Source organism: Bacillus sp. FSL R5-0422, from assembly GCF_038610765.1.
Lineage (GTDB): Bacteria > Bacillota > Bacilli > Bacillales > Bacillaceae > Bacillus > Bacillus pumilus_O.
In genome coordinates this window covers 632,778-863,463 of sequence record NZ_CP152014.1, presented here as the reverse complement: position 1 = coordinate 863,463, position 230,686 = coordinate 632,778, and the positions used below count along the sequence as shown (strand labels likewise).

The window sequence follows — 230,686 nt, the reverse complement described above, 5'->3', positions numbered from 1 at the left end:
CGCACCTTCCGATACGGCTACCTTGTTACGACTTCACCCCAATCATCTGTCCCACCTTCGGCGGCTGGCTCCATAAAGGTTACCTCACCGACTTCGGGTGTTACAAACTCTCGTGGTGTGACGGGCGGTGTGTACAAGGCCCGGGAACGTATTCACCGCGGCATGCTGATCCGCGATTACTAGCGATTCCAGCTTCACGCAGTCGAGTTGCAGACTGCGATCCGAACTGAGAACAGATTTATGGGATTGGCTAAACCTTGCGGTCTCGCAGCCCTTTGTTCTGTCCATTGTAGCACGTGTGTAGCCCAGGTCATAAGGGGCATGATGATTTGACGTCATCCCCACCTTCCTCCGGTTTGTCACCGGCAGTCACCTTAGAGTGCCCAACTAAATGCTGGCAACTAAGATCAAGGGTTGCGCTCGTTGCGGGACTTAACCCAACATCTCACGACACGAGCTGACGACAACCATGCACCACCTGTCACTCTGTCCCCGAAGGGAAAGCCCTATCTCTAGGGTTGTCAGAGGATGTCAAGACCTGGTAAGGTTCTTCGCGTTGCTTCGAATTAAACCACATGCTCCACCGCTTGTGCGGGCCCCCGTCAATTCCTTTGAGTTTCAGTCTTGCGACCGTACTCCCCAGGCGGAGTGCTTAATGCGTTAGCTGCAGCACTAAGGGGCGGAAACCCCCTAACACTTAGCACTCATCGTTTACGGCGTGGACTACCAGGGTATCTAATCCTGTTCGCTCCCCACGCTTTCGCTCCTCAGCGTCAGTTACAGACCAGAGAGTCGCCTTCGCCACTGGTGTTCCTCCACATCTCTACGCATTTCACCGCTACACGTGGAATTCCACTCTCCTCTTCTGCACTCAAGTTTCCCAGTTTCCAATGACCCTCCCCGGTTGAGCCGGGGGCTTTCACATCAGACTTAAGAAACCGCCTGCGAGCCCTTTACGCCCAATAATTCCGGACAACGCTTGCCACCTACGTATTACCGCGGCTGCTGGCACGTAGTTAGCCGTGGCTTTCTGGTTAGGTACCGTCAAGGTGCGAGCAGTTACTCTCGCACTTGTTCTTCCCTAACAACAGAGCTTTACGATCCGAAAACCTTCATCACTCACGCGGCGTTGCTCCGTCAGACTTTCGTCCATTGCGGAAGATTCCCTACTGCTGCCTCCCGTAGGAGTCTGGGCCGTGTCTCAGTCCCAGTGTGGCCGATCACCCTCTCAGGTCGGCTACGCATCGTCGCCTTGGTGAGCCATTACCCCACCAACTAGCTAATGCGCCGCGGGTCCATCTGTAAGTGACAGCCGAAACCGTCTTTCATCCTTGAACCATGCGGTTCAAGGAACTATCCGGTATTAGCTCCGGTTTCCCGGAGTTATCCCAGTCTTACAGGCAGGTTACCCACGTGTTACTCACCCGTCCGCCGCTAACATCCGGGAGCAAGCTCCCTTCTGTTCGCTCGACTTGCATGTATTAGGCACGCCGCCAGCGTTCGTCCTGAGCCAGGATCAAACTCTCCGAGGTATGCAGGATGCATATCACACATGCGTTGCTACACGATGTAGCGAACTTAGCATGTGATCATTTCCTGCCTCGTCAGCGTTTGACTGACTACCTATGAAACATCATAGGATTTTTTATAAAAACTCGAATTAACAGGTACGTTTTGTCTTGTTTAGTTTTCAAAGATCATCTTCGTCGTCTCTCAGAGGCGACTTTCTCAATATAACATTTTGACGCTGTGGGCGTCAAGTGTTTTTTAGAATTTCTTTTTGTCAGCTTTTCATTCAAAGCAACTTGGTTGCTCGTTAGCGACGTATAATAATATACCATCATAATATTCAAGCGTCAACATCTTTTTTCACAAAATATCCTCGATGATAGATTTTTTGTCCCTTTGTCTCAATCGGCTCCACTTGAACAATTCCTTTTTCCACAAAGAAATCAATCATGACGCTAAGGTCAGGCGTAAAATACTTGAGGTCAGGATGCGCGAGAAGCTCTCCAAAAAGCCATATATCTTGCTGTTCCATGACATGACGCAAATGAGCGGCGCCAATTTCTGCTTTTGAATGGATCAAAAAGTCATTTGCTAAAAATAAAAGTTCCAAACGCTTATGAAGGCTTTCATGGCTTTCAATGAGTTCTGAATAAAGTTTATAAACTTCCGGTTCCATATGTCGTACCTGATTCCAAACTGTCACTTCTGGATGGAAGCCTTTATCGATGACTTCAATACGTGCCAAATGATGCAGCGCATGCACAATTGAATTATATGCATCAAGGAATTGATTTGACTCAAAAAATGCTTTTCCTTCTATATACCTTCGAATAAGCTTGCCGTATTCTAAACCGATTTTAAGTTTGCGGTTTGAAAATGGGAATGTACTCAGGTCATCAATTAAGTTGAAAATATATTCATTTCGATCAAATAGGACTTTCCCATTTAAAATCCAATCAATGATACGGCGATTCGTGCCAAGGGTAATCCATTCCTTCAACTGCTCATCTGTGACAACATTTAAAGAAGCTGTTTGGTGAGCAGATTCATAGTGCTTGATAAATAACGGCTCTTCCGCTTCTTTTACAATGACTAAAAGTGCTGCATCAAAGTTATCCGTCTCAGAAGATACTTTGTGTCTTCTTTCTACTATAATCACAGCCAATGTGTCTGGGTGACTTGCTCTCTCTTGATAAATAGGACGGAGAAGATTTTCCATAGTGATTCCTCCAATACTCGGGTGTAAAGTTCTTCTCTAATGCTATGTATTTCTCCTCATAGAATCAAAATTCCTTCAATTCAAGAAAAAAGATCATTGAATCATTATAAGCAATTTATTCACAAAACTCTATAACTAATTCAAACGGAAAGGTAAAATGTGCTATATTGGAGACAAGGGGGACTAGGGATGGCGAAATACTCCAGTAAGATTAATAAAATCAGAACATTTGCACTTAGTTTGGTTTTTGTTGGCTTTCTGATCATGTATATCGGTGTGTTCTTCAAAGAATCGATTTGGCTGTCGACTTTCTTTATGCTACTCGGCGTCTTATCGATCGGATTGAGTACAGTGGTTTACTTTTGGATCGGTATGCTTTCTACGAAGGCAGTCCGTGTCGTATGTCCAGGCTGTGAGAAGGAAACAAAAGTGCTTGGGCGGGTGGACATGTGCATGCATTGCAGAGAGCCGCTTACACTCGATCCAGGATTAGAAGGCAAAGAGTTTGATGAATCCTACAATCGAAAAAAGTCATAAAAAAAGCTGACCGGTTAAATGGTCAGCTTTTTCATTAATGATTTTCTTTTTTCGCACATTCTTGACAAGTTCCATAGATCTCCAAGCGATGATGACTAACTTTAAAGCCCGTCACATGGGATGCAAGCTGTTCCACTTCATCAAGGCCAGGATAATGAAAGTCCACTATTTTTCCGCAGTTTTCACAAATCGCATGGTAATGGTCGGATGTCGCAAAATCAAATCGGCTTGAGGAATCACCGTACGTTAATTCCTTTACTAATCCAGATTCCCGGAAGACTCGTAAATTGTTGTAAACCGTTGCGACACTCATATTTGGAAATTTACCTTCAAGTGCTTTATATATATCGTCCGCGGTTGGGTGAGTCATAGAATTTACGAGAAACTCCAAGATGGCATGGCGCTGCGGAGTAATTCGAACACCGGTTTCTTTTAAAGCATCTAAAGCGTCTTTTAGTTCGTGAGCAGCCATTTCATCATGCACCTCTCTTCAAAAATATTCTTATATTGTAATCTTTATAAATAGTGTACCCCCAGAGCCGAATCTTTGTCAATTACAATCCTCTTTTTTACCTATTCTTCTTCACAAAAAAGACCGGCATGTCTGCCAGTCCAATCCTGTGATGATATTAAGCGTGAGCTTTCAGTTCCTCAAGCGCTTCTTCTACGTGGTCTTTCACCTTAACTTTTCTCCACTCTTTCACAAGCGTTCCTTCTTTATTAATAAGAAACGTTGAACGTTCGATGCCCATGTATTCTTTGCCAAAGTTCTTTTTCAGCTTCCACACTCCAAAGGCTTCAGACAATTTCTGTTCATCATCTACAAGAAGTAAGAACGGTAAATCATGTTTTTCTTTAAACTTTTGATGCTTGTCCTGACTGTCTGGGCTTACGCCGATAATGACAGCATCTAATTCTGCAAAGCTTTGATGGCGATCACGGAAATCACATGCTTCTGTTGTACAGCCGGGTGTCATATCTTTTGGATAGAAATAAAGAACAATATGTTTTCCTTTAAAGTCAGAAAGCTTTACTTTCTCCCCGTTGTCACCGGTTAATTCAATTTCAGGTACTTGCTGGCCTACTTCGATTGTCATAACACAATCCCTCCAACCTATTTTTTAAATAGCCTATCCAATTTTGAGAGGATATTCAACTAAGGACGCTTGCATCGGCATGTTAAAATAATGATAGACGACGTGATACGTTGAGATAGGAGGCTATTTATGAAATTCACAGAATCAGAAAAATTACATCAAGAGGCGCTGGAGCATATTGTTGGAGGTGTCAACAGCCCCTCTCGTTCATATAAGGCAGTAGGTGGCGGTTCACCCGTAGCGATGGAAAAAGGAGAAGGCGCTTATTTTTGGGATGTTGACGGAAATCGCTATATCGATTACTTAGCAGCATACGGCCCTATTATTACGGGACATGCCCACCCTCATATTACAAAAGCGATTACAAAAGCGGCTGAATCAGGTGTTCTTTACGGAACGCCAACGAAGCATGAAGTCACTTTTGCCAAAATGCTGAAAGAAGCTATGCCTGCTTTGGACAAAGTTCGCTTTGTCAATTCAGGTACTGAAGCCGTGATGACAACGATTCGTGTGGCACGTGCTTATACAGGCAGAACAAAGATCATTAAGTTTGCCGGGTGCTATCACGGTCACTCTGATCTTGTACTTGTGGCAGCTGGCTCTGGTCCTTCCACTTTAGGAACCCCTGATTCAGCAGGCGTACCAAAAAGCATTGCCAATGAAGTCATTACCGTTCCATTCAATGATATTGACAGCTACAAAGAAGCATTGGATCGATGGGGCGATGAAGTCGCAGCTGTCCTTGTCGAGCCAATTGTCGGGAACTTCGGCATCGTAGAGCCTAAGAACGGTTTCCTGCAACAAGTCAATGACCTCACTCATGAAAAGGGCGCACTTGTGATCTATGATGAAGTGATTACAGCTTTCCGCTTTATGTACGGAGGCGCACAGGACTTGCTTCAAGTAAAACCTGACCTCACCGCATTAGGAAAAATCATTGGTGGCGGACTCCCGATCGGTGCTTATGGGGGTAAAAAAGAAATTATGGAGCAAGTCGCTCCTCTTGGACCCGCCTATCAAGCTGGCACGATGGCAGGAAATCCTGCATCTATTCTTTCTGGAATTGCCTGCTTGGAAGTGTTAAAACAAGATGGTGTTTATGAGCGTCTAGATCAGCTTGGCGCTATGCTAGAAGAAGGCATTTTAGCCCATGCCAAAAAACATCAAGTAGATATTACAGTGAATCGCTTAAAAGGGGCTCTCACTGTCTATTTCACAAAAGAAACCATTGTAAACTATGAGCAGGCTGAAAATACGGATGGCGAAATGTTTGCCCGCTTCTTTAAATTAATGCTTTCACAAGGGATTAACCTCGCTCCTTCTAAATATGAAGCTTGGTTCTTAACGATCGCACATACTGAAAAAGATATTTCTGAGACGCTGCAAGCAGTAGATCGTGCGTTTGAACAGTTGAAACAATCATAATAGGGTCAAAAACAGGCGTAAAAAAATGCGCCTGTTTTTTTATTGACCAGCTCTTGTTTGTCAAAAGCGTGTGAATCTGTTACATTTCTTCTCAATACCTTCTTTTGATGTTTTCATGAACTTTCAAAAATCACTTGAATATTTCGGAAGACCGCTGTATATTACTTAGTTGTTCATCAAAATATTTATAATAAATGACGAGTGATCATCTATTATCTAAAAGAAAGGAATGCAGGGACAAAACCAATGAAACTTGGAGCCCGTATTTTAAAAACTGGTATTGCCATTGTACTCGCGCTTTACCTGGCAACATGGCTTGGGTTGCCAACGCCCGTCTTCGCGGGGATTGCAGCTGTATTTGCTATCCAGCCATCTATTTATCGATCTTTTTTGACGATTGTTGATCAAGTGCAAGCCAATATTATTGGAGCAGCACTTGCCATTACGTTCGGCCTGCTTTTTGGCACTGGACCAGTCATTATCGGTTTAACCGCCGTCATGGTCATTGCCATTAATTTAAAGCTGAAGATTGAACACACGATTCCAATTGCACTTGTAACCGTCATTGCGATTTTAGAAAGTGCAGGGGATCATTTCCTTTCCTTTGCCTTAATTCGAACAGCTACTGTGGTATTAGGAGTTCTTTCATCATTTTTAGTAAATTTAATCTTCCTGCCGCCAAAGTATGAAACAAAGCTTGTTCATCACATTATGGAAAATACGGAGGAGATTTTAAAATGGATTCGACTGAGCTCCAGACAGTCTACTGATCATTCCACTTTAAAGGATGACATCGATCAAATAAAAGAACGTATGATCAAATTAGATCACATTTACTTGTTATACAAAGAAGAACGAAGCTATTTAAAGAAAACAACCTATGTAAAATCAAGAAAGCTCGTTTTGTTCAGACAGGCCATTATGGCATCGAATCGCGCTCTTTACTTGCTGAAAAAGCTTCATAAATTAGAAAATGAAATTCACTTGATGCCAGAGCATTTCAGGGAAAGCTTAACAGATGAAATTGATTACTTACTGTATTGGCATGAGCGCACCTTGATGAAATTCGTCGGTAAAATGAAACCGCAGGATGATGAATTTCAAAATGAATGCTCTCTTCGCCTTGAAACGTTAACGAAATCATTTATCCAGCATCAGCAAAACCAAGAAAATGACTTGCTCGATTACAATATGCTAAATGTTATGTCCAGCATCATCGAATACCGTGATGAACTAGAACATTTAGATACATTGATTACAAGCTTCCAGACGTATCACCCAAAAGACAGTGAAATTGAGACAGAAGAAAAAGAAGCATAGACAGAAAAGACCAATTCATAGAATTGGTCTAAGATTGTTGACAAAGGGCTAAAATGATCTTGATTTTAGCCCTTTGTCTTCTTTACAGCGTGATAGAAAACCTTTGCAGCCCTAGGAAGGACGAGTACTGGCGCGGAGCGAATTTGACATTCGTGAGCACCAGCACGGAGGATTGACACCGAATGCGAGGGTTTGTCTACACGCTGAAGACCAATTCATAGAATTGGTCTTATTTTATTTTCTTCATTTTAGGATCCAGTGTGTCACGTAATCCATCTCCCATCAGGTTAAAACCTAAGACTGTCAGCATGATCGCGACACCTGGGAAAATCAATGTCCAAGGGGCTTGAACGAGATAAGGTCTCGCATCGGCAAGCATTTTCCCCCACTCTGGGCTTGGTGCCTGTGCACCTAATCCTAAAAAACCTAAAGCTGCTGCCTCAATAATCGCTGTTCCGATCGCAAGCGTCGCCTGTACGATGACCGGCACCATACTATTTGGCAGAATGTGACGCAGCACGATGCGGCGGTGTGACATCCCAACCGCCTTTGCTGCTAACACATATTCTTCTTGTTTAATACTCAGCACTTTTGAACGAACGAGCCGTCCAAAGGTTGGGACATTAATAATCGCAATGGCAATAAGGGCATTTTGTAAGGAGGGGCCTAAGATGGAGACGATTGCAATCGCCAGTAGAATACTAGGAAAAGCGAGTAAAATATCAAACACTCTCGAGATCACAGCATCTAGCACTCTACCGCCATAGCCTGCAATCAATCCAAGCAGTGTGCCTAAAATGACAGACCCGAGAACCGAGAAGAAACCAACCCATAAGGAAATCCGCGCGCCATGCACAACTCTTGAGAATATATCTCTGCCGAAATCATCTGTACCAAACCAGTGTGCAGCTGATGGTGCACTAAATCGCTCACCGAGAGATTGTTCATTGATTCCAAAAGGAGCAATGAGCGGTGCGAATATTGCTAAGATCAGAAATAAAAAGACAATCACACTGCCAATGACCGCCAGCTTGTGCTGAAAGAACAGCTTCATCGATTCAAGAATCAATGATTGAGAGCGTTCTTCTTTTGGTTGAGGTGGTTCAAGCTCTTTTTGTGCTTCCATGTGATCACTCTCCCTCCCTAATATTTAATCCTTGGATCAATGACCGCATACAAGATGTCCACAATGAAATTGATCAGGACAAATATGAGCGCAACGACGAGAATGCCAGTTTGAATGACGGGGTAATCTCGATAGCTGATAGCGTCATATATATACCGCCCAATGCCCGGCCATGCAAAAATGGTCTCTGTTAAAATGGCCCCGCCTAGCAAGAGACCTGTCTGAAGACCAATAATCGTCAAGATCGGAATAAGCGCATTTTTCAGCCCATGCTGATAAATGATGAAAAATGAACGTACTCCTTTTGCTTTTGCTGTTCGAATAAAATCTGAATGAAGCACTTCCAGCATACTTGCCCTTGTTATCCTTGCAATAATCGCAGCAGGGATTGTGGCAAGTGCTGTACTTGGTAAGATCAAATGCTTGATGCTGTCAGTAAATTGATCAAATCGGCCTTGCAAAAGCGTATCCAGCGTATGAATATAGGTGATTGACTCCACTGGATTTCTGACGTTTTCACGGCCCGTTGTCGGTAAAATACCCCATTCAATTGAGAACAACCACTGCCCCATTAAGCCTAACCAGAAAATCGGCATGGACACTCCAATGAGCGCAATAAACATCGCGACATAATCAAAGAAAGAATGTTTAAACCAAGCACTGATGATTCCGGCATTTACCCCCACAACGATCGCCAGCACCATGGCAAAAAAGGTCAATTCTAACGTCGCAAATAAGTACGGTTTCATTTCCTGGGCAATAGCCGCTCCTGTTCGTATCGAAGTCCCTAAATCTCCTTTTAAAAGGCCCAGCATGTAATGTCCGTATTGAACATACCAAGGCTGATTTAAACCGAGCTGGATAGTTAACTGTTCTACTGCTTCTTTCGTTGCCCGCTGTCCTAAGATAACCTGTGCTGGGTTCCCTGGAATAAACCGTATAATTGAAAACACGACCAATGTCATTCCGATCAATACTGGGATGAGCATTCCTGCCCGCTTCATACAATAAGCAAACAAACAGCTTTCACCGCCTTTTCTTTGTTTGAATAAGGGAGATACAAGATCTCCCTTATTTGCTTATTCGAAATACACGTCAGTCAAAGCTTCTGAACCAGTTGGATGCGGCTGGTAGCCTTTTAAATCACTAGATGCTGCAAGCATTGGGATCGAATGCACCAATGGAATCCAAGGTGCTTCATCATGAATGATTTCCTGCGCTTTTTGATATAGCTCATTTCGTTTCTTTTGATCTGTGTCTGTTTGCGCTTCAATGAGGATGTCGTGCATTTTATCGTTTTCGAAGAATGTATAGTTGTTGCCGCCAATGCTGTCTTTGTCCAAAAGTGTGTAGATGAAATTATCAGGATCGCCATTGTCCCCTGTCCAGCCTAACAAGAACACATCCGCTTCTCCTTTACTTGCCTTATCTAAATAGGTCGCCCAGTCATATGTCACAATTTCTGCTTTGACGCCGACCTTTTCAAAGTTTGATTGAATGACTTCTGCTACCTTCATCCCATCTGGCATATATGGACGCGGTACAGGCATTGCCCAAAGCTTGATGCGAAAGCCGTTAGGAAAGCCCGCTTCTTTTAAAAGTTCCTTCGCTTTTTCAGGATCATACGGATATGGATCAATGTCGTCATTGTAGCCTTCTAAAGCTGGCGGAAGAGGATTTTTTGCTGGCTCGGCAAGCCCGCCATAAAATGACTTAATAATGGATTCTTTATCGACCGCGTAATTGAGCGCTTGACGAACAAGCTTGTTATCAAGCGGCTTTCTTGTAACGGTTAGTCCGATATAGCCTACGTTCATTGATGGTCTTTCAATGAGCTGGAGGGCTTTATCCGTTTTAATGCCATCTAAATCTGACGGATTCACGCCATCCATCAAATCGATCTCGCCTGTTTTCAAAGCATTTAAACGAGCCGAGTTTTCTGGAATCGAGCGGAAGATGATTTGATTCAGTTTTGGCTTATCCTTCTGCCAGTAATCTTCGTTCTTTTCTAATACGATACGGTCGTTTTGTTTCCACTCTTTAAACTTGAATGGTCCTGTTCCCACTGGATTCTCTCGAAAGGAATCGCCGCTTTTTTCAACAGCCGCAGGACTTGCGATGCCAAACGGTGACATGGCAATGTTTTTAAGAAATGTCGCCTGCGGGCGCTTTAGCTGAAATTCAACTTCATGCTCACCTTTAACAATGATGTCTTTAATCACATGTCCTTTATCTTTTTTATAGCCGCCAAACATGCCATAGTAAGGGAATTTTTCTGCATCGCCATTCATCCAACGGTCAAAATTGAATTTTACTGCTTCTGCGTTAAAGTCTGTGCCATCGTGAAATTTCACACCTTCTCTTAAGTAGAATGTGTATGATTTTCCGTCCTTTGCAACATCCCAGTCTGTTGCGAGACCTGGGTGGATGGTCGTGTCTTTTTCACCATAATTCAGGAGCTTTTCAAACATATTCTCTGTGACCTTGAAGGTTTCGCCTTCAGTTGTTGTGATTGGATCTAGTGAAGTGGAGTCTCCTCCTCTACCAAATACGAGAGTATCTTTTGTTGCCTTCTCTTCTGATGACGGAGAGGACGAGCATCCCCCTAAAAACAGTGCAAGCATCAGCACAAAAATGAAACTACTGAACAACCAAGTCTTCTTCATTATGTTCCTCCTTTTGATATAAGTAACACGCCGCCGCATGCCCCGGTTCCTCCTCATATAAAGCAGGTACTGCTTTTAAGCATTTCTCCCACCTTTTTGGACACCTTTTGTAGAAAGGACAACCGCCGCTTGGCGTCATGGCAGACTCTTCTGCCGACACATCTTGCGTCTCTAGCACGTGATCCATATGTGGAATGGATTTCAGAAGTAGCGATGTATAAGGATGAAGCGGACTGTGAAATAAGTCTTCGGCAGGCCCCATCTCGACAATGCGCCCAGCGTACATAACGGCGATTCGGTCGCTCATATACCTGACAACGCCAAGATCGTGAGAAATAAATAGATACGTCAGAGAAAGCGTCTTTTGCAATTCAAGCATCAAATTCAAAATTTGCGCTTGAACGGATACATCTAAAGCGGAAACGGGTTCATCGGCAATGACAAGACTTGGATGGGTAATGAGTGCTCTAGCGATCCCAATTCGCTGCCTTTGTCCGCCGCTAAATTGATGCGCATAACGCTCCCCGTAGGAAGGATCAAATCCGACAATATGCAGCATCTCTTTGACCCGCTTCCGCCTTTCTGCTTTCGTCCCATGTCGATGAACAATGAGCGGTTCCTCTAAAATATCTTTGATTTTCATTCGCGGATTTAATGAAGCATATGGATCTTGAAAAATCATTTGAATGTCTTTTCTTAAAGAACGCATTTCTCTTTCTTTCAAAAGAGTAATCTCTTGCCCTTTCAGTTGAATAGAGCCTGACGTCGGTTCAGTTAATCTCATTAAGCTTTTGCCAAGTGTTGATTTCCCGCAGCCTGATTCACCAACAATGCCAAGCGTTTCCCCCTCCTTCACGTGAAAGGACACTTGATTTAAAGCTAAAGTCGAATGTTTGTGGTTAGAAAAAAAAGCGGCTGTATCATACCGTTTTGTCAGCTGATTCACTTGCAAGAGTGGGTGACTCAGTGTCTTCTCCTCCTTCCATTAGAAAGCATGCCACGCGGTGATCCTGTTCAATGGATTGTAAAACTGGATCTTCTTCAAGACATTGCGTCATTTGATAAGGGCAGCGCGCGGCAAATTGACAGCCGGATCGAATGGTCCCTGGCTTCGGTACATGGCCTGCAATAGAGATGAGCTTTTCTTTTTTCTCTTTGAACGATGGAACTGAGGCGAAAAGACCTTTTGTGTAGGGATGCAGGGGTTTTTGAAAAATACGGTCAACGGTTCCTTCTTCTACGATTCGACCGGCATACATAATCATGACTCGCTGGCATATTTGCCGCACGACGCCTAGATCATGGGTAATAAATAAGATCGCGGTGTCCATCTCTTCATTCAGCTTTTTGAGCAGACGAAGGATTTGTGCTTGGATGGTCACATCAAGTGCAGTTGTTGGTTCATCTGCGATCATGAGCTTTGGGTGACAAAGCATCGCCATCGCAATCATCACACGTTGACGCATGCCGCCTGATAATTCATGTGGGTATTTTTTAAGCAATGATTCGGCTTGCTTCAATCCGACTGTCTGAAGCAGATCAACCGCCTTCGCTTTTGCTTCTTTTTGACCGATTGCTTGATGTGTGAAAAGGGCTTCCGCCATTTGTTTACCGATGGTCATTAATGGGTTCAGAGAGGTCATTGGTTCTTGGAAAATCATCGAAATGTCATTTCCTCTTATTTCTCGCCACTGTTTTTCTGAAAGTGACAGCAGGTTTTGCCCTTCGAATTGGATCTCCCCCGTTGTCTCTGTTTGCTGGTTTAGTCCCATTAATGACATAGATGTGATACTTTTCCCGCAGCCAGATTCGCCAACAATTCCTAAGGTTTCTCCTTTTTGAATCGAGAACGATATGTGATGGACGATGGGTACTTTTTGCTTTTTTTGCTGAAATGCAATGGACAGCTGTTTAACATCTAGCAGCACGTCTTGTTCTTTCACATATTCACCACCCCGTCATACTTTTTAAAATTGTATTGAGACAAGCTGGGAAATATGTCATGTTTTTGACAAGCATAAAAAAGCCTATCCGCTAGAATCGGATAGGCTTCTACTAATTTAATGTTTGAATGGTAAAAAGATGACGATAGTGGCTTTCTCTGTTCATTAATTCTTCGTGTGTTCCTTTTTCCACAATCTCGCCTTGTTCCATGACGACAATGAGGTCAGCATGTGTAATTGTTGATAAGCGGTGTGCGACAATAAAGGTTGTGCGGTCCTTCGCTAGCTTTTGCATCGCTTCTTGAATGTAATGTTCACTTTCTAAATCTAGTGCAGACGTTGCTTCATCTAAAATCAACAGCGGTGGATTTTTTAGAAAGACCCTTGCAATGGAAATCCGTTGTTTTTGACCACCTGATAGCTTCACGCCCCGTTCTCCTACCTTGGTGTCATATCCTTCAGGAAGAGACATAATAAAATCATGGGCATTTGCCGCTTTTGCAGCCGAAACAATTTTTTCAAAAGAGGCTTCTGGATCTCCAACCGCAATGTTTTCTTTAATCGTGTCACTGAATAGGAATGTATCCTGCAGCACCATGCCGACTTGATTTCGAAGGCTTCTTGCTTTGTACTCTTTTATATCAATGCCGTCAATTTCAAGTGATCCGTTTGTCACATCATAAAATCTTGGAATTAAGCTGACGAGCGTCGACTTCCCCCCGCCGCTCATTCCAACAAGTGCAACCGTTTGTCCTTTTTCTACTTTCAAGGAGATATTGCGGAGAATCTCTTCCTGCGTGTGTTCATAACGAAATGACACATGTTTAAATTCGACCTCTCCTTTTAAATGATCGGCTTCTTTTGCATTCGGCCGATCGGTTACCTCGTATGGCTCATCAATAAATTCAAAAATACGATCCATTGACGCTACCGACTGAGTTAAAGTCGTGGATGAGTTGATGAGGCGGCGAATCGGGTTGTACATCCGGTCAATATAACCAACAAAGGCAATCATGGTCCCGATCGAAAGTGATCCATTAATGACAGTGTAGCCGGCAAATGCAATGATCAATAGCGGTGCAATATCAGTAATGGTATTGACGACGGCAAATGTTTTGGCGTTCCAATTCGTATGGTTGATCGCTTTGTTTAAGAAATTTTTATTTTCATCATGAAAATTCTCTTGTTCATATTCTTCAATGGCAAAGCTCCGAATGACTGGCATTCCTTGTACCCGCTCATGTAGATGCCCTTGCACTTCAGCCAGCGCCTGTGACCGCTCTTTTGTCAGCTTGCGGAGCCTGCCGTAAAAAAACTTCACTGCAAACGCATATAACGGAAAAATAATGACAGACACGATGGTGAGCTTGATGTCCAGTGTACACATAATGGCGATCACGATGAGCACGGTCATCAAATCAAGCCAAATATTCATAAGACCTGTGATGACAAACTCTTTTGTCTGCTCCACATCGTTGATGACTCTAGAAATAATTTCTCCTGTTCTCGTGTTGGCATAATAACGAAGGCTGAGTTTTTGAATATGCGAAAACAGTTTTTCTCGAATATCAAATAATACTTTACTGCCTGTCCACTGCGCATAGTATTGTCTATAGTATTCAACAGGCGGTCTCATCACTAAAAATAAGACGAGCATAATTCCCATAATCATCAGCAGAGATGATGTCTTTTCGTCAGCCGACCCCGAGCCTTGAATGACATCATCAATGACATACTTTAAAAGCAGAGGCAATGTTAAGGGAATCGAGAACTTGATCATCCCGATGACCATTGTCAATGCAATCTGTTTTTTATACGGTGTTACAAAAGCCATGTAACGTTTAATGACCCCCATGTAAATCTCCTTCCCAATCTATCAGTGCCTCTTATCCGTACGCAATCAAAAACCTGTTAGCCTAAAAAGCTAAACAGGTTTTTGTTGCTCTTGCTTATTTTGTATAATGTAAAAAACGTTCATACCACATATCCACAAATTCAGGAGCAAACGGACCTTTCCGCTGGTGAATCCAGTGCAATAATGTATTCAGATGCTCTCTTAAGATACTATCGATTTCCTTTGGATAATTCATCTGCCTCTTATGATCTGCATATTCATCCTCATCCAAAATATTGTATGTCATGTCCGGAAAGACTTTGACATCTAAATCGTAATCAATATACTTAATGGCTTCTTCATCTGTTGCAAAAGGAGAGCTGATGTTGCAGTAATAATATACCCCATCATCTCTAAGCATCCCAATCACATTAAACCATTGTTTTGCATGGAAATAGCAAATAGCCGGTTCTCTCGTCATCCAAGTACGGCCGTCGGATTCAGTCACCATTGTCCGGTCGTTTGCACCAATGATACACAATTCCGTTGCTTTCAGAATGGTGGTTTCATTCCAAATCCTGTGGATCAAGCCATTGTGTTTATAGCTTTGAATTTGGATGGTTTCTCCTTCCTTGGGATAGCCCATATTTTCTCCCCTACTTTCTATAACAAAAAAACCTAACAGTCCAAAGACCTAAGTTCCCAACTAAACATGTCTCTATTATATTATACCGTTACATCATTAAAAAATGAAATGAAAAAGCCATTCAACCCAATTGAACGGCACACTGTTTTACATCACGGTTGAACTCTTTTCCATCTGCTTATATGAGTTGATGACCTCTTCTGTCTGTTTTGTAAACAAGGTTTGGACTTTTTGCAGTTCTTCACGTTTCTGTTTGATTTGATCATGAAGCTTGGTCCACTCTGCTTTTTTTTCATCTTGTAGCAATTGTTTTTCTGTTTCTAAGCATAGGTCGAGTTCTCCCTGTACATTGAGCAGTTGATCCATGAGTTGCATTTGTTCTTTTACAAGCTGATCGAAATCAGACATCTAACTCCTCCCTTTTATTTTCATCCACTTTTTATCTGTATACCATTTCTTGAAAGATCGCCGAAATCCTTTGACTGTTTATGTAGAGGTTTTACAGGTTTTGTCGGATGGTGGGAGAGGCAAAAAGAAAAGCACTTCATTCGTAGATGAAGTGCTTCAGCGTGCAGACAAACCCTCGCATTCGGTGTCAGGTCTGCGCTTCGGTGCTCACGAATGTCAAATTCGCTCCGCTCCGATGCTCGTCCTTCCTAGACTTCAAAGGTTTTCATGTCACGCTGAAAAGAAGACAAAGAGCTAAAATGAAGATCATTTTAGCCCTTTGTCAACGATCTGAAAGAAAAGCACTTCATTCGTAGATGAAGTGCTTTCTCTGTTTCAGTGATTAGCTGTTTTGTTGTTTGTTTTGCTCAGCTTTTTGGTTATATTTTTTTACGTGCTGCGCGTCAGTCTCGCTAGCAAATTCAGTGCCATATTGACCACCTTGTGCAGCAGCTTGGTTTTGTTTCTTTACTTGTTGTGCGTTTGTTTTGTTTTGTTGTTGATCCATCATTATCACCTCCACGCACATTAATTTGTGCAGAAGGTGCAAATCCTATTCATGATTTTTTTAAACAAGCAAAGAACGTCCGCCATCCACGATAATCGTTTGTCCTCTAATCATGTCTGCCTTGCCTGATACAAGGAATTCCACGCTGTCGACCATATCTTTAATTTCCACCATTCGGCCAGCTGGAGTATTTTTCTTGGCATCTTCTAAAAGCTCTTCTCGGTTCGGGAAGTGCTTAAGTGCGTCTGTATCGATCGCGCCGCCTGATACAGCATTCACGACGATATTTTTTTGTGACAGCTCAACAGATAGATAACGCGTCAATGCTTCTAATGCTGCTTTTGAGACGCCAACTACTGTGTAATTTTCAAGATAGCGAATAGAGCCTAGTGAGCTAATGCTGACGATATGTCCGCCGCCGTTTTTCTCCATTAATTTGGCTGCTTCTTGTCCGCAGAATAACAAGGCCTTCGCATTGATATTCATGGTCCAGTCCCAATGATTTTCTTCAAGTTCCATGATTGGACGCTGAACGCCAGATGCCGCATTGTTCACAAATACATCTAAACGGCCAAAGGTTTCGTCGATTTGCTGAAACATATCTTTGATTTTCTCTGGCTGACCTACGTTGGCTTTGACAACCAATGTTTTGACACCCATCGCTTCAATTTCTTCCGCTGTTTCAAGTGCGGCTTTTTTGCTTCTCGCATAGTTAATGACAATGTCATATCCTTTTTCAGCTAGGCGAAGGGCTACTTCTTTTCCTACACCTCTGCTGCTACCTGTAATTAATGCACATTTACGTTGACTCATTATGGTTCATCTCCTGATTTGAATAGTTTTCGTCCATTCGCTTCACACTAATAGAAAGTTCCTATTAGGAGGTTACATTCATGTATGTCGGACGCGATTTAAGCCAGCTTGGCATGATGTCCAAGGATCAATGGAAAGATACTGAGCTTGCTTACTTTCATCATGCTTTCCAACAAATTTTACCTTATTTAAACGAAGAAGGGCAATCTAAGTATCGAGAAATCATTTCTGAAATCGAAGACCGCGGGGGTCTGCACCGAAATGAAGCCGATTATACCCACGGTACAACGGTTAAATACGACTAGGTTCTTCAAGTGCCATCTTCCAAATTTTTTGGTGTGAGACTGGCAAAGCATATGCCTCAAATTCTTCTGTTGTGACTTTTTTCAGCATCGTGTCATCAGATACAGATGTCACACGTCCAAAGAAAACAGAAATATTCCAGATGAGGTGGGTAAATACATGCTGAATGGTGCCTTCTAAATCACCAAGCTCGGCTTGTACACCTGCCTCCTCTTTTAAGAAATCCATTAGCTGCTCTTTTTCCGTTTTTCTTCCCTTTATGGTTTCCAAGTTAGGGAATTCCCATAAATTCGCAAGAAGGCCTGTACTTGGCCGCTTATGAATATAGAGGTTACCTGCGTCATCAAATAACACCGCTGCTGCCATTGATTTTGCAGTCGGTTTTTTCTTTTTACTTTTCACTGGGAGCTCATGCTGAACGCCTTCTTCGAGTGCCGAGCAATGCATGTTCACAGGACAAATGAGGCATGCAGGGGATGTTGGGGTGCAAATGAGCGCACCAAGCTCCATCAGCCCTTGATTGAATTCTGATGGCTTTTCCCGGGAAATGAGCTGATCGACCGCAAACTCGAAAATATTTCTCGTTTTTGGTTTTGCAATATCATCCCATATGGACAAAATACGGGAAATGACCCTCATAACGTTGCCGTCTACCGCAGGGTATGGCTTGTTATAGGCGATACTCAGCACTGCGCCACTCGTATATGGTCCTACACCTTTGAGCTTTGAAAATTGCTCTTTCGTATCAGGGACAACGCCCTCGTAGGATTCATATACTTCTTTCACAGCTGCCTGTAAATTACGCACTCGTGAGTAGTAGCCAAGACCTTCCCATGCTTTCATGACTTTTTCTTCATCAGCTAAAGCGAGATCTTTCACTGTCGGGAATTGCTCCATAAACCGGTTGAAGTACGGAATGACCGTATCCACTCTCGTTTGCTGAAGCATCACTTCTGATACCCAGACTCTGTATGGATCTTGATTTTCACGCCACGGAAGTGTTCGTTGTTCTTTTTCGTACCAATCGATTAAATCATGCTGAAATCCCGCAATATCTTTGCGGTCCAGCTTTTCTTGAATGTCTTTCATATCTATACTCCTTCTCATTGAACCGAGGGCTAACGTTCTGAAAAGAACCTTATTTGTTGTATACTGTTTGTAGATACGTTAACATGTTACATTAAATCAAGACAAAGCAAAAGTGCTTTTGCACATAGTCTTGAAAGAAGGCGTATACTTTGTATGATTGTTCCTAAGCATGACAACTAGGAGGTAATCAATTGGATACTGGTACTCATGTAGTAATGGGCATTTCTCTTGGGGGACTTGCACTTTTAGATCCAGCCGTCAGCGCAGATCCACACATGGCACATGCCGTGATGATCGCGACCATCGCCGGCTCCCAAGCACCAGACATTGATACTGTGCTAAAACTAAAAAATAATGCAGTTTATATAAGAAATCACCGAGGATTTACACATTCCATTCCAGCTGTACTGTTTTGGTCATTGCTGATTCCGGCTGTGATTTTCCCATTTGTGCCTGGGGCGAATTTACTTCACCTTTGGTTATGGACACTATTAGCCGTTGTGCTTCATGTGTTTGTCGATATTTTCAACGCATACGGCACGCAGGCCATTCGTCCTTTTTCAAAGAAATGGGTAGCACTTGGGATTATAAACACGTTTGATCCATTCATCTTTTTTACACACCTTGTCGCCATCGTCGTTTGGGCGATTGGCGGACATCCTGGCTATACGTTCATTACGCTGTATGCCGTGATTTTCTGTTATTATATCGTCAGGGTGATCATGCAGCTTCAAATTAAACGCCAGCTGCGTGCTCGATTTGATGAAATTGAAGACATTATTATTTCGCCTACGATGAAGTTCAGACAATGGCGCATTGCCGTGAAATGTAAATCCTCTTTCCATGTTGGGCGCAGTATGAATGGAGAGGTCGTCATTTTAGACACCTTTAACCGGGTGCCGGTCCCTGATACTGAAATTATGAAAATTGCCAAACAAGACGAAAACATTTCAGCCTTTCTCTCCTTCTCCCCTGTCTACCGGTGGGAGGTAGATAAATACAAGGATCATTATGAGGTGCGGTTCATTGATTTGCGCTACCGCAGCAAAGGTCACTATCCTTTCGTCGCGATCTGCCATATCGACATGGACCACCAAATCAAAAATTCCTATACCGGCTGGATTTTCAGTGAAGAAAAACTGCAAAAAAAATTAAGACTCGGCTCTGTGTGAGCGAGTCTTTTTTTGTGCTTACAACTCTTACATCTTCGTCATATATTCCACAATAAACTCCCAAAATCCAGGTCCTTCTTGGTAAATCAGCCGGTCTACTTTTTCGATGAGTTTGATATAGAGTTCTTGTTCTAGGTCTTCTCTTTCTTGATATGCCGTGTTTTGTAGTTTCTTTTTGATCATGGGTGTGAAGGTTTCAATGAGTTCTTCCATTTCTCCATTCGTCATTTTTTCTTCGTTCACGGACATCTCCCCCTGTTTCTTCTTTTAGTTTGTGGAGCGCTTTTTTGTGGATGTTTGAGATGTTTTGTCTCGTTTCGCCTAGCCGGTCGGCTATTTCTTTCATTGTTTGACCTTCAACATAAATATGGGTTAAGACCATTTTTTGTTTGTCTGTGAGCTGCTGGTAGGCCTTGTACAATCTTTTGTCTTGCAGGTGCTCCCCTAAGTCTTGCTGGTTGAAGAGCACGGCTTCATACGTATCTGTTTGAACAGGATCTTTCACTTCTTGATGATCAGGATGATCGAGTATGAGCGGAAATCGCTGCTGCTTTTTTTTGACTCGTTTATCAAAGTCGACTGAAAAGATGCGGATCATTGTGGAAATATACTTGATGATGCGGATTTTTTGATAAAACTGCTTGAACTCGGAATCTAGTTTTTTCGCATTTTCTTCGTTTGGCTCTTCCATGACTTGCCGGAGCAGCTGCTGGTTTTTAGGATTGCTTAAAAATTGCTGAATGAGTGGGTGATCAATGATTTCATTCCATTTTGCTTTCAATAACAGCCGATAATCCATGTGCATCCTCCCCTTTGTTCTCTCTACTTGCATTAAGTGGACAAAAGTTAAAAAAAGTAAACTTTGTGAGACGGGTCTAATGGTTCATTTTCTCCCCCTTTGATTTCCTATTTCTTCTTTCATACCACTTATAGAGAAGACGAGCATCCGCTGGGAGGTGAGACAAATGGAGACCTTTTTTTCGGAGGAATGGCTGAAGCAGCTCGGTCAAGCTGGCTTTCCTGCCATTTTGACAGTTTACTTGCTGACACGTTTTGAACGAAAGTTTGATGAATTAAGCAAACTCATCCAACGATTGGTCGCTGTTCAAAAAAATGATGAATCAGATTGACATCTTCTTGATTCGTTTCACCTTATGAAAACGAGGGCGAAATGAAAGACCTTTTGTCACCTCACACAATACGATGTTGAAAGGGGATTTTATCATGAGTGAAAAACAAAATGGTGTACCGCAGCCGATTCGAGGAGAAAAAGGTGCAACGGTCAAAATTCCACGTAATCTCGAGCGAGACAGACAAAACCCAGATATGCTCACGCCACCAGAAACCGATCATGGAACGGTTCCCAACATGAAATATTCTTTTTCTGATACGCACAACCGTTTAGAAAAAGGCGGTTACGCCAGAGAAGTCACGGTACGTGAACTGCCAATCTCTAAAAGTCTTGCCTCTGTGAACATGCGGCTAAAGCCTGGTGCAATTCGCGAGCTGCACTGGCATAAAGAAGCGGAATGGGCGTACATGATTTATGGGGAAGCCCGAATTACATCGGTTGATGCAGAGGGACGCAATTTTACAGAGGATGTGACCGAGGGTGATTTGTGGTACTTCCCTTCCGGCTTGCCGCATTCTATTCAAGCACTTGAACCGGGAGCTGAATTCTTGCTTGTGTTTGATGATGGGTCTTTCTCTGAAAATAGTACGTTCCAAGTGACTGATTGGCTTGCCCATACGCCAGAGGAAGTTGTGCTCCAAAACTTTGGAATGACAAAGGAGCAATTTGAGAAACTGCCACAGAAAGAGAAGTATATTTTCCAGCAAGGAATTCCTGGTTCCCTTGAGTGTGACAAGGTGAAAACAGAGCAAGGTGAAGTCCCAAATTCCTTTAAATATGAGTTGTTAAAGCAAGAACCGATTACGTCAAGCGGTGGACAAGTGTGGATTGCGGATTCTACCAATTTCAAAGCGTCTAAAACGATTGCCTCTGCTCTAGTGAAAGTCGATCCAGGCGCCATTCGTGAGCTGCACTGGCATCCAAATACGGATGAATGGCAATATTTCATTTCTGGAAAAGCTCGAATGACGGTATTTGCTTCTGATGGACATGCGAGAACCTTCAACTATCAGGCGGGAGACGTTGGCTATGTGCCATTTGCGATGGGACATTATGTAGAAAATACAGGTGACGAACCGCTTTATTTCTTAGAAATCTTCAAGAGCGACCATTATGCAGATATCTCGCTCAATCAGTGGCTTGCGGTCACACCGAAACAGCTTGTTCTTGATCATTTAGATCAAGGTGAAGAATTCTTGAAATTGCTTGATACTGAAAAACACCCTGTCATCGCTGCGCCTAAAAAAGAGGATTGATTCCAGCCTTCCTGCAAAAAGGCTATCCTTTTTGCAGGTATCTTCATGTAAAGGAGTGTTGTTTCCCCATGCAGCAATCTGTTCACGCTTTAAGGCAAGGGTTGAAGTGGCTGATGGCGACGTCGGCTGTCTGTTACATATTTTTGTTGTTTTGTGTGCTGTTCTTTCATTTGACGGGTGCTTTTTATCAATCGATTTTATCGCTACTACTGTTTATGGGCATCTATGTTGTACTCGGAATCTCTTTTGAACATCTGGAACACGTGCTCATGCGGTTTGTTCGCAAGTGTCGGTCCAAAAAACGATCTATCGTTTTCTATGCTGTTTTATTTCATCTTTTGTTTAATTGGGGTGCTGTCTATGTATCAGACGAATTGGTTGACGGCATTTTGCTGACTACTTCTGAAGAAATTCTCTTTGCCATGAGTCTTTGGCTATTTCATTTTTTGTTTGATTATGCGACGTTTCCATTTGAGAAAGAAGCTTAGTGACTCTCTATCTTCTTTTTGTGGAGAGCGCTTGTTTGACCTGCTCCATATGATGAAGATTATGCTTAATCAAACCTGGAAAATAACTTGATAACGTCAGCTCGGTTTGACCGATCAGAAAGGGTGTAGTCCAGCGAGATGCTTCGATTTTCTTCATTTCTTGAAGCAATTCTGTTCTGACAGCAATAAACCGCCCGATCGTCTCGCTTCTCTCTTCGTGTCTTGCCCTTTCGGCTGACTGTCGATTCATTTCATGCACATCCGGTGCCTTACATAACGCTCGATCGTTCCAAAATTCCTTTAGGCGATCGTGTAAAATAAATTCATCCCACGGAACGAAATGTGCGATGATCTCAGCAATGCTCCACTTTCCATCAACGATGGCGTGGCGCCACTCTTCGTCTGTTACTTCCGCTAGTGACTGTACCCATTCAAGGGTGTGTTCATAGTGTTTTATCACGGTGTCTTTGTTCATGTTTTGTTATCCCCTTCATGTTTTTAAAAGAAGTTGATCAGAAATTGGTTAGTTTCATTCTTGCTAAATCGTTTATAACATATTATCATATACTTTAATTACCAAATGAAAAAGGGGAATTGTGATACGCTGTCCTATATGAAAAAGCTTATTTTTTTGCACTAAAATAAACCGACCGGTCTGTTTATGAAATAGGAGGTAAAATAATGAAATCTCAAAATGTGATTATTATCGGCAGTGGTGTAGCAGGATTGGCTACTGCGTTATTTTTAAAAAAGGCTGGAATGGAAAGTACGATTTATGAAAGCAGGTCAGATGAAGAATTAGAAACAGGAGCAGGTTTTTTACTGTCTCCAAATGGGGTAAAGATTTTGGATGGAATCGGGTGTAAAAATGAAGTGATAGCAAATGCAACCGTGATAAAGAAGATCCAGCAAATAAACAGTGAAAATGAAGTAGAAGCGATCTTTTGCAATTATAGTGAAAAATATTATGATGCCCCTTTACTGAACGTCATGAGAGACCAAATCATCCAATCACTTTTAAAAGAAGTTCACCGCCAAGGAATAGAAGTGACATACAACAAAAAGTTAACCTCGATCAAACAGCAGCCTCATTCCGTTCAGGTTCTTTTTGAAGATGAAACTGTGATAACAGGTGATATCGTAATAGGAGCAGATGGAACTTTTTCTAAAACAAGAGAGGCTATTGCGTTTAATGCTAAATTAGACTATAGCGGTTTTTGGGGACTACAAGGAGTATCGTTTGTGAAGGATTTTGTATTGGATGAGACAACATGTTATTTTTACAATGACGGAAACTTTCAATTCATTTTTGGGAAAGCGCATCCAACAAATAAAATGAATATTTTATGGCAAGCTTTCTCTCAGTGTCCTGAGAAGTTACCTACAAAACATTTTGAGAAAGCCAATAAAGAAACAATCCGACAGTTATTATATAAACAAATGGAAGGCTGGAATATTCCGAAGCACCTTTTTGCCATTATCGATCATACAGAGATGTTTTTCCCAAGAAGTATTTATGAAATCAAGAACCTCTCTGTGTGGTCAAAAGGACGTGTTGTTCTTGTAGGTGATGCGGTACATACGGCGAATCCTTTTGTTGGTCAAGGAGCATCATATAGTCTAGAAGATGCCATGCTCATAGCAAAGATGCTAAGGGATCATGATTATCGAGATGCGTTCTATTATTATGAAAAGGATCGAAGAAAGAGGACAGAAGAATTGAATGCGCTATTTCAGCACATGAGTATTCAAAACGAAATTGATAAAAAAATGAACGAATACACGATTGAATGGGATGAAGAAACTTACGTATGAGATGAAAGATAAAAAAACACCACTTATGCTGAAAAGTGGTGTTTCTTGTGTTTTCTCCGTGCATAGAGGATCGCACCGATCAAACTGACGAGTGAAATCAATGCGAGAATTCTGATATAAGGCGGATAGTAGGTTAGCACAATCTTGTTTTCGCCTTTTTCTATTGGAAAACCAATAAACGTGTAGTTGGCTTGTTCAATTTCGGTTTTGTGTCCATTCACCGTGAGCTCCCAGCCTTTTTCATATGGAACGGGCAGAATCATGTAGTCATCACCACGTTTGTTCTCATATGAAATCGTAAAGCGGTTATTTTTAAGTTTCACCTGCTGGCTGCCATCATCCAGTTTTTCTTTTTCATATGCTTTCTCTAGGACGCGGTAAGGTTCATGATACAGCTTCAGTTGATTGAGCTCATATGTCCCTTTTGGTACTCGAATGGAGAGGATTTTTTCCGCAGGGACCCGAATCGCCACGTCATTAACTCCTGTTTTGTAGATAGACGTATTGCTTTTGCGTGATGTGACGTAGTCATCCACAGATAACTGAAACCCTTCGTTACGGTCGGTCCGCTTCACATAAAAGCTCACATACACATCCCCCATGCGAGCGATATCATCTGGAAGGGTGATATTCAGCCCACCCGTTTTCCCGTATACATCAAGCACGCCTTTTTCGTATACCGCTTGTTCAGTATGAATGTTTGTATCCTTTATTCGATCAGGCGATTGGTCGATTTCAGCATTTCCTTTTTTGTTTAAGATCACACCTTGCAACATCGCATGTTCTTTATCAAGTGCTGACGCATGCTCTAGTGACTTTTCTGAATAGACGGTACTCGTTGTTCTTGCAAATGGCAGTGACCGTGTATTTTCATATACCTCATAATGCTCACTTTTCAAGATTGGCTTAAAATAAGCGGGCGGTGAGTAAGGCATCATACTGTTTCTCATATAATACTTCCCGTAGGTCAGACTGTATAAATTCGCCCTATCCCCCATTGTTGCATACCGGCTGACACTTTCCCGTCCCATATCGATTTGCAGGTCATTCCAATAAAAATTGAGCAAATGCTGATTCAATATACTTGAATACACACTCATGCCTTGGAAGCCTTCAAATAACGGGGTATTGTTTCGCACGCCATTCATCCAATCAATCCGGGCGAGCGGGTCGTTTGAGCGGCTTTGAATCTGCTGAATGAGCTTCATTTGCTCATGTCCAGCATATGCCTCACTATTCAGATACGTATCTGATACGCTCTTTATATTGCTTCTTTCAGATAAGTATCCCTGCTGATACACGCCTGCTGTCATTAGGCTGACAACGATGAGCACTGCTGAAAAGAGACGAAGATGCTGACGTTTTTCCGCATGCATCCATAGGAAGAACAAGCTAATGACAAGCAGTCCTATACCTGTAAACACAACGACATCCATGTTTCCCTTTGCTCGTTCTGAAAGGGCGACTGCGAGAAGGAACACGATCCAAGCGCCTAAGACCGCACGCTTTTTCCACTTCCACTCGATTTGCGAGAAATGCTTGATCGTGATGGCAACGACCGCTCCAACTGTAAAGGCAAGAATGTATTCAAACCTGTACTGCGGTGCCGAAAAACCATTAAACACACTCGCCATCTTCGGGCTAAAGTGAAAAATAATGAGCAGGATACTGATGGATGTGAACATGAAAAACCATCTGTTCCGGTAAAGCGGTACGAGAAAAAGACAAATCAGAAAAATCACAGGTAATAAATACACCCTGCTTGTAAACAGCAGATGATCATGCAGGTCAAACCAAGGAATCGCCTGTTCATACGGCGGTCTTATATTGTTAAGAAAGCCATAAACAGACGGGATAAAAAAGGCGGCACTAATCCCAAAAGATAACAGTGTAGAAATCGCAAGCGTCCAGAACACTTTCCACCCGCGTTCCTCACTTCTCAGCTTGATCATATATCTGAAGACAAGATAGATCGCTAAAAAGATAAAGTGAATATAAGCAAAGTAAAAATTGTTGATCAGCATCAAACTGCAAGCCGCAATAAACCAAGCCGGCTTACCTGTTTTGAAAATCCGCTCCACCCCAAGTACAAGTAGCGGAAGCCACATCATGCTGTCGGTGAAAAATTCCCAAAACGTTTGATGCCGGAAATATACAATAGATAGTCCATAAATTGCGGCACCTGTCAGTGCACCCAATCTATTTTGAACCATTGAAAGAAGCACACGGTAAGCGATGAAAAGAATAAGCGTCAGCTTGATCACACTCAGCCAAATCACGGCATTTGCCCAGAAATGAATGTCCGTTGACTGTATGAGATGGAGCGCATTCATCAGCCAGACGACAGCGACTGTGACCATAAAGACCGTCGACGTTGTGAAATAATATCCTAATTGCGTGTATGTACCGCCGCCTAGACCGAATTGATAGGAATAAAAGAAATTCCCTTTGACATATTCGTCGTAAAGCAGCTTTTTAAATGGGAGCATTTGCGAGATGCCATCCCCGTCTCCTGTCATGTACCGGCCTTGCGTATATTCATATAAGAAAAAGGAGTGGCCTAATAATGCTAGAATGAGGCATATTCCAATGATTATCCATCTACGTTTCATCATCTAAATCCTTTCCAGAAAAGATCCATTGTTCTTTGAAACAAAACAACCCAGCAAGCGAATCGTGCTTGCCGGTTATTTGACTCCACGTTATTTAAATAACTGTGTTAACACTCGGTCTTGTTCCTTAGAGCTTGTCTCTTGCTGCATGACATTTGATTCTTGGATCAAATAATGCGGCCTCTTTTTCGTTTCATAATAAATGCGGCCAATATATTCTCCAATCACACCTAGACTCAAAAGCTGGACACCTCCGAGGAAAAGTACAGCCGATATTAAAGTGAAATAACCAGGTACCATCACACCCGTTCTGACGATTTGAATAAAGGTGGCCACGATGTAAATCAAAGAAAGGAATAAGATCAGTATGCCAGTATAAAAACAAATACGCAGCGGGCGGTTGTTAAAAGAAATGACGCCATCTATGCCGTAGTTAAACAACTTCTTTAGTGACCATTTTGTATCACCATGCTGTCTTTCTACATTTTCATAATAGATCACTTTTTCTTCAAACCCAATCCAGCAAAAAAGCCCTTTTGAAAAACGATTTCCTTCTTTTAGCTGAAGCAATGCATCGATTGCTTGGCGAGAAATTAAACGGAAATCTCCGACGCCATCACGCAAGTCCACTTCGACTACCTTGTTCATCACTTTATAGTACATTGAGGATAAGTAAGAGCGAAGCTTGCTGTCTCCTTTACGGTTCCGTTTGGCAATGACTTGGTGGTAGCCTTCTTCATATCCTCTGACGAAGTCCTGAATCAAATACGTTGGGTGCTGCAAGTCGGCGTCCATGATGATCGCAGCCACTCCCTTCGCATATTCAAGTCCTGCCAGAATAGCGGCTTCCTTCCCAAAGTTACGTGAGAAGGAAATGTATTTGACCTTTGCACTTTTGCGAGAGAGCTCTCTCATGTATTGAAGTGTATTGTCTTTGCTTCCATCATTCACAAAAATGATTTCAAAGTCATAATGAAAATCGCGAAACTCTTCCTCGAGTGCCTCAAAGATTCGTCTGATGTTTTCACCTTCATTGTAAGAAGGAATTATAACAGAGAGCAATTCTCGTTCCATATCGCACCTTCTCTTCACTTTTTTCACATAGTCTGATATGTTCATTATTCCTTTTTTGTCAGGAAACGAAACCCTTTTTTATTATCCATAAATTACATGTCTCTTTAATCGTTCTATTATATCAAAGTTTTATTTCCAGTGATTTTCAGCAAGATGAATTTAATGTAATTTTAAGTTTAACCATTGTAAAAAGCCTGTAATTTCGATCACAGACTGGGTATTGCATCATAAAATTGTTTGCTTCTTTATATATTTTCCTATTTATTGAAAAAGATGAGCGGGCCCTTCTTTTAATGAAGTAACCCTTTATTCTGCCCTTGTAGATGATCGTTTGCCTTTGATTGTTTATTTTGGAATAAATGCAGCTGCGCACCGTAGCTCTCAATCCATTCGTGGACAATCCGTTCAGTTGTGTCCTGTCCTTTATACTTGTGGCCAGCCTTTGCATAGGTCGTTTCAAAATCACTCCAAAGCAACTCTACCCATGTACGCGCTTCGTCATATGTCAGCATATTATTTTTTTCCATTAGTTGTTCTGTTAATCGCTCAAAGTATTGTTCCATATCGGTTCCTCCTTCATCTAGCAGAAAGTGCCTTTTTAAAAAAACCTCTTTTTTCATATACTACCCTTACGTCTTCAAAAGACGCAAATGATTTGTATTGTTTGGAGGGAATCGATATGCGTAATAAAGCAAAAGGCTTTCCAAATCAAGTGAATCACAAATTTGAAGGCGAGCCAGGCGCCACAGATGCTTATGCGTCTAAAAGGCCGAGTGGTGAGACGAATACACGTCCACAGGAACGAATGAGGGCATCAGGGAAACGCTAATTTTTCCAAAGGGAGTGCTTGAGATATGAGTTCAAATGGGAAATCGTATATGGAAGACTTTGTTCAATTAAGGACAACCGCTTACCCTACACCATGGGCGAATGCAAAGCATTCTGCCTCTCAGGTCAATGGAGAAACGCAGCAATCGCAGCACGACATCGTACTTCAGAACAACGTCCGTAAACAACGTTCGAAGTAAAGAAAAGGACTGATCTCTCGGATCAGTCCTTTTTCGTCAGCATTGAAATGGGCAGGGCATCTTCTTTATTTGGAGCTGATAGTCTGTATCCCCACGCAAATACACCATTTAAATATTCCACATAAAACGCTTCGTCTGTATCTTTAATTTGATAGGCCGTTTTGGTTTGAATCAAGGCTGGATCTACTAAGTAGGCTTTAGCCATATCGATTTTCCGTTCTAAGACGGCATATTCATTCACAATGCCAAGCTGCTCAGCCTTTCGTGCTTTTTCAGAAAGAGAGGCAATCTCTTGCTTCAATTCGTATTCCGTCATCTCACTATAACGTTTGTCCATCTGTCATTCCCCTTTGTCTAAAACGTGATCAATTGTGTCGAGATCAAAGCCTTTTCTGAATAAAAATTGCTTCACCTTCATCTTCTTTTCAAATGATCCGTCGTATCCTACCTTGCGTTTTGCCTTCTCCATCATATAAAGGAGCGCTTCTTCTTCCTTTTCCTCTTCTTGTCCATCATAGGCTTCTTGAAGGGCTTTATCAATGATCTCAAACGAAAATCCCTTTCGCTGCAGCTGAAGTTTGATGCGCTGCTCGATTTCTTTTGTGGAACGATTTTTTTCTTTTCTCACAAGCTTTTGAACCTGCTTCACAGCCTCCTCCAGCTGTAAGTCATCAGGATATTGTGATAGTGCTTGTTCAATGTGGTCATCCTCTATTCCTTTGAGCTTTAGCTCTTTTTTCAGAACGGATGGCCCTTTGCTGTTCGTTTTACGATGGGTACTGACATAAGCTTCTGCAAATTCGAGATCATTTACATACTTGTAATGCTTTAATTTGTGTATAATTTCACTAATGGCAGGTGTCGGGATTTCTTTTTTCGTCAAATAATCGGTGACTTCTTTCACTGATCTCATTCGGTAGGATAAATAATCGACGGCCTGCTGAAATCCTTTTTTCACAGCATCACCGAATTGAATGTCGATGATATCGGCTTCATCCAGCTCTTTTCCTTTTTTCAAATCGTGCTGAACGAGCACATCTAGATCCACGCTAAAGGCGTACTTTTCATCAAGAAAGATGTTCACCCGCTCTGTATTGTTTTTCTGAGCGGAGATTTTTGTAATATAGGGCATCCTGTGATCACTCCTTTTTTCAAACAGTCAGGATGTTTCTTCTGATTCAAAATCGTGAAAGATATAGGTATGTATATGAGAGGAGAGATGTCAATTGAATATCGCCATCACCGGAGGAACCGGTTTTATCGGCCAGCACATCACGAAAGTGCTCGCTGCTGAAGGACATCATCTATATATTTTAACAAGAAATCCGAAGGAATCCGAACAAAATCATTTACACTATGTGCAGTGGCTGACAGAAGGTGCTGCGCCTGAGCATGAATTGCCTGCGATTGATGTCTGGATTAACCTTGCTGGAAAATCCATTTTCACCCGCTGGACAGACAAGGCAAAAGAAGGCATCCTCTCTAGCCGTATTCAATCCACACAAGAAGTGAGACGCATTATAGAAGCGCAGGAATCAAAACCATCTGTGCTCATTCAAGCAAGTGCTGTTGGCATTTATGGCACGTCTCAAACAGGAGATTTTACAGAGGAATCACCTCCTGCGGATACTGATTTCTTAAGTCATACATCTAAACTTTGGGAAGCTGAGGGGCAAAAGATTGAAGCACTCGGCATTCGTACGGTCTACACACGCTTCGGCGTCGTATTAGGAGAAAAAGGGACACTGCCACTAATGACACTGCCATATAAACTATTTGCGGGCGGAACGATTGGCTCCGGCTCGCAATGGGTTTCATGGGTTCATGTCGAAGATGTAGCACATCTCATTGCTTATGCCATACACAATGACGACATCTCAGGTCCACTCAATGTCACATCACCGAATCCTGTTCAAATGAAGCAGCTCGGACAAACGATTGCGTCTGCCCTTCACCGCCCTCACTGGCTGAAGGTCCCATCCTTTGTCATTCGAACGGCACTTGGCGAAATGTCATTACTTGTTTTAGAAGGTCAGCGTGCGCTGCCGAAGAAGGCATTGCTTTCTTCTTATGACTTTTTGCATCCTGAATTAAAAGAAGCGATTTTGCATTCAAAGGAATAAATGTTGTCAAAAACACCCATCCTATTAAAAATGAGATGAGGGGGCGATTTTGATGAAGAAAAAAGAACACCAGCCAACTTCAAAGCTGAAGAAAACCCAGGAAGTCCTGTATCAGCAGGAATTCAAAAAAGCGGAAAGAGCAGCAGAAAAAAGAAACAAATAAGATGGATATTCCACTCCAACAAGCACATAACTAAAATGATCTTGTAAAGGAGGGAAAGGCTTTGAAAAAAGACCAACACCAAAAAACCAACCACGAGCTTGCTGCACAAGAGTCGGATGGCGAATATGTTGAATTTTCCAAAGAACTTGCAGATCCGAATGACGTAAAAGCAATGGCACGTATGAAAGCAGCCGACCAGCGCGCCAAAAAACAATAAGTAAAAAAAGCAGCCCCTACAGCGGTCTGCTTTTCTTTTATTTAATTTCTGTAAGGAGGCTTGATGCTTTCTGACGTGATTTTTCCTCAGGCACCTCTTCTGGATAACCAATATGAAGGATGGCAGCAAATCGCTCGTTTTCCTTTAAGCCCATGTCCTGTTGAAAGCCTTTGTCGTATAAGATTCGGCCGCTCTTCCACACCATACCGATTCCTTGATCCCAGGCAAGCAGCTGTAAGTTTTGAATGAGTGCGCTCACAGCGGCAAAATCATCATTTCTCACCACTGGGTTCTCGTCTTCCTTTAACACCACAAGTAAAAGGGCTGGAACTTTTGAAAAGTAATCTCTATATTGATTGATCTTTTCTTCCTTTGCATCTGGGTTGTTGCGCTTGAAGAACGCAATAAAGCGTTCAACAAATGTCGCTTTCGCTTCATCCGTCACCGCATATAGAAAGCGCCACGGCTCCGTGATTTTATGATTCGGTGCATAGACCGCATCCTCTAATAACGGCTGAAGCTGCTCGATGGTCACCGGCGTTTCTTTAAATTTTCGAATGGATCGTCTATATCTGACAGCGTCTCGTACCGTTAACGCTTCTGTTTTTTGTTTGATTTCTGGCATATGTGTCATCCTTTCAATCAATCTTAATTGAAATTGATTCTCATTCACATTATAAACATCATTTCGTACAGTTGCAAATGGTGTTTCCCCTCCCGTCTGCTAAAAAGTTGTTTGAGTTTTTCAAGTAATGTTACAATCATATTACGTTTTAAACAAATTTTGATAAAAAAACCAAGATGATGTAATGATTTCAGGTATTCCCATTTTGTCTAATTCGGTTTTTTTGTCAAAAGGCTTTCAACCCATGATTGGAAGGGAGGCTTCTGGATGGAATGAAAATCAATATCGGGCAAATCATTAAGCTCTACCGGTATAAACAAAATATGACCCAATCTGAATTGGCAGAAGGAATTTGTTCTGTCTCTCATTTAAGTAAAATCGAAAATGGCTCAAAGGAGGCCAATCAAGATACGATCAATTTACTGCTTGAACGACTTGGCATCAGTCAAGAAACGCTGTCACAAAAGGCGCGTCATCTGCTGTCACTCTTGGATGAGTTTCAAATGAATATGTATTTCTATGCACTCGATCAAGCTGAACAAAATGCAGAAATGATCATTCAGCATGAGGAACAGTTCTTTTCGCTCGATTTAGGCATTCAGTATCATTTGTCCTTATTTCAATTTTATTTATTATCGGACAAGCAGCCGCTTGCCTTAAAAACACATCGCGTGCTTAAAAAGTTTGAAAAAACCTTTATTGAAACGGAAAAAGAGATATTTGAATATCTAGATGGCATTCATCTTATTCAAAATGGTCAGCTTGAAGAAGGCATAAAGAAACTTGAGAGCTGCTTTTCTTACGCGTCTGTTGAACAAAGTGACCTGTATTATCACTATGCAAAAGCACTTGGAAACATGGGACAACTTGGTGATGCGCTTGAAGCAACCCATCAAGCGATGGATTTATATAGACAAAAGAACAATTTCAAACGGATTATTCACTGCACACTCATTCATGGCGTGATCTCACTGGAACTAAAAGCCTTTCAAACGGCGAAGAAATATTTAAAAGAAGTGATTTTGCACACATCCCTTTATCCTGATGCCTATATTAAAATGACCGCTTATTTTTATTACGGTGTGCTTTTAAAGCGGGAAGGCGATTTCTCTTCAGCTGTGCCTTATTTACTAGATTCACTCAATTACTTTAATCAAGAACAGATAGAAGACCGTTATTGTGAAACTCTTTATGAAATTGCGACATTATATGCTGAATACGACCGCAAAAAGGCACTTCCCTACATACATGAGCTGTTAAAACAGCCTCGTATTCAGCCAAACTGTTTATATATGATTAAAATCTATAAATTGATGATTGAGGAAAACCCTCTTGATTTGAAAACCTATTTGATCGAAGCAGCCCTACCTTACTTTAAACACAATGAGCTGCACAGTGAGTACTTGTTTGCTCTTAGAACCTTGCTTTCCTATGCGGCTTCTGAGCTTGATGAGGATGCGTTTATGTCCTACACGAGAACGCTACTTCAACATCTTGCATCATACGTCCCCTATTACAAAAAAGCATGACCTTCTGCCGATCGAAGGTCATGCTTTTCTTATTCATTAAATGGTCTTCTGTTGATCTGTATCAGGACGGGTGACTTGTTTGACTGAATGGACATACCGTTTTTTCGCAAAGTAATCGTACGCATGCTGACCAAAGCCTAACCAAATGCTGATTACAATGAATGGGATCGTTCCCCATAATGCAGGGATATTGCAAGCAATTTTCAGCAATGTATAGATCCCTGAGTTTTTTTGGTTTTTGGCTAATGCAATTGACACGATTCGCTTTTCTGCCTTTTCTTCACTTATTTTGTTCAGTTTGAGCAGCTGCGAGTGTCGAAAGGATTCGAAATGAATACGGTTCTTCCAATCGAGAGCTTTCAACAAGTCCATCGCTTTTGCACATGAAGGGCTTTGCCCGTCATAAAACACAAGCAGCCTAAGTGATTTGATGGAACGCTGTTCTCTTTTTTTCGATTCAGCGAGCTTCTTTTTTTCTTGATCGAGATAAATGATTTTTTTCATAGATTGATCGCCAGCCCTTTTCCGTCATTTGTTTTTTAGTTCGTTCAAAGGAGATTACAACTAGATTACTATAGTTGCTGGGCCTCTTGTATTGGGAAAAAGCAAACCAACGTGCGTTATATGAGCCTTTAGATAAGGGCAAAAATGAGGTTTTCATGGCACATATGAGGTTTTTCAACTAAAAATGGTTGGGAAAATCGTGATGCTTTGCGGTTTTCTGCGGTTTTCGGTAGAATTCTGCGGTTTTTCTACATCTTTATGCGGTGTTTTGTAGGTGAGACGCAAAAACAAGATAAAAAAAGACTACTTCCCGTTGCGGCGAAGTAGTCTTTTGGTTTATATTTTTTCCAAAACTTCTACTATTTCTTTCTCAATATCTTTCCATAAGTAACGATCTGTCGTATAGTGATGTGCGGCTTCTTTCGCAAATACTTGAAAAGCTTCCTCAAAATTAGGTGCATCCTTGTCTGGTTTTTTCTCATCAACAAAGCGCTGTGCATCAGTTGAGCGTGGTCCCCATTTCCCTACTTCATTTCCGTCCTGATCAATGATCACGATAATCGGAATCGATCTTGCGGTCCCGTTCGTTAAATACTGATCCATCAGATCTAGATGCTCGTCCCGAATGAAATAGCGCGAATCAATGAGTGCTTCACTTGCGATACGCATGAAAATTGGTACATTGACCATCGCATCTCCGCACCAGTCCGCTGTAATGACAAGCGCTCTGAGCTTTTTCTTTTGCAGCTTTTGAAGCAGCTCTTTTTCTTTTTGATGAATTGCGTACTGGTTGTACACCGTGAGTAAATTTTCTCGATTTTTCTCCATGTTGTGTACATATGTACGTTCAGTTAATCCCTTTTTAAACCATTCATTTAATGTCATATTTACATCCCCCTTACTCTTCAACTTTACCACTTTTGCTATTCTTTTGTCTAAAAAAACCTTCACCTAGTGAAAGGTAAAGGTTTTTGATCTATGGACGCCGGTTGCGATTTGGGTCCATCCCAATCAGCTTGGTGACAAGCACCATTGTGACAGGTAATGATGTATTCTTTTTATACGCTAAATATTTTCCGCGCCATTCAGGTTTATATTTCTGTTTAAACGAGCGTAATCCGCTGAAGCTGTACATAAATCTGACGTTGTTGAAAATAACACTCGCCAAACGCTCCGTGAGAAAGGACTGATGAAATGTTCCTACATTTGATAGAGGCGCCATTCCCATGTTAAAGGATTTGTAGCCTTTTTCTTTCGCCCATTGAAAAAGGTGGATAAACAGCGCATCCATCATCCCGTTCGGTGCATCATGCATATGACGCATCAGGTCGATGGATATCTCCCCTTCTTGATACATCGGCATTAATGACACAAAAGAAATGATCTCCCCTTGTTCATCCTTCAGGATCGCAATTGGTGCTTTTTGAAGATAATCTTCTTGAAAATAGCCGAGCGAAAATCCTTTTTCTTTTTTCTTTCCGAGCCAGCTATCAGAAATCTGTTTTAACGTTATGATGAACTCGTCTGAAAAAGGCGGTTCCAGCATTTCAAACGTATAGCCTTCTCGTTCAAACTTATTGGCCACAGCCCGTAAATTTGATTTTTTCTTACCGGAGAGAGAGAACGTTTCTAAATCGACCATGGCTTCTTCTCCAAGCTTAAAGAAATGAAAGCCTAAGTCATGGTAGAGCGCCATCCCTTCCCGTTCTACTTGATAAAAAGCAACGCGATAGCCTGCTTTTTCTGTCTGCTGTAAAAACTCTTCTAGCACAAGTGGATAGGATGCTTTACGTCCAGAAGGATCTCCGAGCACAATGACGCAGCGGCCAATGCGCCCAAATTGAAGCATCGCCTCTCCATCACTTGAGAAAAATAATTTTTTATCGCCTAAAAAGCCAAGATGACTAAGGGCATTGCCACCCTTTTCTTCTAAAAATGTTTTTAATTTTTCCTCATCTGCTTTTTCTCCAATCGGAAATGCTTTTTTATTAAAGATCAATTTACTAATGAAGAAGAAAAGCGGTACACCGATGAGCGCAATCATGCTTGTCATTGTGATATGCCGTTCATTATGCACAAGGTAATCCTTACTCAAGAAATGCCCAATTTTGGTCCAAATAAAGTTGCCGATGACATTATAGTTAAACAGCACGAGTAAATAACCAGCGGCAGCCGCCACAAACTGATACAACGAATAAGGGGCCTGCTGCTTCACAAATTGATTTGAAAGAGAGAAAAATACAGCCATGATGACCGGCAATATAAAGATCAGACTCAGGTTAAATCCTTTTAACAAAGTAAACACAAAGCCGCCTGCTAGGGCGATCATTGTTAGCACGTACGATCTTTTCGTTCGTTTATACACTTCAATGGACAAAACCATCAGGATAATGCTGAACATTAAAGAAAGACCATTAAAACCTGATAACAAAAAGCGTGGAATGCTCGTAATCACGCCTAATCGATCGACAGGAAGGACAACAGACGCCATAATAAGCAAGCCGCTTCCGAAGGTTAAAATTGATAGTGATCCGTACAATAAACGGATTAATAAAGCACGGTGCAACACAATTAAGACGTTCGTTGTTTCTACGGCTGGTGCCATTCTCGGATTGCCTTCAAGACGTCTAAGCGTCGTTCCCGTTAAATCGTAAGCAGCTAGACAAAGCCCAAGGATAAACGGGAAGATCGAGTACACGAAGCGGTACAAAACGAGCGCAGTCAGTACCATCTCTTTATCAAACCCAATGTACTGCATGCTCAGTAAAAAGATAAGATCAAAAGAACCAAATCCGCCCGGTACCATACTGATTAAACCGCCAATTGATGCAATCGCAAATATACCTAAAACAATCCGAACATCGACATTCATCCCCATAGAGACGACAGCCATATACATGACGAGACCAGCTGCCAGCCATTCTAAAAACGATGCACCGATGTAAGCATAAATCGGATGCTTCAGTCCGCTTTCACCGCTCTCAATCGAGCTTTTTCGTACGGACGCCATAATAATGTAAATGGGCACGATACAGGCAAAGATAATCACAAAGGCCCATAGCCACGGCTCTTGGCTGATAATACTTTCAACAGGAAGCACCCTCACCAAGATTAGATCGCTGAAAATAGATAAGCCCAAAAGGACCGAGGAGGTCAAAAGGGCAATGCCTTTGAGTAGTTTTTTCGTGTCGGTTATGTACTCCTTGTATAGAAGTGTTCTAAGCCCTGCTCCTGATAAACCGCCGAACCCAAGGACACTGTTGAAGGAGTTCGCAATCCAAGAAATGCGAATCGTTTTCCAGCCGCTGATCGGCATATTCAGGCTTTTTCGTAAAATAAAATCATATAAGGACATGGATAACACTGCGACAAGTCCAAGAAAGACAAGAATAAACAAGTCCATTCGATTCAAGCTGTCAATGATATAAAACGTTTTTTTAATGGAAAGGCCGCTCAGTTCCTTCTTGGCGACAAAAATTAAGACAAGGATAATCACGATCGGAAAAAGCATTTTTAAGATCGTCATACCCGTTTTTTTGTTCCACATGATTTTCCCAACTTTCTAAGTTGCTTCATTTATTTCGACTGACCATTATTATACAACAAATACCACTTGATTCATGCAGTTTAACATTCAAAAGCTTGACGAATCTTTCAATTAGAAGTAAAAATCAGTAATATAGAGAAAAGAGCCGCTTAAAGGAAGTGAACAAGCGTGGAATATAATATTCATGACACCACCGTATTAAAAGAAGAGATTCTATCTCCAGAGGAAAAAAAGACATGGGTGCTTTATATGAAAGTACTCACAGCTGCAGGTCTTGGAGATGTGTCAGAATGGATGAAGCTCGATATGAGTATGCCTCAAATGAAGGTGCTCATGCTACTCAATAACCATGGCTCTCTCAAGGTATCCGAAATCGCTGAAAAAATGGGCGCTTCTTTGTCCAATATGACAGGTCTGCTTGACCGATTAGAACAGTCCAAATTTGTTGAACGAAAGCACTCTGAGCGAGACCGGAGAATCATTGTCGTCGAACTAACTGAGGAAGCGAAAAATATTTTCAGAAGCATTTATCAAAAAGGACATGAAAAAATCAAAAACTCCCTGCAACGGCTCAATGACGAGGAAAAAGAAAAAGTCAACGAAGGGCTGGCTATTTTAGAAAAAGCACTGCGTCCTGAACGCGGCTAAACATGAAAAGGAAAAAAGACGGTCACTTGAGATCCGTCTTTTTTATTTCTTCTTCTACTTGTTTATCTGAGAGGATGAAGGTTTTTTGAAGAACGACTCTGTCATCCCATAAAAGATAGGCTAACCCGATGATGAGAAATAGAATGCTGATCCATGTACCGCCAGGGAGCACCTCTTCTAGAAGTTGAAAATTATTTACATCTTCATCAAAGCTCATTCCAGAATAATGAAGCTCAAAAAGAACATATTTTGCTAAATAAAACAATGCCGCCATACAAATAAACATGGCACCGACAATTCTTCTACCAGACATGTGTTTACTCCTTTAATTCCATTGATTTCTTTTGATTAATTCCGTGATATGGGCAAGGTGATGCTTTGAGTGCCAGACGTACATTCCTGTTGCGTCATATAAGGACACCGTTTGTTGATCGGCTGGATGATAATAAGACGCTGTGAAGTCTTCCGCTGTCATCCCTCTAAGTAATGTCACCCACCTGCGATGCAGACTGCTGATGAAGGGCAGTGATAGGCTGATAGGCGCTTTGCTATCTGGAAGCTCTGCGAATCCCGCTTGATCATATGGACGGATGTGCGGTGTTTCTTCTGTGAGCGAAAGCTTGAATCGTAAGTATGCATTTAGATGACTGTCTGCTACATGATGAATGAGTTGACGGACGGTCCATCCTCCAGGCCGATAGGGTGTATCCAGCTGAGCATCTGTCAATTGATTGGTGACCGCTTCATATTGTTGTGGAATCTCAGCTAACAGATCAATCCATGCCTCTAGCTGTTCCTTTGTTTTATTTTCAACCGGTTCATATAAGCCAATCGGGTATTGTAATGATGTCATACACTCTCCCCTTTCTCAAATCCTTCTAGTACAAATTTACCAATCATCTTTCCTTGTTCAAGGGTTTGATGTGCCTGCTTTAAATGAGCGGCATTGATCGGACTGAGAATCTTTGTTAACGTATGCGTCAATGACCCCTGTTCAAATAACTCAGCAGCTTCTGTTAAAAGCTCATGCTGTTTGATCATGTCCGCTGTTTTGTACATAGGGCGTGTGAACATAAACTCCCATACAAATGCAGCACTTTTATTTTTGAGTAATTGAATGTCTAAGTTGTGCTGATTCTCGACAATGGTACAGATCGTTCCTTGCAGTTTGATCGCTTCTGCCATGCCTTTGAAATGTCCATCTGTATCATTTAAGCATAAAATGTAATCCACTTCTCCTATTCCTCTTTCCTGAAGCTGCGCGAGAAGCGGCTCATGATGATCAATGATATGATCAGCACCTAATGACAGACACCACTCTTTTGTTTCAGGTCTTGATGCGGTGGCAATCACAGTGGCATTTGCTAATTTGGCTAGTTGGATGGCGATAGAACCTACTCCGCCTGCACCGCCGATGATGAGCAATGTTGCCCCTTCTGCATTTCGCTTCATATGCATCCGTTCAAATAACGCTTCATATGCCGTAATCGTTGTCAGAGGCATCGCGGCTGCTTCTGCAAATGAGAGATTAGCAGGCTTTTTTGCCACTATCCGTTCATCCACAAGCTGATACTCACTATTTGAACCTTGACGCGTGATATCTCCCGCATAATACACATGATCACCTGGCTGAAATAATGTACACGCTTCGCCGACTTCAACAATCGTACCGCTTGCATCATAGCCAAGAATTTTCAGTTTTTCTTCCTTCTGATCCTTCGGTGATCTCACCTTCGTATCCACTGGATTCACTGACACAGCTTCAACCTTCACCAGTATATCCCTGCCCGCTGCTTTAGGTTTTTCAACTTCCTGATCCACCAAGCTTTGCTCATGCTCGATCGGTAAGTACTCCAATAGTCCAACAGCTTTCACTCGCTTGCACTCCCTTTTTCTATGCTTCTTTTCCACATTTTATCATAATTTTCTGATGTTTATAGTTAATCAAACGAGTGAATGCACATTAAGAACTCTTCAAAGCCTTTCTCTCCCTTGCTATATAAGAAGGGCGTGCCTTTTGCCATGAAGGAACATAAGAGAACCAGCTTTTGGATTTAAAGAATAGCTGAACGTAATAAAACTGGATGTGTTGCAGGAAAACAATGATGAAGAAAAAAGTAATGAAGAAGAGGTTAGACATATCTGCTATCCCCTGTATCCATTCATTTATAAAAAACACCACAAAACTAATCATCATCAGCTGTTCAAGCCTTTGTGCGATCTCGGTCAAGACATGTCCTTGTTTCGATAGATCACCAGACTGGTGCTTTCTGATCTTTCTCGATTTATAAAACCAAATGATACTTTCGGCTAAATTATGAGTAATAAAAAGTGCAATGAGCGTAATGAATAAAAGAGATGGGCGATAAAAGAATGGGATCAAAAATGGGATGACAAGAAAATAAATGGCAACACATGCGTGTCTCACTGCTAAGAGAAATAGTTCTTTTTCTATGTATGGTTTCATCTGTTTCACCTCCATATGTACTACGTCTGATCTACCAAAAAGTTCCCTCTGCCTATCAAAAAAGGATGCCAAAAAGGCAACCTTCCAGCGTGTAGACAAACCCTCGCATTCGTTGTCAGGTCTGTGCTCCGGTGCTCGTCCTTCCTAGACTTCAAAGGTTTTCTATCACGCTGAAAAAGAAGACAAAGGGCTAAAATAAAGATCATTTTAGCCCTTTGTCAACAATCTGAAAAGGATGCCCAAAAAGGCATCCTACCTGAATCAAATTTAAAATGCAGCACTTAGTACGACAGGTCCTTGCGGCAGCTTGTTATCCTTTTTTGGTTCAAGGGTGACTGCCACGGTATCCCATGATTCGCTCGCTTCTTTTTCAGATAACGCATAGGTGACGGTTCCTTCTCCTTTGTTATCTGTTTTAAAGGCACCAGCTGGTACCGGCTGATCGCCTTTAATGAGCCACACTTGATAAACAGCAGATGAATCAAGCTGATCCTTTAATCCATCTGCACTCACAACCAACTCTTTTTTGCCGTTATGTTCAATCACTGAGAAAGCACCCGTTGTTTTTGGTGATGCGGCTGATGCAAGTGATTTTGTCGCTACAACCCTGACAGGTTCTTCCGCCTGTTCTTTTCCATTCGATAAGAAATACACGTTTCCAGCTGCTGAAATGAGAAGCAGTGCGGCAACGAGCGGCAAGAGCCATTGATTTCGTTTCTTTTGTAGTGGTTTGATCTCATTTTGTTCACGTGCTGCCTTGAGCTCTTTCCTATGGCTATTCTTTTCTTCGACTGTCTCTTCTTCAAACACCTTGGATAAAATACGGTCTTTCATCCCTGCCGGAGGTGTTTGGTCACTTGCTAGAAATGGAATGTCAGACATGAGCGATGTCAATTCTTCAAGCTCTTCTTTGCAAGCTGAGCAGTTCTTGAGGTGCTCTTCAAATTGTGCTTTTTCTTCTCCTTGGATATGTCCGTTGAAATAATCAATCACTTGATGTTTACACTGAGTCATGCCTCTTCCTCCTTTCCTCCGCGAGACAGTCTCGTCCGTAAGTGCTTCAATGACAATCGAACCCTTCCCTTCACCGTTCCAATGGGGATGCCTAGCTTTTCAGCAATACTTTTTTGTGTCATTCCTTTAAAATAGACATCTTCTATGATGGTTTGCTGTTCTTTTGACAATGTAGATACTGCTTCACGTATGATTTGTTTTTCCTCGTTCCATTCGACTTCCTTTGATACATCTTCTTGATGATCGGCTAAATATTCAATATGCTCATCTTCTAGTGCCGTTTCGTTCCTGTTCTTTCTTAGGAGATCAATGGCCGTGTTGCGTGACATCATGAATAACCACGAGGAGAATTTGCCTTTATCCGTATGGTATTCTCCTATCCCGCGCCAGAGCTTGATAAAGACTTCTTGAAGCACTTCCTCCGCAAGCTCACGGCTTCCAGTCATTTTATAAATAAACGAATATAACACACGTTCATAGCGATCATATAGCACTTCAAGCGAAGGCTTGTGACGATCAATTTTGATCTTGTGATACAGCTCAGAATCTTTCAGTGTATCCATGGTCATCTCCTTCCTTTTTCATGAGAAAGAGCATGCTGCATTCATCATGAAATCCTTCACGTATTGCTTATCACTTGATTTACTGAAATAAGCCTACTTTGTACTTTACTCTTTTTTCAAGGAGAAAAAAAGAGCGCCGAAAAAGGAAGTGTGCTCCTCATGAGAATGTACTTACTTTACGAAAAGAAACGTCATTTGGATCATTTATTTCCAAAAAGTCAAGAATCCATGTGTTTCCAATCATTGTCCAGTTGATTCTAGCAAACTCTCGTCCCCATCACAATGTAAATGAAGTAGAACGCATTTTTTCAACATGTCATAATAGAAGGTAACGAATTGAATTGGAGTGTCTTACATGATGTTGACGATCGTTCTTTTTTTATTAGCAGGAATAGCAGAAATTGGCGGCGGCTATCTCGTGTGGCTTTGGCTGCGTGAAGCAAAACCTATTAGCTTCGGGATCGCCGGCAGCCTCATCCTCGTCGCTTATGGGGTCATTCCTACCTTCCAGCAGTTCCCGACGTTCGGACGGGTTTATGCGGCCTATGGCGGTGTGTTTGTGGTTCTTGCTGTGTTTTGGGGCTGGTGGGTCGATCGAAAAACGCCTGATCTCTACGACTGGATGGGTGCTTTGATCTGTTTAGCTGGGGTCAGTGTGATGTTATTTGCACCTCGCCATTCATAGCCTCATATAAAAAGTGCTGCCACATATGGGCAGCACTTTTTATGAGATTATTTTTTAACGAGCACCAACCGTTTGTAATTCTTTGTTTTTCTCCTTAAAGCGTTCGTTATGAGAGGAAACGTATGCCACTTTTTCGGCTTCTGGTTCGATGTAAAGCTTCGCGCTATTGAGCGCATTGACTCCGTCAACAAATGTCCCAGCAATTAAGCGAACTTTGCTTTTATGTGTACATAAATCGCCTACCGCATAGACGCCCGGTAAATTGGTTTCCATTTTTTCATTGACCTCGATGAGTCCCCATTCACCTTGCTTGAGTCCCCATTCTGATAGCACGCTCAAATCACCTTTCATGCCGTGATTGACGATGACAGCGTCTGTTTCTATTCGTTCGATTTCACCTGTCTCTAAATGTTGAATCGTGACCGCATCAATTTTGTCACCTTGACCATGAAGGTCGGTCAGTTCATGCGGGGTTAAAATTCGTGCGCAAGATGCCTTCATGTTGGCGACGTTTTTCTCATGTCCACCAAACATGTCACGGCGATGCACGACGGTGACACTTTCTGCAATTGGAACAAGGGCATTTGCCCAGTCAACCGCTGAGTCGCCGCCTCCTGAGATGACCACTCGCTTTCCTGCAAATGTCTTAAGCTCCTGCACTGTGTAATAAAGGTTTGTCACTTCATAACGGTCTGCATGCTCTATTTCAAGTTTCCGCTGGACAGGGATGCCGTGGCCCATCGCTAAAATGAGGGTCTTCGTCAAATGGCGATCACCATTTTCAGCCGTCAGCAAAATGTTCTGATGTTCATCTCGTTCGAATGACGTGATTTTTTGATTTAGTGCGATCTCTGGTTCAAATGTTTTCGCCTGTGTTTCCAGCTGCTGAATCAACTGTTCGCCTCTTGTTGGCGGCAAACCGCCTACATCCCAAATGACTTTTTCAGGATACAGTAGGATTTTCCCGCCAAGGCTTTCATTATACTCCAGTACCTTCGTCTTTAAATCCCGCATCCCACTATAAAAGGCAGTGTACATGCCTGCTGGACCGCCGCCAATAATGGTGACGTCAAACAATTCAAGTTGTTCTGTCATTTGAGTCCCTCCAGTTTTTTATCGATTGATCTATTTATAAGTGATATTGATTCTCATTATCATATGTACCTATTGTAGTCTACTCTGGCGAAGGGAATCAATAGCTTTCTGCAAAAAAAGAACAGGACGAGCGCTTTCTCGTCCTGTCATCCATCACACAATCGTTAATCCAAGGTCTTTTAATTCCAGTGAAACAAGTCTTGCAATCGCATCTGCTCCTTCTTTTGTAAAGTGCGTGCGATCCTCTATGACTGTTGACAGCATAAAGTAAGAAGTCGTTTTCTCTATGCCGGAAATTTGATAAAACTGAAGGCTTGCCGTATTTAAATCGACAAGAAGGACTTCTTCTTCATCAGCTAGTTCTTTCATAGCGGCACAGTAATCAGGGAAATCGTTGATATATTCTCCATCTTTTTCATGAAACCGGCCGACTGGCGTTAATAAAAGCGGTGTAGCACCTTTCGCTCTTGCTCCGTGAATATATTGTGACAAATAACTTTTATACGTCGTAAAAGGATCTGTATGCCGCTCGGGCTTCTCCGTTGAAGCATCATTGTGCCCCATTTGGGTGAACAGCCAGTCCCCAGGCTGAATGTCAGCCAATATTTTATCAAGCCGTCCTTCTTCAATGAATGTTTTTGAGCTTCTTCCACCGATTGCGCGGTTGTCGACGCTCACGTCTTGAGCTGTATAGCGATGTAAAAACTCTCCCCATCCTCCTTGAACAGGACGATCTGGGTAAGATGCAACAGTTGAATCACCAGCTAAATAGATGGTTGTCATGTTCACACGCCCCCTTGTTCATATAGCCACTCTTATAAGCGATGCGGACATCCTAGTGGCTGCTGAAAAGATATGAAACAATCAGCATCGCTACTTCATTGATTCTCTTTTTGATGATGAAAACCCTGCTTACCGGTCGATGTGAACACGTTAAATATGCGGCGGAAGTTCTACTTTTGTCTCAACAGCTTGCTTTAACGCCTGAAGCATGTAGCCAATTCCCTTATATGGAGCTAGGGGATAAATCGCTGTCTGATGAGGAAGTAATAAAGGATCGATCACCTTTCGATATTTCTTTCCACCTAGTATCACTAGTTCATCATATGCAGTGAGATGTTTTTCATGAAATTGCTCACTTAGTCCTTCACGTGTTATCTGATCGGCATGCGGCGTACCAAAAGCCACATCATAATTTTCATGAATGATATCATTTGCCTTTAAGAATCCATGCTTCGCTGATATGATCAGCCAGTCTGAAAAGAACGTTTGGGCATAGCTTTTCGTACGCTGATGCAGCGGACTTAAATAAACAAGGTTCGCCGGCTGGCTTCCTGCTTCTGGCTGGACGTCCCACATTTTCTTCGCCCCACATGGAATGATACAAACTCGCTTCACTTAATTTTCTCCTTCCTTCGTCGATACATTCGATACAACATACAACCTAGCACTGTGCCGAGTGTATTTAAGAGAATATCATCAATATCGCTGCTTCTTGTAATCATACCAGATTGTGAGAATACCCATTGAAGCACTTCAATCATCGTAGATAAGAAAAAGCCAGCAAGAATCGCTTTTTGCCAGCGCAATGTTCGGAATGCTTGATAGAGAAAAAAACCAAGTGGCACAAATAACAAAATGTTCCCTGCCAAATTTAAAAAAACAAGATTGGGATAGCCGTGATGATAGGCATGGAGATTTTGATAAATGGACTGCAAAGGTACGAGGTTGACACTCACCTGGTCCCTTGGTGCGGAAAAACGATTTGGAAAGACCGTCAAATATAATAAAACATTCGTATAAATAAACAGACAGGCAAGAACGATTTCTGTTCGTAAATAGATAAATCGTTTTTGCTTTTTCGCTTGTCTGTATCTCATATGTAAATAGAGCGGGACGAGCAAGAGAAAATAAGTCATAGAAAACATCGCACTGAATGTCATACGGAGAGCTGCCCCTTTCTCGCATAATGCTTGACCCTATTTACAGCTTATTCAGGCCTGCCCGCATCTATTCATCACTTATTCTCCTATTCAATGACGAGAAACCCATATTGACAAATCGTCATTTTTTAGATAAACTGACTGACATTCAGTCATTTAAGGTCGGTGATGATATGTCGAAACGAGAAAAGATTATGCTTGCTGCCATTGACGCGTTTAAAGAAAAAGGAATCGAAAAAACAACCATTTCGGATATTGTGAAAGCAGCAGGAGTCGCGCAAGGAACGTACTATTTATATTTTCCTTCAAAACTGTCTGTCATGCCTGCTATTGCAGAACATCTGATCTCGCAGATGGTGCCTGCCATTGAAAAGGAACTCACTCAGCATGCGGATGTCCTCGATCAAGCAGATGCACTTGTTGAATTCATCTTCTCTTTTACAAGACAATACCGTGACGTCCTTGCTCTGACCTACTCAGGTTTAGCTGCCACGGAGCATTTAAAGGAATGGGAAGATATTTATGAGCCGATTTACAAATGGGTCGCTGCTTTTTTAGAAAAAGCAAAGCAGGACAAAAGGGTCCGTGCGAATTTGAACTGTCAATATGCAGCCAAATTCATTATCGGTTTACTTGAATCGTCTGCTGAACAAATGTACTTATTTACAGAAACAGATACAGAAGAGGTTCTAATTCAAAAGCGAGAGGTGAAGCAATTTCTTCTTTACGCACTTGGCATAGAGACATCTTAACTTAGTACAGCACTTGCTGTACGCTCTTTTTTGGTTTCAAAATGACGAATCGTCAGTTTTGAGTTTTAGGAGGAAATACGATGAAAAAAAGCTGGATGTATGTCGCACTCACTTGTTTATTCGAATTACTCTGGGTGTTTGGTTTAAATAGAGCTGATGCGGTGTGGGAGTGGGCGATCATTATTTGCCTGATCCCGGTTGATTTTTATTTTTTAATGAAAGCCTGTGAGAAGCTGCCGACAGGGACCGTGTACGCCGTGTTTGCCGGAGTTGGAACGATTGGTACGTCTTTGATGGATTATGCGCTGTTTGGCGGTTCGTTTTCATTAGAAAAGCTCTTATTTATGGGGATTTTGATTCTCGGGATTATTGGGCTGAAAGTGTCTGATGGAGATGCACATGAGCAGAAAGGAGAAGCGGTATAAATGGGCTGGTTTTTTGTACTATTAGCCTCTGCCTGCGAAATTGGCGGAACCATTGGTCTCAATATGTTTAGTAAGAAGAAACAAATCACGACAGGTATTTTATTTGTCGGCGGATTTGCCTTATCCTTTTTGTTTTTATACGCCTCGTTCTCTTCCGTTCAAGTATCCGTTGCCTATACGGTCTGGATTGGGCTTGGAACGGCAGGCTCTGTCTTGTTTAATATGATTCTATTTAAAGAGCCGAAAAACATGATTCGTATCCTCAGCTTGTTGCTGATTGTGATTGGCGTCGTCGGGCTGAAGTTATTTGCATAATTAAATAACAAAAAAGGAAGGGAGTCAAAGCCCCTTCCTTTTTTGTTTCTCATTCAATGGGTATCCTGCTGCTCGAGCAAGAGATCCATTGCGTAAATCGTTTCGCCTCTTTCATCTAATAAAAAGTACACAATCAAGGGCTCTCCAAAAACGGCTGTTTGCTGCGTGAACAAGACACAGGTGAATTTTTCGATACCAATTGGTAGCTTTCTTTTTAATATAGGATGAAGAATAGGCGAAGTCCGAATTGTATCTACATCAACATCCCAACGTTCATTTTTTAATGTTGGATAATGTGCTGATAACAATTGGTGTAGCATGCCAGTCGTGAGCGCTGCTTTTCCATCGTACCCATCATCTATTATGTTGGTGTTATACATCCGACGGTTGCTCACCCTTTGAAGCATTGATTCGTATTCCTTTTAAGACAAAGCGTTTCTGACCATCAAGAGTACAAGTAATCAATGTCAGTTCATTTTTCCCGCGATCCTTGAGGACATCAACATCCGTCGGTTCAATCGTAGCTGAGCTGACAATTTTATATTCGTATGTTTCTGCTTGATGATGTAAGACGACTTTTTCTCCTTTCGGTACCTCTGGCAGCTGCCTGAAAAGACGATCGCCTCTATACCCTCTATGGCCTGCAATCGTGAAATTTCCTTCACCCGGCATTTGATGAGATTTAATTTGAGTCAGTGCAATACCTAAATTTTCTTTTGAGGTAACAGGAAGCACTTTTTCGTTTAAATCGATTGACGGGATCTCTAGCTCCATCACATCTCGAAGGTCTTCTTCTGACACAGTGAGATGTGGAATAGAAGAAAGGGCATCACTGTCATTTTCTTCAATCATCTTTAATGCCTGTTCCATTGCTGCTGTCTCTTGAGAAGTTCGCCACTCATATATTAAAGGAACAGAGATGAGCATTAGTCCCGCGACCACCAAAAAGCTGCCTAATAAGGTTCTTTTTTTCATCTATACACTCGTTCCTTCCTTTTACTGAATGGTTCTTCTTCTAAGAACAAGAAGAACAGTCCCAGAAGCTACTAGTAAAATCCCTGCATACATCATATAACGTAGCCATTCTTCCCCAGTCTTTGGCAGCTCCCCGTTTGAGTTTGAGCCATGAGGCGGATGTTGATCCCCCTTATCTGAGGCTGGAGGATTCGTGTGGTCCACTTCATTCTTCATTGGAGCATTTTTCACAATCAATGTCTTGATCTCCACTTCGCCCATTTCAATTGTAAACGCGAGTGGTTTCTTTAAAGCTACATAACCATTTGGCGCTTTCGTCTCTGTGAGTGTATATTCACCAGGTTTAAGCCCTTTAACAATGGCTTCTCCGTCTTCTTCTGTTGTCACAGATTTTATAGTTTCCCCAGCTTTTGTACGAATGTCAAAGGCTGCACCTTTTAAAGTTCTATCTGTCTGCTGGTCTACCTTTATGATACGCAGACTTCCTAAAATCAAGTGATTCTTCGCAGTTACTTGAAGTGGCTTCTGCTGATTTTTCTCAATTGTAAACAGGATCGGCTGATCATCCAATTTGTAGCCGTGAGGTGCTTTCGTTTCAACGAATTGATAGTCTCCCGGTTTTAGATCGTTGATATGAATCTTTCCTTTTTGGTCCGTTACAAGTGATTTCTTCAACGTTTTCCCTTCTTTACTCAGAAGCGCAAACTCTGCATGTTCGAGCGTATGTCCCTCATAATCTACTTTGGTCAATTCCACTGCTCCCGGCGTCAGTTTGTTGATCATTTCTACTTTTGCTGGTTTGTCTTGACCTAATCGAATCGTAAATGAGACAGGTGTCTGATCCAATTCATAGCCGGCGATGCTTGCTGTTTCGATAAATTGATAGGTTCCTGGCTTCAGTTGATCGACTGTCAGTTGACCGTTTTTGTCTGTCTTTAAGTCTTTCTTTATACGCTGATCGTGCGCATCAATCAGGTCAAAGGTCACGCCAGCGAGCAACTGACCATCCTCCCCTTTTTTCTGAAGCTTTACAGCACTAGTCATCCGAACATTTTCTTTTGTCACTTTCACCAGTTGATTTGGATTGAAATCAATCTTAAAGTCTACTGGTTCTGCATCAAGTTTATGTCCAAAAGGAGCCTTCGTTTCAACCAATTGGTAAGCGCCTGGTTTCAAATCGTTGACAGTGATGATGCCTTTTTCGTTGGTTGTTAAACCTGACATCAATTCTTTACCATCGTCATTGAAAAGTGTAAATTCTGCGCCTTTCAATCTTTCCTTTTCTTCCCCTATTTTTGTGAGTTCTACAGAACCTTTCTTGAGCTGATTGATCGCCTCTACTTGAATCAATTCTTTTTGACCTAAATCAACTTCAAAGACAAGTGGTTTCTCACTCAATTCATAGCCTTCAAGACTCTTTCTTTCAACAAATTGATAGGTTCCAGGTTTTAGACCTGTGAAGGTAATCTTTCCATCCTGATTGGTTGTAATCCCTTCTCCTCCTGCCACTATCTTTCCTTTGGCATCAGATAGATCAAAGACAACCCCTTCTAATGATTTCCCATCTTCGCCTTTTTTGTGTAACAGCACTCCGCCTGTTGTGCGGCTATTTTCTTTTGTCACACTGACCAGCTTCTCAGGGTTAAATGGCATAGCAAAAGTGACAGGTGTTTCGTCAAGCTCATGACCGAATGGAGCCTTCGTTTCAACAAACTGATAGGTTCCAGGTTTAAGATCGTTGACGATGATCTTCCCGTTCTCATCTGTGACGAGACCTGTTTTTATCTCTTTTCCATTTGCATCTACAAGCTTGAATTCTGCTCCTTCAAGCGCTTCATTCTTTTCACCGAGCTTCGTGAGCTGGACAGCTCCAGTTTTGAGATCATTGATCACTTTGATCTCTGCCGGTTTTTTTTGTGCGATTTCGATGGTAAACGGATAAGGTTTATTTTTCTTTTGGTAACCATCAATACTCTCTGTCTCCACAAGCTGATATTTGCCCGGTTTGAGGTTATCGACCAAAAGCTTCCCATCTTCATCTGTTGTCAAATCTTTACGCACGACTTTGTCATTTTGATCCGTGATTTCAAAGCGAACACCTTGAAGCTTCTTACCATCTTCCCCTTCTTTCATCACTTCTAATGCACTTGTTTCATATAGGTTCTTTTGTGAAATGATGACTGGTTCTGTTGGATCGAGTGGTACTTCAAATGTGATGGGTGTTTCATCTAATACATAACCATCAGGTGCTTTTGTTTCAAAGAGCTGATACTTACCCGGTCTTAGTTCGTTTATCGTGATCTTGCCATTTTCTCCTGTGATAAGTGAACCATTTAGCTCATGTCCGTCTTGATCTAAGAGCTTGAACTGTGCACCTTCTAGTCTCTCTCCGCCTTCACCTATTTTGCTCAATTCAGCAGAGCCTTTGATGATGTCATTTACAGCGGTGACAATCGTTGTTTCTGTTTGATTTTCTTTAATGGTGAACGGCCATTTTTGCTGATTTAATTGATAGCCTTTCGGTGCGTTTGTTTCAACAAAATAATAGGAACCTGGCTCAAGGTGTTTGAAAAGGATTTCTCCTTTTTCGTCCGTTTTCAAATGGGTTTGGACGGTATCTCCAGATTCATTTTTCAGTTCAAATTCTGCATTCTCTAATACCGCACCCGTCTCTTTGTCTTTTTTCGTTAACTGGACATGCTGGCGAATTTCTTGGTTTTGCACCGTCATGCTATTTCCTGTTTTTGTTTGATCTCCTGATTCGTAAGGCTGATCAATCGTGACATTGATCGGTTCCTTCGTTTTTATATAACCATCAGGTGCTTTCTCTTCTGTCACGATATAGTCACCATACAGAAGACGATCAAATCGAAGAGCTCCTTCTTCATCTGTTGTCTTTGTTCCAATGACGATACCGCTCGCAGCATCAGTCAGAGAAAAGCTTGCTCCTTTTAGCGCTTTTCCGCTACTCGCATCTACCTTTTTAATGGTTAAAGCGCCAATCGCTCCTGTGCCATCTCCCATACCAGCGGTACGTTTGACCACAATTGAGGCTTCGGATTCCTTTTTGATTTCTTTTACGTTTTCACCTCTAAACGTTACTTCGTTTTGAAGTGTACTTCCTACCTTATCTAAAATGAGAGATTGGTATTCTAAAATATAGGGTCTCGTGATTTCTTCTTTAAATTTAATTTGAAATGAATCTGGATCGAATTCAAGGTCTAGTTCATAATCCTTCCCTTTTTCCAGCTCTTCCTTTTTGGTCACTTGCCCCTTTTCATCTATTGTTGTCGAATACAGATGAAATGAGTTTTCTATGATGGCTTGGTTACTGCTCGGATGGTCTATAATCGTCGCATCTTGGACTGTTGATTGACCAAAGTTGATATTCAGTTTCCAATCAATCACTTTCCCTTGTTGATTTCCTGATTTGCTCGTGTATTTCCCTCCATTTGGAATAGATACCACAGCATTCACATCTGATTCTTTCGTCTTTCCATCATAAAGGGTCGCTTTATTTTCGTAAGTTTTCTGTACTAAATCCATTCCTTCAACACTTGTTTGATACGTGATTTTGTATGGGGAATCAATGGCATGTTTGAAAATGACTTCGAAGCCTGATTCTCCCTTTTCATTTTCAAGGAATTTGATGTCATAATGTTCTTTCGCTAATACTTCTTTTTCTTCCGCATCATTTTCCCCGCCTTGTAAATCAAGCGAGTAGACGATGATTGAATCTTTAAGCAAACGCTGATTTCCTTGAATGAAATCCTCGATTTTCGCCTCTTCTAAATGTTTCAAGTTATAGTTCACACCGATATTCCATGTGATCTCTTTTTTCTTTGCATCATATGTTCCATTCTTGAAACCATTTGACTGCGTGTATGTGTCAGGTGTGAAGACAGATTGATTTTCCTTCGTCAAATCCTTGCCATCTTCATTTACCCATTCAAGCTTTACGTGGTTACGCAAATTCTTTTGATCTTTATCTGCTCTTTTTTCATAATCAAAAGACGTTGTATATGTGATGGTATGTTCTGTCTTGATTTCTTTCGTAAATTGAATATCAAATCCATTTGCATGTTCAACGATTTGATAATCTGTGCCTTCTTCTAGCACTGTATTACCTGTCGTCACTTTTAAACTATCTTTTTGCAGCGTCAATCCTTCGTTTGTAAACGTATCTTTTAATATCACGTTGTTCATGGTTTGTTGATCTTTGTTGAAGATGATACGCCATGGAATGGTCTTGTTCTTGTAATTCGGTGTTCCATGATTTTTCGTTAGGATTTGCTGGTCAATTCTTTGCTTCCCTTGTTTGCTCTCTTTGCCAGCTGTGACAGTATTGATAATGTCTTCAGCTTCGAAAATTCGCTCGGTTGCTTTTGTTTGATATGTGATGAGATAAGCCGATTGAATATCTTGATTGAATTGCAAGGTAAACCCGTTTTGTTCATCCTTTTTTTGAGGTTGAACCACATAATCTTCAAACGCTTTTGTTCCTGATTCTTTGCCATTCTGATCAATTGTGACTTCCTTGACTTGAAATGAATCAGTAATCAGCGACTGTGTGCCATTAAAGAAGTCTTCTAACAGAGCATCCTTTTCAGCAATCTTTTTTTCGTTATAGTTATAACGAATTTCCCACGTAATTGTTTGTGTGACTGGGTCGTATTGAGCAGCTTTTTTATTTAAAGGACTACCTCTTGTCACATTCACTGTTCCTTCTGCTGAACTAATCACTTTATCAGCAGAGACAAGGGACGCTTTATTACGAAACGCAGACTGGTCTTGATTCGTAATGTCTGTTTCATACATTAAACGGTAAGCGAGATGCACGTCATCTTTAAATTCAATCGTGAAATCTTGACCATCTGCTGTTTGGCCAATCGTGTAGTGGTTTTCGTCAAGTAGCTGACCAATCGATGTTTCACCATTTAGTTTTGTATCAACACGATAAAGCTTGATTGAATCTTTCTTTAACGCTTGACCTTCTTGAATCGGATCTAACAGCTTCGCTTGTTTCACATCGTCTAAGTCCATATTAAAATCAACTGTCCATTGAATGGTTTCAGCATTGTAAGATCGATTTGGCTCTCCCTTTTTCGAGACGTTTGGACCATTTGGAATGTATTGAATCGGGATCGATATCTTATCTTTGCCTTCAATCGGGGTAATGACCACTTCTTTTTCTTCAGTAATCACAGTTTTTTTATCTAATTGTGTCCATACTTGAAGTGTTCCATGGATATTTGAATATTGTTTAATAAAATCAGTGAATTCGATGGAGGCATTGCCGCTCTCATCTACAGAAAAATAACCAATGGTTGCCTGATTAAATTTCATCTCAAGACGATCGATTTTTTCGTAAATCACTAATTCCTCTGGAACCTTGAAATGGAATTCATCCCCGCCATTATAGCTATGACCGTTTGGGATCGCCCACTCATAGTTAATGGAAATAAGCGAGTTGACGTCAGGTTTATCAACTGAATTTCCTTCCTGATCTTCAAAAATTAATTTCGCATCAGTGAGAAGATTTTCTTGTATCTGCATTTGTTTTGAAACACTTTGTAGCCCTACACGCTTAGATACGTTCACTTTGTTTTTTAGTAATTCCTCTTCATCACTTTGTTTCGTTTGAGCGGCTTCTTGATTCTTATCTTCTTTTTCAGTTGAGGTTGAATCATCTTTTGGAAGGCTTTCTTCACGCTCGTTTTGCTTTGTTTTTTCTTTTTGCTCAGCTATACTGGTGACATCGATGTCTATTGATCCTTCTAAATTTGGATCAAGCTCAACATCTTCTTTAAATATGACCGTCACTTCATTTTGTTTTGAAACGGTATACTCGCCAACGATGATGTCATCCACTGTAATGGATTCCTTTTGCTCCTTCTCTACCTGTATGGCTGAAGGAAGAGTGAGAACATACGGATATTGTTTTTTTAGATCTATTCCTTTTATCGACCAATGAACAATTGCCTTTCTAACTTGCTGATCTTCTATGTTTGATAACTTGTTTCCTTCGCTATCAACAAACTCAATATCCCCATAAATGTTTTCTTGGCTTTCTTTGGCTTGTGCCTCTGCTAAAGGCAAAATTCCTAATATACTAGACTGTATGACTAACACCGCAATGAGAGCCAATGACAATATTCTTTTCAATACATCCACCCTTTTCTAAAATTAATTTTCAACAATGATAAAAAAATCAGTTAATCACTCCGCTTCTGATCAAATATTTTCTAAAAAAATTGCACCTTAAGACCCTATGAATAAAATGAGTTGATCAATCATGAGGTTGAAAGGAAATCATGAGTAGTGGAAATAGTAACTGGATAGGGGTCTATAGTAATGGGGTATAGTGAGAGGATTGTGATCGTGAAAAAGAATAAATGTGAATGTTTCTATTTATCCTGGAATAAACAATAAATTATAAATACATGCATATATAAGCATGTATTCACATATGGTTCGTTCATATGAAACAAGCATGTATCATACCGTATGTAAGGTGAGTCAGTTCAGCATTATATAGATCGCATTCCTTTCTACTCCCTTTCATATGGTAATCAAAAAGCTGTTGCGTTTTATTCTTACATTTACCGTTTCAACAGCAAAAAAATAAACTTAAATATCTAAATTGATCCATTTTTATAGGATTCATGGCTTACTTATCACCTTTTAAAAGAAATATATGGAGAATCAGGGCATAACATTTGTTTTCGTCTAATTTTTTTCTCTTTTATCATGAAAAGTGAAGACAAAACGATTTAGCCTAAACATTAAAATCATTTTATGCCTATTTAGAGAATCAAATGTTCTTTAAGTGAACTTCATAATATAAAGGCAAGCCAAGGGAAGGAGATAGTTGTTTAATGGAGCTCATTGATAATAAATCAAAGAGATGGATAAAAATTTTAAAACTGCTTGTATCAAAAGATAAGTGGTGGAGCCTTCAAGAGATATCGAATGAACAAATCGGTTCGGTTCGTGCCATTCAAAGCGATTTAGAACAAATGAAGTCGTTCCAAACAGAGAACGGAGAGCCGTTAATCAACATAAAGCCAAGACAAGGCATATCCATTTGTTATACACAGACGATACGAGTCGACTACTATATCAAAGAAATTCTAAAAGATACGATTGAAATTCGATTGATTGACGGCGTTTTCTTTGAACAAAACAGGTCTTTCTATGAATGGATGGACACGCTGAATATCAGTAGATCCACATTGTATAACACCATTCATAAAATCAATTCGCTTCTTATCTCGTATGACATTGAGTTACGCCCAGATAGTATGCAGTTCCATGGAAATGAAAAGGAGATTCGTCAATTTTTTGTGGAATTTTTGTTTGAAGTGTATGGAAGCAGGCTTTGGCCATTCGATGATATTCAAAAGCAAGATGCAGTTGATTTTTTACAAAAGCTATTTCAGGTGCTCGAAGTCAATCTACCAGATGTGGCGATAGATAAATTTTGCCTATGGCTCGCCGTTTCCATTCACCGAGTGCGGAAAAATTTTACCATACGACGCAATTATACGTACTCAATGGATAAGGAAAAACAAACATCTACAGCTAAAAGTATCTATAAACAAATGACAAACTTGGAAGAACGCGTTTGCCAAATGACAAAGGACATTTTTGGTGTCACGTTGGATCGTCACGAATTTGTCTTTTTACTATTGATTGAACCAGCTATTGGCCATTATAAATCAATTGAAACTGTCGAAGAAAAATTGACGTTCTTTCAATCGCATACACCACACCTCTTTGAAGCCATTCGTTCCTTTATCAATCAATTGGAGTTGATTTTTCATCAAGAGGTGGCTAATCGCAAGGTGATGACACTGATTCTTCTCCAATATTATGTATATTCTAGGGAAATTACCGTAAGAGATGGATTCCTTTTCAAAAAGAAATCGAGGTATTTATCAGAGGTGAAAAAGCAGCTTCCTTACTTCTATTCGAGGATTACTCACATCATCCAAGAGTTAAAAACAGACGATATCCTCGCTTCTTTTGTGAAAAATGAACGAGAATTGATTCGTATCATTACTTCTAACTGGAGGGGGCTTGTTCATTTGGAAATGGATCGGAGAAACGTGTTGAACATTTTTGTCATTTCAACATTAGGTTATAATCATAGTTTGTTTATTGCGGATTTAATTAAATTAAGATTGCCTCCTCTCATTCATATTTTCACAAGTCCAGAAAATACCTTAAATGAACTGACAATGGATCGACTTGGGATTGATTTAATTGTGACCGATACTGAGCTTCCTCATCAATTAGGACGGTCTACGCTGCTGATTAGCTCTTTTCCAACAAAGAAAGAATTGGACAACTTGCACTCAAGATTTGTTGATATGACAAACTAAGATTCACCAAAAAAAGCTGCTGAGGAGCCCTCAAGCAGCTTTTTCTGTATTAATGAAGCACGATTTGTTCATTCATCAAATCAATGGCATAAAGTGATTGCTCATATTCATCTAATAGAAGGTATACTTTGAGCGGTGCAGCCGTTTGATTTGTCTGCTGCGTGAATAGGACACAAGTGAATTTTTCGATCCCCTCTGGCAGCTTGCTTTTCAGAAAAGGATGAAGAATAGGAGAGATTCGAAGGGTATCAACATCTTTTAGCCAAAGTTCATCTTGTAACGCAGGATAATGGTCAACCAAAAACTGACGAAACACTTCCAATGTACTCAAGGTAGATATCCTCACTTTCTTCTATCATGGCTTCAAGCTTACCTAAATCAAACATGTTCAAAGTCATCCTATGATGTCAGCCCACCAAATGTCGTATACGACTAGAGACACGATTTCATTTTTTTCAAAAAGCATTGTAGATCAACTTGACTGTCATGAGTGTTTCATATGTATGACGTCTACTCATATTCCAACCGATGGACCTATGATCATATTCTTATTTGTTTCTTTCGTGATGAAACGACAACTTCCTGCTACAAAATTCCAAATTTCTTCAAAAAATTGGTTCAATGAGACAAAAAAGAACAGCTCCTCACTGCTCTTTCAAAGAAAACACTTCACCGCTCTCTGCATCAACACCATCATGGCAATCGAGCTTTCCGCATAGAACATATTGTTTTTGCACTTCGTCATAGACGTAGATAGGTGTAAGTTCAAGACGTTCTCTCAATTTTTCAAAGGCTTCTTTCTGAGATACAGAAATTTCATTTGCCGCTTGAGAGGGGCTGAGTATCCCGCACACTTGAAACATTTCTTTTTTGTCTATGTAATTAACGGCTTCAAACGAGCTCGCGTCAATGAAGACCTTGATCTTGTCTATAAACCCACTGCCTTCTTCTCCGTTTTTTAATACCGCATGGATGTATCCATGATCACGATGGAGTGTTTTCAAAACCCACTTTCCTGAATCCTTTGGATATTTTTGCGCCAAGAAGGTTCGAACTGCTTTGATACACTCGGCTTGCTCTTCTTTTGATATCGGTAAGGAATCTGGTGACGGTTCCAATGAGAATGCTTGTTCAGCTGAAATATACTCATGAATGTCTATTTCTTTTTTTTCAAAGGTATTGTTTAACGGTTCATTCCATTCAATGACCTCATTCACATGTATACAATGCGTTTCTTCACGTCCAATTTCATACGGAATCGTGCCTGTTCCATCGTTTTCCACATAAATTTCTTCTAACGCATAAATAGATCGGATCCGGTTATGCTCGAAGGAAGGCCATTGAAACAGCTGGACTTGCTGCTTAGCTAAGTTTTCCAGCTTATTAAGAGAAAGCGCATATTCCTCAGCTTTCAGTAATGTTTTGGCTAAAAATGGGCCGTGGTGTGTAAAGTACATGAGCTGTCCATGTTCATTCCATTTCACTTCGATTCTGCCTGAAGGTGTGACTTGCACACCATCTATTGCTTCTTCGAAAGAAAGTTCCCCTCTCTCCTTTTGGTGCATATGAAAATGCTCTCCATAGATCAACCCTGTTTCTTGTTCGATCCATTGAATGACATGAGCTGGATAAGGTCTCTTAAACGTGACACCGTGCCGCGCATAGGTTTTGTCCATAACAAAAATAACCGATTCGATCTGTCCTGTATTCAAATTCACTTCAATGACAGCTGTGCCGTCTGGGTTGACATCGTCGTCCTCAGGTTCAGCTTCATGAGAGGGGAACCATTCCATATTAAATGTATAAATCGTTTCATTGAACATGTTGACGTAACGATAAAAACTGTGTCTTTTTAAATAGTAAAGATCTAAGCCAAATTTCGCCTTTGTCTGATCGATTAGTTGTTGAATGTTTGCATTCAATGGTTTCACCTCAAAATAATGATGTGTTATGGAAGAAGAAAGGTGACAATAAAACCGACTATGATGATCGCTGATAATAATCCTAAAACCAATGACATCATGTTTGATTCCTTTGTAAAGCCTTTTAATTCACCTTCAGTCGACCGGTCAATTTTTCTAAAGCGATAAAGCATGCTTAAATTAATAAGGGCTAGAGTTACAAATAATAAGAAAAGTAAAAGTATAGGTTGTATGTTTAAGAATGGATTCGTTACATCTTGGAAACTAAATGACTGGAGAAACATCAGACCACTCAATACCACTCTCGAAATATTTTCTGACCTCTTTTCTTTCTCCCACTCTTCCCCCAATTTTTCTTTTTCATAAATGGCTATCTGCTCGAAAATAGGAATGAAAGACTTTGTTGAGCCTTTCTTAATAAAACCATAAATACTTAGAAAGAGCATGATAAATCCTAAACAAAGAAAGAAATGTGTAAATCGAATGTCAAACATTTGAAATAAGATAAAAAAAGCGACGATCATGATGCAGACTATTAAATTAGAGACAGCTATTTGTTTTGTCCTCATCTTTTTCAGTGCAGCTTGTTCCATGTCATAAACTCCTCTCCGTTTTCAATGTTTCTGTTGAACGCTCTAACTTTATTACGATTCCACCGAAAAAATGTTTCAATATTTTCCCTTTCTATTGTCAATTCGGCTTTTTTCGCAAATGAAAAGACGCCCATCATTTAATGAACGTCTTATTCTTCTTCATGAAATCAGCACATCATATTTGAGCAACTGTTCTATCTTTTATTTGTTGAGCCGCCATGTGTTGAAAGTCATCAATAGACAGCTGTTTTGAAGTCTTTTCTCCATGCTGTCTGATATTCAGTGTTTTTTCTTGCATTTCTGTATCGCCAATGACAGCGATATAAGGGATTTTTTGCATTTGTGCTTCTCTCATTTTATAGCCGAGCTTTTCATCCCGTTCATCGATTGTGACTCTGATGCCGATCTTTCTTAATTGCTGCTGCACCTCGAGGCAATGATCAAGGTGAATCTTTGAGACAGGAATGATTTGTACTTGCACTGGTGCCAGCCATAACGGGAAGACGCCAGCGAAATGCTCAATGAGAATGCCAAGGAAACGATCAAGAGAACCAAAAATGGCACTGTGAATCACAACTGGCCGTACCTTTTCATTCTTTTCATTGATATATGTTAAATCAAATTTCTCAGGCATTTGAAAATCTAGCTGGATTGTGGCGCACTGATGGCTACGCTGCAAAGCATCTTTAATATGAAAATCGATCTTCGGGCCATAAAATGCCCCATCTCCTTCATTTACCTGATAATCGACCTTTAGCCGATCAAGCACATTCTTTAGTGCTGACTCAGAAATATCCCAAATGGCATCATCCCCTAACGCCTTTTCTGGACGAGTGGATAGTTCCACAGAGTACTCAAACCCAAATGTCCGATACATATGATCAACTAATTGGAAAATCTGTTTGATTTCAACTTCAATTTGATCTTCTCTCAAAAAAATATGGGCATCATCTTGGCAAAATGTTCTGACCCTGAACAATCCATTTAATGCGCCGCTAAATTCATGACGATGCACCTGACCAAACTCAGCCATTCTGATCGGAAGGTCTCTGTATGAATATAAGCTGTTTTTAAACATGAGCATATGTCCTGGACAGTTCATCGGTTTTAAAGCAAAGCTTGTATGATCAACTTCTGAGAAATACATATTTTCATGATAATGATCCCAGTGACCTGACTTTTCCCATAGCTCTTGGTTCATCATAAACGGTGTGCTCACTTCTTCATATTGTGCTTTACTTCGAACTTCTCTTGAAAAGGCCATTAATTCATTTCTCACAATCTGACCTTTTGGTAAATAAAACGGCATACCTGGCGCTTCTTCTGAAAACATGAACAGAGATAATTGTTTCCCTAATTTTCGGTGATCACGTTTGCTTGCTTCTTCCATGAAATGAAGATACTCGGCTAGTTGTTTTGGATGTTGAAACGCGACACCATACACTCGCTGCAATACATCTTTCTGACTATCACCCCGCCAATAAGCCCCTGCAACACGTGTTAGCTTAAATGACTTTACGAATCCAGTAGAAGGTAGATGAGGCCCGCGGCATAAATCGATAAATTCACCTTGCTGATACACTGTGATGGCTTCTTCCGATGGGAGACGTTTTAAAATATCCAGCTTATATGGATCATGCTCAAACATCGATTCAGCTTCTTTGTAGGAAATCTCCTTTCTTTGGATATGATGATTCTCGTTGATGATGTTTTCCATTTCTTTTTCAATAGCAGCCAAATCCTCTACACTTAATGTTTGATTCAGCTTCATGTCATAGTAAAATCCATTTTCAATAACAGGCCCGATTCCAAGTGTGACATTGCTATATAACCTTTTCACAGCTTGGGCTAATACGTGTGCAGATGTATGGCGCAGTACTTCAAGCCCTTCTTTTGAATCGAGTGTGACAATAGACAGCCGAGTATCGCTTTCCAGCTGATGACTGACATCGACCATTTGTTCATTGATCTTTCCTGCCACTGCTTTCTTCCTTAAGCTTGGGCTAATATAGGAGGCAACATCTGCGACAGTCGTACCTGCAGAGAACTCCTTTATCTTTCCATCTGGAAATTGAATCTTCACCATTTTTTCTCTCATGACTGACACACCTTTCTTTTTTTTAAAATAAAAAAACACACCCATCCCGTGTAAAGGGACGAATGTGTAATCCGTGGTTCCACCCAAATTCCCATAATGCATACTCGCTTTATGGCTCTGGTGCCGTAACGTGGCATTGACGGTATTGGATACTTCAATTTTCCCCAATACAGCTCAAAGGTGGTAAGACAACTTTTCTGCGTTAGGAAGATTTCAGCGTGACTTCCCTCTCTGGTAACCGATAAAAGCTGCTCATGTCCTTTTCAAAGCAATGATCATAGTTGAGTGTACAAAAAAACACACCCATCCCTCATAAAGGGACGAATGTGTGATCCGTGGTTCCACCCAAATTCCCATAACGCGTATTCGCTTTATGGCTCTGGTGCCGTAACGTGGCGTAGACGATATTGGATACTATGATTTCCCCAATACAGCTCAAAGGTGGTAAGACATTTTTCTGCGCTAGGAAGATTTCAGCGTAACTTCCCTCTCTGATAACCAGTAAAAATGACTCATGTCCTTTTCTTCGCTTTTAATTTCTCCATATCTTACATGAAGGTGATGGATCATGTAAAGCTTTATTTTTTGCAGAGTAATTGCAATTCATTCTTTAAATGTAATATTGCGCGTATTCACTTGGGCTGTATTCAATTTGAAACGCAGGAGATAAGGCTCGTTTCACTTCTTCAGTGATACGCTCTCCTTCTTGATTGAATTTCTTTTCCATGTCTGCGCCATTTGGCAGCAATTCATCTGTCTCTTCGTCAAACCAGCGGCCATACCGTATATTCCAATTCCAGATCTTCGAGAAAAGGGTATCGCTTACTGGTACATCATCTCTTTCTAAATGACATTGACAATGCCCACAATGAAAAGGTTCACCACCGTAATCTCCTTCAATTTTCACAAAAGGATGCTTCTCAAATTCTCGACAGCACACCCATTTTTTGAAGCGCTGACCGAAGCCTGTCAGTTTAATTGAGTAATAACGCATGGAAGTGCGTCTTCCTATCATGTCAAAAATGCCTTGATCAATTAATGTCTTCAGTCGATACTCAATAAAATCATCACCGATATACTGTTCTAAATGACCAATCACTTCTCCTATTAAGCGTGGCGTGACGATGTACTCGTCTTCTGGCGCGGACTGATGAAGCCGCTTAGCCATTTTCACTAAATAAGCATCAAATTCATCTTCTGGTACGCTGATCGCTTGTCCTTTTTTCCATATCCGCAGCGTATGATTTTCTTTAGCAAATGAAAGCCATTCGTTTTGTAATATTTCTCTTTCTTCTGTTGACACTGTGTGAATATGCTCTTTACTTCTGTACAAAACCTTCAATTTTTCTGATGTGATTTCCCCGGAATGTCGAATATCCATTCTTCTTGTATTAGTATTGAACAGCTGATCAAATGCAGTCGTTGTATTGATTACAGACAATTCTATGCTTTTCTCTTTTAATAAATAGACGGCATATCGTAAGCCAATTTGCTCATGTGCATTACTGCCTGTCCAGATGAGAATACGACTGCCAGCTTTTATTTCTTTTATTTGCTGAAGCATTCTCTGCTGATCGTTAACCATGTCATCAAAATAGCCATATTCATTTGACATCACATGACGAAGCCATTCTATACGCTTCTCCTGTCCTTCATGTTTATGCAAATGGAGAAGGGGTCCAATCGAATAAATGTCATTAAAAGCGATGATCTCATTTAATTGGCCTCGCCCCATTTCGCGTAAGGCTTGTTTTAAACTACCGGCAGCCGCTGCCCCAAATACGATATGTATCATCATCCGTCTCCCTTTATCTTACAGTTTATTTCATCTTCACCTATGCAGGGTTCTTGCGTCAATTCTATTGAGTCAATTTCATTCAAAAGTATGACAATGAGAGGTTAAGATATATAGAATGCAGAATGAAAGAGACTTTATCCCATGAAATGGGCAATCTGTTTACTAAGCTGGCTTTGAGGCTTTCTCTTCGATTGATAGAAATTCCCCTTCTATTAGTTCAATTTCTTATTCACAAATTCCCCTTCACAATCGTTCTCTTGGCTTTCTTCACAATTCTGCTAGTTGCTTTTGTGTCAGAATCCTTTGACCACTGGTCGCACAGGTTTGTTACCCAATTTGGTTTTGTTTTACTTGCGTCATTAAGCCAGTTTCCTACAGAATCTTGAACATATGTGGATGAATCGGATTTGAGTAAATTTAGAATAGGCAGTGCTCTCTCTGGCTCCTGTTTTAATAACTCAATATGCTTTGTCCATACCCCTCTCGGACGGATTGCCTCTACAGAGAACCGGCGAAGATTTTCATCCTCGCTTTTTGCCCATTCTGTTAAATGCTCTATACTTTGATCAAGCTGAAGACTGAAACTTTCTCTCACTGACATCCACGCAATTTCTCGAACACCAAAATGATGATCAGCTGCAAATGGCTGTATGTACGCAAGTTTCTCTTCCAGTGTAGATAAACTCTGTTTGTTCATATAAGCAGCCCAGCAGCGCACGCTATCAGATACATGGTGAGAAAATGCCTGCAGCACTTCCGCTTGTTTTTCTTCATTCTCTTCATGTAGCACGTCATCTAACAATTGACCAATGAGCCGAATGGCTTTCATTCCTGATTCAGCTTTTTGTTTAGTAATCTCAGCTGATACATCGTCTAAACGATGCTCTAAACCAATGGACGGCAAAACATGCTGTATTAGCGTCATATGATTGACAGCCAGCCATTCAGTTAAATTCACACTTTCGATCTCTCCCTGATTCAAAAGGATCAAGACCTCATAAGGGATATCAGACCCCTTTCGAGCGCCTTTTCGATTGATGATTTCCTCACTTATTGGCATGCTGTATTCTCTCCTTGTCTAGCGGATTGGATATTGACTCCTATTGTAGCAAATAACCAACTTCACTGGTGCATTCTTCAAATCAAAAAGGAACTACCCGGAATAAGTAGTTCCTTCCATACAGCTTTGAAATCCAGTTAACTTCCTTGCCCGATCACCTTCAAACTCTTACGCTGAGAAAATCGGTCAAACGCTACCATTAGAATGGTCATGAGTAAAGCAAGGAAAACCGTGCCAGCACTGATCCAGCTTAGGTTTAATATAGAAGTTTCACTTAGCACAAACCCTCCTACACCAGAACCTAAGGCAAATCCGAATTGAATAAATGATGTATTGACACTTAATGCGATATCAGGAGATTTTGGTACAAGTGTGACAAGATATAGCTGCTGTGCTGGTGATGTGCTCCATGTAGCGATCATCCATATCATGATGACAGCTACCATGACCACGAGATTCCCTGTGACAAATGATAGCAGCATGAGCATGATGATTTGCAAAATGATTCCTGAGAAAATCGTAAATATTGGGCCTTTTTTATCTGCCGTCATCCCTCCAAGGCTGGAGCCCAAAAAGCTGCATATTCCTGCTAGTAACAAAATGCCACTAATTTCTGTGATGCTCAGGTTTGCTGATGCTTGCAAGAAGGGTGTTAGATAGGTAAACAACGTGGAATACCCACCTACATAAAATAGCGTCACTGCCACAGCCAGTAATATTCGCTTATCTTTTAAAATTGATAACTGCATACGAAGCGTCACCGGTTCTTGTTCTTTCATAGAGGGAATCCGCCTATACACAACAATCAGCGGAATAAGCGTGATCAATCCAATGGCCGCGAATAATGCTTTCCATCCGATCATACTGCTTAAAAATGTCCCAATTGGAACGCCTAAAACCAAGGAGCTGCTTAATCCCATTAAAATGATACCAATAGCTGTTCCTCTTTTTTCACGTTCTACAAGACGAGTCGCAACAGCCATTGCCACTACAATAGCCGTCCCCCCGCTAATTCCTTGTAAAACCCTTGTCATCATCACCATTTCAAATGAATGACTGACACTTGTGATGACATTACTTAAAATAAAAATTATCAGCATCCATGACAGTATTTTTTTGCGATCTATATTGATGGTCAGTGCAATGACAATCGGTGCACCGATTGCCGCTGAGAGCGCTAAAGATGTGACCAATAATCCAGCGGCAGACGTCGTGACATGTAAATCATCTGCAACCATTTGGATAATGCCTGTAATGATATATTCGATTGTTCCAATTAAAAAAGCTGCTAATGCAAGTAAATAAACAACGGTTTTATTCTTCATTGTGACGTTTCTCCTTTGTGCAATGATTACGATTTGATTTCATCTATAATCGGAATTTGAATTTCAATGAGTCTGCCTTCTTCAGTTTCAGACAATGGATAATAAATCTCCCGGCCCGGCTGATCTTCTTTCACGCGGTATCCGTTCTTTTCGATCCATGTCGCTAGGTCAATACAAGCTGTTTGGGCAGATGGAGAATGTGAATGAAATAATAGTGTCGCCATGGTTTCTTCAGCAGGTAACGTTCGTATCGTGATTCCTTGAGGAAGATTGCCTTTTAACGCTTTGATGGAATACCCGACCTCAAATTCAAACTCACTTTCCTTTTCGAATGATTCCCTCCATAGCACCACTTGTGGTCCCGAAATCGATTCTTGTTGTTGTTTAAGTAATAAATGATGAAACGTCTGAAAAAATGAGGGAATCTCATCAACCGTTCCGTTAGATTGAAAAGACAAGATACGTTTGCTTTCAACCGATTTGATGATGACTTCCTGTTCTTTTTCAACACATCCCTCTCTTTTGATGAGGTGCATCCGCTCCTTAATACGCGCCAATTTCTGTTGTTCTTTCTCGATCAATTGCTGAATTTCACTTTCTTTCAGCAGAAACATGCCCTGAATCTGCTCTACTGAGATATCTTCACGAAGAAGCTGCGCCATTTGCTTCAACGTAAAGCCCAATTCCTTGTACAGAAAAATTCGGTTAACCTCAAGCAGCTGTTCAGCAGAGTAATAACGGTAGCCCGAATCTTGATCAATCTGCTTAGGCTTTAATAAATCAATTTGGTCATAATACCTTAAGGTTTTAACAGGCACTTTACTTAACATTGAAAAATCGCCGATCTTAAACATCCTGCATCTCCTCCGTTTTGTTGATCTGATCAAAGTATAAACCTTTCAGTTAAGGGGAAGGTCAACATGAAGTTGAATAAATTTTTCAAAAGCGCAAAAAAACCTAGATTTCTCTAACATCTAGGTTTTGCTCATTATTCTAAAATTTTTCTAATAAGCCCATCTCTTCAACAATTTTTAAATCATTCATAAACCGTTGCAAACTTACTTTGTTCTCTTTTTTCTGTAAATCCGAAGAATAACCTAAGCATAGATTAAACATACAATCTAACCTTTCTCCGACTCCACTATAAAAATAATTCGTCAATATTCCATTATTTTCACTTGCAAGAACTACAACTGTAGCCATCTCTAATACATATTCTATATCTTCTTTAGAAATCGTTCGATCTTTTTTCTTAGCACTGATGAATTCATGACTATGAATAGAGCGAATCCTACCTTCAAGTAAATTGAGTATAGACTTCTTATAAATGACATACACCCTTTGAATATGATGTTTATCAGGACAATAGGAATCTTGTAAAATGAAGTTTATACGTTCATCATCTTTTTCCATTTTTATTGCATCAAGATCATTTAATAAAATATGATCAATTTCTTCTATTTTCATAGGATGAAAAGTATTGGCTGCATCTGTTTTACTTTTCATTTGTTGAATCCAAACAATCCAATCTTTCTAGGCACTTGACAATAGCTCCGCTTTTAAAGGAATTGAGGATGGCACCCTCACTAAATCGTTCGGCTCTCACAACCTCCATCATCAGAGCAAGCACACACTGCGCATTTAAGTTTGAAATGTCCACATTCTCCATAACGTTCATTCCCGATTCAATCCCATTTTCTTTCAGGATTTCTCTGTAGCGGATAAGCTCCATCTCTTCGTGTTGTTCTGCAAAGGTGTAAATATCTGCAATCAAGTGACGAACCGTTTCGGAATAATTCACAAAGGGCATCTGAATCGGATGTTCAGCTGTACCATCATTTTCTCGATCGATGACCCATTCTCCAATAGGATCTTCCTGAAGCACCGGTATGTATTTTGTTAGAATATCGAACTGGCTCATTCTCATTCTCCTCTATTCCATTGATATGGTTCACTTTGTTTCTCGCGATTTCATCAAATATTTTACTAGTGAAATGATTTAGCCACGCTGGTCTACCTCAAACTTTTTATGTTCCCCATACTCTCATCTGCTTTATGACCAATGCGACTGTTTCACTCGGATGGCTAAGAGGAAAATGATGACCATATGGAACAAAATCAACCTGACCAAGATGTGATGGGGCTGAATAGCCTTTGTCATCCTTCCCCCAAATGATATGAAGATGATCCTTTGTGACCTCATTGAAATCATCTTGATTGATTTTCTGTAGTAAGCTGTTAAGCTGAACCGTCGTATTTAATATTCTAGGAGACGTAAAACTATTTCTGACTTTTTCAATATAATGTGCAGGGATGCTCTCCGTATTTTCAAATAAACCATTCCTTAAGACATAACGCCCTATCATATTAGTCGAAGCCCATTTCAATGTCCATTTGTTTATAAATTGAGGAACATTTCGTGATGCAGCATGTTTCTTCTCAACAGGCGGCTGAAGTAAAGTGATTGAATATTTCTTATTAATGTACCCTTTTGCCAATGCTTCCAGAAGAATATACGCACCGAATGAATGGCCGATTAGATGTGCACCATTCGTCGCTTTCTCCAATACCTTTTTCAAGGCTTTCAAATACATATCTAGTAGATGTTTCTCTCGTTTAAAAGGAGAACGTCCCAAACCCGGAAGATCCAAGATCCATACAGGCTGTCCCGTTTTTTCATGAAGCTCTTGTGCTAAAGGGAATAAATCCTCTCCATCGCTCAATAAACCATGTAGTAAAATAAATGGTTTACCTTCTCCTTGTAATTGATAAAGAGTCGAGTTATCACATAGTGTTCGTTTAAATAAATGATCATCCTTACCGTTTGGATTCATCATTCGATAATCCAGATCAGCTACTACAGCAGGGAAAAATTTCATGACACTCGTCTTCTGAAACCAATCTTGTCCCATTATTTTTTTCGCTGAACCATTTGAAAATGTTCGTTTTGTCATAAAGTTCAGTCCATCAGAAGGAATGTTTGTGATTTTACTTACGCCACTATTCATTATAGCTTTCATCAGTGGCATTGGGACAAACATTTTTGGTGCCCTCATATTCATACTTTCTGACATCACACTCAATAATTCGCCAATATTCTGATCGCGCTGCTTGTCTTCAACAAGCGTATATGTTTGAATAGCCGGTTGCTCCAATTTGAAAACCTGCACAATAAACTTCGCAAACTCATCGTTTGAAATAAGTGGCAACCTATAGTCCTTACCACCAGGAACCACCGGCATGAGCCCTCTTCGCATACTCTTCACAAGCAAACCTACTCCTGCTATTTGCTCTGTACTCCCCGTTTGACTACTACCGACGACAGTTGGCGGATTAATGACAGAAAGCGTATAACCTACTGCTGATGCCTGTTGACGAATATACAGATCTGCTAAAAATTTTGTTCTCTCATATGCATTTTTTATTTTCAAATAGCTGTTTCCTTCTTGAAACACATCAATTTCAACCTTGCTATTTTGATCATCAAAGGGACTCATATAGCCGACAACATGAATAAATTGCTGCAAGCCCTTCAATTGATGAATACGTTTCGCTAAATCACTTATATGTTTAGCGCCATTTAAAAAGACGGAAGCTGCCTCTTTACTTGTCGCTTGAATATCCATGGGTCCTCCTGCGTGAATGATCACATCCGTTTTCAATACCCTCTCCTTATCTTCAGCACTTAGACCCAAATCGACTTTCGTCAAATCACCTTCAACAAAGTGCATCACTGCCTCTTTTAAGATGCCTCTTTCTTGAAAAGTGCGTGTTGCTTTCCTTTTTGACCTCACTAAAAGAAGAATATTCACATCCTCTTTGACTAATTCTTTCACTAATTGCCTTCCAATAAAGCCTGTTCCACCAGTTAAAAATACTGTTCTCATATAAAAATCTCCTTTTTAGTACTAATCAGTACTAATTTAGTGTAAAAAAAATGCTTCTTTATCGAAGCAAGTTAAACATATGATCGGCTGTTTTCGTAATGACTGTAGCATCCTTCAATGTTTCTGAAATAAATAATGCACCTTCAAGATTGGTAATAAACAGTGATGCCACCTCATCAATATGAATCGTCTTTCTGAATTCTCCACTGTCTACCCCTTGTTTCAGTAATAGAGAAATCTTCTTTTGTAATCCTGTAAAGAACAGACCTATTTTTTCTTTTATTTGTGTGGCCTGTGTAGGACTTTGAATATAAAGAGTAATAAATGGACAGCTCCCCTTATAGTCTCTCGATTGAACTCCTTGTGATAATTGCTTTAAAAATAGTTGGATACGTTCTTCAACTAAGAATTGGTTCTGAGATAGTACGTCATCAATGGCAGATTGATACATGTCAATCCAATAATCAACGACCCCTTCTAATAATTCCTCCTTGTTAGAAAAGTGATAATACACATTAGACTTTGACACTTTGCTTACACGTACTAATTCATCCATGCTAGTATAAGCAAAACCTTTTTCTAAAAATAAAGTTGCAGCTACTTCAAGCACACGTTTTTGATTCATTAATTTTACTTTTTTCATAATTAGAACTATATAGTACTAATTTAAATATAGCAAGTGTTTTTATTCATTTAGAAAAAAGTTTGATGAAAGAAATGTCCACAAAAAAAGGCTCGAAAATCTAATATTGATTTTCAAGCCTTGATTAAAGTCTATTTTTTCACAAGTGATACAACCGTCTCCACATGACTAGTATGCGGGAACATATCGACTGGCTGCATGTATTCGATTTTGTAGTCTTTTGAGATGTATTCGAGGTCTTTTGCTAGTGTTGATGGGTTGCAAGAGACGTAGACAAGACGTGTTGGTTTGACTTGTTTGACCGTGTCTAAGAAGGTGCGCTCGCAGCCTGTTCTTGGCGGGTCCACGACGATGACGTCAGGACGGAAGCCTTCTTTGACCCATTTTGGCAGCCAATGTTCCGCTGTTCCTGTCACATAGGTCGCGTTTTTCATGCCGTGTTTTTTAGCATTTTTCTTGGCATCATCTATCGATTCTTTGATGACATCCATTCCTCTTACTTCTTTGGCACCATCTGAAAGCCACATCCCAATCGTTCCAACGCCGCAATACGCATCGACAACTTTTTCTTTGCCAGTCAGTTTTGCCGCTTTTTTCGCTTCGTCGTAAAGCTTTAGCGTTTGCTTCGGATTCAATTGGAAGAAAGCACGTGCACTCAGTTCGAAGGAGACATCTCCTAAAAATTCTTGGATAACCATGTTGCCAGCCAGGTGAGATGTCTTATGACCAAAAATGACCGACGTTTTTTCACCATTGATGTTGTGCATAATGGACGTCACTTCTGGCAGACGTTTTTGAATGGCTTCGGCGATTTCTTTTTTCTTTGGAAATTCAGGTTTTGATGTGACTAGAACGACCTGTACTTCACCTGTTTCAAAGCCGACACGCACAACAATTGATCGTACGTCGCCTTTTCTCGTCCGTTCATTGTAGACCGATACACCGAATTTCTCTAAAATTTTGCGGACAACGCCCGTTGTTTTGTTCGTTTTTGGATGCTGCACGATGCATTCCTTGATCGGTACAAGCTTATGAGAGTTCAGTCCGTAAAGCCCGGCAATGATGTCACCGCTATGAGAACGCCCTACTTGGAACTGACTTTTGTTTCGATAATGCCACGGATCTTCCATACCAATCGTTGGCCTGATATCTAGCTTTTCAACTGATAGCTTCGTATGTCGTTCCATTGATTGAATGACAATATCTCGTTTTTCCCTTAGCTGCTGCTCGTACGCCAAATGCTGAAGCTGACAGCCGCCGCACTCTTCGTATACTGGGCATGGCGGTTTCACTCGATGCTCTGAGCGCTTTCGGACTTTCCTAACCGTACCTTCTGCATATTTTGCTTGGACATTCGTTGCTTCCACAACCACTTCTTCACCTGGAAGCGCACCTGGGACAAAGACAACTTGCTTTTTAAAATAACCGACCCCTTCCCCATTAATGCCAAGGCGTTTAATGGTAAGCGGGAACTGCTGTCCCTTTTGCAAAAGGGCACCTTGCTGATTTTCCTTCACTTCATTCTCTCCGTTCTATCTGAACCCTTGATAGGTTGTCTTCATTTTATTCCATCTCATTAGTATACCATGACTTGGACAAAGAGAGAAAATCCCTTTCATTTATCTGTTTCAATGCTTCTCCATAAATATAAAGATGCGTAGCTTAAATAAGGCGTCCAATCCTTGCTTAATGCTGCCATCTCTTCTTTTGTCGGCTTTTCAGGCAGGTCAAAATGCCGCTTGATGGCGTTTTGAATCCCGATATCTGCCATTGGAAAGAGATTTGGTCGTCCAAGTCCATTCATGAGCACATTTTGAACTGTCCAAGGCCCAATCCCTCTAATCGGAAGCAGGCGTTCTTCCACCTCTAGATCAGTTAATTCGTGTAATTCGTCTAAACAAAGAGAGCCGCTCACAATTCGCTTTGAGACATCGATGACATATTCCGCTTTCCGCTGACTAAATTGGAGCTTTCTCAATTCCTCTGTTTCAAGTGAGGCGATGGTTTCTGGTAAAGGATCAAACCAAACCCCCTCTATTTGCTCGCCGTACGTATGAACAAACCGTTTCGTGAGTTCATAAGCAAACGACAGATTGAGCTGCTGATGAATGATGCATTTCATTAAACAATGATATAAGTGAAAATCTAGCATGAGTGGTGTCCCCTTATGCCGTTCAAAAACGGATGCTATATTGGTTTCAGAAAAATGCTCCTGCACAGCGTCTAATTGATGCTCCATGCCAAAAATCCTTTTTACCTCACAGATGAGAGGTTCCTCAGGACCATTTCCTTGCACCCGAAACGTGGGCACTTCTTTTGTTCCGGTGGCTTGAACGACAACAACGTATGGTGTTTGTTCTAATCTGATGGGTACCTTGATCTCTCTTTTATTTAAATCGACTGCTTTTAATGGATCACTTGATAAACGACGTAGCACTTGATCAAAGTGATATGGCGGTTCAACGGTCAGCTCTTTTTCCCACATAGTTTCTTCTTCCTTTCTGCAAACACGCAGATGCGATTGTTTCACTTTGCATGAATGATTCTCTATATTGAATACTTTCTAACATAAAGAGTACAAGAATTTATCAGTTATATCTTCCTTATTTCCGGTCATTTTCCTTTTGGATGAAGGAACATTTTTAGTCGAATTCAGCTAAAATTCGACAGCACCCTTCAAGATTTTAGTCTCTTTTTCCTTAAATTAGAAATAGACCCTCTGGGCGATAGCTTCGATCGTGAAAACATTTGTATAATTATGACATATCAAGGAGGTGAACAAAGGAATTAGCTGATTAGGCAATCATTTGTTTTATCTTGCAGGAACATATTTTACCTCATTGATCACCGGCTTCACTTAGTTTCACTTTTTACGAAAAAGAAGACCCAAACTTTTTTTAAAAAAGGAGATCTGACCAATGAAAAAAACCATTCTTTCTATTGCCCTTGCCACTGCTGTTTCTTCGACACTACCAGTATTCGCTGACGCTGCTGAGAAAAAAACATCAGCACCCGTCTCTACTACACTACAGCAAACTGTATTAAACAAAGCAGCTGAAGGAAAAGCTGGAACAACAGCTAGTCCTAATGTTAACGTCAACTTCGATGTTCTTGGGATTGCCAATGCAATTGTGAACGCAGTAAACGCCAATGCCAACCGTTCTGGCTTCGTTAAAAGCGTGATGGAAAGCACATTCTATGCTGCTGGTGGCAGATATAACGTCATGGTCTTTAACCTTAGCCAGAATTATGAAGACCGTTTTAATGGCGTGAAAACTTTTGCTACTGCCAATCTCGGCAATGTCGTTTATGGTATTTGGGTATTTGAAAGCGGCACCTTTAAAAACAACGGCGATGGCGGCTGGGATAACTGGGCGTTCAGAGGCTGGTTTGACCGTCAAGATAAATTTGTTACGTTCCATCGTCCTTAATTCTGGGTTTTATCCATCAATCATACACGCACATTGGACCGATCTCAGGGATGAGGTCGGCTTTTTTTATGGATAAAACGTATAAGTTCACCGGCGCTGCTTCATGATATAATGCAAGTCTGGAGGGGTGCACATGCTGAAGAAAATTGCAGTGACAAAAAACGGCGACTTGATTGAACATGCAACATTGCAGCAGCTTTCAAGCCCCGATATTGCCTGGTATTGGATTGATTTTCATGCGCCTACGGAAAAGGAAGCAGCACTTTTGAAGGAATACTTTCAGTTCCATCCGCTTGCGATTGAGGATTGCTTCCATTATTTACAGAGGCCGAAGCTTGATTTTTATGAAGGGTATTTATTTTTCGTGCTTCACGCCCTGAATCAAAAAACGCTACGCTCTGAGGAAATCGATCTGTTTGTTGGGGACAATTATATCGTGACCTTTCATTTGAAGGAAGCGCCATACATTGACCGTGTCATTCGAAAACTTAAAGAATCTGATAAAGCCCGAAACAGCGGGCCTGAGCATATCGCCTATATGTTGATTGATCAGCTTGTCGATGATTATTTCCCTATTATTTATCAAATAGAGGACAGGCTGAATGAAATCGAGGATGAAGAAGGTCATAAAACATATGGAACATTGATGAACGAAGTATTCGGGATTCGATCCGATTTGCTCAAACTGCGAAGAACGATTATCCCGATGAGGGACCTTTTATATCGTATTGTTAACACGCATATGATGAGAAGTGATACGAACCGGCAAGCATACTTTAATGATATTTATGATCACCTTTTGAAACTAACCGAGATTGTCGAATCAAACCGTGATATGACAGCCGATTTACGAGACAGCTATCAGACGCTGAATTCTAACCGAATGAATGCGATCATGATGACATTGACCATTGTATCGACCATTTTTATTCCACTGACCTTTATTGTTGGGGTGTACGGAATGAACTTTGATAACATGCCTGAATTACACTGGAAGTATGGCTATTTTGGCGTACTGATTTTCATGGGTCTGCTCGTCTCGGGCATGCTTTTGTGGTTTAAGCATAAAGGATGGTTCCGCATATTCAAATAATATGTGGAGAGAATGGCTGAGGAGGCGGTTAGATGAAAAACTGGATTCCATTGTCTCATCAAAAACGAAAGCTCGCATGGGAGACGCTCTATCGAGATTTCAAATTTCATCCGAGCATCTCTCGTTTTCCCTCATTTCGCGTACCTTCTCCTTTCATTACATATGATATTTCTGCTTATTTTGAGGACCCTTCTCTTCTACATGCAGATGAAGACCTTGAAAAGAAAGCATTACTTGTTTTTCAGGAGCTTATCAGAACAGACGAGTATATGCTGGCACTTGATTGGCAGCACGAATGCTACTGGATCACACCATACGGTTCATTTGAAAAAGATGAATTCGGAGAATGGACAGTGCCTGTGCTTCCGAACGGAGATTATTATTTCTTTTTATCAAAAGAGATGCATTGGGGCTTGCTAGGACATCCTTGGGAGCAAAGCATCACGATATTCGGTGAGGGCTTGATTGACTCTTTCTCGCGTCATCATCCGATTTTGTTTCAACGTAAAATAAGGGAAGGATAAAGAAAAAGCTCGCAGATGTTCTGCAAGCTTTTTTTCTATAGCTGAGGCAGATGCCATACTTTTTCAAGCATGAGATCGTCTAGGCTTTTAAAGGAATAACCTTGTTTTTTCAGTGCCGTGATGGCATCATCCAATGCCTCGGCATTGTCTCTTGAGACGGTATGAAGTAAGTAAATGGCACCTGGGTGCGCCTGCTTCATCATTTGATCGTAAGCATACTGTTTTCCTTTTTGATGATGAATATGCCAGTCCACAAATGCCACTGACCAGAAAACGGTTTGATAGCCGAGCTCTTTTGTTTCTTTCAGCACTCTTTCACTAAATACACCGCGCGGCGGACGAAGATAGAGGTTGTCTTGTTTTCCAGTGATTTTGTACACGGCTTCATCGACACGCTGAAGCTCTTCTTTGATTTCTTTCGTACTCTTTGTTGTTAGATCTGGATGGTGATAAGAATGGTTGCCGATGATATGACCTTCCTCTGCCATACGTTTGACGAGCTCCGGCTGATCCTTTACAAAGTGTCCTGTCACAAAGAAGGTGCCTGGCACTTGATGTTTTTTCAGCACATCTAAGATCTTCGGTGTATACCCATTTTCATAGCCATTGTCGAAGGTAAAATAGATCTCTTTCTTTTTCGTGTTGCCTAAATAGAACGCATCATACTTTTTTAAAAGGGCGTTCAGTTCTTTACCCGCATCTGCTGGCTTATGTTCTTTGCTTTTCGCAAATCCCCAATGAACAGGCTGATTAGACACGGCTTCCGTTTCTGAGAGAGGCATGGATACAAAAAGCGCACATAAACAGATGAGCATGGTTTTTTTCATTTACGTCACTTCCCGGTTTTTCTTCTATTGTGCAGAATAAGACCGAGACTCATACACTGATTCACCTGCCAATTTAAAGAAAAAAAGCCCGCACCGCGCGAGCTATTCTTCCTTCCAATCATTTTTAAACCGTTCATATTTCGCTTCTAGGTCGTCAATCATCTGAATCAGTCTGTCTATATCCTCAACATCTGTTGATTCAGGATCTAATGAATCAATCACATTCATAAACATATCTAATCGGTTCTTTAAATAATCAACCTGCTGCTCTTTGCTGTCTGCTGCCTTGCCCATAGATACACTCCCTTTAGCATTTGTTTCTAGCTTATCTTTTTTTCCCTTGTAAATCAATGAAACCCCACTTGCGTATAACGGTGATGGGGCTTAAAATTAACTGTTGGCGGGTCCACGTTTGCCCGAATGAAAAGGAGATAGATACCATGAACCAAAAAACAGCACTTCGTCCGATTACACCTGCATATGACCCTTGGGAAGCCTATCTCGATGTGCAGGATTACGGAGAGATGAAGCTGACAAATATTGAATTTACAACAACAACGTTGTGTAACATGAGATGTGAGCATTGTGCGGTCGGCTATACTTTGCAGCCAAAAGACCCGAATGCACTGCCACTTGATTTACTGCTTCGCCGTTTAGATGAAGTTCCGCTCTTGCGTTCCATCAGTATTACAGGCGGAGAGCCAATGCTTTCTCTCAAATCTGTGCGGGAATATGTCGTCCCTTTATTAAAGTATGCCCACGAACGCGGCGTCCGTACACAGATCAATTCAAACTTAACACTTGATTTGGCGCGATATGAAGAAATCATTCCATACTTAGATGTCCTTCACATCTCACATAACTGGGGAACTGTCGAAGAGTTTGCAACGGTCGGTTTTGCGATGATGGATAGAAAACCAACCTTTGAGCAGCGCGAGAAATTATTTAACCGCATGATTGAAAATAGCCGGGCACTTGTTAAAGCAGGTGTGACCGTTTCTGCTGAAACCATGCTGAATAAACGCACACTTCCATATATTGAACACATCCACCAGCAAATTGTGGAGGAAATGAAATGCCAACGCCACGAAGTGCACCCGATGTACCCAAGTGATTTTGCCAGCGCCCTTGAATCATTGACGTTACCGCAAATGCGTGATGCGATTCATCAACTGCTTGATATTCGTGATCAAGATACATGGATGCTGTTTGGCACCCTTCCATTTTATTCTTGCAGTACAGATGAAGAAGACCAGCGCCTCCTCAAACGATTGCGTCAGGAGAAACTTGTCACAGTACGAAATGACCCTGATGGACGCTCACGGCTGAATGTGAATATTTTTGATGGGAATATTATTGTGACAGACTTTGGTGATACACCGCCGCTAGGAAATATAGCGACCGATACATTGCAATCCGCTTATACTCGCTGGATGGACACGAAATTAGCAAAAGAGCTGAATTGTCATTGTCCAAGCGTACAATGCCTTGGTCCGAATGTTCTTGTGAAAAACAGCTATTATCAAGATGTTGATTTTACTTCTCGCACAGCCAGGGGGTAACCGATAAATGGACGATACTTTTCTGACAGTAGTCAAGAACAAATACATTGAAATTCTTCTTGTTGGACTCGTACTTTGGCTTGCCGTCTTTTTGATTAACAAAGCGCTTCAACTGTTCTTTAAACGAACGGAGTTTATAGAGGACAAGAAGAAAAAAACAATCGAGAGCTTGGTCAAATCAGTTTCGAAATACACCGCTTCGATTTGCTTTGTACTATATGTCATTTCTCTCTTCTTTCATGATTTCGGAAAAATTCTTGCAGGTGCTGGTGTGGCTGGGATCGTTATCGGTTTTGGCGCCCAGACGCTCATTCGCGATATTTTAGCAGGCATTTTTCTGATCTATGAACGTCAGATTCATAAAGGGGATTATGTGACAGTGAATAACCTCTTTAATGGAACAATTGAAGAAATTGGTCTCCGCTCTCTGCAAATCAGAGAATGGAGCGGCAAGCTGTTAACCATTTCTAACGGAGATATCCGGCAAATTCAAAACTATAACATGCACTACATGCGGATTACGGAGTCTGTATTAATTCGTGCGAATCAAAACCCAGACACAGCCTTTCTAGCACTCGAAACGGCCTGTGACAATTTAAATCAAATGCACCACGATTTTCTCAAAAAAGATGAATTCCAGCATGCGATTGAACCGTTTCAAGTCCATGGCATTATGGGTCTGAACAAGCTAAACCGCGGGATTGAGATCACAGTGAAAGGCATGGTCGAAGACGAAAAATACTTCGATGCTGCCCTCGCTGTCCGAAAAGAAATGATCAAACAACTTCATCACCATGATGTCAAATTGCTTGAAGATCTCGTATATCCCCAGCCTGCAAAATAACCTCATTTATGATGGGGTTATTTTTTTATTAGGTGCGCCGAGTTGACTATGGCTCATGAAAAACATGAAACGCTTGAGCAGCTTGGGCACATCAGCTAAGAAATCTCTTCATTTCAGCCCTCTAACTTCTATCCTCTTGACTGGTTCATGTATAATAGAAAGCAGAATGATTTCATGCAGCATGGGGACCCTCATACTGTGTATTTTCTAAGTGAAAGAGAGTGAATAAGATGGGTCGTAAGTGGAACAACATTAAAGAAAAGAAAGCATCAAAGGATGCCAGTACAAGTCGTATTTACGCAAAATTCGGGCGTGAAATCTATGTGGCTGCCAAACAAGGTGAGCCAAACCCAGAATCAAACCAAGCACTTCGTTTTGTCCTAGAACGTGCAAAAACATATAGTGTCCCAAAACACATTGTAGACCGTGCCATTGAAAAAGCAAAAGGTGGTGCGGAAGAGAATTTCGATGAGCTGCGCTACGAAGGATTTGGTCCAAACGGATCAATGGTCATCGTTGATGCCCTTACCAATAACGTGAACCGTACAGCATCAGATGTTCGTGCGGCATTCGGGAAAAACGGTGGAAACATGGGCGTAAGCGGCTCTGTTGCCTACATGTTTGACCAAACAGCTGTCATCGGTGTCGAAGGAAAAAGTGAAGAAGGAACGCTTGAGCTTTTAATGGAAGCAGATGTTGATGTACGTGACATCATGGAAGAAGATGAAACAGTGATTGTATACGCTGAACCAGATCAATTCCATCAAGTACAAGAAGCATTCAAACAAGCCGGCGTAGAAGAATTTACTGTCGCTGAAATCACAATGCTTCCTCAAAATGAAGTGACATTAGATGATGAATCTAAAGAACAATTCGAGAAACTAATCGATGTATTAGAAGAGCTTGAAGACGTGCAGCAGGTTTATCATAATGTGGATTTAGGGGAATAAAAGGAAATTTTGCCATAACATAAGTTTATTTAAATAAACTTATGTTATGGCTTTTTTATTTAAAACTCATCATTTCTTTTGAAAGCAAAACTTTATATTCAAATTAGGAAAAGCGTATCTCAATAGAGTAAAGTTAAATATTATATTATTGTGTAAAATTTAACAAAAAAGGTTTGCTGCTCCTTTGTCTAGTTGTATTATAGTGATGACGAGAAATAATACATAATTTAAGTTAGGTGGTTTTATTATTTTTAAAATATGGTGGAGACAATATTTTGGATTTATGATCATACCATTTATTACTATGGGGCTTATCTTTAACAACTTCTCTCACTTTACAAAAATTATCTATTTCCTTTTCCTTGCTTGGTTATTATTTAATGTGATTGACTTTTATAGAAGTGAGGTAAGAAACAAAAAGGACAAAAAGTCATGAAAGGGAGTGCGCCTGACATCCATAACTTTACGACAAATGAAACCCCCTCTTCTATAGTGAAAGAGGGGGTTTATTATGTTAATTCATCCCTTGAAATCCAAACGTCAGATGATCCTGAACAGGAATCCAAGCGCCAATTCCTTGCGAGGTCACGTTTTTTACGACGAGTTTGCGTTTATTTCCTTTTAGCACAAGGTACACTTCTCCGTATGTGACCTTCCCTTTTTCGTTAATGGCTGGTGCATAGGCATGAAGCGACGCGGCTTTTTTCGGAGAGACATGGTACGACTGATCTCGTTTTGTCCCTGCGCCAATGACTGTGTCAAATGCGAGGGGCAGCTTTGTTTTTTGAATCGCTTTTTGCATCATCAATGTTTTCACATCTTCCGGGTTTGGCACCTTTGCTGTGAGCCCGCCGCTTACTTTCACTTGCTGCTTTTGAACGTATTTGCCAATGGCTGTTTTGTTTCCGCCTCTGTTATCAATGTGATTTGTATTCACTTTTTTGTATTCCCAGTTGGCGACCGTTTCGTTTGAATCGTAGCTCAGTGCCCATCTTCCAAGGAAAATAGTCGCGCGGTAACCAACAGCTAATGGCGTCCCTGAAATGCTGGATTCATTCAGCATTTTGATCAAATGGGTATTCTCTATCGGCACATCCGTTGTTTTAAACAATTCGGCTGTCAGCTCGCTCGGCTGGAGCAATGGCTGATCCTGTGACGCGTTCGGATACGTATTCTCCTTGGAGATACTGGCGACAGACGATGGCACCTTAAATGGCTTCGCCGCCTCCGCTGGAAAGCTGTATAGAAAACTTAAGGATAAGAGAACAACAAACATGATGCGGGGCATCTTTTTCATATCATCACTCTTTCTCATTCATTTTTCCATAGTATTTTCCGCAAAGACGTCCCTTATCCACAAAAGATTATAAAAGGAAAAATCCAATCGCCATAATGAAATAGGCAGCAAGTAATGTGGCACCTTCAAACCAATTGGTATCTCCGTCATTTGATAAAATGACTGTGAGTAACACAGCCGATGCCATTGCAATGAGTTCTGGTAAAGAGAAAATGAGCGGCATCTGCGTATTGAAAAAAAGCGAACTGATGACAAGGATTGGTGCCACCATCATCGCAACCTGAAGTGTGGAACCAAAGGCAATTTCCACTGCGACATCCATTTTGTTTTTATACGCCATAATGACAGCTGAGGCATGTTCTGCCGCATTGCCGACGATGGCCACAATAATGACTCCGATAAACAGCTCACTCCAGCCAAATTGTTCTCCCACTGTATCAAATGTATGGACGAGGCGCTCTGAAATGTACGCAACGGCAATCGTTGCAAGCAGCAAAATCAATGTGGCAAACTTACCAGACCATTCAGGAATTTCTTCTTCGGTTTCTGCCTCCCCGTCCATGCTCTCCTGCTTGGCAACATAGACACCTCGGTGGCTCACCAGTTTGAAATAGAGTGCTGCAACATAAAGCAAAATCATCACAATGCTAATGCCAATGCTTAAAACAAATTGCTTCTCCTCATCCATCTCCACCGAAAACACTTCTGGAATAACAAACGCCACAATAATGGCAAACATGAGCAAGCCCGAGTTGTGCCTTGCATCGTGGACATTGAACACTTGGCGCTTATATTTTAAACCACCAACGAAAAAAGACAGTCCCGCCACAAGCAGTAAATTTCCGATCACTGAGCCAGTTAATGATGCAAGGACGATGGCTGTCAGTCCTTGCTTTAATGCAAAAAACGATATGATTAACTCCACCGCATTCCCAAATGTGGCGTTTAAAAGCCCGCCAATTCTTGGACCAGCTATGATAGCTAGACTTTCTGTGGCTCTTCCCATAAAACTAGCAAGACCAATAATTGCGATACAATACACAGCAAACATGACGACTTGCGGAAAATGAAGAAAACTGCCAATCACAGATAACGGCACACCAATTGCGACAATCACAAGAAACAAACGATTCATACAGCCATTCTCCTTTACATATGTCTGACTGTTATTCTTTCGTGAGTGCCGACTTCATATACATTTAGGTTTTCTCGTGTGAGAAGGTGATTTCAATACTTCCTTTCACGGACTGCACCATCGCACAATGCTTCAATGCAAGTGTAATGACTTTCTCTATTTGTTCATCAGATGTACGAACGTCTTCAAATAAAATATGTAAATGGATACGGGTGATTTTGTTTACAGCCCCTGCTCTTGTCGTTTCAGGTGTCAGCGTCAGCCCTTCATAAGGTATTCGCTTTTTTCGGCATACATGAATGAGCATCTCTCCAAAACAGCCCGCAATAGCCGAGGTGAACAATTGAGATGGTCTGTACCCTGTTTCTTCATTTCCTGATATATGTAGCTGCCTTTCATCTATTCCAGTGATCCACCGATCCGTTTCGTATCTCAGTTTCATTCCTTTTCCACCTTTCTATTGAAACCACTATGGTTCCATTGTACGATGAAAATATGAACTTGTAAGGAGCTTCTTATGTCGAGAATTCACTTTATGATTTTAATTTTACTTGTATCTGTATCTGGTTTTTCACAGGGAGCGTTACTGCCTGTCATTTCGATTATTTTTGAACATGCCGGTACTTCTCCTACGTTAAACGGACTGCATGCCACAGGCTTATATCTCGGCGTGCTGCTAGCATCTCCATTTATGGAAGCGCCGCTTCGCCGATTTGGGTTTAAGCCGTTAATTGTCATTGGAGGCGCCGCTGTCTTTTTAAGCTTGTTCAGTTTTGTGTTTTTAGAATCTTATGTTGTTTGGTTCTTCCTGCGGCTCATGATCGGGATTGGTGATCATATGCTCCATTTCTCTACACAGACGTGGGTGACCTATGCGTCGTCATCGAGAAACCGCGGGCGAAATATTTCATTGTATGGGTTATCTTTTGGACTTGGTTTTGCCGCTGGACCTTTTTTAACACCACTCATTGAAATCAACCCATCATTACCTTTCATTGTTTCTGGTGCTGTTAGCTTATGTATTTGGCTGCTTGTGTTTGTTTTGAAAAATACATATCCAGATACGGGCGAAGTGCAGACGTCAGAGCAGACAAATAGTTTGAAGCGCTTTAAGAAAGCCTTTCAATTTGGCTGGGTCGCCTTTATGATGCCGTTTTGCTATGGCTTTTTAGAAACGACACTTAATAGCAACTTCCCTGTGTATGCACTCAGAAGCGGGGTGACAGTGGATGCAGTGGCGTTTATTTTACCTGCGTTTGCTATTGGGAGTATTGTCTTTCAGCTGCCTCTCGGGATGCTTAGCGACCGGTTTGGCAGGCGCCGCATCATTTTATGTGTCACTCTCGTTGGATCTTTCTTTTTCTTATTAGCAGGAATTTTCATTCAATCAGTTTTGGCTGTTGCAATTTGTTTCTTTGTTGCCGGAATGGCTGTAGGCTCTACCTTCTCACTTGGCATCAGTTATATGACCGACTTATTGCCAAAGCATCTGCTTCCTGCTGGAAATTTGATGTGCGGAATGGCATTTAGTGCGGGAAGTATTCTCGGGCCTGTTCTCGGTGGAATCTTTGTGCAAACGTTTGAAGGAATGAATTTACTTTACCTTGTCAGCATTGTGATATTATTCGTGTTTTTCTGCGTTCGATTTGGGCGAACGGCGGCAGTTCTGGAAAACTCCAATGAAGCCATGTCTAAATAAAAACTCCCCTGCACCTATGCAGAGGAGTCTTTTTCATTTAGTGATATCCATTTTGCCCGTTCGCACTGCCGCTTGTTTTGTGCTTAGGCTGATGGCCTTTGTTTTGTTTCGTATTGCTTCCGCCTTTTTTCGATTGTTTGGACATATGTGATTTCCCCCATCCATTTAGTTTGAACTTAATCGTTCTTCTATAGGATGCCCGGATTTCTTTATAGTTTGCCTGGTGCAATTTTACGCTTATGTAAAAGCGCATTGAGTTCGCCGCCAAGGATAATCATGATGCCGGTTAAATAAAACCAGATCATTAAAATGATGATTCCCCCAATGCTTCCGTACATCGCACTGTAGTTGGCAAACTCGCCTACGTAAAATGAGAACAGCATGCTGACCAAAATCCAACCAATCGATGCAAAAATGGCACCTGGCAGAACAAATTTTAATTTCAGCCTCATGTTTGGAGCAAAATAGTATAAGGATGTAAAAACAATCAATAAAATGAGCGGGCTAATGATCCATCTCATCGCAGTCCATATAGTGAGAAAGGCATCTGACTGCCCAACTAATTTAGCGACAAATAAACCAAGTTCTTTGCCAAAGACAGGCAGCATTAAGGCAAAGATAATGGTCAAAACCATCGCGATCGTTAAAATGATCGATGTTAAACGTACGAGAATGAAGGAACGATTCTCCTCAACTTCGTAAGCATGGTTAAATGCTCTGACGACGGCATTAATACCGTTAGATGCAGACCAAAGGGCGGCAATAATCCCGAACGACAACAACCCGCCGTTCCGATTATTCAGCGTCTGTTCGGCAATGGATTCAATCATCGAAAGCGCTCCTTCTGGCGCATAACCGGAAATGACACTCAGGACATCCTTGGACGTCAGTGGCAAATATCCAACGAGTGTCAGTACGAAGATGAGAAACGGAAATAATGAAAGCAAAAAGAAATAGGCAAGCTCAGCAGATTTTGCCGGTCCTTCATGTAGCAAAAAGCGTTCAATTAACGCTTTAATAAAACCCATACGCCTCATCTCCAATGATCAATCTGTCTGTTTCGATTGAAAGTGATCCTTTGTTTCTTCAATAATTTCTAATACCCTTGGGGTTGTTTCCTTTAACTGATTGACTTGTTCATTTAAAAATGACAAATCATCTGAGACTGTTCGCATCAGCTGCTTCGTTTCTTCCATCTTTTCTTTCATGCAAGTTGATATCCTACTTGGCTCTTGGCAGACCTCTTCCAGCTTTTGCTGGCAGGCATTCCATTTGTCTTTGAGTGCAATTCTTGTTGGTCGATGAAATAAAGTCAGCAATGCGCCGCAAGCTGCACCTAAGAGAGCTCCTCGGAGCACAATTTGATTTTTTTCTTCCATCTCGTCTGATCTCCTTTCAGTTAAAGGTCGTTCTCTTTCTTTACATACGTCAAAAAACGGTCAATTCCTGTTTCAATTAATTCATGGACTTCCTCAAAGTTCCCAGTGTAATAAGGATCTGGCACATCATCTCGATCGTCGTCTTCTACAAAATCAAGAAGACGGCCAATAAAGTGATGTTTCCCATAGCCGGCTATACTGCGAAGTGCCCCAACATTTTCAGCATCCATCGCAATGATATAGTCGTATGTTGTAATGTCTTCATCCATGATTTGTCTTGCGGACATTCCTTCATAGCTGATGCCTTTTTCATCAAGCAGCTTTCGCGTTCCTTCATGCGGAGGACTGCCTTGATGCCATCCGCCAATACCTGCTGAATCAATCACAAAGTGCTCGCTAAGCCCCTCATCTTCTACTTTTTTTCTAAACATGGCCTCTGCCATCGGTGACCTGCAAATATTGCCAAGACACACGAATAACACATGAATCATCCTTCATTCTCCTCCTATCTTTTCCCTAAGAGTTCTTTTCGAAAACCTTTTCTTTATCATATCAACTCCCTTTTCTTTTGAAAACTTTGCAAGAAAAGCTCTCATCGCCATTGACAAAATACACAAAAACAGGAGAAACTTTAGGAGAATTACACAAACAAAGGGGGATATTAGATGGGAATAATTGAGCAGTTTGTCACAACGATGAACAATTTTTTGTGGGGGCCTCCCCTGTTGATTTTGATTGTTGGTACTGGAATATACCTCACCTTTCGCGTTCTCTTCATTCAAATTAGATTACTTCCTTATTCTTTAAAACTCGCTTTTTCAAAACAAGACAAAATGTCAGAAGGGGATATTTCCCATTTCCAAGCGTTAATGACGGCTCTTGCTGCAACTGTCGGTACAGGAAATATCGTAGGTGTGGCATCGGCTGTTATAGCGGGTGGTCCTGGTGCAGTATTCTGGATGTGGTTTGCCGCATTTTTCGGGATGGCCACCAAGTTTGCAGAAGCTGTTCTTGCTGTAAAATACAGGGTCAAAAACGAAAAAGGCGAAATGTCTGGCGGACCTATGTATTATTTAGAGCACGGGTTAAAACAGAAATGGCTAGGGGTGCTATTTGCTGTTTTCGGTGCCAGCGCTGCCTTTGGGATCGGCAATCTGGTACAGTCTAATTCCATTTCAGGCGTTATGAATTCTACTTTTCAAATTCCAACATGGGTTACAGGTATCATCATTACAGCTTTTACGGCTCTTGTGATTTTAGGCGGAATTAAAAGCATTGGCAGGGTCACATCTATTTTTGTACCGGTCATGGCTTTATTTTACGTCATTTGCGGTCTGATCATTCTTGTTATGAATGCTGATCTTGTTCCAGGCGCAGTCGGGCTTATTTTCTCAGATGCCTTTACCGGTCAAGCCGTGGCAGGTGGTGCAATTGGGACTGTCATTCGCTGGGGTGTGGCACGAGGAGTATTTTCCAATGAAGCAGGTCTTGGGTCAGCACCAATCGCGGCTGCGGCTGCGAAAACGGATATGCCTGCCCGTCAAGCTCTCGTCTCTATGACGCAAGTGTTTATTGATACAATCATTGTTTGTTCTATCACTGGCATTACCATTGTGATGGCAGATATGTATTTAACAGTGAAGAGTGATGCACTGACCTCGTTATCCTTTGCTCACTTCCTTGGTCCAGTTGGCTCAACCATTGTGGCAATCGGGCTGCTCTTGTTTGCCTATTCCACCATCATTGGCTGGTCCTATTATGGCGAAAAATGCTTTACATATTTGGCGAAGGATTCGTACGTCATGTATTATCGTATCGTGTTTGTGATGGCTGTCTTTTTCGGTGCCGTGTTTAAAAATGACTTCGTCTGGGGTGTGGCAGATATGCTCAATGGACTGATGGCGATTCCAAACTTAATCGGGCTCATCGGTTTATCAGGGGTGGTCGTATTTGAATCCAAACGGATCATTGATAAGATTAAACAGGAGAAAAAGGAGAAGAATATCTCTGTGTCATCTTAATAGACCTTTTATTCTTTTGCATTTCTGTTAAAATAGACATATTATTCGACACATATGTAGGAAAGGACGTGCCGCCCTTGTCAGAGCAAAAAGCGGCTGAAGTCAATCAGCTGATTGAAGACATTTCGCAAAAGTTAAATATGCTGAACATTGGAGTCATCAAAGCCGAGGACTTCAGTCCAGACAAGTACGAAGATATTGAATTTCTTCACCAAATGGTGATGAAAAAATCTTCATTCAGCCCAAGTGAAATGCAAGCCATCGCAAGCGAGCTAAAAAACTTAAGAAAATAATGGTGAAAAAGGAGACCTAGTTTCCCTACATCATGCACACAAAAAGCCAGCACCCCCGAAAGGTGCTGGCTTTTTTATATCTTTTTACAACTGCGATTTATTTTTCAAGCAGTTTTAATGATTCACGGTTAAAGGCTGGAATGTCATCAGGTGTACGGCTTGTCACAAGCTGATCCTGACAAACGACGACTTCTTCGTCTTTAAATGTAGCGCCTGCGTTTTCCATATCAACTTTGATGGATGTATAGCCAGTCGCGCCTCTTCCTTCAAGCGTTTTTGCTGTAATGAGCAATTGCGGTCCGTGACAGATCGCAAATACTGGTTTTTTCTCATCCATAAATGCTTTAGTGAATTGGACGTAACGATCATCCGCACGCAGAATATCTGGTGAGAAACCGCCAGGAATGAGAAGTGCATCGAAGTCTTCAGGCTTCACGTTGTCAATAGACGCATCCACTCTTACTTCTGCCTCTCCTTGCTTCCCTTTCACTGTTTTACCTTTTTCATTTTCAATGACTGTGATCTCATGACCTGCATCTTTAAAGGCTTTTGCAGGCTCGGTGAATTCAACATCCTCAAAGTAATCTGTTAATACAACTGCAATTTTCTTACCCATGTAGAAACCCTCCTGCTTGATTATCGTTTACACTACACACTATACCCCTGCATGTTGAAATCAAACATCCTATCCCTATCAGAAAACCCATCATGATAAAAATAAGTAATTAGACTCATTCACATTCCCTTAACAAGGTAATTCGTATGATTTATGTTATCTTTACAATAAACTTCAAAAAATAACTACAAAAGTTAACGAAACATTTCTACAATAGGTATTGTGGTCAAAAAAATTAGAAAGGCGGAGATCAGGTGAAGAAGCAAGCACATAGGTCTAAACGAAGGAAAAACCTGTCTATTCTGCTCACTTCCATTATGATGATTAGTCTCATTCTCCCAGCAGTACCTATTCATGCAGAAACAGAAAGCGGCAAAGCCGTAAAGGTCAGCATATTAGCCACAACCGATGTTCATGCGAACATGATGAATTATGACTATTACAGCGACAAAGAAACAAATGAATTTGGTTTGGCAAAAACAGCCGAGCTCATTGACAAGCACCGATCACAAAACCCAAATACACTCCTTGTTGATAACGGAGATTTGATTCAAGGAACCCCTCTTGGAGAATACGTTTACAAACAAGAGAAAGACAGCATCATTAATCAAACAAAGGTTCACCCTATTATCCATACACTCAACAAACTTAAATACGATGCAGGAACACTTGGTAATCATGAATTTAACTACGGATTATCCTTCCTTGACGGTACCATTGCGGGCGCCAACTTCCCGATTGTCAACGCGAACGTCAAAAAGCTAAATGGAGAACACCGTTTTACACCTTATGTGATCCAGGATAAAACCTTTAAAGATGCAAACGGAGCCTCACAAACTGTGAAAGTTGGTTACATAGGATTCGTTCCACCCCAAATTATGACGTGGGATAAGAAGCATTTAGATGGACAAGTCCAAGTGCAGGACATCGTCGAATCTGCCAATGAAACCATTCCTGAAATGAAAGAGAAAGGCGCAGATGTCATTGTCGCTCTTGCTCATACAGGAATTGAAAAAACCGCTTCACCTAAAGGATCAGAAAATATGATCTTTGATCTTGCCACGAAAACGAAAGGTATCGATGCTATTGTATCAGGCCACCAGCATGGCACATTCCCAAGTGCTGAATATAACGGCGTCGACAAATTCAATGTCTCAAAAGGAACCATCAACGGCATCCCAGTCGTCATGTCAAAAAACTGGGGCAGCTACCTCGGGGTCATTGATTTAACACTCGAGCCTGACGGCAGCAACTGGAAGGTCACAGACGGAACAGGCAAGATCGAATCTGTTGCCGGAGTATCATCTCAAAACAGCACCGTAAAAGATGCCATTCAAACAACGCATCAAAACACACTTGATTACGTGAGAAAGCCTGTTGGAAAAACAGAAGCAGACATTAACAGCTTTTTCGCTCAAGTGATGGATGACCCTTCTATTCAAATTGTGACAGATGCCCAAAAATGGTATGCACAAGAAAAAATGAAGGACACATCGTATCAAAATTTACCGATTTTATCTGCAGGTGCTCCGTTTAAAGCCGGCGGCCGAAACGGTGTAAACTATTATACAAATATCGCAAAAGGAGATTTAGCGATTAAGAACATCGGCGATCTCTACCTTTACGATAACACTGTGCAGATTGTGAAACTGAAAGGCAGTGAAGTGAAAGACTGGTTAGAAATGTCTGCTGGCCAGTTTAATCAGATCAAACCGAACGATGCAAAAGAACAGCCGATTTTAAACGAGGAATACCGCTCGTATAACTTTGATGTAATTGATGGCGTGACATATCAAGTCGATGTGACGCAGCCGGCTAAATACAGCACAACAGGCACACTTGTCAACGCCAATGCCAACCGCATCAAAAACCTGTCTTACAACGGGAAATCCGTCTCTGACAATCAAGAATTTTTAGTCGTAACAAATAACTATCGTGCTTCTGGCGGTGGAGGCTTCCCTCATCTGACGCAAGATAAAGTAGTGCTAGCCTCAGCAGATGAGAACCGCCAAGTACTGATGGATTATATTATCGAACAAAAAACGATCAACCCAAGTGCAGATCAAAACTGGTCGATTGCACCGATCAAAGGCGCAACCGTCACTTTTGAATCTTCGCTTTTAGCCAAACCGTTTGCTGAAAAATCAAGCAACGTAGACTTTATTCGTAACGCAAGCACAGATGGTCTTGGTGTGTACAAGCTAGCCTTTAAAGACGATGGCACAACAGAACCGCCTGCATCAGACAACTGGAATTTAACAGTGATGCATACGAATGATACACACGCACATCTTGATGATGCGGCAAGACGCGCAACAAAGATTAAAGAAGTCCGTGCTGAAAATAAGAACAATATTCTATTAGACGCTGGAGATGTCTTCTCTGGTGACCTGTACTTCACAAAGTGGCAAGGACTTGCTGATCTGAAATTGATGAACTTAATGAAATATGATGCCATGACGTTTGGGAATCATGAATTTGACAAAGGTCCTTCTGTACTCCGTCAATTCCTGACAGGTGATGCATCAGATGTCGATCCGAAAAACCGTCATCAATTTGAAAAGCCTCGTTTCCCAGTCGTGTCATCAAACGTGGATGTCTCGAAGGAAAAACAATTGAGTGACTTAGTGAAAAAACCAGCCTCATTTAAAGCTGGTGAGAAAAAAGAAGCCGGAATTTACCCTTACATCCTACTCGATGTAAACGGTGAAAAGGTGGCCGTATTCGGCTTAACGACTGAAGACACAGCCATTACATCCAGCAGCGGTCCTAACATTCAATTTAAAGATGCGTACAAAAAAGCAAAAGAAACTGTCAACACCATTCAAACAGAAGAAAAAATCAATAAAATCATAGCGTTAACACACATTGGCTACAACCGTGACCTTGAGCTCGCTCAAAAAGTCGATGGAATTGATTTAATCATTGGCGGTCACACGCACACCCTTGTTGAAAAATTAAAGGTCATCAATAAAAAAGAACCTACGATTGTCGCTCAGGTGAAAGACTACGGTCAATTTTTAGGAAAAGTAGATGTGGCCTTTGACAAAAAAGGTGTCGTCCAGCCAAAAGAATCCTCTTTTGACCTGATCCCGATCGATGACTCTGTCAAAGAAGATGCGGAGGCAAAAACGATTCTTGATGGGTACAAAGCAGATATTCAAGATTTAAAGACAGAAAAAGTCGGACATACAGATGTCCTTTTAGACGGTCAACGTGAGCACGTCCGTGCGAAGGAAACGAATCTTGGGAACTTTATTGCCGACGGCATGCTGCAGAAAGCGCAAGAATCTGCTGGAGCTGACCTTGCCATCACAAACGGCGGCGGTATTCGTGGAAGCATCGAAAAAGGCGATATCACTTTAGGTGATATTTTAACGGTGATGCCTTTCGGAAATACACTTTATGTCGCAGATTTAAAAGGCAGTCAAATTAAGAAAGCACTCGAACAAGGGCTGTCAGGCATTGAAGAAGGCGGAGGGGCATTCCCTCATGTAGCTGGCATTGAATATACGTTTACGCTCAGTAAACCAGCTGGCAGCAGATTAATTGAAGTGAAACTGAAAGACCAAAAAGGTCAATTGACAGACATTGATGATGAGAAAACATACCGCGTAGCCACAAACGCATTTGTCGGTACAGGCGGCGACGGCTACAGCGTCTTTACAGAAGCTTCTCACGGCGAAGACTTAGGGTATGTTGACTATGAAATCTTCAAAGAGCAAATCGAAAAAGCAGACGGACAGATTTCGCCTGTCATCGATCACAGGGTGAAAGAAGTGTTCCTTCCTCGTGCGAAAGGAAAAGGCGCTTATGACATTCAAGATGATGAGAAATTCCAAACGTATGTGCAGCATACAAACAAAGCATTACTCTATTTAGACAAAGCAAGCAAAGCGAAAAACGTTCAATTGTCTCTATCAAAAGCGCAAGTAGCCGAGCTGAAGAAAAGAGAGCAAGATCCAAACGTCACCATCTATCATGACAAAGTGGGACTCGCATTGCCGCTCTCCAATTTGTCCGAGAAAAGCGCAGATATATGGATGACAAAGACGGATAAAGTGAAAAACGCTTTAACGGATACGTATGACTTCCAAATCAAGCAAGACAAGAAAAAGGTTTCAACCTTTAAAGACCCGGTCACACTATCCTTTACACTAGACGAGCCTCAAAAGGCGAAAAAACCTAGTGTGTATTACGTAGATCGCAAGAAAAATCGTTACACCAAAACAAGTAATGGATCTTTTGAAAACGGAGTCGTTTCAGGTCAAACTGATCACTTCAGCGAATACACGGTCCTTAACCAAAGCGGGGCTGCTGGCACAACCCCAGATCAAACTGGTGGAGACAGCGGAACAACAACACCAGGCGGAGGCACAGGTACAGATCCAAACCAAGATGGAACCGGCCTCCCAGGCGGCACACTACCGAATACAGCCACAATGATGTATACAGCTGTACTAATCGGTGTGCTCATGCTCGGAGCTGGCGGTATCCTTTATTACTACCAGCGCAAGCGCACAAGAAACAATGTATCATCCTAAAGGAAGAGAGGACAGAGCCTAAGCTCTGTCCTCTTTTCATGGGATAGTTGGAATCCCAAGAAGAATAGCTGTTGTGGTAACACCTTTTGCGACTGAAATTGTACAGCGACCAGCAAAAGTTACTGGTAGACATTGTTGCAAAGATACTACACCAAAGAGATGTGGGCGTAACTAGTTATTATATCAAGCCAGTGGCTCAATCAATAAGTGACTTACATGATATGATAAATAGATTAGGTTCTATATTGAAAAATAGAGTTTATTGAAATTTCATATGAGGTGGAATTATATGCCTAAAATTGACAATATGTTAGCAATTCTATGGATGCTCCGTTCAGGTGAAAAAATTACGGCAAAACAAATTTCAGAAAAGTTAGAAATGAATGTAAGGACTGTGTATCGTTATATTGATACACTTTCAACAAGTGGCGTACCTATAATGTCAGAACCGGGACATAATGGTGGATACACGTTATTGAACAATTTTATTGAGGCTCCTCTTTTTTTTGATTTTGAGGAGCAAACTTCACTATTTCATGCTGCTGTATTTGCAGAAGAAGCCGGATATTATGGAGGTGAAGCACTAAATCGGGCCATTTCAAAACTAAGTAAATACTCAAATCAAGAGCAGGAAACAAAGATAAACCAACATTTAACTAGTCTGGAAGTAATAAATCGGTTAAGTCCACTCTCTTTGAAACCTTTTTTGAAGGAGTTAGAGCAAGCTGTAGCTGACGGTTTTTCAGCAAAGATTCTTTACCATAAAAGTGGCGTAAAGCAATTAAATGATAGATTGGTCGACCCGTACAGAATTACCTATTGGAATAATAAGTGGTATGTGATTGGATTTTGTCATCTTAGGAATGATATCCGCAGTTTTAGAGTAGACCGAATCGAAAGTCTAACGCTAACCGAAAATAAGTTTAACCGGCCAGAAAATTTTTCAGCACGTGACTTTTTTATAAAAAATCTCCTTCCAACTATAGAAGATAAGGAAGAGATTATTTCTTTGGTTATTCATGGGGATCAAAGTGTACTGGATGATATTTGCCAACATTGGTTTTTAGGACATTATTTACAAGAACGAACTTCAAATCAAGCGGTTTTTCTTCTTGAAAAAGATATGTTACTTACATATGTACCTTATTTACTTTTACCGTACAATAAATCTATTAAAGTGATTGAGCCAATAAGTCTTAAGAAAAGACTTATTGAAGTTCTGACTGAATTAATAAAATTTTATCAAGAATGATAAACTTCCCTGACGTTAACTGTCAGGGAAGTTTTATTATAATAGCTATATCAATTGTGATTGGAGTGCTATTGGATGCAAACAAAAAAAGCTTTTCTATATGTATTTAATACAATGTCGGACTGGGAATATGGATATTTAATTGCTGAACTAAACTCAGGAAGATATTTCAAAAAAGATTTAGCACCTTTAAAAGTAATTACAGTAGGAGCTAATAAAGAAATGATTACTACTATGGGAGGACTAAACATAAAACCAGATATTTCTCTTGATGAATGTACTCTTGAGTGTAAAGATCTTTTAATTTTACCAGGAGGAACGACTTGGAATGAAGAAATGCATCAACCGATCTTGAAAAGTATTGACCAAGCTTTAAAGATTGGCACTATTGTTGCTGCAATTTGTGGTGCAACTGATGCCCTTGCGAACATGGGATACTTGGATACTAGAAAGCATACAAGTAATAATTTAGAATATACCAAAATGGTATGCCCTAACTATAAAGGAGAAAAGTTCTATGAATTGGGACCTGCGGTTTCTGATGCAAATTTAGTCACTGCATCGGGAATAGCTCCTCTGGAATTTGCAATGGAAGTACTGAGAAAGATAGATGTATTTACACCAGATGCATTACATTCATGGTATAACCTAAATAAAACTCATAAACCTGAATACTTCTTACAGTTAATGAATTCAATAAATGAATAAATGAAGTAGCTAAAAAGCTCAATTACTCTATTTTGATTTGTAGAGAAGTTGAGCTTTTTCATTTGGCATTTCTTTGTCGTTGTAAATCCACATTTTCCTGACGCTACTTCATTAATAATCATCAATCTATTTTATTCTGATAGCTTGACTTTCAAGAAGTTCTAAGAATTTTCCTTTTTTTCTCTTCTTGCAAAATCAACGAATCTGAAGCGGTCTAATCGGTGACGGCTTTCAGTGTATTGAAATAAACTTGTATCCTCTAAGAACACGTAATTCTTCACGACGACAACATGGTCAAACCCGTTCAAATCAAGATACTTGTCGTCCTCTTCTGTACATGGCTCTACCACAAATTCCTTTTGGGCATAGCTGATTGATACACCAAGCTCTCCTTCAATATACTCGTAGATGGACCCTTCGCATATGTCTTTTGACAAAACTGACACATGCTTTTGCAAAAAGTAATCCTTGTCTAAAATCACTTCTTCTCCGCTAATATTACGAGACCGAATGACTTCCCAGACATCCTCCTGCCCACTTATTTTCAGCTGAGACTGAATATACTGATCCGGTTTGATTAAACCAAATTCGTGAACCGTCGTAACAGTCTTCCGGCCAAGCGTTTGGGAAAGTTCTTTAAAGCTGACAAGACCAGAGACTGGGAATTGCATTTTTTCTCGATTCAGCAAGACAGAGCCTTTCCCACGGATTTTTTGGATATAGCCATTTTGCACAAGGATATTTAATGCCTTTCTTACCGTCTCACGGGATGTGTCATACATCAAGGACAAATCATGCTCTGATGGTAGAATGCCTTTATCCTGCCATTCACCTTGTTCAATTCGTTTTGCGAGCTGATCATAAATCACTCGAAACTTATTCTCTTTCATTTTCCCTCCGCCCCATTTTCTAGCGTTTGGTTAAATGATAAACGATTGACTCATATGGACGCAACGTAAATCCTTTCATATCTTCCGGTGCATCCTCATAATTGGATAACAGCACTCGCCCCTCCATCTCATCTACAGCATGCACAAGCTCATCAGGAAGCGTAAAGTCCGTCTCTCCTGCGTAAAAGTGATTGATCACAAGAAGCTTCTCCTCACCGCTTTCTCTCACATAAGCAAAAACCTTCGGGTCATCTGCTAAGAGTAAGGTAAAGCTTCCATATGTGATCACGTCAAGTTCTTTACGCAGCTTACAAAGGGCTTGATAATGGTAGAAAATAGACGTCTTGTCTTTTAATGAAGCTTCGACTGAAATGTCGTTATTGGCTGGCTCAATCCATGGTGTCCCTTTTGAGAAACCTGCGTTCTTTTCTGAGGTCCACTGCATCGGAGTTCTCGCATTATCTCTTGACTTGACCTGTAAAATGGCGAGCGCTTCTTCCTTTGATTTCCCTTTTTCAAGCATGGCGTCATACATATTGAGTGATTCAATATCGCGGTAAGACGAGATGTCCTCAAACTGAGGATTCTTCATACCAATCTCTTCACCTTGATAAATATATGGCGTCCCTTGCATGAGATGAATGGTGGTCGCCAGCATCTTCGCTGATTGCTGATGGTACGTTTCGTCATCACCGTATCTTGAGACGATACGTGGCTGATCATGATTACACCAGAAGAGCGCATTCCAGCCGCCACCCTCATGCATTTTCGTCTGCCACTCAGACAGAATCGACTTCAATTCATGAAAATCAAATGGTGCGATGGCCCATTTTTCTCCATTTGGATAATCGACCTTTAAATGATGAAAATTAAACGTCATATCCAGCTCCTGCCGATCCGGTCTTGTATACCGAATGCAGTCTGCGATATTCGTTGAAGACATTTCTCCGACGGTCATGCTGTCATATTTTGAAAAAACCTCTTGGTTCATTTCGTGCAGAAACTCATGAATTCTTGGACCATCCGTATAATACATCCGGCCGTCTCCTTGTACAGATTGTCCGGCGTCATCTAAGAAGCGTTGATCTTTTGAGATATTGTTGATGACATCCAGCCTGAATCCATCAATTCCTTTTTCAAACCAAAAGTGCATGATGTCATATACTTGCCTGCGCACCTCATCCTTTTCCCAATTGAGATCCGCTTGGGTGACATCGTATAAATGAAGATAATACTCTCCTGTTACTTCATCTAGCTCCCATGCTGGACCGCCAAATTTTGACTGCCAATCATTTGGCGGGGAGCCGTCTGCCTTCGGCTCCTTCCAAATATAATAATCTCGATAAGGGTTATTTTTTGACTCGCGTGATGCTTGAAACCACTTATGGAAAATGGATGTATGATTGACGGCTAAATCCATGATGACTCGTATGCCTCGATCATGGGCTTCTTTCAGCATGTGTTCAAAATCTGACATTGTGCCGTACATGTCATGGATTTTTGTGTAATCACTAATATCATAGCCGTTGTCATGCTGCGGGGACTCATACATTGGCGTGAGCCAAATACAATCCGCCCCGAGCTCTTTAATATAATCGAGCTTTTTTGTCACACCATTGATATCGCCTGTACCTGAGCCTGTTGTATCTAAAAAGCTCTTCGGATAAATTTGATAGACCACCGCTTTTTTCCACCACGGTTCGTTAGTTTGTTGTTTCAATTTCATCCACCACCACTAGTTAAGTTCTTGTGATACATCTTTCTTCTTTTTCAGCTTTGCATACAAAAGGGTTCCGATGAATGGGACGATGAGGACAATGACCATCCCTATCGCAAATGCGCCCCAATATTTCGGGATAATAGAGAAGATTCCCGGAATGCCTCCAACACCAACTGAGCTTGCCAGCACCCCTTGAGAGGAGATAAACATACCGGCTAAACCAGAGCTAATAAGGGCGAAAATAAATGGGAATCGGTAGCGTAAGTTGACACCAAACATCGCTGGCTCGGTAATTCCTAAGTAAGCGGAAATACTTGATGTGAGCGAGAGACCCTTTTGCTTTTCATCTTTCAAAACAAACATCATCGCAAGTGCGGCTGACCCTTGTGCGATATTAGACAGTGCGAGCATCGGCCATAGAAACGTACCGTGCAGTTTTGAATTAATCAATTGAATATCAACAGCGAGGAACGTATGATGCATTCCAGTAATGACTAACGCTGCATACAAACCGCCGTATAATAGACCACCAAGTGCTGCGAACTGCTGGAATACAGCAACAAGTCCAGATGTTAACACGTTACCGATTGCAAATGTGATAGGTCCAATGACAATAAAGGATAAAAAGCCAATGACTAATAACGTAATCGGAGCAACCACTAATAACTGAATGCTTTCAGGTGTCCGTTTTGTGATAAATAATTCGAGCTTCGCTAGTAAATACGAAGCGACGAGTATCGGAAGAACCTGTCCTTGATACCCTACCTTTTGCACTTCAAGTCCAAACAAGTTCCAGACTGGAATCTCACCGGACTTTTCTGCCGCTCCATAGCCCCACGCATTTAATAAGTCTGGGTGTACGAGCATCAGCCCAAGGACCATCCCTAAGAGCGGATTTCCCCCAAACCGCTTCACGGCTGACCAGCCGATTAAGGCAGGCAGGAATGTGAAGGCAGTGCCTGCAATCAAGTTGATCATATTCGCTAAATCAGCCCAAGCCGGATACACATCGACAATCGATTTTTGATCAAAGAAAATGTCAGGAGCTGTTAGAATATTATTAATCCCCATTAATAAACCGGCGGTGACGATAGCAGGAAGAATCGGAATAAAAATATCCGCAAGCGTTTTCACAGCACGCTGCAATGGATTTAATTTTTGATCAGAGGCACGCTTCACGTCCTCTTTTGTGGCTTCACCAATCCCTGTCTGTTTCACCATTTCGGCATATACTCGATTGACGACCCCTTGGCCGATCACCACTTGGTATTGACCGTTCGCTGAGAAAGATCCCTTCACTTCTTCTATTTGTTCAAGTGCTTTCTCATCAACCTTTCCTTCATCCTTCAGCACAAAGCGCAGCCTTGTCACACAATGTGTCGCTTGATCAATGTTTTCTTTGCCGCCGATGGCTTTCACAATCTGATCTGCTGCTGCCTGATAATCAGCCATGCTATCCCCTCCGAGATCGTTTTTTATAAGAAAAAAGAACCAAAAAACTTGTATATACATGTTTGATTATTATTTTATATTTGTATATACATGTAGTCAACAACAAAATGTAGCGCTTTCATAAAAAAAGCCCCCTCAATGTGCTCAGGAGAGGCAGCGTGTCATCATCTTTTTTTATGCTCCGTTAATTTTTCGTAGACCCTGTTTTTATAAAAGGAGGAGGCTGGACGAGCAAAAGTTTGCCGCTTAGATGTGAGTTCATCCAGTCGTTTTTGTTTTTCTTCACATATGAGAGAAAGCTTTTTTCTTTCCTCTCCGTCTATACTGGAATGAAGCAGTTCTTTGACGGTCATGAGTTCTTTTTTCAGTGCTGTTTCTTCCCCAGCAAAGCCAGCATTTTTCATCATCCGATAGCCCATTCTTAGTTCTTCAGGTATATGAGCAGCGTCATCTTTAGGCAGAGGTTTGCCAAAGCCAGATAATCCTTCAAAAGCCCCGTTATCCATCGCTTTTTTGATCCGTTCTTCTGATAATCTCTGCGCAAAATCCATGGCGTTCTCCTTTCGCCTGCAACAATTTGTTTAAGCATAGCAAAAAAGCTGACTCTCTCACAAGAGTCAGCTTCAGCGTGTAGACAAACCCTCGCATTCGGTGTCAGGTCTGCGCTCCGGTGCTCGTTCTTCCTAGGGCTGCAAAGGTTTTCATGTCACGCTGAAAAGAAGACAAAGGGCTAAAATCAAGATCATTTTAGCCCTTTCTCGTTATTTATTGTCGATTTTGAAAGTAGAAACCATATGTGCCAAGTCCTCTGACATATCAGAGAGCTGTTCAATCGCACTTGAAATTTGCTGCATGCCAGCACTTTGCTGTTCTGTTGCTGCCGCTACTTCTTGAGAGCTGGCTGCATGTTCTTCCGATACAACAGAAATTTGCTCAATTGATGTAGAAATCGTTTGATATGCTTGCTCAACTTGCTTAATAGAAGCAAGCAAATTGTTCGTTCTTCTTGAAAACTGAGATACACCGTCGTAAATCAAAGCGAAGTTTTGTGACGTGCCTTCCATTTGTTCACGTCCTTCTTCCACTGCTTTACTACTTTCCTCTACACTTTCAAGAACGCGCTGACTGTTTTCCTGTGTGCCGATGACAAGATCTGAAACGGTTTTAGCCGCATCCGCTGATTGCTCAGCTAACTTACGCACCTCATCTGCCACAACAGCAAACCCTTTTCCTTCTTCTCCAACACGTGCTGCTTCAATTGAAGCATTCAATGCGAGTAGATTCGTTTGGGCTGAAATGTCCGTAATGATCGAGATGACACTTTCAATCTCCGTTGAATGAGATTGTAATTCTTCTGCTGCCTGCTTGGAGTTGGTCATCTTGTCATGTAGCATATTCAGATGATCAAGCACATGGTTCACTAATTTTTGACCAGATTCTGATTGCTCTTGTACGTCAGATGAAACAGATTTCATTTCATCGACTTCTTTTGTGACGCCTTCGATTTGAGTATCAATCTCTGCAACGGATGTCGTACAATCCGTAATATTTGCGACAGAATCATTGATTCCTTCACTCATATTCGTCATAGCTTCTGATACTTGCTGCGCACTTTGACTTGATTCGGTCGTCACCGTACGAAGCTGTGAAGACATTTTCGACACTTCACTAGATGAGTTTGAGATTTTCGAAATGAGTTCTTTAATCCGCCCCTGCATCTTTTGGAAGGATGCGGCAAGTTGACCGATCTCATCTTTACTTTCAACCTCTACCATACCAGTTAAATCACCGTCAGCAATTCGGTTCGCTGATTCCATCAAGGAACGTGCTGGTTTTGCAATCCTTCTTCCCATGAAGTATGAGAAGAGTAATCCACCGATCAGCACAATAGCAGATGCCACTGTGATATAGATCATCAACTTCTGCGTAGTTTGAGGCACGACAGACGCATCTAAATCAATGCCTAAAATGCCTGTCAGCTCACCGCCTGAATCCTTGATTGGCAAAAAGACTGATTTATGTGTTCCAAATGAGTCTTTGTAAATATCACTTTTGACCATTTTATCTTCAGAGAGTGCTTGTTTCATCTCGTCTGAAAAGACATAATCTTGATCAAAATCATTTTCTTCTCCGGTTAAGATAATAATTCTTTCTTTGCCGCCTTTATTAGAAAGCACATATAAGTTCTCAAGCGTATGATCTTCTTGAAGCTCTGTGAATTTCTTTTTGACCTCCACATAAAGGGGATCATCTTTCCCGCTAACACCAAGGACGTTTCCATCCATATTATCGATCTCTTTCTTCGCTGTATCAATATCTGTTGTTAATCGATAATCAAATTGCTTTAATAACTGGGATGATAAATCCTGGCTGACTAGATAGAATGTTAGAACGAATAGTGCAACGGTTGCAAGTAATGTTACGACAACGACTGACATGATTTTAGAGGATATCGTGTATCCTCCAAATTTCCTTTGTTTCGCCATTTTTTCCTACATCTCCACTCTCAGATTTGATTTAAGCATGTACATGTTCAAATTGTCCACAAACAGATGCGATCACATCTTTTAAATAAGATACGATATGTGGGATATGCTCTGGTAACGTATAAGGTGAGATGACAAAAAACTTACTAACACTTAGATAGAATTCTTGTCCTTCTTTAGCATTTACAAGTAAAAACTTCGTTGTATCACCAAAGAACATTTCGTCTCTTTTCTCTCCAAGCTTTTCAAACAGCATTTTGTTCAATTCATTGTTCCGCTCAATTTCCATCACCGTCGCTTCGCCTGAAATTTCTTCTTGAAAGCGCGGTGAGCCATCTAGGTAAATTCTAAACAATGTAGCCATTCCGACGTTGTCATCATTCACGACTTCTGCTTGCGGAATTTCCCTACTAAGTGCTTCTCTGAAGGCAAGGTTCACTTCTAAGAATTGACCAAGCAAGCGCTGGTAGCCTTCAACCCCAAACGTTAACAGCACACTCAGCATACTAATCGAGCTTCCCATTCTTGAGCATTCCAGTGTATAACCCGTATGGTATTCGCCGTAGCCTCTATGACCAACGTATGGTGTCTCTTGTTCTTCCAGATCTAAACGTTTTAGGTCTGCCGCGTTTTTCACTAAGAATAAACTAGATGTGTAAGGTGTTTGGCCGAGCTTTTGAAAGTCAAAGCACATCGTATCAGCAAGAGAAAGATGCTGGAATTTCGCTTGGATTTCTTTTAGCATACGAAGAACACCGTCTGAGAATTGCAGCGGGTTTTCAGCTAGATCATACTCATTAAAGAAAGCAAAGAATCCGCCGAGTGCTGAATCCGCATGAATATGCGGCACCTTTAGACCATATTCCTCAGCAATGGCTTCTGCTGTTTCACGTACCCCTTTTACATCATCAATTGCAATGGCATCTGTTGTTCCGGTTGTTGCGACAATATAAACGGGAATCCCGCCACCCTGTGCAACACGTTCCATTTGACAACGTAAATCTTCCATATCCATCGAATGATCTTTATTCGTTTTAATTCTGATCAAGTTGTCTGTGCCAAGTCCTGTTGCTTCCATTGACTTAAATAAGCTGTAATGTGCCGCATCAGAACAAAACGCATAAAGGTTTTGCGGAACTCCTTTTCGCAGTGACTCTGGCGCAACTTTTACAATCGCTAAACGCAGTCCTGAGAAAATGGCTCCTTGACCTCCCCATGTTGTATATCCCCCGCTCACAGTTGGATCATATCCGATGAGCTTAGACATCATTGAGACCACTCTGACCTCAGCTTCCGCTCCTGCTGGTCCATACACATCCCATAGGTTGTTTCCGTTTACCAGCATCGCCGTCAGCATGCCTAAAATTCCTGGTGTACTTGCCATCGGTAAAATGTTCGTGAAGAAATACTTTGTGTGGTAAGGATGGTTATGTAAAAGCTTCAGTAATTCTTCATTCACAAGTTCCGCTTGTTGGCCGTTCATCGGAATTTGACTTGTTTCTGTGAGCTTTTGGTAAAAATCCTCCTCACGATTCTTTTCACCCTTTAGGTGTGCACGGTTCGGATCTTTCAGGTGATCGACCCCTGAAACAATCTGCTCCATCAATTTGATGAATTCTTTACGCTCTGCTGCATTTCCGTCCTCACTCGGAAACCAGTTCTGAACGAGGTTGTTTGCTCGTACAGTCATATACTATCAATCCTTTCAATGGAAGATTTCCTGTCAAAGTTTATATCGACCCCAATTCAAAAGTTTATAGTCTCGAAATGTTTACTTAAGTATATTTAGATAATTTGTTCATTCATCAAAATAGATAAAACCCTTACAAAACACATCAAAACCATTATGTTAATGAAGCAAAAAAATATATTGATATATCTCAACGCAGGAAATATCCTCCATATCCCTTTTCCGTTCTTCTTCTCATTTTTTTTACTTAACCTGCATAAACATTAAGAAACACTGGAAATACTCTCTAAATCATCATTGTAGAAACCAAATTAATTCTTTAGACTCGTGCCTTTTTACCTGTTTTATTGATATAGCAACTGGAAAATTGCTGAATTTTCTGTTAATAATAGGATGAATTTCACAAAAAGTTTTTCGAAGAGCGAAAATTTTCGTTTTCTCCCCTTTTATTGCTGGGACGAGCTGCTAGACATACTTCGCCGGTTATCACTTTTCTATTTGCTCATTTCATGGTATATTCTAATGGTTCGTTTTCTTTCGTTCCGCCTCTTCCGTGTATCGGAGAAAAGGAGTGTTTTTATGAAAACATTTATTCAAAAACGAGGCCTCGGCTTCTTTGTTATTGCAGTCATCTTACTTTGGCTCAAAACGTATTCGGCGTATTTAATTGAATTTAAACTTGGTATATCAAATGTGCTTCAGCATATTTTGCTTTTCGTGAATCCTATTAGCTCCAGCTTGTTCTTTCTTGGCTTTGCTTTATTGTTCAAGAAAAAATGGCAGCCTGCCGCTATCATTGTGATTCATTTTTTCATGTCTTTTTTACTATACGCAAACATCGTGTACTATCGATTCTTCAATGACTTTATCACGCTGCCTACCGTGATGCAGGCAGGAACGAATGGCGGACAATTAGGTGATAGTGCATTTTCACTCATGCGTTGGACTGATATGTTTTACTTTATGGATACCATCATTTTGATCGTACTGGCAGTCCGCATGAAAAAGCAGCAAACAAGTACAGCTACTGTACCTGTTCAAAAGTCAAAATCGTTTAGACTCGTCCTTGTGTCTTCTATTGTCATCTTTGTGATGAATTTAGTCGCTGCAGAGATTGATCGTCCAGAGCTTTTATCAAGATCGTTCGACCGCAATTATTTAGTGAAATATTTAGGTGCTTATAATTTTACGGTGTTTGATGCCATTCAAAATGTGAAATCAAACAGCCAGCGTGCTCTGGCAAATTCAAATGACGTGACAGATGTAGAGAACTATTTAAAAGCGAACAGTGCTGATCCTAACCCTGCTTATTACGGGAAAGCGAAAGGCATGAACGTGATTACGATTTCTCTTGAATCTCTGCAAAACTTTGTCATTGATTACAAAGTAAACGGAAAAGAAGTGACGCCTTTCCTTAATTCATTGGCACACGACAACAAAACGTTTTACTTTGATAACTTCTTCCATCAAACAGGGCAAGGAAAAACGTCTGATGCTGAATTTATGATGGATACTGGGCTATTCCCATTATCACAAGGCTCTGTTTTTATTAACAAAGCGCAAAACACGTATCAAGCCATTCCTGGCATCCTGAAGAAGGATCAGTACACGTCAGCAGAATTCCACGGCAATACGAAAACCTTCTGGAACCGTAATGAAATGTTTAAGTCGTTTGGATATGACAGATTTTACGATTCTGAGTACTACGATATGAATGAGCAAGATACGAAGAACTATGGGTTGAAAGACAAACCATTCTTCAAAGAATCTATGCCCATGCTTGAAAACTTAAAGCAGCCGTTTTATTCGAAATTCATTACGTTATCGAACCATTTCCCATTTGGAATGGATGAAGGGGATACCGATTTCGAACCTGGTGACTTCGGAGATTCTGTCGTCAATAACTATTTCCAATCCGCTCATTATTTAGATGAAGCCATTGAACAGTTCTTCAACGACCTGAAAAAGTCTGGTCTCTATGACAATACAGTCGTCATTATGTACGGTGACCATTACGGCATTTCTGAAAACCACAATGAAGCGATGGAAAAAGTGACAGGACAAAAAATTGGAGATTATGAAAATGCGCAGCTTATGCGTGTACCGCTCTTTATCCATGTACCAGGCGTAAAAGGCGGACAGATTCATAAATACTCTGGTGAAGTCGATGTCGCACCAACCCTTCTACACCTGCTTGGCGATGATACGAAGAACTATTTAATGTCTGGTTCAGATATCTTATCGAAAAATTTCAAAGAGCTAGTGCCATTTAGAAATGGTGACTTCGTCTCTAAGGATTACACAAAAGTAGGCAATAACTATTACAGCAACAAAACAGGCGAGAAAATTGAGCCGACTGATAAGGCATCACAAGAAAATGAAACGGTGAAAAAGATGCTTGAGACATCTGATAAGATTGTCACCGAAGATTTACTCCGTTTCTACAAGCCTAAAGACTTTACACCGATTGACCGCAATCAATATGACTATACAAAGAAAGTACAGGATGAAGAAGATTCCTCTTCCGCCAAAGATGAAGCAAGCTCTTCATCAAAATAACTTTCTCATTTTAAGAACCAGCCGATCTCTGATCAGCTGGTTTTTTTCACGTTTGACCCCTATTTCACCGGGTATAGAAAGAAGAAGGAGGGATTTTATCATGAAGAAAACAACCGCTTTTGTCATGACTGCTTCACTCGCTACGTCCGCCTTCATTGGATTCAGCCCTGTAGTCCCAGCACATGCCATAAGCAAATCAGCAGTCAAGCAATCCGTTCCTCAAGGTCCGACAACCGCTTTAAACACCATTTATGAGCTGGCACATAAAGGACAAATGCCGTATTATGCAAAAGGCTTTAAAATTGGTGTTCAAACAAAGAAGGATGTCCATCATAAACTAGGAAATCCATATCCAGAAACAGGCCAAAGTAGCTTTGATTTGTATCATGCTGAAATGGGGAATCCGGGATTTGCTTTTCATTATGATGCAAAAGGCAAAATTGATGAAATTCGTTATTTCGGCACAAATGTAGAAAAAGAAACGAATATCGGCGGAATGACCCCTTCCCTACTAAAGAAACAACTTGGACAAGCGGATTCAGTCAGTACCATCCCACAGACAAAAGAGAAAAAATACGTGTATCGAACTGGAGATTATGAGCTGGAATTTATCGTCGGTCATGATCCAGATATCAGTCAGCAGAAGCTCACCGTCCTGCATATTAACCTGGTGAAAGCTGATTCCTAAATAAAAAAGCATCCTGAGCAGAAGCTGAGGATGCTTTTTCTTTATTATGAAGCCACTTCTAAATGCGGTTTTCTTTTCATTGTTCGTTTCAAGACTGGACCTGCGACATAATCAAGTCCAAATTTGCCTGCATTTCCTTTCGCAGCCATGATGATGATAGCAATGAGCAAAAGAAGCGGGTTGACAGAGACGGTACCAGCTAGTAAGAAAGAGACATTCATCATGCTTCCGAAAAATGCTGCGGTTGTTGTGAATAATCCAACAATTAATCCTAGACCTACTAAAATTTCTCCCCACATGACCATGGCACTAAATAGACCAGCATTCGGCAAAGCGACATTTTCTAAAAACCATACATAGAACGGATACACAAGGTTTCCATCTTTGACAACAGGTTCAGCTATCGCAAATTGTAAATATCCTGATGCATCGAATCCGCCTGTTAGTTTTCCTATACCAGATGTGAGCCAAGTCCAACCGATATAAAGTCTTGCTGCCAAAAGGATAACCGCTGCCCATACATTCGTTTGTAAGAATTTTGTAAACATGATGATGCCTCCCTTTAATTTATGTGAATTTCTTCACATTTTCTTTATGATCTTATTATACTATGTTAAAACTAATTTGTGATCTTTTTCACATACGTATTCACAAATTGTTCATGAATATCTAATTGAGGTAACTTTTCCCTTGCTAAATCCGTCTTAGTCATTTCAGACAATGAAAAGAGGGTTCACTTTGTATGAAAACATTATTCCATTTTGCTTATTTACAGGCCATCTCATGTCTATTCCCCGTCATGATCTTTGCGGCGCTTGCCATATCAAAGATGGTTTCTATTCCTTTTCTTCACCGGTATGATGTCATTCTACTGCTTTGCCTTGCGGCTCAGATCCTGATGCTGACACTTCGGCTGGAGACATTGAATGAATTGAAGGTGATCTGTCTATTTCATCTGATAGGTATTGGCTTAGAATTGTATAAAGTTCATATGGGTTCTTGGTCCTATCCTGAAGAGGCTTATACAAAAGTCTTTGGGGTTCCGCTCTATAGCGGATTTATGTATGCAAGTGTAGCAAGCTATATTTATCAGGCACTGTCCCGGCTTCACGTACAGGTCCGTTCATGGCCGCATCCGTTTCTTTCGATCGGAACCAGTTTGAGTATTTATCTCAACTTTTTTACGCATCATTGGTTCTATGATCTGAGATGGTGGCTGACATTACTGCTTGTTGTCGTATTTCGAAAAACATCTGTGTCGTTTCAGGTTGGTTCTTCTACTTTTCGAATGCCGCTTGTCGTCTCATTCTTGCTGATTGGTTTCTTTATTTGGATTGCCGAAAATGTCACCACCTTTTTAGGAGCATGGCAATATCCAAATCAACAGCACGCTTGGTCGCTCGTCCATCTTGGGAAAATTAGTTCTTGGTTTTTACTTGTTGTGATCAGTATTGTGCTTGTCATCGAACAACGCAAACAAAAAAGCGTACAGCCGATTTGACCCGGCTGTACGCTTTTTTTAATCTCGATCGACTTCCTTCCGAAGATCATCTGCGACAAATTCTACATTCGTTCCAATGATGATTTGTACAGAGTTTTTTCCTGAAGTCAGTACCCCTTTGGCACCTGCTTTTTTCAAAGTACTTTCATTTAATACTTGTGTATCTTCTACTGTTAAACGTAGACGAGTGGCACAATGATCAATCGTCGTGATATTTTCTTTGCCACCAAGTCCCTCTAGAAGCATACTTGCACCTTCTGTCTTCGTATCATCGGCTGCAATATCTTCAATTTCATCATCTTCTCTTCCTGGTGTTTTGAGCTTTAACAGTTTAATGAGGAAATAGAAAACAACAAAGTACAGAATGCCATAAAGCACGCCAACCCCAAGTAGCATGAGTGGTTTTTGGGCGATACCAAAACTTAAAATGTAATCAATCGCTCCTGCTGAAAAGGTGAAGCCGCTATGAATCCCAATGATATTTACAATAAAGAGCGATAGACCTGTCAGCACAGCATGGACACCATATAAGAGTGGAGATAAAAACATAAAGGAGAATTCAATAGGTTCAGTGATTCCTGTAATAAATGACGTCAGCGCCATCCCAATCATCAAACCAGCGGTTGCTTTTCGCTTTTCAGGTTTTGCTGTCACAACCATGGCTAGACATGCCGCTGGCAGACCAAACATCATCACTGGGAAAAACCCAGTCATAAAGACACCTGCACTAGGATCTCCTTTAAAGAATCGTGCTAAATCCCCTGTTGCTCCGCTGAATTCCCCGAATTGAAACCAAAATAAGTTGTTCAGTACATGATGAAGTCCTAATGGAATGAGCAAGCGGTTAAAGAAACCAAATAACCCTGCACCCGTTGCACCAAGACTTAAAATCCATTCCCCTAATCCATTGATCCCGCTTTGAATTGGCGGCCATACAAATCCGAAAATAGCGGCTAATAAAATGGTGAAAAGTGCAGTCATAATAGGCACAAGCCGTCTTCCGCTAAAGAACCCTAAGTATTCGGGTAGTTTTTTATCCTTGAATCGATTGTACACATAACCTGCCAGTAGGCCGCATAAAATACCGCCAAATATCCCCATATTGTTCGTAGAATTAATTGATGTTGTACCAGCTGATAAAATAAAATAAGCAATCGCTCCTGATAATGCCGCTGCCCCGTTGCCATCCTTTGCAATACCGATCGCTATACCCATTGCAAAAATCAAAGCCAAGTTTTCAAAAATGGAATTTCCCGCTGCATGAATAAACGGGATATCAAATACATCCTTCCGTCCAATAGCCAAAATAATTCCTGCTGCTGGAAGCACAGCGATTGGAAGCATAAATGATTTGCCGAGCTTTTGAAGAAACTGAAACACCATTTGCATTCTCCCCCTTTGTCATCATCATGACGAAACGTCCATGATGCTCATAAAAAATATATCATATACACATCTAGTTATCTATACCAATTTGTCCACATTCATTTGAATTCCGCTCTTTACTCTTTTTGCGTAAAATGTGGTAAGCTATTGAATAGAATGAAGTTATAGAAAGCGGGAATGAACAGTGATTGTCAAACATGATCATGAGTTAGAAGCCTTAAAAAAAGTCGGCCGAATTGTCGCTTTGGCAAGAGAAGAAATGAAAAGCCAAGCGAAACCAGGCATGTCTACAAAAGAACTAGATTTGATTGGGAAAAAAATATTAGAAGAACATGGGGCGAATTCAGCACCTGAAAAGGAATATGACTTCCCTGGAACGACTTGTATCAGCGTGAACGATGAAGTTGCTCACGGTATTCCAAGTGAAAAAACCATTTTACAAGAGGGCGACCTCATCAATATTGATATTTCAGCAGAGCTGGACGGCTATTATTCCGATACCGGCATTTCCTTCGTATTAGGTACAGGTGATGCTCGTCTTGAAGCATTATGCCAGTGTGCAGAGGATGCATTCCTCGAAGGATTAAAGCATGCAAAAGCCGGCAAAAGACAAAATCAAATTGGCCGTGCGGTCTACAATACAGCAAAAGAACAAGGATTTACTGTCATTAAAAACCTGACAGGACATGGCATTGGGAAAAGTCTCCATGAAGCACCTAACCATATTTTGAACTATTATGATCCATTCGATAATGCTTTGTTTAAGAATGGCACCGTGATCGCCTTTGAACCTTTTATTTCAACAAATGCTGAATCGATTTATCAGGCTGATGATGGCTGGACCTTTAAAACACCAGATAAAAGCCTAGTCGCACAGATTGAACATACCATTGTGATTACAAAAGACGAACCAATTATATTAACGAAGCTGTAAGCCTGCTAATCCCCTTCTTCATTGGAGGGGATTTTTTCATTTCCCTTTCACGAATCTGTCACGACTAAACAAAAATGCCTGTGGTAAAATAGGCAAAGATATGCGAAAGGGGTCTTATTTGATATGTGGTTCATCATCATCGGCGTTATCTTTTTGATTGAAAGTATTATCTTAACGGTTGTAGGTATTAAGAAAAAACAATCCATGATGACTTACCTTGGTATTGTCATCATGATTATGACGGTCGGCATGATCATCGTTACCCTCAACCCGCCAAATTCATAAATGATTATTTCCAGCATATACATGGATCATAGGAAGATAGAATCAGTTTTCATTTATTCATACCTGCACACTTTTCACGTCCTTTTTTGAGATGTTACAATGCAGGCAGTTTCAATTGAAAGGAGTTTTCTATCATGCATTATGGTAGCAAAGGCTGGTATGTCGAAGAATTAAAGAAGCTTGGTGTGACCAAGCATGAAGGAAGAAAGCTTCAAAGCTTAAAAACATATTTCCTTGCAAATCTTCTTGAGCAAAAGAAACCTAGCTCATAAGCGCTAAAAAACCGTACATCTTATACTGATGTACGGCTTTTTTTAAATGGGCTGAACTCGCTTTTCTAAAGGCTTCCTCACGACATCTGCTAAGGCATCTACTTCAAGAACGGCTTTCAGCCTCTCTGGACTTGTTTGACGATATTTGACCTCGTTCACTTCATGGATTGTAATATGATGAGATGCTTTTTCGACTAATACAAGAGAAGCATCAGCAGGCACTAAGCCTTCTTTCAGCACCCGTAAATAAAAGCCGGTATACCCCGTTTGCTGCACTTCCTTTACAAGCTTCATGTTGCCATGCTTAAAAGATAGTTTCACACACGGCTGCCTTGGCTGACTCACTTCAACAAGTGCCTCTCAGTTGAAATACATCCCCAATTCGCACTTCTGTTTCAACTAGTTGATGAACGGTCACATTCTCACCGAAGGCAGCTTCCTGTAACGGAACCCCTAAAAACTGCTCGAAATAAGTATAGTGATCGTATGGAAAGACGCAGACGGCTTTATCATATCCTCCATGATGAACCAAATCACCTTGACCATCTCCCTCAAAATTGACCTTACTCAAATAGACAGGCTCATGTATTCGCTTTTTGTTGACGGCTGTTTTGATTTCTTTTCCGTTTGCATAGGTCGTGATGGGTTGTCCTACTTGAATTCCTACTATGTCATATTTCTTATGTCCCACGATGACCATCTCCTTTGATTGTCTCATGGCTATTATTTTACATCGTTAGACAATGAAATCATAGTCGGGTGCGTGAAGGTCAGTTACATGCTATGGTACGATGAGAAAAAAGGAGAGATGACATTGATTCATTATCATGCCATTGTCACAGGACGGGTGCAGGGAGTCGGCTTTCGCTATTTTGTACAAGGAGAAGCCGTCAATCGCGGGATGAAAGGCTGGGTACGCAACACAGATGAAGGACATGTCGAGTTAAAGGTAGAGGGGGAGCAGCAGGAAGTGCTTGATTTCTTAAAGACAGTCCGGAAAGGAAGCCCTTTTTCAAAGGTCACAGATATGCAAATGGAGCAGCTCCCTGAGTTCGCTCATTATCAGGATTTTCGCATCAAGGGATGAGCTTTCATCAAAAAACAAAGAAGACAAAGTGCTAAAATCAAGATCATTTTAGCACTTTGTCAACAATCAAAAAACCTAGCTTTCGCTAGGCTTTTTCTTTTCCATGATAGGGCTTTTCTTGATAAAAATAATTCGGCTTCACAATGGTATTGTCATAATGCTTGTGGAAGATGTGGGTCGCAGCTGGTGAGACCGGTGGAATCAGCCAAGTCCAGTCCCCAGTAAGCTTACGGTCAGCCTTTTCTTCTTGCTTTTCGAACTGTTTGAATTGATGTGCTGCTGTATGGTGATCAACAATGGTCACCCCTGCTTCTCGGTAAGAATGAAGAACCGCCACATTCAACTCAACAATGGCTTTGTCCTTCCAAAGCGACGCATTCTTTGTCGTGTCCAGTCCTAAAATCGAAGCGACTTTTTTCAGCATATTGTAGCGATTTTCATCGGCTAGGTTACGTGCGCCAATTTCTGTGCCCATATACCAGCCATTGAACGGCGCTGCATTGTAATGAATACCGCCAATCTCCAATTTCATATCAGCAATAATCGGAACGGCGTACCATTTCAGTCCTAAATCACGAAATCCTTCATATTCCGGATGGGTGATCTCGACTTCTTGGACAATTTCTTTCGGTAGCTCATACAGAACTGGCGGTTGATTCTTTAGTTGAAACATGAGAGGCAGGATATCAAAATGCGTGCCTTCACCTTTCCAGCCATGGGCTTCACACAGCTTAGTTAATTCAAGAGAAGCCTCGTCGCCGATGATACCATACTCCGTCTCATAGCCTGCATAACGAACGAGCTGATGATTATAAATGATGACTTCCTTTTGCGAATCATTTTCTGGAGGAAAGATCGTAATGGATGGTTTGATTTTCCCATTATTTGTCGCATACTCAATATGATGAAAGAGTGCCTCTTTCACCTCTTCTTCTGTCTTCACATGACGGCAGTCGTGAACATGCAGGGTTGACCAAAATAAACGGCCAATGCAGCGGTTGCTGTTGCGCCATGCCATTTTCGCTCCGTGCGCCAATTCCTCTTGTGTGTGAGTATACGTCCCTTTAGAGTTAATTTCTTGTTTTATTTCATGCAGTCGTGCTGCCTTCTCTTCATTTGACTTGCCCAATTCTTCATAGCATACAGAAATAAAAGCTTCTGCTTCATTCCACAACGCTTCTTGATTACTCAAACATACTCGCCTCACTTTAATACGAATATATCCATTGTAGCGGTTTCTATTTATAAATTCACTAGTTTCAAACCATTTTTTATCATATCATCCGACCATTGTCCTTAGAGCGCAGATGAATCAATCCGTTTAAGGGTTTGCTCGAGCCAGCGGACATAGCCTTTTTCTCTTTCAATTGCCCTTGTCAGCACTAAATAATGCCCAAATTGCGCTGAATAAAGCGATTCAGCACCCGGATCTTCCTCTGTTAACGCGAGCAGATTCTGCTTTAGCATGTCTACTTTCTTCGTGCGCTCTAGTAGTTGATGTGTAAACAGGTCAGCCGCTTCCTTTTTGTCCATAGAGGAGATGAAAAATGTTTTGAGCATGAATTCATCCTTTGTTGTTTCTGGGATCGGGTCTTTTGTCCTTAACCATTGATGCAATGCTGCTTGTCCTGCCTCTGTGATTTGATAGACCTTTTTCTCCAGCTTCTTCCCTTGTATACGAACATCAAATTCAATAAACCCTTCATCTGTGAGCCGTTTCAGCTCAGGGTAAATTTGACTATGTTTCGCACTCCAAAACTGTCCAAGGGAATCCTTAAAATGTTTGGTGATATCGTATCCAGTCAGCTCACACTGATCTAGTAAGCCAAGAATGGCATATTTCAAAACTCTCATGATGTGCCTCCAACGCTTATTCTTTGACAATAGTATACCATAGACTTTAAAATAAATATGTAAATCACGACATGTTTGAAACAACATCATTCTAATGAAAGAAGGAATAAACATGGATCAATTCGTTGGACTTCATATGATTTATACGTATGAAAATGGCTGGGAATATGAGATTTACATTAAAAACGATCACACCATTGATTACCGCATTCATAGCGGAATGGTTGGGGGCCGATGGGTCCGTGATCAAGAAGTGAACATTGTAAAGCTGACAAAAGGCGTTTACAAAGTTTCTTGGACAGAACCAACTGGGACAGACGTCTCTCTGAACTTTATGCCTGAAGAAAAACGCATGCATGGCGTTATCTTCTTTCCAAAATGGGTGCATGAACGTCCAGATATCACCGTTTGCTATCAAAATGACTACATCGATCTTATGAAAGAATCTCGTGAAAAGTACGAAACATATCCTAAATATGTTGTTCCAGAATTTGCGGACATTACGTATATTCATCATGCAGGTATAAATGACGAAACCATTATCGCCGAAGCACCATATGAAGGCTTGACTGATGAAATAAGAGCCGGACGAAAATAAAAAAGCAGCACGCACTGTGCCGCTTTTAAATTGTAGACAAAGGGCTAAAATGATGTTGATTTTAGCTCTTTTTTATTTAATGCCTAACGCCTTTTTAGATAGCAAGAACCGGTACACTGGCAGTTCATCGCCTTCTTTTGAAGCAATCAATCCAGATGACATATAGCTATCTTTTGATTCTGGCTCAAGGGCAAGTGACAATAAATTCGTTTGCTGCTGCGCCGTGACATATACCTTTGTCCCTTTTGGTAGCTGACGTTTCTTTTGGATGAGTTCTGTTTCAAGCTGAATATCTTTTTTGCTCTTTTCGTCTCGTTTTGTTACTTGATAGGCTTGTACCGGTACTTTAACACTGGCAGGCAATGTGACACTTTTTATCCCTAAGGTTTGCAGCTTCCGTTCTACCCCTTCATGTCCAGGTAAAACAAGATAAGCTGTCGGTCGTTCTCTCGACATGACAGGATTCGCATCGCTTGCACTGTGGAAACGTACAGGGACATTGATGGTCTGTCCTTTTTCAATATCTACCATTTCAAGCGAATCATCCACAGGCGCTTTGAAATCATCTTGAATGACTACTTGGTCGTCATCATTCGATTGGAGACCTTTTTTCACCAGCTTCAAACGCTCCGTCACCATTTGCTGTTTCACCTGCTTTGCATGTTTCACCGTTGTTTCAATGATTTTTTCATGTGTAGTCACTTGCGCTGCGACGCGGCGGGTAAAGTCCTCTCTTCCAATTCCAATTCCTCTGCTTTCTACAAGAAAGGATAGCGCTGGCGAGAGTCCCAGAGCATTTCGACCAATTCTTGCATCCGTTCCGCCTTCATAGAGATCGATCTTTCCATCTTTTCCTTTTGTGCTTGTATAATATAAATCATTTGAAAACCCTTGATTTGTCAACGTTTCACGGACGCCGCTCACGTATAATTCATTTGACGTCAGCCGAATGCTTTCTGGAATATTCAAGTTCTTCCCTGATAAGATCAATAAATCATGATATTTGAGTGCACCCGCTGCGCCGATATCATCAAACTGCTTTTGTCCTACATCGTATTCATGGGCATCAATGACCACTTCTGGAGCATACCGATTAAATTCTTGATGCAAAGCTGTCAGCTCTGGAGATTCTAATGTCATATGATCACGGTTCCCATCCATTCCGTTTGCAAGCCTGCGGTCAAACGCATAAGAACCGTCAGGATTAATTCTCGGAACAATGATGATATTGACATGATTCAGTATACGCTCTCCTTGTTTACCTGCTAATCGTTTTGCGATGACGAGAGCCGACTCACCGGAGGCTGGTTCATTTCCGTGTATTTGTGCTTGAAGCCAGATCGTTGGCTTTTTTGAAAGTGGAGAAATATGACGATCCTTTGTGAAGTAGAGGGCTGGAATGGACCGTCCTTCAATGGATGTTCCAATCTGTTTCTGCGTAGCGTAAGGACTTTTGCGGACAATGTCACGTAAGAATTGTTGAAGTTCTTCTTGCGTGGTGAAGGCTTCTCCTTTTTTCTGAAATGCGGGGGTATCAAACGTCTCGTCAGGCTCAGGGTATAGCTTCTTCACTGAAGCTGGCTGTTCATAACTTTTTCCATAATAAGGGGTATCTGCATGAGCTGAATCTAGGCTCACCATCGACAAACTTCCTGCTATGAGACATACTGCAGCAAAAAGAATCTTGCCTTTTCGGTTGGACATGCTATCCTCTCCCTTCGTTGATTTGCATTATAAAGAAAAAAACAGTAAAAGTGTCAGTATTTTTCAAAAATATATCTTTTGGAGGAACAGATATGCTTTTTGTATAGGGCAAATGAATCGAGCCTGCTCGGCAATATGACCTAAAAAAAGTGCCTGCTCAGGTAGCAGACACTCTTTTATTTACCAAATGGAGATGGCCCCAATGAGTACCGACATGACCGTCATGGCGACAACTGCAAGCACAGCCCATTTCATCCCAAACTTCTGATGCTGATCCAGTGATACACCAACAAGTCCAACAAGTAAATGAGTGGATGGTACAAGTGGGCTTAACATATGAATCGGCTGGCCAATAATAGAGGCTCTTGCGATTTCAATTGTATCAACACCGTATGCTGCCGCTGTTTCAGATAGGATCGGCAGGACCCCGTAAAAGTATGCATCATTCGGCATAAAGAAGGTAAATATCCCGCTTGTAAGCGCCACAATAACCGGTATAAAGCCGCCAAGCTGCTCAGGAATGGCAGATACAATCGATATCGCCATTTCATCAACCATTTTCGTGCCAGTTAAGATGCCTGTAAAAACCCCTGCTGCAAAGATCATGGAAGCAATCGCTAAGACGTTGGTTGAGTGAGCCGCAATCCGCTCACGCTGCTGTTCAAGGTTCGGATAGTTCACGATAATTGCTACACAGAAAGCAAGAACAAATAGGACTGTTAAGCTGACTTTTCCTGAGACGAGAAGGAGCACCAATAACAACGTAAGCGTTAGGTTAAACCACCAAAGTTTCGGTCGCTTGATGTCATCCTGTAGTGCCGCTGCCATTTCATTTGCATGTATCGGCTGTTCGAGTTCAATGACACCAAGACGCTTTCTTTCAGACTTCCCAAGAAAGTATGCCACCACAATCATGCTCAAAACCCCTGCACCAATGACTGGAATCATCGGGCCAAATAAAAGTGATGGATCCACGCCAAGTGCACTTGCCGCTCTAGGTGTGGCTCCTCCCCATGGAATCGTATTCATAATTCCCATGCCGACTCCGGCAATCCCCGCTAAAATAATCGGACGGATGCCAAGCAGCGTAAATAATGGAAGCATCGCTGTTGTTGTAATCATGTATGTTGTTGTCCCGTCTCCATCAAGTGCAACAAGCATGGTCAGGACAGCTGTTCCGACGACGATTTTTAAAGGATCGCCTTTGACAATGTTTAAAATTTTTGCCACCATCGGATCAAATAAACCAGCATCAATCATAATGCCAAAGTATAAAATCGCAAACATGATCATGACCGCTGTTGGTGCGACTTGCTGCACACCTTTGACAATCATGTCAGAAATTTCTGTAAAATGAAAACCTGCAATAAGAGCAAATGCAATTGGCGTTAATACCAATGCCGTTAAAACAGACATACGTTTCGTCATAATCAAAACCATAAATACAACCATCATAAGAAATCCTAAGATTGCTAGCACTTTGTTCACCCCTTATGTTGTATACGCTTTCATTAAATGTTGGTATCCCATTTCCAACCCTTTCTGTCATGATATCTGACGCCTGAATTGAAGTAAATATTATGAATTTTAATTCTTTTTCGGGCAATAAATGCTTTTTGTTCATTTTGTTCAAACCTTGATTTTAATGGATTCCATGAAAAAAAGCGGTCTCACTCAACCGCTTGTTCTCCTTGGATAAACTGCTCATATCGTCTTAATTGATCTTCCATAAAGATCTTTGCTTCTTTGCTGTCCATATAACGACTTGTCCAGCCCTTTTGCTTTAATTGCTTTTTCCACGACTTCGTTTGTGTCATTTTTTGAAGAAGCTGATCCCATTCACGTATATCTTTTTGACTCATTTGTTTTGGGCCCATCACACCACGCCAATGAGAGAAAATGAGCGGGATGCCTTGCTCTTTCCAAGTCGGCACATCTTCAAATCCAGCTAAACGCTTGTTCGTTGTGGTTGCCACAAGCTTTAGCCTTTTCTTTTCATAGTCATGACGAACCTCTGTAATCGTGGTCGTTGCTGCATCAACTTCATGATCTATGAGCGCTTGGAATAAATCATCTGCACTGTCAAATTTCAAAAATTGAATGCGATATGGATCAATTCCTGCCATTTCTGCCGCACGTGCGAACGAGATTTGATCATCATTACCGAAATCTGGGGCAAATCCAATTTTTAAGGAATCTGGTTTCTTCTTTAGAGTGTTTAACAACTCCTTCCCGTTTGAAAAGGGCGAATCCACTGGGACTGCAACGACCTGCCACTCTTCTGCCAAAATGGCGAGCGGTGTGACATCGTTCATTGTCATGTTACTGCTGCCAAGCAAATTACGGCTTAACAATAAACTTGAATTTAAACTAATATAGTTGGTATCTCGCTCTAGCATATATGTCCATCCTTTATCCACCGTTCCGCCTCTTTGATAAAGGATATTCACCGGCTGCTTCACCAGCTTTTCTTTCTCAAGCACTGATTTCATCACTTGAGCTGTTTGGTCAAAGCCGCCATCAGGAACACCAGACACCACAATATATAATGGGCTGTGCTCCAGGAAAGAGTCGCCTCCCTTTTTTTCATTAAAGGTGAGCGCCAGACAAAGACATATGATGATCACGATAAGGCATATTGCTTTTTTCATGTTTTAAGACTCCGCTTGCTTTTTGGCGCAGGATAATATTTTCGCTCTGGTCTGCCAATGATTCCATACGCAAGTTCTGCCCGGCATTCTCCAGTTGTCACTAGATACTCCACGTACCGCCTCGCTGTTGTGCGTGATGCCCCCATTTTTTCTCCGAGTTCTTCTGCTGAAATTCCATCATTCTCTGATTCTATCAACGTTTTCACCTTGTCCAAGGTCAGTGAATTGATCCCTGTAGGCAGGTCTCTGTCACCCTTTTCCTTTGGCTCTTCTTGCATCTGTCCAAAAAACAAATCAATCATCGTTTGATTGACTTCATCCTTGGAATTGATCATGTCTTTCTTCTCTTTATATTCCGTTAAAACTTGCGCAAACTTTTGTGCAGTCACTGGTTTGATTAAATAATGAACCACTCCGTATTGAAGGGCGTCTCTTAAAAGTGTCGTTTCCGTCGCAGCTGTGATAATCATCACATCTACTTCTGGATAGCGTTCTCTTAAAAGCGGCAACAGGTTTGTGCCGAGTTCATCGGGCATATACACATCAAGCAAGATGAGGTCGACTTGTTCCTGTTGAAGCGCCTCCCACATATCTTTTGCACTCTTTGCCTTTCCGGCGACTTGAAATCCTTCTATTTGTTGTATATAAGATGCATGAATGGCTGCGATTCGAAAATCATCCTCCGCAATGAGTACCTTCATCACCATTTATTCCCCCTTTGTGCCTTTCGGTATGTATGCAGTGAAGATGGCACCGCCTTCTTTTTGGTTCGTCACTTCAATCCAGCCTCCAAGTTCATCCAGCACTTCTTTCACATTCGCTAGCCCGTAGCCTCGTCCTTCCCCCTTTGACGAATGGCCTCTTGTGAAAATATGTGAAAGTTCTTCCTCGCCTACTCCATCACCTGAATCAGATACTTCTATGATAATATCAAACCCAATATCTGTGATGAACAGGCTGACCTCGCGCGTCTCCTTATTTAGTACGGCCTCAAAGGCGTTATCTACCAGATTACCAATGATGGTAATAAAGTGAGATAGACTTAAATGTGCTGGAAGCGGCTCCAATGAACTATTTTCGTCGATGTGGAAATGTACCTTCTTCTCAGAGGCTTTCCCTATCTTGCCAAGTAGAATGGCTTGTATTTTAGGAGATCGTATTTGCTTCATCAGTAAATCGTGCTGACGGTTTTGCAGCGTATATTCTTCCTTTATTAAGTCAATGGCTTCATCCACTTGCTTCAGCTCAAGTAAACCTAAAATGGCATACAGCTTATTTGAGAATTCGTGCGTTTGTGCCCTCAGGTCTTCTGAATATTGGCTGACCTCTGTTAATGTATCCAGCAGTTTCGTCAGCTCTGTTTTCTCCCTGAAGCTCACAATCCCTCCAAAGACATGGTTGTCTTGCACCACTTTTTTCACATTTAAGACATAGGTTTTATTATTTACGACGGTTTCGATGTTCGGTTCAATCGTCTCTTCCTTTAAATAGAAAAGGAGATTGGCTTTTGGCAAGACTTGATCAATATGAAGCGGCAGCTCTGATGAAACGCGAAGCATCTGTTCAGCAGATGTATTCATCATCGTCATCGCGCCTTTGCGGTCAAATGCAATAATCCCTTCTTTTATCGCAAGCAGCATCGCTTCTCTTTCTCGGAATAATGAAGCAATTTCATGCGGTTCAAGCCCTAATGTATCTTTACGAATACTTCTTGTTAAAAAAATCGCTCCGAATATACCTGGCAAGAGGACAAGTAGAGCAATATAGCTAAGCTTGAATAGTTGATGGGCTGTCGCTTGATCGATTTCCTTTTTTAAAAATTCGACGGTGACTGTGCCAATAATTTCTTCATGCTTGCCTGTTTCTTTCATAATTGGGGCACTACCTCTGACAACGGTTTCACCATTAGAATCACCCGCTGATATGGAGGTTCCCCCAAATAGCAGGGTACTTCTCCCTCTAAATACACTGATGGTTTTGCCTACATTCTCATGGTTCGTATGAAAAAGGACCTTCCCCTTTTGATTGGTAATGAAGATGGCATGTGCTTTGACTTGATCTTTCATTTGCTCAAGTACTGCCTGTTCCTCGTCCTGAGACACGGATGAGGTAGCCACCGATGTTTTAATGGGCGGCATATATGAGATTGTTCTAGCGGTTTGCACCGCGAGCTGTTCAGCTTGTCGCTGCCTTTCTGACGTCTGTAGAAAACCAAAGCAAATGGTCAATAACGCAATGACAACAAGCAAAAGCCCGATAATTAACCCTAAGATTTTCGTTTGCAAAGTGACTTTCCTTTTGCCCATCCTCACCGCTACAACCCCTAATTCAACTAATTTCATCAACTAGACTCTAAGAAAATCATATCATTTTTTCTCACTAAGTTAAGAGAAAATTCATTCAAAACAAAAAAGGACGACTCATGATTGAGTCATCCGAATGTGTTCATTACGTGATTGATAAACCAGCACTCGCATAGCCTGCTACAGTATTCAGTAAAGATAGACCTGTAGCTGTTGCAGAGAAGACAACGAGCAATCTTGTTTCAGGTGTGACTGGTACATTTAAACCAGTCGCAATACCATTTGCAATAGCACCCAGTGTTAAAACTCCGGTTAAAGCTGGGGCTAATGTGACACTCGCTACTTGTGTGAAACTGTTATTTGGTGTCGGTGAAGCGAATAGACTAGCCGTTACGGTAACACTTGTGCCGACCAAAGAAAGTGCTGCTGTTGTACTGAAATAACCGGCAAATGACGTAATCGTTCCAGCTCTCGGAACTGAGAACGCCATGTTGATTAAAGTGCCTGCAGCGCCTGTTAAATCAATGATTCCGCCTAAAATACTGACACCTGTCGCTGAGTTACCAAATCCGATCAAGCTAGATGTTCCAACGAGACCGCCCGCAACTGTCGTCAAGACAGCAGGTGTACCTGAAGCAAATGGAATGATCGCACTCGATCCTGTCACACCTGTTGGACCTGTAGCTCCCGTGGCTCCTGTACCTGTAACGCCGGTTGCACCGGTGACTCCGGTTGCTCCCGTGGCTCCTGTTAAACCTGTGGCGCCAGTCACTCCGGTCGCTCCCGTGGTGCCGGTTAAACCTGTAGCGCCAGTCACTCCGGTCGCTCCCGTGGCGCCGGTTAAACCTGTGGCGCCGGTGACTCCAGTAGCTCCCGTGGCTCCTGTACCACCCGTTACCCCGGTGGCTCCGGTTGCTCCGGTTGCTCCGGTGACTCCTGTGACACCGGTCGCACCTGTATCTCCGGTTGCACCGGTCGCTCCTGTACCCGTGGCTCCCGTAGCTCCTGTATCACCCGTTACCCCGGTGGCTCCGGTGACTCCTGTAACGCCGGTTACCCCTGTGGCACCAGTTACTCCTGTACCGGTGGCTCCGGTGGCTCCTGTATCACCCGTTATCCCTGTTGCACCTGTTACTCCGGTGACTCCCGTGGCGCCTGTATCTCCAGTTGCACCAGTCACTCCTGTACCTGTTGCTCCGGTGGCTCCTGTATCACCTGTTGCACCTGTTACTCCGGTGACTCCCGTGGCGCCTGTATCTCCGGTTGCACCAGTAACTCCTGTACCTGTTGCTCCTGTAACACCTGCGGCTGCCAATAACGTATAGTCTGGTGACGTATCTGGTGTACCTGTTGGTGGTGCTGTATTCACAACATAGGTTCCACCATCAAATGTCACCACTTGACCTACTGGATAGGTTGGAGCTGCTGCTGGATCAAATGCCACAATGCCGGTTAACCCTACGCCGGTGGCTCCTGTTATTCCTGTTGCTCCCGTATCACCCGTTACACCAGTTGCTCCGGTGGCTCCTGTAACGCCGGTGGCGCCAGTTTCTCCTGTTGCACCGGTTGCTCCTGTTCCCGTGACTCCCGTAGCTCCTGTATCACCCGTTACACCAGTTGCTCCAGTTGCTCCGGTCGCTCCTGTGACTCCTGTTGCACCAGTTTCCCCTGTTGGACCGGTCACTCCTGTTCCCGTGACTCCCGTAGCTCCTGTATCACCCGTTACACCAGTTGCTCCGGTCGCTCCTGTGACTCCTGTTGCTCCTGTATCACCCGTTACTCCGGTCGCTCCTGTCACACCTGCGGCTGCCAATAACGTATAGTCTGGTGACGTATCTGGTGTACCTGTTGGTGGTGCTGTATTCACAACATAGGTTCCACCATCAAATGTCACCACTTGACCTACTGGATAGGTTGGAGCTGTTGCTGGATCAAATGCCACAATGCCGGTTAACCCTACGCCTGTGGCTCCTGTTATTCCTGTTGCTCCTGTATCGCCCGTTACACCAGTTGCTCCGGTGGCTCCTGTAACGCCGGTCGCACCAGTATCGCCCGTTACACCGGTTGCTCCGGTCGCTCCTGTAACGCCGGTAGCACCAGTATCACCCGTTACTCCTGTCGCGCCGGTAACTCCCGTTGCACCCGTATCTCCTGTTGCTCCGGTTGTACCCGTTCCAGTGGCACCGGTTGGACCGATTTCTCCTGGTGGTCCTGTAACGCCGGTTGCACCAGTTTCTCCTGTTGCTCCTGTTGCACCCGTTCCAGTGGCGCCGGTTGGACCGATTTCTCCCGTTGGTCCTGTGACGCCAGTTGCGCCAGCTTCTCCTGTTGCACCGGTTGCACCCGTTCCAGTGGCGCCCGTCACTCCTGTCGCACCGGCAGCGGCTAGAAGTGTATAATCTGGAGATGTATCAGGTGTTCCCGTTGGTGATGCTGTGTTTGCAAGATACGTTCCACCTTCATATGTCACCACTTGACCCAATGGATATCCTGGTGCCGCTGCCGCATCAAACGGAACGACTCCAGTTAGACCTACACCAGTGGCTCCCGTTGCACCCGTCGGACCTGGATCTCCTGTGACACCTGTTGGTCCTGTACCTGTTGCGCCCGCAGCTGCTAAAAGCGTATAATCCGGCGATGTATCAGGCGTACCTGTTGGCGGTGCTGAATTTACCACATACGTACTGCCATCATATGTCACCACTTGACCTACTGGATACGCCAAAGCTAATGCTGGATCAAATGCTACAATCCCCGTTAACCCTACGCCTGTTGGACCGATTGGACCTGCTGGACCTGCTGGACCCGCTGGACCTACTGCACCCGCCGGACCTGCTGGGCCTCTTCTTCCTCTCCCGCCTGGCGGACCTTGAATCACACAAACACAAGGATCTTTTCCGCAGCAAGGATTTTTCACTGGTTTTCCTGGCTTACTTGGTCTTCCTTTCTTACAACTATCACATTCCCAGCCATCATCCTTATACGCATCATACCAGCTTCCTTTTTGGTAGTGGTCTGTCGAATGAGTTGGATATGTCTTTCCGCATTGTCTACATCTTCTCATAGAATCACCCCCATCCATCGTATTCATCATCCCTAGGAAAGGTGTATGTACATTTTTATTTTTATTAGAAATATTGAAAAGACCTTGCGCTCGATGCACAAGGCCTGCTATTTATTGAAATTTCAATGTCATTTTAAAATCTTTTCCTACCATACTATATTCAACATCTGCGGGACGGATCGCCTCTTTTAGTTTTTTCACCCCATCTCCTTCAAAAAAAGTAGGTGCATTCTTGCCTCCAATTAATAAAGGTGCCATATAGATAACAGCTTCGTTCACAAGGGATGCTTCTAAAAATGACGCACTCACACTACCTCCAGCCTCTACAAGAACTGACATGACAGAACGTTCCTTCAGCATTCTTAACACGTCGTGAATATCTGTCCGCTCCTCTCCGCTTGTGATATAGACTTGATGCCCTTTTTCTATCAGCAGTTCATACTTTTTTTGATCATACATGCGCGAGGTACAAATAATGGTTTCTGCCCTACGATCTGTTAAACATTTCGCATGAAGTGGAATCCTTAATGTGGAATCTAAAATAACGCGAATGGGCTGGGTCATGTTTGAATCTTTCACAATCAGACCTGCATCATCTTGAATAATCGTTTCGACACCAGTTATCACAGCATCTGCTTCTTGGCGTAATTGCTGCACTTCTTTTCTCGCCTCTGTTCCTGTGATCCATTTGCTTTCAAGATCAGCTGTGGCAATTTTACCGTCTAATGAAATGGCTGATTTTAAGATGACGTAGGGAAGGTCTGATTGAATGAAATGAAAAAAAGGCACGTTTAAGCGGTCTGCCTCCTGTTTACATATTCCTTCTTCTACTTCGATCCCGGCTTGTTTCAACATGGTCATTCCCTTGCCTGCTACAAGCGGATTCGGATCTTGCGTCGCTACGACTACTCGTTTCACACCACTTTTGATAATCGCTTCAGTGCAAGGACCCGTTTTCCCATAATGTGAACAAGGTTCGAGCGTTACATACAGATGAGCTCCCTTCGCCTTTTCTCCTGCCATTTGCAACGCATGAATTTCAGCATGAGGTTCGCCCGCCTTCATGTGAGCACCCATTCCAACAATTTCACCTTGCTGTACAATGACTGCACCGACAAGCGGGTTTGGAGAGGTTTGTCCTTTCATTGCCTTTGCATTGGCAATCGCCAGTTCCATATAAAACACATCGTCTTTCATGTGAGTCTCCTTTCTTCTCTTTCAAGGGAAAGAACTCCTTCAGGAAATGAAGGAGTTCTATTCTCATATTTTTTCCATCCGTTTCTTTTCAGAACGATCATAGTAAGGCAAGGAATAAAAAAGTTTATATGATGCTCGTTGTTTACAAAAACAGCATTTGCGACATTCATATTTATTAATGAGGAGCACATGCGGGCAATTGAGTACCGTTAGGCCTTTTTTCATATGTTCCTTGCAAACACTTATCATGAGAATCCCCCGCTTACATTCTTTTTCTTAATGAGAGATTACTTCTTTTGGAAATTGTTCAAATAAGCGCAGCACTTCGGTATACGTGCCATCTTCTCGAATATGATAAATCCCACCATCATAGGAGCTTGCGTATACATCATTGCCTAATTGTCTAATGGCACTTATCCCATTCTTGGCAATTCTAATTGGACCGGTATTGACCCCAAGCTCTGGATTCCACACTACGACATAGCCCCAATAATCTCCGCTCACAATATAACCAGAGTCTGTGACAGAAACCGATTTAATCGAATACTGGTGTTCATTATGCTGGTCTAAAATTCTCCCTGTATGCAAATCAAACAATCTCACATTCTTGTCACGGCTGACAATAGCAATACGGTCTCTTTTGCTATCAATGAATACGTCATTTAACAGCTCTGTCGCCCCGATATATTTCGCTTTTAAAGACAAGCTCTTCTTATCTAACAGACAGATGGTTCCTTCTACCGCAGCTGTGATGATATGATCTCCTTCTACTTTTAATGCTTTCACAGCACAATCGTGTGCTTTGGAACGGCCCATTTCCTTTAAATGCTCTGTCGAAATAACATGCACATAACCGCCGTAAGTTCCAATATAAAATTGCCGGTCCTCCTCATGGAAATACACACTGTTGACCGGTCCTGTATTGAGATCAAATGAAACCATTTGCTTTAATGATTCATGAACAATATGCAACTGACTTGCATGATCTCCCCACGCATAATAGCTTCCATCTCGTGCGACAGCCACTCCATTTGTTAAAACGCCTGTCGATTTAGCAATTTCAATCCCGTTCTTTCTAAATTTTCCATCATCCGATGCTGTGATGATATCTCCCGCATCAGTCAGCGCAATATCATTAATAGATGGTGTCGCCATTTCAATCTCATCTGATACCACTTTTCCCTTTTCAATAGACCATTCACAATACGTTTTTCCAAAGCTGGCTCCTAGGATGGATTTCTCATCTTCCGTCCAGACAAGCGAGCGCTCCCATTGATATTTATGAGGTAGCAGCGTATCGACTAAATCCCCAGTTTCGTAATTCCACAGCTTAATTAAATGGTCATAGCCTGCTGTCAGCAAGTAATTGCCGCTTGGAGAAAAGTTCACCCGTTTGACGCCCTGTAAATGAGCTTTGATGATTTTTTTCTCCTGTAACGTCACCGCATCATAAATAATGACGGTGCCATCGTCTCTGCCAAGAGCGAACACTTCTTTTTGATTGCTTCCGCTGATTGTGTCCAGCTCATAATCAAACGGACCAATTTCCCCTACAATTTCTCCTGTATCATACAGCCACACAAGAACATAGCCATCATCACCTGTTGTATAAGCTTTATCGCCATGTATCCATACCGCTAATACATCTTTGCTATGTCCATGGAATTCTCTTAGGATAGCTCCTGTTTCGATATCCCAGACTAAGCATCGTCTATCTCTGGACACCGAGACTAGCAACGTATCCTGCTTCGCAAAAGCAACGGCTTCTACATCATCCGCATGACCAAACAAGGTGCGAATGTGGGTATGTGTGCCTGTATCATACAATTGAATGGTGTAGTCTGACGAAGCACTAGCTAAGTACTTTCCATTTTCAGAAAGAGATAAAGAGTTAATGATATGCTCGTGACTTCCAATAAACGTCCCTTCTCCTGTCGCCCGGTTCCACTGATAAATACAGCGGTCATAGCCGCCAGTGTAAACAATTTGATCCTGCTGAGTTGATAAAACAGATGTAATTGGTCCTCTATGCATAGTTTTACACTCCCACCTTTATATGTTGTTTTTGACGAGTCATTATACGAAAGCCAGTAAATCGAAAAACGGGATCTGGGTGCTTTCCGTGTCTTCTGGCGACTCTGCATAAATCCCCGCCTCTTGCAAAGGAGCCGCCTTTTAAAATGTAGTAATCACTGCCTAGCGTCTCCGTTAAATCATCTACAACCTCAATGCCGCCTTCGTACACATGATATTTGGTGTTGACCCATTCCTCGATGTTGCCCCCCATATCATAAAGTCCGAATAAGGATCTTCCCTTTTCGTAATGGCGAACAGGCGTCGTTTTTTCGATATTTGATTCGTACGTATTACAGTAAGAAGGGTCAAACTCATCTCCCCAAGGATATTGATTTCTCGTGTTACCCCGTGCAGCATATTCCCATTCTTCTTCCGTAGGAATCGACACGTCTATCCCGAGTTTCCCGCTCAGCCACTGACAGAATGAGAAGGCTTCCTCGATCTCCATGCCCCACGCCGGATGATCTTTCCCTCCACCGAGTTCTTGATTCGTTAAGCTCTCCGGGTATGATTGGCCTGTTTCATCACAATAGCTTTGATACCATTCATTGGTGACAACCGTATCTGAAATGAAAAATTCATTGATATACAGCTGATAGGATGGAAATTCTTTGTACAGCCATTTTTGAAATTTTTTCTCACGGCCGTAAGTTGGATTGAGAAGCTTGTCCTTCCAGAATTCTGATGCCTTTTTCATATCTTCTTCATTACTTCCGATTGTTGCATAGCCGCTTGGGATTTGAATCCAATTGATTTCAGGTTTCACGCTTTTCTCCCGCCTTCTTTAAAGTAAACTCATCTACTGATTAATTAATTTTTTCTCATCGACCATATGCCCTGAGGCTGCTTTTGCTTTTAAATAGGCTTCATTATAGAGAGAGGCTTCGACCGTATGATCAAACCGCAAAACAGGCAGACCGTAGGCAGCAATAGAATCGACTTTATCTGGATTGTTCGTTAGGAGATGCATTGGTTTCCCTTTGTTTAAATAGTGTAGAACAGCCGCTGCCTCCTCGTAATGCCGGTCGTCATCTCCGCATCCAATCAGGCGGTTGGCTTCAAACGTATCCAGCTGCATTTCCTGTAATTTATACGTCAATGCTTTCGCCATCAGCCCAATTGACCGCCCTTCTTGATTGGCCATATAGACGAGCATGCCTTTTCCGTAATCGGTGATTTTCTTCAGCGATAACGCAAGCTGTGGACCGCAGTCACATTTCAATGACCCAAACACATCCCCTGTTTGGCAGACACTATGAATTCGCACAAGCGGTGGCATTTCATTTTCAAAGTCGCCAAATAAGAGACAAGAGGAAAAGGTTTGCTGCGCGGTACTCATTTTGACAATAGATTCGATCGTTGGTTTTGTCTCTCCTTCAACAGGTGCGAAGGCATACCACTTAAATGGCACTTCTTCATGTTGAATAGAGATTGGCAGATTCACTGGCCCCACGAGCAAATAGTTTTTTTCTTGAAAGGTAAAATGATGAATCATTGATTGTAATTCATCTACAAACTTATTCATTTGTCTCCCCCCTAATCATCGCTGCACCCAAATCGACTCAGGTAGCGCAGTGATGGTGATGAATATGTGTCCGCACTCATAGCTTAAAAGAACATGGGTGTGCGTTTTCTCTCATCGTTCAGACATTGATTCCACCTATTCTAGCGATATGTCAATCTAGGTTTTTTCCAGTACAAAGGAGCAGAAATCTGGTTCATCACGCCTTTCTCTTGCATGATGCGCATATGTTCTTTCTTACAACGAACACCTCTGCTTCGTAAGATTGTTCACCTTTGTACTAGATTTTGACGGCAATGACATGGTGCTGGCTTATACCGGCTTTTGCTTTTAATGGTGTAATCGATACAAGCTCCAGACCTGATGAACAAATTCTTTCTCCAAGCTGAGAGTCTGAAAATGAAAAGTGGAAACGACCATCTTCTCCGATTAACCCTGTTCTCCACTCTTCTCCCCATACAACAAGTGAGAAAACTCCGCCTTCTTGAAGCAAAGAGGACACCTGTTTTAAATAACGTTCATGATCATCAGGATGCTGGTGATGAAAGCAGCCATGATCTAAAATTAAATCAAACTGCATTTCTCGCCCCTGATCCATTGACCAAGACATAAAATCTTGATGAACAAAATGGACAGGGATCGTTTTTTCTCTTTTCTGTAATCCTTCCCACTCCTCATGCTCATAGAGATCGATGCCGACATATTCGGAAAGTCCGCTTAAATGTTCCAGTACTCGGCCGTTCCCGCATCCGATATCGAGTACAGAAGCAAGTGCATTCTTTTCCCTTGAACGCCAAGCTTTTAATGACATTACAGCTGCATCTGTTAAAGATGGATCAGTAGACCACATATCTGTTCTTTTCTCATAATGTTCTTGAAATGCCATACGCATTTTTTCTAGATACAACCCACTGTCTTCGTGGTATAAAGCCTTTTTCATCACAGGACCTCCTTCTTTTTAAAATCGACTTTTCAGGTAAAGGTCATTTTCAAGCCAAAAACCTTATGTTAAAATAAAAGATGGATTTTTTAGAAAAATCTGTTTTCTGAAAAAGAAGAGAAGCATCCCACATGTTCACTCTTCTTTTTCAACATTCATCCTCATATGCAGCCATTGGATTGCTGCAGCGCATCAGCTTGTTCTCTCTTTTTTTCATATGAGTTCACCTCCTTTAACGCTCGATCAACTCACAGCCTTTATTGAAACCGCTTTCTCTTCTGTACAAAAACATAATGGCTTTTATATATCTCTTGCAAAGTGATCATAGTAGAAAGCTCAATCTACTGTTTAGAACGGCTACTATATCTTTTTCAAGTAAAAGACCGTTTTCTTGTGTTTTAGTAGAAATATTCCGAGCAAGACTTTTCTCATAAAAGCGCTAATGACTTGGTTTTATGCACCACCTCTCACTAGAATAAGCCTCGAATAGTCCATCAGTATTTTAACAACTACTTCCATAATGACTGGAATAAGCCAAATATATTGTTTTTAGATTATTTTGTCAACAATATATTTCCTAAACTTTAAAATGAATTTTCTAATTGAAAATACATGTATTTTTCGTGGTTTTTTGACCTCAAAACCCTTATTTCTACATAAGAACACAACATAAATCTTTAGATCTAAGAAATTTATCCTCTAAAATACACAATGTTTTTATTACATTTTGAAACAAATTCGAAAGATACATTGATTATTTCCCGAATAGATTTTTGTGATATTTTGACTATTTTTTCACATTCTCTATCATATCCTTTGGTATACCTGCATTTTCAATTAGATGTTTTACTATTTATTCCAATCTGCTATTTTTTCTAAATATAGTAAAAAAGTTGTGACCTCTCCTTCAAAGATGGTGGCATGAAAAAAAGCCCCTTACGAAAGTAAGAGGCTTTTTCTCAGTTGGCGTTTATGCCCAAGTTTTCACTTTTTCATGGTCTGTCACAAAGAGAAGGACTTTCCCTTCATCTAAATGTTCTTCAAATTTCTCAGCTTCTTCTTTAGAGAAACCAATTTCATGGATTTTATTTCGGAGCTCATCGCCCTTTTTACTAAAGATATTCCCAACAGCATGTTTCAGGCCAACTTCTCTTGGACCTATCGTATTGGCATCTGCATTTTCAGCAATACGCTCTGTACGATCATCGTCATGGGACAGAACATAAATGTCCTCTCTTGCAACACCGAGTGATTTTAATTGCTCTACATCTCTTTGAAGTGTTTCATCATTTGAATACTCTCTTACAACAGGTTTCATTTTATATTCCTCCTTTAGCGTCTTACGAATCTTTTACCCGTCACTTTTATCATTAAACCTTCTTTGAGCACATCCATTTTACATTGTGTACTAACCATGCCTATTGACTTATTTTTGACAAAAAGCCTGTAAAAATGACTAAATTTTCTGAAATATTATGTTCATCCCTGCTGTTTTATTGTACAATTCTTGTACTGGAGGCTAGAAATGAGGTAGAGCTGATGTATTACTTTTCAGCGGAGCAGCAGTTTAATGCTTGGGTTGTCAGTGATTTGGTGAAACAGCTTTTTCAAAAATGGAATCCTGAAGAAGCAAAAGCAGAGCCGCTTACATTGTTTGCTGAACAGCACTTTCGCATCTCCATTGATTATCTCTTTTCCATCATTATTAACATTGGAGATATCGAGTCGATTGAACAAGATCCACAAGACCTGTTGTCCTCATACTTGAATATCCTTTATCCTTTTGTGACGCGCGATATGATGAAAGCCTCCATGCAAAATGCGAACGAATATTTGTTAAAAGAACGTGATGAGGACGTGTATCAGCTGTTTGGCTGTCTGCCGCCGCTCCTCTCTGTTGACTTCCAAAAAAGTAGTCCTCATCTATAAGATGGTGGCTGCTTTTTTGTATGTGTTTGAAATAGATCGTATGTTTTGAATGAAAAGAAGCATCATGTTAATGTAAATCTAGGCTGCAAGTGAAAGGGAGGATTTGACATGAGTCAACAAAAGCAAATTCAATTAGCCAAACGTCCACAAGGATTACCTACAAAAGATGTTTTTCATTTTGAAACAGTCGATATACCTGTGCCGCAAGATGGTGAAGTCTTGATTCAAACGAAATATGTTTCTGTAGATCCTTATATGAGAGGACGGATGCAGGATACAAAATCCTATACACCTCCATTCAAGCTAAATGAAGTGATTCAGGGCGGTGTTGTCGGAGAAGTCGTTGAATCCAAATCGCCTCAATTTGAAAAAGGTGATTTTGTACTTGGATTCCTTGGCTGGCAAGAATATTCCACGGCCAAAGCTGATTCTCTCACAAAAATTGATCCATCTATTGCGCCGTTGTCCTATTATTTAGGCATTTTAGGTATGCCAGGGCAAACCGCTTATTTCGGTCTTCTTGCGATTGGCCAGCCAAAAGAAGGCGAGACTGTTGTCATTTCTGGGGCCGCAGGTGCTGTTGGTTCCGTTGTGGGACAAATTGCTAAGATCAAAGGCGCTCACGTCGTTGGGATTGCGGGATCTGATGATAAGCTGGCTTATTTAAAAGAGCTGGGCTTTGATGAAACAATTAATTATAAAACAACAAATGATTTAGATGATGCCATTGCAAAGGCGTGCCCTAACGGCGTCGATGTATATTTTGACAATGTAGGCGGCGAAATATCTGATGCCGTGATAAATCATTTGAACCGCTTTGCACGTATTCCGGTGTGCGGCGCGATTTCGTCTTATAACATTAGCGCAAGCGAGGACATTGGACCGCGTGTGCAAACAAAACTTATTAAAACAAGTGCATTGATGCAAGGCTTCATTGTTGCCAACTACTCAGATCGTTTTGAAGAAGCAGCAAGAGACCTCGCACAATGGGTAAAAGAAGACAAACTGACTTATAAAGAAACAATCATTGAAGGCTTTGACAACATTCCGGATGCATTCATTGGACTATTCAAAGGAGAAAATGTCGGAAAACAACTTGTCAAAATTTATTAAAAAAATTAAACAGCCAAATGTCTGAGAAGGCACATTTGGCTGTTTTTTATGATTCTTCGGTGAACAAACCTTTTGCTATTTTTAAGCGTCGAATATAAAAATAAGAAGATCCTACAATGATGAATAAGAAAACAGCGACAACGGAAATACCTTGAACTGCCAAGGTAATTTGTTGTTGTATTGACATTTCTGTTGACTGCAATTGATTCATTACTGTAATAATGACAGTTCCAAGAAGGATAGAACATACAAAATAAAAAAGCATTTCATAAACAAGCTCTAAAAATAAAATGAACCTTCTTTTTCCAAGTGCAATTTGGATGGAATAAGCTGACTGTCTCTCAACCAATTTCCCATAAAGCATCGTGACTAAGAGAATGAATAATATAATAAGGATACTGAAAGAAAGTGTTTGCCCTAATTTCATCGTATAGTCAGCTAATTCCTGCTGTTGCTTTGTTTCTTCACTTTTTGAGGCGAAATAACCACCTTGGAATGGTCCAACCATTTCTCGAGATTTCGTTTCAATTTGATGTTGTATACTAGATGTAACATGGTCATAAAGATAAATATACAATTCTTCATAACCATTAAACAACTTTTTCTCAATCGCTAATTTTTGAGGTATAACTACAGTTAATCCATCATTTTCAACGACAATTCCATTCATCTGCAGGCGGTATGGTTCATCCACCAAATCACCAATATTAAATTTCCATTTTTTGGAATTTATTTTACCCTTTGAATCTTGCTCGACTCTTCCAATATAAATATTTTCATCTTTATTTAAAGTGTCTTCAGATAACCCATTCACCTCAGGAAAAAAAAGGAGTGCAGAATCATCATGATTGTTACTTTCAAGATTATACTGCCTTTTTAATTGACCGAACTCTTGATTATTTACTACATAGAATTTTACATTTGGAATATACGTAGTATTTTCAGGAATATAACGTTCATAAGAATTCTCTTCTAATTGATTTGAGTGAGAGTCGTCTAGGTTATTATCCGTCCAATTTTTTAAGTATTTTGAAACTTTTCCATTTTCAACAAACAGACCAGAATCTTTAGTATTTGGATATTTTTCTATATATTTTATACCTTTGCTTTTCTCAAAATTGTCTACATTTTTAAAACTAAAGCCTTTTGATTCTCCAATTTCCAACATATGATTATTAATTATATGATATGAAATGGATCTTTTAGAAAAGAGGGAGAAATCTGGCTGTGTTTTTAAGTCTTTTGGTTTTGTTTCTTCTACAATTAAATACGTTGTATAAAAAACAGTAATAAATAATCCAATTGTTATAACAAGTAAGGCATTTGTCTTCCACTTTAAAACAAGATTGTGAAATAATATTTTAAATGGATATGATATTTTTGAATAGAACTTTTCATTTATTATATTTTTAGAAGTTTTCAAACGCCTGTTATTGTTATTTAAATTACTGATAATATCTTTAGAAAAGATTTGTTTTACTTGTTTGAACGATGTCCAAATAATTATAACTGTCAAAATCAAAATAAATAACATAAAAATTGATATATTTACGTCGTATTCAATTTTGAAGAGATTTATTATGAGAATGTAAGTACTTAAGAATATAATAAATACAATAGAACTTAAGCCTAACAATAAAAACTTCTGAAATAATAACATTAGCAATGTTTGTTTTTTATCGAGTCCAATTGCTCTAAATATTCCTATTTTTTTAGTGTGGTCTCGAAAAAACACATGGAAAAGATACATGACGCAAGCAATGCTAAGCGATAATAAGATAACATTAAATAAAAATTTTAAAATTTGAAATGAATCTAAGTATTGAGTTTTAGCTTCTAATAGATTTTCATTCGAGGTTAACCACTCATTATTCGTTATATCAGTAAGTATTTCATAAACTGCATTTTCATCGACTTTTTTAGTCAATTGAACGAGCACATTTTTTTTATTCTTTTTTAAATGTATACTATCTTTATGAAAAAGTACATTGGGATAATTGATATTCCTTGCTTCATCAACCTTTGGTGGTGTCCAAACAGCTGAGTAATTTTTAATAATCCCAACTATTTTATATTTTTCTTCTTTACCATTAACTTCTAAATTAACATAACTTTTTAATGCATTTTTTGAAAAAGCATGTTTAAGGAAAGATTCAATAACAATCTCATCTTTGTGTTGAGGGAACCTGCCGCTTTCTAATTGGATATGCCCCAACTCAACTGCGTTTTGATCTAAAACACCATAATTTGCAGGTAGATTGGAATCGTGAAACGACTCTGTTCTTCCTAAATTTTGAATATGACCTATCTTCTTTACTGCCTTAGCGTTTTGAAGTTTCTTTAAATCCTCACTCTTTATATCATTAATAACAGCATGAAATTCACCGTATTTTTGATAAGCTTTTTCTTCTGTTTTTAAAATCATTGTATTAGTAAGACTGTTTCCAAAAACGAGCAAAAAAGAAGATATGCTTGCTAACAATATCAAGGCTAAAGACAATCGTTTCCGAGAAACAATTGTCTTTAAAGCTAATTTAAATAGTACCATTCTGATGCACACCTTTATATATACTCACTCTACCTTCTTCTACCTCTAAAATTTGATCTGGATGCTTTATCATTCTCTCATCATGTGTTACAAGCACGATGGTAGTATTTTGTTTCTCACACAAATTAGTGAGTATCTTCATCACACGCTCACTATTTTTTTTATCCAAATTACCTGTAGGCTCATCAGCAAAAACAACGAGCGGCCGATGGATTAATGCTCTAGCAATCGCTACCCTCTGTTGTTGCCCACCTGAAATTTGAAAGGGATACTTTTTAATTAAATCAGTAATGTCTAAAACTTCTATTAATTCCCGGAAATATGATTGATCTACTTGTTGATTGGCAATCAACAAAGGTAAACAAATGTTGTCCTCAACTTTTAGTTCAGGTAATAGATGAAATGATTGGAAGATGAAGCCGAAGTCTGCTGCTCTAATTCTAGTTTGTTTTTGCTCTGATAACCCATAAAAGTTGCTATTTTGGAATAGAACTTGGCCTTTTGTTGGTTCATCTAAACCGGCTAACATATTAAGTAACGTAGTTTTACCAGAGCCACTTCTCCCCTTAATTAGATTCATCGTACCTCTATCTATTTGAAAAGAAACAGGGTGCATGCCATAAATTGGCTGAACACCCTGCTGGTATATTTTAGTTAGTTCTTTTGCTTCAATAAGTTTCATCGCAAATCCCTCTTACTGTTTAATTTTACCACTACCTTTAAGGCCTAATCCAGGTGCTGTATACGTATGTTTCGTTATATTAACTTTATAAGAACCTTTTGAGATTTTACCTAGCTTTTTAGTATTAGCAGCTGGTGTCTGAAAACTGGTATTATAAGATTTTCCAAAAAATAATTTATCTTCTTTCAATTGAATACTGTATTTGTGTTTACTATTATTATAACCTTTCTTAGATTCGTTCCAAATTCTAGCATTCGAGAAAATAGAAGTAGATTTATTCGCTAAGCTATAAGCAGTCTTTCCCTCAAGAGCTGATCTTACAAATTTAATTTGAAAAGTTTTCGTTGCTGCTTCTCCTACTTGAGATAATCCAAAAACCGTTATAAATGCAACTAGAATACCCACAACTATTTTCTTGTTTTTTAACATTTTACCCATTTTGTACCTCCTAGATTTTATATATAAATAGTAATATACAAAATTGTAAAAATCAACATAATAACCCATTTTTATTCCTTAATTTAACCTTAAAATTATCTATAAAAAAACGATTACGAAGAGAATTTCTTGTAATCGTTTTGATCCTTCACTTTTTATATTATTTTTCTGCAAGATGCAACTGACCTTGCTTATAAACAATTTCCTGAAGCGATAGATGTAGCTTTTTCGCCATTTTTTTGAGCGTTGTATGCTCTTGAGGTGTGACGAGGCTGATGACAGCTCCTTCTTTTCCTGCTCGACCGGTTCTGCCTGAACGGTGAATATAGCCTTCTTCGTTTGGCAGGTCGGCATGGATCACGTAAGGCAGATCGTCAATATCGATCCCTCTTGCTGCGATATCTGTTGCAAGAAGAAGCGGGAATTCACGCTGTTCAAATTCCTTTAAGATGATAGCTCGCTCTGCTTTTTTCGCTTCACTATGAAGGACACCAAGGTCGACATGGTGATACGCTAATTTCTCTGCATAAATGCTTAGATTCGTAATATCACGCACAAAAACGAGCGCATGCATGTCCTCAAGCCGCGATAGCTTTTGCAGTAGTTTTACTTTGTCACGCTGGTCACATAACAGATAATAGTGTCCTACTTTCTGCGCTTCTTCCTCACTTCGAGCAATTTTCAATACTTCTGGTTCAGATGTCATTTCTTTAATCAGTTGAACCGTTTCGTCTTTCAAGGTCGCAGAAAAACAAAGGATTTGTCTTTCTTTTAGTGTGGATTTAATGATCGCTTGGATCGTTTTCATATGCTCTGGCACAAGAAGCTGATCTGCTTCATCTAGCACGATTGTTTTGACTTCGTGCATTTTCAGTTTCTTCATTTTGATTAATTCTTGTACACGCCCAGGTGTTGCGACAACGATGTTCGGGTGTTTCTTTAGTTTTTCTTGCTGTTTTTTGATGTTTGCTCCACCAATCAAGGAGACCGCTTTGATGTCTGATCCTTGTTTGAACTCTTGCACGACATCAAAAATTTGCATCACAAGCTCTCTTGATGGTGCCAAGATTAAGACTTGTGGGTGCTTGATATTCACATCGATTTTATTTAAAAGCGGCAACACATACGCCAGTGTCTTCCCCGTTCCCGTAGGCGATTCTGCGATCACATCACGCTTCTCCGTAATCCATTCTGCTGTTTTTTCTTGTATAGCTGTTGGTTTTTCGAAGCCAGCCGATTGGAAGTTCTCTTGAATAAATGGCTTTGCTTCTTTCAAAAATGCCCAATTTTCTATCATGTCGATCTCCTTTATCCTCATTCAATCTATCCTTTAGTATCTCAAAATCAGCTTTGAAACGCAATTTTTCTTTTGATGCTTTTATCGAGACGGACAGTTCGATATAATCATGAGAGGCACTAGCCGTTTTGAATCTATTTGAGGTGTAAAAAATGATATTATCTGTTAAAGATTTAAGCCATGGCTTTGGCGACAGAGCCATTTTTCACGAAGTCTCCTTCCGTTTATTAAAAGGCGAGCATGTTGGTTTAATTGGCGCCAACGGTGAAGGAAAGTCAACGTTTATGAATATTATTACTGGCAAGCTGGAGCCAGATGCAGGAAAAGTGGAATGGGCAAAGAATGTCCGTGTCGGTTACCTGGATCAGCACACTGTGCTAGAAAAGGGACGAACGATCCGCGAAGTGCTTCAGGATGCATTCCACTATTTATTTTCAATGGAAGCAGCGATGAATGACATTTACGGCAAAATGGGTGAAGCCGATCCTGATGAGCTGGAAAAGCTGTTAGAGGAAGTGGGCGTCATTCAAGATGCGCTCACAAACAATGATTTCTATATCATTGATTCCAAGGTCGAAGAAATAGCGAGAGGTCTTGGGTTAACCGATCTTGGGCTGGACCGTGATGTGACAGAGCTGAGCGGCGGACAACGTACAAAAGTATTGCTTGCGAAATTGCTGTTAGAGAAGCCAGAAATTCTCCTTCTCGATGAGCCGACCAACTATTTAGATGAGCAGCATATTGAGTGGCTGAAGCGCTATTTACAGGAATATGAAAATGCGTTTATCCTCATTTCACATGATATTCCGTTTTTAAACAGCGTGATTAACTTGATCTATCATGTGGAAAATCAAGAACTCACGCGCTATGTTGGTGATTATGATCAATTTAAACAAGTGTACGAAGTCAAAAAGAGCCAGCTTGAAGCAGCTTATAAAAGGCAGCAACAGGAAGTCGCTGAATTAAAGGATTTTGTGGCAAGAAACAAAGCGCGTGTCAGCACAAGAAATATGGCCATGTCCCGGCAAAAGAAACTAGATAAGATGGATATGATTGAACTCGCAGCAGAAAAACCAAAGCCTGAATTCCACTTTAAAGCGGCACGGACTTCTGGGAAATTGATTTTTGAAACAAAAGATTTGGTCATTGGTTATGATGAACCACTCTCTCGTCCATTGAATCTGAAAATGGAACGTGGGCAAAAAATTGCGCTTTACGGTGCTAACGGGATTGGAAAAACGACATTGCTGCGAAGTCTCCTTGGAGAAATTTCTCCGATTTCGGGTGAAGTGGAACGCGGAGAATTCCTTCATATTGGTTACTTTGAGCAAGAAGTAAAAGAACAAAACAGCAACACTTGTATTGAAGAAGTATGGAGCACCTTCCCTTCTTACACGCAATATGAAGTGAGAGCTGCTCTTGCTAAATGCGGATTAACGACAAAACATATTGAAAGCCGCGTGTCTGTTTTAAGCGGTGGAGAAAAAGCAAAGGTCCGTCTATGTAAGCTGATCAATGAAGAAACCAACCTACTTGTTCTCGATGAGCCGACCAATCACTTGGATGTCGATGCGAAAGAAGAACTAAAACGTGCATTAAAAGAATACAAAGGGAGCGTCTTATTGATCTCTCACGAACCTGAATTTTATCAAGATGTAGCCACTGAAACTTGGAATTGCGAATCTTGGACGACAAAAGTATTATAACGGCAAAAAAGCCTTATATCTGAAAAAGATATAAGGCTTTTTTCTTTTAATGACCTGCTTGGATATGGATAAGATGCTTACGACCAATTAGCAGGATTATCATGCCCAACAGAACGACAGCCGCTCCAACATAGTAAGGGGTGCTCGCTGTATAAGATTCAGCAAGTACGCCGGCAATCCAAGGAGCAATCGCGCCCCCAATAAACCGCACAGCACTGTAAGAGGATGAAGCAATGGAACGCTCAACTGGTGCTGATCCCATCACAGCGGTCGTGAGCACGGTATTGATCATGCCAAGAATCCCCCCAGCAATGACAATTCCGCAGATGACGACGACAATATGTGAAGTCCAAATGCCAATACCGAATAAAATCACAGCAAACGAAGCAAAAAGTACCACAAGAGAAGTCAATGTTCCAAGCTTGCGATGAATGACTGGCGCTGAGAAGACGGATGTGACGGCCAAAAATAGCCCCCATCCAAAAAAGACATAACCAAGACCATGCTCATCCAGATGAAGCACAAATGGCGAATACGCTAAAAGCACAAAGAAACCGAAATTGTATAAGAAAGCGGCAGATGCCATCGTTAAAAGCCCTTTATATTTTAACGCCCCGACAGCCTCAAATAATTTCACCTTTTTCTGAGGTTTTTGCATCGGCGGAAGCATAAACGTAATGGCTAGAAGAGCAACAAGCATTAATACCGCAACACCAAAGAATGGTCCGCGCCAAGAGATCGTCCCAAGCTCTCCGCCAAGCAGCGGTCCAACTGAAATCCCAAGACCTAGTGCAGCCTCGTATAAAATAATGGCCTTCGCACTTCCTCCAACAGACACACCGACAATGACAGAGAGAGCCGTTGAAATGAATAAGGCATTCCCAATGCCCCATCCGCCTCTAAAGCCGATTAATTCATTAATCGTTGAAGAGGTACCACCTAAAGCAGAAAAGACAATAATAAAAATAAGTCCGATTAATAATGTCCATTTCGCACCAATTCGACTAGAGAGAAAGCCGGTAAAAAACATCACAAAGCCGGTCACAAGTAAGTAGCTCGTAAACAACAGAGAGACCTGACTTGGAGATGCATCTAATTGTGATGCAATGGCCGGCAAAATTGGATCCACAAGTCCTATCCCCATAAATGAAATCACACATGCAAAGGCAACAGCCCAGACGGCCTTCGGCTGCCTAAGTAGACTTGTACGCTGTTTTAACACTTCTTCTTCCTTCATTCCATCAGAACCTTTCCTTCAAATGTTGACAAAATAAAATAAACACACTGAGGTGTTTATTTTTGTAGTTGCTCAATCGCATGAGCCGCTCTATCTTTCATCGTTTCAAGATCCTTTTTAAAGGATTGAATCGTTTCAAGCTTTTTTGTAATTAATTGATGTTGCACAGTCAGCTGCGCCTCAATATCTAACAGCTTTTCTAATCGTTCCTTCGGATCAAGCGACAGCAAGTAGCCTTCTTTATTCAGCTCTAACTGCTTCCCTATTTCCATAAACGATTGAAGCTCTTGTAAAGAAAAACCGAGTACCTCTTTTGCCTGCATGACTTTTTCTAGTTCTTCCATGTCGTCCTCTGAGTACAGCCTGACACCGCCCTCTGTCCGCTTTGGTGCTGATAATAAACCAATTTCTTCATAGAAACGAATCGTCCGTTTCGTCAGTCCGCTTCTTTTCGCCACTTGATCAATTTTCATCCAATCCATTGCCAGTGCCTCCTGCTCATCAATTCATCATTTATTATACACCTTTATCACCTTAACGTAAACGTAAATGTTTGAGTTCCTGATTCTCACGTGTTTTGAGGTAAAGGAAAAAACCCTGTAGAATGTCCTACAGGGTTTTATTTCAAACATTTTATTAGGATTAACCTTCTAATTCCTCAATCATGATCGACAGTTCTGTCCAGCGGTCCATTGCTTGTTCTAGTTCTTCAGCAACGGCTTTTTGTTCGTCCATCAGTTCTTGAATTTTCCCAAAATCACTGCCTGCTTCTGCAATGCTTGCTTCAAGCTGCTGATGTTTTTCCTCCAATGCCTGAATCCGGTCTTCAATTCCATCCCATTCAAGCTGGTCTTTGTAAGAAAGTTTTTTTCTCTTTTTAGGCGCCGCTTCTACTTGTTTCTCAGCAGGCTTTGTCTCTGTCCGCTTCGCCTCTTTTTCTTGCTCCATGTAATCGCTGTAAGCGCCTTGGTAGTGTGAAATGCGGCCATTTCCTTCAAAGGAGAGCAGACGATGAACCACTCGGTCTAAGAAATAACGATCATGCGATACGGTCATGACAACGCCAGGAAACTGTTCTAAATAATCCTCTAAAATGCTGAGGGTCTCCGTATCAAGATCGTTCGTTGGCTCATCTAAAAAGAGAACATTCGGTTCTTCCATTAAGACTTTCAGTAAATACAATCTGCGGCGTTCTCCCCCTGACAGCTTGCGAATAAACGTCCGCTGCATGGATCTTGGGAATAGGAACCGTTCCAGCATTTGCTCTGCTGTCACTATGGCGCCATCAGATGTCTTAACGATCTCAGCTGTTTCCTTGATGTATTCAATGATCGTCAGCTCTTCATCCATTTCCTTATGATCCTGCGTGTAATAACCAATGCGAACGGTTTGTCCGATCGTCAACTGTCCTGAAGTCGGTTCAATTTTACCCGCTAGACAATTGAGAAGCGTCGTTTTTCCGACTCCATTCGGCCCAATGAATCCAATCCGGTCGCCCGGCACGACTAAGTCTGTAAACCGCTCCACAAGGGTCTGACCAGCAAATGAAATTGACAAGTCTTCTGCCTCTATGACTTGTTTTCCTAGGCGATGCGAACCGATGGCGAAATCCAGCTCTCCCTTCGCATCAGGGCCTTTTTGATCCATTAGTTCTTCAGCTCTGCCGATGCGTGCTTTCTGCTTCGTTGTTCTTGCTTTTGCCCCTCTTCTCAGCCATGCAAGCTCTCGTCTGAGTAAGTTTTGACGTTTCGTTTCTTTCACCTGGGCCTCTGCTTCTCGTTCCGCTCTTTTTTCTAAAAAGACTTCATAATTTCCTTTATACGTATAGAGCTGTCCTTGATTCAGCTCATAAATCCGATTGGCCACTCGGTTGAGGAAATAACGATCATGCGTCACCAAAATGACAGCACCGCTGTATTGACTCAAATATCCTTCGAGCCATTCAATCGTTGCATTATCGAGATGGTTGGTTGGCTCATCTAAAATCAGCAATCCTGCGGGCTGAATTAAATTTTTAGCAATCGCGACACGCTTTTTCTGTCCGCCTGATAAGGCATGAACCGAACGGCTCACATCTTTGACGCCAAGCTTTGTCAAAATCGTTTTTGCTGACAGGTTCGCATCCCATGCGTCTTCCTGATCCATTCGATTTTGCATGCGCATGAGCGCCTCTTGTTTTGCCTCATTTTGTGGATCATGCTCTAAATCGGCGAGTGCCTGTTCATATGCCTTCATCGTTTGAATCATCGGTGCTGTTCCAGAAAAAATGTAATCGAGAATCGTTTCATCCCCATCCATTTCAGGGTCCTGCTCAAGAAATTCGATATCAAGCGTCCCTGCCTTCGTGATGTCACCTTCCTCAAACGATTCAAGTCCTGCAATGACCTTTAGGAGCGTTGACTTCCCTGTTCCGTTTGGTCCAATTAACCCGATGCGTTCCTTTGGTTCTATATGAAAAGAAATATGATCAAACAGCGTTTTCTCGCCATAGGTTTTATATAATCCTTCTACATTCAATAAACTCATTTTTATCAGCCCTTACATAGATTCTTCCTTTATTTTAAATCAGCCAGTAGCAGAAAACTAGTTTTAAAAAACCCCCTGCTGAAAAGAATGTTTCCTTTTGCTGCTCGATACACTATGAAGAGGTGATCTAAAGATGGTAACCATTAGCTTATGTATGATCGTGAAAAATGAAGAGGAGGTGTTAGCGGACTGCCTTTCCTCCGTTCAAGACATTGTCGATGAGATGATCATCGTTGATACAGGTTCAACAGATCGTACGAAAGAGATTGCTCACTCCTTTTCAGCCAAGGTGCTTGATTTCGAATGGGTTCAGCATTTTGCCAAAGCCCGCAATTTCGCTTTCTCACGTGCAACGAAAGAATATATTTTATGGCTTGATGCAGACGATGTTCTGCTTGAAGAAGACCGTCAAAAATTTCTTCAGCTCAAAGAGACACTCGATCCTGCGGTGGATGCCGTCTCAATGTTTTATCATGTAGGATTCGATGAAGACGGTCAGGTGAATTTCAAATATAGAAGAAATCGCCTTGTGAAGCGTGCCTTGAACTTTCAGTGGTACGGGGCCGTTCATGAGTTTCTTCAGGTGTACGGAAATATCTTACCAGCCGATATAGCCGTCACACATCAAAAGCGTAAGAAAACAACCGCTGGTGAACCAGGGCGCAACCTGCGAATTTATGAAGACATGCTGGCAAGGGGAGAGGACATGACACCCCGTGACCTCTTTTACTTTGCCAATGAATTAAGAGATAACAGGCAGCATGTCAAAGCAATTCGTTTTTATCATGAATTTTTAGCGACAAAACAGTGCTGGATTGAGGATGAAATTCGCACATGCCAATATTTAGCAGACTGTTATTATGCGGTAGGCTTCGAGGAAGCGGCTTTATCCTCATTATTACGTTCTTTCTTATATGATCAGCCTCGTCCAGAATTTTGTTGCCGAATCGGGGATCATCTAAAAATTCAAAATAAACATCAGGCAGCGATCTTTTGGTATGAGCAGGCGCTGAAGGCTCCTGAAAACGAAGCAGCCTTCACACTCACACATTATAAAACGTGGTATCCTCACCTTCAGCTTTGCTATTGTTATTATCAGCTTGGCGATTTGGAGAAAGCCAAAACACATCACCTTGCTTCCGCCGCCCATCACCCAACTCATCCAAGTGTGCTGTATAATGAAAAAATATTTACTGAACAGACATAAATGATTTATCACCACATCCGCCTTCCATCTATCGGCGGATGTCTCTTTTTAAGCAGAAAGTCGATGGTGGCGTTTAACACTTTAGTGATTTAAAGCGTTCTTCAACCAATTGACTAAATTGTCATTTCAGCATATACTAACACTCGTCTTACGAAAAGATTTATCCATTAGGAGGTCAACATGAGTTCTTTATTTCGAAAAAAGTCTCTCGACCAGCTCATGCTTGAAAGTCAAACGAAGCGGCTCAGCCGATCGTTAAATACTTTTGATTTAATCTTGCTTGGCATTGGCTGCGTGGTCGGGACTGGGATCTTTGTGATTACGGGGGTTGCTGCGGCAAAGGATGCGGGACCTGCGATTATTATATCTTTTATTTTAGCTGCGATCGCATGCGCCCTTGCTGCTTTTTGCTACGCTGAGTTCTCCTCGTCCATTCCTGTATCAGGAAGTGTCTATACGTATTCCTACGCTACACTTGGGGAATTTCTCGCCTTCTTAATGGGCTGGGATCTCATGCTTGAATATGTCATTGCACTCTCTGCTGTAGCAAGCGGATGGTCGTCCTATTTCCAATCACTGCTCAGTGGATTCGGTATGCACATACCGAAGGCTTTATCAGCTGCACCTGGAGCCGCTGATGGAGCCGTCTTTAACCTTCCAGGCGCACTCATTATTTTGCTTATCACCTTTATCGTCTCAAGAGGCGTGAAAGAAAGCACGAAGCTGAATAACATCATTGTGCTAATTAAAATTGCCATCGTCCTTCTCTTTATCATTTCAGGCTTTGCGTACGTCAAACCTGAAAACTGGACACCTTTTATGCCGATGGGCTTCCACGGTGTGATTGCTGGAGCGGCAACTGTCTTTTTTGCTTACCTAGGATTTGATGCGATCGCTAATGCGTCTGAAGAAGTCAAAAATCCTCAAAAGGCGATGCCAATCGGAATCATCGGTGCGCTCGGTGTTTGTACGATTTTATACATCGGGGTTTCATTTGTCTTAACTGGCATGGTTCACTATACAAAGCTAAATGTCAGTGACCCTGTCGCATTTGCTCTTCAAGTTGTTGGCCTGAATAGTGTGGCGGGCATTATATCCGCCGGTGCCATTATTGGGATCACCACGGTTTTAATTGCCTTAGTCTATGCGCAGGTGCGCCTAACCTTTGCGATGAGCCGTGATGGTCTTATGCCGAAGATTTTCTCTAATGTCAATCCAAAATCACAAACACCCGTTGCCAATACTTGGCTGACAGGTGCTGTCGCAGCATGTATCGTAGGCTTTGTGAACTTATCGACACTCGCGAATTTAGTGAGCATCGGTACGCTTGCAGCCTTCACAGTCATTTCAATCGCCGTTATCGTTTTACGGAAAAAACACCCGAATGTCAAAGCAGCGTTTAAAGTGCCATTCGTGCCTGTTCTTCCGATTATCAGTGCGGTCATTTGTATCACACTCGCAACTACCCTTTCATGGGAGACATGGAGAGCCTTCCTGATCTGGGTGGCCATTGGTGTCGTTGTTTATTTCGCCTATGCAAGACGAAAAAGTCATCTGAATGAAACACATTAGAAAAGAGACACGGGGATTCCCGGTCTCTTTTTTTGCTTAAACCACGCTGTTTTTGACTGAATTTGAATCCACCATATCTGGATCTAACACGCTTGAAATCGGAATGACAAGCGGTGAACAATCTCCATTGTCCTCTCCAAATCCTTGGTTCAATTTCATCGAGAGAAAATAATCGATCTGCTGATAAGGTCCTAGCGTCAGTGATGCACCCCGATCCATTGCATTGATTTTAAAAGCACCGACATTGACGACTGAGGGTGAGAATAACATCACACGTCACTTCCTTTGAATGGGTTTAGCTGTTGGTGAAAAAGAGGCAGGTGAGTCCACTTGATCTCGATCATCTACATGGCTTTTTGTCCCGACAAAACCGCTGGCATCTCCAAAATTTTGTCCGTACCCCTGATTTTTTTTATCTGAGTTTTGCCACTCTGCTAACAAATTTTGTCCGACATTCACCGCCGACGCATTTTCAAAGGAATTAATTTTTAACATGAAAATATTAATATTGATATACGGAGTTGGTTGAACCACAGATAAACCTCCTTTTTATAGGTATATGCAAGCACCCATCAAGTATGTTAACAGGAGGTCTTCACATGGACTTCGAAAAAATGAAGCAGTGGATGGATATTGCCCAGCAAATGCATGGGGATGATTTTTGGAAAATGATCTTCGATGATGAGCAAAGATCTCCCTTTATGGCAAACGGTCCGTCTCCCTTTACATTTACGCAGCAGGATCAGCGCGGCCCAGATGCGTCGTTTCCACCCATCGACATGGTGGAAACCGCGACAGAAATTCAGTACTTAATTTATTTGCCTGGCTACCGAAAGGAAGATGTACAAGTGTTATCATATGGCGAATATTTGGTTGTGAAAGGACAGCGTTTTTCCTTTTTTAATGAGCAGGATTTTCGTCAAAAGCAGGGCAAGTATGGTCCGTTTGAAAAGAAAATTCGGCTTCCAGAAATGATTCTTGGACAAATGAATGCAGCCTTTAAAGACGGTGTGCTTTATATCAGACTGCAAAAGGATGAAGGAAAAGCGACTGCTATTATCATAGATGACGAATATTGATACTCACGGCGTCGATTTGATCACGATCATCAATCGATTCAATCGGCAGGATCGTGATCACGCCATCAGCATTCTGTTCCCCAAACCCATTGTTTCTTTTCATCGTACTGCAATGATTGCAAACAAACGTCGAACCAAATGTCATGGATGATCCTGTGCCGATTGAGTTCGTCTTCATATGGGCAATGTGGATATGAGTAGGCAGCATGTGCTTCTCTCCTTTCTTGTCATCTCTATAAGTATATATCTCACAGCTTTTCCATAGACTAGATCAAGGCAGAAGAAAAGGTTGTGGTCTACTTGAAACATTTCATTCTATCACTCTTTAAAAAAACTGAATCCAGTCCATCGCCCTCTGTCACCGAGCTGGAGAAAAGGCTCACCGCTCTCGAGCAAAAAATGTCTGCATCAGCTTCCCCTGTCTCAGAGGATACACACATTCATATCGAATCCCTGCATGTGGACAAAATTGATTACCATTTAGAGTTTGGTGAGCTTTCCATTGACCAGCTTCAAGGCAGACTCAACATTGGGGCAACCTATTACACGCCAAAAGACACGCACATCAAAAAATCAGCACCTCCACCGAAGCCAAAAGAAACAAAAACACCGACAGTCTCGATTCGATCAAAGCCACCTTCGTAATCCGATCAACTTTTAAGCACAACCGGAAGCCAGAAATACACCGCAAGGACAATCACCACAATACTTATGATATTTAACCAAAATCCTGTCCTGACCATATCTGATATTTTCAGCACGTCTGCACTAAAGACAGCGGCATTTGGCGGTGTGGAAATCGGCAGCATAAACGCACATGAAGAAGCCAAAGCAGCCGCAGCCATTAACCCATAAGGCTCGATCCCAATCGCAAGCCCAAGCCCTACCGTAATCGGAATGATCATATTGGCAACAGCTGTATTTGACATAATCTCAGTCATAAACAAAATCGCTCCCGTTAAAATGATCAATAGCATGATATACGAAAGCCCATTTAAATGCTGTAGATTTTCCCCAATCCATCCTGTTAGATTGGTTTCTGCAAAGCCCGTAGCGAGCGATAGCCCACCTCCAAACAACAGCAACAGCCCCCACGGCAGCTGTTTCATATCCTGCCATTCTAATAGTCTCTCTCCGTTTGTTGCTGGAATGAGAAATAACAGCAAGGCACCAAAAATGGCGATCGACGTATCGGATACGGTAACTCCTCCAAACAAAAAGAGTTTAAAAATCCACAAAAACGCCGTCGTGAGAAAAACGGCAAACACCCATTTTTCCTCTTGTTTCATTTTTCCTAAATCCTCTAATCCCTTTCGAATGAACGTTACACTCATTTCACCTGTGTGCTTTACCTTAAACTGGACTTTGGTCAAATACAGAAATAAGAGAATGAGCAGAATCATCGCAACAGGAAAACCAAACAAAAACCATTCAAAAAACATAATTTCCCGATCTAATAGCTTTTTTGACATCGCAGCAAACACCGCATTTGGGACGGACCCGACAAGTGTTGCCAGACCTCCAATTGACGCTGAATACGCAACCGACAATAAAATGCTTTTACTGAAACGCTCAAGAGATGGACCAGCTAAAATATCATTAGCTTTGACCTCTTTAATCACAGCCAGTGCCACCGGGAGCATCATCAGAGCTGTCGCTGCATTTGAAATCCACATAGATAAAAAAGCAGTCGCGATCATGACACCTAATACAATGCGGTCACTTCGTGTGCCAATCACCCTTAAAATGTGTAAGGCCATTCTTCTATGCAGATTCCATTTTTCAATAGCAATTGCGATCATAAATCCGCCCATATACATAAAAACGATCGGATCTCCATAAGCTCTTGATGTCTGTTCCATCGAAAGCCCGCCAAGTGTCGGCAATAGGATGATGGGCAATAAAGATGTTGCAGGGATGGGCAGTGCTTCTGTCACCCACCATGTAGCCGTCCAAGCGGTAATGCCCAAGACTACCCTCGCAGCATAGGTCAATTCATTTTCAGGTATGAGAAAAAGAACGAGCAAGAAGAGTGCCGGTCCAAGCACAAGTCCAATCACATTCACCTTTTGATAAACGATAACAATTCCCCCTTATTGAAAGCGCTTGTATATTTTTCTATTTTTCCACATTCGATGATCTCTTAAGAAATCCTTTAAATCATAAGAAAAAATGAAGATATCTTTCATAGTAACCATCTATCATTTTCGTCCCTTTCCCCAATCCATGACATGAAACATTGGTCTATTTTCATAGGAGAAACTATACAAATCATCTGCAATCACTGTAAAATATAGAAGATCTAATCAAAAATTGAGGTGTTTTCATTGTATACGGATCAACGAAAATCATTTTGGAAACAGAAAAAAGTCATGATCCCCATTCTTAGTATCATCGTAGTTGCTGTTGCTTTCTTTTTCTTAAAAGATTCTCTTTTCTCAAAAGAAAAAGAAGCTTTAAAAGCGGCTCAATCCTTTACAAAACAAATGGAGAAGAAAGACTTTACGAAGCTGGCTGATGAGGTAACGAGTGCGTCTTTGAAAGCCAATGACTTCTCAAAAAAACAACTAGCCGAAAAATACGACAATATCTTCAACGGAATTGGCGCTTATGATCTGAACATATCAAAGCTCAACGTTGAAAAACAGGACAAAGGAAATGGATATCAATTTTCCTATGATGTGACAATGAAAACGTCATTTGGCAAGCTGCACAAGCTTTCTTACAAGGGCGTTCTCTCAGAAGAAGATGACAAATGGAAAGTCGACTGGAAGCCAAATCTCATCTTCCCACAAATGGAGAAGGGAGATACGATCAAAGTCAAATCAGACCCTGCTGTACGCGGAAACATCGTCGACCGAAAAGGACGTACCCTAGCAGAAACAACTGGCGGAAGCGCACTTGGCATCATCCCAGGAAAGCTTGGCACAGGAGAAGAAAAAGAACGCAATATCAAAAAAATCAGCAAGGCATTTGATATTGATGAAGAACTCATCGACAATCAGCTGAAACAAGCATGGGTCACAGACGACACGTTTGTTCCGCTCAAATCAATGTTAGAACAGAAGCCGATTCCAAAAGATATAAAAGGCGTCACCTATCAATCGAAGGAAATGCGTTACTATCCTTATAACAAAGCCGCCGCCCATCTCACCGGCTATGTTGGAAAAGCAAATGCAGATGATATCAAAAGAAATCCGGCGTTAAAAGCAGATCAAATCATCGGCAAAACCGGCCTAGAATTCACATTTGACAAAAACTTGCGTGGACAAGATGGCGGAAGCATTTTAATCGTCCATGATGAAACAGGCATTGAAGAAACATTGCAAAAATCAGATCGACAAGATGGAAAAACAGTGAAGCTGACCATTGATGCTTCTTTACAGAAAAAAGCCTATGAACAGCTGAAAGGTGAAAAAGGGGCCGTCACCATCATGAATCCATCTTCTGGGGATCTATTAGCGCTTGTCAGTGCCCCTTCCTATGATGTCAATCTCATGACAAACGGAATCACACCTAAGGAGTATCAGGCATACAGTGAAAACCCAGATCTCCCATTCCAAGCCCGTTATGCAAGCCGATATGCACCAGGGTCTACATTCAAAACCATTACAGCAGCCATCGGGCTGGAAACAGGTGTCACAAAACCTCATAAAGTACGCACCATCCATGGACTGAAATGGCAAAAAGATCAATCTTGGGGCAATTATCGCATTACGCGGGTTCACGATAAAGAAAACGTAAATATGGTTGATGCCCTCGTATACTCAGATAATATTTACTTCGGTCAGGAAGCTCTGGAAATTGGCAAAGACACCTATGAGAAAAAAGTAAAAGCATTCGGATTTGGCGATGATTTGCACATGCCATTTACAATGAAACCAGCACAAGTATCGAACGACGGCATTCAATCGGACATCCTGCTTGCTGACTCGGCATATGGTCAAGGTGAATTACTCATGTCACCGATTGAACAAGTACATGCCTATTCTCCATTTGCAACAGGGGGCAAGCTTGTCTATCCTCGAGTCGTTCAAGATGAGAAAACAGCATCACCAAAACAAATCATCAAAGAAGACTCGGCAAATACAGTGAAAGACGCGCTCACTCAGGTCGTGACAAGCCCAAATGGTACAGCTCACTCCTTACAAATGGAAGGCGCTGATATCGCCGCTAAAACAGGAACGGCAGAACTGAAGAGCAAGCAAGGAGCAACAGACGGTTCTGAAAATGGATTTTTACTTGCATTTAATCCTAAAAAAGAAGATTACGTCCTCGTCGGTATGATTGAAGATGTAAAAAACCGCGGCGGTAGTGGACTCGTCATTCAAAAAATGAAGCCTGTCATCGCATCTTTTTATAAGTAACCATTTAGAGACACAAACACTTGTGTCTCTCAGCGTGTAGACAAACCCTCGCATTCGTTGTCAGTCCTGCGCTTCGGTGCTCACGAATGTCTAATTCGCTCCGCTCCGATGCTCGTACTTCCTAGACTTCAAAGGTTTTCTATCACGCTGAAAAGAAGACAAAGAGCTAAAATAAAGATCATTTTAGCCCTTTGTCAACAATCTGAGAGACACAAAAACTTGTGTCTCTTTTTTCTAAATCATGACAATTTGCTATTGTTTTATAGTTCACCTTATGAATAAAATGAGAAGAATGCAAAATTGAAAACAGTTGAATGAAAGGAGGATGTCTCATTGGCTATTGCTGCTCGTACTAAGGATAAACCTCAAAATTCCGTCACTGGCTCAACGGTCTATCCCATTTTATTGATTATTGGCATTTGTCATATGCTCAATGACACTTTGCAAGCCGTTATCCCTGCGATGTTCCCTATTTTAGAACGCTCAATGGGGCTGACCTTTACACAATTAGGGCTGATTGCCTTTACATTAAACATGGTCTCCTCTGTGATGCAGCCCGCTATTGGGTGGTACACAGATAAAAGGCCGATGCCTTATGCACTCCCGATTGCTTTATTTTCTAGTGCTGTCGGTATATTCGGGCTTGCGTTTGCGCCTTCCTTTGCCACCATATTGCTTTGCGTTGTCTTTATCGGACTCGGCTCTGCTATTTTCCATCCAGAGGGCTCTCGTGTTGCCAACATGGCTGCTGGTCCAAGACGAGGACTTGCACAGTCCATCTATCAAGTAGGCGGAAATACAGGTCAAGCCTTTGCCCCGCTAATCGCAGCATTAATGCTCGTCCCTCTCGGTCAGCCAGGTGTGGCTTGGTTTACGATTGTTGGAATGATTGCTGTCGGTTTCCTTCTTTATATTTCAAGATGGTACGCAGGAAGACTTCAAACCATTCGAGCTCAAGCGAAAAAAGCTCCAGCAAAAGCGGCAAGATCTGAACTTCACCGTAAGTCAGCACTCACAGCACTTGGCATTATCGTCTTTCTCATCTTTGCCCGCTCTTGGTATGGAAATGCGATATCGAATTTCTATGCGTTTTATGCGATTGAACAATATGGATTGACGATTAAAGAATCACAGACTTATATTTTCTTATTTCTCATTCTAGGTGCAATTGGAACGTTTTTAGGCGGGCCGCTTGCAGACCGCTTCGGCAAGAAAACCGTCATTTTAATTTCCTTATTGGCATCCTTTCCGCTTGCCTTGCTTCTGCCATTTGCCGGACCGGTTTTTGCTTATGTTTTACTTGGGCTGATTGGAGTCATTTTGACATCAAGCTTCTCTGTCACAGTTGTTTATGCTCAAGAACTATTTCCCGGGAAAATTGGCACAATGTCTGGTTTAACGGTTGGGCTTGCGTTTGGTATGGGTGCAATCGGATCGGTCGCTTTAGGCTCATTTATTGATACTTTCGGTTTAACACCTACCATGATCGGAGTCGCTTTTTTACCGATATTAGGCATTCTGGCATTCTTACTACCTAGCGATCAAACCATCTCCAAATGGAATGAATCATAAAAAGGAAAAAACCGCTCAGTGTTTGAGCGGTTTTTTCATATCTCATAAAAATGCGTATCAGGAACATGCTTCTTTGCAATAAATCCTTGCTGAAATTCTGGAAAGACTTTTTGTACCTGTTTAATCTTTTGATGAATTAAATCAGCATACGGAATATAGAGATGATCCACTAGATTTTGTTCTGTCATATAGTAATACCAATTCAGATTAAACGTATTCTCATCAATGATCGTAAAGGCAGAAAAATGATAGAACAAGAGTGGACATTCGTCGAGATACATATCCCCTTTCACAACGGAAAGCTTGTAGTTTTCAATATTCCAGATCGCAGCATTGGCTCCTTTAGATGTTACGACATGAACGCCTTCAAAATCATCGATCCATCTTTCAACATACCGCTGATCTCCATACGTCTTATTTTTTGTATCCATTTCGACTGTACAGTGTGCAAGACAGTTTTCCTTCCATTGTGTGACCGCACGTTTGGCAACGTCTGTGTTACGGCAGCCGACAAATCCAGTATTAAAGCGGCCAGACAATTCATAAAAGTGATAGAACCGCTCGGAATTCATATGATCTGTCAAAAATAAGTGAGCAAGTGGATTCTCTGCAAAAATCGCCTCTGGATCATGATAAAAATACAAATCCGTATCCAAATGGGCGAGATAATCCGCTTCCGAGGATTCAAGGATTTTGAGCAGAAAAGCAGGCTTTAACGTCCAGCAATACTCATGAAACGTCCGATTATCCTTTGCCTTTCGCAGCTTGTCATCTTCAATATTTTCAAGCTGTTCATATTGCACGTGCGGATGAGGAAATTCACTTAACACCTGGTAAGCCAACGGGTCTGCACATAATACCGATAGTTTAAATGAACGTGAGGTTTGTTCAAGCGAATGAATGAGCGCCAAAAGCTTAAAAACATGGGTATTCGACACAATGGTTGTAAAATGATAAGACGCCATCTACAACACATCCACTTGAAACAAATCAACGCGTAATAGCTCTTTCGTCAGCCCTTGAATGGCTTCAACAAGCACTGTGCAGCCATATTCTTGCCGTGCAAGTTGCGCTACCTCTGACAGCTTTTTCAAAGGGACATGTTTCGCTGTCATCTGATCTTTTTTATCCCGTTTGATGCCTACATTCCGCTCTGTGATCAAATGAAGCAGCTCTAAAAAGTAAGAGAGCAGACCATCGAATACCGGATTTTCACGCAGCTGCCTAATCTCTTTTACAATGTCATTTGTGACGGTGTGAGAAAACGGACCAGAGAAAGCCAGATGGACATCAATGGCATCAATATTGTTGTACTTCTCGCACATATACAAAATGTTATATTTGATGTCATCAAAAGATGTTAAATTACTCGGATGTTCCTGATGCACGCTCAGGATATCCTCTCGCAATTCAAAGGAGAGACCAAGCTGATGCAGACGAATGCCTAAATCATAATCCTCAAACCCATACCGAACGATCTTTTCATCAAACATCCCGAGCGTGATGACATGCTTCCGTTTGACAGAGGAATTATTCGTAATAAAAAATCGCCACGGCAACTCATAAGAGCCTAAATCATAGTTGTACGTGCGCAAAATGTCTTTGAGAATATCAATAAACTCAGACTGCAAATCAAAGCTTTTCTCTAGAAATGCACCATTCTCCACTTCTTGCATGGATAAAAGAGGCGTTTTATCTTTCATTTTCCGTTTATACAAACCTTGCTTTTTCAATCGCTTGATATGATCCTTATCAAATGCTTCGTAAAAATATCGATAAATCCGCTTCCAGCATACACCACAAATGACAAGGTCCTCTTGATCAGCATGTGCCTCTGCATGTTTTTGAATAAATTGCGGCTCTGCCAGCATATCACTGTCATGGAATATCAACAGGTCTCCTTCCGCCTCGCGAATGGCATGATTACGACCCTTGGCAATCCCTTGATTGACAGGAATACGCACCTTTTTAAACGGGAAATTCACCTTAATGTTCTCAAGCATTTCCATCGTGCCGTCCGTTGACCCATTATCGGCGACAATGACTTCAAACGGAATATCCGTATCCTGAAGAGTTAAGGAAAAAAGACTCCCTTCTAAACGCTCCTTGGCATTATAGCTCGGAATAATGACGCTTACCTTTGGCTTCTCATTCATGCGTCATCCTCCTCAACTTTGGCATAACCGTTAAACATCGGATCGACCTGCTCAACAGATTCAATCACATGACGTAGCACGTTTCGATAGGCTTCTTGGAAAAACGGCAGATCCTCTCTCCCCTTCTCATGAATTTGCTGCATCTCATCCTTACTCACGATGCGAAAGCCACTGAAATGATAGCAAATGAGCGGATGCCCATCCTCCAGCAAAATCCGTCCATTTTCTTCACGATAGGAATGCTGCCCATAGTTCCAATGACCAATATTCACGCCTTTTGTTTGAATATCCTCCACTTTTTCAAACAGCTTCGGCATATGATCGAGATAACCTTGATCGCCAAACTTGCCTTCACCCGGCGCATTTTTGCATTCCTTCAAGCATTCTTCTTTCCACCAGCTAAGGCATTTCCGGCCAGCTTCATCTCCTTTAAAATGCAGGAAGCCTGAATTATAGCGGCCTAAAAGCTTCTGAAGCATCTTCACTTCCTCAGGATCAAAGCTCGGAATCACAATATCCCCTCTCGAAAGTAATACAGAGGCATCCGGCTGATGCTGAAAAATCACTTGCGGGCTCTCATAAAAGAACAAATCCGCATCAAGATAGGTTACGCTCTCTGCCTGCTCCTGTTCAAATAACCACTCAATCCACATCGGCTTTAACGTCCAGCAATATTCCGAGGCATCCCGTTCCTCTTTTTTCTCCAGCAGCTCCGGTGTTTCGAGTTCACGTACATGAACAAGATCGACATGAGGAAAATTCATTTGATGAAGCAGATCAAATGCAGCATCATCCATACATAACGTCTTGATGACAGCATCATCTTCTACTTGCTTCAATGATAAGAAAAACGCAATGGCTTGATATAGTCTTCCACTTGATAGAACCGTACAATATATGCTGTTCATCTACTTACACCTCTATTTTTGAAAGAATTCGCGGTACCATTCAATCGTCTTCTCTAACCCTTCATCAATGGAGTAGTCAGGCTTCCAATCAAGCAGCTTTCTCGCCTTTTCTGCCGATAAATATTGGTGCTTGATCTCATGCGTTCCTTGGTTTAAAATACGAGGCTTCAGTTCACTGCCCATCGCCTTTAAAATCTTATCCACGAGCTCAAGAACCGTCAGCTGAATTTCATTACTAAAGTTAAATGCTTCTCCAGCGAGCCCTTTTTCCTCCATCTTCTCAGCCAGCAGCAAATAAGCCTTAACCGCATCTTCAATGTAGAAATAATCACGAATAAATGTCCCATCACTTCTAATTTCAGGCGCTTCTCCTTCCAGGACAAGCTGGATGGTTTGCGGAATGATTCTGTTGAAATTTAAATCCCCGCCCCCGTATAAATTGCCGCAGCGCGTGATACAAACCGGGAGACCATATGTGTTGTAATACGTGTGAGAAATTAAATCTGCACAGCTCTTTGATACATCATACGGATGTTTCCCATTTAGCGGCATGTCTTCATCGTATGGAAGCTGCTCCTGATCGCCGTATGCTTTATCACTTGATGCCACGATGACTCGTTTGATTAGCGGCTGTCTTCTACAAGCCTCTAGCACATTCCATGTCCCTAAAATATTGGCTTCAAATGTAGAAACAGGGTGTCTATTTGCAACCCCTACAATGGCCTGCGCCGCCAAATGGAAGACAGTATCAATTTCGTATTCTCCTAACGCACGTTCAATCGTTTGCATATCCTCCAATGCCCCTTGCACCACATTCATCTTTTCAAATTGACTGCCTTGATATAAATTCGATCGAGGCACCTGATCACGCACAAGTCCAGTTACGTTTGCCCCTTGATCAATCAATTCCTTGACGAGATAGCTTCCCAATAACCCTGTACATCCAGTCACAAATACGTTTTTCCCATTCCAAAATCCGCTCATGCCGTCACCAAACCTTCCATGGTTGTTTTCCATTTGTCCACATGCCATTGATTTCTTTCAAGTTCTTATACGTATCGATCGCTGTCCAAAATCCGTGATGCTCATAAACCGCAAGCTCTCCATCATTCGCCAGGTTTTGAAGAGGTTCTTCTTCAAACACGCATTGATCATCGTCTGTCAAATAGTCAAATACCTTTGGAGACAACACAAAAAATCCTCCATTGATCATCCCGATACTGTCTGTCTTCTCAGAGAAGGATTGTGCCATCCCGTTATATACCTTCAACGTCCCGTACTGTGACTTCTTTTCAATTCCTGTGACAGTCGCAGCTGCCCCAAGATCTTGATGACGCTTCAGCAGATGAAACATATTGATATTGGCAAGTCCATCACCATACGTCATCATGAATGTCTCATCCCCAATGTAATCCTGTGCCTGCTTTAACCGTCCGCCTGTCATCGTATTCTCGCCCGTATCTAAAAAGGTGATTTTCCAGTTCTCTGACTTTCCTAAAAGTTTCATTTCCCCTGTTGCCATATCCAGCTTCATGCTGTGATGCCGCCAGTCGTAGTTCAGGAAATACTCTTTAATCTTCTCTCCTTTATATCCAAGCAATAAGATAAACTCATCTACTCCGTAATACTGATAGATTTTCATAATATGCCATAGAATAGGCCGATCTCCGATCATAGCAAGTGGTTTAGGAAGCGCTTGTGTGACCTCACTCATTCTCGTTCCCTTTCCTCCGCAGAGAATGACTGCTTTCATCTTCTCCCCTCATCTCTCTATGAAAATTTTTGATTGAAAACCTCATCTTTATGCGGATAATCAGTACATGTACCCTCATACTTTGTCCGACATCAGGTTTTGAATCTACTCTATTCATATGTCGAAATGAGAGAGCGTGCCACCTAGCATTTAACTATTTTTACAAATAAAAAAAGAGCGAGATTTGTATTCTCGCTCTTTCAAAGTTTAAATTGTATATTATCAGGGTAGATGGTATGATAAACATGTGCATCAACAGCACAAACAGCCTCTTTTTATTAAGAGACTACTAGATGGAATGAATTCAAGTGGCAGCTTGCTTCATTCACAATATGAATCACGGAGGTGAATTCCCATGGCACAAAACGTACTTTGTGAAGTGAACTCTTGCCGTTTTTGGGCTGATAACAGCTGTACGGCTTCTACCATTAAAATTGGTAAAAACACAATGACTGATGTGACTCGCAATGCTGAAACTGATTGCGAAACATTTGAAACAAAATAAGTAATTTTTCTAAGATGAAGGAACTGGCAGGTTCCTTCTTTTCTTTTATCATTCTATCAAGAATGATAATTATTATCAAGTGTTTTTCACGAAACATTTCTCGGGAAATAATGACACGATATTTCTCCATTCGTTGACGATTTTCACTCCTTTTTCTATACTCAACATATCCGAAGAAGAAAAAGTGGTGACCAATCAATGGATTTTACGATACGTTTTCTATCATTCTTTGTCGTAGAAATCGAAGGCAAAGATGAACAAGCAAATAAACGGTTCAAGCATTATCAAACATTAGATCAAGAGGAATTTGAACAAAGTGAACTGAAGGACTTTTTAGATGGTGAGCTAAAAAAAATCGTCAAACGAAAAGTGGACAGACACCCTAAATCAGAACAAGTACCAACCAAAATTGGCCGGTTCATTGTCGAGCCTGGTCATGATCTCGATTCAAATCCAAACTACAATTTATTTCATCAGACGAGATTTGCCGATACAAAAGAAGTATTTAATGAATGCAGTGAACAGTTTGTTCGCACGTATTTAGATACAAGTGCTGTCAGAGGCGGCGTTTTTTTAGTTGCGTCCGCCGTTCCTAAAAAGTACTTCGATGACTCCTTTGTTTTTATTATGAAATGTGATTTTGAACAGAAAGTCGCTTCTATCGCTGATACATCTACCTTGATCAAAAAAGTAGAAATGGCGATTACAACAAAAAACATGAAATCAATTCAATATCCATTTATGCCAGAAGAGGGCATGACGGAGGAAGCTGAAGTGAAAATTCACCAATCCTCACATGCTCGTTATTTTGAGGACTTTCTGAAATTCGTCGAATACGGGGAATCTATGCCCGAAATCATGAAATCACAGGTCATGAATATGGTGCAGGAACAAGTATTTGAAACATTACAGGATGAAAGTGAAGAATTAAAGCAGTTCGAAGAGGATCTTGAAATATGGGAAGCAAGTGAAAAGCGAGAAATTAGAGAAACACTCGATACAGAACAGGTCACACTAGCAGCTTCTCACATTGTGGAACAAACCCCTGATATCACAATGAAAATGCGTCTAGGTGAAACAGAAATCAAAGGACTTTTAGCCGACTTCGGCCACTCGATCCATATTGCGAAGGTCAACAATCGATATGTCGTGCTCGTCGAAGCAGACCAAATCGTCTTTGAAAAAGGAAGCACACCTGTTGAATTCCATAAACCAAATGGATTAAAAGAGGTTGTCAGCCAGCTGACGCAAAAAGCCTACGATTCAGACTTAGAATAAAAGAATAGACTGCCTCTTGCGATCAGCTGCATGAGGCAGTTTTTTATATAACGCTTTATTTTTTTACGCTGCACTAGACGAAACTTGTTGACCGCCTCTTCCCCACATGCTGACAAGCATGAGGCTTATGACGAGCATCAACCAAAAGACGCTGTTTGTTCCGAAAAACTGGATCAATGTATACCCACACAAAGGTCCTAAAGCAGCCCCCATATCTTGAACAAAAGAATAGCTGGCGAGAAAGCGGTTCTTATCTGTTTGAGCAGAGGCTTTTTGAAAGGCAAGCGTATCGGTGAACGTTGTGACAACCGTTGCTAGCAGCTGAATCAAAAGCAGCATCAATAGGAACCAGCCACTTACCTTCAGCATGACCCCAAGAACACTGAGCCCTCCAAATGAAAGAAACATCCAGCATAGCATTCGTTCCTTCATCACAAGCCGATCAAACCATCTACCCGTTCTCGGTGCGAGAAATGGTTCCCATCCCCATCTGAGTGCTTGAATCACACCGCTTAAAGCCGAAGCTCCGATGACAAAACCAAACAGAGTCAATTCATCCTGATCGATCTTCGCTTCAATGACATGACTTAGCGTGGATGCGAATAAACCTTGGATGATCAGTGCGATCAGCATGCCTGTTATCAGTACTTTTACCACATCTCGTGTAAACCATTTTTGTTTGATGCCATGATACACCTGAATGTCTTCTCTCTTTTCAATTTCATCCAGCGATACATAAAAAATGCATCCCATCAATGTGAGTAAGCCAAAGACTAGCGTCATGGACTGAAAACCGATCAAGCTAGCAAAGATTCCGCCACATAACATGCCAAATAAACTGCCAAGCCGGTAAAGCCCATTATAAAGCCCCGTCAAATGTCCTTGTGAGCTTTCGTCCATTTCAGCCAAAACCCTCATCCCGCTCATACGGAGTAATGTCCAAGCAAGACCCCATGCGCAGCGGCAGATCAATAGCAGCCAAAAGCCGCTCACCCCATATAATATCGTGGTCACTGATGCGATCAAAATCGCGATCAATACACCCGTTTTCATTGGGATATAGCGATAGAGCCACCATACGACAGGTGCTAGCGGGATACGAATGAATCGATTGATGGACAGCAGTAACCCGACCTCCCAAATGGATGATAAACCAATCTCTTTCCAATAGACTGGAAGAACAATATAGAGCATTGAATCCCCAATAAGTGCAAATGCTGTGATGAGCGATATTGACACAACTTGCTTTTGACGACGATCCATTTTTTCTTCCCCCTTCGCTACCTTTACGATAAGGGATGCTTTATAATAAATCTAATGAATGTTTTTGATTGATTTATCAAAAAAATTGATAGGTGGTGCGAAATTGAATTTACATGCCCTTCGGATTTTTGCAAAGGTCGCAGAGACAAAAAGCGTCACACAAACTGCAGATGTTCTCTCTTTAACACAGCCAGCTGTGACCGCCCAGCTTAGAAGCATTGAACGCGAGATCGGATTTCGCCTTTTTAAACGAAACGGCCGAGGAATTAAGCTCACAGAAATGGGAAAGATGCTGTACCCTTATGCCCGGCAAGTATTTGAGGCTGAAAAGGAAGTAGAATATCAGATCACGCTATTGCAAAATGGGAAGAAGGGGCGCCTCCGCATCGCTTCTACCTACGTACCACTCAACTTTTTGTTGCCTGATTGGCTGGCTGCATTTAAATCGTCATCTCCACAGACAGAAATTGAATTAAAAAGTGGAAACTCCGCTCAAGTGATTGAGAGCCTGCTTCAATATGAATCAGATGTCGCCATCGCCGTAATTGAAGATTTGCATCATGAGGAGATTGTTACCTCTCATTTGACGAATTTAAGCTATGATTTTATTGTGCCAGCAGACCATCCGTTGAACGGAAAAACCGTTCCGCTAGAGCGCCTGAGCCTGGAGCCTTTTTTGATGCGCGAAGAAGGTAGTTCCACTAGAGATAAACTCTTTTCCCTGTTCACCTCGAAAGGAATTAAGAAACCGACTGTTGATTTACAATTCAGCGGTGTTCATGAAGCGATTCAAATGATCAAAGCTGGCTATGGGATCACGCTTGTTCCCCGTGATGCGGTTCAAGGTAGTCTCAAGCGGAAAGAGATTGGGCGTGTATATATCGAAGGCATAGAAATCATCAGACCTGTTGTGATCTGCAAACGGGCGAATGATCTTGAAGAAAATAGAACCGTGGATGCCTTCCTGCAAACGAAAGAGATCGGTCCATTTAAGGAGCCGGCTGCAAATTAAAAAAAGTGCCTGCATGAGAAACAGGCACTTTTTTCTATTCAGTTGGCTGCACGATGTCATATGGTACAGCCTTTGAGGCTTTCACTAATTGTTCTGGTGTGATCAATATTTCATTTCCCCATTCACCTGCTCCAACACCTAATATGTCTTCCTCTAATAGCGAAGCTTCGATGATGGTGCGGAAGCCTTCAGGCTGCCAGCAAAACGGCGGTATTGAGCCAATTCGGTAGCCCGTCACTTCTAGAACCTTCTCTGGTGAAGCCATTTTAATATTACGGGATCCAGCCGCTTTCTTTAGTTTCCCTGATTTAATATGCTGGTCAGCACCAACCATCACAAGCAGCTGCTCTCCTTCCCCTGTTTCAAAAATCAATGTCTTGATCATTTGTCTCTCACGAAAACCAAGGGCTGCTGCTACATTTGCGGCTCCCTTCTCTGTTTCGGAAGAAAATGTTTTCATCTCATAAGGGATGCTGTTCTGATTCAAGTATTCATGTGCCGGTAATGTTTTCATTGATTGACCCCTTTCTTTACGATGTCTTTCATTTAGCTTATCACAATCCTCTCATCCTTAAGATGTATTTTTCAATGAAAAGCCTCTAGGTCCTTCTTCCCCATGCTATACTGAACTTGTTTTTGGAAAGGAGCCGGTTGGATATGGGAATTAAGTTTTGGTACTATACAGGCAGTAAAAGCCTTCTCATGCTGAGTGATATTCTATTTTTGATGATTATCACGTTAGTTATTTATCAAGATACACAATCTGTTGCCTATGCGGCAGTATTTCCGCTAATAAGAACGCTATGTCAGTTATTCGCTGGGCTTATTTCTCCTGTTTTGACCGCTCACTTTCAAGCCGATCGTCTATTGAAATGGGTCCCTCTTTTTCGGATTGCGATGCTCGTTATGTTCACAACCCAATTTCATTTCTTTCAGCAGCATCTGGTCTGGCTGTTTAGTGCGTTCATTTTAATTTCCATCACAGGCGGATTCATTAGTCCTTTATTACAGGCCATCATGCCGATACTTGTGCCAGCAAATCAGCTTGTGAAAGCGAACAGTACAGCCTCTGTTTTTTATCAATCTGTTCAAATTGCTGGCTATTCGTTTACTGGAATGCTTGTCCTATTGATTGGTCCATTTTATTTAATGTGGGCCTCTTGTTTCATGATTGTGTTGTCTTATCTATTTATCCTCCCTGTTCTTTCTCTACTCAAGCAAGAAGACACGGTCCAAAAGGCAGATACGATGAACAGGTTCAAGGATGGCTGGAAGATTATTTGGACAAACAAAACGGTGCGCACTCTGACCTTCATGGATGTTTGTGAAAATATTGCAGGTGCATTATGGGTCGGACCGGTTACACTTGTCTTTGTCACACTTGTTTTAAAGCAAGGTGAGGAATGGTGGGGATTTATCAATGCTGCTTATTATATAGGTGCCATTATAGGCGGGCTCTTGGCTGCATGGCTGAGCCGTTTTATTCAAAAACAACTTCTTCTCTTTATGGCAGCAGGCTCTTTTATTTATGCAGTGCTAACCATTCTGTTTTCGCTGAACAGTATGCCATGGCTTGCGTTGCTGCTTTGTATTTTGATGGGGCCTGCCTATCAAATTCGAGATGTTTCACAGCAAACCATTCTTCAAACGGAAACGCCAGTCCATGATTTATCAAAGGTGTATTCGGCTCAATACGTCCTCTCTTCTATATCTGTCAGTTTATCTATTTTCTTTGTTGGATTGATTGCAGATGCATTCGGGACGAGATTTGTGTATTTGCTAGGCGGTTTGTTTGTACTCGTCTGTTCCGGGATTGCCATCCTCTCTTTTATGAAGCAGAAAAAAGAGAGCGGCTGATTCGTGCAGCGGCTCTTTTACTTTTCCTTTAACATTGTGAACATATCACGCGCCATCGCTTCTAAAATATACACAACTGGCGTCTGTGTCGTAATATTGGCTCTATGAACCCGTTCGTCTGTCACGTAATAAGCAATGTTTAAATCTGAAATGCGTGAAATCGTGCAGTGCTGATTGTTGGTAATACTAATGATTTTGCTTCCTTCTCTTTTTAACTTCGAAATATGATCAATCGTAATACTGTTCTCCCCGGATACAGACAGCACAATGGTGACACTATTGTCTAAATACTGCATATTCATCGGGAAAAACGGATCATTGATGTAAAATGAAAATTTCTCAAGACTTGAAAAGTATCTCGCCCCATACTGTGCCAAAATACCAGAGCTGCCAGTGCCGATAAAGAGCACATTTTTTGCATCGGCAATGAGCCTTGCTGCCTCTTTAATCTTTCCTTCAAAGTCCCCTTTTAGGGTACGTTCAATAAATTCATATAAAAAGTGCTGGGTGCTTTTTAAAGTAGGTGTCCGCTCTGATTCTAAATACATTTTGAGTTTCACTTTAAACTCTGAAAAACCTTCACAATTCACTTTTCGGCAAAAGCGAAGGACAGACGAGGTGGAGATATGGGCTGCATCTGCTAAGTCCCGAATTCTCATATACACGACCTTTTCACTGTTTTCCATGATGTATCGGTATAAAGCGCTTTCTAGTTCATTAAAGCTGGAAATAACCTCACTTGAAAACATCTGACTTCCCCTTTCTCCAACAGCATGTCACAATGTGTTTCTTTTATGTAACAAATCTCTAAATAAGGCACCCTTGCCTAAAGACGCTGAAGTCATTTACGCATGAGACGCTCTCACGATAAGCTATAGATGTACAAACAAAAGAATTGGCTTTTCTCTATTATAACATTGCGCGTTACATTATTCGGAGGTGCAGCACATGGCAAAAGGATTAAAGGTTGTCACAATTGGCGGAGGATCAAGCTATACACCAGAGCTTGTAGAAGGATTTATTAAACGGTACGATGAATTTCCGATTAGCGAGCTTTGGCTTGTCGATATTGAAGCAGGAAAAGAAAAGCTTGAAATCGTCGGAGATCTTGCAAAACGAATGGTCAAAAAAGCAGGACTTCCAATCGATGTTCATTTAACATTAGATCGCCGAAAAGCGCTTGCGGGCGCTGACTTCGTCACAACACAATTCCGTGTCGGACTTCTTGAAGCACGTATGAAGGATGAACGCATTCCTTTAAAATATGATGTCATTGGTCAGGAAACGAATGGTCCAGGAGGTCTATTCAAAGGACTTCGTACCATTCCAGTCATTTTGGATATTGTGAAAGACATTGAAGAACTATGCCCAGATGCATGGCTTGTGAATTTCACCAACCCAGCTGGTATGGTCACAGAAGCTGTTCTTCGCTATTCAAACCATCGCAAAGTTGTTGGCTTATGCAACGTGCCAATCGGTATTCGCATGGGCATTGCCAAAGGACTTGATGTCGACGCAAGCAGAGTCGAAGTCAGCTTTGCTGGATTAAACCATATGGTCTTCGGACTCAACGTATTCTTAGATGGTAAAAGCATCATGGATCAAGTCATCGAAGACATGGCAGATCCAAACTCTACGATGTCAATGAACAATATTCAAGCCATTCCGTGGGATGCTGATTTCTTAAAAGGACTTGGCGTGATTCCATGTCCATATCACCGCTACTACTACAAAACAAGTGATATGCTGGCTGAGGAAAAGAAAGCAGCAGAGAATGAAGGAACTCGTGCAGAAGTCGTTCGTGCACTTGAAAATGACTTGTTCGAACTGTACAAAGACCCTGATCTTGATATCAAGCCGCCACAGCTTGAAAAACGAGGCGGTGCCTACTACAGTGATGCTGCTTGTAACTTGATTGCATCGATTTATAACGACAAGCATGACATTCAGCCTGTGAACACCATTAACAATGGTGCCATCAGTGACATTCCGAATGATTCTGCTGTTGAACTGAACTGCGTCATCACAAAAGATGGCCCTAAACCAATCGCTGTTGGTGAAATGCCAGTCGCAGTCAAAGGACTGATTTCTCAAATTAAATCCTTTGAACGTGTTGCCGCTGAAGCAGCCGTGACAGGCGATTACAACACAGCACTTGTCGCAATGACGATCAACCCGCTCGTCCCATCAGATGCGATTGCAAAAAGCATCCTAGATGAGATGCTAGAAGCACACAAAGAATATTTACCACAATTCTTCAATAAAGTAGAAGCATAAAACAGAACCGCACTTGTCAAAAGTGCGGTTCTCTTATTTCTCTGTAAACAACTGATCCATCTGAGGGCGGTCGTAGTCTAATAGCCAGTGCTGTAAGCCTTCATAGACGGGCCGAAGACGCTCAGTATCTGCCGCAATAAGATCACAGCCTCGATCATCATATAAGTGGAAAATCATCTGTTTTGAGAGATTGATGAGATAAATTTCATAACCAAGCTTCCCGTTCAAGATTTGATTCGGTGCATAGAAATCCTCTTGGCATATGGCATGCAGCAATGGGCGTAATCGTATATCTTGCAGCTGGCATGTCAACATAAATCTCTCCAAGGTCAGGGGCTCATCTAGTTCTGATCTGACATAGGTCAAAAGCTCGTGACGCAATCGTTTGCGTACTTGCCGGCGAACATATTTTTGATAGACTAGGAGCTTTTGCTTCATTAATTCATGTTCATGCTGCGTATAGACATCCGTGACAAATAGAATGTCGTCTTCTGGATCAAAAGCATATCTGACAATTTTCAAAGCACGATCCCCTGCTTTTTCTAATACAACCGATTCTTCTCCTAATGACCAATCTGCCACTTCAAAGCGAAGCCCAAAAGGCCATTCATAAAAAAGAGGCGGCGTGAGAACAAGATCAGGAAAATGACTTTTTAAAAAACTAGTGGTTTGATCGCTCATGTCATGTCCTTCCATTGATTTTATTTCTTATTTTACCGTTGAAACTGATGGAAATACAATTGGAAATAAACTGTCATTTCTTATATGATAGAAAGAGATGGAGGTGTGACCAATTGAAAAAATGGTTTTTACAGGTGTTCCTCACCGCATTGATCACTATGTGGCTACAGGCTGGACTTGATCAGGTAAATGTCATTCATCTTTCCAATGTCTGGGTAGATGTCAGCAGCTGGATTTTGATCTTCTTTGTCATCTACGCACTTTTTGAATGGACAGCTCACATTTCAGTAAAACGGAAAACCGTTCATCGCTAAACATCTCTTTTATAGAGATGTTTCAGATTGTTGACAAAGGGCTAAAATGATCTTTATTTTAGCCCTTTGTCTTCTTTTCAGCGTGATAGAAAACCTTTGCAGTCTAGGAAGGACGAGTACTGGAGCGGAGCGAATTTGACATTCGTGAGCACCAGCACGCAGGACTGACACAGAATGCGAGGGTTTGTCTACACGCTGAAACATCTCTTTTATAGAGATGTTTTTTCTTGAAACTCCTCTTGTACGAGTTCATGAATGACGCCCATTCCTGCTTGGCTACCAGCAGCTGCGGCAAGAACAAGTTGAGCAGGTCCGCCTAAATTGTCACCGCATGCAAAGACACCGCTGACGGTTGTACGTCCAAGAATATCTGTTTCAATGCCGCCATTTTTCGTCATTTGACAGCCTAATATTTCAGCAAATGGAGCTGACTGCTTAAATTCACTTGCGACAAATCCGCCTTCTCTATTCACTGTTTCCCCATTCGCAAGGTGAAGAGAGTGCATATGTCCATTCTCATGATGAATGGACATAATCGGTACATCAATGACTTGGATAGAATGAGCTGATAGCAATGTTTTCTCCTCTTCAGCAAACACTTGCTTCCCATTCGTAAACACAATTAAATCCTTTGTCCAATTGGAAAGAAGTTTAGCCATATGCAAAGCACGTGAATTCTCCGCAATGAGCGCAAGCGGCTTGTCCTTTAGCTCCCAGCCATCACAGAAAGGACAGCTAAACAACGTCTTTCCATACACTTCATGAATCCCCTTCATCTCTGGCAGTATATCCTTTAGTCCTGTTGCCAATATGATTTTCTTCGCTTCAAACCTTTCTCCCTCTTGTGTCAGTAACGTAAAGTTGTCCTTATTTTTTTGTATCTCAACAATTCTGCTTCGTTTGATTTGGATATGGGGGTAGTTTTGAAGATCTGCTTCTCCCGCTTGTCTGATCTCAAACGGTGTCATTCCATCGTTTGTAATAAATCCATGTGATTCCTGAGTCACTCGATTTCTCGGTAACTCGTCATCGAATACAATGACCTGTTTTCTGCCTCGCCCCACAACAAGTGCTGCGCTTAATCCAGCTGGTCCGCCTCCAATGATGGCACAATCTAATAACATATCAATCTCTCCTTTTCATTCAAGACTTTAAAGACTCTTAATATCTATAATTTGTTCAAAAAAAATCACATCTTGAAAAATGGATTTTTTTCTGTTTGCTCAATTTGGCTAGCGATATCAACTAACCGCTTTTGACTAAGTGTTTCCTGCATTTTCGTTTCAACATCCTGCATGGCTTGTTCAATCAAACAACCATCATGAGGCATGAAAGAATCATGTTCTAAGGAACAACGAAATAAATTGGTTTGACCTTCTACCGCTTGAATGACGTCTAAAAATGAAATATCCTCTTTCTTTTTCAGAATGGTGTAACCACCTTTTGCGCCAGGTGTTGATTCAATCAATCCTGCCTTCACAAGCTTTGTTAAAATTTTGGATAAATAGGTGGCTGAAAGGTCTTGCATCTTAGCGAGAGGCTCAACGCCTATTGCTTTCCCCTTTGGAGCAAGTGTTAAAAAGACCATCGTATGAAGTGCATAGTTGGTCGCTTTAGAATATTTCATCAGAAGATTTCCTTTCTATCTATCATAGACCTTTTATATCTGTAATTGATCATAAAAGATTCAAGAAGAAAAAGCAAGTATTGTGAATCTGCTTCTTTTTTCATTCCACATTTCGCATTTCCTTCCGATAATAAAAGTAAGCACGAATAAAAGCTTGATGAAGACTAGAAGGAGTGAAGAGAAATGTCAGATCAACAGCACAATGCAGCACACGAAGAAGAAGAGGAATTTAACGTATACGACATGATTCCACCCGCAGGAACAATCATTGGAGAAGCAACAGAAGAAGAAATGGAGGCTGCGGCAGCATTAGAAGTGAGACATGTTGCGTTCATACGCCTTCAAGACATGTTCATTCAATTTGATGGCTCGTCTTACAAAGACTTATTAAAAGACTTCCAAGAATTTGAATATGATTCCACAAAATTCTGGAGAGGTATTGCTAAACGACTTCAAATTCCATACGAATGGCCAATCCGACTCGACCATGCAAACGGCCCTATTTATATTGGTGAAACAGAGGATAGCCGTGAGGTTGAGGAGAGTGCGGAGTAAGGACATGGTGACCCCCTTTTGAAAAGGGGGTCTTTTCGTCTCCTTCACAATCCATCGATTGAAAAAAATAAGCAATATGAGCATTGTAACGCCCATATTGCTTATTCTCGTGTTATGTTAACTCTGGCCAAAAGGCTTGATTTGCTACAATTAAGTCGTCTAAAATATCCTTTGCTACTTTAGCACTCGGCACCGTTTTCGATAAGGTAATGGCCTGCCATAGTTTTTGATAGGACCCTTCTTCAAATGCTTCTACTACTAATTTTTCTACGCCAACTTGCTGCTCCATGAGGCTTTTTTGAAATCTAGGAATATCTCCAACCACTAATTTTTCTGGACCGTTGCTGCCAACGATACAAGGAATTTCGACCATGGCTGTTGGATCAAAGTTCATGATGGCGCCATTGTTCTCCACAATCATCAGCATCCGTTCCTTTTTATTAAAAGCAATGGCTCTTGCCAAATCAACGATATAAGAAGCGTGCTCATCAATGGCTAGCTTTGTTTCCTTTGCAGTTCCTCTATTAATGATGGCCTGACATTCACTAAAAACAAAGGCTTCCCGCCCCTCCATCACTTCATTGGCACGCGTGAACGCAATATTTGAATGTGCCACTTCTTCATCTGGAAATAGATAGTATTTCAAATACGTATTCGGTACGGTTTTTGGATCAAGTGCTTGAATATCTTTGGCTTTTTTTAATGTGCTGTTCCAGCTCTTTTGCTGTTCTAGTTCAGATGTTCCATCTGTTGCATAACCATGCTGGCTTACATGCTGAATGACCTCAGGCATTAAGCTATTTCCTTTTTTATCTCGAATATCTGTCCACCAGCCAAAATGATTCAAACCATAGTAATCTACTTCCAGTTCTTTACGGGAAGATAAGCCTAAATTCTTTGCAATCAATTCTTCAATTCCAATTGGCATATCACATATGTTTAAAATTTTGGCATTCGGTCTTAACTTACGAGTTGCCTCTGCTACTATCGCTGCAGGGTTAGAATAGTTTAACATCCAAGCTTCAGGTGAGTATTTTTCCATATAATCGACAAGTTCTAATACACCTGGAATAGATCGCATACCGTAAGCTATTCCCCCTGGACCGCATGTTTCCTGTCCAACTACTCCATGCTTTAATGGAATTTTCTCATCTAATTCACGCATGGCATATTTGCCGACACGGATATGTGCCATTACAAAATCGACTTGAGTAAAAGCTTCTTCTGGGTCAGTACTTGCCAGTAGTCGCACTTCTGGTGCTCGTTCTTTTAACATAATCTCACATGCATCCGCAATTGTCTTTTGTCTAGCTTCATCATTATCATAGAGTTTAATTGTGTGAATTGGGAACTCTTCTAAATAGTTTAACAGCATTAAAATGATCCCTGGTGTAAAAGTACTTCCGCCTCCGGCAATGGTAATATTAAATGTTTTTTTCATGATATCCAGCTCCTTTTTCAATCAATTTAAAGTTTTCCCTCAAAGGACTCTCTCACTTGCGGTACACTTAAGCCAACAATGATTTGAATGCTTTGACCACTCTTAGCCATTCCGTGTGCCATTTTATGTTTTGTGAAGTATTCCCTATCTTTCACCAACCTAGGGTCAATCACTGTAATACGCAGACGTGTAGCACAGTTTGTCACATCTTTAATATTTTCTTTTCCACCAAGTCCTCCTAAAAAATAAACAGCTTTCTCTTCATACTCAGACGCATAAACGGGCGCTTCCTTTTTGCCATGATCTTTTTTATTAGCATTCTCATAATCTTGTTTTGTATATAGCCTAGTCTCCTCCTCATGTTTTCGTCCTGGTAATGGAATATCAAATTTCACAATCACCCATCTAAATATGACAAAATACAATGCTGTAAATAGAAGTCCAATGATGGCCTGGATCAGATAAGTCCCTCCATGATTTGAAGAGAGCGGAATCCAGTTCAATGCAGCTATTTCTATAAGCCCTGAACCCATCATTCCGACAACACCAAACATATTCATGATTGTCACCATGGTCGCTCCAAGAAGTGCATGTATGACAAATAAGTAAGGCGCGAGAAACAGAAATGTAAATTCAAGTGGTTCTGTAATTCCAGCAAATACCGCTGTTAATGTGGCGGGTAATACCAATGCGAGAACTTTTTTTCTGTTTTCCTTCGGTGTAGAAAAATACATCGCTAGAGCTATCCCTAAACAGCCGAACATCTTAATATTTCCATGCAGTAAAAATCCGTATGGATATAGATCCTTCAAATTGGAAGTTGAGTTCGCAAATTCATTTAAGTGAGCAATCCAATATGGTTTTAACCCTCCATTTACTGCCGCTGGACCAAACTCAAAAGGTGTATAAATAAAATGGTGAAGTCCTGTTGGAATCAACACCCTTTCCAAGAAATGAAACAGCCAGACACCAATATAACCAGACTGTGACATAAACCCTTGGAGAGATTGAATTCCCTGCTGAACATATGGCCATACAAAAGCCACGATAAAAGCAATAGGAATCATCACAAAGAATCCGATGATGACAACAAAGACAAGCCCTTGGAAAATCCCGAGCATTTCAGGCAGTTTTTGATCATAAAAACGATTATGAATCCAAATGACGATTCCTGATATCGCCACCGCACCAATGATACTTGTATCGAGCGTAGGGATACCTGCAATTTCTTTTACACCCGCTACGTTCTCGACTCCTTGCGATAAATCAACACCAAAAGTGGACGGCCAAAGTGTCAAAATAGCATGAATATAATTGTTAAATACAAGATAAATCATTAAAGCTGCGAGCGTAGCACGTGCTTGCGCTTTTTTTGCAAGAGAGATCGGCAAGCCAATCACAAATGCCAGCTCCATATGATTGAAAATCGTCCATCCTCCACTTTCAATCAGTGTCCAAATCTTATACCACATTGTACCTTCTGCAGCCATCTCCCCCATAATCGCTGGATTCTTGCATAATGTCGCAAGACCGACAACAATACCAAAAAACGCGAATAAAAGGACTGGAACTACCATAGCACTACCAAATCGCTTGATTGCATTCATAAGCATCACCCCTTTGTTTGATCCATAACACCACTGTAAAGGGAGCGCTTACAAAAACCAATAGGATTGACGTATTTAGAAATCAAGTTGTAACATTAGATTATATTTTCACAGAAAGAAAATATTTTCATGTTGGAGGGCACATCGCATGATATTGGACAAGCTGGTAAATGAATACTTCGAAGATTTAAATAAGAATGACCTGCATATTATTAAAACGATTCACGATCACCTTGAAGAAATGAAGACAATGAAAATTCAGGATCTTGCTCGGTATGCTCACACTTCCATCTCCTCCATCCATCGACTTGCCAAGAAAATAGGTTTCGACGGCTACAGTGACTTAAAGTCTTATGTGAAATTAAATCATCTTACTGAAGAATCAACACAGGATTTAATGAAGCTGCTTGATCAAGATATCAGCCAGACAAGAAAATATATGGAGCAGCTGGACTTTCATCAATTAAATCAACTGATTGATCGTGCACCGTATATTTATATTTATGGTACAGGAACAGCACAGCTCGATTTGGCCAATGATGTACAACGACAGCTATGGTCACTGCATAAAAAATCTCAAGTATTACGAAGCAAGCGAGACTTAACAGATGGAATCATTGAATTTGGTGAGGATGACCTTTTATTTATCATTTCTTTATCGGGTGAATCGAAGAATTTAGATGAAATCATTCAATTGGTGAAAACGAGACATATCAAATTTATCAGTATGACCACATTAAGAAATAACCTTCTTGCACAAAATGCCATGTTTAACATCTATGTAAGCAGCACCCCGTTTCCTTTGTATAACAAAGTGGACAACTCAAGCTTTCTGCCATTTTACATTGTGGTAGATATGATCGTCAGAAAATTTAGTGAGTGGAAATGGAACCAATTGAATAATAGGAACTAAAATTAACAAGCACACATTCTTGGAGACAAATGGTGAATGATTAAATATTTCTTCACAAAAAAGAGAGACACTTTTGTCTCTCTCAAAAAACACCAAAGTATTTTTCTGAAATAAGTGATGGTTGCTCCATGCTATTCAGCGGTATAATGCCCAGCAAGCAGTTCATCAAACGAATCCGCTAATTTGAAATCCGTCTCATATTCAAGATCAAAGTAATGCACCGGCGGATGTTCCTTTGTTTCTCTATAATCTAATGCGATCCACGTATGACCATCCCCACAAATGAGCACAAGTCCCTCAGGCAATTCCCATTCTTCTATTAAATAATCACTATCCATGATGCCTTCGCCTTTGGCAATTCCTCTTAAATGATCAAATGACACATGATCCTCTGCCCATCCATTCGGTTGGTCCGTTGGAAAAGCATTGTGCAGGGTATAACCGCCATTTTGTTCAAGGATGAGTTTCTTATATGTATCAGGCAGGATGACACCTAGCTTCTTTTCCGCTTTTGCAATGCCTTTCTCATTGATTTTCTTAAATGTTTCATCACTTTCTATTTCTGTATCCCAGAATGGTTTCAAATAAAATACCTCCAATTGTTATTTCTATCTCATTTTACCATTTGAGAGAACTAGTTTAATAGTCCTATTTAATAAAAAAAGAGAAGGGTTTCTCCTTCTCTTGGTGGTCATGATTATTCTTGATTTCTTGCTTCAAATTCATCCAGCATTGCACGCACTTCATCTGTTGATGAGGTGTTCATTAATTGGTTTCTTAGGAAGCTCGCTCCTCTGAATCCTTTTACATAAATCTTAAAGAAACGATGCAACGCCTTGAATGGACGCAAGCCTAATGAGGAATATTGATCATGAAGGTCAAGATGTAATCTTAATAGACCAAGCAATTCATCACTTGTATGCTCCTTCGGCTCTTTTTCAAAAGCAAATGGGTTATGGAAAATCCCGCGCCCAATCATTACTCCGTCCACTCCATACTGTTCAGCGAGCCTTAAGCCCGTTTGACGATCAGGAATATCACCATTGATCGTCAAAAGCGTATCAGGTGCTACTTCATCACGAAGTTTTATAATCTCAGGAATGAGCTCCCAATGCGCATCCACCTGGCTCATTTCCTTTCTAGTACGAAGGTGAATCGATAAGTTCACAATGTCTTGCTCCAAAATGTGTCTGAGCCAATCGTGCCATTCATCAACCTCTGTAAAACCAAGTCTTGTTTTGACGCTAACAGGTAATCCTCCTGCTTTTGCCGCTTGAATCAGCTCTGCCGCAACATCTGGGCGTAGAATCAATCCACTGCCCTTCCCGTTTTGCGTAACATTAGGGACAGGACAACCCATATTAATATCAAGCCCCTGAAATCCTAACTCCGCCATTCCAATACTCATTTGTCTAAAGTTCTCAGGCTTATCTCCCCAAATATGAGCAACAATCGGCTGCTCATCCTCTGTAAAGGTTAAACGTCCCTTCACACTTTGAATCCCATCAGGATGGCAATAGCTCTCGCTGTTCGTAAACTCTGTGAAAAACACATCTGGTCTCGCCGCCTCACTCACAACATGACGAAACACAACATCTGTCACTTCTTCCATTGGTGCTAATATAAAAAACGGCCGTGGTAAATCACGCCAGAAATTTTTACTCATCTTTCATCCAATTCCTCTCATGACATAGCGCCTTATGGGGCATGTCCTTCTATAAAGTCTTTCAGCAATTTTTATCATTATATACTTTTGTAAGGATTCAACGCAAAAGGAGTATAAAATGAACAAAATACTATCAGCACTTTATAAAATATCAAAAATTTGAGGAGACGTAAACGCCGTTCAAAAGCTATTTCTGGGAAACGTGTCACGCGACGGGCAGCAGGAACAGCATCCGGCAAACTAATGAAAAGATATTCAAATAAAAAAGCCCTATGCAGGGGCTTTTTAAATTGTAATTGCCTTTTCTGTTACATGATAAGTGTTAGAAGTAATGATTTTATCAAGTGACCAACCGGCAGCGAATAACACAGAAAAAATTGTTAAACTGATAAATAACTTTTTCATCATAACGCCTCCGCCATTTTTAGTATTTGTTGTTGTGCTTTAATGGTCTTTTTTAGATATTCTCTATTCAATTCAAAATTCCCTTTTTGATAATGATAATCTGCGAGTTTTTCTGATAACTCCGCTACATCTTGCCACAAACTTTTGCTTTCTAAATAACTGAGGCTTTCATTTACCTCCGATTCATTATATTCTTCAAAAAGCGCATAAATGATTTTTAATTTAGCTATATATTCTTGGTCGTCTGCAAAGTTAGCTCTATTTAAGCCAATGGTGAAATATTGGTTTCCTCTATTTTTTTTATCTTGTTCGTAGAATACCCAGGACAACATATAAAGTGTTCTAATTCCCGAGATCGTTTCGGCATGTTCTTTTATTTGAATTGAATTTAGAAATTCATTTTCTGCGGTTTCAATTTCTCCGGCTCTTTTTTTCACTAAACCTAAATTATGATGTATTACACCAATAATCCGTTGGACTGTTTCCTCATTAAGCTCTTGAGCCAAGCTCAAGGCTTCCCTATAATAAGATTCTGCCTCATCTAAGCGGTATAAGTCGTACATATTCGCTCCAAATTTGATATTACAACCGACTACTTTCGCTTTGTAAAACTCGCTTGTTGAATACATTTCTTTTGCTTTTTCCAAATGGTTTAACGATACGAAATGTTGATCAATGCGATAATATGCATCAGCTAGTTTGTAATGAAATTCGGCTCTTTCTATATCATCGGGAACATTCTTTAAATGTTCTTCAGCAGCCTTGTAAAAATTTATAGCAGCAACATAATTTTTTTGGTGGAATTCGTGCATACCTCTAAAGAAGTTTGAATAGTAGTCAAGCGTTCCTTTGACGTGGGGCTGTTTGTTCTCTATTTCTCTGAGTAAATCGGGTAAAGTGGGGCGTTGTTGATTCATTTCAATAGGCACAAGACTTTCAAGCATGAGTCGATGCCTAAACTCCATTAATTGATAAAATAGCAGTAAATCTTGATCCTCTTCCATGTGCTCTATTTCTCTTTCAACCTGTTCTTTTAAAATCTCTGCATCCGGCACGCTGAATGTCCTTATAAATCTATACCAATCATTTATTAATATACCAACTTGAGAAGAAAGAATTTTCTCCACTCCTACCATCCCCTTTCTTGATATTCCCTATAATTACATATATTATCATTTTCAAAATAATTCCACACCGAAAAGAAACCGCAATTTCTCCATAAAATACAATTATATAGACACACAAATGTATAATATTGAAAAAATACAGTATTGAAATACCATTTACCCTTAATTTGGTTTTTGTTACAATTTTTATGTAAATCAAATAAGGAGTGATTATCTTATATCAAAGTCCTATAAGAATTTAAGACATATGCCACTGTTTTTTCTCAAGATGTATTTTATAATTGAGGCTTGAACAACAAGATTTTTTTCACTATAAACAGCCTCTTCATTAAATTTTCGGAGGCGAAATTACTATGACTTTTAGAAAGAAGTTAGTTCCTGTACTATTAAGCGCAACTTTATTAACTTCCGGTCTTGGTGCGACTACTGCGTTTGCAACGGAGCCGGTTAAATCAACAGAACCAGTACATACGAAGGTGTATAAAACTTCTTTACAACAAGCCGCAACAAATAATAGCACTAGCCCTATTCAGTCAAATGCTTTAGCAACTCAAACAGCCGCAAACGGGGAAGTTTCTACTCAAGGGGTTGTTTCATGGTCATATAAAGCATTCCGAGGTGCTTTACGTTCTGGTGGATGGTTACTATCACAAGCATTGAAACCCTTTAATCCAAAGGCTGCTGCTTGGATCAGAAAGAAATCTGCTAAAATAGCAAAGGTAATGGATAAAGGGGAAAAGTGGACAGAAAAACAGTTTGTAAAAGCTTTTGTTAAAATGGGCGCACCTAAAGATGTTGCTAAAACTTTGGCAAAATTCATCATTACTCTTATGTAAATAAACAATAAGTGCTATTAGTTTTCTAATAGCGCTTTTTTATGGAGGGTATATATTGTCTTTTTCTTATGTGATTTCATTGACTTTTTTAATACTCCTTTTAGTTTCTATCATATTTTATACTTTTTTAAGGAAAAAAAATGTTGTAGATGAACCCCCAGGTGCTATTGCTGCCGTTCTTCTTATTTTACTAATATGTTTTTCCTTTGGTTTCGTTATTGCTATTCCGACTTTCATGCTTTACCTAGTATCATTGGGAGTAAATTTTCTTTTCGGCGAATACATAACTTATGATTCATTTTTCTCTTTGGTGACCTTTTCGTTGTTAGTTAGCATCATCGTGATTTTTTGGTCATTTATAGTTTTATTTATAGGGAAAGGAATTATTTTTTTGTTGAAAGTCCCAAAATGGATAACTTATATTTTAGAATTTTTTGCTTCGTGGGCTCTTATTTACTTCACCATTAAATATGTACTCAATTTAAAGATAATTGAAGTTTCTATATGGGGGAATGGTGTATTAATTTTATCTTTCTTTGTTAGCTTTTTATACATCGGACTTGATATCATATCCTCCGCACTAGATCAAAAAAATCAGAATATAGAAGAAGAACCCCCTATCCTATAATGGAGAAGGGGGTTTATTGATATATAGAATTTATCTAATTAACATAAGGGACGAATATAGATTACTCAAGATATCTGAATTTTTTCTTTTGAATTACGTGAAAAAAATGAAGTACTTAAAAGGTCAAAAGGTGTAAAACTGATATACATAGGAGTTATACAACATCTTCTTACCTTTCCATTAGTTTTTGGCTCAAGGATCTAATTTGACCAAATTCCTTTTCGAACATCAAATCCCATATATCAAGACATTCATTTGCAATATCTTTTATCTCAGGGATAGTTGAGTTAGAGGTTTCGTCATATAATCCAATAATCAATTTAGACATTTCATCTTCTATTCCCCAAATCTCTTCAAACTTACCAACTTCGTTTCCAAGTAAGTGGTAACTCATTGAAAATATAATATCTTTGTAATCAACAAATGATTTTGATTTTTCTTCAAGATAATGAACAAAAGCATGTACTATTCTACGGTTTAAACCAGAATTCATTATTTCAATCATAAAATCCTTATCTCTCTTTAAATCAATGAGTTCATCATAAAATAATCGTGAAATTGGCATCCCGAGATCTAATGCACTTGCCTTAAATTTACGTATTAAATCTTTTACTATTGAATTAAATTCACCTTTGTTAAAATAGTTAGTAGCCATATGAAGTATGGCTTTTGCTTGTGCTTCACTCATTGCATCTACGTTATTAATTATTTCAAAAAATTCATTATTACGAATAAACATTTCTGAAAGACAATTTGCACCCATATCAATTAGGTCTTTATCTTCGGATTCGTAGCATTTTTTTATAGTTTTCAGTACTTGTTCACGATATTTAGGATAAAGCAAAAAGAGCATATTTTTCGTATCATAGAAACCTGCTAACCTGTAATCTTTATCATATTGATTTAATATTATCTCTGATGCCCACTTTCTTTCAATATTATAGGCAGGCCATAATGCGAATAAACTAGCTAACTTCACTGCCGGATTTTCATCAAATACCAATCTTTCAATTGTATCTTTAAACTGTTTAAACAAAGTTCTTTCATTCCATAATAACTCAGCTATTGCTTGAGCTGCGTTACCCCTTACACAGTTAATCGCATTACTTTGTAGCATGGCATAGCTACGCATTTCTTTATCCTCATTATTAGTTACATTCACAATTCCTAATTCTGGGTTATTATGGTTAATCGCAATATCCTTTAGAATATCCAAAATCTCCTGAGACCAATTTACGTTTTTCCTGTCTCTAATGATTGAGCAAATATCGTTCGCCCGATATGAGGTATAATCATATGGATAGGTCAAAATCATTTTTTCCAATAACTCTATCGGCACATCCCCCAATGCCTTACTAGATGCAACGCCACTAAATAAGGAATCTACGTATGATTCCAGAACTTTCTCTTTATTCGAAAGAACTAGATTTATCATTCTTTCAGGTTCCTCAGAAACAGCTTTACTAAAACTACTTGCAAATTCTTCAATAGAAGAACTAATAAAACCTTCTGGAACCTCTATCCATCTGGAAGAATCTTTTTGAATAAGTTTTTTATTAGTTAAAATCTCTATCCACTTTTTGTTATTTAATTTTTTCCCCGCCACGGGTGAGCTTATCGATCCGCTGTGTCCATCTGAATATTTATATAAAGTTGACCCTTTAGGGAATTTACGTCTTAAAATACGCAACAAATTTTTTGCTTGAATGCTCAATCGATTATAGGGAAGAACTTCTAAAATTTCTTTTTGAAAATCACCCCAAAAACTCAAATAAACTGTACGACCATTTTTTTCTCTATTATAATTAATTCTACGACGATATGCGTCTATAGCTTGCGGAGAAAAATAACTTAGAACTCTCTCTTCTAATAAATTGAAAATATCTTCACTACAGTATCTCGTATGTTTTTCTAATATTTGTTTGGCAAGAAGTAATTTATCACCATTGCCACTTGTATTATCGAATACGTTACTGTTGAAATCACTGCACAAATAATTAATAACAACATCGCTATAACTTTCTGATACTCTGAATAATCCATCCAATATAATTTCATTAAATAAATCATTACCTTTTCCCATGAACTCTTTATAGCGATCAAAGAATTTTTTCGGTTGTTGAGAAATTATTGCGGCATTCGCTTTCTTTATAATTTGGATACAAGCCCTTTCTAGCCCTTTTTTATGAATATATTCCCCAGACCAACCACTATAAATAAAGCTTACGTCTTTATCTATTGGAACGAGTGGTAATAATAAATTAAGAACCTCTTCTCCATTATTGATTAGAATTTCAGAGTCTTCATAGAGAAATGTTTCTTCGTAATAATAAATTTGTTTCCCTTTGCTTTTAATTTTATTTTCCAATAAAAAAGCTAGTAGCCGTATTGTTCTTAATTCACTATTTTTGAGCATCGACTTAAAATCAAGATAGTTATCAGCCATTCGCGGATATCGCTTATAAAATTTCATTCTTAATTCAAATAACTCATCCGTATCTTGATTTATATCGCGCAAAAAACATTTAGAGAATTTATTATCGTCTTCCTGTGAATTAAATGAATATTTTTCAATAAACGTAATATCCTCAGCCTCAAAATTTGGGCTTATACTTACAAAGAAATTGATAACCATATCTTTCTTAGATGGGGTGTTAAACCATTTCTCTAAAATGCCACATTGTCTAAGCAACTTAATATAATTGGGCTTTGAAAATATAACGTTATTAATAATGTGATTGCCGTAACTTTCATTTTCACAGTTATTCACTATAAAGTTTTGTATATTTTCATCTATTTTATCTATCTGATTTAGCACCTCGAAAAAAACAAATTTGACAAAATACCTGATTTGTTTTGCTTCAAACATTTTTTGTCCAACAGTAATAAAATCATGGCTATCAATTTCAAATAAATTTTGCATAAACATTTGCACTTGATATCTTTTACCAGGTGTTTGTTTATCTTTAGCCCCAATAATATCTACGATATCTTCACCATCATAATATCTATGAAGCATCTTATCTGCTAAAAAACAGTCTAATATAGACTGATGAGCGAATGAAACTTTTCTATCCTGAATTATTAAGAAAGCATTTGAAGATAAGAATTCTAAGGTTGATTTATTTTCGTTTAATATACTTAAAGGAATAAATATTCTACTAGACTTTTCTAAAAAAGTTACCATCTTATCTTTAATCTGAGTTAGATTGTCTTCTCTCAATCCAAACTCAAAACATTTTTCGGACAGCTGTCCCCACCATTCTGAGATCAAATGGCTTGCGGTAGAACATTCTGCATATACTTTGCCAGAGTCTAGCTGTTTCCAAATATATAAATTGCTTGGAATTCTTAGTATCTCTTTCAATTTACTTGTTAGTTGCTCATAACGCTTTCCAACAATACCCTCAACTAATTCCTCGTCCAACTCATTAACCTGAACCCTATCCCATTGAATAACGTCCTCTTTTGAATCATCTTTTTTAAATAATGCTCTAATATTATTATCGTTTTCCAAATCATGAGTTCGACACACAAAAACAACAGATATCTTGTTTTTTCTATCATTATTCAATGTCTCTACTTGATTAATAATCTGAGAGCATACTAATAAAGCATCTCTAGAATGAGCAAGAGTCCAGCGTAGGGCATCCAACTGATCCAAAATAATTACTGCCTTTTCATTTTTAGAAACACTGTGAATACAATGAGTGATTGATGCAGGTAATCCTAAATCTTCTCCCCACTTCTCGGCAGTCATACTGGGAACTCGTTTATCTAATTTAATTGCTAAATATGGTATCTCATTTTCTTCACAATAATTGATAACATCTTCTGTACATCCACTTTTCCCTCTTCCAGCCTTTCCATGTATTATTAAAGATTTCTCTGAATCTAATGCTTCTCTACATAAAGAAAATTCTTTTCTCTTTATAAGACTATTGTCCAAAGGAATAAAAGTTGATTTATATTCGCAATTCAACTCCTCTAGCCTAGGCTTGATTTGTTCATTAGACGAAAGGTGTTTATTCCCTCCTAACAAATAATCGGCCCTTAGCTCCTCAATTGTTCTTATAATTTCCCCTTCTGATTTACCAATTGACTCATCAACCATTGATACAATTGCCTTGTCTTTAATATCTAATAACGACTCTCGAAAATTTACTAGTATTTCAAACAACTCAGAGAAGTACTCTTCAAAATCACTCGGTTTCTTAATAGGTGTATGCTTAAATTCATCTTTTTTAATATTGACAAATTCGACCGCTTCTTGTGCTAGTTTCTTAAATATATCTTGGTAATCTTCCTTTGTAGTGTTATATGCATAAAATACTCTTTGTATTATTGTCTCAACAGTCTTGCTCTGTTGAAGAAACTCTATAAAATAGTTACTATCAACCTCAGTATTATCAAACTTACGATTAAATTCATTAACTGTATCTTCTATGTCTTTAATTAATCTCTTTTCACCTCGATTTGTTAAACCTTTTGACAAAAGATAACCCGCAACATTTGGGGCTATCAAAGTTCCTGCTATATATGCTAAAATGCTCACTATTATTCCCCCCTAATCGACGACCATGATTTTTCTTATATTCCAATAACAAACCTTCTCATCATCCTTTTAATTACCAATTTTACATTTTATTCATATTCCTATTATATCAAAAAGTTAAAATAAATTTTCTGTGAATTGTCTGATTAAGTACCGGCAGTTACCGACAAAGAGTTTGAGGGCTCTTCAACTAAAACTTTGTTAATCCCCCTACTATAAAAAAAGAAGACAACACCCATACGGGTTAGTTGCCTTCTTTTAAAATAAGTTGCGCCACACATTCCACATGTGAGGTATGCGGAAACATATCCACCGGCTGCACTTCCTCCGTCACATACCCACCATCTTCAAGAATGCGCAAATCACGAGCTAGCGTCCCAGGATTACAAGACACATAAACGACGCGTTTTGGTTTCATCTTTAAAATGGTGTCTAGCAGTGCTTCGTCGCAGCCTTTTCTTGGCGGATCGACGACAAGGGTGTCTGCTTTGATGCCTTCTTTGTACCAGTTTGGGATAACCGCTTCTGCTTCGCCGACTGCGAATTCGACGTTGTTGATTCCGTTTAAGGCAGCGTTGCGTTTTGCGTCTTCAATTGCTTCTGGCACAATTTCTACGCCATAAACTCTGCCTGCTTTTTGTGCGAGAAATAAGGAAATCGTACCGATTCCGCAATACGCATCGATCACGGTTTCTTCACCTTGCAGCTCTGCATATTCAAGCGCTTTGTCGTAAAGCACCTTTGTTTGAGCTGGATTCACTTGATAAAACGAGCGGGCTGAAATTGCAAATTTGATGTCGCCAATCGTGTCATAAATGTATTCTTCTCCCCATAAAACAGTCGTTTCGTCTCCGAAAATGACATTTGTTTTCTTTGAATTCACGTTTTGCACAATTGACCGAACGTGCGGGAAGCGTGCTATAATCTGCTCAATCACTTGCTGTTTTTGCGGGAATTCAGCCGTTCTTGTGACAAAAACGACCATCATCTCACCTGTTGCAATGCCGTAGCGAACCATGACATGGCGAAGCCAGCCTTTATGACGTTCTTCGTTATATGCTTTGATACCGAACGCTTGGCATATTTCTTTGACACCTTGAACGACTTCATCGTTTTCTGATTGCTGGATCAGACATTTTTCCATATCAATGATTTCATGGGTACGTTGCTGATAAAACCCTGCAACAAGTCCGCCTTCTCGTTCGCCAACTGGAACTTGTGCTTTGTTTCGGTAATTCCATGGATCTTCCATTCCGAGCACAGGGTGAACTTTTACACGGCTCATATCAAGCTTGCCGATCCGCTCTAAAACGTCCTTTACTTGTTTCTGTTTAAATAGCAGTTGGCCTTCATAGCTCATGTGCTGAATTTGACAGCCTCCGCACTGCTTATAGATAGGACATGGCGCATCTTGCCTATGCTGACTTTCCTTTGTCAGCTCCATGAGTCGCCCAAAAGCAAATCCTTTTTTCACACGTGTGACTTTGATTTTCCCTTGTTCGTCTGGAAGGGCATTCGGTACAAAGACAGGGAATCCTTCAATTTTCGCTACACCTGCACCTTCGTGCGTTAAGTCTTCAAAGGTTACATTGTAGTATTCATTCTTTTCAACAGGCGGTTTCATTTTCACCAATTTTATCACCTCATTTGCAAAGAAAAACTTGGCGCCATACGGAACCAAGTTCAATCTCTACCCTATTTTTTCAGCTGTTGCTTTTGGCACAATAAATTCTATATGACGATACAGATTTTCAAATTCACCTGGCAGCATGCCGCCGTATTCGCCATCTAAATTCAATTGCATTTTATCTTTTACATCTACTTTTACGCGGTTCGCTTTTGCGTAGATGACATTGTTATCATGAATATGCTCGCCTCGAAGTGCAAGGCTGACTACTCGAATGGCTTCTGCTAGGTTGACCTTCTTTAAAATAATCAGGTCAAACATCCCATCATCTAAAACGGAATCTGGCGCTAGCTTTTCAAAGCCGCCTACTGAGTTTGTGAGTGAAACAAGAAACAGCATGATTTCTCCATGAAACAATTTGCCGTCATATTCAATTTCGACTTCTGTCGGGCGGATCGAAGGAAGCATTTCCATGCCTTTTAAATAATACGCAAGCTGGCCAAGCATTGTCTTCAGCTTACTAGGCACTTCATAAGTGAGCTCTGTTAACCGGCCGCCTCCTGCAATATTAATAAAATAATGGCCATTGACTTTACCGATATCAAGCGGCTTCGCTACACCCTCTATAATGGCATCTGTTGCTTTTAAAACACCTTCTCGTGGAATACCAAGTGCTCTTGCGAAGTCATTTGTTGTTCCAACCGGAATAATTCCTAGTTTTGGTCTTTTTTCAAGCGGGGCTAGTCCGTTGACGACTTCATTGATCGTGCCGTCTCCACCTGCTGCTACAATTAAATCAAAGTCTCTCTGTGCGGCATTTTCAGCTGCTTGTGTCGCATCTCCTGCACATGTCGTTGCATGACAAGATGTTTCATAGCCAGCTTGTTCAAATTTTTGCAAAACCTGTGGCAAATTCTTCTTGAAGATTTCACGCCCAGATGTCGGATTGTATATAATTCGAGCACGTTTCATTCATCATCATCCTATATTCATTATGCAATCTATTTTCACCACTAACAACCTTTAATTATACTATGAGATTTGAAAATGGCAACAGAACAACCACCTAATATTAGAAATCTCTTGCCACATTTCCCTCAGCAAGAAAGCATTCTGATAAGATAAAAGAAAACGCTGTAAAGGATGGTTTGCGATGAAAAAGCCTGTCTATTTTAATCATGATGGCGGTGTTGATGATCTCGTTTCGTTATTTCTACTCCTTCAAATGGAACACCTGAAAGTGATCGGGACGTCTGTCATTCCTGCTGATTGCTATTTAGAGCCCGCTCTCAGTGCATCTCAAAAAATCATTGATCGATTTAGCCCTTATGACATTGAAGTCGCTGCTTCAAATTCTAGAGGCGTCAATCCTTTTCCGAAAGAGTGGCGCATGCATGCTTTTTATGTAGATGCATTACCTATTTTAAACGAGAAAGGCACTGTTGATACAAACGTGTCCAAGCTCCCAGCACACCTTCATTTAATTGAAACCGTTAAAAAGGCAGCCAAACCTGTCACGTTGCTCTTTACAGGCCCACTCACAGATCTTGCTCGCGCTTTAGAAGAAGATCCTTCCATCTCTAATAAAATTGAAAAATTGGTATGGATGGGCGGTACATTTCTTGAAAAAGGGAATGTGGAGGAACCCGAGCATGACGGGACAGCAGAATGGAATGCATTTTGGGACCCTTATGCTGTCAGCACCGTCTTCAAGGAACGCTTTCCTATTGATATGGTCGCACTTGAAAGCACGAATCAAGTTCCACTTACACTTGATGTACGTCAGCGCTGGGCTTCCCTTCGTTCTCACATTGGAATTGATTTTATCGGACAGTGTTACGCCTTTTGTCCACCGCTCATTCATCATGAAACGAATTCGACGTATTACTTATGGGACGTACTCACTACGATGACGCTTGCTTCTTCATCATTTACCCATTCAAAAGAAGTGAACACAATCGTTTATACCGACACGCCAAGGCAAGGTCGTACTGAAGAGCATCCAGATGGAAAGTCAATACAAGTCATTGACCATGTTGATCGTGATGCCTTTTTTCACGCATTTGAAGAGCTCATGAGAAAAGCTGTTTGTCAGATTTCAACATAAAAAAAGCCCCGCCAATAAACGGGGCTTCCTCTTATTCTTCTTTAGCGTACTTTTTCTTACGTCTGAACTTACTTAAAATTTCATACACGATTGGAACAATGACCAATGTGAGAAGTGTAGAACTTGTTAAACCGCCAATGACGGTGACGCCAAGTCCTTTTGACACGATCTGGCTTCCGCCTTCAAATCCTAATGCAAGTGGCAGAAGTGCACCAATCGTTGCAAGTGCCGTCATTAAGATTGGTCGTAATCTTGTTGTACCTGCTTCCAGTAATGCTTCTCTTGTTGAAAGGCCTTCGTTTTCTTTATGAATGACGCGGTCAATGAAGACAATGGCATTTGTCACAACGATCCCAATCAGCATAAGCAATCCAATCATGGCATTTAAGCTGATGGTTTCTTTTGCTATAAACAGTCCGACGAGTGCACCAATTACCGTAAATGGTAGTGAGAATAGAATCGCAAATGGTGCAAGACCTCCGCCAAATGTGATGACGAGAACGAGGTACACAATGGCAATTGCTGCAAGCATTGCAAGACCAAGCTGTGTAAAGGACTCCTCAATATCCGCACTTACGCCGCCTGTGTCAATCGTTACGCCAGATTTCACATCAAGCTTGTCGACTTTCTTCTGAACATCCTGCGTTACACTTGAGACGTTGTCTGTTGTCATGTCACCAGACACTTCTGCGTAGATTTTTCCATCACGTTTGGTCACTGTATTAGCTGTCGTACCGTCTTTTACTTTTACGACATCACCAATTCGGACTTCTTGTCCTGTAGGAGTTGTGATTTTTTTATTTTCTAAATCTTTTTTGCTCTTATATTCGTCTTTTTCGGTTTGAAGCTTCACATCAAGTTCTTTGCCGTCCTCTGTTACTTTCGTTAGTGTTGTTTCACTATTTTGAGGAGCAATTGCTTGAGCGATTTGTGAAGCAGTTAAACCTAGCTTCGCCAGTTTTTCTTGATCTGCATTAAACGTATATTCGTCGTATTTCTCAGATAAGCTTGTGCTGACATTTTTTAAGTTTTTCTCATCTTTTAAGATGTTCTCGACATCTTTTACTGTGCCTTCAATATCGCTTACTTTGTCACCGTAGACGTAGTACGTTACAGTATTGCTTGCGCCAGCAGACGAGAAGTCTTGTGATTTCCATTCCCCTTTAGACGTTTTGTCTTGCAGGGCTTTCGTTACTTTATCTTTTTCTTTATCAAAGTTTGGCGTGTCATCGTCATATTGTACGAAGAATAACGCACCATTAGAGTTGCCCCCTACACTTGCTGTCATAGGATTTGAAGAACCTAGTGAATATTGAACAGTATTGACATGGTCACGTTTGATCAAATATTCTTCTGCTTTTTTCGTTTCATCGATTGCTTGTTCTCTCGTTTGTCCCGGCTCAGGTGTATATGTGACCATCGCCGTCTTCTCGGCTTGCTGTGGTAAGAAGCTGACACCGACTAGTGGTGCTAAGAATAAGCTTCCGACAAGCATAAGGATGGCAATTCCTGATGTGATCCATTTATGGTTGAGTGTCCAGTTGAGTACACGTCTATAACCGCCGGCAAGCTTACTTGGTTTATGCTCTTTCACTTTTTTCGCTGTGCCATACAGGTTCTTTTTAAATAGACTGTGTGCCATCATTGGAACAATCGTAATGGCAACAAGCAGTGAAGCAAGTAAAGCAAACACAATCGTTAGCGCAAATGGGATAAATAGCTCACCAATCATTCCGCCTACTAATGCTAATGGTAAGAATACCGCAATGGTGACAATCGTCGAAGACATAATTGGGATAAACATTTCTTTTGTGGCTTCTCTGACGAGTGCCTTGCCTTTTAACGGTTCATCCTTTAACGCCATTCGTCGATAGATATTTTCTATGACCACAATCGAGTCATCGACCACACGCCCAATGGCAACGGTCATGGCACCAAGTGTCATGATATTTAATGTGATATCAAGCTGATTTAATAATAAAACAGCAATCAACAGGGATAACGGAATAGAGATGACCGAAATTAATGTTGATTTGATATCTCGAAGGAACAACATAATGATAATGATCGCAAAGATTGCTCCAATGATCGCCTTGTTCAGCATTGTGCTGACAGATTCTTTAATCGGCTCTGCTTGATCATATGTCGTGCTGACTTTGATTCCTTTGTTGTCTTTTTTGAATTTCTCAAGCTCTTTCGTCACTTCTTCTGCCACACTCACAGTGTTGGCATCAGAACCTTTGACAATTTGCAGACCGATGCTGTCTTTTCCATTCGTTCTAGAAATCGATTCTGCCTCTTTTACTACTTTAATATCCGCAATGTCAGAAAGCTTGATCGTTGGCAGTTCTACAGATTGACCGCTTGCTGCCCCTCCACCAGGTTGCTGCTGAGCTGCTGCCTGTTGCTGACTTGCATTTCCAGCCTGTTGCTCCGCACCTTGCGCACCTGGGTTTTCAGCGCCGCTAGATGGTGCTCCAGCTCCAGCGCTTCCCGCGCCGCCGCTTGCACTTGGTGTGACAGGGATTCGCATGTTTTTCAAATCTTTGACGCTTAAGATATTGCCGTCCACAACAACCGATTTTTGCTTGTTGCCAAATGTGTATAGACCTAATGGTACATTGACATCAGAGCCTTTGATCATGTTTTGAACAGTTTCTTCATCTAAACCGTATTCTTTCAATTTCTTTTGTTTAAAAGAAAATTCTACTTCTTTGATTTGCTGTCCTGAAGCTTCGACAGAAGAGACACCGTCTAATCCTTCAATGGAAGGAACAAGGTCGTTTTCTACTTTCTGTGTAAGGTCTTCTAATGATTCTTTATCACCAGAGACACTGATTGCTAAGATTGGAATTGCGTTAATGCTAAAGCGTGCGATTTTTGGTTTTTCTGCATTTTCCGGAAAATTGATATTGCTAATCGCATCTTCAATTTCCTTCTTTGCTTCATCCATGTCTTTATTGTAATCGTACTCGATTTGAATAGATGAGGCATTTTCAAATGAATTGGATGTGACAACATTGACTCCGTTGAGGTTTTGAATAGACTTCTCAATCGGGTTGGTCACCTTATCTGATACTTCGTCCGGCGTTGCGCCAGGATACGTTGTAGAAACCGTAATGACTGGAGTGTTGATATTCGGGATTGATTCTTGTTTCATATTCAATCCAGCATATAGACCAGCAACTGTTACGATAATCGTCATGAGCCATACAGCGAACTTATTCTTTAATACAAAATTGATGATCGAATTCATTATGTCCTCCATTTTCCTTTATGTATTGACTGACTGGTCATTCTATATCATAATAAACGGTGATATACAATGCCGTCAACCATTTCACTTGCGTTTGACGTAACATTCTAAAGCTGAAGGGGCCTTATTTCATGAACGAAAAAAAAGAAAAAATCATTAAAACAAGCATCCAGTTGTTTGCGAAAAAGGGTTTTTCTTCTACGACCATTCAGGAAATTGCAGATGAGTGCGGAATATCAAAAGGCGCATTTTATTTACATTTCAAATCAAAAGAGCAGCTTTTCAATCGCGCCTTTGAATATTATATCGACACGTCCATGCAAAGTATTGAAACGATTCGAAAAGAGAATCAGCATCTCGCGCCGAGAGAGATCTTCCAGAAGCAAATCGCTGAACAGTTTCAGCATTTTGCTGAAAACAAGGATTTTATCATTTTGATCCTCAGCGAGAACATTATTCCAGAAAACCAGCAAATTAAAAAGTATTCAAAAACTGTGAAAAAACAAATGAATGAAGAAATCCAGATTTCCATCTTGACCACTTATGGACAGGAGATCGAACCATATATAACTGACCTGTCAGTCATGTTTCAAGGAATCATCCAATCGTATGTGCAGGTGCTGCTTTTACAAGATCAGATGCAATTATCATTTGATGAGCTCTCTTCCTTTATACTCGAACGGTTTGATGATTTGGTTCAAGGGATGATTCGCTCTCAGACGAAACCTATTTTAAAGCCAACCATTTGGGATGATGATGCGCCGAGTGCTACTTCCCTTCAAGAGGAGCTTCGTTTGTTAAAGCTTGAGCATTTGCTTTCTGATGATACTCTTGTATCCATTGAAGTCATTGAAGAAGAACTGGCGAAAGCTGAGCCTCGTAAGCCAGTCATTCAAGGGATGCTGACGAATTTAGAAAAGTGTGAGGACCCTGCTGTCATAAGAGTAGTCGAACAATTGAAGCTGTTTCTTTCATAATTTTACGCGCTGTTTTTCAGGTTCGTTCCCCTTTATCCCCCTTCGAATGTGCACTTTCGCTTATGCTTCATTATAAGAAAAGAATCTCCGAATTGATATACGGCGGTGGTCTGAATCTATGATAAGACCCTGTCAGTTCAAATAAAAAAACCGCCTCTTCTCATAAGGCGGTTTTTTGCTAATTAGCGTTTTTTGATTTCTTCTAGGAGAATCTTGTTGACCATCGGCGGGTTTGCTTGACCCTTCGATGCTTTCATGATTTGTCCGACTAAGAAACCAATCGCGCGGTCTTTTCCATTTCTAAAGTCTTCGATAGATTGCGGGTTGTTATCAAGTGCTTCTGTCACAAGTTTGAGCAGGGCACCTTCGTCAGAAATTTGGACAAGTCCTTTTTCTTTGACGATTCTTTCTGCGTCTCCCCCATTTTCAATCAGCTCTTTGAATACCTTTTTGGCAATCTTAGAAGAAATCGTTCCTTTTTCGATGAGCTTGATCATGCCAGCCAGGCCTTGCGGCGTTAGCTTTGTATCTTCCAGCTCTTTTTGAGCTGAGTTTAAGTAAGCAGATACTTCGCCCATTAGCCAGTTTGAAGCTTGCTTCGCTTCTGCACCTTCTGTAATGGTTGCTTCAAAGAAATCAGACATTTCTTTTGTCAGTGTCAGCACCATCGCATCATATGCAGGAAGCCCTAGATCATCAATGTAACGTTTGCGGCGCTCGTCTGGAAGCTCTGGGATCGACGCTCTTACACGTTCTTTCCACTCGTCATCAATGTACAGCTCCACTAAATCTGGTTCTGGGAAATAGCGGTAATCATCAGAACCTTCTTTGACACGCATCAGAATCGTCTTTTTAGACGCTTCATCATAGCGGCGCGTTTCTTGTTCGATTAAGCCGCCAGAAAGCAATACTTGCTCTTGACGTTTCTCTTCGAATTCAAGACCTTTTTGTACGAAAGCAAATGAGTTCAAGTTCTTGAGCTCTGTTTTCGTTCCAAACTCTTCACGACCGATCGGACGAAGTGAAATGTTGGCATCACAGCGCAGTGAGCCTTCTTCCATCTTACAGTCAGATACGCCTGTATATTGAATAATGGATTTTAGTTTTTCTAAGTACGCATATGCTTCTTCTGGTGTGCGAATGTCTGGCTCAGATACGATTTCAACAAGCGGTGTGCCTTGACGGTTGAAATCGACAAGTGAATATCCGTCGCCTGTATGCGTCAGTTTACCTGCATCCTCTTCCAAATGGAGACGCGTAATACCGATTCGTTTCGTTTTACCTTCTACTTCAATTTCAATCCAGCCGTTTTCACCGATCGGTTTATCAAATTGAGAAATTTGATACGCCTTTGGGTTATCAGGATAGAAGTAGTTTTTACGGTCAAATTTTGTATCTGTTGCGATCTCGCAGTTTAGCGCCATGGCTGCTTTCATTGCAAAGTTCACCGCTTCTTTGTTCAATACAGGCAGTACGCCAGGATATCCAAGGTCGATGACACTTGTTTGCGTGTTGGCAGCTGCACCAAAAGGTGTCGGCGAGCTGGAGAAAATTTTTGATTGTGTTTTTAGCTCAACGTGGACTTCAAGTCCAATTACCGTTTCAAAGTTCATTCTGATTCACCCCTTACAGTTCAGGTTTTGCTTTATGATGATCTGTTGCTTGCTCGAAAGCGTGAGCCACGCGGTAAACCGTTCCTTCATCAAAGTGCTTGCCAATGATTTGCAGTCCTAACGGAAGACCGTTTGCAAATCCACAAGGCACACTGATTCCTGGAACGCCTGCAAGGTTCACAGGGATTGTTAAAATATCGTTTGCGTACATTGTTAGAGGATCGCTTGTCTTTTCACCAATCTTAAACGCAGGAGTTGGTGTTGTTGGTCCTACAATGACATCATACTTTTCAAAAACATCTTCGAAGTCTTTTTTGATCAAAGTACGGACTTTTTGCGCCTTTTTATAGTATGCATCATAATAACCTGAGCTAAGAGCGAATGTGCCAAGCATGATGCGGCGTTTCACTTCGTTTCCAAAGCCTTCAGAACGAGTATTTTTATATAAATCAATTAGGTTTTCTGCATTATCTGTACGGTAGCCATAACGAATGCCGTCAAAACGCGCAAGGTTTGCAGATGCTTCTGAAGAAGACAGCAAGTAGTAAGTCGCAAGCGCGTATTTAGAATGCGGAAGAGACACTTCTTCCCAAGTTGCACCCAGTCCTTCTAATACTTTTAATGCTTGAAGAACAGACTCTTTTGCTTCCTCGCCAACGCCTTCTCCAAGGTATTCTTTTGGCACAGCAATTTTCATGCCTTTGATGTCTCCAGTTAATGAAGAAAGAAAATCTGGGACGTCGACATTAGCACTCGTTGCATCCATTTGATCTACACCAGCAATCGCTTGAAGAACATATGCGTTGTCCTCTACGTTACGCGTAATCGGCCCGATTTGATCTAATGAAGAAGCAAATGCGATTAAGCCATATCGAGATACACGGCCATACGTTGGTTTCAGACCTACAACGCCGCAGAATGATGCCGGCTGGCGAATCGAACCGCCCGTATCTGATCCGAGTGAAAATGGTACTTCACCTGCTGCAACTGAAGCTGCTGAGCCGCCACTTGATCCACCTGGAACAGTGTTTAAATTCCAAGGGTTTTTCGTTGCTTTGTAGCCTGAGTTTTCTGTAGAAGATCCCATTGCAAATTCGTCCATATTTAATTTACCGATTGTGACTGCTTCCGCATCTCTTAAACGATTGACAACCGTAGCATCATAAATTGGATCAAAGTTTTGCAGGATTTTACTTGATGCAGTTGTACGTAAGTCCTTTGTGACGATGTTATCTTTCACACCGATTGGCATACCAAACAATAGACCAAGCTCGTCCTTTTCACCAACTGCCTCGTCCAATTCCTTTGCATACGCACGAGCTTTCTCTTCGTCCAGTGCAAGGAATGCTTGTACTTTCCCGTCTACTTCATTGATTCGTTTATAAGACTCGTCCACTAAATCAGAAACAGACAGTTCCTTTTTATGTAAAAGCTCTTTTAATTCAGAAATTTTGTGATCAAACAGTGACATGCCTCAGGCCTCCTTTAGTCCAAAATTGATGGCACACGAATATAGCCGTCTTTATGATCAGGCGCGTTTTTGATAACTGCCTCAATGGAAAGACCTTTATTCGGAACATCTTCTCTCATGACGTTTTTCATTTTTAATACGTGTGTTGTTGGTTCAACGTTTTCCGTATCTACCTCGTTTAACTGCTCTGCAAATGAAATGATGCTATCAAGCTGTTCAGTAAACATTTCAGCTTCTTCTTCTGTAATTGCAAGCCGTGCCAAATGCGCCACGTGCTTTACTTCTTCTATTGAAATTCTAGACATGCAGGTTCACCTCCAAAAATGATACGTGTTCGTGGTCATGATCATAAGTCATATACACTTTATCATATCAAATTTTACTGTTCTAAAGCAACTTTACACAGGCTTGAGAAGGTGGCCATTCACCCAAAACCAGAAAGTGTGAAAATAATTTGTATCAGAGATTAAATATTTATCAGAAAATTTTTTCTTTTAAATGTTTTTGGTAGCGCTTACATATAGATTCTCATCAATCATTTACGCATTTTTTTACGTAAGAATGAGGTTTAAGAAGGTTGATCAGCAGGGAATACTCTGATAGGTTAAGTAACCATAGCAGTGAGCAGCCAGACGAATTGGATGTTCTTGTATATTTTGAATGAGGTGATGTCAAATTAATACGAAAAAGGTGATATGGAAACATGAGTATTGAGATTGGAATTTCTCTATGTATTTATTTTATTGGAATGCTGGCCATTGGCTGGTATGCATTTAGAAAAACAAATGACTTGAATGATTATATGTTGGGCGGACGCGGGCTGGGTCCTTACGTGACAGCTCTATCTGCTGGTGCTTCAGATATGAGTGGCTGGATGCTCATGGGACTTCCAGGTGCGATGTATACAACAGGGCTTTCGTCAGGATGGCTTGCTGTTGGTTTGATTAGTGGGGCTTACTTGAATTATCTATTTTTAGCTCCTCGCTTACGATCGTATACTGAGGTTGCTGATGATGCAATCACCATTCCAGACTTTTTTGACAAACGATTTAAAGATTCTTCTACTTTATTAAAAGCTGTCTCAGCTGTTATTATTATGATTTTCTTTACACTGTACACCTCATCAGGTATGGTATCTGGCGGTCGTTTATTCGAATCTGCGTTTGGTGCCAATTATATGTTTGGTTTAATTTTAACCTCTAGTATCGTGATCTTATACACTTTATTCGGCGGCTTTTTGGCAGTTAGCTTAACTGATTTTGTTCAAGGAGCTATTATGTTTTTAGCATTAGTGCTCGTGCCGATCGTTGCCTTTACTCAATTAGGTGGCCCAATTGCCACATATCAAGATATTCAACAAATTGATCCAAAATTGCTTGATATATTCAGAGGAACGAGCGTCATTGGCATTATTTCCTTCTTAGCATGGGGCCTTGGTTACTTTGGACAGCCGCACATTATTGTCCGATTCATGGCCATTACGACTGTAAAAGATTTAAAACCAGCACGTCGTATCGGTATGAGCTGGATGATTGTGTCTGTTATTGGTTCATTATCTGTTGGATTAGTCGGTGTCGCTTATGTACATGAGACTAGTACTACTTTAGCAGACCCAGAAACCATTTTTATTGTGTTTTCTAAGGTGTTATTCCATCCGTATATTACTGGATTTTTACTCTCTGCTATTTTAGCTGCGATTATGAGTTCGATTTCGTCACAGCTGCTTGTGACTGCAAGTGCAATGACAGAGGATTTATACCGGACTTTCTTTAGAAGAAAAGCGTCAGACAAAGAACTAGTGATGATTGGACGTATGTCTGTATTGGTCGTTGCCATTATCGCGCTTTGTCTTTCACTTAATCCAAGTGATACCATTCTTGATCTTGTTGGTTATGCTTGGGCAGGCTTTGGATCTTCATTTGGTCCAGTCATCCTTCTATGCCTATATTGGAAGCGAATGAACCATCACGGTGCACTAGCAGGAATGGTTGTTGGGGCAGTTGTTGTCTTAACATGGATTTCAACCGGCTTGAATAATACAACTGGCTTGTACGAAATGGTTCCAGGATTTATTTTAAGTGGTTTGACTGCCATCATTGTCAGCCTCTTGACCAATAAACCATCTAAAGCTTCTAAAAAGCTGTTTACCAAAATGGAAAATCATCTTGAAGAAGAAACAAAATAAAGAACATGAGGGGTCATCTGCCTTAAGCGGATGACTCTCTTTTTTAAATAAAATGCTTTTCTTTCTCCCATTTCTGAATAAAATAGAAGTTGTGCAGCCATATGGGCTGTGAGAGGATCATATACATGTTGTGAAACGTACATGAAGTGAAGGAGCGATACGCATGTTTTGGACGATTGAATGGGATACAGTCTTAAAGTTAGCCGTGGCCACCTTAATCGGTTTGATTATTGGGCTCGAACGAGAGCTGAAGAAAAAGCCGCTCGGCTTAAAAACGTGTATTGTCATTGCTGTCAGCTCCTGCGTGTTAACCATCATCAGCATTGATGCAGCCTACAATTTCCCTCGAGTCTCTAGGCTTCAAATGGACCCACTCAGGTTACCGGCGCAAATTATATCTGGTGTTGGTTTTATTGGAGCAGGTGTGATTCTGCGAAAAAGCAATGATGTCATCTCAGGTCTCACGACTTCTGCGATGATCTGGGGAGCAGCAGGACTTGGGGTTGCAACAGGGGCAGGATTTTATAAAGAAGCCTTCCTCAGTCTTTTCTTTATTCTGATTAGTGTCGAATTTCTACCGTGGCTCTTCCAGCGGATTGGACCGATTCGCTTACAGGAAAAAGAAATCCGCATCAGAATGTCTCTTTCTGATCGAAACCGTATGACGGATATCTTAAAAGAAATGAAAGCCCTCAACATCCGCATTCATTCTGTTCGTATTGATGATTTAACAGAAAAGAACTACCCGATTATGGAAGTACGCGTACGCGTGCATAAAGATCGCTATACAACTGATGTGTATTTTGATATTAAAGATCTAGAAGGCGTCGTTGGCGTCAAGTGTGATACGGTATAAAAAAAACCCCTTGCTGTTTGTACAGCAGGGGAGTTTTTTTATCGGGCAAGCTGATGAAAATCAAAAGGTGTAATTGGTATTTTTTGTTCAATTTCCTTTCGAAAACATGTCAGCATAGCCTTTTCGTCAGAAGACATTGTTTGGAGATCAAATGCTTGATGTAAAAGCCCATAAATAAGCATATGACGCAGCATAAGAAAATCAGGTATTGTTGCCAGCCACGCGTCATCAAGCTCATTCTCCTGTCGATAGCCTTTTAGAAAATGACTCATAAATTCAGCAGTAAATTCGGCTTTATCCTCATATGGAATCACCGGATACCATAGAACATTGTATAGCAAAATACTAATATCATTGATAAACCAGTGATACCCAATATCATCAAAATCAAATGCAATAATTTCTCCTTGATGATAATGGAAGTTTCCGTGATGTAAATCGGCATGCACCAACCCATAGACATCCTTAGAGATTCGGAGCTGGTGAAGCTTTTGCATCAGTTCATCTTTTCTCTGCAATACAACCGTTTGATCAGAAGGAATATATTTATCAAGCTTTAATTGTTCCTCTTCATACCATTCTTGGCGCTTATAGCGAGGATCTTTCACCTGATATTGTTTTGTTGTTTGATGCATGCGCCCTGTATAGGCACCTAACGCTTCAAACAGCTTGCCATTCCAATCTCCTTCATTCACTTTTCTACCCGGTGCTTTTTCATACACACGAAGTAAAAAAGCGCCTCCAGCTTGATCAGGAATGGTTTCAACATCTTTTCCTCTTGCTGATGAAATCGGCTTTGCTACAGATATCCCATGATGAGATAAGTACCGAAGCCAGTCCATTTCTCCTAAAATATATGTGGGAGATCGGCGAATGGTATGGGTAATTTTCAGTATATAATTCTCCCCATTCATTGCCTTATATTCATACACATAATTTTCTGCATCGGCTAGAAATGTGACTTGGTCTAGCTGAAAGTCATACAAGTGAGCCGCTTTTTTTAAGACTTTCTGTTCATCATAACGTGCTTTTACTTCTTTATGCATGCTGATTCTCCTTTTATCGTCTTTTTAAATATTCACGACGGTAATCAGCATTATACGAGCATCAACATACCAGCCTTTCCTTTTGGAGTCTACTTCTACTTTGACAAATGTTTAGAAAATCCTTTTATTTAGTCATATATATGGACGGTTGGTTCTTTGTCTTCAGCATTTTTCGTGATCAAGGCTTCTTGTTGATCTGAAGATGTGATGTTAATTTCGATATTGGTACTCTTATAGTAATCCATTACTTCACCTGTTAAATATTGCGTGAAAGCTACGACTTCCGTTTTTCCGTAGAACTGCATTGGAATTTCGACTTTCATTTTTTGCAGGTTGCCGTCTTTGTAAAAGCCTTTTCCTACGACACCCGTGTAATTCGGGAAATAGTCTTCAACTTTTGTTTTGAAACGGTCAAATCGCTCGGAATCATCTTTGTAGTTGCCTTTCGCATTATCTGAAGGGAAGAAGACATTCTCCTCTTTGATCGTATCCCAATTGCCGATATCAGCTGAGCCTGCTTTCACATCTGTTTTAGCAATAAAGTTTCCTGGCACGATCGATGATTTTGGTGCTTGCTTATAAAGAGCAATCATGACAGGTACTTTTTGCAATCCATCCATTTGACGAATTCGTTTGATCACTTGTTCAGCAATTTTTTCGCCTTCTGACAGTAGTTTCTTTGAATTTTTCGAAGAATCGATCGTCACTTCTTGCTGAGGATCACCGATATTTTCACGGTAATAATAAACAGAGTTCAGCGCAAGTCCAATGACAACCCCGCCAAGCTGTAAGCTATTTTTATCTTTTCGAATTAAGTAATTATGCTCTAGCATTGAAGCTAAGTAAATTGGACTATTTTCATTTTTAGACTTTGTTGAACCTGAGTTCGGAAGAGCAGGATTTAAGCCTAGATTCTTAAAGTCTTTATCTTCTTTTTCTGCCTTTTTCAAATCACTGCCTGTTTTTTTGCGCGCCAGCCAGCCTAGAACAGTGTCCTCATCTAAATGCTGTCCTTCTTGGAAAAGGTAGTCGTTTGTATTAAATGACTCTGTTGCGAGACGCATGAGTCCTGTTTCAAATTCATCGATGTCCAAGCGTGTGTTGAGACGCTCTGCTGTTAATCCTCTTGCAGCCCCTTGTTTAAACGGCAGCACCATTTTGTAATAAGAGTCAGAGATATTGTACATCGGGATGATGGCTGTTTCTTTCGTTTCATCCGTTTTTTGTGTGACCTCTTCGTCTTCCTTTCCCCCAAAAGGTGCACACGCTGACAATACCAGTGTGAGCATTGTCAGCAGCAATAACAACTTTTTCAATAGAAAACACTCCTCTTATTTCTTTAGCTCCTCGAGCATTTTAGCTTCGTCCCAAATTTCAATATTAAGTTCTTCTGCCTTTGTCAGCTTACTTCCCGCTGCTTCTCCGGCAATGACTAAATCTGTTTTCTTACTCACACTACCTGCCAGTTTACCACCTAATGCTTCGATCGCTGCTTTTGCATCGTTTCGTGCCATTTCTTCTAATTTCCCTGTCAGCACAATGGTTTTGCCTGCAAAATAGGAATCACTTTCTTCAACCTTCACCGGTTTTGGTCCTGTATAGGTCATATTGACCCCAAGCTCTTTTAGTTCATTTAGCAGATTGAGAATTTCTTCTTTTTCAAAGTACGTGACAACAGCATCAGCCATTTTTTCACCGATTTCATCAACTTCGAGTAATTGTTCTTTCGTCGCTTGCTTTAATTGATCAATATCACCGAAATGCATCGCCAAGGTCTTTGCCGCTTTGGAGCCAATAAATCGTATACCGAGTCCAAATAATAAACGCTCTAGAGAGTTTTCTTTCGATTGCTCAATCGAACGCAGTAAATTGTCGACAGATTTTTCGCCCATTCGCTCAAGTTGAATGAGTTCTTCTTTCGTTAATCGGTAAAGATCGGACACACGAGAGACAAGCTGTTCTTTGAAAAGCTGTGTAATGACCCGCTCGCCAAGCCCATCAATGTTCATTGCATTGCGGGAAACAAAGTGAATGAGTCCCTCACGTATTTGGGCAGGGCATTCTGGATTGATGCAGCGTAAAGCCACTTCACCTTCGATTCTCACCAGCTCACTATGACACTCTGGGCATTCCGTCGGCATGTGAAACGGCTTTTCTTCTCCTGTACGCTGATCGATCAGTACACCTGCGACTTCTGGAATAATATCTCCCGCTTTTTTCACAATCACTTGATCAAAAAGGCGAATATCCTTTTCTTTGATCAAATCTTCATTATGAAGAGACGCTCGTTGTACTGTCGTTCCTGCTACTTTGACAGGCTCAAGGATCGCCGTTGGTGTGATGACACCTGTACGCCCGACACTTAGCTCAATATCAAGTAGCTTTGTCACGACCTCTTCAGCTGGAAACTTGTACGCAACAGCCCAGCGGGGACTTTTAGCTGTAAAGCCTAGCTCTTCTTGCTGAGCTAACGAATCGACTTTGATCACAATTCCATCGATTTCATATGAAAAATCAGCACGCTTCGTTTTCAGTGTTTCAATGAGCTCGATCACTTCCTCAATCGTTTGGCACGTCCGTCTTTCTTTGTTCGTTTTAAAGCCAAGTTCGTCGAGAAGATCGAGTCCTTTGCTTTGCGATTCAACACCAATTTCATCAAGCTCCGCTATACTGTAGACGAAGATATCAAGGTTTCGTTTCGCCGCAATTTTTGTATCAAGCTGACGAAGTGAGCCGGCGGCCGCATTACGCGGGTTCGCAAACGGCTCTTCTTCGTTTTGTAATCTTTTTTCGTTTAATGCTTCAAAGGAAGGTTTTGGCATAAATGCCTCGCCTCTCACTTCAATAGACAAAGGACGTTTGATTTTGAGTGGGATCGAACGAATGGTTTTGAGATTTTCAGTAATATCCTCACCCGTTGTCCCATCTCCACGAGTAGCACCTCGAACAAACACGCCATTTTCATAACGGAGAGAAACAGCGAGTCCGTCAATTTTCAGCTCGACATTGTATGCGATATCGTCACCGACTGCTTGACGAACCCGGCGGTCAAAATCAAGAAGGTCCTGTTCATTAAACGCATTCCCAAGGCTGAGCATCGGTGTGCCATGACGCACTTTTTGGAAGGCGTCTAACACAGCGCCTCCTACTCTTTGTGAGGGAGAGTCCGCTGCTTTTAAATCAGGGTGCTCTTCCTCTAAAGAGATCAGCTCACGCATTCGCGCATCATATTCAGCGTCAGGAACACTTGGACGATCCAGTGTATGATATTCGTAGTTGTATTGGTTCAAAATCTCGTGCAGTTCCTCGATCCGGCGTTTCGCTGCTTCTTTATCCATCTGCTTCTTCCTTTCAATTCATCCGTTTTATAAGTTCTACCAGTTTATTGCTTCTCAATTGGCGCAAATGCTGCGAGAAGACGCTTAATGCCTGTAGGGCTTGGGAAGGCAATATCAAGCTCTGTACTGTCTCCACTGCCTTTTACACTGACAACCGTTCCAACGCCCCATTTTTTATGAGCCGCTTTATCGCCCACAGCCCAGCCAATACTTCCGCCGCCTGTGTTTTGAATGGTTTGAGTTTGCGGACGTGAGACAGGTCCCCGTCTTTGCGGTCGTTCTCTTGTTTGGCCAAATGGTGTTTTGGTTTCTTTTTTCTCATTTAGGTTGTCCAATAAATCGGCTGGTATTTCTCGAATGAATCTTGATTCAAGGTTCATGTTTGTCCGGCCGAAGAGTGTTCTCATCTTGGCACTTGATAAATAAAGCTCTTCTTCCGCACGTGTGATGCCTACATAAGCAAGGCGGCGCTCTTCTTCCATCTCTGCATCTTCCATTAATGAACGGCTGTGCGGGAAGACCCCCTCCTCCATGCCCATTAAGAAGACAACGGGGAATTCTAGACCTTTTGCGGCGTGAAGCGTCATTAAAATGACCGCATCCTGATCTTCTTCCTCATTTTCATCCAGCTTATCGATGTCTGCGACAAGGGCAAGGTCTGTCAGGAAAGTCACAAGGGACTTGTCTTCATTTTGTTCTTCAAAGTTCTTAGTCACAGAGAGAAACTCGTCAATATTTTCTAGACGACTTTGTGCTTCAATCGTTTTTTCAACCTTTAGTGCTTCACGATAGCCTGTTTTCTCTAGAATTTCTTCTGTTAGTTCTGTGACAGATAAATAATCCTGCATATTGGTCATTTGATCAATGAGCTGTTTAAATTCATCAAGCGCATTGGCTGCCCTTGCACTGAGTCCAATGAAATCTACCTGAGCAAGTGCTTCAAACATAGACAGATCATTCATCTCGGCATATGCCGCAATTTTATCAACAGAAGTTGCACCGATTCCGCGCTTTGGTACGTTAACGATTCGTGCAAAGCTAATGTCGTCATCTGGGTTAGCTACTAGACGTAAGTACGCCAAAATGTCCTTGATCTCTTTTCTGTCATAGAACTTCGTGCCGCCGACAATGTTGTATTGAATGTTTGACTTCAATAATGTTTCCTCTATGACACGAGACTGGGCATTGGTCCGATAAAGAATCGCAAAATCGGATAATTTACGCTTGCCGCTCTGATGAAGCTGATGAATCTTTCCAGCAACAAATTGTCCTTCACCGAATTCATTATCTGCACGGTAATAAGCAATCTTCGCTCCTTCATCATTTTCTGTCCAAAGATTTTTCGGCTTACGGTTTGAATTGTTTTGAATCACTGTGTTTGCAGCATTCAAAATACGTTTAGTCGATCTATAATTTTGCTCAAGCAAAATCACTTCACTGGACGGATAATCTTTTTCAAAGGAGAGAATGTTTGTAATATCCGCTCCGCGCCAGCGATAGATGGACTGATCCGAGTCACCGACCACACATATATTTTGAAAACGTTGAGCGAGCAGTTTCACAAGCATGTACTGCGCTCTGTTTGTATCCTGATACTCATCGACATGAATGTATTGGAATTTTCGCTGATAGTGTTCTAATACTTCAGGGATGCGCTCAAACAGACGAATCGTCATCATAATAAGATCATCAAAATCGAGTGATTGGTTCTTGAGTAATCGTTTTTGATAATCTGTGTAGACGTCGCTGACCACTTGATCATAGAAATCACCAGCTGTTTTGGCGTATTCCTCTGCGTCAATGAGTTCGTTTTTTGCACTACTGATTGAACCTAAAATGCTACGTGGATCAAACTTTTTAGGATCGATATTTCGTTCTTTTAAAATGTTTTTAATAACTGAAAGCTGATCAGATGTGTCTAATATAGAAAAGTTGCGATTTACACCAATACGGTCAATATCGCGTCGTAAAATGCGCACACACATGCTGTGGAACGTAGAGATCCATATATCATCCGCACCAGGCCCTAAAATGGCTTGTACACGCTCACGCATTTCACGTGCTGCTTTATTTGTAAACGTAATCGCTAAAATGTTCCACGGAGCCACATGCTTTTCTGCCATTAAATAAGCAATTCGATGTGTGAGCACCCGTGTCTTTCCGCTTCCTGCTCCTGCCATCAAGAGTAGCGGACCGTCAGTTGCTTTGACCGCTTCTTTCTGTGCGTCATTCAGCCCTTCTAATAGATGATTCGATATTTCATTCATTCCATTCACCGCCAATTCGAACTTATGTTCTATTTTAACCCGTTTCATCTTGTTTGACTATGATGATTTTTTGACTGCGCTCACTGTCTTTAATGCTTCTTTGAAATTGTCATAAATGACGTTTCCTACAACAACCACGTCCGCATGCTGCGCAAAATCTTCTGCCTGTTTTGCGTTTTCAATGCCCCCGCCATAAAAAAGAACCGTATCAGAAAGCACTGCTTTCGTTTCTTTCACTAGCTCTATATCTCCAAGCGTTCCGCTGTATTCTAGATAAAAAATGGGCAGCTTCATCAAATGCTCTGCCACTCTTGCATATGCTCTTACGTCATCGATGTCCAGTGCTGTATTTGCTTCTGTAAGCTTGGCCGCTTTACATTCTTCATTTAAAATCACATAGCCTTCAGGCACGATCTCTTCCATTGACATCAAATCACCGAATTCCTTCATCGCGTCCTTGTGAAGCCCAACAATCCAATCAGGATGAGAGCTGTTTAAGACGGTCGGAATGAAATACAGATCAAAGCCCGGCACAATCATTTCATGTGTTGAGATTTCAAGCACACATGGCACAAGAAACCGGCGGACCTTTGACATCAATTGAAGCACGTTGTCCTCTGTCACATTGTCACTGCCGCCAATCAATATCGCATCCGTACCAGATTCGCAAATCGCCTCTAGCTGTTCATCGGATATTTCTTTATTCGGATCGAGTTTAAAGACATGCTTCCACTCGGTAACATCATACATGAAAAATGTTCCTCCATTCGTTTCATTCCATTTAAATATTATAACAAAATCAGTGACCGCAAAAAATGGGTAACCTCCTTCAGCTAAAAGTTTCATTCTTTTGAAAATGGTGTTCATGACTTTAAGTTAGATTGCTGAAAACATCTAGGAGCTGAGAGGGTTGATCTTTGACCGTTCACTGATAGGAAAGTTTTGTATCACCACATGTTATTATACAATAAAGGGACATTTTACTATTGATCAAAAAACCATACATAAAGTAGGTGATCCACTTGAAAAGAGCCATCACATATGATCAAACGATCGACATCGGATACATCTATCTCCTGCCTGTGGGAATTGGGACAATCAAAGAAACCATTGAATTAGATGTAAATGAATGTGTGAACGTAGATATTGACAAAGAGGGCCGAGTAGCTGGTTTGGAGTTATTTGCAGAAGAAACCAAGGTTTTGAAGCATGCACCCGTTTATGAGGATGAGCTTTCGTTACGTTTTACAGATCAGGAAGTTCTCTCAACCTATCATTTATCAGGCATTGAATTTCTTTTCTCGACGCCTGATCACGAAGGGTTGATCGGTTTTACGATTGTCGATCCTCTTCGATATACCATCAAAAAACAGACAAGAAAAAACCGTTTTGAATGGTCAAAACGGTTTTTCCAAACTATTGTCTCGCTTCATTGAAATAATGGACGGATGTCATGGCCCCTTCATCGACCATCTTGTTGTCTTGAATATCTAATGGATCAGGGTGTCCAGCTTTTTCAGGAATCTTTTCATCTGAGCGGAACATGCTTGCCCATTTTTTGAGATGCTGTTTATTTTTCACTGCTAATAACACTGCACCACCAACCCCTAATCCTGCAAGTACATACGCATTCGGACGCTTATTCATGTATGTTCCCTCCCCTTATGATCTTATTTGTAAGTTACCCCGCCTTTTCATTTCTAAACGTCACAATCTGTTGAAGTGGTTTCTCTTTCAATGAAAAGTGGAATAACAACAGCAACGATAGAGAAAAGAGGGGATCTTTGTGACAACAACTTTCATTGTCATTGGCGCACTATTAGTGATTTTTTTCATCATACCAATCATTTTATTCATCTGGATTTGGATGCGAGATGAAAAACAGGAAGAGCATTCTGTCCTGCGAAATTATCCGGTCATTGGAAAGCTACGGTTTATTTTTGAAAAAATCGGACCTGAGCTTCGCCAATATCTGTTTCTAAATGATCGGGAGGAGCTTCCTTTCTCAAGAAGAGAATACGAGCAAGCTGTCATGTCTGGGAAGTACAAAAGCCGGACGATGGGCTTTGGATCAAAACGTGATTTTGACAAGCCTGGCTACTACATTCGCAACGTCCTATTTCCAAAACAGCGAGATGAGTTACGCATCGATCAATCTGAAAAAATCCAAACAAAAGTGTATCAGATCGATCAAGACAATTTACTGAGAAGAAGTGAACATACCAAAGAGGTCGAAGCAAAACCTTACTATCTCCATCAAGACGATGTCCAAGTGATTGGTGAGCACACATGTCAAAAGCCTTTCCGTGTAAAAGGCCTGATTGGACAGTCTGCCATGAGCTACGGATCTTTAGGCGACAGGGCCATTACAGCATTATCCTCAGGATTAAAGATGGCTGGCGGTACGTGGATGAACACAGGTGAAGGCGGGCTTTCTCCCTATCACCTCAAAGGCGGAGCCGATATTATATGCCAGATTGGGCCCGGTCTATTTGGCGTGAGAACAGAGGATGGCGCCTTTTCCTTTGAAGAGTTTAAGAAAAAAAGCGAGCACGAGGAAGTCAAAGCCTTTGAGCTGAAGCTGGCTCAAGGAGCTAAAACACGCGGCGGACATATTGACGGTGAAAAGGTCACCGAAGAAATTGCAAACATCCGTAAATTGCCGCCCCACCAATCCATTGACAGCCCAAATCGATTTGAGATGTTCCACTCCATTCCTGATATGTTTGATTTCATTGAACAGTTGCGAAGTATAGGCGGAAAGCCTGTCGGCATCAAGCTTGTGGTCGGACATAAAGAAAACATTGAGGAACTTGCAGCGTACATGAAAAAAAGCGGAAAGCATCCTGATTTCATTACAGTGGATGGCGGAGAAGGCGGCACTGGTGCGTCCTTTCATGAATTGGCAGATTCCGCAGGGCTGCCGATTTTCACGGCACTCCCAATGGTTCATCAAATATTGAAGGAATACGGTGTCAGAGATCAGGTAAAACTCTTTGCTTCTGGCAAACTTCTCTCACCTGATAAAATTGCGATTGCCCTTTCCATGGGTGCTGACTTTGTCAATATTGCACGGGGACTCATGTTTTCAGTCGGCTGTATTCGCGCCCAAGTGTGTCACACGAATAAATGCCCAGTCGGGGTCGCCACTACTGATCCAAAGCTGCAAAAGGGTTTATCCATTGAAGAAAAGAAATACCGAGTCTGCAATTATATCCTTTCTCTAAGAGAAGGTTTGTTTAACTTATCCGCAGCCGCAGGAATTGAATCTCCCATTCATTTTAATGAGAAACATATTGTCTACAGACAAGAAAATGGTCAGACAAGTGAAGTCCCTATTTTTTCAGGAACACAGCCGTCTGTCTAGTTTGAGAAAAGGTGCGTTTATGCACCTTTTTTTCGATTGACATTTTGGCTCAATCGCGTATAAAAATGACCATGAAGTGGAGAGTTGGAAGATACGAGAGAAAAAGGTTCGCGGGATGAGACGGAAGACGAATGAGATGGTGACAAGAAAGGAGAAAGATGGTTTATAGGCAAGCTAAAATAAAAAACAGGACTCGCTTTTCAGCCAGTCCTTGCTTGTTTTTTCAGCGCTCTTCATAAAAAAACTGTAAACAACGCCATTCTTGTTGAAAAGAATTGTTTACAGTGAAAGCTGTTTTATTTTGTTTCGTCATTTGCCTGCTGTTCTGCTACGCGGTCAAGTGCCATTGTATAGGCATCGTTTCCGTAGTTCAAGCAGCGTTTGACTCGTGAGATGGTTGCAGTGCTTGCACCTGTCTCCGTCTCAATTTTATGATACGTGTTTCCCTCGCGAAGCATACGTGCTACTTCAAGACGCTGTGATAAAGATTGAATTTCATTGATGGTACACAAATCATCAAAGAATCGGTAGCATTCTTCCAGGTCTTTAAGGGATAAGATGGAGTTGAATAACTGATCTAAGCTTTTGCCCCTTAATTTATCAATTTGCATCTTTATACATCTTCTCCTTTACTATTGGCACCGCTTCGCACGACATTCTGCGGAGAAAGCGGTATCTTTCCTGACTAATTTTTTTCAACCTCAGCAATGAGCTTTGAACGAATCATGACAGGTTTGTTTATACGCTGGAAATGCCGTCAGTTCTTTCGTAAGCCGAAGCTTCTTTATCGTATACAAATTCGACAAGTTCTGTCATTTTCCTTGTTCGACAATCTGACAAACTTGTTTGCTTCCGATATCCAGATCACTTCTACTTCATTAGGGCTTCCCTAAAAATACAGGTTGTACGGAAAGCTCAGCGAGACCACAAACATGCGCCCCGCCTCGCTCAATTATTCAAAATATGTTGGTCGGCCAGCGTAACCGACAGATTCATTTTTTCATTAGGGCATTTCACTCGTCATGTCAAAGCCCTCTGCTTCAACAACTCCACATAAGCATTTTCACCTACATGGCAGCGAAGAGATCCATTGCTCACGTCTGCCCTATAACAGCGGTCAGAAATCCAGCAAATATGATACAGCTCCACTCTGTTATATTTTAACGCATTATAGACGGAAAGAGTACAGTTTTTTTCATGACATCAAATATTCCTCTTGGTGTCACTCGAATATACGGCAAATGTGTACTTTGGAAAAAGACAAGTGTATCAATTGGGCAATCAAATGGATAGCCTCTCTCAATGAGCAGCTCTCGCAAGGTTTGTATTTGCTGAAGGACTGTCTCGAACGGTTCAGCAGAGGCACAGCCTGATAGTTGCAGCGGGATTTCGTGCAAAATTTCCCCGTTCTCTGTGAGGACGATCCCCCCGCCAATTTCTTTCATTCGCTTATGTGCCAGCATCATATCTTCTTTATTTTTCCCGATCACTAAAATGTCACCAGTGAGTGAAAATGAGCTGACAAACCCTTGCACTTTGTTTGCAAACCCTTTGAGCATCGTGTTTACACGCCACTCGCCTTTTCGGTCAATCAGGCTAAAGAAACTTTGATCATGATCACATGACAGCTGATTCACAGAGTTATCAATCTCCACTGTATACGGCTCCATGATGACAGCATTTCTCATTTTGACACCTAGTGGCATGGAAAATTGCAAATCACTCGTCGTCAGATCATAGCCTAGATCTAATGGAACAAGCCCGCCATTTTCCCATTTTGTTTCTTGAAATTGATGCTGGTTCTCTCCATCTAATTTGAGGATGACTCCTTTAGATATGACCGTTTCAGGATTTGGATTCATTGGATCATCTAACACATTCAAAGAAGCCAGACGTCCTGGACCAACAACACCTAATAAGTCATCAATTTGATAGTATTTCGCAATGTTAAAGGTCGCCATATTATATGCATCGATGATAGGCACGCCTTCATCAAGGGCAATTGAAATCAAACGATTAATCATACCCTCCTCATAAAAATGAGGCGCTGCTCCATCTGTTGTATAGAAGAAGTGATCATAGTGTCTAAAATCACGCTCGTGCAGCTCTCTTAAAATGTTCACTAAATCTGGGCGGATGGAAGAATGACGAAGTGAGACATGGTAGCCAAGAGACAAACGTTTGAGCACATCGTCTGCATTCATCGCTTCATGATCGCTGTCCGCGCCAAACAGCTTCATTTTTGTTAGCGTTTTCTCAGAAGCGCCAGGGAAATGCCCTTCAATTCGTTTCCGCTGCTTCTTCGTTTCTTGCATGCAATATAAAATGAGATCATCTCCGTCCATCAATCTTGGCCAGCTTGTTAATTCGCCGCCTTGAAGGACATCTGGATGATCAATCCATTCCTTGCGATAGTTGATAGGAAGCATCTCATCTTCATATCTGACTTCGGTTTGAAGATCGTATCTAGACCACCAGAAATACTGAAATGGCTGCTGTTTTAATTCACACAGAGTGGAAAGCGCTTTCTTTTCATTGCTCTGCAAAAGAAGAAATAAGTTATCACTAACCATCGTGGTTGTGCCAAATTGAGACACATATTCTGCAAGTGATTGGGGATTATAAATATGGAACGGATGCGCGTGAGGCTCTATATACCCAGGCACAATGTATTTCCCTTCACAATCAATCACACGTTTAGCTGATTTATTTTGAGGAAGCTCTGCTCCGACATAAACAATTCGATCATCATGTATCCAAATATTTGCCTTTACCCATTGTTTTAAAAACGGGTTTAGCACGAGTCCATTCGTTAAAAGGAGTGTTGGAACTATTTTTGAGTCGACTACATCGATTTGTGTGCGGATGTCATTGTTTCTCCAATTAAAAGTACGTTCGGACATTCACATACTCTCCTTCATTTGTATTAGCCCTATCGTAACATAACGAACCACGTTACGCATTAATGAAACGTTACAATTTCTTGAAATCACACTTAAAATATTTAAAAAAGGAGATTTACCTTCAATGAAACCTAATCTCGGCTTAATGGAAGCGCTCATTCGAATTGCCTGTGGAATGACAATATGTACTGTGGCTGGTTCTTTATATGCTAGAAAACCATGGAGCAAAATGCTGCTTTTGGGCATCATGTTCGGCGGGATGAAGCTTGGATCAGGCATTCTTCGTTTTTGTCCAGTAACGTATATGTGTGAACAGCAGGACACACATAAAGAGAAGGCTGAGTGAACAGCCTTCTTTCAAATTATTGACAAAGTGCTAAAATGATCTTGATTTTAGCACTTTGTCTTCTTTTTTGTGATTATTTTTATATCACTCCGCTTCCGCTGCTTCACACCATTCCACCATCGTACCTGCAATAATTTCTGCGGCTTCAATGACATGCTCAATGTCGATGGATTCATTCGGAAAATGGGCAAGCTCTGTTGTTCCAGGTCCGAACACGATGATCGGGATACCTGCCGCCTGTGACAGTAGTCCTCCGTCTGTTCCCCAAGGAGCAGCTTCGATCTTTGGGGGCTCCTTCTTGACCGCCTCATATTGTTCCTTCAATAGACCTAAAAGTGGATGGTTCGTATCGATTGAGCCTGGAAGCCATCTAGCACCAAACCATTCGACTTCGACAGGATGCTCTTTGAACCATTCATCTTTTTCCCCAAGTCCCATCATCCAATTTTCTAGTTCCTTCTCTGCCTGCTCAACCGTCTCACCTGGCATCACACCAAGTCTTCCCTCCATTGTGACTAGATCCGCTACAGAGGACGGCCAATCACCGCCTTGAATTTTCCCTATGTTGATAGGGATCGGTATCGGGATATGCTGAAATAACGGCTCGGTGATGCGTTGATTTCGTTCTGCTTCAAGTGCCGCTACATGCGAAAGAACGATCGTACTCTTTTCAATAGCGGAAACGCCATGATATCTTGTTCCGCCATGAGCTGCCCTTCCTTTAATATGCAGTCTGAACCACTTAGATCCCTGCTGAATCGGAAAGATTTTCATATGACTTGGTTCTGGAATGATCGCCGCATCTGCTGTATATCCTCTCAGTATGGCTGCAAGAGTACCGGCGCCGCCGCTCTCTTCTTCGACGACACTATGAAACACGACATCTCCTTTTAGCGGAATCTGAAGCGCATGCAGTGCCTCTAGTGCAAAGAGTAAAGAAACATTTCCGCCTTTCATATCTGTTGCCCCGCGTCCATAAAGTCTCCCGTTTATGATATGCCCGCTGTAGGGCGGATATGTCCATTGTTTCGTATCTCCTGCTGGCACAACATCGACGTGCCCGTTTAATAAAATAGATCTGCCGTCCCCTTTCCCCTTCAATCGTCCGGCGACATTGGGACTTCCTTTAAAAGAACGCCTTGGGGAATAGAAATATGGGTGTTCGAGCAAGTCTTCTCCGCCAATGTCCCATACATCTACATCAAAACCAATGGCGGACAACTTATTTGCTACAATTTGTTGCACCTTTTGTTCGTTCCCTTGGGTGCTTTCACATTGCACCATTTGCTGAAGAAGCGCAATCGCTTCATCTTGGTGCTCTCTCATCCAGCTTCTGATACGTGTGATTGGCTGCAAGTCAGTCATCCTTTCTACACAACAGATTTAACATCAGGCGCTAAAATTAAGGGTGCCTCTGTCGCCCTTATGACATCTTCCGGCTGATACGGCGGCATGACTTCACGTAAAATGAGCAGCTGTGATTTGACCTCAATGACGGCCATATCCGTAATAATCAAATCTACACAAGACTTCGCTGTTAAGGGCAATGTGCAGGCAGATTTCACCTTTGATTGTCCGTGTTTATCGAGGTGGCTCATCACCACTACAACCTTTTTCGCCTTTTGTGCAAGCTCAATCGCTCCGCCCATCCCGGGTACTCGTTTACCTGGCACAATCCAATTCGCAAGATCGCCCTGACTGCTTACTTCAAGTGCACCTAAAATGGTCATATCCAGCATGCCTTTTCGAATAATGCCAAAAGCAGTCGTGCTGTCCATGTATGAGCCGCCTTTTGTTAATGTAATAGGAAAGCCGCCGGCGTTGCACAAATTTGGATCTTCTTCTCCTTGTGCTGGTGAGGCGCCTGCCCCCATAATGCCGTTTTCAGCATGAAGCCATACGTTGTAATGCGCTGGAATGTATTCCGCTGCAAGTGTCGGGATACCGATCCCAAGATTGACGATCATGCCATCTTCAATTTCCTGCGCCGCACGTTTGGCTATGCGGTGTCTTAAATCGATGTCTCCCATGCCCATGTCCAGTTCACTCCTTTTGATTGCACGATCTGGTTCACAAATACGCCTGGTGTCACGATTTCCTCTGGATGAAGATTGCCCACTGGCACAATCTCTTCCACTTCCGCAATGGTCCAGTCTCCTGCCATCGCCACAATCGGGTTTGTATTCCGAGCACTTTTATCAAATATTAGATTTCCTGCTTCATCTGCTTTGAGGGCATTCACAATGGCCATATCCGCTGTTAGCGCAGGCTCAAGGATATATGTCTTTCCGTTTAGCGGCACGAGCTGCTTCTCATCGAGATTGAGGCTATCCATGCCGACATCTGTCACAATGCCTGCCAAGCCCATCCCGCCTGCTCGTATTTTTTCTGCAAGAATGCCCTGCGGGTAAAAATGAACGTCTAGTGTACCTGCCTGCATTTTCTGTCCGGCTATTGGATTTGAGCCAATATGAGAAGCAATGATCTTCTTGACTCTTCCTTCTGTGATCAGCCGACCAACACCTATTTGCGGGAAACCTGCATCGTTTCCGATCAATGTCAGATCTTTAATATTGGCTTCTAGAATGGCATCGATCAATGATGGCGGAGACCCTACGCCGCCAAACCCGCCAAACATGATGGTCATGCCATCCCTAAAATGCGTGATCACTTCATCTACATTCACTGTTTTGTTCATCATCTTTCCTCCCTACATCGCAGATGGGAAAAACCCTCGGTTGATGACTTCTTGTTCGACCTGCGTAATGGTCTGTTCAAATAATTGAATGAGTTCATCCATCTCCTGCTGCGTGATGGAAAGCGGCGGTGCAATCATAACCGCTGCACCTCCCACTCCATCCTCACCGGCGCTTGCTGGGTATACAAGCAAGCCATTTTGCTTCGCTGTCTCAACGACTAAATGCGTCATTTGAGCATGGGCAGGAAATGGTGTTTTCGACAGGCGGTCTGCGACAAACTCAATGCCAATGAGCAGTCCCTTTCCTCTCACATCTCCTATGATGAAATGGTTTGTTTGCACTTCCTTTAAGGCGTTCATTAAATAGCGACCAGACAGATCCGCTCGTTCAGGAAGCTGATGTTTTTTCATATAACGAATGACAGCCAGTGAGACGGCGGCTGAAAGCGGATTACCACTATAGGTATGACCTGCCATCACTGAGCCGGAACCGCTCAGAATTGGCGCGATGACATGATCCGCTGAGACGGCTGCCGCAATCGGTGAATAGCCAGCACTCATCCCTTTGCCGAGAACCATAATATCTGGTACGACGCCCCAATGCTCCATCGCAAACATTTTCCCAGTTCGTCCAAAGCCTGTCATGACTTCGTCTGCAATCATTAAAATATCGTTTTCCTCACAGACACGCTTCATTGCTTCAAAATATCCGTCTGGCGGTACTAGCGACGCTCCCGATGCCCCGACAATCGGCTCTGCAATAAAAGCGGCGATCCTCTCTTTTCCTATACGCTGAATGACCGTTTTAAATTCCTGGACATACCATTCAACCTGCTTGCCCTCTTCCTTCGGCAGCCATGAACGATAGCTATATGGCGGAGACAGCACCGGATTCTTTTCGAGCAATGGTTCAAAGCGCTCTCTCCTTGCAATATGTCCGGACATCGACAGCGCACCGAGGGTGATGCCGTGATAACTCATCCATCGAGAAATAATGTGATTCTTCTCCGCCTTTCCCTGCTCCTGCCAATGCTGAATAGCAATTTTCATGGCTGTTTCCGTTGCCTCTGATCCGCTTCCGACAAAAAAAGACCAGTTCAGGTTACCTGGACAAAGCTTGCTCAATTCATAAGCAAGATCTTCTGCTGGTTCATTTGTGAATTGTGATCTGTACGTAAAGCTCACTTTTTCCGCTTGCTCGGTCATGGCATCAATGATTTCACGTATGCCATGTCCAATACTTGCCGTGACAGCCCCCGATGAGCCATCTATATATTTTTTTCCGTCCCGATCATATAAATAAATTCCCTCTCCTTTCACAGCCACAGGATAATGCTGATTCAACATCGGTTTGATTAAGTAATCCCGGGTCTCCACTTTGCCATTCCTCCCTCTCTCGTCAGCAGCTGCCTCTTTCTTTTTCATGAATCGCAAGAAAATTTTGTATACTTGTTATAAGATTAGCTTAATCAAGAGGGCAGTCATCCTCCATTCGCCACATGCCCGAATTTCAGACTCATTTTTTATACATCGTGTATAAGAGAGTTCAAAAGGAGGTCATGAGTCTATGGCGATTCTCGTCAAAGATGCACTTTCGCTCGATATCATGAAGGGGACAAAGCTGCTCGCTGGAGAAAATGGACTGGATCGACTCATTGAGTGGGTGACCATCGTGGAAATCATCGAAGACACGTCAAGACTTTCCGAAGGAGAATTGCTCGTCACAACCGGATTCGGACTTTCTGACAATCAAGAAAGATGCGAGCGGATTGAGGAATTGATTCAATCTCAAAGGCTGTCAGCCATCGCAATTTATAAAGGTGTGTACTTAAGCGATATTCCACCGTCACTTATTCAAGCGGCGAAAAATAGCGGCATTCCGCTCATCGAGATTCCGCCGCACATCAATTTCTCAGATATTACAAAAGCCGTCTTAGAACAAATCGTGAGTAGTCAGCTTCATCAGCTTAAATATTCGTCCGCGATTCATCAAAGACTGACCCAATTAAATGTAAGGAATAAAAATGTGACGCAAATTACAGAAGAACTGGCACATCTCACTGCAGCGAACATTGTCGTTCTTGATGTCTTTTTACATCAAACAGCGGCTCATCTCATAAAAGATGAAGTGACGTACTCTCCAGCTTTTGGCTTTCTGACAGATCATGAACCCATTGAAACCATGCCTCTTCTCAAGCAGGCAGAGGAGAAAGGACGGCTCGTCTATGACACGTGCGGAGCGTTCGTCCTCGCCGCATGTCCGGTGATTGCGATGGGTGATATTTTTGGGTTTATTGTGTCTTTAAAGAAAAAGGATACGTGGCATCATCTCGACGCGATTGCCATCGAGCATGCCGGGGCCGTGTATGCGATTGAATGGTTGAAGCAAAAAGCCATTCAAGATACAGAAAACCAAATGCAGGGACATTTGTTAGATGATATTTTGCAGCAGCAATATACAGAAGAAAGCTACGTGGTCGAACAAGCAACAAAACTGCAATATGATATGAGCGATGAACAAGTGGTGATCTACTTTCAATTCCAGCATCAGCACACACAGCTCGATCACCAAATGATGCAGCGTCTATCGCAATTACTCACCTCGATCTTTGAACGCAGACATATTTCTTTTTTACTAAAGACGAGACTCGATTCCATTTTTGTCCTTACACCAGCAGGAAAAAAAGCGTTTCAAGAAGCGGAGTGGTATCGCGCAGCAGAGGAGTGCCGGAGCACTTGGTCTTATTTTTTCCCCGTGCATCCGATTGTCATTGGTATCGGAAGAGCCTATGACCAGATCAGTCTCTTCGCAAAAAGTGCGAAGGAAGCGCAGTATGCAGCAAGGCTTCTTCCGCTTTTAAAAACAGACGAAAGTATCATTCATTATCAAAAGCTCGGCTTATATGGCATGCTCCTTGAAATGAATGAAGCAGGAATGAATTTGCATGATTTTTACGTGGAACTGTTAAGCCCTTTGCTTTATACAAAAAAACAAGGAGCTGACCTGATCCATACACTCGAAGTGTATTTGGCACACAATGAAAATATTCAAAAATCAGCGGGAGAATTGTTTATTCACAGACATACGTTAAGCTACCGGCTGAAACAAATTGAAACGAGAACAGGCTGCAGCCTCAAATCAACAGATGATCGGATGAAGCTGCAGCTCAGTATCATGGCTTACCGCCTTTCTGGTTTGCTTGATCAGATGAGAACCATTTCATGATTCATTCGGCGTTTTGACCCATAGATTCATATCTTCAATTTTGTCGAAAATATAGCAGTTGTTTTGGAAGCGCCCAGTATACGTATAACCAAGCTGATAAAATACTTGATTCATTCCATAGGACAGTGCACGGGCAAGTGAATAAAAGACAAAGATATGCATCGACTGGAGTTCTTTTTCAAGTGCTAGAATTAAATGATGCATGAATCCTAGTTTTCTATATGAAGGAAGGGTCGCACAATCTGTTAATTCTGCATGACCATACGGCGCATTGATTTCAGCGGATGCTGCACTTACAATGTGTCCGTCATGTTCAACAACATAAAAAATGGTCCCTTCCTCCATTACCTTTTCAATATAATCTGACTCGTTCATTGGCGTAGGGTACGTTTCAAAGACCGTATCATAGAGCTTTGCCAGCTTGTGAATATCTTTCGGATCCGCTTTCCTCATCACGTACTCATCCTGCCATGTGCTTTGGTCTTCTTTGATTTCTTTTGCTTGAATGGATGCGACGATCTCATCCTCCTCCAACCAATACGAACTGTTCATTCGATCCTCAGTGAGAAAAAGCGACATACCGTAAGCGTCACTTCCAAGGAAATAATGAGAAAACACCCCTTCAAGCCGAAAGCCTTTTTCTAAAAAAAGCGGCACATGCTCACGTCTTACTTTCACAATAACCTTAGAAGCCTTACAGTCTGAGGCTTCCTGAAGAACAGATTGAATCACATCCCGCACCCTGCCGCTATAATCATCTAAACGGATTCGCTCATTAAATGAATCAATACAGATGAGGGCAGAAAAACGCTCGTTTGCAAGTTTCTTCAATTGCATCATACACTCATTCCTCTCTCATAATTAGTTGATAAAGAATGTCCAAATTAGAAATGACGAAATAGCGATGCCAGAAAGAATTGAAAGTATCATATAACTAATGGTTGAAGCTTTTTTCATTTTATTGCGCTTCATTGCAACAGCATGATGCTATTTATGTTTATGAGAAATAAAATGTGCATGAATATAGCAAAGATTATAATAGCCTTAATTTCCATGTTGTCTCCTTCTAAATAGGTAATCCTATAACACTTCTCCATATTCGGGCTTTATCCCTTCTAATCATCAAAAGAACAAAAAACACCTTTCCATCTCAACAGATAGAAAGGTGTTTTGATTAAACGGATTTCCCCGCAGCTTTCAGCGCACGGGCGCCAATGTCACGGCGGTAAAATAAACCTGGTTGAATGATTTCTTCAACCGCTTCATACACTCTTGTTCTTGCCGCTTCAAATGTGTCGTCAAACGCCGTCACATTTGCTACACGTCCGCCATTTGTGACAAATTGGTCGTTTTCTTTTTTTGTTCCTGCGTGGAAGGTCACGACATCAGAGACCGTTGTTTGCAAAGCACCGATTGGCGTGCCTTTTGCATAGTCTTCCGGGTACCCTTCTGATGCAAGGACCACACTGACAGCCGCAGTATCTTTCCACTGCAAGTCCACATCTTTTCCGTCCAGAATATCGAGGAAGACTTGGACTAGATCTGATTCAAGACGAGGGAGAACCACCTGCGTTTCAGGGTCGCCAAAGCGTGCGTTGAACTCAATGACTTTTGAGCCTTCTGGCGTCAGCATTAAGCCTGCATATAAAATGCCTGTAAACGGACGCTCTTCCTGCACCATTGCGCGAGCCGCCGGTTTCACAACATCTTCCACCGCTTTTTGGACAACTTCATCTGAAATTTGCGGAACTGGCGAATAAGCGCCCATTCCGCCGGTATTCGGTCCTTTGTCATCTTCAAATGCCCGTTTGTGATCTTGCGCGATCACCATTGGGTACACCTTATCTCCATTAACAAAGGCCATCAGTGAAAATTCTTCGCCTGTTAAAAATTCCTCGATGACGACAGAAGCACTTGCATCGCCAAACTTTTCATCCTCTAAAAAGTCGTGCAGACAGTTGATCGCTTCTTCAAGTGTCATCGCAACGGTCACGCCTTTTCCTGCTGCGAGACCATCTGCTTTAATGACAATCGGCGCACCCTTTTCTTCCACATATGCCTTCGCTTCTTCAAACGATGTGAAGGTAGCGTAAGCGGCGGTTGGGATATCGTAGTTTTTCATTAAGTCTTTTGCAAATTCCTTTGAGCCTTCAATGACCGCGGCTTTTGCATTTGGTCCAAAGACCTTTAGACCCGCCTCTTCAAATGCATCGACGACACCTGCAATTAAAGGAACCTCTGGACCGACAATCGTTAAGCCGATTTTATTGTCTTTTGCAAAACGAATTAATGCCTCATGATCCCCTTCGTCAATTGGGACAAGCTTCGCAGCATCTGTCATTCCATCATTGCCCGGTGTGACAAATACTTGGCTGACAAGTTCACTTTGGTTCACTTTCCATGCGATGGTATGCTCTCTTCCGCCTCTGCCGATAATTAATACGTTCACACTGTCATCCCCTTAATGTTTGAAATGTCTAACGCCAGTGAAGACCATGGCGATGCCGTATTCATCTGCTTTTTGGATTGATTCTTCATCACGAATGGAACCACCTGGCTGGATGATCGCTGTCACGCCTGCCTTCGCAGCAGCTTCCACTGTATCGCCCATTGGGAAGAACGCATCAGAGCCTAGTGCGCTTCCTTTCGCTTTTTCACCTGCTTGCTCAATCGCAATGTTTGCTGAGCCCACGCGGTTCATCTGACCAGCGCCGATCCCTGCTGTCATTTGATCTTTCGCGAGGACAATGGCATTTGATTTCACATGCTTTACGACTTTCCATGCAAGCTTTAAGTCTTTCCATTCGTCTTCTGTAGGTTCTCTTTTCGTAGGAATAGAGATTGTTGCTTCCTCTAAGGCATACGTATCAATGTCCTGCACAAGAAGTCCGCCATGAACACTTGTTAGCTGCTTTTCTTTTTTACCAAGATCCGCTTCTACATCTAATGTTAATAGACGAAGGTTCTTTTTCGCTGTTAACACGTCAAGTGCTTCTTGGCTAAACGATGGAGCGATGACAATTTCTAAGAAAATCGTATGCAGCACCTCAGCCGTTTGCTTGTCTACTTCACGGTTAAGCGCCACAATGCCGCCAAAAATAGAAGTTTCATCTGCTTTGAATGCACGGTCAAACGCTTCTGCAATCGTTTCTCCTGTACCAACACCGCATGGATTCATATGCTTTACAGCGACAGCCGCTGGCTCCGAGAATTCACGTACGATTTGAAGAGCTGCATCTGCATCTTTGATGTTGTTATAGGAAAGTTCTTTTCCGTGTAATTGCGTTGCAGTAGCTAAAGAGCCTTTGCTTGGTAGAGCATTTTCATAGAAAGTCGCCGCTTGGTGCGGGTTTTCTCCATAACGAAGGGATTGTTTTTTCTCAAACGTGACAGTGAACTGCTCTGGCTCTGTTTCGCCAACAAAGTTCGTTAAATAATCTGCAATGAGGGCATCGTAAGCAGCTGTATGACGGAATACCTTCGCCGCAAGCTCACGTTTTTTCTCAAGTGACACGCCGCCTTCTTTGATTTGCTGAACGACTGAATCATAATCACGAGGATCGACAATGACTGTGACGTCTTGGTGGTTTTTTGATGCCGCACGAAGCATTCCTGGTCCGCCAATATCAATGTTTTCAATCGCTTCTTCATACGTTACATCGTCTTTTGAGATCGTCTCTTTGAAAGGATAGAGATTCACGACAACAAGATCAATCGGCTGAATGCCATGCTTTTCAATCTGTGCCATATGCTCATCGTTTTCTCTCACTGCCAATAATCCACCATGAATGTTCGGGTGAAGCGTTTTGAGTCGTCCGTCCATGATTTCAGGGAATCCAGTGACTTCAGAAATCCCAATGACATCAATGCCATTCTCTTGAAGAAGCTTATGTGTACCTCCAGTTGAAATCACTTCAACGCCAAGTTCTGTTAATTCTTTCACAAAAGGTACAAGATTCGTTTTATCGGAAACACTGATTAATGCGCGTTTGATCGTCATGCCTTCGTCACCTCATTAAGATAATTCTAAAAGTGATTTGATCACTTTTGGATATAGTGTGTGTTCTAGTTCATGCATTCTTTTTTCAATCGATTCAAGCTCTTCGCCTTGGTCAATATAGATCGCGGCTTGGTCAATAATCGGGCCTGTATCCATCCCTTCATCAACAAAATGGACGGTGATGCCTGCCACTTTGACGCCTGCTTGATAGGCTTGTCCGATGGCATCAAGACCTGGGAAAGCTGGCAGCAAGGATGGGTGGATATTCACGATTTTCCCTTTGTATGCTTCAAGTAATGTCGGGCCAATCAGTCTCATGTACCCAGCAAGGAAAACCCATTCTACTTCATGAAGCCTCAGTTGTTCGATGATGGTTTGTTCAAAAGCGGCTTTATTCGGAAAAGCCTTCGGGGTAAAAGCAAAGGAGGGAATGCCCTCTTTCTCAGCACGCTCCAGCACCTTTGCACCCGGTTTATCACAAATCACAATGGCGGCTTCAGCCTGCCATCCTTCTTCTTTTAACGTATCTATAATGGCTTGAAAGTTCGTCCCGCTTCCAGAGGCGAAGATCGCAAACTTCTTCATGAGAGGCTTCCACCGCCGAATGTGACACCTTCTCCTTTTTGAACACGTCCGATGAGAAATGCTTTCTCTCCATCTTGTTCAAGCTCTCTAATCACATCCACAAGATCGTCCTCTTTTACAGCTAGGACAAAGCCAATACCCATATTAAACACGTTGAACATCTCTTCTGCCTTTAACTGCCCCTTTTCTTGAATAAAGGAGAAAATGGGTGGTACTGGCCATGAGCCGTTATCAATCTCAACGCCAAGACCTTCTGGCAGCATACGTGGTAAATTCTCAATAAAACCGCCACCTGTCACATGTGCCATGCCGTCCACTTTGCCGGCTTTTACTTGTTTGAGAACAGGCTTTACATAAATTTTTGTTGGTTCAAGAAGCTCTTCACCGAGCGGTCTTTTAAAAGGTTCATACGTTTGATGCAAATCAAGACCAGCGTCTTCCAGCAAAACTTTACGAACGAGAGAATATCCATTGCTATGAATTCCGCTTGAGCTGAGTCCAATCAGCAAATGCCCCTCTTTGATGCTGTTTCCTGTCACGATTTCGTCTTTTTCAACGACACCTACTGAAAAACCAGCAATATCATATTCTTCTTCTGTGTAAAGACCTGGCATTTCGGCTGTCTCACCACCGACAAGTGCTGAACCAGACTGCTCACATCCGTCAGCCACACCTTTAACAATGGATTCAATTTTTACCGGATCTGCTTTTCCAACGGCTAAGTAATCTAAGAAAAAGAGCGGTTCTGCCCCTTGTGCAAGCACATCGTTGACACACATAGCCACGGCATCGACGCCGATCGTATCGTGTTTATCCATTAAAAAGGCAAGCTTTAATTTTGTTCCGACACCATCTGTTCCTGAAACAAGAACGGGCTTTTTGTATGGTAGCTCAGATAGATCAAACATACCGCCAAATCCACCTAGAGCCCCCATAACTCCTGCTCGTTTTGTACGTTCAACGTGTGTTTTCATTCGTTTGACGGCTTCGTACCCTGCTTCGATGTCGACACCGGCGTTTTTATATGCTTCTGACATCCCATTCACTCCTTTTAGCTGCTGATTTCCATGTATTTTCGGCAGAATGAAAGAGCAGCATATCAACTCATCTTGACTGCTGCTCCTTTATTCGATTATTTCGTCAAGACCGTTTCCTTCACATGCGGAAGAACCGTATCTTCATATATTTCAGTCGGGTATTTTCCAGTAAAGCATGCTAAACACTGACCGCGCTGCGGATCATCGTACTTCCTGCCGATCCCGTCCATTAAACCGTCTACAGATAAAAATGCAATGGAGTCTGCACCGATTTCCTGTCTAATTTCTTCCACTGAATGAGAAGAAGCAATCAGCTCTTCGTGTGTGGATGTATCAATCCCATAAAAACATGGATGTGCGATTGGCGGTGAACTAATGCGTACATGAACTTCCGTCGCACCCGCTTCTCTGAGCATCGTGACAATTCTGCGGCTTGTTGTACCGCGTACGATGGAATCATCCACCATCACAACACGCTTTCCTTCGACTACACCCCGTACAGCAGACAGCTTCATCCGTACGCCCTGCTCGCGTAATGCTTGAGACGGCTGGATAAACGTCCGGCCGACATAACGGTTTTTAATCAAACCAAGCTCATACGGAATACCTGTTGCTTCGGCATATCCAATCGCTGCAGATATACTGGAATCTGGTACACCTGTCACAACATCTGCTTCGACATGCGCTTCTTCAGCAAGTTTTTTGCCAAGACTCTTTCTCGCACTATGCACATTGATACCGTTAATATTACTGTCAGGTCTTGAGAAATAAATGTATTCCATGCTGCACATGCTGCGGTTAATGTTCATCGAGAAGCGCTCAGATTTGAGGCCTTCATCATTAATGATCAGCATTTCGCCAGGCTCCACATCACGTAAATACGTGGCACCAACAACATCAAATGCACATGTTTCAGAAGCGACAACATAAGCATCCCCAAGCATACCAAGTGAAAGCGGACGTAAGCCGTTCGGATCAAGCGCCACGATCATTTCTGTCTCCGTCATGATTAAGAAAGCATAGGCTCCCTTAAGCATAGACAGTGCATTTTTGATCTGTTCTTTTAATTCCATATGCCCGCTGCGCTTAATTAAATGAGCCAGCACTTCGGTATCAGAAGAGGTCTGAAAAATACTCCCTTGGTTTTCTAGCTGCTGCTTTAACTGCGTTGCATTCACTAAGTTTCCATTATGAGCAAGGGCAAGGCTGCCATTGTTTTGCGAACGGAAGAAGAGGGGCTGCACATTTTCAAAGCCGCCTCCGCCTGCTGTCGCATACCGAACGTGTCCAATCGCACCTTTTCCTTTCAAATCCTTTAGCTCACCGTTTTGAAAGACTTCCGTAATCAGTCCAAGGCCTTTGTGTGACGTCAGGTTCTCACCATCTGTTGCAATGATGCCCGCACCTTCTTGTCCTCGGTGCTGAAGGCTATGCAATCCGTAATATGTGATTTGTGGGGCTTCTTCGTGTCCCCAAACCCCAAAGACACCACACTCTTCATTTAAGCCTCTGATTTCAGCAAGCATGGGATCGCTCCTTTCCATGCACGTTCAAGCTCGTTGACCGCTGCATGAATCCATTGTTGTCCTTCTTGATTTTTGACAGTAAACACACCATCATTTGTCACCGTACCGACTTCTTTCGCATCTTTGACAGCCGCAGCAAACGCTTCGCGGTGCTCCGTTTTCACTGTGACAACAAAACGTGACTGTGTCTCACTGAATAATGAAGCTTCGCTGTCTAAATCGATTTGGATATCTGCGCCAAGCCCGTCAGTTCCAAATGTACTTTCAGCAAGTGCTACACCAAGTCCGCCTTCAGACACATCGTGTGCGGATTGAACGAGACCGTTTTGAATCGCGGCGAGCAGAGCTTCTTGACGCGCTAGCTCTACGTTCAAATCAATTTCTGGTGCTTTTCCATAAATACGGCCTTCTGTCATCTTTTGAAGCTCACTGCCTGCAAATTCTTCCTTCGTCTCACCAATGACGAAAATCACATCGCCAGCTTGCTGGAACGATTGCGTCGTAATATGAGCAGTATCTTCAACCAAACCAACCATTCCAATGACTGGTGTTGGGTAAATCGCTGTTCCATTTGATTCGTTATATAAAGAGACGTTTCCACCGATAACTGGTGTGCTTAGCGTGCGGCATGCTTCGCTAATCCCGTCAGCAGACTTTTCAATTTGCCAGAAAATTTCTGGTTTCTCTGGGTTACCGAAGTTTAGGTTATCTGTCACTGCAAGTGGACGAGCGCCTGAGCAGACAATGTTACGTGCTGCTTCTGCGACGGCGATTTTCCCGCCGACCTCTGGATCAAGGTAAAGATAACGTGCGTTACAATCTGTTGTCATCGCTAGGGCTTTTTTCGTTCCACGGATTCTTAAAACGCCCGCATCAGAGCCCGGTGCAACGACGGTATTTGTCCGAACCATGTAGTCATACTGATCATAGACCCATTCTTTACTCGCAATCGTTGGCTGCTGAAGGAGCTGCTTTAATGTCTGTGCAGCATCTGTAATCGCTGGAGCTTCCACTTTCGTTTCTAAAAACTCACGATAGTATGCAGGCTCACTTGACGGCTTGTGATAAACCGGTGCTTCTTCTGCAAGAGCGTCAACAGGAAGCTCACATACCACTTCACCTTGATGAAGTAAACGAAGCATTTTATCATCTGTTACATGACCGACTGATACTGCTTCAAGATCGTATTTTTCGAAAATATCAATGATTTCTTGCTCACGGCCTTTTTCAATGACTAGAAGCATTCTCTCTTGTGATTCAGATAGCATCATTTCGTATGCAGACATACCTGTTTCACGCTGCGGAATGAGGTCTAGATTCATCTCAATACCTGAACCTGCTTTACTCGCCATTTCCGCACTTGAGCTTGTTAAGCCAGCCGCTCCCATATCTTGAATCCCAACGAGCGCATCGTTTTTGATGACTTCAAGGCACGCTTCAAGCAGCAGTTTTTCCATGAATGGATCGCCGACTTGAACTGCTGAACGTTTTTCTTCTGATTCATCAGAAAATTCTTCAGATGCGAATGTTGCACCGTGGATACCGTCACGTCCCGTTTTAGCACCAACGTACATGACCGTGTTGCCGACACCTTTTGCCTGCCCTTTTTTGATGTCCTCATGGTTGATTAATCCAACACACATCGCATTCACGAGCGGATTGCCTTCATAGCTTTGATCAAAATGAACTTCTCCGCCGACTGTAGGAATTCCGATACAATTTCCATAGCCTGCGATCCCTGCCACTACTTCTTCAAACAAGTACTTCACGCGCGGTGAAGTCAGTTCACCAAAACGAAGAGAGTTTAGTACAGCAATTGGACGCGCACCCATGGAGAATACATCACGGATAATTCCGCCGACACCAGTAGCTGCTCCTTGATACGGTTCAATCGCAGATGGATGGTTATGTGATTCGATTTTAAATACAACCGCTTGGTTGTCTCCAATATCAACGATTCCAGCGCCTTCCCCAGGACCTTGAAGAACATGCTCTCCTTTTGTCGGGAATTTGCTTAAAACAGGCTTTGAGTTTTTATAACTGCAATGCTCTGACCACATGACAGAAAAAATACCTGTTTCTGTGTAGTTTGGCAGCCTGCCAATAATGGATTCGATTAAAGCGAATTCTTCATCACTCAATCCCATTTGCTGATACAATTTCTCTTCTTTAATTTGCTTGTGACTTGGTTCAAGCAGTAGTGACATGAGTGTCCCTCCAATTTTTCACGATAGATTGAAACAATTTAAGTCCGTCTGCGCTGCCTAGTAATGAATCCACCGCGCGCTCAGGGTGCGGCATCATGCCGAGTACATTGCCCTCTTCATTCGTAATACCTGCAATTCGATTGACACTACCGTTAATATCGTCTCCGTAAGTGAAAGCGATTTGGTTATTTTCAATAAGCTTTGCTAAAGTGTCTTCATCACAGTAGAAGTTGCCTTCACCGTGCGCTACAGGAACCGAAATGGATTCGCCTTTTTGATAGCCGCTTGTAAATTGCGTTTCGTTGTTCTCTACAATGAGTTCAACTGGACGACAGATAAATTTTAAGTCTTTATTTCGTCTCATCGCACCTGGAAGAATGCCAAGCTCCTGAAGAATTTGGAACCCGTTACAAACACCAAGAACAGGTTTTCCTTCCGCAGCTGCTTTTTTCACCGCCGGCATGATGTTTGAAAAGCGAGCAATCGCACCGCATCTTAAGTAATCCCCATAAGAGAAACCGCCTGGTACGAGTACACCGTCAAATCCGTCTAGACTCGTTTCGTCGTGCCATACATATTCAACTTGTTCACCTAACTCATCTTGAATCGCATGGTACATATCGATATCACAGTTAGAGCCAGGCAAGACGATCACTGCAAACTTCACTGTGCGACAACCTCCTCCACCTCATAGCGGTAATCTTCAATCACCGTGTTGGCCAGTAATTTTTCACACATTTCTTTGACGACTGTGTCTAAATCACGATCTGATTTTTCAATGACAAGCTCCATGTATTTCCCGATACGGACATCCTTTACTTCCTGATAAGACATGCTGTGCAAGGCGTGCTGCACGGCACTTCCTTGTGGATCAAGAACGCTCTCTTTTAAGCTGACAAAAATTTTCACTTTATACATGTTTATGGCCTCCAAGTCTTTTGAAAATTTCTTCGTATGCATTTGTTAAGCCGCCCAGGTTTCGTCTGAACACGTCTTTATCAAGCTTTTCGTTTGTCTCTTTGTCCCAAAGCCTACACGTATCAGGTGAAATCTCATCAGCTAGCAAAATACGATTCTCGTGATCTATTCCGAATTCAAGCTTGAAATCAATTAAATTCACATGGCAGTCTGAGAAGATTTGCTTTAACTCTTCATTTACTTGTCTTGTGATCTGTTTCATTTCCTCGACCTGCTCTGGCGTCGCTGCATCTAAAATGCGAATATGATCTTCTGTAATGAGCGGATCGCCGAGTGCATCATCTTTGTAGTAAAACTCGATCAATGGTGTATCCAGCTTTGTTCCCTCTGGAATGCCTAGGCGCTTTGACATACTGCCTGCTACCACATTTCGCACAACCACTTCAAGCGGTACAATCTGCACCTTTTGAATGAGCTGTTCTGTTTCAGAAAGGCGTTTCACAAAGTGATTGTTGATCCCTTTCTCATGCAGCATTTGAAAGATTAAGCTTGAAATTTCGTTATTCAGTCTGCCTTTGCCTTCGATTTCAGCTTTCTTTTCGCCGTTAAATGCTGTCGCTGAGTCTTTATATTCGACATATAAAATATGCTCGTCATCGGTCTGATAGATTTTTTTCGCTTTGCCTTCGTAGAGAAGTTCTTGTTTCACAGTCATTCAGGTTGGCCTCCTAATTTGAATGTTGGCAATTTTCAGGATTGGGCACCTGGCGAGCAGGTGACCCTTTTCTTACGCAAGACCTAGACGTTCGAAAATCATATCGACATTTTTCAAGTGATAATTGTAATCGAAGCAGTCAGCGATTTGTTCAGGTGTTAAGCGTGATGTGATTTTTTCCTCCGCTTCTACTAATGAACGGAATGGCACTTGCTTCTCCCACGCTTCCATTGCTTTTGGCTGAACCGTATCATATGCCTCTTCACGTGCCATGCCAGTATCGATTAATGCAAGAAGAACACGCTGTGAGTAAATCAAGCCAAGTGTGCGGTCCATGTTGCGTTTCATGTTCTCAGGGAAGACCGTCAAGTTTTTCACAATGTTTGAGAAACGGTTTAGCATGTAGTTCAGTGCAATCGTTGCATCTGGTAAAATGATGCGTTCAGCAGACGAATGAGAAATATCACGCTCATGCCAAAGTGGTACATTTTCATAAGCTGTCAGCATATATCCACGGATCACACGGGCAATTCCCGTCATATTTTCAGAGCCGATTGGGTTCCGTTTATGCGGCATTGCTGATGATCCCTTTTGTCCTTTTGCAAAGAACTCTTCTACTTCACGTGTTTCACTCTTTTGAAGACCACGAATTTCAACAGCAAATTTCTCAATGCTTGTTGCGACGAGTGCAAGAGTTGCCATGTAGTCTGCATGACGATCACGCTGCAAGGTTTGGGTGGAGATTGGTGCAGCTTTGATGCCAAGCTTCTCACATACATATTGCTCAACAAACGGGTCGATGTTCGCATATGTGCCAACAGCCCCAGAAATTTTGCCAAATTCGATGCCAGCTTTTGCTTGTTTAAAACGTTCTAGGTTACGCTTCATTTCTTCGTACCAAAGACCAAGCTTCAGACCAAATGTTGTCGGTTCAGCGTGTACACCATGTGTACGTCCCATCATGACCGTGTATTTATGCTCTTTCGCTTTTTCTTTTAGGATGTCAACAAATCTCTCAATGTCCTTGAGCAAGATATCGTTCGCCTGTTTTAATAGATATGAAAGCGCCGTATCCACCACGTCTGTAGAGGTTAACCCGTAATGAACCCACTTTCTTTCTTCTCCTAGAGATTCAGATACAGCACGCGTAAAGGCAACCACGTCATGGCGCGTGTCTTGTTCAATCTCTAGAATACGATCAATATCAAAGCTTGCATTCTTACGCATAGTCACAACGTCTTCTTTCGGAATGACACCAAGCTCTGCCCAAGCTTCACAAGCGAGAATTTCTACTTCAAGCCATGCATTAAATTTGTTTTCCTCTGTCCAGATTGCTGACATTTCTGGTCGTGCGTAACGTTCGATCATTTCCCGTTTCCTCCATCTCTTTCAGTCCATATCTTTGTGATGTTTGCCATCCATTCATCATCGAGCTGTTTCATAAAGGTCATATGCCCCATTTTGCGGCCTTCTTTTACTTCATGCTTTCCATATAGATAAAGCTTCGCTTCTTTGAGAAGCTCGGGATGCTCTATTGGGATGTCTATTTCATCGCCTAATAAGTTCACCATCATGCCCTCTGATAAAAGGGCTGTGCCGCCAAGCGGTAAACCGCATATTGCGCGAACGTGCTGTTCAAACTGACTCGTCTCACATAAATCGAGCGTATAATGACCAGAATTATGCGGGCGAGGCGCCAGTTCATTGACGAGCAGTTCTCCATCGTTTGTCAGGAATAGTTCTACAGCAAGTGTGCCCACTAGCTCCAGCTTTTCAGCCAGTGTCGTTGCCAGCACTTTTGCCTTCTCCTGAATGCTTTCATCTACTCTTGCAGGCACAATGCTCTGGAACAAAATGTTGTGCTTATGAATGTTCTCAGCGACTGGGAATACCGCGATCTCCCCATGAATAGAACGAGTGACGATCACCGAAAGCTCCATTTGAAATGGGACCCAGCTTTCTAAAATACAAGTTCCATGTGTAAGCAGTGCAGCTGCTTCCTGAAGCTGTCCTTTTTCTTTGATGACGTACTGTCCTTTTCCGTCGTAGCCGCCTCTGCAAGTTTTCAGCACGGCTGGCAAACCGAGTACGTCCACTGCATCTTCCAGCTCTTTTTCATCATGAATGATGCGGTAAGGCGCTACTTCACAGCCTGCGTCTACAATCCCTTTTTTCTCGGTCTCACGATTTTGAGTTAGAAGAAGGAGGTCGCTTCCTTGTGGTAAATTGGCTTCTTCCTTCAATTGATTAAGTGCATCGTAATCAATATTTTCAAATTCATAGGTCACGACATCGCTGATTTCTGCGAGCTGTCTGATTCCATCCAGATCACTATATGCCGCTGTGATTTCTGTATCAGCAACCTGTCCACAAGGAGATTGTGTGACCGGGTCTAAGACAGCTGCCCGGTACCCCATTTGCTTTGCGCTGACGGCCATGTATCTACCAAGCTGGCCTCCGCCGATAATACCGATGGTTGCGTTTGGAAAAATGGTCTGCTTAGCCAAGCTGATCACTGCTTTCTAGTACAGTCTGTTTTGTTTGCTCTCTTCTTTCCTCAAGACGAGCAGCGATTGTTTCATCAAATGCTGAAATCATTTGTGCGGCTAGAAGACCTGCATTTGTTGCACCGGCTTTACCAATCGCTACTGTCGCAACGGGTACACCGCCTGGCATTTGAACGATGGATAATAAGGAATCAAGTCCATTTAGTGCTTTTGATTGTACGGGCACACCAATGACCGGCAGTGTCGTTTTTGCTGCGACCATCCCCGGTAAATGTGCTGCGCCTCCAGCACCGGCAATGATGACTTTTAGTCCTTTACCTCTTGCTTCTGTCGCATATTCAAACATCAAGTCAGGTGTCCGGTGTGCGGATACGACCTGTTTTTCATACGGAATGTCTAATTCCTCTAAGATATCGCACGCATTTTTCATTGTTTCCCAATCAGATGTACTTCCCATGATGACACCTACAAGCGGCTTCATTTTGTCCCCACCTTTAAGCTGATATTCGATTTTGTATCGTTTGACACGCTTCCCAAACCTAAGTAGCTTGTCAAACGCCGAACAAAAAGGCCCGGTTTGCATTGCATTGTTAGGAAGCAACACAAACCGGGCCATGGTAAGCGCTGTTCGCTTTTGAATTGCCATGTCAGTTTTGTTCACTATCCTGCATAGTCCAGTCATTTACGGTAACTGGGTAGAAACTTATGGGCCATATTCCCAAGATTATATGAGGTTCGTGTTTTGATTTCATGTTTATCTTAACAACGGATGTTCATGATGTCAACGGATTTATCGAACAATCTATGAAGTCGTCGTTTTAATGTTCGGATTTAGACTATTTTTCCTTCAAATACGATTTTTTTCCCAATCGGAATGATCTGAATCGACCCATTTTCCTTCTTTTCCTGAAAAATGGGCTCCTCCATTCGTCGGACAGGCGAGTAGCCTTCCGCTGCCATCTGGGACAACACTTGATCGATCGTCATGTTGTCTTCCACATAGAATTTCTTCTTCTTTGGTTTTGCGGTCATTCTTTAATTCTCCTTTTCTTCACAGCCTTCACCCAGAAGCCGCCGTGAATCGATTTGGGCTCATATGAAATGATAAATGCCTTTGAATCCAGCGTTTTAATCGTTTCATATAATTGCAGTTCATATTTTCTCGGTGTTAAAATTTGCAATGCTGTCCGGTCTCCTTCAAGACCGCCTGCTACCCAGCTGGTGACACCATATCCTTTTTCTCTCAATTGTCTTGGGAGATCGACATCTAATTCTTTTGTGATCACGTTAACAGTTGTGTAGCCAAGTGCCAGCTTCTCTTCAATTTTCATCCCGACAATGATCCCCATCCCATAACCTAGCGCATACGCAATAACATTTTGGATTTGATCTAAGTTATCAAGTACGATACTTAATCCAATCACATAAATCAGCATCTCAATCGTACCAGCAAAAGCTGCTGCGTACCGTCTGCCTTTCATTGTTAAAATCAAACGCATGGTGGAAAAAGAGACATAGACAATATTAATCACTAAAATGATCAAAACCATGGTGAACGCATTGGATAAAAGTTGTTGAAGCACGATTCGAACCCCCTACACTAAAAAATCAAATAAAGCACCCCATATTCTACTAGAGAACATACCTTGATACAATCAAATTTGCGCGAGAAAAACACATATATCTTTCGACAAGAACGGTGGTCTTTATTACCAAGAGTTTACCCGTTTTTTCCTCTTCTCAACATGAAAACCTCCTTTTTCAAAAAAGGAGGTTTTCAGTGTGTGTATCATCCAAATCGAACAGGCACAAGTGAAGGAATCAAATACTCTCCGACAATGCCCCAGAGCAGTGCAATGATGACAAGCTCCACCA

The 230,686-nt window shown here is 41.3% G+C and carries 212 protein-coding genes, 1 rRNA gene, 3 pseudogenes, 1 riboswitch and 2 other annotated features (2 of these 219 only partly in view); of the genes and pseudogenes, 68 read left to right on the top strand and 148 right to left on the bottom strand.

The window, feature by feature from the left end:
- Both MKX52_RS04190 and MKX52_RS04185 read right to left on the bottom strand, forming a co-directional pair.
- Positions 1–1,532 (bottom strand): 16S ribosomal RNA (locus tag MKX52_RS04190) (it extends 17 nt beyond the left edge of the window).
- Between the two features lie 317 nt (positions 1,533–1,849).
- The gene (locus MKX52_RS04185; RefSeq protein ID WP_012009349.1) at positions 1,850–2,728 is read right to left on the bottom strand and encodes a nucleotidyltransferase-like protein; all 879 of its coding nucleotides are present in this window, start codon (positions 2,726–2,728) and stop codon (positions 1,850–1,852) included.
- A 189-nt stretch (positions 2,729–2,917) separates the two neighbouring features.
- Here MKX52_RS04185 and MKX52_RS04180 point away from each other — a divergent pair, with 189 nt between their 5' ends.
- Complete coding sequence (locus MKX52_RS04180) at positions 2,918–3,265, top strand: YgzB family protein (RefSeq protein WP_012009348.1); 348 nt, start codon at positions 2,918–2,920, stop codon at positions 3,263–3,265.
- Positions 3,266–3,299: 34 nt separating this feature from the next.
- On the opposite strand, the gene perR is transcribed toward MKX52_RS04180, so the two are convergent.
- Positions 3,300–3,737, bottom strand: coding sequence for a peroxide-responsive transcriptional repressor PerR (gene perR, locus MKX52_RS04175; RefSeq protein ID WP_012009347.1), 438 nt, complete (start codon positions 3,735–3,737; stop codon positions 3,300–3,302).
- A gap of 157 nt (positions 3,738–3,894) precedes the next feature.
- Entirely contained in the window at positions 3,895–4,362 is a 468-nt protein-coding gene (gene bcp, locus MKX52_RS04170) for a thioredoxin-dependent thiol peroxidase (RefSeq protein ID WP_012009346.1), read from the bottom strand.
- A gap of 129 nt (positions 4,363–4,491) precedes the next feature.
- Between bcp and MKX52_RS04165 the strand changes: the two genes are divergently transcribed.
- Both MKX52_RS04165 and MKX52_RS04160 read left to right on the top strand, forming a co-directional pair.
- Positions 4,492–5,787 carry a glutamate-1-semialdehyde 2,1-aminomutase gene (locus tag MKX52_RS04165; protein WP_144471534.1) on the top strand — a complete coding sequence of 432 codons (1,296 nt, stop codon included), beginning with the start codon at positions 4,492–4,494 and terminating at the stop codon, positions 5,785–5,787.
- A gap of 246 nt (positions 5,788–6,033) precedes the next feature.
- Positions 6,034–7,107, top strand: coding sequence for an aromatic acid exporter family protein (locus MKX52_RS04160; RefSeq protein WP_012009344.1), 1,074 nt, complete (start codon positions 6,034–6,036; stop codon positions 7,105–7,107).
- 229 nt (positions 7,108–7,336) lie between these two features.
- Here MKX52_RS04160 and MKX52_RS04155 read toward each other — a convergent pair whose 3' ends face one another.
- The 10 genes and pseudogenes from MKX52_RS04155 to fabL form a co-directional block, all read right to left on the bottom strand.
- The gene (locus MKX52_RS04155) at positions 7,337–8,233 is read right to left on the bottom strand and encodes an ABC transporter permease (protein ID WP_061407165.1); all 897 of its coding nucleotides are present in this window, start codon (positions 8,231–8,233) and stop codon (positions 7,337–7,339) included.
- Positions 8,234–8,250: 17 nt separating this feature from the next.
- Positions 8,251–9,252, bottom strand: coding sequence for an ABC transporter permease (locus MKX52_RS04150; protein WP_041816177.1), 1,002 nt, complete (start codon positions 9,250–9,252; stop codon positions 8,251–8,253).
- 60 nt (positions 9,253–9,312) lie between these two features.
- Entirely contained in the window at positions 9,313–10,899 is a 1,587-nt protein-coding gene (locus MKX52_RS04145; protein ID WP_342491549.1) for an ABC transporter substrate-binding protein, read from the bottom strand.
- Positions 10,874–11,851 (bottom strand): ABC transporter ATP-binding protein, encoded by a 978-nt coding sequence (locus tag MKX52_RS04140; protein WP_342491548.1) that lies wholly within the window; start codon positions 11,849–11,851, stop codon positions 10,874–10,876. Before MKX52_RS04140 ends, MKX52_RS04145 begins: the two co-directional genes overlap by 26 nt.
- On the bottom strand, positions 11,820–12,842 hold the full coding sequence (locus MKX52_RS04135) for an ABC transporter ATP-binding protein (protein WP_217014142.1): 1,023 nt from the start codon (positions 12,840–12,842) through the stop codon (positions 11,820–11,822). The genes MKX52_RS04140 and MKX52_RS04135 overlap by 32 nt, the downstream gene beginning before the upstream one ends.
- A 112-nt stretch (positions 12,843–12,954) precedes the next feature.
- The gene (locus MKX52_RS04130; RefSeq protein WP_342491547.1) at positions 12,955–14,697 is read right to left on the bottom strand and encodes an ABC transporter ATP-binding protein; all 1,743 of its coding nucleotides are present in this window, start codon (positions 14,695–14,697) and stop codon (positions 12,955–12,957) included.
- Positions 14,698–14,791: 94 nt separating this feature from the next.
- On the bottom strand, positions 14,792–15,322 hold the full coding sequence (locus MKX52_RS04125; RefSeq protein WP_012009337.1) for a DUF402 domain-containing protein: 531 nt from the start codon (positions 15,320–15,322) through the stop codon (positions 14,792–14,794).
- A 147-nt stretch (positions 15,323–15,469) separates the two neighbouring features.
- Complete coding sequence (locus MKX52_RS04120) at positions 15,470–15,730, bottom strand: YgaB family protein (RefSeq protein ID WP_144457507.1); 261 nt, start codon at positions 15,728–15,730, stop codon at positions 15,470–15,472.
- Positions 15,731–16,112: 382 nt separating this feature from the next.
- A pseudogene (locus MKX52_RS04115) lies at positions 16,113–16,262 on the bottom strand (gamma-type small acid-soluble spore protein); the annotation flags it as partial.
- 75 nt (positions 16,263–16,337) lie between these two features.
- Positions 16,338–17,090 carry an enoyl-[acyl-carrier-protein] reductase FabL gene (fabL, locus tag MKX52_RS04110; protein ID WP_024425800.1) on the bottom strand — a complete coding sequence of 251 codons (753 nt, stop codon included), beginning with the start codon at positions 17,088–17,090 and terminating at the stop codon, positions 16,338–16,340.
- 80 nt (positions 17,091–17,170) lie between these two features.
- On the opposite strand from fabL, the gene MKX52_RS04105 reads away from it, so the two are divergent.
- Positions 17,171–17,395, top strand: coding sequence for a hypothetical protein (locus MKX52_RS04105; RefSeq protein ID WP_003217808.1), 225 nt, complete (start codon positions 17,171–17,173; stop codon positions 17,393–17,395).
- Here MKX52_RS04105 and mutY read toward each other — a convergent pair.
- The gene (gene mutY / locus MKX52_RS04100) at positions 17,382–18,482 is read right to left on the bottom strand and encodes an A/G-specific adenine glycosylase (RefSeq protein ID WP_012009333.1); all 1,101 of its coding nucleotides are present in this window, start codon (positions 18,480–18,482) and stop codon (positions 17,382–17,384) included. The genes MKX52_RS04105 and mutY overlap by 14 nt on opposite strands.
- Before the next feature lie 191 nt (positions 18,483–18,673).
- Between mutY and MKX52_RS04095 the strand changes: the two genes are divergently transcribed.
- Positions 18,674–19,654 (top strand): metal-dependent hydrolase, encoded by a 981-nt coding sequence (locus MKX52_RS04095; protein WP_106036204.1) that lies wholly within the window; start codon positions 18,674–18,676, stop codon positions 19,652–19,654.
- Between the two features lie 27 nt (positions 19,655–19,681).
- Here the strand turns inward: MKX52_RS04095 and rsoA are convergent, their stop codons facing one another.
- Both rsoA and MKX52_RS04085 read right to left on the bottom strand, forming a co-directional pair.
- Positions 19,682–19,903: a sigma-O factor regulator RsoA gene (gene rsoA, locus MKX52_RS04090; protein ID WP_041815290.1), complete on the bottom strand. Its 222-nt coding sequence runs from the start codon at positions 19,901–19,903 to the stop codon at positions 19,682–19,684.
- Positions 19,851–20,453: a sigma-70 family RNA polymerase sigma factor gene (locus MKX52_RS04085; RefSeq protein ID WP_342491546.1), complete on the bottom strand. Its 603-nt coding sequence runs from the start codon at positions 20,451–20,453 to the stop codon at positions 19,851–19,853. The genes rsoA and MKX52_RS04085 overlap by 53 nt, the downstream gene beginning before the upstream one ends.
- A 166-nt stretch (positions 20,454–20,619) precedes the next feature.
- Between MKX52_RS04085 and MKX52_RS04080 the strand changes: the two genes are divergently transcribed.
- The 3 genes from MKX52_RS04080 to MKX52_RS04070 all read left to right on the top strand — a co-directional run bounded on the left by MKX52_RS04080 (position 20,620) and on the right by MKX52_RS04070 (position 22,530).
- Positions 20,620–20,784 (top strand): YvrJ family protein, encoded by a 165-nt coding sequence (locus MKX52_RS04080; RefSeq protein WP_003217819.1) that lies wholly within the window; start codon positions 20,620–20,622, stop codon positions 20,782–20,784.
- 94 nt (positions 20,785–20,878) lie between these two features.
- The gene (locus tag MKX52_RS04075; protein ID WP_342491545.1) at positions 20,879–22,042 is read left to right on the top strand and encodes an oxalate decarboxylase family bicupin; all 1,164 of its coding nucleotides are present in this window, start codon (positions 20,879–20,881) and stop codon (positions 22,040–22,042) included.
- A 68-nt stretch (positions 22,043–22,110) separates the two neighbouring features.
- Positions 22,111–22,530 (top strand): regulatory YrvL family protein, encoded by a 420-nt coding sequence (locus MKX52_RS04070; RefSeq protein WP_217016249.1) that lies wholly within the window; start codon positions 22,111–22,113, stop codon positions 22,528–22,530.
- Positions 22,531–22,537: 7 nt separating this feature from the next.
- On the opposite strand, the gene MKX52_RS04065 is transcribed toward MKX52_RS04070, so the two are convergent.
- A complete protein-coding gene (locus tag MKX52_RS04065) occupies positions 22,538–23,005 on the bottom strand; it encodes a DinB family protein (protein WP_342491544.1) in 468 nt (155 codons plus the stop codon).
- 206 nt (positions 23,006–23,211) lie between these two features.
- Between MKX52_RS04065 and MKX52_RS04060 the strand changes: the two genes are divergently transcribed.
- Entirely contained in the window at positions 23,212–24,345 is a 1,134-nt protein-coding gene (locus MKX52_RS04060; protein ID WP_342491543.1) for an NAD(P)/FAD-dependent oxidoreductase, read from the top strand.
- Positions 24,346–24,368: 23 nt separating this feature from the next.
- On the opposite strand, the gene MKX52_RS04055 is transcribed toward MKX52_RS04060, so the two are convergent.
- From MKX52_RS04055 to MKX52_RS04045, 3 genes are all read right to left on the bottom strand, one after another.
- Positions 24,369–26,960 carry a YfhO family protein gene (locus MKX52_RS04055; protein WP_342491542.1) on the bottom strand — a complete coding sequence of 864 codons (2,592 nt, stop codon included), beginning with the start codon at positions 26,958–26,960 and terminating at the stop codon, positions 24,369–24,371.
- An 87-nt stretch (positions 26,961–27,047) separates the two neighbouring features.
- The gene (locus MKX52_RS04050; protein ID WP_003217835.1) at positions 27,048–28,031 is read right to left on the bottom strand and encodes a glycosyltransferase family 2 protein; all 984 of its coding nucleotides are present in this window, start codon (positions 28,029–28,031) and stop codon (positions 27,048–27,050) included.
- Between the two features lie 290 nt (positions 28,032–28,321).
- Positions 28,322–28,594: a YfhJ family protein gene (locus MKX52_RS04045; protein WP_342491541.1), complete on the bottom strand. Its 273-nt coding sequence runs from the start codon at positions 28,592–28,594 to the stop codon at positions 28,322–28,324.
- A gap of 116 nt (positions 28,595–28,710) precedes the next feature.
- Between MKX52_RS04045 and MKX52_RS04040 the strand changes: the two genes are divergently transcribed.
- Both MKX52_RS04040 and MKX52_RS04035 read left to right on the top strand, forming a co-directional pair.
- Positions 28,711–28,860: a small, acid-soluble spore protein K gene (locus MKX52_RS04040; RefSeq protein ID WP_144504392.1), complete on the top strand. Its 150-nt coding sequence runs from the start codon at positions 28,711–28,713 to the stop codon at positions 28,858–28,860.
- Positions 28,861–28,885: 25 nt separating this feature from the next.
- Positions 28,886–29,059 (top strand): YpzG family protein, encoded by a 174-nt coding sequence (locus MKX52_RS04035; protein ID WP_012009322.1) that lies wholly within the window; start codon positions 28,886–28,888, stop codon positions 29,057–29,059.
- 22 nt (positions 29,060–29,081) lie between these two features.
- On the opposite strand, the gene MKX52_RS04030 is transcribed toward MKX52_RS04035, so the two are convergent.
- Positions 29,082–29,396, bottom strand: a complete 315-nt coding sequence (locus tag MKX52_RS04030) for a YfhH family protein (protein WP_012009321.1) — start codon at positions 29,394–29,396, stop codon at positions 29,082–29,084.
- 3 nt (positions 29,397–29,399) lie between these two features.
- Positions 29,400–30,191, bottom strand: coding sequence for a recombination regulator RecX (gene recX, locus MKX52_RS04025; RefSeq protein ID WP_342491540.1), 792 nt, complete (start codon positions 30,189–30,191; stop codon positions 29,400–29,402).
- Positions 30,192–30,285: 94 nt separating this feature from the next.
- On the opposite strand from recX, the gene MKX52_RS04020 reads away from it, so the two are divergent.
- The 3 genes from MKX52_RS04020 (at position 30,286) to MKX52_RS04010 (ending at position 31,562) form a co-directional block, all read left to right on the top strand.
- The gene (locus MKX52_RS04020; protein WP_144522557.1) at positions 30,286–31,182 is read left to right on the top strand and encodes a TIGR01777 family oxidoreductase; all 897 of its coding nucleotides are present in this window, start codon (positions 30,286–30,288) and stop codon (positions 31,180–31,182) included.
- 52 nt (positions 31,183–31,234) lie between these two features.
- Positions 31,235–31,345 (top strand): YfhE family protein, encoded by a 111-nt coding sequence (locus tag MKX52_RS04015; protein ID WP_017358836.1) that lies wholly within the window; start codon positions 31,235–31,237, stop codon positions 31,343–31,345.
- Between the two features lie 61 nt (positions 31,346–31,406).
- The gene (locus MKX52_RS04010; protein WP_012009317.1) at positions 31,407–31,562 is read left to right on the top strand and encodes a YfhD family protein; all 156 of its coding nucleotides are present in this window, start codon (positions 31,407–31,409) and stop codon (positions 31,560–31,562) included.
- A 37-nt stretch (positions 31,563–31,599) separates the two neighbouring features.
- Here MKX52_RS04010 and MKX52_RS04005 read toward each other — a convergent pair whose 3' ends face one another.
- Positions 31,600–32,187 (bottom strand): nitroreductase, encoded by a 588-nt coding sequence (locus tag MKX52_RS04005; protein ID WP_342491539.1) that lies wholly within the window; start codon positions 32,185–32,187, stop codon positions 31,600–31,602.
- A gap of 272 nt (positions 32,188–32,459) precedes the next feature.
- Between MKX52_RS04005 and MKX52_RS04000 the strand changes: the two genes are divergently transcribed.
- Positions 32,460–33,716: a transcriptional regulator gene (locus tag MKX52_RS04000; protein ID WP_251184564.1), complete on the top strand. Its 1,257-nt coding sequence runs from the start codon at positions 32,460–32,462 to the stop codon at positions 33,714–33,716.
- 36 nt (positions 33,717–33,752) lie between these two features.
- Here the strand turns inward: MKX52_RS04000 and MKX52_RS03995 are convergent, their stop codons facing one another.
- From MKX52_RS03995 to mprF, 3 genes are all read right to left on the bottom strand, one after another.
- Complete coding sequence (locus MKX52_RS03995) at positions 33,753–34,220, bottom strand: DUF393 domain-containing protein (protein WP_216888531.1); 468 nt, start codon at positions 34,218–34,220, stop codon at positions 33,753–33,755.
- Between the two features lie 336 nt (positions 34,221–34,556).
- Entirely contained in the window at positions 34,557–35,105 is a 549-nt protein-coding gene (locus MKX52_RS03990) for a thioredoxin family protein (RefSeq protein WP_012009313.1), read from the bottom strand.
- A gap of 91 nt (positions 35,106–35,196) precedes the next feature.
- Positions 35,197–37,767 carry a bifunctional lysylphosphatidylglycerol flippase/synthetase MprF gene (gene mprF, locus MKX52_RS03985; RefSeq protein WP_342491538.1) on the bottom strand — a complete coding sequence of 857 codons (2,571 nt, stop codon included), beginning with the start codon at positions 37,765–37,767 and terminating at the stop codon, positions 35,197–35,199.
- Positions 37,768–37,935: 168 nt separating this feature from the next.
- On the opposite strand from mprF, the gene MKX52_RS03980 reads away from it, so the two are divergent.
- On the top strand, positions 37,936–38,415 hold the full coding sequence (locus MKX52_RS03980; protein ID WP_088001677.1) for a MarR family transcriptional regulator: 480 nt from the start codon (positions 37,936–37,938) through the stop codon (positions 38,413–38,415).
- A gap of 22 nt (positions 38,416–38,437) precedes the next feature.
- On the opposite strand, the gene MKX52_RS03975 is transcribed toward MKX52_RS03980, so the two are convergent.
- From MKX52_RS03975 to MKX52_RS03950, 6 genes are all read right to left on the bottom strand, one after another.
- Positions 38,438–38,728 (bottom strand): hypothetical protein, encoded by a 291-nt coding sequence (locus MKX52_RS03975; RefSeq protein WP_088001679.1) that lies wholly within the window; start codon positions 38,726–38,728, stop codon positions 38,438–38,440.
- 12 nt (positions 38,729–38,740) lie between these two features.
- Positions 38,741–39,268, bottom strand: a complete 528-nt coding sequence (locus MKX52_RS03970; RefSeq protein WP_251184561.1) for a YfiT family bacillithiol transferase — start codon at positions 39,266–39,268, stop codon at positions 38,741–38,743.
- Complete coding sequence (locus tag MKX52_RS03965) at positions 39,265–40,290, bottom strand: zinc-binding alcohol dehydrogenase family protein (RefSeq protein ID WP_342491537.1); 1,026 nt, start codon at positions 40,288–40,290, stop codon at positions 39,265–39,267. The genes MKX52_RS03970 and MKX52_RS03965 overlap by 4 nt, the downstream gene beginning before the upstream one ends.
- 88 nt (positions 40,291–40,378) lie before the next feature.
- A complete protein-coding gene (locus tag MKX52_RS03960) occupies positions 40,379–40,882 on the bottom strand; it encodes a hypothetical protein (protein ID WP_342491536.1) in 504 nt (167 codons plus the stop codon).
- Between the two features lie 267 nt (positions 40,883–41,149).
- Positions 41,150–41,896: an anti-sigma factor gene (locus MKX52_RS03955; RefSeq protein WP_342491535.1), complete on the bottom strand. Its 747-nt coding sequence runs from the start codon at positions 41,894–41,896 to the stop codon at positions 41,150–41,152.
- A complete protein-coding gene (locus MKX52_RS03950) occupies positions 41,893–42,459 on the bottom strand; it encodes a sigma-70 family RNA polymerase sigma factor (protein WP_012009305.1) in 567 nt (188 codons plus the stop codon). The genes MKX52_RS03955 and MKX52_RS03950 overlap by 4 nt, the downstream gene beginning before the upstream one ends.
- A 355-nt stretch (positions 42,460–42,814) precedes the next feature.
- On the opposite strand from MKX52_RS03950, the gene MKX52_RS03945 reads away from it, so the two are divergent.
- Positions 42,815–43,144: a YnfA family protein gene (locus tag MKX52_RS03945; protein ID WP_088001687.1), complete on the top strand. Its 330-nt coding sequence runs from the start codon at positions 42,815–42,817 to the stop codon at positions 43,142–43,144.
- A 54-nt stretch (positions 43,145–43,198) separates the two neighbouring features.
- Here MKX52_RS03945 and MKX52_RS03940 read toward each other — a convergent pair whose 3' ends face one another.
- The 4 genes from MKX52_RS03940 to MKX52_RS03925 form a co-directional block, all read right to left on the bottom strand.
- Positions 43,199–44,239 (bottom strand): NAD(P)/FAD-dependent oxidoreductase, encoded by a 1,041-nt coding sequence (locus tag MKX52_RS03940; protein WP_119124591.1) that lies wholly within the window; start codon positions 44,237–44,239, stop codon positions 43,199–43,201.
- A 153-nt stretch (positions 44,240–44,392) separates the two neighbouring features.
- Entirely contained in the window at positions 44,393–45,022 is a 630-nt protein-coding gene (locus MKX52_RS03935) for a rhamnogalacturonan acetylesterase (protein WP_342491534.1), read from the bottom strand.
- Between the two features lie 150 nt (positions 45,023–45,172).
- Positions 45,173–45,637: a DUF6884 domain-containing protein gene (locus tag MKX52_RS03930; protein ID WP_342491533.1), complete on the bottom strand. Its 465-nt coding sequence runs from the start codon at positions 45,635–45,637 to the stop codon at positions 45,173–45,175.
- Complete coding sequence (locus MKX52_RS03925) at positions 45,634–46,182, bottom strand: VanZ family protein (protein ID WP_144504415.1); 549 nt, start codon at positions 46,180–46,182, stop codon at positions 45,634–45,636. The genes MKX52_RS03930 and MKX52_RS03925 overlap by 4 nt, the downstream gene beginning before the upstream one ends.
- Positions 46,183–46,355: 173 nt before the next feature.
- Between MKX52_RS03925 and MKX52_RS03920 the strand changes: the two genes are divergently transcribed.
- The 3 genes from MKX52_RS03920 (at position 46,356) to MKX52_RS03910 (ending at position 47,674) form a co-directional block, all read left to right on the top strand.
- Positions 46,356–46,934 carry a TetR family transcriptional regulator gene (locus tag MKX52_RS03920; RefSeq protein ID WP_088001729.1) on the top strand — a complete coding sequence of 193 codons (579 nt, stop codon included), beginning with the start codon at positions 46,356–46,358 and terminating at the stop codon, positions 46,932–46,934.
- Positions 46,935–47,014: 80 nt separating this feature from the next.
- Positions 47,015–47,359, top strand: a complete 345-nt coding sequence (locus tag MKX52_RS03915) for an SMR family transporter (RefSeq protein ID WP_003217798.1) — start codon at positions 47,015–47,017, stop codon at positions 47,357–47,359.
- Positions 47,360–47,674 carry a multidrug efflux SMR transporter gene (locus MKX52_RS03910; protein ID WP_003217878.1) on the top strand — a complete coding sequence of 105 codons (315 nt, stop codon included), beginning with the start codon at positions 47,360–47,362 and terminating at the stop codon, positions 47,672–47,674.
- Positions 47,675–47,727: 53 nt separating this feature from the next.
- Here MKX52_RS03910 and MKX52_RS03905 read toward each other — a convergent pair whose 3' ends face one another.
- The 3 genes from MKX52_RS03905 to MKX52_RS03895 are packed head-to-tail and all read right to left on the bottom strand — an operon-like array spanning position 47,728 to position 54,823.
- Positions 47,728–48,054, bottom strand: coding sequence for a hypothetical protein (locus MKX52_RS03905; RefSeq protein WP_342491532.1), 327 nt, complete (start codon positions 48,052–48,054; stop codon positions 47,728–47,730).
- Complete coding sequence (locus MKX52_RS03900; RefSeq protein WP_144457452.1) at positions 48,047–48,649, bottom strand: class D sortase; 603 nt, start codon at positions 48,647–48,649, stop codon at positions 48,047–48,049. Before MKX52_RS03900 ends, MKX52_RS03905 begins: the two co-directional genes overlap by 8 nt.
- A gap of 21 nt (positions 48,650–48,670) precedes the next feature.
- Positions 48,671–54,823 (bottom strand): SpaA isopeptide-forming pilin-related protein, encoded by a 6,153-nt coding sequence (locus tag MKX52_RS03895; protein WP_342491531.1) that lies wholly within the window; start codon positions 54,821–54,823, stop codon positions 48,671–48,673.
- A gap of 704 nt (positions 54,824–55,527) precedes the next feature.
- Here MKX52_RS03895 and MKX52_RS03890 point away from each other — a divergent pair.
- A complete protein-coding gene (locus tag MKX52_RS03890; protein WP_251184551.1) occupies positions 55,528–57,036 on the top strand; it encodes a helix-turn-helix domain-containing protein in 1,509 nt (502 codons plus the stop codon).
- Positions 57,037–57,085: 49 nt separating this feature from the next.
- Here MKX52_RS03890 and MKX52_RS03885 read toward each other — a convergent pair whose 3' ends face one another.
- The 14 genes from MKX52_RS03885 to MKX52_RS03820 all read right to left on the bottom strand — a co-directional run bounded on the left by MKX52_RS03885 (position 57,086) and on the right by MKX52_RS03820 (position 72,847).
- Positions 57,086–57,367, bottom strand: a complete 282-nt coding sequence (locus MKX52_RS03885) for a hypothetical protein (protein WP_041815285.1) — start codon at positions 57,365–57,367, stop codon at positions 57,086–57,088.
- Between the two features lie 313 nt (positions 57,368–57,680).
- Entirely contained in the window at positions 57,681–58,967 is a 1,287-nt protein-coding gene (locus tag MKX52_RS03880; protein ID WP_342491530.1) for a hypothetical protein, read from the bottom strand.
- 17 nt (positions 58,968–58,984) lie between these two features.
- Entirely contained in the window at positions 58,985–59,551 is a 567-nt protein-coding gene (locus MKX52_RS03875; protein WP_342491529.1) for a hypothetical protein, read from the bottom strand.
- Positions 59,552–59,726: 175 nt separating this feature from the next.
- Positions 59,727–61,649 (bottom strand): threonine--tRNA ligase, encoded by a 1,923-nt coding sequence (gene thrS, locus MKX52_RS03870; RefSeq protein WP_342491528.1) that lies wholly within the window; start codon positions 61,647–61,649, stop codon positions 59,727–59,729.
- A gap of 51 nt (positions 61,650–61,700) precedes the next feature.
- Positions 61,701–61,925 (bottom strand) — a binding site (T-box leader).
- A 37-nt stretch (positions 61,926–61,962) separates the two neighbouring features.
- Positions 61,963–62,185: a binding site (T-box leader), on the bottom strand.
- A gap of 74 nt (positions 62,186–62,259) precedes the next feature.
- A complete protein-coding gene (locus MKX52_RS03865) occupies positions 62,260–63,444 on the bottom strand; it encodes a DUF1835 domain-containing protein (protein WP_342491527.1) in 1,185 nt (394 codons plus the stop codon).
- Between the two features lie 232 nt (positions 63,445–63,676).
- Positions 63,677–64,507: a DNA alkylation repair protein gene (locus tag MKX52_RS03860; RefSeq protein WP_342491526.1), complete on the bottom strand. Its 831-nt coding sequence runs from the start codon at positions 64,505–64,507 to the stop codon at positions 63,677–63,679.
- 137 nt (positions 64,508–64,644) lie between these two features.
- Positions 64,645–65,832, bottom strand: a complete 1,188-nt coding sequence (locus tag MKX52_RS03855) for an MFS transporter (protein WP_342491525.1) — start codon at positions 65,830–65,832, stop codon at positions 64,645–64,647.
- A gap of 26 nt (positions 65,833–65,858) precedes the next feature.
- Positions 65,859–66,686, bottom strand: coding sequence for a MerR family transcriptional regulator (locus tag MKX52_RS03850; protein ID WP_342491524.1), 828 nt, complete (start codon positions 66,684–66,686; stop codon positions 65,859–65,861).
- A 139-nt stretch (positions 66,687–66,825) separates the two neighbouring features.
- Complete coding sequence (locus MKX52_RS03845) at positions 66,826–67,338, bottom strand: hypothetical protein (protein ID WP_342491523.1); 513 nt, start codon at positions 67,336–67,338, stop codon at positions 66,826–66,828.
- Positions 67,328–67,753, bottom strand: a complete 426-nt coding sequence (locus tag MKX52_RS03840; RefSeq protein WP_041815282.1) for a DUF6508 domain-containing protein — start codon at positions 67,751–67,753, stop codon at positions 67,328–67,330. Before MKX52_RS03840 ends, MKX52_RS03845 begins: the two co-directional genes overlap by 11 nt.
- Before the next feature lie 106 nt (positions 67,754–67,859).
- Positions 67,860–69,719, bottom strand: coding sequence for an alpha/beta fold hydrolase (locus MKX52_RS03835; RefSeq protein WP_342491522.1), 1,860 nt, complete (start codon positions 69,717–69,719; stop codon positions 67,860–67,862).
- 58 nt (positions 69,720–69,777) lie between these two features.
- Positions 69,778–70,344 carry a TetR/AcrR family transcriptional regulator gene (locus MKX52_RS03830; protein ID WP_140404306.1) on the bottom strand — a complete coding sequence of 189 codons (567 nt, stop codon included), beginning with the start codon at positions 70,342–70,344 and terminating at the stop codon, positions 69,778–69,780.
- A 149-nt stretch (positions 70,345–70,493) separates the two neighbouring features.
- Positions 70,494–71,879 carry a 23S rRNA (uracil(1939)-C(5))-methyltransferase RlmD gene (gene rlmD, locus MKX52_RS03825; RefSeq protein WP_119124576.1) on the bottom strand — a complete coding sequence of 462 codons (1,386 nt, stop codon included), beginning with the start codon at positions 71,877–71,879 and terminating at the stop codon, positions 70,494–70,496.
- 98 nt (positions 71,880–71,977) lie between these two features.
- Positions 71,978–72,847: a DNA-3-methyladenine glycosylase gene (locus MKX52_RS03820; protein WP_342491521.1), complete on the bottom strand. Its 870-nt coding sequence runs from the start codon at positions 72,845–72,847 to the stop codon at positions 71,978–71,980.
- A gap of 433 nt (positions 72,848–73,280) precedes the next feature.
- Between MKX52_RS03820 and MKX52_RS03815 the strand changes: the two genes are divergently transcribed.
- The 3 genes from MKX52_RS03815 (at position 73,281) to MKX52_RS03805 (ending at position 75,410) form a co-directional block, all read left to right on the top strand.
- Complete coding sequence (locus MKX52_RS03815; RefSeq protein WP_044139727.1) at positions 73,281–73,793, top strand: hypothetical protein; 513 nt, start codon at positions 73,281–73,283, stop codon at positions 73,791–73,793.
- Positions 73,794–73,926: 133 nt separating this feature from the next.
- The gene (corA, locus tag MKX52_RS03810) at positions 73,927–74,886 is read left to right on the top strand and encodes a magnesium/cobalt transporter CorA (RefSeq protein ID WP_144462996.1); all 960 of its coding nucleotides are present in this window, start codon (positions 73,927–73,929) and stop codon (positions 74,884–74,886) included.
- A gap of 32 nt (positions 74,887–74,918) precedes the next feature.
- Positions 74,919–75,410, top strand: a complete 492-nt coding sequence (locus tag MKX52_RS03805) for a DUF2716 domain-containing protein (protein WP_342491520.1) — start codon at positions 74,919–74,921, stop codon at positions 75,408–75,410.
- Between the two features lie 35 nt (positions 75,411–75,445).
- Here the strand turns inward: MKX52_RS03805 and pdaA are convergent, their stop codons facing one another.
- On the bottom strand, positions 75,446–76,237 hold the full coding sequence (gene pdaA, locus MKX52_RS03800) for a delta-lactam-biosynthetic de-N-acetylase (RefSeq protein WP_088004461.1): 792 nt from the start codon (positions 76,235–76,237) through the stop codon (positions 75,446–75,448).
- Positions 76,238–76,339: 102 nt separating this feature from the next.
- A complete protein-coding gene (locus MKX52_RS03795) occupies positions 76,340–76,531 on the bottom strand; it encodes an SE1561 family protein (RefSeq protein WP_012009274.1) in 192 nt (63 codons plus the stop codon).
- A gap of 146 nt (positions 76,532–76,677) precedes the next feature.
- Between MKX52_RS03795 and yfkAB the strand changes: the two genes are divergently transcribed.
- The 3 genes from yfkAB to MKX52_RS03780 all read left to right on the top strand — a co-directional run bounded on the left by yfkAB (position 76,678) and on the right by MKX52_RS03780 (position 79,593).
- The gene (gene yfkAB, locus MKX52_RS03790; RefSeq protein WP_342491519.1) at positions 76,678–77,799 is read left to right on the top strand and encodes a radical SAM/CxCxxxxC motif protein YfkAB; all 1,122 of its coding nucleotides are present in this window, start codon (positions 76,678–76,680) and stop codon (positions 77,797–77,799) included.
- 7 nt (positions 77,800–77,806) lie between these two features.
- A complete protein-coding gene (locus MKX52_RS03785) occupies positions 77,807–78,643 on the top strand; it encodes a mechanosensitive ion channel domain-containing protein (RefSeq protein ID WP_342491518.1) in 837 nt (278 codons plus the stop codon).
- 230 nt (positions 78,644–78,873) lie between these two features.
- Positions 78,874–79,593, top strand: a complete 720-nt coding sequence (locus MKX52_RS03780) for a YebC/PmpR family DNA-binding transcriptional regulator (protein WP_342491517.1) — start codon at positions 78,874–78,876, stop codon at positions 79,591–79,593.
- A gap of 514 nt (positions 79,594–80,107) precedes the next feature.
- On the opposite strand, the gene MKX52_RS03775 is transcribed toward MKX52_RS03780, so the two are convergent.
- The 3 genes from MKX52_RS03775 to MKX52_RS03765 all read right to left on the bottom strand — a co-directional run bounded on the left by MKX52_RS03775 (position 80,108) and on the right by MKX52_RS03765 (position 82,467).
- Positions 80,108–80,869 carry a YfkD famly protein gene (locus MKX52_RS03775; RefSeq protein ID WP_224925884.1) on the bottom strand — a complete coding sequence of 254 codons (762 nt, stop codon included), beginning with the start codon at positions 80,867–80,869 and terminating at the stop codon, positions 80,108–80,110.
- A gap of 88 nt (positions 80,870–80,957) precedes the next feature.
- Positions 80,958–82,025 (bottom strand): calcium/proton exchanger, encoded by a 1,068-nt coding sequence (cax, locus tag MKX52_RS03770; RefSeq protein ID WP_151021314.1) that lies wholly within the window; start codon positions 82,023–82,025, stop codon positions 80,958–80,960.
- Between the two features lie 64 nt (positions 82,026–82,089).
- Entirely contained in the window at positions 82,090–82,467 is a 378-nt protein-coding gene (locus tag MKX52_RS03765; RefSeq protein ID WP_144504450.1) for an OsmC family protein, read from the bottom strand.
- A 75-nt stretch (positions 82,468–82,542) separates the two neighbouring features.
- On the opposite strand from MKX52_RS03765, the gene MKX52_RS03760 reads away from it, so the two are divergent.
- Positions 82,543–83,724: an MFS transporter gene (locus MKX52_RS03760; protein ID WP_342491516.1), complete on the top strand. Its 1,182-nt coding sequence runs from the start codon at positions 82,543–82,545 to the stop codon at positions 83,722–83,724.
- Between the two features lie 209 nt (positions 83,725–83,933).
- Here MKX52_RS03760 and MKX52_RS03755 read toward each other — a convergent pair whose 3' ends face one another.
- The 3 genes from MKX52_RS03755 to MKX52_RS03745 are packed head-to-tail and all read right to left on the bottom strand — an operon-like array spanning position 83,934 to position 85,594.
- Positions 83,934–84,752, bottom strand: a complete 819-nt coding sequence (locus tag MKX52_RS03755; RefSeq protein ID WP_012009265.1) for a YhjD/YihY/BrkB family envelope integrity protein — start codon at positions 84,750–84,752, stop codon at positions 83,934–83,936.
- Positions 84,753–84,770: 18 nt separating this feature from the next.
- Positions 84,771–85,103 carry a YtxH domain-containing protein gene (locus MKX52_RS03750; protein ID WP_012009264.1) on the bottom strand — a complete coding sequence of 111 codons (333 nt, stop codon included), beginning with the start codon at positions 85,101–85,103 and terminating at the stop codon, positions 84,771–84,773.
- Between the two features lie 20 nt (positions 85,104–85,123).
- Positions 85,124–85,594: a low molecular weight protein-tyrosine-phosphatase gene (locus MKX52_RS03745; RefSeq protein ID WP_012009263.1), complete on the bottom strand. Its 471-nt coding sequence runs from the start codon at positions 85,592–85,594 to the stop codon at positions 85,124–85,126.
- Positions 85,595–85,768: 174 nt separating this feature from the next.
- Here MKX52_RS03745 and MKX52_RS03740 point away from each other — a divergent pair, with 174 nt between their 5' ends.
- On the top strand, positions 85,769–87,124 hold the full coding sequence (locus tag MKX52_RS03740) for a sodium:alanine symporter family protein (protein ID WP_012009262.1): 1,356 nt from the start codon (positions 85,769–85,771) through the stop codon (positions 87,122–87,124).
- A 77-nt stretch (positions 87,125–87,201) separates the two neighbouring features.
- Positions 87,202–87,417 (top strand): DUF1128 domain-containing protein, encoded by a 216-nt coding sequence (locus MKX52_RS03735; protein ID WP_003214000.1) that lies wholly within the window; start codon positions 87,202–87,204, stop codon positions 87,415–87,417.
- A 97-nt stretch (positions 87,418–87,514) separates the two neighbouring features.
- On the opposite strand, the gene MKX52_RS03730 is transcribed toward MKX52_RS03735, so the two are convergent.
- Positions 87,515–88,033: a type 1 glutamine amidotransferase domain-containing protein gene (locus MKX52_RS03730; protein WP_012009261.1), complete on the bottom strand. Its 519-nt coding sequence runs from the start codon at positions 88,031–88,033 to the stop codon at positions 87,515–87,517.
- A gap of 254 nt (positions 88,034–88,287) precedes the next feature.
- On the opposite strand from MKX52_RS03730, the gene MKX52_RS03725 reads away from it, so the two are divergent.
- The 3 genes from MKX52_RS03725 (at position 88,288) to MKX52_RS03715 (ending at position 94,537) form a co-directional block, all read left to right on the top strand.
- Positions 88,288–92,577, top strand: a complete 4,290-nt coding sequence (locus MKX52_RS03725; RefSeq protein ID WP_342491515.1) for a multifunctional 2',3'-cyclic-nucleotide 2'-phosphodiesterase/3'-nucleotidase/5'-nucleotidase — start codon at positions 88,288–88,290, stop codon at positions 92,575–92,577.
- Between the two features lie 289 nt (positions 92,578–92,866).
- The gene (locus MKX52_RS03720) at positions 92,867–93,829 is read left to right on the top strand and encodes a YafY family protein (RefSeq protein WP_144504456.1); all 963 of its coding nucleotides are present in this window, start codon (positions 92,867–92,869) and stop codon (positions 93,827–93,829) included.
- A gap of 75 nt (positions 93,830–93,904) precedes the next feature.
- Positions 93,905–94,537, top strand: a complete 633-nt coding sequence (locus MKX52_RS03715) for a type 1 glutamine amidotransferase family protein (protein WP_342491514.1) — start codon at positions 93,905–93,907, stop codon at positions 94,535–94,537.
- 161 nt (positions 94,538–94,698) lie between these two features.
- Here MKX52_RS03715 and treR read toward each other — a convergent pair whose 3' ends face one another.
- The 6 genes from treR to MKX52_RS03685 form a co-directional block, all read right to left on the bottom strand.
- Positions 94,699–95,427 carry a trehalose operon repressor gene (gene treR / locus MKX52_RS03710; protein ID WP_342491513.1) on the bottom strand — a complete coding sequence of 243 codons (729 nt, stop codon included), beginning with the start codon at positions 95,425–95,427 and terminating at the stop codon, positions 94,699–94,701.
- A 19-nt stretch (positions 95,428–95,446) separates the two neighbouring features.
- The gene (gene treC / locus MKX52_RS03705; RefSeq protein WP_342491512.1) at positions 95,447–97,147 is read right to left on the bottom strand and encodes an alpha,alpha-phosphotrehalase; all 1,701 of its coding nucleotides are present in this window, start codon (positions 97,145–97,147) and stop codon (positions 95,447–95,449) included.
- Between the two features lie 15 nt (positions 97,148–97,162).
- Positions 97,163–98,599, bottom strand: coding sequence for a PTS system trehalose-specific EIIBC component (gene treP / locus MKX52_RS03700; RefSeq protein ID WP_342491511.1), 1,437 nt, complete (start codon positions 98,597–98,599; stop codon positions 97,163–97,165).
- Positions 98,600–98,763: 164 nt separating this feature from the next.
- On the bottom strand, positions 98,764–99,150 hold the full coding sequence (locus MKX52_RS03695; RefSeq protein ID WP_012009257.1) for a DUF1992 domain-containing protein: 387 nt from the start codon (positions 99,148–99,150) through the stop codon (positions 98,764–98,766).
- A gap of 210 nt (positions 99,151–99,360) precedes the next feature.
- A complete protein-coding gene (locus tag MKX52_RS03690) occupies positions 99,361–101,085 on the bottom strand; it encodes a methyl-accepting chemotaxis protein (protein ID WP_342491510.1) in 1,725 nt (574 codons plus the stop codon).
- A gap of 31 nt (positions 101,086–101,116) precedes the next feature.
- A complete protein-coding gene (locus MKX52_RS03685) occupies positions 101,117–102,775 on the bottom strand; it encodes a pyridoxal-dependent decarboxylase (RefSeq protein ID WP_342491509.1) in 1,659 nt (552 codons plus the stop codon).
- A gap of 579 nt (positions 102,776–103,354) precedes the next feature.
- On the opposite strand from MKX52_RS03685, the gene MKX52_RS03680 reads away from it, so the two are divergent.
- Together MKX52_RS03680 and MKX52_RS03675 are read left to right on the top strand one after the other, a co-directional pair.
- On the top strand, positions 103,355–105,334 hold the full coding sequence (locus MKX52_RS03680; protein ID WP_342491508.1) for an LTA synthase family protein: 1,980 nt from the start codon (positions 103,355–103,357) through the stop codon (positions 105,332–105,334).
- A 100-nt stretch (positions 105,335–105,434) separates the two neighbouring features.
- Positions 105,435–106,022, top strand: coding sequence for a YjgB family protein (locus MKX52_RS03675; protein ID WP_342491507.1), 588 nt, complete (start codon positions 105,435–105,437; stop codon positions 106,020–106,022).
- A 44-nt stretch (positions 106,023–106,066) separates the two neighbouring features.
- Here MKX52_RS03675 and MKX52_RS03670 read toward each other — a convergent pair whose 3' ends face one another.
- Positions 106,067–106,570: a DoxX family protein gene (locus MKX52_RS03670; protein ID WP_012009252.1), complete on the bottom strand. Its 504-nt coding sequence runs from the start codon at positions 106,568–106,570 to the stop codon at positions 106,067–106,069.
- Between the two features lie 194 nt (positions 106,571–106,764).
- Between MKX52_RS03670 and MKX52_RS03665 the strand changes: the two genes are divergently transcribed.
- Positions 106,765–107,523, top strand: coding sequence for a DUF817 domain-containing protein (locus MKX52_RS03665; protein ID WP_342491506.1), 759 nt, complete (start codon positions 106,765–106,767; stop codon positions 107,521–107,523).
- Positions 107,524–107,541: 18 nt separating this feature from the next.
- Here the strand turns inward: MKX52_RS03665 and nagE are convergent, their stop codons facing one another.
- Positions 107,542–108,906 (bottom strand): N-acetylglucosamine-specific PTS transporter subunit IIBC, encoded by a 1,365-nt coding sequence (nagE, locus tag MKX52_RS03660; protein ID WP_144504469.1) that lies wholly within the window; start codon positions 108,904–108,906, stop codon positions 107,542–107,544.
- 187 nt (positions 108,907–109,093) lie between these two features.
- On the opposite strand from nagE, the gene map reads away from it, so the two are divergent.
- The 3 genes from map to MKX52_RS03645 all read left to right on the top strand — a co-directional run bounded on the left by map (position 109,094) and on the right by MKX52_RS03645 (position 110,400).
- Positions 109,094–109,843 (top strand): type I methionyl aminopeptidase, encoded by a 750-nt coding sequence (gene map, locus MKX52_RS03655; RefSeq protein ID WP_008341769.1) that lies wholly within the window; start codon positions 109,094–109,096, stop codon positions 109,841–109,843.
- A 123-nt stretch (positions 109,844–109,966) separates the two neighbouring features.
- Entirely contained in the window at positions 109,967–110,128 is a 162-nt protein-coding gene (locus MKX52_RS03650; protein ID WP_003214360.1) for a hypothetical protein, read from the top strand.
- Between the two features lie 134 nt (positions 110,129–110,262).
- A complete protein-coding gene (locus MKX52_RS03645; protein WP_003214303.1) occupies positions 110,263–110,400 on the top strand; it encodes a YflJ family protein in 138 nt (45 codons plus the stop codon).
- A 42-nt stretch (positions 110,401–110,442) separates the two neighbouring features.
- Here the strand turns inward: MKX52_RS03645 and MKX52_RS03640 are convergent.
- Positions 110,443–111,091: pseudogene (locus MKX52_RS03640) on the bottom strand (MOSC domain-containing protein).
- 123 nt (positions 111,092–111,214) lie between these two features.
- Here MKX52_RS03640 and MKX52_RS03635 point away from each other — a divergent pair.
- The gene (locus tag MKX52_RS03635) at positions 111,215–111,487 is read left to right on the top strand and encodes an acylphosphatase (RefSeq protein WP_186312755.1); all 273 of its coding nucleotides are present in this window, start codon (positions 111,215–111,217) and stop codon (positions 111,485–111,487) included.
- Positions 111,488–111,572: 85 nt separating this feature from the next.
- On the opposite strand, the gene MKX52_RS03630 is transcribed toward MKX52_RS03635, so the two are convergent.
- Positions 111,573–112,679: a nitric oxide synthase oxygenase gene (locus tag MKX52_RS03630; RefSeq protein ID WP_342491505.1), complete on the bottom strand. Its 1,107-nt coding sequence runs from the start codon at positions 112,677–112,679 to the stop codon at positions 111,573–111,575.
- Between the two features lie 104 nt (positions 112,680–112,783).
- Positions 112,784–113,341 (bottom strand): PadR family transcriptional regulator, encoded by a 558-nt coding sequence (locus tag MKX52_RS03625; protein ID WP_342491504.1) that lies wholly within the window; start codon positions 113,339–113,341, stop codon positions 112,784–112,786.
- A gap of 112 nt (positions 113,342–113,453) precedes the next feature.
- On the opposite strand from MKX52_RS03625, the gene MKX52_RS03620 reads away from it, so the two are divergent.
- Complete coding sequence (locus MKX52_RS03620) at positions 113,454–113,939, top strand: phenolic acid decarboxylase (protein ID WP_012009245.1); 486 nt, start codon at positions 113,454–113,456, stop codon at positions 113,937–113,939.
- Between the two features lie 72 nt (positions 113,940–114,011).
- Here MKX52_RS03620 and MKX52_RS03615 read toward each other — a convergent pair whose 3' ends face one another.
- From MKX52_RS03615 to MKX52_RS03560, 12 genes are all read right to left on the bottom strand, one after another.
- Complete coding sequence (locus tag MKX52_RS03615; protein ID WP_342491503.1) at positions 114,012–115,643, bottom strand: M14 family metallocarboxypeptidase; 1,632 nt, start codon at positions 115,641–115,643, stop codon at positions 114,012–114,014.
- A gap of 180 nt (positions 115,644–115,823) precedes the next feature.
- Complete coding sequence (locus MKX52_RS03610) at positions 115,824–117,122, bottom strand: citrate:proton symporter (RefSeq protein WP_012009243.1); 1,299 nt, start codon at positions 117,120–117,122, stop codon at positions 115,824–115,826.
- A 191-nt stretch (positions 117,123–117,313) separates the two neighbouring features.
- Positions 117,314–118,294: a tripartite tricarboxylate transporter substrate-binding protein gene (locus MKX52_RS03605; RefSeq protein WP_342491502.1), complete on the bottom strand. Its 981-nt coding sequence runs from the start codon at positions 118,292–118,294 to the stop codon at positions 117,314–117,316.
- Entirely contained in the window at positions 118,291–118,998 is a 708-nt protein-coding gene (locus MKX52_RS03600; RefSeq protein ID WP_342491501.1) for a response regulator, read from the bottom strand. The genes MKX52_RS03605 and MKX52_RS03600 overlap by 4 nt, the downstream gene beginning before the upstream one ends.
- Before the next feature lie 3 nt (positions 118,999–119,001).
- Positions 119,002–120,600, bottom strand: coding sequence for a sensor histidine kinase (locus tag MKX52_RS03595; protein WP_041816160.1), 1,599 nt, complete (start codon positions 120,598–120,600; stop codon positions 119,002–119,004).
- A 142-nt stretch (positions 120,601–120,742) separates the two neighbouring features.
- The gene (locus tag MKX52_RS03590) at positions 120,743–123,661 is read right to left on the bottom strand and encodes an exosporium glycoprotein BclB-related protein (protein ID WP_342491500.1); all 2,919 of its coding nucleotides are present in this window, start codon (positions 123,659–123,661) and stop codon (positions 120,743–120,745) included.
- A gap of 111 nt (positions 123,662–123,772) precedes the next feature.
- Positions 123,773–124,858: a bifunctional diaminohydroxyphosphoribosylaminopyrimidine deaminase/5-amino-6-(5-phosphoribosylamino)uracil reductase RibD gene (ribD, locus tag MKX52_RS03585; protein WP_342491499.1), complete on the bottom strand. Its 1,086-nt coding sequence runs from the start codon at positions 124,856–124,858 to the stop codon at positions 123,773–123,775.
- A 276-nt stretch (positions 124,859–125,134) separates the two neighbouring features.
- Positions 125,135–126,892, bottom strand: coding sequence for a WD40 repeat domain-containing protein (locus tag MKX52_RS03580; RefSeq protein ID WP_342491498.1), 1,758 nt, complete (start codon positions 126,890–126,892; stop codon positions 125,135–125,137).
- A gap of 4 nt (positions 126,893–126,896) precedes the next feature.
- Positions 126,897–127,700 carry an SUMF1/EgtB/PvdO family nonheme iron enzyme gene (locus tag MKX52_RS03575; RefSeq protein ID WP_151021767.1) on the bottom strand — a complete coding sequence of 268 codons (804 nt, stop codon included), beginning with the start codon at positions 127,698–127,700 and terminating at the stop codon, positions 126,897–126,899.
- Positions 127,701–127,733: 33 nt separating this feature from the next.
- Positions 127,734–128,459: a GTP cyclohydrolase II gene (locus MKX52_RS03570; protein WP_012009236.1), complete on the bottom strand. Its 726-nt coding sequence runs from the start codon at positions 128,457–128,459 to the stop codon at positions 127,734–127,736.
- 277 nt (positions 128,460–128,736) lie between these two features.
- A complete protein-coding gene (locus MKX52_RS03565; protein ID WP_211063727.1) occupies positions 128,737–129,396 on the bottom strand; it encodes a methyltransferase domain-containing protein in 660 nt (219 codons plus the stop codon).
- A gap of 970 nt (positions 129,397–130,366) precedes the next feature.
- On the bottom strand, positions 130,367–130,714 hold the full coding sequence (locus MKX52_RS03560) for a general stress protein (protein WP_088000770.1): 348 nt from the start codon (positions 130,712–130,714) through the stop codon (positions 130,367–130,369).
- 221 nt (positions 130,715–130,935) lie between these two features.
- Here MKX52_RS03560 and MKX52_RS03555 point away from each other — a divergent pair, with 221 nt between their 5' ends.
- Positions 130,936–131,325: a YfmB family protein gene (locus MKX52_RS03555; protein ID WP_144472090.1), complete on the top strand. Its 390-nt coding sequence runs from the start codon at positions 130,936–130,938 to the stop codon at positions 131,323–131,325.
- 108 nt (positions 131,326–131,433) lie between these two features.
- Positions 131,434–132,438, top strand: coding sequence for an NADP-dependent oxidoreductase (locus MKX52_RS03550; protein WP_342491497.1), 1,005 nt, complete (start codon positions 131,434–131,436; stop codon positions 132,436–132,438).
- A 46-nt stretch (positions 132,439–132,484) separates the two neighbouring features.
- Here MKX52_RS03550 and MKX52_RS03545 read toward each other — a convergent pair whose 3' ends face one another.
- From MKX52_RS03545 to MKX52_RS03530, 4 genes are all read right to left on the bottom strand, one after another.
- Positions 132,485–134,986, bottom strand: a complete 2,502-nt coding sequence (locus MKX52_RS03545; RefSeq protein ID WP_342491496.1) for an ABC transporter permease — start codon at positions 134,984–134,986, stop codon at positions 132,485–132,487.
- Positions 134,973–135,668 carry an ABC transporter ATP-binding protein gene (locus MKX52_RS03540; protein WP_342491495.1) on the bottom strand — a complete coding sequence of 232 codons (696 nt, stop codon included), beginning with the start codon at positions 135,666–135,668 and terminating at the stop codon, positions 134,973–134,975. The genes MKX52_RS03545 and MKX52_RS03540 overlap by 14 nt, the downstream gene beginning before the upstream one ends.
- Positions 135,669–135,680: 12 nt before the next feature.
- Entirely contained in the window at positions 135,681–136,106 is a 426-nt protein-coding gene (locus MKX52_RS03535; RefSeq protein ID WP_342491494.1) for a hypothetical protein, read from the bottom strand.
- A 160-nt stretch (positions 136,107–136,266) separates the two neighbouring features.
- A complete protein-coding gene (locus MKX52_RS03530; RefSeq protein WP_342491493.1) occupies positions 136,267–137,403 on the bottom strand; it encodes a DEAD/DEAH box helicase in 1,137 nt (378 codons plus the stop codon).
- Positions 137,404–137,555: 152 nt separating this feature from the next.
- Between MKX52_RS03530 and MKX52_RS03525 the strand changes: the two genes are divergently transcribed.
- Positions 137,556–139,109, top strand: a complete 1,554-nt coding sequence (locus tag MKX52_RS03525) for an ABC-F family ATP-binding cassette domain-containing protein (RefSeq protein WP_012009230.1) — start codon at positions 137,556–137,558, stop codon at positions 139,107–139,109.
- A 46-nt stretch (positions 139,110–139,155) separates the two neighbouring features.
- Here MKX52_RS03525 and MKX52_RS03520 read toward each other — a convergent pair whose 3' ends face one another.
- The 3 genes from MKX52_RS03520 to MKX52_RS03510 all read right to left on the bottom strand — a co-directional run bounded on the left by MKX52_RS03520 (position 139,156) and on the right by MKX52_RS03510 (position 142,872).
- Positions 139,156–140,346 carry an MFS transporter gene (locus tag MKX52_RS03520; protein WP_144472080.1) on the bottom strand — a complete coding sequence of 397 codons (1,191 nt, stop codon included), beginning with the start codon at positions 140,344–140,346 and terminating at the stop codon, positions 139,156–139,158.
- 56 nt (positions 140,347–140,402) lie between these two features.
- The gene (locus tag MKX52_RS03515; protein WP_012009228.1) at positions 140,403–140,828 is read right to left on the bottom strand and encodes a MerR family transcriptional regulator; all 426 of its coding nucleotides are present in this window, start codon (positions 140,826–140,828) and stop codon (positions 140,403–140,405) included.
- A gap of 160 nt (positions 140,829–140,988) precedes the next feature.
- A complete protein-coding gene (locus tag MKX52_RS03510; protein ID WP_342491492.1) occupies positions 140,989–142,872 on the bottom strand; it encodes an ABC-F family ATP-binding cassette domain-containing protein in 1,884 nt (627 codons plus the stop codon).
- 133 nt (positions 142,873–143,005) lie between these two features.
- On the opposite strand from MKX52_RS03510, the gene MKX52_RS03505 reads away from it, so the two are divergent.
- The gene (locus MKX52_RS03505; RefSeq protein WP_144481919.1) at positions 143,006–144,079 is read left to right on the top strand and encodes a glycosyltransferase family 2 protein; all 1,074 of its coding nucleotides are present in this window, start codon (positions 143,006–143,008) and stop codon (positions 144,077–144,079) included.
- A gap of 180 nt (positions 144,080–144,259) precedes the next feature.
- Positions 144,260–145,651 carry an amino acid permease gene (locus MKX52_RS03500; RefSeq protein WP_342491491.1) on the top strand — a complete coding sequence of 464 codons (1,392 nt, stop codon included), beginning with the start codon at positions 144,260–144,262 and terminating at the stop codon, positions 145,649–145,651.
- A 36-nt stretch (positions 145,652–145,687) separates the two neighbouring features.
- Here MKX52_RS03500 and MKX52_RS03495 read toward each other — a convergent pair whose 3' ends face one another.
- Positions 145,688–145,921, bottom strand: coding sequence for a hypothetical protein (locus MKX52_RS03495; RefSeq protein ID WP_024424583.1), 234 nt, complete (start codon positions 145,919–145,921; stop codon positions 145,688–145,690).
- A gap of 6 nt (positions 145,922–145,927) precedes the next feature.
- Complete coding sequence (locus MKX52_RS03490; RefSeq protein WP_012009223.1) at positions 145,928–146,185, bottom strand: hypothetical protein; 258 nt, start codon at positions 146,183–146,185, stop codon at positions 145,928–145,930.
- Between the two features lie 65 nt (positions 146,186–146,250).
- On the opposite strand from MKX52_RS03490, the gene MKX52_RS03485 reads away from it, so the two are divergent.
- A complete protein-coding gene (locus MKX52_RS03485) occupies positions 146,251–146,730 on the top strand; it encodes an Hsp20/alpha crystallin family protein (protein WP_058015467.1) in 480 nt (159 codons plus the stop codon).
- Here the strand turns inward: MKX52_RS03485 and MKX52_RS03480 are convergent.
- Positions 146,711–146,938 (bottom strand): hypothetical protein, encoded by a 228-nt coding sequence (locus tag MKX52_RS03480; protein ID WP_119124545.1) that lies wholly within the window; start codon positions 146,936–146,938, stop codon positions 146,711–146,713. The genes MKX52_RS03485 and MKX52_RS03480 overlap by 20 nt on opposite strands.
- 92 nt (positions 146,939–147,030) lie before the next feature.
- Here MKX52_RS03480 and MKX52_RS03475 point away from each other — a divergent pair, with 92 nt between their 5' ends.
- Positions 147,031–147,375: a hypothetical protein gene (locus tag MKX52_RS03475; protein ID WP_254112621.1), complete on the top strand. Its 345-nt coding sequence runs from the start codon at positions 147,031–147,033 to the stop codon at positions 147,373–147,375.
- Between the two features lie 5 nt (positions 147,376–147,380).
- Here MKX52_RS03475 and MKX52_RS03470 read toward each other — a convergent pair whose 3' ends face one another.
- Positions 147,381–148,796, bottom strand: coding sequence for a DASS family sodium-coupled anion symporter (locus MKX52_RS03470; RefSeq protein WP_342491490.1), 1,416 nt, complete (start codon positions 148,794–148,796; stop codon positions 147,381–147,383).
- A 261-nt stretch (positions 148,797–149,057) separates the two neighbouring features.
- Here MKX52_RS03470 and MKX52_RS03465 point away from each other — a divergent pair, with 261 nt between their 5' ends.
- Positions 149,058–151,097 carry a penicillin-binding transpeptidase domain-containing protein gene (locus MKX52_RS03465; RefSeq protein ID WP_342491489.1) on the top strand — a complete coding sequence of 680 codons (2,040 nt, stop codon included), beginning with the start codon at positions 149,058–149,060 and terminating at the stop codon, positions 151,095–151,097.
- Positions 151,098–151,430: 333 nt separating this feature from the next.
- Positions 151,431–152,669, top strand: a complete 1,239-nt coding sequence (locus MKX52_RS03460) for an MFS transporter (protein WP_012009217.1) — start codon at positions 151,431–151,433, stop codon at positions 152,667–152,669.
- 35 nt (positions 152,670–152,704) lie between these two features.
- On the opposite strand, the gene MKX52_RS03455 is transcribed toward MKX52_RS03460, so the two are convergent.
- From MKX52_RS03455 to rfbF, 5 genes are read right to left on the bottom strand one after another with little or no spacing between them, the layout of a single operon-like run.
- Complete coding sequence (locus MKX52_RS03455; protein WP_088004340.1) at positions 152,705–153,634, bottom strand: putative nucleotide-diphospho-sugar transferase; 930 nt, start codon at positions 153,632–153,634, stop codon at positions 152,705–152,707.
- On the bottom strand, positions 153,635–154,825 hold the full coding sequence (locus tag MKX52_RS03450; RefSeq protein WP_342491488.1) for a glycosyltransferase: 1,191 nt from the start codon (positions 154,823–154,825) through the stop codon (positions 153,635–153,637).
- A complete protein-coding gene (locus MKX52_RS03445) occupies positions 154,822–155,733 on the bottom strand; it encodes a putative nucleotide-diphospho-sugar transferase (protein WP_342491487.1) in 912 nt (303 codons plus the stop codon). The genes MKX52_RS03450 and MKX52_RS03445 overlap by 4 nt, the downstream gene beginning before the upstream one ends.
- A 12-nt stretch (positions 155,734–155,745) precedes the next feature.
- A complete protein-coding gene (locus tag MKX52_RS03440) occupies positions 155,746–156,717 on the bottom strand; it encodes a GDP-mannose 4,6-dehydratase (RefSeq protein ID WP_041816148.1) in 972 nt (323 codons plus the stop codon).
- A 4-nt stretch (positions 156,718–156,721) separates the two neighbouring features.
- Positions 156,722–157,486 (bottom strand): glucose-1-phosphate cytidylyltransferase, encoded by a 765-nt coding sequence (rfbF, locus tag MKX52_RS03435; protein WP_012009212.1) that lies wholly within the window; start codon positions 157,484–157,486, stop codon positions 156,722–156,724.
- Positions 157,487–157,841: 355 nt separating this feature from the next.
- Between rfbF and MKX52_RS03430 the strand changes: the two genes are divergently transcribed.
- Together MKX52_RS03430 and MKX52_RS03425 are read left to right on the top strand one after the other, a co-directional pair.
- Positions 157,842–157,991, top strand: coding sequence for a DUF1540 domain-containing protein (locus tag MKX52_RS03430; protein WP_003213883.1), 150 nt, complete (start codon positions 157,842–157,844; stop codon positions 157,989–157,991).
- Positions 157,992–158,189: 198 nt separating this feature from the next.
- Complete coding sequence (locus tag MKX52_RS03425) at positions 158,190–159,269, top strand: DUF3900 domain-containing protein (protein ID WP_144456682.1); 1,080 nt, start codon at positions 158,190–158,192, stop codon at positions 159,267–159,269.
- Between the two features lie 63 nt (positions 159,270–159,332).
- On the opposite strand, the gene MKX52_RS03420 is transcribed toward MKX52_RS03425, so the two are convergent.
- Complete coding sequence (locus tag MKX52_RS03420; protein ID WP_342491486.1) at positions 159,333–160,532, bottom strand: MFS transporter; 1,200 nt, start codon at positions 160,530–160,532, stop codon at positions 159,333–159,335.
- A gap of 103 nt (positions 160,533–160,635) precedes the next feature.
- Here MKX52_RS03420 and MKX52_RS03415 point away from each other — a divergent pair, with 103 nt between their 5' ends.
- Positions 160,636–161,544: a LysR family transcriptional regulator gene (locus tag MKX52_RS03415; protein ID WP_217013955.1), complete on the top strand. Its 909-nt coding sequence runs from the start codon at positions 160,636–160,638 to the stop codon at positions 161,542–161,544.
- Between the two features lie 34 nt (positions 161,545–161,578).
- Here MKX52_RS03415 and MKX52_RS03410 read toward each other — a convergent pair whose 3' ends face one another.
- A complete protein-coding gene (locus MKX52_RS03410; protein WP_342491485.1) occupies positions 161,579–162,058 on the bottom strand; it encodes a YbaK/EbsC family protein in 480 nt (159 codons plus the stop codon).
- A gap of 143 nt (positions 162,059–162,201) precedes the next feature.
- Between MKX52_RS03410 and MKX52_RS03405 the strand changes: the two genes are divergently transcribed.
- Entirely contained in the window at positions 162,202–163,401 is a 1,200-nt protein-coding gene (locus MKX52_RS03405; RefSeq protein WP_342491484.1) for an MFS transporter, read from the top strand.
- Positions 163,402–163,418: 17 nt separating this feature from the next.
- Here the strand turns inward: MKX52_RS03405 and MKX52_RS03400 are convergent, their stop codons facing one another.
- On the bottom strand, positions 163,419–164,150 hold the full coding sequence (locus MKX52_RS03400; protein WP_012009207.1) for a MurR/RpiR family transcriptional regulator: 732 nt from the start codon (positions 164,148–164,150) through the stop codon (positions 163,419–163,421).
- 199 nt (positions 164,151–164,349) lie between these two features.
- On the opposite strand from MKX52_RS03400, the gene MKX52_RS03395 reads away from it, so the two are divergent.
- Positions 164,350–165,678 carry a 6-phospho-beta-glucosidase gene (locus MKX52_RS03395; RefSeq protein WP_012009206.1) on the top strand — a complete coding sequence of 443 codons (1,329 nt, stop codon included), beginning with the start codon at positions 164,350–164,352 and terminating at the stop codon, positions 165,676–165,678.
- Positions 165,679–165,711: 33 nt separating this feature from the next.
- Here the strand turns inward: MKX52_RS03395 and MKX52_RS03390 are convergent, their stop codons facing one another.
- Entirely contained in the window at positions 165,712–166,359 is a 648-nt protein-coding gene (locus MKX52_RS03390; protein WP_342491483.1) for a DUF3885 domain-containing protein, read from the bottom strand.
- 113 nt (positions 166,360–166,472) lie between these two features.
- Between MKX52_RS03390 and MKX52_RS03385 the strand changes: the two genes are divergently transcribed.
- The gene (locus tag MKX52_RS03385) at positions 166,473–166,673 is read left to right on the top strand and encodes a hypothetical protein (protein ID WP_342491482.1); all 201 of its coding nucleotides are present in this window, start codon (positions 166,473–166,475) and stop codon (positions 166,671–166,673) included.
- A gap of 209 nt (positions 166,674–166,882) precedes the next feature.
- On the opposite strand, the gene MKX52_RS03380 is transcribed toward MKX52_RS03385, so the two are convergent.
- Together MKX52_RS03380 and MKX52_RS03375 are read right to left on the bottom strand one after the other, a co-directional pair.
- Positions 166,883–167,797: an NAD(P)/FAD-dependent oxidoreductase gene (locus tag MKX52_RS03380; protein WP_342491481.1), complete on the bottom strand. Its 915-nt coding sequence runs from the start codon at positions 167,795–167,797 to the stop codon at positions 166,883–166,885.
- Positions 167,798–167,862: 65 nt separating this feature from the next.
- On the bottom strand, positions 167,863–168,300 hold the full coding sequence (locus MKX52_RS03375; RefSeq protein WP_119124532.1) for an Rrf2 family transcriptional regulator: 438 nt from the start codon (positions 168,298–168,300) through the stop codon (positions 167,863–167,865).
- A gap of 183 nt (positions 168,301–168,483) precedes the next feature.
- On the opposite strand from MKX52_RS03375, the gene MKX52_RS03370 reads away from it, so the two are divergent.
- Positions 168,484–168,855: a hypothetical protein gene (locus tag MKX52_RS03370; RefSeq protein ID WP_012009201.1), complete on the top strand. Its 372-nt coding sequence runs from the start codon at positions 168,484–168,486 to the stop codon at positions 168,853–168,855.
- A 112-nt stretch (positions 168,856–168,967) separates the two neighbouring features.
- On the opposite strand, the gene MKX52_RS03365 is transcribed toward MKX52_RS03370, so the two are convergent.
- Positions 168,968–170,296, bottom strand: a complete 1,329-nt coding sequence (locus MKX52_RS03365) for a 6-phospho-alpha-glucosidase (protein WP_342491480.1) — start codon at positions 170,294–170,296, stop codon at positions 168,968–168,970.
- Between the two features lie 26 nt (positions 170,297–170,322).
- Positions 170,323–171,903 carry an alpha-glucoside-specific PTS transporter subunit IIBC gene (locus MKX52_RS03360; protein ID WP_342491479.1) on the bottom strand — a complete coding sequence of 527 codons (1,581 nt, stop codon included), beginning with the start codon at positions 171,901–171,903 and terminating at the stop codon, positions 170,323–170,325.
- A 148-nt stretch (positions 171,904–172,051) separates the two neighbouring features.
- On the opposite strand from MKX52_RS03360, the gene MKX52_RS03355 reads away from it, so the two are divergent.
- Complete coding sequence (locus MKX52_RS03355) at positions 172,052–172,816, top strand: MurR/RpiR family transcriptional regulator (protein WP_012009198.1); 765 nt, start codon at positions 172,052–172,054, stop codon at positions 172,814–172,816.
- 134 nt (positions 172,817–172,950) lie between these two features.
- Here the strand turns inward: MKX52_RS03355 and MKX52_RS03350 are convergent.
- The 3 genes and pseudogenes from MKX52_RS03350 to MKX52_RS03340 all read right to left on the bottom strand — a co-directional run.
- Positions 172,951–173,400: pseudogene (locus tag MKX52_RS03350) on the bottom strand (SMI1/KNR4 family protein); the annotation flags it as partial.
- A gap of 113 nt (positions 173,401–173,513) precedes the next feature.
- Complete coding sequence (locus MKX52_RS03345) at positions 173,514–174,482, bottom strand: tRNA-dihydrouridine synthase (protein ID WP_217016194.1); 969 nt, start codon at positions 174,480–174,482, stop codon at positions 173,514–173,516.
- A gap of 404 nt (positions 174,483–174,886) precedes the next feature.
- Positions 174,887–176,023, bottom strand: a complete 1,137-nt coding sequence (locus MKX52_RS03340; RefSeq protein WP_342491478.1) for a Rap family tetratricopeptide repeat protein — start codon at positions 176,021–176,023, stop codon at positions 174,887–174,889.
- A gap of 344 nt (positions 176,024–176,367) precedes the next feature.
- Here MKX52_RS03340 and MKX52_RS03335 point away from each other — a divergent pair, with 344 nt between their 5' ends.
- Together MKX52_RS03335 and MKX52_RS03330 are read left to right on the top strand one after the other, a co-directional pair.
- Entirely contained in the window at positions 176,368–176,850 is a 483-nt protein-coding gene (locus tag MKX52_RS03335) for a hypothetical protein (protein ID WP_342491477.1), read from the top strand.
- A 55-nt stretch (positions 176,851–176,905) separates the two neighbouring features.
- Entirely contained in the window at positions 176,906–177,478 is a 573-nt protein-coding gene (locus MKX52_RS03330) for a hypothetical protein (protein WP_151021805.1), read from the top strand.
- Between the two features lie 169 nt (positions 177,479–177,647).
- Here the strand turns inward: MKX52_RS03330 and MKX52_RS03325 are convergent, their stop codons facing one another.
- From MKX52_RS03325 to MKX52_RS03315, 3 genes are all read right to left on the bottom strand, one after another.
- Positions 177,648–182,033: a hypothetical protein gene (locus MKX52_RS03325; protein WP_342491476.1), complete on the bottom strand. Its 4,386-nt coding sequence runs from the start codon at positions 182,031–182,033 to the stop codon at positions 177,648–177,650.
- A 244-nt stretch (positions 182,034–182,277) separates the two neighbouring features.
- Positions 182,278–183,663 carry a 23S rRNA (uracil(1939)-C(5))-methyltransferase RlmD gene (gene rlmD, locus MKX52_RS03320; protein ID WP_342491475.1) on the bottom strand — a complete coding sequence of 462 codons (1,386 nt, stop codon included), beginning with the start codon at positions 183,661–183,663 and terminating at the stop codon, positions 182,278–182,280.
- 60 nt (positions 183,664–183,723) lie between these two features.
- Positions 183,724–184,632, bottom strand: coding sequence for a diacylglycerol kinase (locus tag MKX52_RS03315; RefSeq protein WP_012009189.1), 909 nt, complete (start codon positions 184,630–184,632; stop codon positions 183,724–183,726).
- 181 nt (positions 184,633–184,813) lie between these two features.
- Here MKX52_RS03315 and MKX52_RS03310 point away from each other — a divergent pair, with 181 nt between their 5' ends.
- Positions 184,814–185,767, top strand: coding sequence for a nucleoside hydrolase (locus MKX52_RS03310; protein WP_342491474.1), 954 nt, complete (start codon positions 184,814–184,816; stop codon positions 185,765–185,767).
- Between the two features lie 31 nt (positions 185,768–185,798).
- Here the strand turns inward: MKX52_RS03310 and MKX52_RS03305 are convergent, their stop codons facing one another.
- Positions 185,799–189,023: an efflux RND transporter permease subunit gene (locus MKX52_RS03305; protein WP_342491473.1), complete on the bottom strand. Its 3,225-nt coding sequence runs from the start codon at positions 189,021–189,023 to the stop codon at positions 185,799–185,801.
- Positions 189,024–189,154: 131 nt separating this feature from the next.
- On the opposite strand from MKX52_RS03305, the gene MKX52_RS03300 reads away from it, so the two are divergent.
- Complete coding sequence (locus MKX52_RS03300) at positions 189,155–190,000, top strand: TetR/AcrR family transcriptional regulator (RefSeq protein ID WP_151021799.1); 846 nt, start codon at positions 189,155–189,157, stop codon at positions 189,998–190,000.
- A 182-nt stretch (positions 190,001–190,182) separates the two neighbouring features.
- Here the strand turns inward: MKX52_RS03300 and gatB are convergent, their stop codons facing one another.
- From gatB to gatC, 3 genes are read right to left on the bottom strand one after another with little or no spacing between them, the layout of a single operon-like run.
- The gene (gene gatB, locus MKX52_RS03295) at positions 190,183–191,613 is read right to left on the bottom strand and encodes an Asp-tRNA(Asn)/Glu-tRNA(Gln) amidotransferase subunit GatB (RefSeq protein ID WP_342491472.1); all 1,431 of its coding nucleotides are present in this window, start codon (positions 191,611–191,613) and stop codon (positions 190,183–190,185) included.
- Between the two features lie 13 nt (positions 191,614–191,626).
- Positions 191,627–193,084, bottom strand: a complete 1,458-nt coding sequence (gene gatA, locus MKX52_RS03290) for an Asp-tRNA(Asn)/Glu-tRNA(Gln) amidotransferase subunit GatA (protein ID WP_044141558.1) — start codon at positions 193,082–193,084, stop codon at positions 191,627–191,629.
- Between the two features lie 14 nt (positions 193,085–193,098).
- Positions 193,099–193,389: an Asp-tRNA(Asn)/Glu-tRNA(Gln) amidotransferase subunit GatC gene (gatC, locus tag MKX52_RS03285; RefSeq protein ID WP_003213898.1), complete on the bottom strand. Its 291-nt coding sequence runs from the start codon at positions 193,387–193,389 to the stop codon at positions 193,099–193,101.
- Positions 193,390–193,787: 398 nt separating this feature from the next.
- Between gatC and putP the strand changes: the two genes are divergently transcribed.
- Together putP and MKX52_RS03275 are read left to right on the top strand one after the other, a co-directional pair.
- Positions 193,788–195,269, top strand: coding sequence for a sodium/proline symporter PutP (gene putP, locus MKX52_RS03280; RefSeq protein ID WP_342491471.1), 1,482 nt, complete (start codon positions 193,788–193,790; stop codon positions 195,267–195,269).
- Positions 195,270–195,426: 157 nt separating this feature from the next.
- Positions 195,427–196,125: an MgtC/SapB family protein gene (locus MKX52_RS03275; protein WP_170938431.1), complete on the top strand. Its 699-nt coding sequence runs from the start codon at positions 195,427–195,429 to the stop codon at positions 196,123–196,125.
- Positions 196,126–196,163: 38 nt separating this feature from the next.
- On the opposite strand, the gene MKX52_RS03270 is transcribed toward MKX52_RS03275, so the two are convergent.
- The 5 genes from MKX52_RS03270 to MKX52_RS03250 form a co-directional block, all read right to left on the bottom strand.
- Positions 196,164–197,171 carry a phosphotransferase gene (locus MKX52_RS03270; protein WP_342491470.1) on the bottom strand — a complete coding sequence of 336 codons (1,008 nt, stop codon included), beginning with the start codon at positions 197,169–197,171 and terminating at the stop codon, positions 196,164–196,166.
- Between the two features lie 128 nt (positions 197,172–197,299).
- Positions 197,300–198,460, bottom strand: a complete 1,161-nt coding sequence (locus MKX52_RS03265; RefSeq protein ID WP_238389160.1) for a CamS family sex pheromone protein — start codon at positions 198,458–198,460, stop codon at positions 197,300–197,302.
- 42 nt (positions 198,461–198,502) lie between these two features.
- Positions 198,503–200,509, bottom strand: a complete 2,007-nt coding sequence (gene ligA / locus MKX52_RS03260; RefSeq protein WP_342491469.1) for an NAD-dependent DNA ligase LigA — start codon at positions 200,507–200,509, stop codon at positions 198,503–198,505.
- Positions 200,510–200,553: 44 nt separating this feature from the next.
- Positions 200,554–202,776: a DNA helicase PcrA gene (gene pcrA, locus MKX52_RS03255; protein ID WP_012009165.1), complete on the bottom strand. Its 2,223-nt coding sequence runs from the start codon at positions 202,774–202,776 to the stop codon at positions 200,554–200,556.
- Between the two features lie 57 nt (positions 202,777–202,833).
- Positions 202,834–203,526: a heptaprenylglyceryl phosphate synthase gene (locus MKX52_RS03250; RefSeq protein ID WP_041816135.1), complete on the bottom strand. Its 693-nt coding sequence runs from the start codon at positions 203,524–203,526 to the stop codon at positions 202,834–202,836.
- Positions 203,527–203,798: 272 nt separating this feature from the next.
- Between MKX52_RS03250 and MKX52_RS03245 the strand changes: the two genes are divergently transcribed.
- On the top strand, positions 203,799–204,212 hold the full coding sequence (locus MKX52_RS03245) for a DUF2283 domain-containing protein (RefSeq protein WP_342491468.1): 414 nt from the start codon (positions 203,799–203,801) through the stop codon (positions 204,210–204,212).
- Here MKX52_RS03245 and MKX52_RS03240 read toward each other — a convergent pair.
- On the bottom strand, positions 204,193–204,423 hold the full coding sequence (locus tag MKX52_RS03240) for a hypothetical protein (RefSeq protein WP_024426686.1): 231 nt from the start codon (positions 204,421–204,423) through the stop codon (positions 204,193–204,195). The two genes, MKX52_RS03245 and MKX52_RS03240, sit on opposite strands and share 20 nt — an antisense overlap.
- Positions 204,424–204,562: 139 nt before the next feature.
- On the opposite strand from MKX52_RS03240, the gene MKX52_RS03235 reads away from it, so the two are divergent.
- Entirely contained in the window at positions 204,563–206,143 is a 1,581-nt protein-coding gene (locus MKX52_RS03235; RefSeq protein ID WP_144456727.1) for an FMN-binding glutamate synthase family protein, read from the top strand.
- A 296-nt stretch (positions 206,144–206,439) separates the two neighbouring features.
- Here MKX52_RS03235 and MKX52_RS03230 read toward each other — a convergent pair whose 3' ends face one another.
- Positions 206,440–206,754: a YerC/YecD family TrpR-related protein gene (locus MKX52_RS03230; protein WP_003214053.1), complete on the bottom strand. Its 315-nt coding sequence runs from the start codon at positions 206,752–206,754 to the stop codon at positions 206,440–206,442.
- Between the two features lie 549 nt (positions 206,755–207,303).
- Positions 207,304–209,046, bottom strand: coding sequence for an adenine deaminase C-terminal domain-containing protein (locus MKX52_RS03225; protein WP_088001818.1), 1,743 nt, complete (start codon positions 209,044–209,046; stop codon positions 207,304–207,306).
- A gap of 124 nt (positions 209,047–209,170) precedes the next feature.
- Between MKX52_RS03225 and MKX52_RS03220 the strand changes: the two genes are divergently transcribed.
- A complete protein-coding gene (locus tag MKX52_RS03220) occupies positions 209,171–209,392 on the top strand; it encodes a DUF2892 domain-containing protein (protein WP_024424522.1) in 222 nt (73 codons plus the stop codon).
- Positions 209,393–209,476: 84 nt separating this feature from the next.
- On the opposite strand, the gene MKX52_RS03215 is transcribed toward MKX52_RS03220, so the two are convergent.
- The 4 genes from MKX52_RS03215 to MKX52_RS03200 are packed head-to-tail and all read right to left on the bottom strand — an operon-like array spanning position 209,477 to position 213,467.
- Positions 209,477–210,748, bottom strand: a complete 1,272-nt coding sequence (locus tag MKX52_RS03215; RefSeq protein ID WP_342491467.1) for a peptidase — start codon at positions 210,746–210,748, stop codon at positions 209,477–209,479.
- Positions 210,749–210,762: 14 nt separating this feature from the next.
- A complete protein-coding gene (locus tag MKX52_RS03210) occupies positions 210,763–211,428 on the bottom strand; it encodes a 3-oxoacid CoA-transferase subunit B (protein ID WP_144473365.1) in 666 nt (221 codons plus the stop codon).
- Positions 211,404–212,090, bottom strand: a complete 687-nt coding sequence (locus MKX52_RS03205) for a CoA transferase subunit A (RefSeq protein WP_088001812.1) — start codon at positions 212,088–212,090, stop codon at positions 211,404–211,406. The genes MKX52_RS03210 and MKX52_RS03205 overlap by 25 nt, the downstream gene beginning before the upstream one ends.
- Positions 212,091–212,102: 12 nt before the next feature.
- A complete protein-coding gene (locus tag MKX52_RS03200; RefSeq protein ID WP_342491466.1) occupies positions 212,103–213,467 on the bottom strand; it encodes an aspartate aminotransferase family protein in 1,365 nt (454 codons plus the stop codon).
- Positions 213,468–213,657: 190 nt separating this feature from the next.
- Between MKX52_RS03200 and MKX52_RS03195 the strand changes: the two genes are divergently transcribed.
- Positions 213,658–215,316 carry a PucR family transcriptional regulator gene (locus MKX52_RS03195; RefSeq protein ID WP_251184766.1) on the top strand — a complete coding sequence of 553 codons (1,659 nt, stop codon included), beginning with the start codon at positions 213,658–213,660 and terminating at the stop codon, positions 215,314–215,316.
- Here the strand turns inward: MKX52_RS03195 and ablB are convergent.
- The 16 genes from ablB to MKX52_RS03115 form a co-directional block, all read right to left on the bottom strand.
- Positions 215,311–216,156: a putative beta-lysine N-acetyltransferase gene (ablB, locus tag MKX52_RS03190; RefSeq protein WP_342491465.1), complete on the bottom strand. Its 846-nt coding sequence runs from the start codon at positions 216,154–216,156 to the stop codon at positions 215,311–215,313. The genes MKX52_RS03195 and ablB overlap by 6 nt on opposite strands.
- A gap of 334 nt (positions 216,157–216,490) precedes the next feature.
- Positions 216,491–217,765 carry a phosphoribosylamine--glycine ligase gene (purD, locus tag MKX52_RS03185; RefSeq protein WP_342491464.1) on the bottom strand — a complete coding sequence of 425 codons (1,275 nt, stop codon included), beginning with the start codon at positions 217,763–217,765 and terminating at the stop codon, positions 216,491–216,493.
- Between the two features lie 12 nt (positions 217,766–217,777).
- The gene (purH, locus tag MKX52_RS03180; RefSeq protein ID WP_342491463.1) at positions 217,778–219,316 is read right to left on the bottom strand and encodes a bifunctional phosphoribosylaminoimidazolecarboxamide formyltransferase/IMP cyclohydrolase; all 1,539 of its coding nucleotides are present in this window, start codon (positions 219,314–219,316) and stop codon (positions 217,778–217,780) included.
- Positions 219,317–219,331: 15 nt separating this feature from the next.
- Entirely contained in the window at positions 219,332–219,901 is a 570-nt protein-coding gene (gene purN / locus MKX52_RS03175) for a phosphoribosylglycinamide formyltransferase (RefSeq protein ID WP_119124504.1), read from the bottom strand.
- The gene (gene purM / locus MKX52_RS03170; RefSeq protein ID WP_012009145.1) at positions 219,898–220,938 is read right to left on the bottom strand and encodes a phosphoribosylformylglycinamidine cyclo-ligase; all 1,041 of its coding nucleotides are present in this window, start codon (positions 220,936–220,938) and stop codon (positions 219,898–219,900) included. Before purM ends, purN begins: the two co-directional genes overlap by 4 nt.
- A gap of 95 nt (positions 220,939–221,033) precedes the next feature.
- The gene (purF, locus tag MKX52_RS03165; RefSeq protein WP_012009144.1) at positions 221,034–222,464 is read right to left on the bottom strand and encodes an amidophosphoribosyltransferase; all 1,431 of its coding nucleotides are present in this window, start codon (positions 222,462–222,464) and stop codon (positions 221,034–221,036) included.
- Positions 222,440–224,671: a phosphoribosylformylglycinamidine synthase subunit PurL gene (gene purL / locus MKX52_RS03160; RefSeq protein ID WP_342491462.1), complete on the bottom strand. Its 2,232-nt coding sequence runs from the start codon at positions 224,669–224,671 to the stop codon at positions 222,440–222,442. Before purL ends, purF begins: the two co-directional genes overlap by 25 nt.
- Entirely contained in the window at positions 224,655–225,338 is a 684-nt protein-coding gene (purQ, locus tag MKX52_RS03155; RefSeq protein ID WP_012009142.1) for a phosphoribosylformylglycinamidine synthase subunit PurQ, read from the bottom strand. Before purQ ends, purL begins: the two co-directional genes overlap by 17 nt.
- Positions 225,335–225,589 (bottom strand): phosphoribosylformylglycinamidine synthase subunit PurS, encoded by a 255-nt coding sequence (gene purS, locus MKX52_RS03150; protein WP_003214349.1) that lies wholly within the window; start codon positions 225,587–225,589, stop codon positions 225,335–225,337. The genes purQ and purS overlap by 4 nt, the downstream gene beginning before the upstream one ends.
- Positions 225,582–226,304: a phosphoribosylaminoimidazolesuccinocarboxamide synthase gene (gene purC, locus MKX52_RS03145; RefSeq protein ID WP_012009141.1), complete on the bottom strand. Its 723-nt coding sequence runs from the start codon at positions 226,302–226,304 to the stop codon at positions 225,582–225,584. Before purC ends, purS begins: the two co-directional genes overlap by 8 nt.
- A gap of 72 nt (positions 226,305–226,376) precedes the next feature.
- On the bottom strand, positions 226,377–227,672 hold the full coding sequence (gene purB / locus MKX52_RS03140; RefSeq protein ID WP_012009140.1) for an adenylosuccinate lyase: 1,296 nt from the start codon (positions 227,670–227,672) through the stop codon (positions 226,377–226,379).
- Positions 227,669–228,811, bottom strand: coding sequence for a 5-(carboxyamino)imidazole ribonucleotide synthase (purK, locus tag MKX52_RS03135; protein WP_342491461.1), 1,143 nt, complete (start codon positions 228,809–228,811; stop codon positions 227,669–227,671). Before purK ends, purB begins: the two co-directional genes overlap by 4 nt.
- Positions 228,804–229,292 (bottom strand): 5-(carboxyamino)imidazole ribonucleotide mutase, encoded by a 489-nt coding sequence (purE, locus tag MKX52_RS03130; protein WP_050945777.1) that lies wholly within the window; start codon positions 229,290–229,292, stop codon positions 228,804–228,806. Before purE ends, purK begins: the two co-directional genes overlap by 8 nt.
- A gap of 169 nt (positions 229,293–229,461) precedes the next feature.
- Positions 229,462–229,563: riboswitch (purine riboswitch) on the bottom strand.
- Between the two features lie 79 nt (positions 229,564–229,642).
- Positions 229,643–229,843, bottom strand: a complete 201-nt coding sequence (locus MKX52_RS03125) for an NETI motif-containing protein (RefSeq protein WP_012009137.1) — start codon at positions 229,841–229,843, stop codon at positions 229,643–229,645.
- Positions 229,840–230,394, bottom strand: coding sequence for a DUF2179 domain-containing protein (locus MKX52_RS03120; RefSeq protein WP_024424505.1), 555 nt, complete (start codon positions 230,392–230,394; stop codon positions 229,840–229,842). The genes MKX52_RS03125 and MKX52_RS03120 overlap by 4 nt, the downstream gene beginning before the upstream one ends.
- Before the next feature lie 206 nt (positions 230,395–230,600).
- Positions 230,601–230,686 carry the 3' end of a hypothetical protein gene (locus tag MKX52_RS03115; protein ID WP_342491460.1) on the bottom strand. It continues 715 nt past the right edge of the window, so only the last 86 of its 801 coding nucleotides appear in the window; its start codon lies off the right edge, out of view; the stop codon is at positions 230,601–230,603.

Bases quoted from the DNA above. Each gene is read 5' to 3' on its own strand.
- MKX52_RS04185 (WP_012009349.1), bottom strand. From the start codon at position 2,728: ATGGAAAATCTTCTCCGTCCTATTTATCAAGAGAGAGCAAGTCACCCA.
- MKX52_RS04180 (WP_012009348.1), top strand. From the start codon at position 2,918: ATGGCGAAATACTCCAGTAAGATTAATAAAATCAGAACATTTGCACTT.
- perR (WP_012009347.1), bottom strand. From the start codon at position 3,737: ATGGCTGCTCACGAACTAAAAGACGCTTTAGATGCTTTAAAAGAAACC.
- bcp (WP_012009346.1), bottom strand. From the start codon at position 4,362: ATGACAATCGAAGTAGGCCAGCAAGTACCTGAAATTGAATTAACCGGT.
- MKX52_RS04165 (WP_144471534.1), top strand. From the start codon at position 4,492: ATGAAATTCACAGAATCAGAAAAATTACATCAAGAGGCGCTGGAGCAT.
- MKX52_RS04160 (WP_012009344.1), top strand. From the start codon at position 6,034: ATGAAACTTGGAGCCCGTATTTTAAAAACTGGTATTGCCATTGTACTC.
- MKX52_RS04155 (WP_061407165.1), bottom strand. From the start codon at position 8,233: ATGGAAGCACAAAAAGAGCTTGAACCACCTCAACCAAAAGAAGAACGC.
- MKX52_RS04145 (WP_342491549.1), bottom strand. From the start codon at position 10,899: ATGAAGAAGACTTGGTTGTTCAGTAGTTTCATTTTTGTGCTGATGCTT.
- MKX52_RS04130 (WP_342491547.1), bottom strand. From the start codon at position 14,697: ATGGGGGTCATTAAACGTTACATGGCTTTTGTAACACCGTATAAAAAA.
- MKX52_RS04125 (WP_012009337.1), bottom strand. From the start codon at position 15,322: ATGGGCTATCCCAAGGAAGGAGAAACCATCCAAATTCAAAGCTATAAA.
- MKX52_RS04120 (WP_144457507.1), bottom strand. From the start codon at position 15,730: ATGTCTGATTTCGATCAGCTTGTAAAAGAACAAATGCAACTCATGGAT.
- fabL (WP_024425800.1), bottom strand. From the start codon at position 17,090: ATGAGTCAACGTAAATGTGCATTAATTACAGGTAGCAGCAGAGGTGTA.
- MKX52_RS04105 (WP_003217808.1), top strand. From the start codon at position 17,171: ATGTATGTCGGACGCGATTTAAGCCAGCTTGGCATGATGTCCAAGGAT.
- mutY (WP_012009333.1), bottom strand. From the start codon at position 18,482: ATGAAAGACATTCAAGAAAAGCTGGACCGCAAAGATATTGCGGGATTT.
- rsoA (WP_041815290.1), bottom strand. From the start codon at position 19,903: ATGTCCGTGAACGAAGAAAAAATGACGAATGGAGAAATGGAAGAACTC.
- MKX52_RS04085 (WP_342491546.1), bottom strand. From the start codon at position 20,453: ATGGATTATCGGCTGTTATTGAAAGCAAAATGGAATGAAATCATTGAT.
- MKX52_RS04080 (WP_003217819.1), top strand. From the start codon at position 20,620: ATGGAGACCTTTTTTTCGGAGGAATGGCTGAAGCAGCTCGGTCAAGCT.
- MKX52_RS04075 (WP_342491545.1), top strand. From the start codon at position 20,879: ATGAGTGAAAAACAAAATGGTGTACCGCAGCCGATTCGAGGAGAAAAA.
- MKX52_RS04070 (WP_217016249.1), top strand. From the start codon at position 22,111: ATGCAGCAATCTGTTCACGCTTTAAGGCAAGGGTTGAAGTGGCTGATG.
- MKX52_RS04065 (WP_342491544.1), bottom strand. From the start codon at position 23,005: ATGAACAAAGACACCGTGATAAAACACTATGAACACACCCTTGAATGG.
- MKX52_RS04060 (WP_342491543.1), top strand. From the start codon at position 23,212: ATGAAATCTCAAAATGTGATTATTATCGGCAGTGGTGTAGCAGGATTG.
- MKX52_RS04055 (WP_342491542.1), bottom strand. From the start codon at position 26,960: ATGATGAAACGTAGATGGATAATCATTGGAATATGCCTCATTCTAGCA.
- MKX52_RS04050 (WP_003217835.1), bottom strand. From the start codon at position 28,031: ATGGAACGAGAATTGCTCTCTGTTATAATTCCTTCTTACAATGAAGGT.
- MKX52_RS04045 (WP_342491541.1), bottom strand. From the start codon at position 28,594: ATGGAACAATACTTTGAGCGATTAACAGAACAACTAATGGAAAAAAAT.
- MKX52_RS04040 (WP_144504392.1), top strand. From the start codon at position 28,711: ATGCGTAATAAAGCAAAAGGCTTTCCAAATCAAGTGAATCACAAATTT.
- MKX52_RS04035 (WP_012009322.1), top strand. From the start codon at position 28,886: ATGAGTTCAAATGGGAAATCGTATATGGAAGACTTTGTTCAATTAAGG.
- MKX52_RS04030 (WP_012009321.1), bottom strand. From the start codon at position 29,396: ATGGACAAACGTTATAGTGAGATGACGGAATACGAATTGAAGCAAGAG.
- recX (WP_342491540.1), bottom strand. From the start codon at position 30,191: ATGCCCTATATTACAAAAATCTCCGCTCAGAAAAACAATACAGAGCGG.
- MKX52_RS04015 (WP_017358836.1), top strand. From the start codon at position 31,235: ATGAAGAAAAAAGAACACCAGCCAACTTCAAAGCTGAAGAAAACCCAG.
- MKX52_RS04005 (WP_342491539.1), bottom strand. From the start codon at position 32,187: ATGCCAGAAATCAAACAAAAAACAGAAGCGTTAACGGTACGAGACGCT.
- MKX52_RS04000 (WP_251184564.1), top strand. From the start codon at position 32,460: ATGAAAATCAATATCGGGCAAATCATTAAGCTCTACCGGTATAAACAA.
- MKX52_RS03995 (WP_216888531.1), bottom strand. From the start codon at position 34,220: ATGAAAAAAATCATTTATCTCGATCAAGAAAAAAAGAAGCTCGCTGAA.
- MKX52_RS03990 (WP_012009313.1), bottom strand. From the start codon at position 35,105: ATGACATTAAATGAATGGTTTAAAAAGGGATTAACTGAACGTACATAT.
- mprF (WP_342491538.1), bottom strand. From the start codon at position 37,767: ATGTGGAACAAAAAAACGGGTATGACGATCTTAAAAATGCTTTTTCCG.
- MKX52_RS03975 (WP_088001679.1), bottom strand. From the start codon at position 38,728: ATGTCTGGTAGAAGAATTGTCGGTGCCATGTTTATTTGTATGGCGGCA.
- MKX52_RS03970 (WP_251184561.1), bottom strand. From the start codon at position 39,268: ATGACATCATTACAATACCCGATTGGCTTATATGAACCGGTTGAAAAT.
- MKX52_RS03960 (WP_342491536.1), bottom strand. From the start codon at position 40,882: ATGAAACCATACATAGAAAAAGAACTATTTCTCTTAGCAGTGAGACAC.
- MKX52_RS03955 (WP_342491535.1), bottom strand. From the start codon at position 41,896: ATGACTCAGTGTAAACATCAAGTGATTGATTATTTCAACGGACATATC.
- MKX52_RS03950 (WP_012009305.1), bottom strand. From the start codon at position 42,459: ATGGATACACTGAAAGATTCTGAGCTGTATCACAAGATCAAAATTGAT.
- MKX52_RS03945 (WP_088001687.1), top strand. From the start codon at position 42,815: ATGATGTTGACGATCGTTCTTTTTTTATTAGCAGGAATAGCAGAAATT.
- MKX52_RS03940 (WP_119124591.1), bottom strand. From the start codon at position 44,239: ATGACAGAACAACTTGAATTGTTTGACGTCACCATTATTGGCGGCGGT.
- MKX52_RS03935 (WP_342491534.1), bottom strand. From the start codon at position 45,022: ATGACAACCATCTATTTAGCTGGTGATTCAACTGTTGCATCTTACCCA.
- MKX52_RS03925 (WP_144504415.1), bottom strand. From the start codon at position 46,182: ATGACATTCAGTGCGATGTTTTCTATGACTTATTTTCTCTTGCTCGTC.
- MKX52_RS03920 (WP_088001729.1), top strand. From the start codon at position 46,356: ATGTCGAAACGAGAAAAGATTATGCTTGCTGCCATTGACGCGTTTAAA.
- MKX52_RS03915 (WP_003217798.1), top strand. From the start codon at position 47,015: ATGAAAAAAAGCTGGATGTATGTCGCACTCACTTGTTTATTCGAATTA.
- MKX52_RS03910 (WP_003217878.1), top strand. From the start codon at position 47,360: ATGGGCTGGTTTTTTGTACTATTAGCCTCTGCCTGCGAAATTGGCGGA.
- MKX52_RS03905 (WP_342491532.1), bottom strand. From the start codon at position 48,054: ATGTATAACACCAACATAATAGATGATGGGTACGATGGAAAAGCAGCG.
- MKX52_RS03900 (WP_144457452.1), bottom strand. From the start codon at position 48,649: ATGAAAAAAAGAACCTTATTAGGCAGCTTTTTGGTGGTCGCGGGACTA.
- MKX52_RS03890 (WP_251184551.1), top strand. From the start codon at position 55,528: ATGGAGCTCATTGATAATAAATCAAAGAGATGGATAAAAATTTTAAAA.
- MKX52_RS03875 (WP_342491529.1), bottom strand. From the start codon at position 59,551: ATGGAACAAGCTGCACTGAAAAAGATGAGGACAAAACAAATAGCTGTC.
- thrS (WP_342491528.1), bottom strand. From the start codon at position 61,649: ATGAGAGAAAAAATGGTGAAGATTCAATTTCCAGATGGAAAGATAAAG.
- MKX52_RS03865 (WP_342491527.1), bottom strand. From the start codon at position 63,444: ATGATACATATCGTATTTGGGGCAGCGGCTGCCGGTAGTTTAAAACAA.
- MKX52_RS03860 (WP_342491526.1), bottom strand. From the start codon at position 64,507: ATGCCAATAAGTGAGGAAATCATCAATCGAAAAGGCGCTCGAAAGGGG.
- MKX52_RS03855 (WP_342491525.1), bottom strand. From the start codon at position 65,832: ATGAAGAATAAAACCGTTGTTTATTTACTTGCATTAGCAGCTTTTTTA.
- MKX52_RS03850 (WP_342491524.1), bottom strand. From the start codon at position 66,686: ATGTTTAAGATCGGCGATTTTTCAATGTTAAGTAAAGTGCCTGTTAAA.
- MKX52_RS03845 (WP_342491523.1), bottom strand. From the start codon at position 67,338: ATGAAAAGTAAAACAGATGCAGCCAATACTTTTCATCCTATGAAAATA.
- MKX52_RS03840 (WP_041815282.1), bottom strand. From the start codon at position 67,753: ATGAGCCAGTTCGATATTCTAACAAAATACATACCGGTGCTTCAGGAA.
- MKX52_RS03835 (WP_342491522.1), bottom strand. From the start codon at position 69,719: ATGAGAACAGTATTTTTAACTGGTGGAACAGGCTTTATTGGAAGGCAA.
- MKX52_RS03830 (WP_140404306.1), bottom strand. From the start codon at position 70,344: ATGAATCAAAAACGTGTGCTTGAAGTAGCTGCAACTTTATTTTTAGAA.
- MKX52_RS03820 (WP_342491521.1), bottom strand. From the start codon at position 72,847: ATGTGGGAAAAAGAGCTGACCGTTGAACCGCCATATCACTTTGATCAA.
- MKX52_RS03815 (WP_044139727.1), top strand. From the start codon at position 73,281: ATGAAAAAAACCATTCTTTCTATTGCCCTTGCCACTGCTGTTTCTTCG.
- corA (WP_144462996.1), top strand. From the start codon at position 73,927: ATGCTGAAGAAAATTGCAGTGACAAAAAACGGCGACTTGATTGAACAT.
- MKX52_RS03805 (WP_342491520.1), top strand. From the start codon at position 74,919: ATGAAAAACTGGATTCCATTGTCTCATCAAAAACGAAAGCTCGCATGG.
- pdaA (WP_088004461.1), bottom strand. From the start codon at position 76,237: ATGAAAAAAACCATGCTCATCTGTTTATGTGCGCTTTTTGTATCCATG.
- MKX52_RS03795 (WP_012009274.1), bottom strand. From the start codon at position 76,531: ATGGGCAAGGCAGCAGACAGCAAAGAGCAGCAGGTTGATTATTTAAAG.
- yfkAB (WP_342491519.1), top strand. From the start codon at position 76,678: ATGAACCAAAAAACAGCACTTCGTCCGATTACACCTGCATATGACCCT.
- MKX52_RS03785 (WP_342491518.1), top strand. From the start codon at position 77,807: ATGGACGATACTTTTCTGACAGTAGTCAAGAACAAATACATTGAAATT.
- MKX52_RS03780 (WP_342491517.1), top strand. From the start codon at position 78,874: ATGGGTCGTAAGTGGAACAACATTAAAGAAAAGAAAGCATCAAAGGAT.
- MKX52_RS03775 (WP_224925884.1), bottom strand. From the start codon at position 80,869: ATGTTTGTTGTTCTCTTATCCTTAAGTTTTCTATACAGCTTTCCAGCG.
- cax (WP_151021314.1), bottom strand. From the start codon at position 82,025: ATGAATCGTTTGTTTCTTGTGATTGTCGCAATTGGTGTGCCGTTATCT.
- MKX52_RS03765 (WP_144504450.1), bottom strand. From the start codon at position 82,467: ATGAAACTGAGATACGAAACGGATCGGTGGATCACTGGAATAGATGAA.
- MKX52_RS03760 (WP_342491516.1), top strand. From the start codon at position 82,543: ATGTCGAGAATTCACTTTATGATTTTAATTTTACTTGTATCTGTATCT.
- MKX52_RS03755 (WP_012009265.1), bottom strand. From the start codon at position 84,752: ATGGGTTTTATTAAAGCGTTAATTGAACGCTTTTTGCTACATGAAGGA.
- MKX52_RS03750 (WP_012009264.1), bottom strand. From the start codon at position 85,103: ATGGAAGAAAAAAATCAAATTGTGCTCCGAGGAGCTCTCTTAGGTGCA.
- MKX52_RS03745 (WP_012009263.1), bottom strand. From the start codon at position 85,594: ATGATTCATGTGTTATTCGTGTGTCTTGGCAATATTTGCAGGTCACCG.
- MKX52_RS03740 (WP_012009262.1), top strand. From the start codon at position 85,769: ATGGGAATAATTGAGCAGTTTGTCACAACGATGAACAATTTTTTGTGG.
- MKX52_RS03730 (WP_012009261.1), bottom strand. From the start codon at position 88,033: ATGGGTAAGAAAATTGCAGTTGTATTAACAGATTACTTTGAGGATGTT.
- MKX52_RS03720 (WP_144504456.1), top strand. From the start codon at position 92,867: ATGCCTAAAATTGACAATATGTTAGCAATTCTATGGATGCTCCGTTCA.
- MKX52_RS03715 (WP_342491514.1), top strand. From the start codon at position 93,905: ATGCAAACAAAAAAAGCTTTTCTATATGTATTTAATACAATGTCGGAC.
- treR (WP_342491513.1), bottom strand. From the start codon at position 95,427: ATGAAAGAGAATAAGTTTCGAGTGATTTATGATCAGCTCGCAAAACGA.
- treP (WP_342491511.1), bottom strand. From the start codon at position 98,599: ATGGCTGATTATCAGGCAGCAGCAGATCAGATTGTGAAAGCCATCGGC.
- MKX52_RS03695 (WP_012009257.1), bottom strand. From the start codon at position 99,150: ATGGATTTTGCGCAGAGATTATCAGAAGAACGGATCAAAAAAGCGATG.
- MKX52_RS03690 (WP_342491510.1), bottom strand. From the start codon at position 101,085: ATGGCGAAACAAAGGAAATTTGGAGGATACACGATATCCTCTAAAATC.
- MKX52_RS03685 (WP_342491509.1), bottom strand. From the start codon at position 102,775: ATGACTGTACGAGCAAACAACCTCGTTCAGAACTGGTTTCCGAGTGAG.
- MKX52_RS03680 (WP_342491508.1), top strand. From the start codon at position 103,355: ATGAAAACATTTATTCAAAAACGAGGCCTCGGCTTCTTTGTTATTGCA.
- MKX52_RS03675 (WP_342491507.1), top strand. From the start codon at position 105,435: ATGAAGAAAACAACCGCTTTTGTCATGACTGCTTCACTCGCTACGTCC.
- MKX52_RS03670 (WP_012009252.1), bottom strand. From the start codon at position 106,570: ATGTTTACAAAATTCTTACAAACGAATGTATGGGCAGCGGTTATCCTT.
- MKX52_RS03665 (WP_342491506.1), top strand. From the start codon at position 106,765: ATGAAAACATTATTCCATTTTGCTTATTTACAGGCCATCTCATGTCTA.
- nagE (WP_144504469.1), bottom strand. From the start codon at position 108,906: ATGGTGTTTCAGTTTCTTCAAAAGCTCGGCAAATCATTTATGCTTCCA.
- MKX52_RS03650 (WP_003214360.1), top strand. From the start codon at position 109,967: ATGTGGTTCATCATCATCGGCGTTATCTTTTTGATTGAAAGTATTATC.
- MKX52_RS03645 (WP_003214303.1), top strand. From the start codon at position 110,263: ATGCATTATGGTAGCAAAGGCTGGTATGTCGAAGAATTAAAGAAGCTT.
- MKX52_RS03625 (WP_342491504.1), bottom strand. From the start codon at position 113,341: ATGAGAGTTTTGAAATATGCCATTCTTGGCTTACTAGATCAGTGTGAG.
- MKX52_RS03620 (WP_012009245.1), top strand. From the start codon at position 113,454: ATGGATCAATTCGTTGGACTTCATATGATTTATACGTATGAAAATGGC.
- MKX52_RS03615 (WP_342491503.1), bottom strand. From the start codon at position 115,643: ATGTCCAACCGAAAAGGCAAGATTCTTTTTGCTGCAGTATGTCTCATA.
- MKX52_RS03605 (WP_342491502.1), bottom strand. From the start codon at position 118,294: ATGAAAAAAGCAATATGCCTTATCGTGATCATCATATGTCTTTGTCTG.
- MKX52_RS03595 (WP_041816160.1), bottom strand. From the start codon at position 120,600: ATGGGCAAAAGGAAAGTCACTTTGCAAACGAAAATCTTAGGGTTAATT.
- MKX52_RS03590 (WP_342491500.1), bottom strand. From the start codon at position 123,661: ATGAGAAGATGTAGACAATGCGGAAAGACATATCCAACTCATTCGACA.
- ribD (WP_342491499.1), bottom strand. From the start codon at position 124,858: ATGAAAGACGATGTGTTTTATATGGAACTGGCGATTGCCAATGCAAAG.
- MKX52_RS03580 (WP_342491498.1), bottom strand. From the start codon at position 126,892: ATGCATAGAGGACCAATTACATCTGTTTTATCAACTCAGCAGGATCAA.
- MKX52_RS03570 (WP_012009236.1), bottom strand. From the start codon at position 128,459: ATGAATAAGTTTGTAGATGAATTACAATCAATGATTCATCATTTTACC.
- MKX52_RS03565 (WP_211063727.1), bottom strand. From the start codon at position 129,396: ATGAAAAAGGCTTTATACCACGAAGACAGTGGGTTGTATCTAGAAAAA.
- MKX52_RS03560 (WP_088000770.1), bottom strand. From the start codon at position 130,714: ATGAAACCTGTTGTAAGAGAGTATTCAAATGATGAAACACTTCAAAGA.
- MKX52_RS03555 (WP_144472090.1), top strand. From the start codon at position 130,936: ATGTATTACTTTTCAGCGGAGCAGCAGTTTAATGCTTGGGTTGTCAGT.
- MKX52_RS03550 (WP_342491497.1), top strand. From the start codon at position 131,434: ATGAGTCAACAAAAGCAAATTCAATTAGCCAAACGTCCACAAGGATTA.
- MKX52_RS03545 (WP_342491496.1), bottom strand. From the start codon at position 134,986: ATGGTACTATTTAAATTAGCTTTAAAGACAATTGTTTCTCGGAAACGA.
- MKX52_RS03540 (WP_342491495.1), bottom strand. From the start codon at position 135,668: ATGAAACTTATTGAAGCAAAAGAACTAACTAAAATATACCAGCAGGGT.
- MKX52_RS03535 (WP_342491494.1), bottom strand. From the start codon at position 136,106: ATGGGTAAAATGTTAAAAAACAAGAAAATAGTTGTGGGTATTCTAGTT.
- MKX52_RS03530 (WP_342491493.1), bottom strand. From the start codon at position 137,403: ATGATAGAAAATTGGGCATTTTTGAAAGAAGCAAAGCCATTTATTCAA.
- MKX52_RS03525 (WP_012009230.1), top strand. From the start codon at position 137,556: ATGATATTATCTGTTAAAGATTTAAGCCATGGCTTTGGCGACAGAGCC.
- MKX52_RS03520 (WP_144472080.1), bottom strand. From the start codon at position 140,346: ATGAAGGAAGAAGAAGTGTTAAAACAGCGTACAAGTCTACTTAGGCAG.
- MKX52_RS03515 (WP_012009228.1), bottom strand. From the start codon at position 140,828: ATGGATTGGATGAAAATTGATCAAGTGGCGAAAAGAAGCGGACTGACG.
- MKX52_RS03510 (WP_342491492.1), bottom strand. From the start codon at position 142,872: ATGAGTTTATTGAATGTAGAAGGATTATATAAAACCTATGGCGAGAAA.
- MKX52_RS03505 (WP_144481919.1), top strand. From the start codon at position 143,006: ATGGTAACCATTAGCTTATGTATGATCGTGAAAAATGAAGAGGAGGTG.
- MKX52_RS03500 (WP_342491491.1), top strand. From the start codon at position 144,260: ATGAGTTCTTTATTTCGAAAAAAGTCTCTCGACCAGCTCATGCTTGAA.
- MKX52_RS03495 (WP_024424583.1), bottom strand. From the start codon at position 145,921: ATGTTATTCTCACCCTCAGTCGTCAATGTCGGTGCTTTTAAAATCAAT.
- MKX52_RS03485 (WP_058015467.1), top strand. From the start codon at position 146,251: ATGGACTTCGAAAAAATGAAGCAGTGGATGGATATTGCCCAGCAAATG.
- MKX52_RS03480 (WP_119124545.1), bottom strand. From the start codon at position 146,938: ATGCTGCCTACTCATATCCACATTGCCCATATGAAGACGAACTCAATC.
- MKX52_RS03455 (WP_088004340.1), bottom strand. From the start codon at position 153,634: ATGGCGTCTTATCATTTTACAACCATTGTGTCGAATACCCATGTTTTT.
- MKX52_RS03450 (WP_342491488.1), bottom strand. From the start codon at position 154,825: ATGAATGAGAAGCCAAAGGTAAGCGTCATTATTCCGAGCTATAATGCC.
- MKX52_RS03445 (WP_342491487.1), bottom strand. From the start codon at position 155,733: ATGAACAGCATATATTGTACGGTTCTATCAAGTGGAAGACTATATCAA.
- MKX52_RS03440 (WP_041816148.1), bottom strand. From the start codon at position 156,717: ATGAGCGGATTTTGGAATGGGAAAAACGTATTTGTGACTGGATGTACA.
- rfbF (WP_012009212.1), bottom strand. From the start codon at position 157,486: ATGAAAGCAGTCATTCTCTGCGGAGGAAAGGGAACGAGAATGAGTGAG.
- MKX52_RS03430 (WP_003213883.1), top strand. From the start codon at position 157,842: ATGGCACAAAACGTACTTTGTGAAGTGAACTCTTGCCGTTTTTGGGCT.
- MKX52_RS03425 (WP_144456682.1), top strand. From the start codon at position 158,190: ATGGATTTTACGATACGTTTTCTATCATTCTTTGTCGTAGAAATCGAA.
- MKX52_RS03420 (WP_342491486.1), bottom strand. From the start codon at position 160,532: ATGGATCGTCGTCAAAAGCAAGTTGTGTCAATATCGCTCATCACAGCA.
- MKX52_RS03410 (WP_342491485.1), bottom strand. From the start codon at position 162,058: ATGAAAACATTACCGGCACATGAATACTTGAATCAGAACAGCATCCCT.
- MKX52_RS03405 (WP_342491484.1), top strand. From the start codon at position 162,202: ATGGGAATTAAGTTTTGGTACTATACAGGCAGTAAAAGCCTTCTCATG.
- MKX52_RS03400 (WP_012009207.1), bottom strand. From the start codon at position 164,150: ATGTTTTCAAGTGAGGTTATTTCCAGCTTTAATGAACTAGAAAGCGCT.
- MKX52_RS03395 (WP_012009206.1), top strand. From the start codon at position 164,350: ATGGCAAAAGGATTAAAGGTTGTCACAATTGGCGGAGGATCAAGCTAT.
- MKX52_RS03390 (WP_342491483.1), bottom strand. From the start codon at position 166,359: ATGAGCGATCAAACCACTAGTTTTTTAAAAAGTCATTTTCCTGATCTT.
- MKX52_RS03380 (WP_342491481.1), bottom strand. From the start codon at position 167,797: ATGTTATTAGATTGTGCCATCATTGGAGGCGGACCAGCTGGATTAAGC.
- MKX52_RS03375 (WP_119124532.1), bottom strand. From the start codon at position 168,300: ATGAAATATTCTAAAGCGACCAACTATGCACTTCATACGATGGTCTTT.
- MKX52_RS03370 (WP_012009201.1), top strand. From the start codon at position 168,484: ATGTCAGATCAACAGCACAATGCAGCACACGAAGAAGAAGAGGAATTT.
- MKX52_RS03365 (WP_342491480.1), bottom strand. From the start codon at position 170,296: ATGAAAAAAACATTTAATATTACCATTGCCGGAGGCGGAAGTACTTTT.
- MKX52_RS03360 (WP_342491479.1), bottom strand. From the start codon at position 171,903: ATGAATGCAATCAAGCGATTTGGTAGTGCTATGGTAGTTCCAGTCCTT.
- MKX52_RS03355 (WP_012009198.1), top strand. From the start codon at position 172,052: ATGATATTGGACAAGCTGGTAAATGAATACTTCGAAGATTTAAATAAG.
- MKX52_RS03345 (WP_217016194.1), bottom strand. From the start codon at position 174,482: ATGAGTAAAAATTTCTGGCGTGATTTACCACGGCCGTTTTTTATATTA.
- MKX52_RS03340 (WP_342491478.1), bottom strand. From the start codon at position 176,023: ATGGTAGGAGTGGAGAAAATTCTTTCTTCTCAAGTTGGTATATTAATA.
- MKX52_RS03335 (WP_342491477.1), top strand. From the start codon at position 176,368: ATGACTTTTAGAAAGAAGTTAGTTCCTGTACTATTAAGCGCAACTTTA.
- MKX52_RS03315 (WP_012009189.1), bottom strand. From the start codon at position 184,632: ATGAAACGTGCTCGAATTATATACAATCCGACATCTGGGCGTGAAATC.
- MKX52_RS03310 (WP_342491474.1), top strand. From the start codon at position 184,814: ATGAAAAAGCCTGTCTATTTTAATCATGATGGCGGTGTTGATGATCTC.
- MKX52_RS03305 (WP_342491473.1), bottom strand. From the start codon at position 189,023: ATGAATTCGATCATCAATTTTGTATTAAAGAATAAGTTCGCTGTATGG.
- MKX52_RS03300 (WP_151021799.1), top strand. From the start codon at position 189,155: ATGAACGAAAAAAAAGAAAAAATCATTAAAACAAGCATCCAGTTGTTT.
- gatB (WP_342491472.1), bottom strand. From the start codon at position 191,613: ATGAACTTTGAAACGGTAATTGGACTTGAAGTCCACGTTGAGCTAAAA.
- gatA (WP_044141558.1), bottom strand. From the start codon at position 193,084: ATGTCACTGTTTGATCACAAAATTTCTGAATTAAAAGAGCTTTTACAT.
- gatC (WP_003213898.1), bottom strand. From the start codon at position 193,389: ATGTCTAGAATTTCAATAGAAGAAGTAAAGCACGTGGCGCATTTGGCA.
- putP (WP_342491471.1), top strand. From the start codon at position 193,788: ATGAGTATTGAGATTGGAATTTCTCTATGTATTTATTTTATTGGAATG.
- MKX52_RS03270 (WP_342491470.1), bottom strand. From the start codon at position 197,171: ATGCATAAAGAAGTAAAAGCACGTTATGATGAACAGAAAGTCTTAAAA.
- MKX52_RS03265 (WP_238389160.1), bottom strand. From the start codon at position 198,460: ATGCTCACACTGGTATTGTCAGCGTGTGCACCTTTTGGGGGAAAGGAA.
- ligA (WP_342491469.1), bottom strand. From the start codon at position 200,509: ATGGATAAAGAAGCAGCGAAACGCCGGATCGAGGAACTGCACGAGATT.
- pcrA (WP_012009165.1), bottom strand. From the start codon at position 202,776: ATGAATGAAATATCGAATCATCTATTAGAAGGGCTGAATGACGCACAG.
- MKX52_RS03250 (WP_041816135.1), bottom strand. From the start codon at position 203,526: ATGTATGATGTTACCGAGTGGAAGCATGTCTTTAAACTCGATCCGAAT.
- MKX52_RS03240 (WP_024426686.1), bottom strand. From the start codon at position 204,423: ATGAATAAGCGTCCGAATGCGTATGTACTTGCAGGATTAGGGGTTGGT.
- MKX52_RS03230 (WP_003214053.1), bottom strand. From the start codon at position 206,754: ATGCAAATTGATAAATTAAGGGGCAAAAGCTTAGATCAGTTATTCAAC.
- MKX52_RS03225 (WP_088001818.1), bottom strand. From the start codon at position 209,046: ATGTCCGAACGTACTTTTAATTGGAGAAACAATGACATCCGCACACAA.
- MKX52_RS03220 (WP_024424522.1), top strand. From the start codon at position 209,171: ATGAAACCTAATCTCGGCTTAATGGAAGCGCTCATTCGAATTGCCTGT.
- MKX52_RS03210 (WP_144473365.1), bottom strand. From the start codon at position 211,428: ATGGGCATGGGAGACATCGATTTAAGACACCGCATAGCCAAACGTGCG.
- MKX52_RS03205 (WP_088001812.1), bottom strand. From the start codon at position 212,090: ATGAACAAAACAGTGAATGTAGATGAAGTGATCACGCATTTTAGGGAT.
- MKX52_RS03195 (WP_251184766.1), top strand. From the start codon at position 213,658: ATGGCGATTCTCGTCAAAGATGCACTTTCGCTCGATATCATGAAGGGG.
- ablB (WP_342491465.1), bottom strand. From the start codon at position 216,156: ATGATGCAATTGAAGAAACTTGCAAACGAGCGTTTTTCTGCCCTCATC.
- purH (WP_342491463.1), bottom strand. From the start codon at position 219,316: ATGACGATCAAACGCGCATTAATCAGTGTTTCCGATAAAACGAATCTT.
- purN (WP_119124504.1), bottom strand. From the start codon at position 219,901: ATGAAGAAGTTTGCGATCTTCGCCTCTGGAAGCGGGACGAACTTTCAA.
- purM (WP_012009145.1), bottom strand. From the start codon at position 220,938: ATGTCAGAAGCATATAAAAACGCCGGTGTCGACATCGAAGCAGGGTAC.
- purF (WP_012009144.1), bottom strand. From the start codon at position 222,464: ATGCTTGCTGAAATCAGAGGCTTAAATGAAGAGTGTGGTGTCTTTGGG.
- purL (WP_342491462.1), bottom strand. From the start codon at position 224,671: ATGTCACTACTGCTTGAACCAAGTCACAAGCAAATTAAAGAAGAGAAA.
- purS (WP_003214349.1), bottom strand. From the start codon at position 225,589: ATGTATAAAGTGAAAATTTTTGTCAGCTTAAAAGAGAGCGTTCTTGAT.
- purC (WP_012009141.1), bottom strand. From the start codon at position 226,304: ATGACTGTGAAACAAGAACTTCTCTACGAAGGCAAAGCGAAAAAAATC.
- purB (WP_012009140.1), bottom strand. From the start codon at position 227,672: ATGATCGAACGTTACGCACGACCAGAAATGTCAGCAATCTGGACAGAG.
- purE (WP_050945777.1), bottom strand. From the start codon at position 229,292: ATGAAGCCGCTTGTAGGTGTCATCATGGGAAGTACATCTGATTGGGAA.
- MKX52_RS03125 (WP_012009137.1), bottom strand. From the start codon at position 229,843: ATGACCGCAAAACCAAAGAAGAAGAAATTCTATGTGGAAGACAACATG.